Source organism: Yersinia vastinensis (assembly GCF_044905075.1).
Lineage (GTDB): Bacteria > Pseudomonadota > Gammaproteobacteria > Enterobacterales > Enterobacteriaceae > Yersinia > Yersinia vastinensis.
The window spans coordinates 4,203,513-4,434,198 of record NZ_CP173260.1; the positions used below are offsets into that span (position 1 = coordinate 4,203,513).

Genomic DNA, 230,686 nt, shown 5'->3' on the forward strand with positions numbered 1-230,686 from the left:
TTGGCGGGATCTTCCCTTAACTGTAATGAATTCAGTATGGTGGTAGGTAAACTCTCAATATGGTACTCAACAGCCTTCCCCTGAACACCTCGGCGGCGGCGCTGTTCCCATCCCTCACGTTTTGCCATGAGGTTTACTCCTTGTGGTGATGACGGTAACCCATCAAGACCTGCCAGTTCCTTAGCGGCAAACCACTCTTTTTTCATGGCGTTGCTTCCTAATATGCGTTGCGACACAAAAAAGGAATATTTAGAAAACATTTAAAATTTTTCAGAAAATAAATGTTACTATGCTTCTAAATGATTACTTTATGTTCACAGTACGATTAACAATGTACCGTTATTTATATCACTAACACGTCAGCCGCTTAGAAAAAAAAAGGATTAAAGATGATTTTAAGGAAATCTGATTGGCATCCAGCCGACATCATTGCTGCGCTACGTAAAAAAGACACGACTTTGGCAGCGCTCTCTCGAAAGGCGGGTTTAAGCTCATCCACACTTGCCAATGCATTGACTCGCCCTTGGCCAAAAGGAGAATGGCTGATTGCAGAGTGTCTGGACATTCATCCATCCGAGATCTGGCCGACACGCTATTTTGACCCCAAAACAGGAGCGCTTCTTGACCGAAAAATACGGATACGGCAGGTCAATGTCACGGTATAAAAAAACCGCCGAAGAGTATCGTCGGCGGTTGATGATGTCATTTAAGAGGCGACAGTAGCTCTCCGTAATGACGATACTCTTTGTTATGACTATCTATACTCAGTCATCGGGCTAACAATAAAACACCTGAATCACCGGCGTTGTTTAGTGATTCAGGTGAGCAAAACTCACTACTCTATCAAGTGATAAGAATTTCGATGTTATTTGACGAACTCTTCACCCAACTTGATATCGTTATGTAACACATCAAGCATGCTGTCCAGTGCCTGCTGTTCAAAAGCACTCAGTTTGCCAATGTCTTTACGTTCAGCAACGCCGTTTTTACCCAACAGAATAGGTTGAGCAAAGAAGCGGGCATACTTGCCATCGCCTTCAACGTAAGAGCATTCAACAACATTACTTTCGCCTTGCAGAGCACGCACTAAAGAAAGACCGAAACGTGCTGCAGCTTGCCCCATAGACAGAGTCGCTGAACCGCCACCGGCTTTTGCTTCTACGACTTCAGTTCCTGCGTTCTGAATGCGCTTAGTCAGATCAGCAACTTCTTGCTCAGTGAAGCTGATACCTGGAATTTGTGACAGTAATGGCAAGATAGTCACGCCTGAGTGGCCGCCAATCACCGGGACTTCGATGTCCTGCGGTTGCTTACCTTTCAATTCAGCAACAAAGGTGTTCGAACGAATGGTATCCAGCGTGGTAATACCAAATAATTTGTTTTTATCGTAAACGCCGGCTTTTTTCAGCACTTCTGCCGCAATAGCAACCGTTGTATTAACGGGGTTGGTAATAATCCCGATTAATGCTTTCGGGCAAGTGCGTGCGATTTGCTCAACCAGATTGCGAACAATACCCGCATTCACATTGAACAGGTCTGAACGATCCATGCCGGGTTTACGTGCAACACCCGCCGAAATCAGAACAATATCTGCGCCTTGCAGTGCTGGAGTAGCATCTTCGCCGCTGAAGCCTTTAATATTAACAGCCGTCGGGATATGGCTCAGATCAACCGCGACACCTGGAGTCACTGGCGCGATATCATATAATGAAAGGTCTGAACCTGAAGGAAGCTGGGTCTTGAGTAGAAGAGCGAGGGCCTGGCCGATACCACCAGCGGCACCGAGAACTGCAACTTTCATCCTATACTCCTTATTATATTTAATTTAAATTTGCCGTGAATTCATCTATTTACGCACCATAATTTATTGCGATTTTAAACACAATCTATTAACAGTCAGATTGAGATATCACGCATCAAAAAGGCGCATAATGATCATGTATTTTAGATTAAATCGCTTATTCATTAATGATATAGCGCACATTATTCTAAAATTTACTGAAGTATTCATGACAGGTTAATCGGCGGTTACATTACACCCTTCTGTTACATCAGAACAACATCATTTTAATAACATTCTGTTTACTCGCACCGAATACGAATAAGGGCCGATTTAGCATAATCGTAACAGCAAGATGATGTTAAAATTCCTTCACACCTTGATATCAATGCTTTTATCGCCAATACTCCATAGTCATGTTGAATAAAAATTCATTTATATGCATAATAATCCTATTCACTATTGACTGCTCAGGGCATAAAAAATGCGTAATCCCGCAAAACAAGAAGATCTTATCAAGGCGTTTAAAGCGTTATTGAAAGAAGAGAAATTCAGTTCTCAAGGTGAGATCGTTTTGGCCTTGCAGGAAGAAGGCTTTGAAAATATTAACCAATCCAAAGTGTCACGCATGTTGACTAAGTTTGGCGCGGTCAGAACGCGTAATGCAAAAATGGAAATGGTTTATTGCTTACCTGCAGAACTGGGCGTCCCGACAACCAGTAGCCCGCTGAAGAATCTGGTATTAGATGTCGATTATAACGACTCGGTTGTAGTGATTAAAACCAGCCCCGGTGCTGCACAACTGATCGCCCGCTTGTTGGATTCATTAGGTAAAGCAGAAGGTATTCTGGGCAGTATTGCTGGTGACGATACTATTTTCACCACGCCGGCCAGAGGTTTTACCGCTGAACTGCTGCATAAGGCGATTCTCGAGCTATTTGAACAAGAGCTTTAATCTCTGATACTGATAATAGATGCGGCTAACTATGCCGCATTCTCTTTCGATTGCCCTTTTATCCGCCATAACGCTCCATTCAATCAGGGTATATCACTGCTTATTGTTTTTAAAACCATTCAATAACACTCTCTATTCTCCATTCATGGTCAAAGTCACCACTTTATTTCGCACTTTTAGTCAAAAACACTTATCTTATTGAAAAACTTATATTTTTACGAAAACTTGTTGTTTTTTAACCATTTTTTATTCCATTTCGTTCTTAAAAAATAGTCACCCACGATAAAGTGACGTTAAATATTATTAGCCCGCTATTAATATTCTCAGTTACTAGATGTATACTCATTTTCGTGATGTACATCACACTTCCTTTGAAGTGATAAAAGAATAAATAGAGGCAATAAAATGAAAGTTAAAACTACAATCGCAACAATGAGCATTCTATCTGCACTGTCATTTGGTGTTTTTGCAGCTGATTCAATCAATGACAATCAAGCAGCTAACTTACAGCCAATGGGCACAATTACCGTTAGCGGCATTAACGGTGCACCATCTGATATCCGTCAGGCACTGTCTGATAAAGCCGATGCTATGGGTGCAAAAGCTTACAAAGTGATTGAAGCGCGTGATGAAAATAACTGGCACGCCACTGCGAAGATTTATAAATAAGATTAAGTAATAAGTCTGAAAGTAAATGCCCCACGCAAAGGGGCATACTTTCGCACTTAATGGTTTATTCAATCGGTTGAAAGATTCATTTTCAGGATATTGAATAGAGTATTGATTGAAACAAGGTATTGATGAAACCACTGAGCGGAGTCAGTACCACAACAGAATAATCCCTCGTCGTCTATCCGACGAACCCTTTTACCCCCGCTCTGCGGGGGATTTTTTTATCCTGCTTAATCCTGAGGTAGAGCATCCTGCTCGGCTTTTTTACTCAGAGCACTCAGTAATTTATCGTGAATACCACCAAAACCACCGTTACTCATCACCAGAATGTGATCTCCTGGTTGGGCCGTCTTCACAACCATATCAACTAATGTATCAATATCAGCGCTCCAATGTGCAGGCTGAATACAGGCTTCCGCCACTTCCACCACTTGCCAAGGAATGTGTTGCGGCTGGAACAGGAACACTTCATCCGCACGGCCTAATGACGGTGCTAGCTCGTTTTTGCATAGCCCTAATTTCATGGTATTAGAGCGAGGTTCCAGTACCGCCAAAATACGTGCCGTCCCCCCCACTTTGCTGCGCAGCGCAGCCAGCGTGGCAAGGATCGCCGTTGGATGATGAGCAAAATCATCATAAACCGTGACACCGTGGGCTTCACCACGTAATTCCAGCCGGCGGCGGGCATTAATAAACTGGCCCAAAGCTTTACATGCATCGGCAGGTAAAACTCCCACATGGCGAGCAGCAGCAATCGCCATCAAGCCATTGTGCATATTATGTTCGCCCACCAATGACCAACTCACTTCACCCACTAATTCATTATCGAGCAGCACTTCAAAGACACTCGCGTCAGTCGATACTTTACGTGCGAACCAACTGCCCGTTTCGCCGACGAATTCTTGCTCACTCCAGCATCCCATCGCCATCACTTGCTTTAGATGGTTATCATTATCCGGGACAATGATTTTGCCCTTTCCCGGGACGATGCGAACCAAATGGTGGAATTGTTTCTGGATAGCCTTAAGATCGTCAAAGATATCAGCATGATCGAACTCAAGGTTATTCATGATAAGTGTTCTTGGGTTGTAGTGAACAAATTTAGAGCGCTTATCAAAGAAGGCGCAATCATATTCATCAGCTTCAATCACAAAGAAAGGGCTATTGCCTAAACGGGCTGAGACGTCGAAATTCCCCGGTACTCCACCAATCACAAAACCTGGCTCATAACCGCAAGCTTCTAGTATCCAGGCCACCATTCCGGCAGTGGTAGTTTTACCGTGGGTTCCAGCGACAGCTAATACCCAGCGCTCTGGCAACACATGGTCATGTAACCATTGCGGGCCAGAAACATAAGGAATGCCTTGCTCTAATACCGCCTCAACACACGGATTACCACGGGTCATGGCATTGCCGATGATGACTAAATCTGGGGCTGGATTCAGTTGCGCAGGATCATATCCCTGGATCAAGTCGATCCCTTGATTCTCCAGTAGCGTGCTCATCGGGGGATATACGTTAGCATCCGACCCCGTCACTTCATGACCTAATGAGCGGGCAAGCATTGCCAGGCCGCCCATAAAAGTGCCGCAGATACCTAATATGTGAATGCGCATAAATTTTCCGTATTAATAAGCTTCGAATTTACAGCCATTCTACCGCTCAGAATCAAAGAGAAGAAATGGAATTGCCTATGAATCATTCTCACCTTTGGGCTACACTGCTGCCATTAGGTGAGTTGTTCGTTAATAAATCGATATTTAACCGTAGATTCAGGGATTGTGTCATGAAAACGTTAGGCGAATTCATCGTTGAGAAACAGCTGGACTTCTCTCACGCCACCGGCGAATTAACTGCATTACTTTCAGCAATCAAACTCGGCGCAAAAATCATCCATCGCGATATCAATAAAGCAGGTCTGGTTGATATTTTAGGTGCGAGCGGTGTTTCTAATATTCAAGGCGAAGACCAGATGAAACTGGATCTGTTTGCCAATGAAAAATTAAAAGCAGCCCTCAAAGCCCGTGGCGAAGTCGCTGGTATTGCCTCCGAAGAAGAAGACGACATTGTTATCTTTGATGGTGGGCGAGCAGAAAATGCCAAATATGTGGTTCTGATGGATCCGCTGGATGGCTCTTCAAATATTGACGTGAATGTGTCCGTCGGTACTATTTTCTCTATCTATCGCCGTATTACCCCATTTGGTACTCCTATTACCGAAGCTGACTTCCTGCAACCGGGCACTAAGCAAGTTGCGGCAGGTTATGTGGTTTATGGCTCTTCCACTATGTTGGTCTATACCACAGGCTACGGTGTTCATGCCTTTACTTACGATCCATCGTTGGGTGTTTTCTGTTTATCCCACGAAAGAGTTCGCTACCCCGCAACCGGTTGCATGTATTCCATCAACGAAGGGAACTACATTAAATTCCCTCTGGGTGTGAAGAAATATATCAAATATTGCCAAGAGCAAGATGAAGCCACCAAGCGCCCTTATACTTCGCGCTATATTGGCTCATTGGTCGCGGACTTCCATCGCAACCTATTGAAAGGCGGTATCTATATTTACCCAAGCACCGCCAGCCATCCACAAGGGAAACTGCGTTTGCTGTATGAATGCAACCCGATGGCGTTCTTGGCAGAACAAGCTGGGGGTAAAGCAACTGATGGGGTTAATCGCATTCTGGACATCGTGCCGGAAAAACTGCACCAGCGCGCACCTTTCTTCGTGGGAACAAAATCCATGGTTGAAGACGCGGAAGGCTTTATTGCCAAATTCCCAGATGAAGACGCTAAATAATTGTCGGAAATAATGTAAAAAGCCACCTATTGGTGGCTTGATGTATATCAGAGAGCAGCGGTTCCTAAGCCGCTGTTTTTTTTATGCCATTATTGCCAAATTATCTCCCTGTAATTTAAATACCGCCATACTGGCTGATAATGCATCAGCTTGCTCTTCTAATGAGTGTGTGGCTGCGGCGGCCTGTTCAACCAAGGCCGCATTTTGCTGGGCAACTTGATCCATTTGAGCAATAGCCACATTCACTTGCTCTATTCCACTACTTTGCTCATAAGTAGCCGCTGATATTTCGCGCATCAATGCTGTTACCCGGCTAACTTCACGGGCAATTTCATCCATGGTTTGCCCCGCAGATTCAGCCATATCCGCCCCTTCCCGTACCCGAGTTTGTGATTCAACAATCAGGTCTTTTATCTCTTTTGCTGACTGCGCACTGCGTTGCGCCAAATTACGGACTTCGCCGGCTACCACGGCAAAACCACGCCCCTGCTCACCCGCTCTAGCCGCTTCGACCGCCGCATTTAGCGCCAGAATATTAGTCTGAAATGCAATACCGTCAATCACCGCAATAATGTCCGAAATTCGCCGTGAACTGGTGGTGATAGCCTGCATTTTATCCATCACATGACTGACAGCCTCACTCCCTTTATTGGCAATGTCTGACACACTCATCGCCAGACGATTCGCCTGATCCGAGTTTTCAGCATTCATTTTTACCGTCGCAGTCAACTGCTCCATACTGGCCGCCGTTTGCTCCAGTGAAGAGGCCGACTCTTCCGTTCGTGCAGCCAAATGGCTATTACCCGCAGCTAATTCCCGTGAACCAACGCCAATTTGCCCGCCCACGCCTCGTACCTGACTGACAGACGCCACCAGCGATTGCTGCATGGTTTGTAAAGCTTTTGCCAATCGGGCCAATTCCGTATTGCCCTCACTGTTGATGCTATGCGTTAAATCACCATCAGCGATATATTCAAGTTGGTGAATTGATTGCTCCAGTGGCCGCAAGATGATGTATTTCAGCGCAAACCATGCCAACACAGCAGAGATCAAAGTGAGTAGCCCTGCCGCTACAATGATGCCTAATTTGATGTTGGCAGCGCTGTTGGCTTTATCAATTTGCAGTTGGCCCGCATTCAGTGCATAACTACGAAAAGCTGCAACATCATCATTAAAGGCTTTGCTGATATCCGTAATACTCTTTTCCAACACGTCATAATATTCGTCTGCATAACCTGCCTTGATGGCCTTCAGCATGGGCACTACGCCCTTATCAACATAATTTTTATAACTTTTTTGGATATTAGTTGCCAGTTCCTGTCCATCTCCCCGGTCAGATACCGCACTGACAAAACGCGCCATTTCTTTTTGCGATAGTGCCAGTGATCCTTCAGCCTGCTTTGCTGTCTGTAATGACTCATCAATCAGCCCTATTTCTAATTGATGAATGGCTAGTGCGGCCTCAGTTCTGGCACTTAGTGTGGCATTAAAACTATTGGACAACGATCCCAGTTCCTCCCCCTGGATCTGATTTATTATTTGCAACGAGCGCGAACTCTCCTGAATTGAATTGATGCCAATAATACTGACAATTAATAAAATCAATGACATAAGGCTTAGTTGAGCAATAAGCCCATTCTTAATGGTAATCTTTTTTAACATCGGTTTTTTCCGGTTATGTGCAAATGGTTAAGATTACAAAGCGTTAGCATTACAGCGGACTGTCTTATTGTTTGATTAAGTTATCGGCTGTAAGGAAATCGTCTTGAACCCTCATCGGAAAAACAGCTTAAAATAGATACATTTAGAGAATGACGGTATTTTATCTCCATAGAATCGCCTTGATTCAGGCAATCTCACCGCTATCAAGCAATGAAAAGGACAGGAATTCACATAAGACTTGGCTATAATAGCCGGCACTCCATTTCTGGTTTGATAAAAGGAAACCGACATGAGCTTGAACCAAGTACCCGCAGGTAAAGACCTGCCAGAAGATATTTATGTTGTGATCGAAATCCCTGCGAATGCAGATCCAATCAAATATGAAATCGATAAAGAAACCGGCTCTCTGTTTGTAGACCGTTTCATGTCTACTGCAATGTTCTATCCGTGCAACTACGGCTACATCAATAACACCTTGTCATTAGATGGGGACCCGGTTGATGTACTGGTACCAACGCCGTATCCGTTACAACCAGGCTCAGTGATTCGTTGCCGTCCAGTTGGCGTGCTGAAAATGACTGATGAAGCGGGTGAAGATGCCAAGTTGGTTGCAGTTCCACACAGCAAACTGACCAAAGAATATGATCACATTAAAGATGTGGAAGATCTGCCAGAACTGCTGAAAGCACAGATCAAACACTTCTTTGAACATTACAAAGATTTGGAAGCAGGCAAGTGGGTGAAAGTTGACGGTTGGGAAAATGCCGAAGCAGCTAAAGCCGAGATCCAGTCTTCTTTCGAGCGTGCGAAGAAGTAATTCTTGGTTGCACCCGTAATAAAAAACACCGCCCTTGAGCGGTGTTTTTTTATGGTTGTTTCACTTTACGGCTTATTATTCTCTTCATGGCGTTTTAACCAATCGCCACTGTAAATACGCGGTAACCCTTCAATCGGTAAACGATAAAGGTATATCCATGCACTGCCATAAGGTGTCTGGATCAACTCACGCCGATAATCTTTGGTATTACTTTTTAGCTCATCTAACTCATTCATAATAGACGAGTTAATTCGATAAACTTCACAATGCACGGTGCCATCTCCGGGCACAACTGCCGGATAATGACCTAAATCGTACATATCAAAACCTTCCAGGTCATGTTCACCCAATAACTGGGCGTCCGTCATCCAATGACTATTACCTTGCTTGCGCCGTAAACTACCGTAGACAATAATTCGCATTGTTAGAACTCAAACTGATAAAGCACATCTAATGCCTGATCAATACCAGACACCGCTTCCAGATACAACCTGGGCATCAACCGATAACGTAATGTTAACGTCGCCAGCGAGTCAAATATACCCACACCGTATTTTATTTGCAGATCTTTAGTGACATAGCCGCTCACAACCACTTGTGAACTATCGCCAACGCCTTGAGTATCCAGTGCCAGGTTGCTTACACCAAATGCCTCACCAATTTTACCCACAAGTTTACCACTTTGTGCAACCCCCATCCCAACGAGCATGGACGTCATCAAACCACTGTCAGCACCTGAATTACCTAATCCCTGCCCACGTAGCAGATAAGATAAGGCTTCCTGCTGAGACATCGCCGGATCCGAGAAGATTTCCAGCCGAGGAGAGTCAGCCATCCCCGTCACCCGCACACCCGCTGTTACGCCGTCAGCAGTGGCATCAGGATTTCGAATCGCCTCAATATTAAGCAGTGGTTGATCCGGTGGGCCGGAGAACAATAAGACCCCTTTGTTGACTATCAAGTCCTGACCATAAGCACGGAAGCTACCAGACGGAATATTAATCTGCCCATTCAGACCTAAGCCGCGCTGATCTTGCACCATTTTCAAATCGCCTTGTAAGCGCGCTTTCAGACCAAATGCATTCAGACGAACATCATTACCAACGTGAATCACCAGATTACTGTTAATTGGGATGCTGGCAGAGCGTGGTGAAATAGGCTTCAGATCGTTATTTAGCATCACCTCATCAGGTGACACCCCCACCGCACTTTCCGGCACTTCCTGCACCGTGATACGCGCCCAAGGAATATCGACCGAGCCATTGAGAGTAAACAATTGCGGCGTAGCTTCAAACACAATGTCTGGTGACACATCGATCCGCACCATTGGCGGCACAGTCACGCGCAACTTATTGCCTTTAGCTGCAATCCGCGCGCGCCAGGCATTGATATCACGCCAGTCAGCATCGCCAGAAAGATTGAGCTGCCCTTGAGACGTGCGGATTAAGCCCTCCAGAGTCGAGGTCATACCATCAAAATTCATCACCAAGCGCCCTTCGGTGATATCAAATGGCATCCAACTCCCATCAACATCCACGTTGTCTAGCGCCAGACGGCCAAAGACTAATGGACTTTTCGCATTCCCGCCCAAACGTAGATTGGCATTTAATGTGCCAGTCGCTTTTTCGCCATCACTCAAAATCGGATTAATCATTGCCAGCGAGAAATCACTGATAGCAATGTTACCGGATAAATTGCGCCGCCCTTCTGGATCAGCAACCTGTACTTGACCGGAAAACTGCCCATTATTGACCAATTTAACCAGCCAATCAGCTCGCACTTGCCCGTTGGTCAGGCCGCCATTCAGGTTCAACGTTTCAAAATTAATTGGTAGCGGGTTACCCTGCACCATCTGTTGTACTTTGACGCCATTACCATTAAGTGAGACCCGCACATCTGGCAAAGCACCGCCCGCTTTCCAGCTGACATCTGCCCGCCCGGTGAAGACCCCACTCATGGTGGTGTCCGGGCCAAGGAAAGGTTTAATCATCGCTAAATCAAAGCGGTTGAGTACCACACTCGCCTGCCCGCTCGGGCCTGCTTCAATTGCCCGCGGTACACACAGCTCTGCATTCGGGTTAAGCCAACAATGCGGCCCAATGGTGACCCGCTGTAAGGTATTTTGGTAATCCAAGGCTATCGCGCGGCTTAAACGCCATTCACCGACGGGCGTATCAAAGCGCGTGTTATTGAGTGTGCCGCGCCAACGCTCTTGCTGGCGATCGAAGCTCCCCTCCAACGCCAACTGACCAGACACTGGCTCACCCTGCATATTTAGCCGTAACTGGTGCTGTTTCTCGCTGCCGCGCGCATCCAACGTCAATAAGCTAACCAGCAAATCCGCTTGTTTAAGCTGCTCGACCCGGATTGCCAACTGGCCCTGAATTTGATCAGTCGATCGCACATCGCCATCAATCTTGACACGATTAATCGTCAATTCTTGCCACTGCAGACGATTCGCCGTGAGATCGGCCAGCAGTTGCGGAGCTTTCAGATTACCGCGTAATTTTAGTGTTCCTTTCACCACGCCGCCCAAGCCCGGCAACGCGCCATCAAGCTGTGGTGCATCAACATTGGCGTCAAGCAGCCAGTTGTCGTTAAGGTCGCCTTTCACATCCAGCGTATTACGTCCTAATGCCAAGTTGATGCCTGGTATATGCCATTGACCTGCGGCATTCCCGGTTAACGCGCCACGCACCGTAACACGGTTCTGTTTTACATTGCCGTCCAGTGTCAACTCTGGCACCTGTAATTGCCAGCTACCGCCATGGAGACTGCCTCGTGTGACAATCTTGCCATCCAATTTTGCTGGCCACTCTGGCCACTGCTTCACAGTATTAATACCCGACAGGGTGAGCACCGAATTCCAACTAATCGCTTTGCTCCAATCCACCACGCCAGTGAGATCAGAGTTGCCTTGCAATGCCGCCAAACGCAAGCGTGTCAGATTGAATTGTTCAACATTCCCTTTACCGTCGAGAGTGAATACCGCTGGCGGTAAATCCGTACCTTTAAAATCAGCACGAATTGACAGCGCATAATCTGTTGCCTGCCCATTAAACCGTGTTTTTAAATTACTGAGTTGGAACTGAGGCTCACCACTCAGCGGCCAACGCAATTGCTTGCTTTGTAGGGTTAATGCCAGCGGTAACCCTACCTGCGCCAACGCAGTTTCTGCCTCAAGCTGTGCACTGACTGGGCCGGATAAATTGAGCGCCACCTTGAGTTGTTCACGCAGCGCACCACCGACGGTCAACTTCACTTTCTCGCCTTTCAGTGGCTCTATGTTCAATGCGCTGTTGACGACCAAACTAAGCGGCCACTTATCCGCCAGTTGTGCCTCACCATGGGCTGACAGCCCACCCTGTGGCGATTTGATATCCAGCGTATCCAGCGTGACTTGATTTTCTTGGGTATTGGCGCGCAACAAAACGCTGCTGATAAGGACATCAGTATCGCCGGTGAGCCGTAATTGCTGCCCAGAAATTTCGTTAATTTTCAAATCGAGCGGCAGGCGGAAGTTTGGTAAATCAGGCAACAGGGGCTTGGAGAAAAGCTCTTTTAACGTCTCTCCCAGCGGGGTTTCTGGTTCTGCGGGAGCGGCAGCTTGCTGCTCAACTGCCTCTTTGACGGCGATAGCCGTTTCTACCGCGGGTTTCGCTGCATCAGGAACAACAGCAGGCACTGTTTTTGGCAGTGCTATCAGTAACCCACTGATTTTAGTCGGCATCAGGTCCAATGCGCGTTGTTGCCAATGTGCGCCTGTGCGGAATTCATCCAGCGAAATCGCAGTGTCATCAATAGTCACTTTGACATTGTTGAGTGACAGCAAACGCAAAGTGATGGGATATGGCGTGCTCAATTCGCCCATAGGCTCAGTGCTGGCGGGAGCGGGAGCCGAAGGAGCCATGGCCTTGGTATCCACCACCACATCAACATCCTGGGCTGTCAGTGCGTTAACGCATAACTCGCTGCGCTTTAGGCAGGAGAGTTGCAATGACAGATGAAACTGCCCAGTATTAACCGTGACACCTGGCATTTGGTACTGAATGCCTTTAAGGGTGAGGTCACGCCAGCCACCACTGACACTGGCAATATCCAGACCAGGCACCCAACGTGCCGCACTGTTGATAACAAAATGTAAACCCGTGGTGGTACCGAGCAAACCTACCAGTGCGCCGACCAGCAGCAGGACAATGAGCAGAAATGCGATACAGAGTCTCTTTACCCACCGCCATCCCTTTATCGACATCATAGTTCAGGCCCCAAACCGATGTAAAATTGCACGCCACGTGCTTCGTTGTCACCAATAGGTTTAGCGATATCCAGCTTGATCGGGCCGACAGGAGAAGCCCAACGCACCCCTACCCCAGCACCGGTTTTAAAATCGCTCTTACGAATATCATTAACGGCTTCCCCCGTATCGACAAATACCGCCCCCCACCATCGGCCAGTGACGTTATATTGATATTCGAGAGAACCTGTGGCTAATTTAGAAGCACCGGTTAACTTACCCTCACTGTCGCGAGGAGAAACATCGCGGAATTTATAGCCACGAATACTGCGATCACCACCGGCGAAGAAACGCAGTGACGGCGGCACACGGTCAAAATTGTTGGTTTCAATCCAACCTAAATTGCCGCGTACCACAAAGCGGTTTTTCTCACCTAGAGTACGTATCCACACGTTTTGTGCTTGGAAAATACCAAAATCAACATCGGACCCCCACGTGGTATCTGACACATCGATGGAATAACGCTGACTGTCGCCCCAGACCGGCATGGCACCACCACGCTGACGGGTACGGTTAATGCTCACCCCTGGATACAACAGCATAGTCGTGTCCGTCACACTACCTTGAGTAAAGTGATCCAGACTCCAACGCAGGTTTATCGCCCGCTGCCAACCACTGGAGAGATCCCAAAAGCGAGCAACGTTGAGTGTCGTGGTATCTGATTTGGTGTCATTAAGATCGGTACGTTTAAACCCACCCTGCAATAGGTAATACTGTTCAAGAGGGTTTTTTAACAAGGGAATTCGATAGCTGAAATCCAGCGTCTGCTCAGGTGCTGACAGTGTGGTACTGGTCGTCAGGCTGTGGCCGTAGGAGTTCATCCAAGGCTTGCGCCAACTGGCTGTTAGCCGCGGCCCGACATCGGTGGCATAACCGCCCCCTAGCTCAACCGTATTTTCTGTTCGGGGCGTCACCACCGCATCAAGCGGCAAAACTTTAGTTTTTTTCGCATCGCGGAAATCAGGTGAAACAACCACGGAGTTAAACCAGTTAGTTGCAGATAAACGGCGGTTTAACTCAGCCAAATCATCGGCAGAGTACAGTTGCCCCTCATGAAATGGCACCAGATTTTGCAGGAAATCCTCGCGGATTTGCGAGCCTTGGAAAATAACTTTACCGAAGCGGTAGCGCTCGCCGCTGTCGAAATCGATATCCCAAAAAGCCTTACGCAATTCAGCCGCCACACCGAGCTGGCTTTTGATCATATTGGCATCAAAATAACCACGGCGCAGTGCCAGGCCAGTCAGTGAACTTTTGAAGTTATCAAAATCACCATGATTCAAAACGGAGCCAATTTTTGGTCTATCTCGGCGCACCAGTGCTAAGTAGTCGGGATCTGTCCTCGCACCACCTTGCAGCACAATATCCACACCAGCAATCAAAACCGGCTCTCCGGGGACCACCTTGGCGATTAAAATTGAACGCGCAGGTGCCGGGCGCTCTTGCAAATCAAAGGTGATGGTGGGGTCGTAATAGCCTAAAGCCCGCAACCCCTGACGAATAGCTTCATCCACCCTTGAGCGAAAACGCCCGTCAGCGGTGACTTCATCTGTGTCAATTGTTGATAAACGCGCCCTGACGTTTCTCTCTAAATCCCCGCTAAGACCCTCAACCTGCAACCGAACATTGGCAGCAAAGGCGGTAGGTGTGGCGAGCAATACACACAAAAAACATAGAATAGGGTATCGTGGCACGCGTACTCCTAGCTTATTAATTATACTTTCCTGTAAAACGATCTCACGGATATGGGTCAATCAAAGTAGGGACTCACACTATCATTCCGCATTCAAAGACCGATTTAAGCCTATTATCCCTAAAACTCCACCTTAAGCCGCTACATTAACGCGGAATGGGCCTTATTGTGTGCAAACTTGCAATCAGATACAACTGTCTGTAACCATTCGCTGTAAACATCTTGTTAGCAATTTACTGTAAACTTAGGATCTATTGTCAACATCGGAGTCTATTGTGGTGCAAAATTTTGATAAAACTGCCGTCATTGATGCGGCTAATGCTTTGCCGGGGCGACTGACACCGATGCCGGTCGCCACTCTCCATGTGGTGAATGGACACTCTATGACACATGTCCCCGAAGGTATGGAAATAGCTCTCTTTGCCATGGGCTGTTTCTGGGGTGTCGAGCGTCTATTTTGGCAACAACCGGGAGTTTATAGCACCGCCGCAGGCTACAGTGGTGGATATACGCCAAACCCAACCTACCATGAGGTATGCAGTGGGCGCACGGCTCATGCCGAAGTCGTTCGTGTTGTTTTTGACCCTGCCATCATCAGCTATAAGCAACTATTGCAGATTTTCTGGGAAAATCACGATCCGGCACAAGGAATGCGACAAGGGGGCGATGTCGGAACACAATATCGTTCAGCCATTTACGTATTAACACCGGAGCAAGAAGCGCAGGCTAAAGCGAGCAAAGTGCAGTTTCAGCAAGCGATGGAAAAAGCCGGTGACCGCCGGGCCATTACAAGCGAAATAGCGACCGCCCTGCCGTTTTACTATGCCGAAGATGACCATCAGCAATATTTATACAAAAATCCGCATGGATATTGCGGCTTAGGCGGTATTGGCGTTTGTATGCCACCTAATCTGTAAGGCTGGCGGCGCTCTCATCGCTGCTGCTATACTAGCCGGGCTGTTCACTCAGCCCGGTAACGGTTTTCTGCCGTTGTCTTAAAACTCAACATGAACTATATACCCTATATATTTCAAGGCGCAGGAAGGCTGCAAATTTGGGTGACAAATCTGCCACTTGAAAGATGACGAGTATAACCCTTCCTTACGATCGCCGGCACTATCGCCGGTACGACACGGATAGATTATGTTAAACAGTATTTTACTGATTCTTTTTTTGATTGCAGTGAGTGCCTTTTTCTCGTTATCTGAGATTTCGCTGGCCGCATCACGCAAAATTAAATTAAAACTTCTGGCTGACGAAGGCGATATCAACGCCTTACGAGTACTTAAACTACAAGAGACACCGGGGATATTCTTTACTGTGGTCCAGATTGGACTAAATGCCGTTGCTATCCTTGGCGGTATTGTCGGTGACGCCGCATTTTCCCCTTCTTTCAGAGTGGTGTTTGAGCGCTTTATGTCACCCGAACTTGCTGATCAAGTCAGCTTCATTTGCTCGTTCGTTTTAGTCACCAGCTTATTTATCCTCTTTGCAGACTTAACCCCGAAACGCATCGGTATGATTTCACCTGAAGCGGTTGCCGTGCGGATCGTCAACCCGATGCGCTTCTGTCTGATGATTTGTCGCCCATTAGTTTGGTTCTTCAATGGGATGGCCAATCTGATTTTCCGTTTATTTAAGCTACCAATGGTCCGCAATGACGACATCACTTCGGATGATATCTATGCTGTCGTGGAAGCGGGGGCATTGGCTGGTGTGCTACGTAAGCAAGAGCATGAATTAATTGAAAACGTCTTTGAGCTGGAATCACGTACCGTTCCTTCGTCGATGACTTCACGCGAAAGTGTGATTTATTTCGATCTGCGGGAAAGTGAAGACAGCATAAAAGAGAAGATTTCGACTCATCCGCACTCCAAATTTCTGGTCTGCGATGGCCATATTGATCAAGTCGTGGGTTATGTTGACTCCAAAGACCTGCTGAACCGGGTGTTAGGCAACCAGAGTCTGGTGTTGAGCAGTGGAGTGCAAATACGTTCAGCGCTGATTGTGCCGGACACGCTGACCCTCTCTGAGGCACTTGAGAGCTTTAAAACAGCAGGTGAAGACTTTGCCGTGATTCTCAACGAATATGCGTTGGTCGTTGGGATAATTACCCTTAATGACGTAATGACCACTTTGATGGGGGATTTAGTCGGCCAAGGTCAAGAAGAACAAATTGTTGCTCGTGATGAGAGTTCATGGCTGATTGAAGGCGGTACACCCATTGAAGACGTTATGCGCGTACTGCATATTGATGAATTCCCGCAGTCTGGTAATTATGAAACCATCGGCGGCTTTATGATGTATATGCTGCGCAAAATTCCAAAGCGCACCGATTTCGTCAAATATGCTGGTTACAAGTTTGAAGTGGTGGATATCGACAGCTACAAAATCGATCAGTTACTGGTTACCAAACTCAGTGACCAACCCGCGCCGATACTGCCAAAAGCACCACACGAAAGCAGCGATGCATAGAGAAAACATTCAACATGTTTAACTCCATGAACATTTAAAACATTAGCGGCCCCGATAAAGGAGCCGCAATTCAATTAGTCTGGGGTAACACCAAGCAGCTAGGCCGAATCCCGATGAGCTTACTCAAGTAAGTGATTCGGGTGATTGAGAGCCGCTAACAACGCTACAACTTCATGTACGAAGGGGATTAGCCCATTTCGGCTTGCAAACGCATCACCTGCCGATTCACTTCTGACATCACCTCAAAGTGGCGTTTATCCCTAACCTTCGGGATTAAAATCTTGCCTTTATCAAACTCAAAAGCCCCCATGTCTTTGATATACAACCGACCACGGAATAACGTTTTGACATACATCGCGATTTTTGCCGGATTGTAACGTTGGAAGATCCTCATTGTTTTACTTTCCTCCCATAGCACCAACACGTACCTTTTGGCGACTTAGCGACCAAGATCACAGGTAGCGTAAGATAATTGCAGAGTAATAGACCTAGAGTATGGGCTTAAGTTCCCCCAAAATTAGTCATTGATGCTGGATTTACATAAAATTACAGAGTCATAAAGAGAAAATGAGAGATAGAGACAGAATAACCATCTAGTTAATGGTAGAAATAATTATTCTCAACAAACAGGACAGACCTCTGATCAGCACCTATGATTGGAAAACTGATACCCAGTAGATTACAAGGTACAGAAATAAGTGCCCAACATGACTCATAAGATCCACAAGGACATCCCATGATAAAAAATAGCCTGCTTATCCTATCGCTGCTGTTCACCCCTTTCATTGCCAGTGCTCACAATCTCCAACTTGACCAGCGCGTACCGCCGGTAGGTGTCAGTGATAAAGGCGAATTGAATTATGATAAGGCTACTGATCAGTTTAGCTATAAAAACTGGAATAGCTCGCAATTGCCCGGCAAAGTGCGAGTGGTCCAGCATATTGCTGGCCGCACCTCAGCAAAGGAACTCAATGCTCCGCTCGTAGAAGCTATCAAGCATGCTAATTTGCCACACGATCGTTACCAAACGACGACAATCGTCAATACCGATGATGCGATTATTGGCACTGCGGTGTTTGTGCGTAGCAGCATTGAAAGTAATAAGCGCGAATTCCCTTGGTCACAGTTTGTGGTAGACAGTAATGGGAATGTTCAAAAGGCTTGGGGTTTAGCGGAAAAAGGTTCAGCCATAGTGGTGCTAGACCCGCAAGGAAACGTTAAATTTGTCAAAGATGGCGCGCTGACAGCCGAAGAAGTGCAGCAGGTCATCGCCCAACTGCACCAACTGCTGAAACTTTAAAACAGCGATACGCGAAAACCGGGGTTCAGGAATGATTCACGTGGGGTATAAGATAATGGCTTACCCTGCCAATCGTGAACCTGCGCCCCGGCAGCAATAGCAACAGCATGCCCAGCAGCGGTATCCCATACATTGGTTGGCCCAAAGCGCGGGTATAGCTGTGCTTTCCCTTCAGCCACCAGACAAAACTTCAACGATGATCCCACTGATACCGTCTGATGCTCGCCCAATTGCGACAAATAATCTTCCAACTCCGCATCACTGTGAGAACGGCTGACAACCACCAGCGGCGGCAATGCATCGCGCACTTGAATCTGCATGCGCCTACCACATTCTTCCTTCCACGCCTTACCATTCTCGGCGCTATACATCACCTCCGTCACCGGGGTATAAACCACACCCAGCACCGGAATCCCTTGGTCAATCAGGGCAATATTGACTGTAAACTCACCATTACGGTTCAAGAATTCTTTGGTGCCATCCAAAGGATCAACCAGCCAATAGCGCTGCCAGTGCTGGCGCACTGCCCACGTTGGTGGATCCTCTTCAGATAGCAGGGGGATATCAGGAGTCAATGCCGCCAATCCAGCTTTGATAATTTGGTGTGCCGCAAGATCAGCCGCAGTGACTGGAGAATCATCTTTTTTGTGGGCCACATCTAAGGGTTTTTCCCCCTGATAGACCGCCATAATCGCCACGCCTGCCTCGCGGGCCAACTGGCAAATTTGCTCTAACATCATCCACCCCTTGGTATTATGAGTCATGCCGAATATTGATAGTCAGAATGCACTCGATTGATCTCTGCCGTTCGACAATGATTTGGGACTGTCTTACCCACTCTACATTTATTTTAGAACGCAAAACCAAAATAAAAATTAATCATCACAAAGCTTGTCACTGGTTTGGCAGACTAATAATTTCCTTGCCCGATTGCCACCTTTCTTGTCTTACTCTCAATAAAATCAGTAGGATCAACCTGCTGCAATTGTGAGTACCTCCGCGTTATCCAAAGCTGTTTTCTGCCAAACTTCACACTTTGTCATGACGATTTATTAAATTTACATATTCTTTTGCGATACATATCGAGTTGTTTTTGTTAATGGAAAAGCCACTATGGAGAGAGCCATGTCTAAGCGTCCGATGACGTTATCCCTGCTTACCAGCCTGATTGCCATCGCAACATCAATGACGATGGGCACAACACAGGCCGCGACCGTTGATTTGCGTGTACTGGAAACCACTGACCTGCACAGCAACATGATGGATTTCGATTACTACAAAGATAAACCCACGGAAAAGTTCGGTCTGGTGCGTACGGCAAGTCTGATTAATGCCGCCCGCCAACAAGCGACAAACAGCGTTCTGGTAGACAATGGTGACCTAATTCAGGGCAGCCCGCTTGGCGACTACATGGCAGCCAAAGGACTCAACGCCGGGGAAATTCATCCTGTCTACAAGGCAATGAATACTCTGGACTATGCCGTCGGTAATATCGGCAACCATGAGTTTAATTATGGTCTGGATTATCTGAAAAAATCACTGGCAGGCGCCAAATTTCCCTATGTGAATGCTAACGTCATTGATGTCAAAACGGGTAAACCGCTGTTTCAACCTTATATTATTGCCGATACCCCAGTAAAAGATCGCGAAGGGAAAACACATAACCTACGGATAGGCTACATCGGTTTTGTACCGCCCCAAGTGATGATATGGGATAAAGCCAATCTGAGCGGTAAAGTTACCGTTAACGATATCACCGAGACCGCCAAAAAGTGGGTGCCAGAAATGCGCAAGCAAGGGGCGGATTTAGTGGTCGCAATCCCCCACTCAGGCCTGTCCAGTGTGCCTTATAAAGCTATGGCTGAAAACTCGGTCTATTACCTCAGCCAAGTACCGGGTATCGATGCCATCATGTTCGGTCATGCCCACGCCGTCTTCCCGAGCAAAGATTTTGCTGCGATTAAAGGTGCGGATATTACCCAAGGGACACTTAATGGTATTCCAGCAGTGATGCCAGGCCAGTGGGGTGACCATCTGGGGGTTGTCGATTTTGTCCTGAATAATGACAAAGGCCCGTGGCAAGTGACTCAGGCCAAAGCCGAAGCACGCCCTATCTTTGATAAAACCACACAAAAATCGCTAGCCGCTGAAGATGCACAGTTGGTGAAAGTGTTAGCCGCTGACCATCAGGGCACTCGTGATTTTGTTAGCCAACCTATCGGCAACGCATCAGATAATATGTATAGCTATCTGGCGCTGATCCAAGATGACCCAACAGTACAAATTGTGAATAACGCCCAGCGCGCCTATACCGAACACTTTATTCAGGGTGATCCTGATTTGGCTGACTTACCGGTACTTTCTGCTGCGGCACCGTTTAAAGCGGGCGGGCGCAAAAATGATCCAGCCAGTTTTGTCGAAGTAGAAAAAGGTGAGCTGACTTTCCGTAATGCCGCAGATTTGTACCTTTACCCGAATACATTAGTTGTGGTGAAAGCCAGTGGTGCCGAAGTGAAGCAGTGGTTAGAGTGCTCTGCCGCGCAATATAATCAAATTGACGTTAACAGTGATAAGCCACAATCACTTATTAATTGGGATGGTTTCCGCACGTATAATTTCGATGTCATCGATGGTGTTAATTATGAAATCGATGTGAGCCAACCGGCTCGTTATGATGGTGAATGCGCACTAATTAACGACAAAGCCGAGCGTATTAAAAACCTCACTTTTAACAGCAAACCCATTGATCCTAAAGCCACGTTCCTGATCGCTACCAACAATTACCGTGCTTACAGCGGTAAATTTGCAGGCACCGGTGACAGCCATATTGCTTTCGCATCGCCGGATGAAAACCGGGCAGTTCTGTCTGCTTATATCAGCGCTGAAACCAAAAAGCATGGGCAAGTCACTCCGCGAGCCGATAACAACTGGCGTTTGACAGCCCTTGAGAGTAAACAGCCATTGGATATCCGTTTTGAAACTTCACCAAGTACCAAAGCAGCTGAATTTATTAAGCAAAAAGCACAATATCCGATGAAAGCCATGGGAACTGACGAGATTGGTTTCGAGGTTTACCAAATCGATTTACAGAAGAAGTAATCTCTGGCAACAGCGCTTTACGGAGCGCTGTTGATCTCTCGACATACCCCTTTAGAGCTATATCGCATTCTATAACATGCATTTATTATACATGTTATAGATATTTAATAACTCAATGAGGTGTCATCATGGATTACCGCAATCAATCTCTCGGCGCTCTGGCTATTGCTATCCCACGTGCTACAAAGCTCTTCCGTCAACATCAATTGGATTTCTGCTGTGGGGGCAAGCAAACACTACTGCGGGCAGCCAATAAGCTAAATCTGGATATTGATGAGCTAGAAGCGCAACTGAGTGCATTGCACACCGAACCTCAGTCATCTGAAGACTGGCAGCAACGTTCCCTGACTGACATCATTGATTTTATTATTAGCCGCTATCACAACCGCCATCGCGAACAACTGCCAGAATTGATTCTGATGGCTGAAAAAGTTGAGCGCGTACATGGCGAAAAACCAGCCTGCCCTCGCGGATTGGCGGTAGAACTGACGGCGATTCTCGAAGAACTAACCCAGCATATGTACAAAGAAGAAGAAATTCTGTTCCCGATGATCAAACGCGGCATGGGTTCTCAGGCTGGTGGGCCAATATTTGTGATGGAAGCGGAACACGACGCGGTTGGGCAGCAGTTGGAAGTAGTGAAGCAATTGACACAAAACATGACCCCACCAGAAGGAGCCTGTAATACCTGGCAGGCGCTTTACACCGGCATCAATGAATTCATCACTGACCTGATGGAACATATTCATCTGGAAAACAATTTGCTGTTTCCCCGCGCGCTGAAAGGCGAATAAATTCACAATCAAACGCTATCGCGGTCAATAAATGCAAAAGGGCGACAGATGTCGCCCTCTCTGATATCACTGCATAGGAATATTACAGAATTTCCAGCAGTTCCACTTCAAACATCAATGCACTGAATGGTGGGATGGTTGCACCCGCGCCACGCTCGCCATAAGCCAGATTGTGCGGGATATACAATTTCCACTTAGACCCTACCGGCATCATCGACAACGCTTCAATCCAGCCCGGAATAACACCGCTGACTGGGAACTCTGCTGGCTGGCCACGTTCAACTGAGCTATCAAATACGGTGCCGTCAACCAGACGACCGGTATAGTGCACACGAACACGGTCTTGGCGGGATGGGATTGGGCCTTCACCGGCCTGCAATACCGAGAACTGTAAACCAGATTCTGTCGTGGTGACGTCATCACGCTTGGCATTCTCTTCCAGGAACGTTTTCCCTTCTTCAACCAAAGCCTGTTGGCGCTCAACACGGACTTTATCAGCACGCTCGTGAACTTCACGCAGTGCACGATGAACTACATCAACAGGGACGGTCGGTGTATTCCCTTCCATCGCGTCACGCAAACCTGCCAATAATGCTTCTGGCAATAAACCTTCCAGCCCGGACTCTTGTAATTGCTGCCCGATTTGTAAACCAATTCCGTAGCTTGCTTGCGCTTCAACGCTATCAAAAGAAGGGGTTGTCATGGATTTTCCTTTAGTCGCTAATCATGTCGAAGCCGCCAGCATAACAGCAGCAGGGGAGCGCGGTAAAATCTTGCTTCGTGAATGATGACTTTTGTCGAAGAAAAAGAAACAATGGCAGCATGCTAGCCGATAGGGATATCAGAGTATTCTGTCTTTTAGCATCAACCAGATAGCGACTGCATCAACTTCAAGTAAGAAGGGTTATACTTAGAAGCCTATTGGTACATTGTCATTTTAATATTTATGTTGTTCTACGCAGTTGAAGAGAGGTCACCATGGGCAGAATCGCGCCCAGGAGAAGGAAAAGCACGCGGGTTTATCAACCACTGCTACACACTTGGCTGAGTATCAGGCAGAGGATTTTGCCGGGTGCGAAAACGGCTGATGATCAAAATCTATTGTCTGAAGTCAGTGCATCAGCACCTATTTCTCCCGCCGAGGATATTGCCTCTACTGAAAATAATATCGCCCCTGAACCTGTGACGACAACGTGGCGGGAAGCCGGTATTAAAGGGTTATGGCTGAAAATCTGGCACTTACCAGACAATTTTCAGTGGATGGAACCATTGCCTTTATTCCATCGTCGCTGGGTTATTATTGCGGCGGCAGTCTTGCTGCTAGCCCTGCTATGGCCGGTGTCTCGCGATAACACCGATAACACATTCCCGGTTAGCGCACCGTCGACTGAGATACCGCTACAGGCCCATTTACAGAACGATCTTGATGCTCCGCCACCTCCTACGGTGGCGCCTTCTGTGACACCTGAAGCCACTCCCCCAGTACAGGAGAATTGGCAGAGTTATCAGATTCAATCAGGGAAAACACTGGCGCAGCTATTCCGCGACAATAATTTGCCAGTCAATGAAGTTTTTGCGATGGCACAGGTCGAGGGTAATGATAAGCCGCTGAGTAACCTCAAAGCCGGGCAAGAAGTCAAAATTATGCTGGATGCGCAAGGGGCGGTTGCAGCCCTGACGATTGAAACCACTCGCAATACACAAGTGCTGTTTACCCGGCAAAGCGATGGCAGCTATCGTCGTGATCGTTAAGTACTGCACGCTATAGCCCCTTTCTATCTACCGCCTTATCTTCTTTGATATTGTTGCTGCCTCACTCCCGAATTAGGTTGTTTTCTGGGTGGTTCACGTCATCCATAACACCAACAAATAACCATATTCACAAGGGAGTGATTATGAAATATAAAACACCTTTTTTGCTTCTCTTCTTTACCCCCTTTGGGGCATTGGCTGAACATCATTGCCCTGCAATAAGTGCAATCAAACAGGCAGCACAAATTTACACGGCCACAGGCAATGGGGATGACGAGTGGATTGGGGTATTACAAGAATCTATACCTGAAAACAAAGCAGCGATTAAAGATTTTAGTGAGGCACTTTTAATTATCGATAATGAAAGTAATAAAGATAAAAACGCTATGCAGGGGATATTTCAGAAGTGTGCGTACAATTTACATGACGAAGGTCGGCAGGTTGATATGTATTACGGGAATAAAACCTGGCCGGTATCCATCAATGGGAAACCCCACTGGGCCTACCAAAAAACAGCCTTCCTTGAGATTTACCAATGCTCAGGAGTGGCGGCCGAAGAATGTCAATTTGATATTGTAGAGTCTGGCACTACGCCCTAAACTCGCTTTGCTCTATGTCAAAAAGCAAAACGCCAGCACGAGGCTGGCGTTTTAGCAGGTTAACAGCAGCGTAACTTACGCTTCTGCAACCACGATCACGTTCAGTTGCGCGAACACGTCGCTGTGTACCTGGAAGTGAACTTCATGATCACCTGTGGTACGCAGAACGCCATTCGGCAGACGAACTTCGCTCTTGGCCACTTCAACGCCAGCTGCAGTGACTGCATCAGCGATGTCGCGAGTACCGATAGAGCCGAACAGTTTGCCTTCATCGCCAGATTTAGATGCGATGGTGACGCTGCCCAGTTCGTTGATTTTAGCTGCGCGAGCTTCAGCAGCAGCCAGAACGCCAGCCAATTTGGCTTCTAATTCTGCACGGCGTGCTTCAAAGAACTCTACGTTTTTCTTAGTTGCCGGAACAGCTTTACCTTGTGGAACCAGGAAGTTACGAGCGTAGCCCGCTTTAACGTTCACTTGGTCACCCAGGCTGCCCAGGTTTGCTACTTTATCAAGCAGAATAACTTGCATTACCTTATCCTCTCAAAGTCGTTAATGGACAGTGGCCGATTACTGATGACGATCAGTGTACGGCAACAAAGACAGGTAGCGTGCGCGCTTGATACAACGGGCGAGCTGACGCTGGTATTTTGCGCGAGTACCGGTGATACGGCTCGGGACAATTTTACCACTTTCAGTGATATAGTTTTTCAGCGTAGCGATATCTTTATAATCAATCTCTACAACGCCTTCCGCGGTAAAACGGCAGAACTTGCGACGACGGAAATAACGTGCCATTTGGCTAGTCTCCAGAATCTATAAATTCAATCTGCTCGGCATGCAGAACCAGTTTGTTTAGCCCATTGCGGCCTTGATGGCAGCTAATGAAGCCTTCAACGGTTAACTGACTGCCGACCGTTATACTGTGAGTTAATGCTTGTGACTTTTGCCCGCTAACGATGATGGGCATTCTGCACCATGTTTGTCGGCTAAATCCGGCTTCCTGCTGTGTTGATCGGTGCTCAAGCACAAATTGACAATGCGGAATTCCAGAAGGACTTACTTTTCGAACCGGTGTCTTGCACACAGTGCCAGAGAGTACCAGACGATTAGTGGTCACCACGGCAATTACTCTTCAGAATCCCCAGCTTCAGAATCATCATTGGCTTCAGACGCGAAGTCGTGACGCTCACGGCGTTCGTCTTTCGCTTTAACCATTGGTGATGCTTCAGTTACCGCGTGTTTTACGCGCATAACCATGCTACGGATAACGGCGTCGTTGAAGCGGAAGTTTGTTTCCAGCTCATCGATCGCTTCCTGCGGAGCTTCAACGTTCAGCAGAACGTAGTGAGCTTTGTGCAGTTTGTTGATCGGGTAAGCCAGTTGACGGCGGCCCCAGTCTTCCAGACGGTGGATCGTACCAGCAGCATTAGTGATAGTTGCACTATAGCGCTCGATCATGCCCGGAACCTGTTCGCTTTGGTCAGGATGGACCATAAAAACGATTTCGTAATGACGCATCGATTATTGCTCCTTACGGATTATTCAGCCTCCTGATAGGGTCAACCGCGGCCCATGGAGGCAAGGAACGTATTTGTGTGCGGCTGAAAAATGACGCGTAACTATACTTGTCGGCGGCTGGAAACTCAAGGACTGACGGGGATTTATTCTTGTACAACGGATTGCGCGACCAAAACCGCACTTTTTGTTCATTAAATAACCAATGTATGTAAAACCATTAGTTTGCTAAATCTTTCAATAAAATCATTAGCTCAACTCAATAATCGTTCATTTTTTTTGACCAAGTAAATCAATTGAAGCGTATTTTTAAATGAACAAAAGCGACTAGAATTATTTACATCCACCGCATAACAAGCGGCGCAACAGCTAGATAAGTTATTCAAAGTATATAAATAAGATATTGGAGTCACCCATGAAAAATACACTTACCATCGCCGCCATCCTGAGCTTTTTCCTTTCCGCCAGTACATTTGCTGCCACGGAAATTACGGCCCAGCAGGCTATGCAACAACAGCGCGTCAGTATTGGAGCACTGTCACTGGGTCACAATGTGATTTCCCCTGACGATGCCACTGCGCAACTCAGTAAATTAGCCGATGAACGTGGCGCAAGTTCTTATCAGATCATCGCGATGCATGAGCCTGGCGACAATAGTTCTATGCACGTTAACGCAGTTCTCTATCGCTAGGATTCAATAAACAAATACAACACCAGAGAAAGCCCGATAAAAAGAAAACCCTCATGCTCAATTCCCCCCGCTTGTCGGGGGTTTTTTATAGGTGTTTGCTGAAAAAACGCACCCCCGCGGCCAGCGCGGTAGGGGTAATTTTATGGCCGATGCCCGCTTCGGTAAGATAGGTCAGGTGGTTGTCCCTCCCACTTGCCCTCAGTTCCTGTACTAACCTCGCGCTCTCTGCCGCAGGCACGACATCATCTGCTTCACCATGCCAGACCAAGAGTGGGCGATCAGCAATTTTCTCCAACTGATGAGCAAGATCATAATCGGCCAAAGGTAACAGACGGCGTTGAAATTCTGCCGAGCTGACTTGGCGACCAGCGTTTAATGGAGGAAACAGTGTTTTCGCCAGAGAAGTAAAATAACCTGACCCCATAAAATCGGCGGCTACCCTGACCCAAGGATAGCGAGCAAAAGCCCCCAACGTGGTCATTCCCCCCATCGATGCGCCCGCAACACCAATACGTTCGCCCTCAATCAATCCCGCTTGCTGATAGTGCTGCTTAAGGGCGGGTAACTCATCAATATTCGATTTCAAGATCGCCCAGAAATGAGATTGCCGCTCAGTATCATCGCCATTGAAACGTGCACCATGCATATCCGCATCCGGTGCGATTGTGCGAAAGCCCGCTTGAGCAAAAGCATAGGCAAAATAGGAGTAAACCTCTTTTGACGAGGTATAACCGTGATAAAAGAAAATAGTCGGTAATGGCTGCTGGCGCTTACCCACAGGGGCTGCATGGATGACCTCAATACCCTTAATATTTTCCAGCGACATCTCAATCATGGTGAGAATCCTTTGTGTATTAGGCTGGGCATAAACGCGAGAAAGCCATTTATACCGAATAAATTCAGTGTGCCAAAACACAGATATAAAGTCTTAAATCAATTTCTTCCAAGATATTACCCACAGACTTGATGCCACAGAGTTACACTAGAGAAATAACGAACGTGGCAGTAACCGCCCTGCTAACAAAGAGGTAAAGATGAAAATGAAACGCGCGATGCTGTTCTTGGCAATCACTTTGGGGCTTTCGGCTTGCAGTGCTTTTCACGTGACGCCTGTTCCCCCTCCCGCCCCCCAGCCTTATGCACAAGAAATCACCCGCGCCCAAAGTGCTAACTTACAGAAAATGGGCACTATTTCAGCTCAGGTATTTGGCAGCCCGATGGATGTTGAGGCAGAAATTAAGCGCAAGGCTAATGCCAGTGGTGCGCCTTATTATTTGATTATCATGATGTCAGACAGTGTTTACCCCGGCATCTGGTATGCCAATGCATTGCTGTATAAGTAAGAAGGGAGGATCTATTGCCCTCCCGTTGCGCGACTAAGTAAGCGCGCGCAAACCACCTCCGGCAACATATACTGGTCACGATGGTCCAGCGTCATTCGACACCAGGCATCCGCCAATGGTGGTGAGGCAAAACGCAGTAATTGAGCCGCGCAGCACAAATCAAACAGTTGCTGAGTTAAAGCACGCCCTTGCTCTTCTTTGGGGTTTTTCAGCCGCTGCTGTAATTGCCGCCATGCACGGTCAAACAACCGATTCTGTCCACGCACCGGGTAAAACTCTTGCTGCAACATTTCCAGCGCGGTTGGCAGCTTGTGTAATGTGCGCAACACATCCAGACACATAATATTGCCAGAGCCTTCCCAAATGCTGTTTACCGGCATTTCGCGATAAAGTCGCGGTAACTCACTCTGTTCGCAATAGCCAATCCCGCCTAAAACCTCCATCGCCTGCGCAACAAATGCACTGCCCAGCCCACAGACACGATATTTGGCCGCGGGAGTCAGTAATCGGCTGAATATCTGCTCATGGGGATCACCGGTTTTCCCCCAAGTGCTGGCCAAACGCATCAGTAATGCAGTATGGCCCTCTAAGCGCAATGCCATGCGGCTGAGTCCCTGTCGCATCAAGGGCTGGTCTACCAATGCCTTGCCAAAAGCCTGACGCTGCCAAGCGTGATACAGCGCGACAGAGAAAGCCCGCCTCATCAACCCATGGCTACCCAGCGCACAATCAAAACGAGTATATCCGCCCATTTTCAGAATTTGGCGAATACCCTCGCCCTCATCTCCCAATAACCAAGCCGTGGCATTGTCAAATTCAACTTCACTGCTGGCATTGGAGCGATTGCCGAGTTTCTCTTTCAAACGTTCTAATCGAATAGCGTTATAGGTGCCATCTGGCAATATTTTAGGCAGGAAGAAACAGGATAGCCCCCCCTCAGCTTGCGCCAACACGAGGTGCGCATCACTTTGCGGGACGGAGAAAAACCACTTATGCCCAACCAGACGATAAGCTTCGCCCTTGCCGCGCGCATCCAGTGGCTCTGCCCTCGTGGTGTTACTTAACACATCAGAGCCACCCTGCTTTTCTGTCATTCCCATACCAATCAGCAAACCCCGTTTCTGCCCACCGATGACGTGGTGAGAGTCATAACGGTCCGACAGCAGTGGCGGCAGCCAATCTTGAAAAAGTGGGGGAAGCATCTTTTGCAGCAACGGAATGGCACCAAATGTCATGGTTATTGGGCATAACGTTCCCGCTTCTACCTGAGCATGTAAGATAAACCGTGCCGCGCGCGCGACAAAAGACCCTATTCGGGCATCCTCTTGCCAAGGTAAATTGTGTACCCGATGGCTAACCAGTTCTTGCATCAACACATACCAGGCTGGGTGAAAACGCACCTGATCCAAGCGTTGCCCTGCAGCATCGTAACGCAATAACTCAGGAGGATTGGCGTTAGCAAGCCGCCCTAATTCCAGTGATTCCTGCGAGCCAAGTTGTCGCCCTATCTGAGCAAGATCCTCCCCATCCCAGCCAGCATGTTCCCGTATCACCGCTTCCCGCAAGGCCATATCTGACAGAAATAAGTTACTGTTCGACAAGGGCTCAGGCTGATTGAAAACCAAGTGAGTCTGCCACTCCATACCTTCCTCCATTTCGGTACTTAATTACGAAATCAGTATCCATAAATCAGGCTTAAGTATGATGCAGACGGGTTTTTTTGCTGACAGACGCCATCACAGGCTAGGATTTATTCGCTACATCTCACTGATAAAGCTATTAAATTCCCTATATTAAAAATAAAAAACAAAAAGCCAATATCCGGAAATATTGGCTTTTTAAGAAAAATTGTTTATAAAACGAACAGCTTATTGGGTTTTCAGTGCTCGCTGACGCACCGCTTCAAATAGGCAGACACCCGTTGCGACCGACACATTCAGTGAGGAAACACTACCGGCCATCGGAATACTAATTAATTCATCACAGTGCTCGCGAGTCAACCGACGCATACCTTCACCTTCGGCTCCCATCACCAGCGCCATTGGGCCGGTCATTTTGCTCTGATACAACGTGTGGTCTGCTTCACCGGCAGTCCCAACAATCCAGACATTGTGTTCCTGCAACACCCGCAAAGTACGAGCCAGATTCGTGACTTTAATCAGTGGTACATTCTCGGCTGCGCCACTGGCGACTTTCTTCGCGATCGCGTTAAGTTGTGCAGAACGATCCCGTGGCACGATAACCGCATGCACGCCCGCCGCATCTGCGCTACGTAAACAGGCACCCAAGTTGTGTGGATCTGTTACCCCATCGAGCACCAATAGGAAAGGTGTTTCCACACTTTCCAACAAGGCCGGTAAATCATTTTCCTGATACTGACGCCCTTCACGGACTCGCGCCACGATCCCCTGATGGACACCACCCTCAACTTGTGAATCCAGCCATTGGCGGCTAGCAACCTGAATGACCAAACCGGCAGCTTCGAGTTCGGCAATCAACGGCTGTAGGCGACGATCATCACGGCCTTTCAGAATAAAAACTTCCAGAAAACGTTGTGGATCATTGTCTAACAGGGCTTTGACGGCGTGAATGCCGTAAATAATTTCGCTCATGATGCTCTTTTACATGTGTCGACAGGCAAGAGTATTTGCCTGCCAATGATTAAATTAATGCGGGCGACGAGGGCCGCCCGACAATCAACAGGCCATTACTGGTCGCTGCTGGTTTTTTTCTTTGCGCGCTTCGCCTTGGTGGCAGCGGCAATTTTCTTGGTTTTGGCCGAGGCTCTTTTCGCTTTAGCTTTAGCCTTTTTCTCCGCCTTCGCTTTTTCATCTACTTTGGCGGCGGCATCCGCTGGACGAAAAGCACTGTCCGGCTCAAAGTTTGCTGGCTTTTTAGCACGACGAGGACGTTTTTGCCCATTTCCTGCTGGCGCACCATCACGACGTGACGAACTTGATGCACTGCCACGGCCACCACGGCTAGAGGTATCGCGCATGGTGCGCTGACCATCCGCTTTCTTAGCCTTATCACGCGCAGTTTTACCTTCCCCACGCGGCTTGCGGGTACTTGAAACCAGCGCAAAGTCGATTTTGCGCTCATCCATATGTACCGCCTCTACGCGGATTTCGACGGTATCACCCAAGCGATAAACCTGACCGGAAGATTCACCGATAAGCCGTTGGCCAATATTGTCGTAACGGTAATAGTCATTATCCAGACTGGAAACATGCACCAAACCATCAATGAACAGATCATCCAGACGGACAAAGAAGCCAAAACCGGTAACACTAGCAATAATACCAGTGAAGACTTTGCCTACCTGATCTTGCATGAAGTCACACTTCAGCCAATCGGCTACATTTCGCGTGGCTTCATCGGCACGACGCTCCGTCATTGAGCAGTGTTCACCCAATTGCAGCATGTCTTCATATTCACTGTGCCAGCCACCGGTCGGTGTCCAGCGCTCTTTAACATTGCCGTGCTCTTTGGCTAACTGGTACTTAATAGCCCGGTGCATTGCCAAATCGGGATAACGACGAATTGGCGAGGTAAAATGCCCATAAGAGGCCAGTGCTAAACCAAAGTGACCACGGTTTTCCGGATCGTAAATCGCTTGTTTCATGGAGCGCAGCAACATGGTTTGCAGCATTTCATGATCCGGGCGATCGGCAACTTCATCCATTAACACCGCGTAATCTTTTGGCTCAGGTTTCAGACCACCACCTAACGTCAGACCCAACTCACTGAGCACACTGCGCAGTGCTGAAATATGGTCGTCACTTGGGCGGTCATGCACGCGGAACAGCGCCGGCTCGTTGTGCTTTTCCACAAACCGCGCGGCAGCAATATTCGCCAGAATCATGCACTCTTCAATCAGTTTATGCGCATCATTACGCATGGTCGGTTCAATGCGCTCAATACGACGCTCTGCATTGAAAATAAACTTGGCTTCTTCTGTTTCAAAGGCAATGCCACCACGCTCCGCCCTAGCCTGATCCAGCACTTTGTACATGGCATGGAGTTCTAATAAATGCGGTACCAGCGGCTTATATTGCTCACGCAGTGACTCTTCACCGTCAATAATGCGCCACACTTTGGTGTAAGTCAGACGCGCGTGAGAACTCATCACCGCTTCGTAGAATTTATAAGATGAGAGCTTACCCTGTGCGGAGATAGTCATCTCGCACACCATACACAGGCGGTCTACTTGCGGATTCAGGGAACAAAGGCCATTTGATAGCACTTCCGGCAACATAGGCACCACTTGCGATGGGAAGTAGACTGAGTTGCCACGGCTGCGGGCTTCATCGTCCAGTGCCGTTCGCGGGCGGACATAATAGCTAACATCTGCAATGGCAACCCACAGACGCCAACCTCCACCGCGTTTTTTCTCACAATACACCGCGTCATCGAAGTCACGGGCATCTTCGCCATCAATAGTGACCAATGGCAAATTGCGTAAATCTACTCGCCCTTTTTTCGCCTCTTCCGGTACTTGTTCTTTCAGGTCAGCAACTTGTTTTTCGACCTGTGGCGGCCAAGTGTGAGGAATTTCATGGGTGCGCAAGGCGATATCCACTGCCATGCTAGTCCCCATGTTCTCACCCAACACCTCGACAATTTTACCCACGGCTTTACTGCGACGGGTTGGGCGTTGTGTCAATTCGACCACCACCACATACCCCATACGGGCGCCGCTGATAAATTCAGGTGGGATGAGAATATCGAAGCTCAAGCGACTGTCGTCCGGCACCACGAAACCAACACCGGCATCGGTAAAGTAACGGCCCACAATTTGACTGGTTTTCGGCACCAGTACTCGCACAATTCGCGCTTCACGACGGCCTTTACGATCAGCCCCCATAGCTTGGGCCAGTACCACATCACCGTGGATAGCCATTTTCATTTGTTCTGCGGAAAGGTAGAGATCGTCTTTACTGCCCTCAACCCGCAAAAAACCAAAGCCATCCCGGTGACCAATAACTGTGCCACGTAATAAGTCCAGCCGCTCCGGCAAGGCGTAGCATTGACGACGGGTGAAGACTAATTGGCCATCACGCTCCATCGCGCGTAGGCGGCGGCGCAGTGCTTCTAGAGCCTCTTCACCGGATAAATTAAGTTCATTAGCCAGCTCTTCACGGCTGGCAGGTGTTTCGCGTTTCGCGAGATGAGCCAAAATGAATTCCCGGCTAGGGATCGGCGACTCATATTTTTCTGCTTCTCGTTCCAAGAATGGATCTTGTGACATTGCGGTTCCTCCGTTGTCAGCAGCAGGTCTTATACCCTGCGTACTTGAAGTTGCAGGGGTGTTAGCTGCGCGCTCTCACCCGAATCACTTACTTATGTAAGCTCATCGGGATTCGTTTGCTGGCTGTCTACCTGCAACTCCAAGTTCTTTGGGTATATATTTCTTTGATTAAGAAAAAAACTACTCAACAAGTAATAGCTTGTAGAGCGGGGTATTATCTTGAACCATATCGGCCAAAGTATAGTTATCCAGCTCGCTTAGAAAACTTTGTACCGCCTGATTAAGCACTTGTTTCAGGCGACAAGCGGGTGTTATATGGCAAAAATCACTACTGCAATTAACCAGAGAAAGGGGTTCCAATTGGCGCACAACGTCACCAATACGAATCTGATCAGCCGGTTTCCCCAGCCGAATGCCCCCATTCTTCCCCCGTACTGCGGTGACAAGCCCGACACGGCTCAACTGATTGATTATTTTAACCATATGATTGCGAGACACACCATAGACCTCAGTCACCTGAGAAATGCTGGTCATTTGGCCTTCGGGCAGCGAGGCCATATATGTCAGCGCCCGCAAACCATAATCAGTAAAACTTGTTAACTGCACGTATACCCCTGAGTATCAGTTTACCCGGCTTAAACCCATCTAAGATGACATATATTGGATAGGTTATAAGTACGATGCTAAGTGCTATTTAGAAAACTTATACATTGAATGATAAACCAGCCACAAAGCTTGCGGCTAATCATTTAGGTGACGGGTGGGTTTTTTGATGTAAAAACGGCTTCGAAGGAACAACAAACCGGGCATTAGCCCGGTTTCAGTGTCTTGATAACATAGCGTTGACGATAATATCGTCAATTATGCATCAAATGGGTCGCGCAGGATCATGGTTTCTTCACGATCAGGGCCGGTGGAGATGATATCAACCGGAACACCTGTCAACTCTTCTACACGCTTGATGTAGTTCAGAGCTGCCTGTGGCAACTTGCTGTGTTCTTTCACGCCAAAGGTCGTTTCTGTCCAGCCAGGCATCACTTCATAAATTGGCTCGATACCTTCCCAGCCTTCAGCAGCCAGTGGAGTTGTATCCACTTCACGGCCATCTGGCATGCGGTAGCCAACACAAATCTTCACTTCTTTCAGGCCATCCAGCACGTCCAATTTGGTCATGCAGAAGCCAGATAAGGAGTTGATTTGTACAGCACGGCGCACGGCAACAGCATCTAACCAGCCAGTACGACGGCTACGACCAGTGGTTGCGCCATATTCGTTACCTTGCTTGCGCAGGAATTCGCCAGTCTCATCGTTCAGTTCAGTCGGGAATGGACCTGCACCAACACGAGTAGAATACGCTTTTACGATACCCAGCACATAATCAACATAACGTGGGCCCAGGCCAGAGCCTGTCGCTACGCCACCCGCAGTGGTGTTTGATGAAGTGACATACGGATAAGTACCGTGGTCGATGTCCAGCAAGGTGCCTTGGGCGCCTTCGAACATGATGAAATCACCTTGCTTACGGGCATTATCCAGCAATTCAGAAACATCAACGACCATCGCGGTTAGAATATCGGCGATAGCCAATACTTCATCCAGCACGGTTTGGTAGTCAACAGCATCTTCTTTGTAGTAATGCACCAACTGGAAGTTGTGGTAATCCACAATTTCTTTCAGTTTGATAGCGAAGGTTTCTTTGTTGAACAAATCACCTACACGCAGACCGCGGCGGGCAACTTTATCTTCATAGGCAGGACCGATACCACGACCGGTAGTCCCAATGGCTTTTGCACCACGTGCTTTTTCACGCGCATTATCCAGAGCCACATGATAAGGCAGGATTAATGGGCATGCTTCGGAGAGTAACAGTCGCTCACGTACAGGCACACCGCGTGCTTCAAGTTCTGTCATCTCTTTCATTAAAGCGTCAGGTGCCAGTACAACACCGTTGCCGATGATGCTGGTTACGTTTTCACGCAGAATACCTGAGGGAATTAAATGAAGAACGGTTTTCTCACCGTTGATAACCAAAGTATGGCCAGCGTTGTGACCACCTTGATAGCGCACAACATATTTAGCCCGTTCAGTCAGCAGGTCAACGACCTTGCCCTTACCTTCGTCACCCCATTGGGTGCCCAGTACGACGACGTTCTTACCCATCTCAAAAATCACCAGGTTGCTTAAAAAAGGATTCTAACATCTCATTGGGCTGCTTTCAGTACTTTTTAACACATAACTGCACAATTTTTGTGCTTACATTTAGCCACCCATGCGGCTACGCAACATGTAGTAGATAACTACGCCAGCAACCACTAATCCCCCGCCAAAACGGCGTAAAGTGGTATCAGGTAATTGGGTCATCGCCTGAATCATTTTGCGCCAGGTTTTGGGATAGAGCATCGGACCAAGCCCTTCGAGCACCAAAACCAGAGCGAGCGCTAATAAGATTGTTGAATTCATTGTTTCTCTCAACAGGAAAAAGCTGTCTCAAATAAAAAAGGCCCGTATGAACGGGCCTTACTGTTACGGTCAAAAATGGACTGTCACAACCGCCGTTACGGACGTTTGGTTGAGTTATCCGGCGATCTCATATAGCGGAAGAAATCGCTTTCTGGGCTCAGGACCATCACATCATTACCGCTGCTGAAACTGTTTTCATACGCGCGCAAGCTACGAATGAAAGCATAGAAGTCAGGATCTTTACTGAATGCATCTGCAAACAGACGAGCCGCTTCTGCATCACCGCCACCGCGAGTAATACGCGCCTGACGCTCTGCTTCTGCCAGAGTACGGGTAACTTCATAGTCAGCAGTCGCACGCAACTTCTCAGCTTCTTCCTGACCCTGTGAACGGTGACGACGGGCTACCGCTTCACGTTCAGCACGCATACGCTGGAAGATAGCGTCAGAAACTTCAGCCGGTAAGTTGATTTGCTTGATTCGCACGTCAACCACTTCAATCCCGAGTGCTGCCATGCTGTTTGGGTTAACCGCTGGCTGTTTGCCGCGAGTTTCCTGTTCAACACGCGCTGCCGCAGAAGCAATAGCATCATCCGCTTCAGTCGTCACAGCTTCATCACCGTCACCGACACTACCGGTATTCAATGCATCACGAACATCGGAAGTCAGACGACCACGTGAGTCGGTCACGATATCCCGAACATTCAGGCGACCAATTTCAGACCGTAAACGGTCACTAAACTTACGTTTCAACAGCACTTCAGCCTGAGAGACATCACCACCACCGGTGGCCAAGTAGTAACGGCTGAAATCGCTGATACGCCATTTCAGGTATGAGTCAACAATCAGGTCTTTCTTCTCGTTGGTCACAAAACGGTCGGCTTGGTTGTCCATGGTTTGAATACGGGCATCCAACGTCTTCACTGTTTCGATAAACGGTATCTTGAAGTGCAAGCCTGGCGCATATACCAGAGGCTTGTTATCACTATCACGCAATACCTTACCAAAGCGCAGCACGATGCCGCGCTCACCTTCTTGTACGACAAACAGCGAAGCGTAGAGTGCGACCAACACCACAACGACGATAAGTAAAAAAGACTTACGCATTGGTTATTCTCTCCCTACGCGAGTGGAAGTATCACGCTGAGCATTCACTCGGCGCTGATCCATGATAGAGCCACTGGTTGAACTGGTTGTTGAGTTACTGGCACCAGATTCTTGGCTGCTATTAGCAGAGGAAGGCGGATTCAAACGAATCAGACTTGTGTCTTTACTGCCATCCGCTTGACCTGTAGCACCTTGTCCGCGCATCAGTTGATCCAGCGGTAACACCATCAGACTGTTCCCTTTGTCATTAGCCAGCACTTTGCGGGTATGACCGAGGACCTTCTCCATGGTTTCGATATACAGACGTTCACGGGTGATTTCTGGTGCAGCCTTATACTCAGGCAACAACTTGGCAAAACCAGCGACCTCACCTTGCGCTTCCAGCACTTTACGTGCGGCATAAGCACGAGCATCTTCTAACAAACGCTGCGCCTGACCATTAGCACGTGGCTGAACTTCGTTGGTGTAGGCTTCTGCTTCACGAATATACTGTTGTTCGTTTTCACGAGCAGCAATCGCATCATCAAATGCTGCTTTAACTTCTTCCGGCGGACGTGCTGCCTGGAAGTTAACGTCGAGCAGAGTAATCCCCATATTGTACGGACGAATGGTTTCTTCCAGTACACGCTGAGTATCGCTACGCACGATGGTACGACCCTCAGTCAGGATTTTGTCCATGGTGTATTTACCGATAACGCCACGTACTGCACTGTCAGTTGCCTGACGCAGGCTGTCATCCGGATTCGTCACGCTAAACAGATAAGCGGCCGGGTCAGTCACGCGATACTGTACGTTCATTTCGATACGGACGACGTTTTCATCAGAGGTCAGCATGACGCCTGAAGCTGCCAATTCACGTACGGATTCAACGTTAACCGGGGTGACTTCATCGATGAAGGTAGGCTTCCAGTTCAAACCAGGTTGCACGATGTGGCTTAATTTACCCAAGCGAGTCACAACACCGCGCTCGGCTTCTTTAATTGTATAGAAACCACTTGCTGCCCAGATAACTACAACCGCAACTACAGCAATACCGACAATACGACCACTGAAACCAGGGCCTCTCGCCGAACCACCGTTATCATTGCCGCTTCCGCCACTTTTGCCACCGAGGCTACTCAGTTTTTTGCTCAGTTTACGGAAGATATCATCCAGATCAGGCGGCCCTTGGTCACGGCCACCTTTATTATTGTTATTTCCGCCAGAGTTGCCGCCATTATTATTGCTGCTCCCCCACGGATCGCGGTCCTGTCCGTTATTACCGGGCTGATTCCACGCCATGTTTTAGCTCCATTCTTCTATGATTGGTTTTCTTCAGGCTAAGAGCACATGCCAAAGAAGCTGGCTCTCAATCTCACAAGAAAGATCAGATATTCCCTTCGCACTTGAAATTGCAGAGGTGTTAGCTGCGCTCATTCACCTGAATCATTTACTTGTGTAAATTTATCGGGATTTATTCACTTGCTGCCGACCTGCAACCCCAAATTCTTCGGGTATAATCAATTAATTAGCCACACCGGATTAATTAACAATATAACTGACCAACTCCTGCTCTTGTTTACAGAGACGACGCCAATCAACGATAGGCATTCTTACCACCATACCGACGCTCCCGTCCTCGTCTATCCACTCTTTTTCAATTGCCTGAAGCTGGTAAAAACGGCTACGCAAACGGCCTGCCTGAGGCGGCAAACGCAATTCAAAGTGTGCGATCTCACCTGAAAGACGCTCCGTCAACGCTTGAAAGAGCAACGGGATACCTGCGCCGGTTTGGGCCGAAAGCCAAACTCTGACTGGCAGATTTTCTTCGTTGCGATCAATTCGCGGGACAAAATCATCCAACAAATCGATTTTATTCATTACTAATAATGTAGGAATTTCATCCGCCTCGATTTCTGCCAATACAGAATCGACTGCGGCCATATTCTCGGCGACCCGAGGATCAGCTGCATCGATAATGTGTAACAGTAATGAGGCTTGCCGCGTTTCTTGTAATGTCGCTTTAAAAGCAGCAACCAGATCGTGCGGCAAATGCCGGATAAAGCCTACCGTATCCGCCAACACTGTATCGCCCACATCAGCCACATTTATACGGCGTAAAGTTGGATCCAGCGTGGCAAATAATTGGTCAGCCGCGTAGACATCGGCTGCCGTAATTTTGTTAAACAGGCTGGATTTACCGGCGTTGGTATAACCCACCAAAGATACTGTCGGAATATCAGCACGGGTGCGCGCACGCCGCCCTTGCTCTCGCTGCTTTGCTACACGCTCCAACCGGCTTAAAATCAAGCTGATACGGTCACGTAACAAACGGCGGTCAGTCTCCAACTGGGTTTCACCTGGCCCTCTTAGGCCAATCCCCCCTTTTTGACGCTCAAGATGCGTCCAGCCGCGTACCAAACGGGTCGCAATATGGCGCAATTGCGCTAATTCGACCTGTAATTTACCTTCATGAGTACGGGCTCGTTGGGCAAAAATATCTAAAATAAGTCCAGTACGATCAATAACCCGACATTCGCATATACGCTCAAGATTTCGCTCTTGCGCTGCGGAAAGGGCATGATCAAACAAGACAACAGACGCGCCACTGGCTTTCACTGCGTCAGCAATTTCTTGGGCCTTTCCCTCGCCAACAAAATACTTAGGGTGCGGTGCTTTGCGACTACCGGTCACAATTTGCAAAGCTTCTACGCCCGCAGACGATACCAGCGCTTCAAATTCACGCAGATCTTCTGAGTTTTTGTCTTGCGAGAAATAGATATGAACCAGTACGGCCTGCTCACCGGCTTCATAACGGTCAAACAAACGTGCAACCTCTCAAACGGATCAAAACCGCTAGTGCGGAGAACATAAGCCCGAATCCGTTGCTTATGCCCCCCGTCATGGTTGACCAGCAATGCGCTTTATTCAGCGTCATCGCTATCCTGCTGCGGCTGTTGCGGCGCAGATGGATTACTACCATGATAATTATTGGTGCTACCACTCGGATTATTGCTGTGATGCGAAACCGGGCGAGAAGGCACTACAGTAGAGATAGCATGCTTATAAACCATCTGGCTGACTGTATTCTTTAACAGAATGACAAACTGATCAAAAGACTCAACTTGGCCCTGCAGTTTAATGCCATTCACTAAATAAATAGAAACCGGAACCCGTTCACGACGCAATGCGTTCAGGAACGGATCTTGCAAAGATTGCCCCTTAGCCATTCTATATTTTCCTTATTTGCTTGTTGTTATTAACTAAGAACCTATCGGCTCGAAAATAAACTGCGTAAAAAAAATCCGCGCGTTGAGTACTAATCAATTGTACACAATCATTCAACCTATGCACTAACAACCTGTATTACAGAGTCTAAAGCCTCTCCCGGCTTATCACTGTCGAGCCACTGGACTGAACCCCAGCCCCGCAACCAGGTCATTTGGCGCTTTGCCAGTTGACGTGTCGCACAAACTCCGCGGTAAACCATTTCGTCGTAATCAATCTCACCAGACAGATAAGACCACATCTGCCGGTATCCCACACAACGAATGGCAGGCATATCCGTATGCAAATCACCACGGTCAAAAAGCGCCCTAGCCTCTGTTTCGAACCCAGCATCCAGCATCTGATGAAAACGTAATTCAATTCGCTGGTGCAAAAGTTCCCGGCTAACAGGCGCAATCGCAAATTGGTGAACCCGGTAAGGCAAGGTTTCACCTGAAATTTTAGTCAGTTCTGTTAGAGTTTTACCTGAAATCAAAAAAACTTCCAGTGCTCTAGAAAGCCGCTGAGGATCATTAGGATGAATTCGCGCCGCAGCGACGGGATCTATTTCGGCCAGTTGCTGATGCAATGCTTCCCAGCCCAGTTCTGCTGCCTGCTGTTCAATGCGTTCACGCACTTTTGGGTCAGCCGACGGCAAGGGCGATAATCCATCTAATAAGGCTTTAAAATACAACATTGTGCCACCCACCAGCAGCGGAATACGCCCGGCAGCGGTAATGTCAGCCATTTCTTTGAGGGCATCTTTACGGAAATCAGCAGCTGAGTAGGATTGCGCAGGATCGCGGATATCAATCAGCCGGTGTGGCGCTAATGCCAACTCGGCCGCACTGGGCTTTGCCGTGCCGATATCCATACCACGATAGATCAAGGCTGAGTCGACGCTGATAAGCTCAACAGGTAGCCGTTGTCTCAGCGCGATGGAGAGCGCTGTTTTACCTGAGGCAGTTGGCCCCATAATAAAGATTGCCGGTGGCCGGTCTAGTGTTTCAATGTCATTCATGTGTCAGGGTTGCCAATGCAGCCTTTATATCAATAGGTTGTAATAGTCCCGCAGGCGGTGATTTTACCAACTGTGGACAAAGACGTTCAACATCCGTCAATAACTGTATCGCTTGAGACACATTCCAAACCTCATGTTCACTGCCAAGATGGCGAGAAATCCATGTGGCCAGTGCATCTGGCGATATCTCTTCATGTTGCGCCAGATAGCCTAACAGTTCCGGTATCAGTTTTTGTAAATTTTGTTGGCGTAATGGTAAAGATACTGCACGTAAGGTCGCTCTTGCGTGTTCAACCGCCAACTCTATCCCCATCGTCGCTAACAATTTCTGATGACGCTGACACGCAGCGGCTTCATTTTTATCCAACGTGAGTTTAAGTGGAATCAGCAAGGGCTGTGGGCGCAATCCCTCCGCAGGCGGGTTCAATTGAGCTTGCTTTAACCAGCGCTCTGCAACCGTCAGTGCCAGTAATGCCAAACCCTGCTTATATTCAATCAAAGCGTAACTCGGCGGAAATACCGTCAATACTCGGCCAAAGCTGTAGTTATCGCCATGAAGTGGCTCTTCCGCCGGTATTTGGCGCGCTATAGGGGCAGATGGTGCAACCGCCTGTTGACTCTCTGTCGCGGGTTGTACCAGTTGGCGATATAGCTCGCCTTGCTGTTTTTGATAAGGCTGGCCCGCGTTATAGGCAGGGATATGTTCACGAGCGGTTGGGTGTTCGGTCGTAACAGCCCGCGCCATCACTGGTGCTCGTGCTGAAATTGCAGCGTTTGCTGGTTCCGGTTGAGCGTATTTATTCGCCCCTGCCGCCACGCGGTTTTCCGGCTGCCAACGAGAGGCCTCAACTTCTTCGCCATCTTCATTAATGTTCAGTGTTGGGGTAGCAGCTTGCTGCAAGACGCTGGTAACCGCTTGATAAATGAAATCATGTACCAATCGCGCCTGATGGAAGCGCACCTCATGCTTTGCCGGATGCACGTTAACATCAACCTGATGTGGGTCGATATCCAGATACAAAACATAAGCCGGTTGTTGGTCGTCTTTAAGTAAATCCTGATATGCCTGGCGAATGGCGTGGTTTATCAGCCGGTCACGCATCATGCGGTTATTGACGTAGCAATATTGCATTTCACTAAGTGTACGGCTGGCCGCGGGATCAGCCACCCAACCCCGAATAGTCAAATCGCCATGCTGCCACGAAATCGCTAATGCATGCTGCAAAAACGCCGGACCACAGATACTGGCCAGACGGCGTTCATGTTGGGAAGGGTCAGCGGCTGCACGATATTGGCGCATTAACTTACCGTTATGGCTGAGATTAATCGCTACATCAAAGCGTGCCAGCGCAATACGCCGCACCACTTCATCAATATGACCAAACTCCGTTTTTTCAGTGCGCATAAATTTGCGCCGGGCGGGGGTGTTATAAAACAGATCCAGCACTTCAAGCGTGCTCCCCACCGGATGGGCCGCAGGTTTGATGGTCACAGCCATATCACGGCCTTCAGCATAGGCTTGCCAGGCTTCATTCTGCTGTGCCGTGCGCGATGTCAATATCAGACGAGAGACGGAACTGATACTGGCCAGTGCCTCGCCACGAAACCCCATGCTGAGGATAGCCTCCAGATCCTCCAGCGAACTTATTTTACTGGTCGCGTGGCGCGCCAGTGCCAGTGCCAAGTCGTCTTTGCTAATGCCGCAGCCATTATCACGGATACGAATTAATTTCGCTCCGCCACGTTCGATATCAATATCAATCCGCGTGGCACCCGCATCCAGGCTATTTTCCACCAATTCTTTCACTACCGATGCAGGCCGCTCTACCACTTCACCGGCGGCAATTTGGTTCGCGAGCTGTGGTGGCAAAATCTGGATCGGCATAGCAGTTCCTTTCGCTTACGACTGTGGAATAGTGAGGGTTTGCCCCAACTGAACATTACCTGACTTTATCTTATTCGCCCGCTCAATCTCACTCATCGACACGCCGTATCTGGCCGCAATAGCTGACAACGTATCACCGCGTTTGACCTGATGTTTAACCGGTTTTGCTTTAGCCACTGCCTTTGGCGCAGTGACCACGGCCGCACTGCCCGATGCCGGCACTTTCAAACGCTGCCCGACCCAGACCACATCATTTTTCAGTGTGTTGTTTTGCCGCAAAACCGCCATGCTGACACCGTATTGACTGGCAATACCTGATAAAGTTTCGCCACGCTGTACTTTATGAATCTGGCTTTTACCCGTTGCCACTGGCTTGGCGGCAGACGACCTACCACTTTGCGCATTGCTGACAACCGGCTCTGGCTGATTAACACTGGAACGCCGCGAAGAAGAGTCAACCGCCGCTGTTTCAATGAGCGGGCGGTTTTCGACCTTTGGGTCGGCTTGTAGCGGATGCGCGAGGAAATAACTGCGCAGGCCTTTATAAATGGCGTGAGCAAGTTTCTCCTGATACGCGCTACTGCCAAGCAGCCGCTCCTCCGTACTATTACTGATGAAGCCGGTTTCCACGAGCAACGATGGAATATCCGGTGAACGTAACACCCCAAGACTGGCGTGTTCAGGCCGACGTTTATGAATGTCGCCTATTGATTGTAATTCATACAATACTTTGGTTGCGACGTCATAGCCTACTCGTTGCGAGTGACCAAATTGCAGATCTAGCACCGCCTGACTCAAATAAGGGTCGGACGCGGTGTTTGCCAATACATCACCAGCACCGCCAAGCAGCTCGGATTGCTTCTCATGCTGTTCCAGCCAGTTCCCCATTTCACTGTTAGCACGGCGGTTCGACAGAACCCAAACCGATGCCCCTGTCGCACTGCGGTTCGGTGCGGCATCAGCGTGAATGGAAACCAAGACGTTTGCGCCCTGCTTGCGTGCTACATCAGAACGCCCCATCACCGAAATGAAATAATCACCATTGCGGGTCAAAACCGGTTTAAACATTGGGTCACTGTTAAGCAATGCCTCAAGCCGGCGAGCGATGGCAATAGTGACATTCTTCTCTTGCAAACCATTTTGCCCGATAGCCCCCGGATCTTGGCCGCCATGGCCCGCATCAATCGCGACGACGACACGATCACTTTTCGCTGAACTGGCCGTTTTAATTGGCCGAGCCGTATTGGTCGTGGTGCTCTCGCTGCTCATCACCACTGTTGGCTTGTTATTAAACGGGTTTTTAGCCACTGGCGCTGGATTGGCGCTGGTCACCGGTGCAGTATTTGTGTTCGTCGCTCGTGCCGTCAGACGCCCAGCATTAGGGCTAGGAGTATTCGTTTGATTTAAAGGAATATTGTTCGGGCTTGGTGTGGATTGCACCTGACGAACTGGGGTGCTGCCAGTAGAGGTCATGGTGATCACAACGGTGTAACTATTGCCTGATTGCTGGGTAGTCGCCCGGGTTTTCACTTTTTGCGTCAGTTCCAACACCAAGCGGGTACTTTGCTCATCTTTTGGCGTACTGGAACGAATTCTTTTCAGCAAATTCTGCCCACTGAATTCCAAAGGTAAACCAGAAAGATTACCGCTTTGGCGCACATCCAATACCACACGCTCTGGTGAGTTCAGAGAGAAAAAGGCGTAAATCGGCTGCCCATCAAAACTGAGTGTGACCCGGCTTTCAGTTGGCCCATTATTCACTTTGATATCAGTGAGTTTCGCCGCCCATGCTGAAGGTAAAGTCAGTAAACTCACCATGACCAACATGACGGTGGCCAATGATCCTTTCCAACAGGTTTTTCGTGTTAAGCAATTAATTTGCTTTAAATAAGTCAGTAGCGTCGAGCTATGCGTCATTATCACATTATCCTTGCACAGCAGCTAAACGGCGCAACACATCAGCACCCGCATCAGAAATAGCCATCAAGCGAGCTTCACGCCCTTCGTCTTGATAAGCCAAATGCAGTTCTACATCCGCCTGTGGCAAAAATCCAGCCCCTTGCTGTGGCCACTCCACCAGACAGATTGCCTGCTCGTCGAAGTAATCTCGAATCCCCATAAACTCTAGTTCTTCAGGGTCAGCCAAACGGTATAGATCAAAATGGTAAACCGGCCTTGGCGTCAGCGCATAAGGTTCAACCAGCGTATAAGTGGGGCTTTTAACGTGCCCTAAATGGCCAAGGGCTTGCAGAAAGCCGCGGCTGAAAGTCGTTTTTCCGGCACCTAAGTCACCGAACAGGTAAATGACACTGGCACCATTGAAGGCATGAGCCAATGTGGCTCCTAATGCAACGGTCGCTGCCTCATCAGGCAGAGGTAAAACGAGTTCTTTCATTCTATGATATCTATCTTGCTAACTCAGGATTAACGTACTTCGGAATAACCGGCAATAAATCTGTGGCCAGTAAACCCCGGGTGCCTTGAACTTCAGCCAGTTTGTCTGCGGCAATGCCATGCACAACACAACCCGCACAGGCAGCATCATACAGCACCAGCTTTTGTGCTATCAAACTTCCAATAATGCCGGACAGAATATCCCCCATACCACCAGAGGCCATACCCGCATTACCCACATCTGCAATCGCCATCTCGCCCTGCTCGCTGGCAATCAGAGTACCCGCTCCTTTTAGCACCACCACGCCACCATACTGTTTAACAATGTTACGGGCGGAAAGTAAGCGGTCACTCTCAATATCAGCGACGCGGCAACCGAGCAGGCGTGCAGCTTCGCCAGGATGAGGGGTCAATATCCGATTCTGACGCCTCTGCGGGTTTAATGCCAGTAAGTTGAGTGCATCTGCGTCCCATAATGCTGGTTTATCACTTCGTTGCAATAGATTCAGAGCATTCCTGCCCCAATCGGACTGCCCTAACCCAGGACCGATCACTAATACATCAGCCCAATGAATACTTTGCTCTAAGGTCTCATCCGTTAATTCCTGCACCATTAGCTCTGGCCGAGCGGCCAGAATCGGGGCAACATGCTCAATGTGAGTGAGTACTCGCACCAATCCTGCACCAGTGCGCAAAGCGGCTTCCCCCGCCATTCGAATGGCGCCTCCCATCCCTTTATCCCCCCCCACCAGCAGCAAACGCCCATGCTCACCTTTATGGGCACAAGGCCGGCGTGGCTTTAACCATTGCGGCAGATGAACTGCGGTCAGTCGCTCAATTTGCACGGGTTGAGATGCGAGCCATGGCGTTAGCCCTAAATCATTGCAATGCAAATGCCCTACCCAATCACGTGCTTGCCCTGTCAGTAAGCCGGGTTTCAGTGTGACAAAAGTCAGTGTGTGGTCTGCGTGAATAACAGAACCGGGCGCGGCACCACTATCGGCACTTAAGCCGGAAGGAATATCCAACGCTATCTTGGCAGCTCGATGGCGGTTCGCCGTATCAATCAGTGTGGCATAAGCACCCTGTGGTGCAGCACGCAGGCCAATACCCAGTAATCCATCAATAATCAAATCAATCGGTTGCGGCCACGGTGCGTCCGGTGGGTTAATCACTCCCCCCTCGGCCAGCCATTGCGTTTGAGCCTGATGCGCTTCTGCAGGTAATGGTCGATTGCCAGAGCAGGCGATGAGAGTGACATTTAACCCTGCCGCTAATGCCCGCCTAGCAACAATATAGCCGTCACCACCATTATTGCCGTGACCACACAAAACCAGCCAATGGCGCGCCGCCGGATATTGTTTGCGCGCCAGATCAAATGCGGCGTTTCCTGCTCTCTCCATCAAATCAAACAGACTTAGAGAGAAGTGTGCGGCCGCCACAGCCTCATTCTGGCGTACCCAGTCCGCAGAAAAAACAGAGTGTGGTAAACTGACACCGGTTTGTTTCTTACTATGGTCCGTCATGGCACACCCCCTCGATCTGAATCAATTAGCCCAACATATCAAGCAATGGGGGCAATCGCTAGGTTTCCAGCAAGTCGGTATCTCCGATACGGACTTGTCAGCGGAAGAGCCGCGATTACAGGCTTGGCTTGATAAACAATATCATGGCGAAATGGCCTGGATGGCCCGCCACGGTATGCTGCGCGCGCGCGCCCATGAATTATTACCCGGAACATTGCGGGTGATCAGCGTGCGAATGAATTATCTGCCAGCAAAGGCGGCATTTGCCAGCACATTGAAAAATGCAGAATTAGGTTATGTCAGCCGCTACGCATTAGGCCGCGATTATCATAAATTATTGCGCCAGCGCCTGAAGAAATTAGGTGATCAGATCCAAAATTACTGCCTTGAGCAGCAAGAAAAGTCAGAGCCAGGGGCAAGTCATGAGATTAGTTTTCGCCCATTTGTGGACTCTGCGCCAATTATGGAACGTTCACTGGCAGCCAAAGCAGGTATTGGCTGGGTTGGTAAGCACTCACTAATTTTAAATCGTGATGCAGGTTCTTGGTTCTTTCTGGGCGAGTTACTTATCGATCTGCCACTCCCTGTCGATAAACCCCAAGAAGAGCAATGCGGGCGCTGCGTTGCTTGTATCACGACCTGCCCAACCGGTGCCATCGTCGCCCCTTATACTGTTGACGCACGCCGCTGCATCTCCTATCTGACCATTGAGTTAGAGGGCGCAATACCTGAAGAATTCCGGCCGTTAATGGGCAATCGTATTTATGGTTGTGATGATTGCCAACTCATCTGCCCGTGGAACCGCTTCTCACAATTAACCGATGAAGAAGATTTCAGCCCACGCGCGGTTCTGCATACTCCACAGTTACTGGATTTATTTGCTTGGAACGAAGAGAAATTTTTGCGGGTAACGGAAGGTTCAGCGATTCGGCGAATTGGTTATTTACGTTGGTTACGCAATATATCGGTGGCACTGGGTAATGCCCCTTATCTTGACCACATTGTTTTAGCACTGGAAGCGCGCAAAGGTATTCATCCTATGTTGGATGAACATATTGAATGGGCAATTTCACAACAATTGAAAAGACGGTCTACACTGAGTGTGGATGTTCAAACGCCACAGAAAAAACGGCTCATCAGAGCGATTGAAAAAGGCCTGCCACGAGATGCCTAATACCACTTTTACCTGAAATCGAATGACTTCGGGTTCGAGTTTTTTTTACTATTTTTAGTGTAAATTAGCTCAGAGTTTTCCTGTGCATAAAAATAAAAACACCTTGGCAATCAAGTGCAAAAAAAAGCACAAGTGATCGGCATAACGTTTTCACATAAAAATATATATAACCAAATCAATCAGATATGGAAAAATAAATAAAATTGGTTAGATTGTGAGCTGAATACAAAAAGAACAGAATCTGTGGATAACTCTGTTGACGAAGTTAATACAATGTATGTAATTCGAGGTATGACGCACAACTTGGCTGTGGATAATTAAAACAGAATTGAATGAAAAATTTGGAGCGGGAAACGAGACTCGAACTCGCGACCCCGACCTTGGCAAGGTCGTGCTCTACCAACTGAGCTATTCCCGCATTGAGATGCTTTTGCACCCTGCTGTCATCTGACGGCATTGGTATTCATGGCTGAAGATTGGAGCGGGAAACGAGACTCGAACTCGCGACCCCGACCTTGGCAAGGTCGTGCTCTACCAACTGAGCTATTCCCGCATCACATGTATTAGTGAGTGCTCACCGATACCGTTAGCTTCTGCCACTACTTTTATAAATTTGGAGCGGGAAACGAGACTCGAACTCGCGACCCCGACCTTGGCAAGGTCGTGCTCTACCAACTGAGCTATTCCCGCTCTGTGCCCTGCTTTTCTGTACTGAATCTGTTTGCGCAAGCTTGCGAATTCTTCATCGGTACGGGGTGCGCATTATACGAGAAATCCGTTTTGCCGCAAGCCCCTGAAAGCAAAAAAATCATTTTTCGGTTTAAGTGCTGATTAAATCGGCAATGTGAACATTTTGCCAGCACTGCCAGTAAAATAAAACATCATCAGGACTAATTTATTAAGCCGAACATAATATTCATAGGAAAAATACAGTATATACCCAAAATCATTGGAACCACAGGTAGGCAGCAAGTACACGCATCCCGATGAGCTTACCCAAGTCAGTGATTCGGGTAAGTGCGCGCAGCTAACCCCCCTGTGGTTTCAAGGGCGAAGGGGATACTCCCCAAAATCATTGGAACCACAGGTAGGCAGCAAGTACACGCATCCCGATGAGCTTACCCAAGTCAGTGATTCGGGTAAGTGTGCGCAGCTAACACCCCTGTGGTTTCAAGGATGAAAGGGATTAAGGCTGAATAAAATGTTCACGATAATAAGCAAGCTCAGCAACGGACTCACGAATATCATCTAATGCCTGATGCGTGTTTTGCTTTTTAAAACCAGGCAAAATTTCAGGTTTCCAGCGGCGAGCCAGTTCTTTTAAGGTGCTCACATCCAAATAGCGGTAATGGAAATAAGCTTCAAGCTCGGGCATATATCGGAATAGGAAGCGCCTATCTTGGCCCACACTGTTGCCACAAATCGGTGACGTCCCTGCTGGGACCCACTGCTTAAGAAATTCAATCGTTTGCAATTCAGCATCATGCTCATTGAAAGGGCTGGCTTTCACCCGTTGTACCAAACCACTGCCCGTGTGAGTGCGCACATTCCACTCATCCATCAGACCAAGTTGTTCATCAGACTGATGAACTGCCAACACTGGGCCTTCTGCCAGGATATTAAGGTTCGCGTCAGTGACTAGGGTGGCAATCTCGATGATCCGATCCCGCTGAGGATCAAGACCGGTCATTTCCAGATCGATCCAGATCAGATTATTTTGATTTTCTGCCATGATATTTCCTGCCTGTTAGCTGGGGAGATAACCGAACAAACGGTTAATTGATAAAATAATGTGTATCATAGCCTTTTTGGTCGCAACGAGCGATATACACAAAGAACTTGGTGTTGCAGCGAATATCGCTAACCTCCCAGTAACATTCAGTCCGCAAGGTATCAAGTGAGGCGCAGTGAGCAAGAATAAACTGTCCAAAGGTCAACAACGACGTGTGCAGGCTAACCATCAGCGTCGGCTACGCACTGATAGAAAACCTGAGTTAGATGACTCTCAGCTTGGCGATCCGCAAGAGGGTATCGTCATCAGTCGTTTCGGTCAGCATGCCGATGTCGAGGCCGCCGATGGTGTTCAGCACCGTTGTAATATCCGCCGTACCATCAAATCACTGGTGACCGGTGACCGTGTGGTCTGGCGTCCTGGCCTGCAAGCACAGGAAGGAGTTCGAGTTAAAGGTATTGTCGAAGCTGTTCATGAGCGAACATCCGTTCTAACGCGTCCTGATCTTTATGATGGCGTGAAACCGATCGCCGCGAATATCGATCAGATCGTTATCGTATCAGCGATCTTACCCGAACTTTCTCTTAATATTATCGATCGCTATCTCGTGGCCTGTGAAACGTTGGATGTCGAGCCATTAATCGTACTGAATAAAATCGATTTACTGGATGCCGATGGCCGTAAATTTGTTGATGGCATGATGGATATTTACCGTCGTATTGGCTACAACGTACTGGAAGTTTCCAGCCAAACTCGTGAAGGGATGGAGGCTTTTGAGCAGGCACTCGCTGGGCGAATCAGTATCTTTGCCGGCCAGTCAGGTGTGGGTAAATCCAGTCTGTTGAATGCGCTGTTACCACCAACAGACAATGAAATTCTGGTCAATACAGTTTCCGATAACTCAGGTTTGGGCCAACACACCACCACCGCTGCTCGTTTGTATCATTTCCAGCATGGTGGTGATGTTATTGACTCACCGGGTGTGCGCGAATTCGGCCTCTGGCATTTGGCCCCGGAACAAATTACCCAAGGATTTGTCGAATTCCGTGATTATCTCGGTCATTGCAAGTTCCGCGATTGTAGCCATACCACGGATCCCGGTTGTGCACTGCGTGAAGCCGTGGAACAGGGCAAAATTGCTGAAGAACGTTTTGATAATTACCACCGGATTTTGGAAAGTATGGAACAGGCCAAACCGCGCAAGACATCAGATAGCGACGAGAAGTGATATCTTAATAACAAATCCATACCCAAATTCACCTGCGGGCGCATAAAGCAATACCCAATGGATTTTGAGTTGCAGGTAGGCGGCAACAAAACAAGCTCAGGGAATTGAGGTAACTCAATAACTTGAGCGAGTGATGGCAACCGATATTTCAGTAACTTGAAAAACAGCGGGGATATAATACGCCCCTTAATTTTACCGTTTACCCAAGAGGTCTACGTGCTGGACAGTATTAAAATCAGATTACAATATTTGCTCCCAAAACAGGGCCTGACCCGTTTGGCTGGCTGGGGTGCAGATAAGCAAGGCGGCTGGTTAACACAGCTGGTTATCAAGGCATTTGCCCGCTATTACAATGTCGATATGAAAGAAGCACAGGATCCTGAATTCTCGGCTTATCGTACATTTAACGAATTTTTTGTGCGCCCACTTCGCGCCGGTGTTCGTCCAGTTGTCGCGGAAGAAAATCTGTTAGCCCAGCCTGCTGACGGTGCGATCAGTCAGTTAGGCACTATTCATGGCGAGCAAATTTTGCAGGCAAAAGGCCATCAATACAGTTTGGAGGCTTTGCTGGCGGGTAACTATTTATTAGCGGCCGAATTCCAGAATGGTCAGTTTGTTACCACCTACTTGGCTCCCCGGGATTACCACCGTGTGCATATGCCATGTGCGGGTACATTGCGTGAAATGATTTATGTTCCCGGCGATTTATTCTCGGTCAATCCGCTGACCGCCGCGAATGTTCCCAACCTGTTCGCCCGTAATGAGCGCGTCATTTGCATCTTCGACACCGCCTTTGGTCCGATGGCACAGATTTTGGTGGGTGCAACTATCGTAGGCAGTATAGAAACGGTCTGGGCAGGCACCATTACCCCACCACGGGAAGGTGTGATTCGCCGCTGGACTTACCCACAAGCAGGTACTGAAGGTGCTATAACGCTGGAAAAAGGGCAAGAAATGGGCCGCTTTAAATTAGGCTCTACAGTGATTAATCTGTTTGCTGAGGGCAAAGTGTATTTAGCGCCACAGCTAAACAGTGGTTCTGTTACCCGCATGGGTGAAGTGCTCGCTGAAGCCGTCCCCGCGACACCACCGTGCTAGCTTTCGGCTGACGACGTTATTGATGTAAAGGAGCCTCTACTTGCGCCTAATAATTTCCTGGTCTTTTGGCCTATTACTGTCGTGTTTCATGCTGTTGTCCCTGCCGCTACAGGCGGCAACGCAGCCTAATGAAGAGCAGCTCAGACAAGAGCTGAAACAGGCTGAAGCCAATAAAGGGATGACTAATCAGGCAGAAATTGTTCAAGCGCTGCAAGGGGCTCTTAGCTGGCTAGCGGATGCGAAAGAATCCGATATCCGCGCCCAGCAGTATCAAAAAGCCATTGATGACTTCCCCAAGCTGACCCGTGAATTACGTCAGCAACTGGCACAAGAAGGGGATAAACCTCTACCTGTTCCCAGTAATATGTCCACGTCCGAACTTGAACAGCAAGTGCTGCAAATCAGCAGTCAATTGTTAGAGTTGAGCCGTCTGTCTCAACAAGAGCAAGATCGCGCACGGGAAATCAGTGAATCTCTCAATCAACTGCCACAGCAACAATCAGAAGCCCGACGCATTCTGGCCGAAATCAGCTCTCGCCTTCAGGCGCAAAGCAGCCCCACAACCCCGGTAACACAAGCTCAGTTTGCGTTACTGCAAGCGGAAGCCTTGGCCCGCAAAGCAAAAGCCAATGAGTTGGAGCTGTCCCAGCTTTCCGCTAACAACCGGCAGGAACTGTCGCGGCTACGTGCCGAGCTATACAAAAAGCGTCAGGAACGGGTAGACGCCCAGCTTCAGACCTTACGTAACAATCTGAATAATCAGCGTCAGCAGGCTGCAGAACAAGCACTTGAGCGTACAGAATTGCTGGCCGAACAAGGCGGAGATTTACCTGAGTCGATTACTCAGCAGTTGCAAATAAACCGCGAGTTATCTCAGGCACTGAATCAGCAAGCCCAGCGCATTGATCTCATTTCATCACAGCAGCGTCAGGCGGTATCACAGACGCAGCAAGTCCGGCAGGCACTTAGCACCATTCGTGAGCAGGCTCAATGGTTAGGCGTGTCAACCGCCTTGGGGGAAGCACTGCGGGCACAGGTTGCCAGACTACCTGACGTCCCAAAATCTCAGCAGCTAGACCGCGATATGGCTCAATTGCGGGTTCAGCGCCTGCAATATGAAGACATGCTTGAGAAATTACAGCAGCAGAACGTTAAATTAATGCAAGACGATGGCCAGCCGCTCACCACAGAACAGCAGCGGATTTTGGATGCCCAATGGCGCACACAGCGCGAATTGCTCAACTCCCTCCTCTCAGGCTATGACACTCAGATTCTGGAGCTGACTAAGCTGAAAGTGGCGAATAGCCAGTTAGTGGATGCGCTGAGTGAAGTGCGCGAAGCGACCCACCGTTATCTGTTTTGGGTCGCCGACGTTAGCCCAATATCACTCTCTTATCCGATTAACGTCGCCCATGACCTTACTCAATTACTGTCGTTAGATACACTCTCGCAGCTCAGTAAGGCGTTTGCGATGATGATGACCAGCCAAGAAACATTGCTACCAATTATTGGTGCTCTGTTGTTTGTCGGCTTCAGTATTAGCTCCCGTCGCCACTATCATGCTTTCCTAGAGCGTGCCAGCAGCCGTGTGGGCAAGGTCACACAAGACCATTTCTCTCTGACATTACGTACCGTGTTCTGGTCAATTTTGATAGCGCTGCCGCTCCCTGTCTTATGGTCGGCTGTCGGTTATGGGCTGCAAAATGCCTGGTCATTCCCGATGGCTATCGCTATTGGCAATGCGGTCACGGCGACCGTTCCGGTGCTATGGGTGTTTATGATAAGCGCGGCGTTTGCTCATCCGCATGGCCTGTTTATCACCCACTTCCGCTGGTCACCAGCGCAAGTAGGGCGTGCTATGCGTTTTTATCGCATGTCAGTGTGGTTAATTATTCCGCTGATGATGGCGCTCATTACCTTCGAGAATTATAACGACCGTGAATTCGCCGGAACCCTTGGCCGGTTATGCTTTATTTTACTGTGTATCGCCTTAAGTCTAGTGACCAACAGCCTGAAACGGGCTGGTATCCCGCTTTATCTGGACAAGAAAGGTTCTGGTGAGAATATTGTTAACGTGGCGCTATGGGGGCTGTTGCTGTCGGCACCGTTGATTGCTGCATTAGCATCAGCGCTCGGTTATCTCACCACCTCGCAAGCGCTGCTGGCGCGTCTAGAGACCTCGGTCGCCATTTGGTTCTTCCTGTTAGTGGTTTACCACATTATTCGCCGCTGGATGCTGATTCAGCGCCGCCGTATCGCCTTTGACCGTGCCAAGCAGCGGCGTGCCGACATTCTGGCGCAACGCGCCCGTGGCGAAGAAGATACCCCGCACAATAACAGCACCGAAGGGTCGATTGATGTGGAAGAACCGGTCATTGATCTGGATGTGATCAGTGCCCAGTCTCTGCGGTTGGTGCGATCAATTCTAACGATGATCGCACTGGTTTCAGTGATCGTCCTGTGGTCTGAGATTCATTCCGCTTTCGGCTTCCTGGAAAACATTCGTCTGTGGGATGTGTCATCCACCATTAATGGCATTGAGTCGGTGCAAGCGATCACCATGGGATCCTTGCTGATCGCTATTCTGGTGATGATTGTGACCACCCAACTGGTGAGAAATTTGCCTGCCTTACTGGAACTGGCGCTGTTGCAGCACTTGGATTTGACTCCGGGAACGGGTTACGCCATTTCTACTATCACCAAATATCTGTTGATCTTATTTGGTGGTTTGATCGGTTTCTCGATGCTGGGGATCGAATGGGCAAAATTCCAGTGGCTGGTTGCAGCACTCGGTTTAGGTTTGGGCTTCGGTTTACAGGAGATTTTTGCCAACTTCGTTTCCGGCTTAATTATCTTGTTTGAAAAACCGATCCGTATCGGCGATACCGTGACTATTCGTGAACTCACCGGTAGCGTGACCAAGATCAATACCCGCGCAACCACCATCTCAGACTGGGATCGCAAAGAAATTATCGTGCCGAATAAGGCCTTTATTACCGAGCAATTCATTAACTGGTCATTGTCGGATTCTATTACCCGTGTGGTACTGACCGTGCCAGCACCAGCGGAAACCAGTAGTGAGGAAGTGACAGAGGTCTTACTGACCGCCGCACGACGTTGTACGCTAGTATTGGATAACCCGCCACCGGAGGTCTATTTGGTTGATCTTCAACAAGGAATTCAAATTTTCGAACTGCGTATTTACGCCGCTGAAATGGGCCATCGCATGCCGCTGCGCCATGAGATCCACCAGTTAATTCTGGCCGGTTACCGCGAGCATGGTATTACGCTGCCATTCCCACCATTCCAAGCTCGTCTGGAAACTCTGGGGCGTGGGCGAGTGGTTTCTTCAAACCGCACCCGTACACCGGGTAGTTTGTAAGATACAAGATGTTATCCAAAGTCATTGGCGTTGCAGCAAGGCGGCTAGCGAACTCATCCCGATGAGCTTACAGAGTCAAGTGATTCGGGTGAGTGAGTGCGGCCAACACTGCTGCGGCGTCAAGGACGAAGGATAATTAGGCGATATCGACAGGAAACGCAATAACCTCGCTCAACTTCTCTGCACCCAACGCCAACATCACCAAACGATCAACCCCTAGTGCTACGCCTGAACAATCTGGCAGGCCTTGTTTCAGGGCAGCAATCAGGTTCATATCGATCGGGTTTTGTGGCAAGCCGCGTTTAGCACGGATGCGATTATCTTGTTCGAAACGTTGCAGTTGTTCATCACCGTCAGTCAGTTCATGGAAACCATTCGCCAGCTCAATGCCTTTGAAGTAAACCTCAAAGCGCTCTGCTACTCGATGATCTTCGGTACTGATCAGCGCCAAGGATGCTTGCGAAGCGGGGAAATGATACACAAACGCCGGTTTATCTCGGCCAATATGGGGTTCAACCCCGACAGTGAACAGCAATTGCAGCAGCGTATCGCGATCTTCTTCTGTGTCCGCAATATTGCTTAAATCCAGTTTTGCCGCAGCTTCGCGCAATTGCGCTTTATCTGCAGACAAGGGATCAATATCCAGATGACGCAAAAATGCTTGCTGATAAGACAAGGTTTCTGCGCTGTTGCAATCCAGAATTTGCTGCAACAGGTCATCAACCTCATTCATTAAGCGATACATATCATAATGCGGGCGATACCATTCCAGCATAGTGAATTCAGGGTTGTGATAGCGACCAGCCTCTTCATTGCGGAAACTGCGCCCTAATTGATAAATAGAGCCACTTCCCGCCGCCAGCAGGCGCTTCATGTGATATTCCGGACTGGTCATCATGTACAGCGTCAAACCATCGGCAGCGCCCGGGCCAACAAATCGGGTTTCAAATGGGACCAAATGAATGTCCGTCACTGTCGCTTGGCTCATGGTTGGCGTTTCAACTTCTAATACGCCACGATCGGCAAAAAAGCGCCGGATCTCTGCCATTATTGCTGCGCGCTTCAACAAATTGGCGATAGGTGCACTCGGCTGCCAGCTTGCCGTTTCGCTCATGGTGGTTAACTCCGAAATCAAACAGGGGGTGCAGTCTACTCGCATCTCCTCACTCAGACAAATCTGTCAATCATCTGCCAGATTCCTGCCGCCAATTCAGCATTTCACTCTGAAAAAATGACTTTTACCCAACAGATGCTGTTTGGGATCACGTTTTTGTTAGTAATGCCGCTGAGGCGGTTCAAATAAAACAAAACAATCGATCACATCAAATTTCTACTACTTAGCATTAGGTATAATTATTCCCATACAAAAAGTAAGAAATAGCTATTCTTAATACCATCGTTCTCGTTAACGGCTATTACGTTAGCCAAATAATAATATTAAAAAACCGATTAAGAATAGAGATTCACTTTTATTTACCCAAGTACGAAGGGTATAGGATTTTCACTTGAACAATGGAGAAGCGCAGTGCAAACCTTTAACGCCGATCTTGCCATTATCGGGGCCGGGGGAGCTGGTTTACGTGCAGCAATAGCCGCAGCGGAAGCCAACCCTCAGCTGAAGATTGCTCTGATCTCGAAAGTATACCCGATGCGTAGCCATACCGTGGCCGCCGAGGGGGGATCAGCCGCTGTCACACAGGACCACGATACCTTTGACTATCATTTCCACGATACTGTAGCCGGTGGTGACTGGTTATGCGAACAGGATGTTGTTGATCATTTTGTCCATAGTTGCCCAGAAGAGATGGCGCAGCTAGAAATCTGGGGTTGCCCATGGAGTCGTAAACCAGATGGCTCTGTTAACGTTCGCCGCTTCGGTGGGATGAAAATCGAACGTACGTGGTTTGCTGCCGATAAAACTGGCTTCCACATGCTGCATACGTTGTTCCAGACATCTTTAAAATACCCGCAAATTCAACGCTTTGATGAACACTTCGTGCTAGATATTCTGGTCGATGATGGCCAAGCTCGTGGTGTTGTTGCCATGAATATGATGGAAGGGACTCGCGTACAAATCCGTGCAAACGCAGTGGTCATGGCCACCGGCGGTGCAGGCCGCGTTTATCGTTATAACACCAACGGTGGTATTGTTACCGGTGATGGTATGGGGATGGCATTCCACCACGGCGTTCCGCTGCGGGATATGGAGTTTGTGCAATATCACCCAACAGGTCTGCCTGGCTCAGGTATCTTGATGACCGAAGGTTGCCGTGGTGAAGGCGGTATTCTGGTCAATAAAGATGGTTATCGTTATTTGCAAGATTACGGCATGGGGCCTGAAACTCCACTCGGCGAGCCAAAAAATAAATACATGGAATTAGGCCCACGCGATAAAGTCTCGCAAGCCTTCTGGCATGAATGGCGCGCTGGCCGCACTATTGCGACACCGCGTGGCGATGTGGTCTATCTGGACTTGCGCCATCTGGGTGAGAAGAAACTGCTTGAGCGTCTACCGTTTATCTGCGAATTGGCAAAAGCCTATGTCGGTGTCGACCCAGTTAAAGAACCGATTCCAGTACGCCCCACTGCGCATTACACCATGGGCGGTATCGAAACCAACCAACAATGTGAAACGCGGATCAAAGGGCTGTTTGCTGTCGGTGAATGTTCTTCTGTCGGCCTGCACGGTGCGAACCGCTTAGGTTCCAACTCACTGGCTGAATTGGTGGTCTTTGGTCGCGTTGCTGGCGAACAAGCGGCACTGCGCGCCATGGAAAGCAATCCGGCAAACGGCAGTGCACTTGATGCGCAGACACGTGATGTGGAAACCCGCCTAAGTAACCTGATGAAACAGGAAGGGACTGAGAATTGGGCAAAAATCCGCGATGAGATGGGTCTGTCAATGGAAGAAGGTTGCGGTATTTACCGTACACCGGAATTGATGCAGAAAACTGTGGATAAATTGGCTGAATTGAAAGAACGCTTCAAACGCGTGAAAATCACCGATACCTCCAGTGTATTTAATACCGACCTGTTGTACACCATTGAACTTGGCTACGGCTTGGATGTGGCTGAATGTATGGCCCATTCAGCACTGAACCGCAAAGAATCCCGTGGCGCGCATCAGCGTTTGGATGAAGGTTGTACCGAGCGTGATGATGTTAACTTCCTCAAACACACGCTGGCCTTCCATACTCCAGGTGGTGCACCACGCCTTGAATACAGTGACGTAAAAATTACCAAGCTGGCACCGGCAAAACGTGTTTATGGTGGTGAAGCCACCGCACAAGATGCGAAAGATGCGAAAGATTTAAAGGATAAGGAGCAGGCGAATGACTGATATGAAAGTCCTGAAAATGGAAGTCATGCGCTATAACCCGGAATGTGATAGCGAACCTCACTTCGATATCTTTGAAGTCCCATACGATGAGCAGACTTCTCTGCTGGATGCGCTGGGTTATATCAAAGATAACCTGGCACCGGACTTATCTTATCGCTGGTCATGTCGAATGGCGATTTGTGGCTCGTGTGGCATGATGGTAAACAAAGTGCCAAAACTCGCCTGTAAGACTTTCTTGCGCGAATACACCGCAGGCATGAAAGTCGAGGCATTGGGTAACTTCCCAATCGAGCGTGATTTAGTCGTTGATATGACTCACTTTATTGAGAGTCTGGAGGCCATAAAACCTTATATCATTGGTAATGAACGCAAAGCGACAGATGGCCCGACGAAGCAGACACCTGCTCAGATGGCAAAATACCATCAGTTCTCCGGCTGTATTAACTGCGGTCTGTGTTATGCCGCGTGTCCACAGTTTGGTCTAAACCCTGAGTTTATCGGCCCGGCAGCCATCACACTGGCGCACCGCTATAATCTGGACACTCGCGACCACGGCAAGAAAGAACGTATGCCTCAGCTCAACGGGAACAACGGCGTCTGGAGTTGTACCTTTGTCGGCTACTGTTCAGAAGTTTGTCCTAAGCATGTTGACCCCGCTGCTGCTATCCAGCAAGGCAAGGTCGAGAGCGCAAAAGACTTCATGATCGCCATGCTGAAACCACAATAAGGGAGGGGAAACAGTAATGACTACTAAACGTAAAGCTTACGTCCGTACCATGGCCCCGAACTGGTGGCAACAGCTCGGTTTCTATCGTTTTTATATGTTACGTGAAGGCACATCTGTTCCAGCAGTGTGGTTCAGTGTTCTGCTGATTTACGGTGTGTTCGCGCTGAAAAGCGGCCCGGCTGGATGGGAAGGTTTTGTTGGATTCCTGCAAAACCCGCTGGTGTTGTTCATTAACATCATTACGTTATTTGCTGCGGTCTTACATACCAAAACTTGGTTTGAGCTGGCACCAAAGGCTGCCAATATTATCGTTAATAGTGAAAAAATGGGTCCAGGGCCAGTCATTAAGGCGCTGTGGGTTGTGACTATCGTGGCTACCGCGATTATTCTGGCCGTCGCCTTACTCTAACCCGGAGGAGAACAAGATGAATCAAGTCCCTAAGCGCTCCGATGAACCTGTCTTCTGGGGTCTGTTTGGTGCTGGCGGCATGTGGAGTGCCATAATTGCACCAGCCGTTATTCTGTTGGTCGCTATTTTGCTGCCACTGGGCGCTTTCCCAGGTGATGCATTGAGCTACGAACGTGTACTGGCGTTTTGTCAGAGTTTTATTGGCCGGGTATTCCTGCTGCTAATGATTATTTTGCCATTGTGGTGCGGTTTACACCGTATTCATCACGCTATGCATGATTTGAAAATCCATGTTCCAGCGGGAAAATGGGTGTTCTATGGTCTGGCTGCCATCCTAAGTGTAGTCACTATCATCGGTGTTCTGACACTGTAATTGCCCATGTCCTATCAACGGCCCGAGCCTCTGCCGGGCCGTTTTTTTTGCCTTTTCATCAATAACTCAGATTCATCCATTTGCCTCTTACATAGATGATAGCTATTCTCAATAGCAGATTACTCATTGAAATACTAAGGAATGCAGATGCGTCTGTGGTCAAAATTATCCGTGTTAGCGGCTACCCTGCTCTCTGTCGCCTGTAGCGTTACGCCGCCAAAAGACGTGAAAGTCGTCGATAACTTCCAATTACCTCGCTATCTTGGCACTTGGTATGAAATTGCTCGGCTGGATCACAGCTTTGAACGCGGGCTCGATCATGTCACCGCTAACTACTCGCTCCGTGATGATGGCGGCGTAAAAGTCATTAACCGAGGTTATAACACCAAGAAGCAACAGTGGCAGGAGAGTATTGGGAAAGCCTACTTTATTGGCTCGCCACAACAAGCCTCGTTGAAAGTATCGTTCTTCGGTCCATTCTATGGCGGCTATAATGTGATTGATTTAGATGACGAATATCAGCATGCCTTGATTGCTGGCCCTAATCGGGACTATCTATGGATTTTATCGCGAACACCGACGATTGATAATCAAACCAAAGAGCGGCTGCTCGCAGTAGCGAAAAACTCAGGATTCCCGGTAGATGAACTGATATGGGTTGAGCAGGGAGAGTTGGGGTCAGGCCGATGATCGCGTGGGCAATTGACATCTAGGTATTCATTAAGGGGGAATATTCCCCCTTAATAATTTATGAAGCTAATTTCAGCCCGATAATGCCAGCCAGAATCAGTCCCAAACTGAACACGCGTGCCAGACTGGCGGATTCCCCTAGTAACATAATGCCGAGAATCGCCGTCCCTACCGCGCCAATTCCCGTCCAGACGGCATAGGCAGTGCCTGCTGGTAAGGTTTTCATGGCATAGGCCAATAAAAAGACACTGGCAGCCATTGCCACTAAAGTCACAATACTGGGCGTTAGTCGCGTAAAACCATGGGAATATTTCAGGCCAATGGCCCAAATAACTTCCAATAAACCCGCAATAACCAGAATAATCCAAGCCATGGTAACCACCTCGCTTAGGCGGGGTCGTCCCCGAAATAACAGATGCGTGCTGGGTCGTCCCAAGCAGCAGATAGATGAGCGTGATACGTTAGCACGCTAAATAATAAGCAGCAATATCATGGCCAATCAAAAATAAATCCGGCGGTAATGACCGCCGATAACTATACCCACGAAGGTTTATTCCGCGCTGCGCTCAATCGCGCTACCTGCACTTTGAACATCTTTGCCCACACCTTTGGTGGTATTGCAGGCGCTCAACGAAGAGATAACTAACAAGGAGAAAATAACAGCGATACTTTTCTTCAACATGATAAAAGTTCCTTATAGGTTGTGAGTGTGTTCACTCAATAAGGATAGTCAAAGAAACAGAATTGCACTTTTTCTGACAAGAAGCGCCCGGGATAAGCCAAGCCCAGATAGCAGAAAACCGCCAATTCAGCGGTTTTCTTTGATTCTCAGCGTGACTGATATGTTACTTCACGCGAGAGACATATTCGCCAGAGCGGGTGTCGACTTTAATGACTTCGCCAACCTGCACGAATAATGGCACTTTGACCACTGCGCCAGTGCTCAGAGTTGCAGGCTTACCACCCGTACCGGCAGTGTCACCCTTCAGGCCTGGGTCAGTGTCAACAATTTCAAGCTCAATAAAGTTTGGTGGCGTCACAGCGATAGGCTGACCATTCCACAAAGTTACGATACATTCGGCCTGATCAATCAACCACTTAGCGTTATCGCCAATGGCTTTAGCATCAGCTTGCAGCTGTTCGTAAGTTTCGTTATTCATGAAGTGCCAGAACTCACCGTCGTTATACAGGTAAGTCAAGTTCAGATCGTTAACGTCAGCGCCTTCCAGAGAATCTGTTGATTTAAAAGTCTTTTCAACACGCCCACCGGTCAGCAGGCGGCGCATTTTAACGCGCGCAAAAGCCTGGCCTTTACCTGGTTTGACGAATTCGCTAGATTCAACGGCATAAGGCTCGCCCTCGAACATGATTTTAAGACCGGGACGAAAATCGTTGCTATAATAACTGGCCATTATGGTCCTCAAGAAACTGGTAGTAAGCCTAGAAAATGGCAAGTATTGTAACCCGAAACATGCCAATTAGAGAAGATTGGTTGCAACAACTCGCCGATGTAATTACTGATCCGGACGAATTGCTAAGAATTCTGTTCTTAAATGAACACCCTAACCTGCAGCAAGGCAGCGCAGCGCGTCGTTTGTTTCCCTTAAGAGTGCCCCGCGCATTTGTCGCGCGCATGCAACCGGGAAATCCATCAGACCCTTTATTGCTTCAGGTGCTCACTGCACGTGAAGAGTTTATTGCTGCCCCCGGCTTTACTCATGATCCGCTCGACGAACAGCGTAGCGTCGTTCCCGGTTTACTGCACAAATACCGCAACCGCGCATTATTACTGGTCAAAGGCGGCTGTGCCGTCAATTGCCGCTATTGCTTCCGCCGTCATTTCCCTTATCAGGATAACCAAGGCAACAAAGCGAATTGGCAGCAAGCTCTGGATTACATCCGCCAACACCCTGAACTGGACGAAATTATTTTTTCGGGCGGCGACCCGTTAATGGCAAAAGATAATGAACTCAGTTGGCTCTTGAATGAGTTGGAAAGCATCCAACATATCAAAAGGTTACGAATTCATAGCCGCTTGCCAGTGGTGATCCCCGCGCGCATTACTCCGGCATTGTGTCAATTGCTGGGTGATTCACGATTACAAGTGCTGATGGTTACCCATATCAACCACGCCAATGAAATCGACCAGCCTTTGCGAGACAGTATGGCACAGCTAAAACGGGTGGGTGTGACGCTATTAAACCAGAGTGTGTTACTGCGTGGGGTCAATGATGATGCAGAGGTTTTGGCAACATTAAGCAATGCTCTGTTTGATGCAGGAATTCTACCTTATTACATCCATGTGCTGGATAAAGTCCAAGGCGCGGCCCACTTTATGGTCGATGACGACGAAGCTCGACAATTAATGAAAGGGTTACTGAGCCGGGTATCCGGTTATCTAGTACCACGACTGGCGCGAGAAATTGGTGGTCAACCTAGCAAAACACCACTGGATCTTCGATTAATGCAAAGCGAGTAATGACAAAACAGGGGATGCGATGCGTCCCCTGAGTTATTGATCTTGCAGCTTAAGCTATTAAGGGCACTTGTAAACTTCACCGACCATTTTGCTGTCAAGGGGCGCGAAGCTTGATAAGAAGGTTTCGCTCGGGCTGGTTGCACCATAGATAACATTGCCGCCCATTGCTGCTGCTTTGTTGCGCAGGTCATTTGCTGCACCACGCATAGAGCTGCTTTCACCGCCGCCACCGGACAGCCAATTGCTCTGAGTCCCCGTCACCTGGCCGACCACCTGACATTCACTACCCGGCTTGGTATCGGAGAACTTCACTTGTTCACCCGCCGAACTCAATTGATTAGTGGAGCTACAGCCAGCCAGCAGCATCGCTGCCGAGAGACCAAGTAACACTTTAATCCGCATTTTTTTCCCCATTCTAAGTTGAGAATCACGCTAAAGATTACCAGAAAGCACCGCTGCCAATTAGGCATCCGTTGCCGAAATTATCCAGTGACCCGATATCTAGGCTGATGGTTAATGAGTAACAGTTTACACATTAATTCAGAAACTAAGATAATAAAAAGCCCTGCAATCATCACATAGGATGAAATAAAACGGCTTTTAGGGTGCCGAGTTGCAAAATATGAATCGGAACAGACTGAGTATTCAGGAAAGAACCAAAATAAAGTTCACTTAAGGCAAGGTGATGACAGGTTTGATGTATTGCAGGTTTTTATTTTCGTAAAAGATAAGAGTGAAACTTAAAAAATAAAAGCGAGCAGGTCGCCCCACTCGCTTTTATCAACAGCGTATCCCTTGCGCTACCACTCTACATGGCCACTCAAGGGGTTGGCAGCATTACATCATGCCACCCATGCCGCCCATACCACCCATGCCGCCAGCGCCCATATCAGCACCTTTGTCATCGCGTGGCAGGTCAGTGATCATGCACTCAGTGGTGATCATCAGGCCAGCAATAGAGGCTGCGTACTGCAGAGCAGAACGAGTCACTTTAGTTGGATCCAAGATACCCATCGCGATCATGTCGCCGTATTCTTCGCTGTATGCGTTGTAACCGTAGCTACCTGAACCCGCTTTAACGTTGTTCGCGATAACAGAGGCTTCTTCACCGGCGTTAACGACGATCTGACGCAGTGGAGATTCCATCGCACGCAGAGCAACTTTGATACCCACGTTCTGGTCTTCGTTGTCGCCTTTCAGGCCCGCAGCAGTGATAGCAGATGCAGCACGAATCAGTGCAACACCACCACCAGCAACCACACCTTCTTCTACCGCAGCACGAGTTGCGTGCAGAGCATCTTCAACGCGCGCTTTCTTCTCTTTCATTTCAACTTCAGTTGCGGCGCCCACTTTGATAACGGCAACGCCGCCAGCCAGTTTAGCAACACGCTCTTGCAGTTTTTCTTTGTCGTAGTCAGAAGTTGCGTCTTCAATTTGCTGACGGATCTGAGCAACACGGCCCTGAATCGCAGCTTCGTCACCTACACCATCAATGATGATAGTGGTGTCTTTGTTGATAACAACACGTTTTGCCTGACCCAGATCTTCCAGAGTGGTTTTTTCCAGTTCCAGACCGATTTCTTCAGAAATCACCGTACCAGAAGTCAGGGTAGCGATGTCTTGCAGCATAGCTTTACGACGGTCGCCGAAACCAGGTGCTTTAACCGCTGCAACTTTAACGATGCCGCGCATGGTGTTAACCACCAGAGTTGCCAGAGCTTCACCTTCAACATCTTCTGCAATGATCAGCAGTGGTTTACCGGCTTTCGCTACAGCTTCCAGCACTGGCAGCATTTCGCGGATGTTAGAGATTTTCTTGTCAGCCAACAGGATGAATGGGCTTTCAAGCTCAATAGAACCTGTTTCTGGCTTATTGATGAAGTAAGGAGACAGGTAACCACGGTCGAACTGCATACCTTCTACCACATCCAGTTCGTCTTGCAGACCTGAACCTTCTTCAACAGTGATAACGCCTTCTTTACCTACTTTTTCCATCGCTTGTGCAATCAGCTCACCCACAGTTGAGTCTGAGTTTGCAGAGATGGTCCCTACCTGTGCGATAGCTTTAGAATCAGAGCAAGGCACAGACAGTTTCTTCAATTCTTCAACTGCAGCGATAACGGCTTTGTCGATACCGCGTTTCAGATCCATTGGGTTCATGCCCGCAGCAACAGCTTTCAGGCCTTCAGTGATAATGGATTGAGCCAGAACAGTTGCAGTGGTAGTACCGTCACCTGCCGCGTCATTCGCTTTAGAGGCAACTTCTTTCACCATCTGTGCACCCATGTTCTCAAACTTGTCTTCCAGTTCGATCTCACGCGCAACAGATACACCATCTTTGGTGATAGTTGGAGAGCCGAAAGACTTGTCCAGAACTACGTTACGGCCTTTCGGGCCCAGGGTCACTTTCACTGCATCAGCAAGGATGTTTACGCCGCGTAGCATTTTGATGCGTGCGTCGTTACCGAATTTTACGTCTTTAGCTGCCATTGGTATTTCCCTTAACTCGTTCAGTTCAGAAGATTAGAGAGCGTGATTACGCTTCAACAATTGCCAGAATGTCGCTTTCGGACATGATCAACACTTCTTCATGGTCGATCTTCTCTGACTTCACGCCGTAACCATCGTTGAAAATAACGACGTCGCCAACTTTCACATCCAACGGCTTAACTTCACCGTTATCCAGGATGCGACCATTGCCGACAGCCAGAACTTCGCCACGGGTAGATTTACCCGCTGCAGTGCCAGTCAGAACGATGCCGCCAGCAGACTTGGATTCAACTTCTTTGCGCTTGACGATAACGCGGTCATGCAATGGACGAATTTTCATTGATAGCTCTCCTATGAGAAGGTCCGTATCAGATTTAGGATTAATATCGGCATGCCTTCATAACCGATACCGTGCCTTCCTTAATGGGGGCGGCTTCTTATCCCTTCAAGGGAGACGACAAAAAAAAATTCATTTTTTTCTCGCCCGAAAAGGGGTGTTTTTGCGCCCCCACCGCCCACAGTGAAAAGAAAACACTGTGATTTATTTTACAATTTTATGATGAGTAAACAGGTCATTAGAAAGAACCATCCGTTTACTTATCATCTTTAAAGCGATTATCTGTCGGTTTATCATCCTCATCCGGACGATGTTCTACGATGAAGCTGTCATCAGCTTTACGCTGAAACTCACCATCGAAGGTATTTCCGCCCCCCATAGGGCCACTACCAGCACTAAAACCACCACGATAAATGTTCAGATGTGGCATCAACTTCAGTGTTAATGATTTCTGGATGGGGGGTAAAAGCAGTAACAAACCAAGGAAGTCAGTAAAGAAGCCTGGGATCAACAGCAAGAAGCCCACCAAAACTAGCGATACACTCTTGACCATTTCTGCTGCAGGGCTTTCACCCGCAGCCAGTTTTTGCTGCATCTGCATAAAGGTTTTTATCCCCTGATTGCGCACCAGAGAGATCCCCACGCAGGAACTCAGGATCACCAGCAGCAGGGTAACCAACACACCCAATACGGCTGCAACCTTGATAAATATCGATATTTCTATATACGCCAATAAAAATATTAGCGCTAACGGTAACCAACGCACCGCATTCTCCTTATTCTCATCATTCAGCATCCCTCATCAGATTAAACCTGCCTGACAGATACCATGAAAACCTTGACCCGACTGGCGCTGACTCGGTTTTTTCCCTTTATATAGGGATTTTAGCGTCAGCTCCCCTCTTCGACGTGGGTCGACCCTCTTAAAGTGGTGGTGGTAGCATCGTTTTTCAAGCTGAGGGTGCATTTTTATTACTTCTGCGTGCAACTGTGAGAGAAATCACAGATATCAGATCATCTCAATTAATTCCGACCATATAGTGATCCTAGTTCAAGGCTTTTTATCGTTAAGCAGCATATGATCCTGTTAGCAACATGATGAATGGTTAATCTTTCCGCATTAAAAGTTCATGGCGGCATCATGTTGTCCACGGCGGCATAATTTAGTTAACAAATACAAAACAAGACAGCACATTAGAGAAGGTTCTCATGTCAAATAACATTCGTATTGAAGAAGACCTGTTAGGTACACGAGAAGTCCCCGCAGAGGCTTACTACGGTGTTCATACCCTGCGTGCGATTGAAAACTTCTATATAAGTAACAGCAAAATCAGTGATGTTCCCGAATTTGTACGCGGCATGGTTATGGTAAAAAAAGCGGCGGCAATGGCGAACAAAGAGCTACACACCATCCCACGCAAAATTGCTGACATCATTATTCAGGCATGTGATGAAGTTCTGGATAAAGGCAAATGCATGGATCAGTTCCCGGTTGACGTATTCCAAGGCGGCGCCGGTACCTCTTTAAACATGAATACCAACGAAGTTCTGGCCAATATCGGTCTGGAACTGATGGGGCACCAGAAGGGGGAATATCAATACCTTAATCCTAACGACCATCTGAACAAGTGCCAATCCACCAACGATGCCTACCCAACCGGCTTCCGCATTGCGGTCTACGCCTCTATCATGAAATTGATCGACGCGATCAATGAACTGGGCGAAGGTTTTGGTAGAAAATCCAAAGAATTCGAAAAAATTCTGAAAATGGGCCGTACCCAGTTACAGGATGCCGTTCCAATGACACTAGGGCAGGAGTTCCGTGCTTTCCAGGTATTGTTAAACGAAGAAACCAAAAACCTGCAACGTACCGCAGAATTACTGTTGGAAGTTAACCTAGGTGCAACGGCTATCGGTACTGCCTTGAACACGCCTGAAGGTTATCAGCAACTGGCGGTACAAAAACTAGCGGAAATCAGTGGGTTGGCATGTGTGCCAGCAGAAGACTTGATTGAAGCGACGTCTGACTGCGGTGCTTACGTGATGGTGCACAGTGCCCTGAAACGTCTGGCCGTTAAGATGTCAAAAATCTGTAATGACTTACGTTTGCTCTCTTCTGGCCCGCGTACGGGTCTGAATGAAATCAATCTGCCAGAATTGCAGGCCGGTTCTTCTATCATGCCAGCCAAAGTCAACCCGGTGATTCCTGAAGTTGTTAATCAGGTTTGTTTTAAGGTGATCGGTAACGACACTTGCATTACTATGGCGGCCGAAGCAGGCCAGCTCCAGTTGAACGTCATGGAGCCAGTGATTGGCCAGGCTATGTTTGAATCCATTCATATCCTGACAAATGCTTGCTATAACCTGTTGGAAAAATGCATCAATGGCATTACTGCCAACAAAGAGGTCTGCGAACGTTACGTCTTTAACTCTATCGGTATCGTCACCTATCTCAACCCATTCATTGGTCACCATAACGGTGATATCGTGGGTAAGATTTGTGCTGAAACCGGCAAGAATGTGCGGGAAGTGGTTCTGGAACGCGGCTTATTAACCGAAGCTGAGTTGGACGATATTTTCTCTGTCGAGAACCTGATGCATCCTGCCTATAAGGCGAAACGTTATACCGATGAAAATGAACAATAGAATAATCATCCGGTAGCCTACAAGGCACGCATGCTCCTCTGGACAGCGTGCCTTTTTACTTTCTAGTAAACACAACTATGTAACTTTTAGTTTTCAAATAAAAACAAATAGTTTCCAATTAAAACAAGGAGTAAATACTATGATAGCCGTAGAATTAGTCATCGTTCTGCTGGCCATTTTTTTAGGGGCCAGGTTGGGCGGTATCGGTATCGGATTTGCGGGTGGGATTGGTGTTTTGGTGTTGGCGATTATTGGCGTCAAACCGGGCAGCATTCCCTTTGATGTTATTTCAATCATCATGGCCGTTATTGCCGCAATCTCTGCAATGCAGGTCGCCGGTGGTATGGATTATCTGGTGCAACAAACTGAAAAATTGCTGCGTAAGAATCCAAAACACATCACCATCCTTGCCCCACTGGTCACCTATTTTCTGACCATCTTCGCCGGGACAGGTAACATTTCTCTGTCAGCCCTGCCGGTGATTGCAGAAGTGGCGAAAGAACAAGGCATCAAACCTTGCCGCCCACTGTCTACCGCCGTTGTCTCCGCACAGATTGCTATCACCGCCTCACCTATTTCGGCGGCAGTCGTTTACATGTCTTCCGTCATGGAAGGCCACGGCGTCAGCTACTTACATTTACTGATGATTGTTATCCCATCCACCCTGCTTGCGGTGTTTGTGATGTCATTGATCGTTTCCTGGTGCTTTAACTCCAAACTTTCCGATGACCCTGTTTATTTGAAACGTTTGGAAGAAGGCTTAGTAACACTGCGTGGCGACACGGTAAAAGTGATTAAACCACGCGCTAAAGCCTCAGTGTTGTTGTTCCTGGCGGGCGTATTGTGTGTTGTGGCGTATGCCATTATCAACAGCCCAAGTGTCGGTTTAGTGGCAACACCACTGATGAATACCACCAATGCCATCCTGATTATCATGCTGAGTGTGGCGACCATCACCACCATGGTGTGTTCAGTTGAAACTGACTCAATCCTGAATTCCAGTACATTTAAAGCCGGTATGAGTGCTTGTATCTGTATCCTCGGTGTTGCTTGGTTGGGTGATACTTTTGTGCAGCACAATCTGGAATGGATTAAAGAAACTGCGGGTAGCCTGATTCAGACTCACTCATGGTTACTGGCTGTTATCTTCTTCTTCTGTTCAGCACTGCTTTACTCTCAGGCAGCAACTGCTAAGGCATTGATGCCAATGGCAATGGCTCTGAACGTTTCACCACTGGCAGCGATTGCTTCTTTCGCAGCGGTTTCTGGTCTGTTCATTCTGCCGACTTACCCAACACTGGTTGCGGCAGTACAAATGGACGACACCGGCACCACTCGCATTGGTCGCTTCGTGTTCAACCATCCGTTCTTCATCCCTGGCACCATCGGGGTAGCACTGGCCGTCTGTTTCGGCTTTGTCATGGGCGGTCTGGTTCTGTAATCGTTTGAATGATGGGGCGCACCACGCGCCCCATTTCCTCAGCTATATCTCATCGTTACATAAATCATCTTCTGACCCACCCCCGCTTCGCGCTATAGTATTTTCTTATTATTCCCTGTTTTCTTGTCATGAACCCGAGGTGAACATGTCTGATTGTGATGCAATTGTGGTATTGTGCACCGCCCCAGATGAAGCCAGCGCACAGGATTTAGCCGCGAAGGTTGTGGGTGAGAAATTGGCCGCTTGTGCCACCTTGCTGCCGGGCGCGACCTCGATTTACGCCTGGGAAGGTAAGCTCCAGCAAGAGTATGAAGTCCAGTTATTGTTCAAAAGCAATACGGGCCACCAGCAGGCGCTTCTCAGCTATATCAAACAACATCACCCCTACCAGACACCCGAATTGTTGGTGCTGCCGGTACGGGACGGAGATAAAGATTACCTGTCATGGCTCAACGCTTCATTACTCTGATTCTGCTGCTGTGCAGCGTTTTACTTGCGCCGCACAGCGCACAGGCTTCACTGTTTGGTGAAAACGCCTCTTTTGGCCAGAAAAGTAGCCAGAACCGGTTTATCCCTGTTGATCAGGCGTTTGCTTTTGATTTTCGCCAGCAAAGTGACCAGCTCACCCTAAGCTGGCAGATTCATCCCGACTATTATCTGTATCGCCAGCAAATCAAAATTGTGCCGCATAATGCCACGCTTGGCGCACTGACACTGCCGGAAGGCATTGCACATCATGATGAATTCTATGGTGAAGTCGCGATTTTCAAGCAACAACTCACACTGAAAATCCCAATTATGCAGGCCGGCGAGCAAGCCAGTGTCAGTGTGACCTATCAGGGGTGTGCTGAGGCTGGATTCTGTTATCCGCCAGAAACCCGAGTGGTGCCGCTCTCTGCGGTGGCTGCCGGTTCATCCGTGGCCGCAGGCATAGAAGCGGCGTCTTCTGTAGCCAATAATTCGCCCCCAACACCTGCGGAGTTGCCGTTCTCTCCACTATGGGCGCTCCTGATTGGTATCGGCATTGCCTTTACTCCTTGTGTATTGCCAATGTATCCGCTGATTTCAGCCATCATTCTTGGCCGAGAAAAACCACATAGTCAGCGGCGAATATTGCTGCTGGCCGTGGTCTATGTGCAAGGAATGGCGCTGACCTACACCCTACTTGGCTTGGTGGTTGCAGCAGCTGGCTTACAGTTTCAGGCAGCATTACAACATCCTTATGTACTGATTGGGCTGTCGGCACTGTTTGCATTGTTGGCATTATCCATGTTCGGCCTGTATTCGCTGCAATTACCTTCGTCACTACAAACCCGGCTAGTGCAGTGGAGCAGCAGCCAACGCGGGGGATCACTGGCCGGTGTCTTTGCCATGGGTGCACTGGCGGGGCTAATTTGTTCGCCCTGCACCACTGCGCCACTCAGTGCCATTCTGCTCTATATCGCCCAAAGCGGTAACATGTTGGCTGGCGGTGGTACTTTATATTTATATGCCTTAGGGATGGGGATCCCATTGGTCATTGTGACGTTATTCGGCAATAAACTTCTGCCACGCAGTGGCCCATGGATGCAGTACGTCAAAGAAGCTTTTGGTTTTGTTATTCTGGCACTGCCGGTGTTCTTGCTAGAAAGAGTGTTAGGTGATGTCTGGGGTTTACGTTTATGGAGTTTGCTGGCGATTGCTTTCTTCGGCTGGGCATTTGTATTAAGTCTAAAAGCGCACTCCGGTTGGGCGCGAGCCTGCCAATTATTGCTGCTGGCCGCCTTGCTAATTGCCGCCCGCCCACTACAAGATTGGGCTTTTGGCAGTACCACACAACAGAGTGAAGTTAAGCATTTAGCCTTTAAGCCAGTGGCTGACTTACCACAATTGCAAGCGGCATTAGCCCAAGCGCAGGGTAAGCCGGTGATGTTAGATCTATACGCTGATTGGTGTGTAGCCTGCAAAGAGTTTGAGAAATACACTTTCAGCGATGAACAGGTTCAACGCCAATTAGCCAATACCGTATTACTACAAGCGGATGTAACGGCTAACAGTGCGGAACATGCAGCACTGCTAAAATCATTAAATGTGTTGGGCTTGCCGACCATTCTGTTTTTTGATGCACAGGGTAATGAAGTGAACGATGCCAGAGTGACCGGCTTTATGAATGCCAGCGAGTTTTTGCAACATTTACAAAATAAGGCGCGGTAAATCTATCGTGATTTACCGCGATGAGTGGCAGTGGGTTACTCAACAGCAGCATCTGACAGCCGTTTTTTTAGCTGATTATATTGTTGTTCAACATATTGTTCTGCTGCACGTTGATCGCTAATGGCTTCCACTTTGACCGCACAATGCTTGAATTCCGGTGTTTTTGACACCGGATCAACATGGTCCACCGTCAGTTCATTACAGGCCCCAATCCACCACTGATACGTCATATACACCGCACCACGGTTAGCTCGCTCGGTAACACTGGCGCGAGCAATCACTTTACCCCGTCGCGAAGAAATCCAGATAAGTTGTTGATCGATAACCCCTAGCTCATTGGCATCTTCTGGGTGAATTTGCACATAACCCGGTTCATCCGCCAGGATTTTCAGTGTTGCACAGTTACCGGTCATTGAGCGGCAGCTGTAGTGTCCCACCTCTCGCACAGTACAAAGTGCCAGTGGATAATCACGGTTAGTTTGCTCATGAGGCGGCTGCCACGGTGCACAACTGAGTAAACCTTTGCCATCCTCGGTGGCAAATTGATTGCCGGTATAAAGGTAAGGAGTACCGGGATGATCTTCGGTGGGGCAAGGCCATTGCACATACCCTAGCCCTGCCATTTTTTCATAGGTTGCCCCATAAAATGGCGGGCATAAGCCGCGCATTTCATCCCAGATTTGCTGAGTATTTTGGTAGGCCATCGGGTAACCCATTGCCGTGGACATTAGGCTGATAATTTCCCAATCGGGCTTCACGTCGCCCTTTGGCTCAATGGCTTTATTAAAGTGCTGGAAACCGCGATCGGCGCTGGTATAAACCCCCTCATGCTCACCCCAAGAGGTGGCTGGAAGCACCACATCGGCCAATTCAGCGGTCTTCGTCATAAAAATATCCTGCACCACCACCAGTTCCAGCGCCTCAAACGCCGTACGCATTGCGGCTAATTCTGGCTCGGTCTGGATAGGATCCTCGCCAAATACGTAATAGGCTTTGAGTTTTCCTTCTGCGACTTTATGCGGCACATCAGTAATCGAGAATCCCACCTGTGCAGGCAGTTCAGAGACACCCCAGGCTGCGGCAAAACGGCCTCTGGCCTCTGGATCTGTCACTTTTTCATAGCCGGGGAAAGTGTTGGGCAATACACCCATATCACAAGCGCCCTGCACATTATTCTGGCCGCGAACCGGCCCGACGCCGACATTAGGCCGCCCAAGATTACCCGTTAGCAGTGCTAGCGAAGACAACCCTTTCACGACGTCTACCGCTTGCCCCCATTGAGTGACACCCATCCCCCACAAAATCGTTGCTGCCGGAGCTGTAGCATAAGTTCGCATCGCCTGACGCACCGCTTGCGCAGGCAGACCGGTAATATGCTCAATATCTTCCGGGCGGTAATCTGCAATTCCCGCTTTCAGTTCATCAAAGCCACGGGTGTGCGTGCGCACATAATGATCGTCATAGAGTTTTTCTTCAATCAGTACATAAATGAACGCATTCACCAGCGCCATATTTGCGCCATTTTTCAACGCCAGCCATTGATCAGCAATGCGCGCAGTTTCAATATGCCGAGGATCGCAGACGATCAGTTTGGCCCCTTTATTTTTGGCTTTGATAATGCGTCTGGCGACGATCGGATGGGAATCCGCAGCGTTATAGCCAAATACCAAGATGCAATCGGTATTTTCAAGTTCACCGATGGAATTGCTCATCGCGCCATTGCCCAGCGTTTGCTGTAAACCGGCTACCGAAGGGCCATGACATAAGCGGGCGCAGCAGTCGATATTGTTTGTACCAATCGCGGCTCGGGCAAATTTTTGCATCACATAATTGGCCTCATTACCCGGCCCCCGAGAAGAACCGGTCATCATGATGGCATCCGGTCCGTGGCGTTTTTTGATGGCTTTGAGTTTGGTGGTGATAAATGTAATGGCTTCTTGCCAGCTCACACGTTCAAACGCCTCACCCCGCTGGCGCCGTAATAAGGGGGCCGTCAACCGTGGAGTTAATAGGCGGGTATCATTGAGAAAATCCCAACCATAATAGCCCTTCAGGCACAATTCCCCTTGGTTGGTGACGCCATTGGCCGGCTGTGCACCGACGATTTCGCCGTCTTCCACCAATAAATTTAATTTGCATCCAGAACCACAATAGGGGCAGACAGTGAGGATCTTTTCCATTTTTTTATCCTTATAACCGCAGACATTACCGAGCAATGCCCGGTACAGCACCACGAGCAGCGCGCAGTTGTCTGTCCCGCTGTAGCGTTTCCAACGCCATTGGCGTCACCAGTTTCAATGCGTTCGTTGGGCAGACCTCTATGCAGGCCGGGCCAGCTTCACGCGTATGGCATAAATCGCATTTATGCGCTTGGGCACTCACCGTCGCGTTATGACTAACTTGTTCAACCATGTTCATCGCCCCAAACGGGCAGACCAACATGCAGGTTTTGCAACCAATACAACGTGATGCCATCACTTGTACCCCATCGGCACCGGTCACAATTGCGCCATTTGGGCAAGAATTCTCGCAAGGCGCATCCTCACATTGATGACAGAGGATTGGTGTACTCACTGCGAAACTTTTCATCACACTCAGACGCGGATGAAATTGATCCGCCGTTATACTGCTGGCCTTATTATCTGTGCTGTGTGCTACCACACAGGCGATTTCGCAGGTGCGGCAACCAATACACTGAGTCATATCAGCGATAACAAATCGGTTCATCTTTTCTCCTGGCCGCTGGCGTTATAAAACATCAAGATAATAAGCAATGCTTTCGGCCGCTTTGCGCCCCTCGGCAATCGCGGTGACAATCAAGTCGGCACCACGCACGATGTCACCACCGGCAAAGATCTTGGGGTTGCTGGTTTGATACGGATAACCGGAAATAGTCGGTGCAACTACCCGCCCCTGCTTATCCAGCACCACATTGTGTTCAGCTAACCACGACATCCGATGCGGGCTAAAACCAAAGGCCATGATCACAGCATCGGCGGGAATAATGTGTTCAGAACCGGGAATAGGCCGCGCCTGCCGCCGCCCTTTAGCATCGGCCTGCCCCATTTCAGTTCGTACCATTTTGATGCCAGTCACCTGCCCTTGCTCATCCACTTCAATCCGTTGCGGTTGAAGGTTAAACATAAATTCAGCCCCTTCCTCACGCGCATTTTTAACTTCGCGTTTGGAGCCGGGCATGTTCTTTTCATCACGGCGATATGCACAAATCACATTGGCAGCACCATGACGCAATGAGGTACGCACACAGTCCATCGCGGTATCACCACCACCTAATACCACCACTCGCTGGTTTTCCATGCTGACATACGGGTGAGCACCACTGGCGCTATATCCCATCAGATGTTGGGTATTACCAATCAAGAATGGCAAAGCATCAAAAACGCCGGTGGCATCTTCATTTTCCAACCCGGAGCGCATCGAACGGTACGTCCCCACCCCTAAGAACAGTGCATCAAACTCACTGAGCAGGCTCTCCATCGTGATATCACGACCAATTTCGGTATTCAGGCAAAACTCAACGCCCATCTCACTAAAGATCTCACGCCGCCGGGTCATCACGCCTTTTTCCAATTTGAACGCCGGAATGCCAAAGGTCAGCAAGCCCCCAATTTCGGGATAACGATCGAATACCACTGGCGTAATGCCGTTTCTAACCAAAATATCCGCACAGCCCAATCCCGCAGGCCCTGCGCCGATAATGGCAACGCGCTTACCTGTCGACTTAACGCCGGACATATCGGGTCGCCAGCCTGTTGCCAGTGCCGTTTCAGTGATATGCCGTTCAATTTGGCCGATGGTGACTGCACCATCGTGGTCATTCAAGGTACAAGCCTGTTCACATAAGCGATCTTGCGGGCATACCCGGCCACAGATCTCCGGCAAACTGCTGGTTTGATGTGACAGCTCCGCCGCCTCATGAATACGCCCTTGATGCGCCAAAGCGATCCATTTCGGAATGGCGTTATGCAGTGGGCAAGTCCACTGACAGATAGTCTTATCACCACAATTAAGGCAGCGCTCTGCCTGTTCAAGAATTTGGCCTTCGGTAAAGGGTAAATAGATCTCGGCGAAACTGTTCTTACGCTCCTCAAGTGGAATTTTTTTCGCCTCGCGCCGTGGTGTTCGTGGCCGCAGTAATAAGTTAACAGGAGCCGCATCACGGATATTCTTGCTTAACGGGCTAAAAGAGTGAGTCGCACCAGCACCTGAGGCAGTGCCAAACAAACGGCCATTATGCTCATTCAATGCCGTGCGCTGGCGCTTCTGGCGCTGCTGATTCAGTAAGTAATTCTGATCAACCAACGTCAGTGCTTGAGTTGGGCACGTTTTGATACACGCGGGGCCATCAGGTTGGTTAATACATAAGTCACATTTTTGCGCTTCAGTACGTTGATAGGCATCTGCCAAACGATGGCTGGCGGGTTGAACGGTTTCAGTCACAACAGTCATCATGCCAAATGGGCAGGCAATCATGCAGGTTTTACAACCAATGCATTTCTCCTGAATGACTTGGACACTATTATTTATTTCAACAATAGCCCCATTGGGGCAGGTGCTGGCGCAAGGCGCATCTTCACAGTGATGACAAAAAACCGCTGTGGCGCTGTAGTTATCTTTAAAAACTTGATTCCCTTTAAATACTTTAACCCGCGGAGTGAAGTATTCCGGTTTATCCGGGAAATGGCCTTCATGATGTGCTACGACACAAGCTACTTCACAGCTGCGACAACCAATACAGCTTTCAGCGTCCGCAACAATAAATGGATTCATCTTATTTCTTCCCATAAGTCATATCATTGCCAGATAAGTAATTATTATTTTCAACAACCCTTTACAACTCTACAAATTCATTAACCTTATAAACATAGTGGCTATAATACTTTATTATTACAATTAATTTTTAATGCAAAAAAATTGTGCTTTTGCTGATATTTCTGGCTAATTAAATTGGCAAATGCACAGCCATACAGTAATGACCTGTGGGAAGAATCGATTAAGCATAGGGAATTATCCCTATTAATCTTAATAATAAAGAATATTCATTTGTGCCATGCTAACTGGACGTTTATTTAAACGATAAAATCATTCGACACTTGATTGATCCAGATCACTTTAATATTAAACCCCGACAAGATTTCATTAAAAAAAACCAAGGTAATGGGGGTTGCAGCAAGGCTGTAATGCTATCGGGCTAAACAGCAAAGATACTGGGTATTTGTGATGACAGCCCCACTTCTCTGTACAGCGACACAACAATTAAATAATTTACCCCCACTTTTTTGGGCCGATGCACAATGCGATTTATTATCCCTCTCCATATAATGGATACAGCGCTAACAAAGACATTTATGAGAATTAACTTTTGTATTTATATAACACCAAATAAAAAATAGGTTATTGCATTTTATTCATCGAGAATTTAAATGCGGCAACCTAAAAAATGATTTATAGAGGGTATAAAAATGAGTCTGGAAGCCGCTGTCCCTGAAAAACGGACCCACGTCCGATATATCATATTATTAATTATCTTTATTGTAACGGCAATTAACTATGCTGACCGGGCAACATTGTCAATTGCGGGTACTGAAGTTGCAAAAGCCTTGGAATTAGATGCTGTTGCAATGGGATATATTTTCTCAGCTTTTGGCTGGGCATATCTATTAATGCAAATACCTGGTGGCTGGTTACTTGACCGCTACGGCTCCAAACGTGTTTATACCTATAGCTTGTTTTTCTGGTCTCTCTTTACCTTTACACAAGGCTTTGTTGACATGTTCCCGGTAGCTTATGCTGCTATCTCCATGTTTATCATGCGCTTTATGTTAGGTTTCTCTGAGGCTCCGTCCTTCCCTGCTAACGCCAGAATTGTCGCCGCCTGGTTCCCAACCAAAGAAAGGGGAACTGCATCGGCAATCTTTAACTCGGCACAATACTTCTCGCTGGCAATCTTCTCTCCATTATTAGGCTATTTAACCTTTGCCTGGGGCTGGCAGCATGTATTTACCGTGATGGGTGGACTCGGTTTCGTCTTAACCATAGCTTGGGTTAAATTTATTCATAACCCGACTGATCATCCCGATATGTCTGCATCTGAACTTGAATACATTAAACAAGGCGGTGCCGTTGTTGATATGGACCATAAGAAACCAGATGGTCATAAAAACGGCCCTAAATTAGATTATCTTAAGCAACTGTTAGCTAGCCGAATGATGCTGGGCGTCTTTTTCGGTCAATACTTCATTAATACCATTACCTGGTTCTTCCTAACTTGGTTCCCGATTTATTTAGTACAAGATAAAGGGATGTCGATTTTAAAAGTGGGTATGGTGGCCTCTATTCCAGCACTGTGTGGTTTTGCTGGCGGTGTGTTAGGCGGCGTATTCTCTGACTCATTAATCAAACGTGGTCATTCACTGACTTTTGCACGTAAAGTACCTATCGTGTTAGGCATGCTATTGGCATCAAGTATTATTCTGTGTAACTACGTAGACAGTGACTTTGTGGTCGTCGCACTGATGGCATTAGCCTTCTTCGGTAAAGGCTTTGGTGCCTTGGGTTGGCCCGTCATTGCCGATACTGCACCCAAAGAAATTGTCGGTCTGTGCGGTGGCTTATTTAACGTCTTTGGTAACGTTGCCTCCATCGTTACGCCACTGGTCATCGGCTACTTGGTGAAAGAGTTACATTCATTTAATGCAGCGTTAATCTTTGTCGGTTGCTCGGCCATTATGGCGATGTTCTGCTACTTATTTGTCGTCGGCGATATCAAACGCTTGGAATTGAAAACTTCTTGATAGACCCAAAACAGGTGCCTCTCGTGGGGCACTTGTTGTTTAGAATATAAGATAAATATTATAAGGGTAATATTATGAGCATGAGTCATAGTCCTGTAGAAAACCCGCTTTATATTAAAGTGCAGGATGCAGATAACGTTGCCATTGTGGTTAATAATAATGGGCTTTGCGCTGGCACCCGGTTTAAATGCGGTCTTGAACTTATTGAGCATGTGCCACAAGGGCATAAAGTTGCATTAGTCGATATCCCTAAAGGCGGAGCAATCATTCGCTATGCGGAAGTGATTGGTCTGGCGATGCGGGACATTGCCCGTGGCAGTTGGATTGATGAATCACTGGTCGAGCTACCCGCAGCCCCTGCACTGGAAACGCTCCCTCTAGCCACTGCGGTGCCTGCGCCACTGCCCCCGTTAGAGGGTTACACCTTCGAGGGCTATCGCAATACTGACGGCAGTGTCGGCACTAAAAATCTACTCGCGATTACCACCAGCGTACATTGTGTGGCCGGTGTGGTGGATTATGTGGTCAATATTATTGAACGTACTCTGCTACCCAAATACCCCAATGTTGACGGTGTGGTCGCGCTGAATCACTTATATGGCTGTGGGGTGGCAATCAATGCACCGGCAGCAGTGGTGCCCATCCGTACCCTCCATAATCTGGCCCTTAACCCCAATTTTGGCGGAGAAGTCATGGTAGTCGGCCTGGGTTGTGAAAAACTCCAACCAGAACGACTGCTGGAAGGCACTCCAGACGTGCAAGTTATCTCTCTGGATGAAAGCAATATTGTGCGTTTGCAGGATGAGAAACACGTTGGCTTCCGCTCAATGGTTGAAGATATTTTGCAAGTGGCTGAAAAACACTTACAACGCCTGAATATGCGCCAACGTGAAACCTGCCCGGCTTCTGAATTGGTGGTAGGAATGCAATGTGGCGGTAGCGATGCTTTCTCTGGTGTAACAGCCAACCCCGCCGTGGGCTATGCTTCTGACTTACTGGTGCGTTGTGGCGCGACAGTGATGTTCTCAGAAGTCACTGAAGTGCGCGATGCCATCCATCTGTTAACCCCTCGGGCGATGGATGAAGATGTGGGCAGAAGGTTGTTGGAAGAGATGAAATGGTACGATGATTATCTCGAAACGGGCAAAACAGACCGCAGTGCTAACCCTTCTCCCGGCAACAAAAAAGGCGGTCTGGCTAATGTGGTTGAAAAAGCCCTCGGCTCGATTGCCAAATCAGGCCGTAGTGCCATTGTTGAAGTGCTTTCGCCGGGGCAGCGCCCAACCAAGCGTGGGTTAATTTTTGCCGCAACACCGGCCAGCGATTTTGTTTGTGGCACTCAACAACTGGCCTCTGGCATTACTGTACAAGTCTTTACGACCGGGCGCGGTACACCTTATGGCTTGGCGGCGGTCCCCGTCATCAAGATGGCAACCCGCACAGATTTGGCGAACCGCTGGCATGATTTGATGGATATCGATGCTGGAACCATTGCCACCGGTGATGCCACTATCGAAGACGTCGGCCAGCAATTATTTGAATTTATTTTGGATATTGCCAGCGACCGTAAGCGCACATGGTCTGATCAATGGGGGCTACGCAATGCTCTGGCGGTGTTTAACCCAGCCCCTGTGACCTGAGTCACTCCGTTTCATCATCGGCCGGTCGATTGACCGGCCTATTTCTTTGACTATTCCTGCTCACCTAACTGCAACGCCACGTACAGCAATAAGCGATCATCAAAGTTTCCCAAATCCAACCCTGTCAGTTCTGAAATTCGATTCAGCCGATATTCCAACGTGTTACGGTGAATAAACAGTGCCTTAGCCGTCGCCGTCGGTTGCACATTATTGCGGAACCAACAAGCTAGGGTGCGACGCAGCAAACCGTTGCTGTCCATCGCCCGCAATTTGGCTAATGGCAGGGCCAGTTCGTTGGCTTGCCACCCGCCCCGTAAACTATCAAGCAAAACCGGTAAAACCAGATCCTGATAATAGTAACTGCGCAGCTCCGGCATTCGCTGTTTGCCCACCGCCATCGTGGTACGAGCAGTACGATAGGAACGTGCAATACTGCCGGGGCCAGTAAAAAAATTCCCCAGCGAGAGGCGCACTCGTAAGCGACCCCGCTCTGTCATGCGTGAAAGCAGTGACTCCATGCGCCGCCGGTGATCGACGGCGTCCCAGCGACCATGGCTGTTTAGCGCCGGTTTCAGCACCACCATTTCGGTCAAAGAAACAATCGCAATCAGATTGTTACGCTCTGGAGTAGTCAGTAGGGTTTGCAGCTCTTGTAATTCCGACATGGCGCTATCGACACTTAACTGGCCACTGTCGACATCCACCACAGCCACAACGCGAGGTTCGTTGATATCGACCCCAAGGCGCTGCGCCCATTCAATCAGCGCCGGTGATATCTCTTCAGTACGTATTAGGTTTAATACCAGCTCTTCGCGCAAGCGGCTATCCTGCGCCAGCAGGTGCACCAAACGCGCCTGCTCCATCATCATTTCTGCCGCCATGCACACCAGTTCACCATATTGGCGGAGTTGGCCCGGATTTCCAGTTAGGCCAATCACACCAACAATCTCCCCCTCAAGGCGTAATGGTAGGTTGATTCCGGGCTTTACCCCGTGCAATTGACGTGCGACAGCCTCATCAATGTCGACAATTCGGCCATGAGATAGCGACAGCAGCGCCCCCTCATGTAGCTCTCCGAGGCGTTCTTCATCGCCGCTACCAATAATCCGCCCTTTGCCATCCATCACATTAATGTTGGTATCAATGATCTTCATGGTACGGGTAACAATATCCTGGGCTAGCCGGGGGTCAAGATTATAGACACTCATGCGTGAGACCTCAGTTTAGGCTAATGCACCAGCATATGTGGTCTGTGGTGGGATTACATTGGACAACTGCCTAATTTTAAAGCTGAAGAGAGAGAGTTGAGGTAAAGCTCACAAAAATAACAAAATAGGATGGGAATAGCGGAGAAAAGAGTGATAACTCACGGGCTTCATTGACTAAAAAATCAGGGCCAGCGAATGTCAGCCCTGATGGAGAAATGACGATTATAGATAAAAACTATGATTGACCAGCCGCTATACCAATGGCCAATGTGGCAGCAATATTGCGCGCCGTCATGAACACATTGCCTGCAGCATTATCCAGCGCCTGTTCTAAGGTGCAGATGCTGTAAATCACACTAAATACCGCATCCAAACCATGTTCATACACCACATCCGCATCGGCCGTCAGGCTACCTGCAATGCCAATCACTGGTTTGTTATAGCGTTTGGCTACTCTGGCAACACCGATAGGCACTTTGCCGTGAATGGTTTGGCTATCAATCCGCCCTTCACCCGTAATCACAAAAGTGGCATCACGGACTAATGCATCCAGGCCCAGTGCATCAGTTACAATATCAATCCCAGGGCTTAAGGTTGCACCACAAAAAGCCAGTAGTGCTGCGCCTAACCCCCCCGCAGCTCCGGCACCTTCGACCTGATCAACATCGATATCCAGATGGCGTTTAATGACACTGGCGTAATGCAGCAATCCTTCATCCAGTTGGGTCACCATCTCCGGAGTTGCCCCTTTCTGCCGCCCGAAAATGGCCGAAGCACCTTCGCTACCGGTCAGTGGATTAGTGACATCACAGGCAACGTCGATTTGGCACTGTTTAATACGAGGATCTAACCCGGAAATATCAATTGAATCCAGTTCAGGCAGCTTCCCACCGCCAAAACCAATCTGCTTGCTGTGTTTATCTAATAATTTGACGCCCAGTGCCTGTACCATCCCCGCGCCACCATCATTGGTCGCGCTGCCACCGATACCGATAATGATATGTTTCACGCCCTGATCCAGCGCATGACAAATCAGTTCACCCGTGCCAAAAGAGGTGGTTTTCAGCGGGTTACGTAATTCAGGAGGGACTAATTCGAGTCCACTGGCTGCCGCCATTTCAATAAATGCAGATTTTTCATCACCGGAAATCCCGTAAAAGGCGTCGACTTCCTCCCCTAGCGGGCCGGTCACATTAACCTTAATAATTCGCCCGGCGGTGGCGGCAACCATGGCTTCTACTGTGCCTTCGCCACCATCAGCAACTGGCAATTTGATATATTGCGCATCAGGAAACTGGGTACGAAAACCCGCTTCAATCTGCACCGCAACGTCCAACGCGGATAAACTTTCTTTATAAGAGTCCGGAGCGATGACTATTTTCATAAATGGTTTAATCTCATGAGCTATCCGATGCCACAAGGGCACCGGCACCACTGATTAACGTGTCACTTCAACTTTAGCCAATGTCTCGTAATAGCAGGCCAATGCGCTGTGATCTGCGTTGCCCAATCCATCGGCTTTCAGTGCTTGCATCATCTCCATAACGGCGGCAGTTAGGGGCAGTTGTGCACCAACACCGTGCGAAGTATCCAAGGCATTAGCCAAGTCTTTGATATGCAAATCAATGCGAAAACCCGGTTTGAAGTTGCGATCCATCACCATCGGCGCTTTAGCTTCCAGCACGGTACTGCCTGCCAAACCACCACGGATAGCTTGGAAAACCAGATCTGGGTTCACACCCGCTTTGGTCGCGAGTACCAAGGCTTCAGACATCGCGGCAATATTCAGTGCTACCACCACTTGGTTTGCCAGTTTTGTCACATTACCCGCGCCGATATCACCGGTGTGCACCACCGAACCACCCATGGCTTTCATCACGTCATAACATTTATCGAAGACCGCTTTATCGCCACCTACCATCACAGACAAAGTGCCATCAATAGCTTTAGGTTCCCCCCCACTGACCGGCGCATCCAACATCGCAACCTGCTTTTCTGCTAGCGCTTCGCTGATTTCGCGACTAACCAATGGCGCAATAGAACTCATGTCAATCAGCACCGTGCCGGGCTTCGCACCCTCAATCACGCCATTCTCACCCAGCACCACCTCTTTCACATGCGGTGAATTCGGCAACATAGTAATAATAATATCGCACTCGGCTGCCAGCGCTTTTGGCGTTGTCGCTGTGCTGGCACCGGCACTGAGTAGTTCATCCAATACCGCACTATTTCGATCAAGGACAGTTAATGAGTAGCCTGCCTTCAGCAGATTTTTACTCATTGGTTTTCCCATAATCCCTAAACCAATAAAGCCGATTTTCATTTGTCACTCCTCAATTAAGTCGCCGGGCCGCCAATGCGGCGGTACTCAATGGCTAAAACAGATTGATCGCTATTTTTTAAATTTGTCGCACAAGGCTTGGGTCGCATTACGGAAGACGCCCAAATCACTGCCGACCGCCACAAAGGTTGCCCCCCATTCCAGATAACGACGAGCATCCGCTTCTACTGGGGCCAGAATGCCACTGGGCTTCCCTTGCGCTTTAGCGCGTTCGAATATATGGCGAATCACTTTTTGGACTTCAGGATGATTCGGCTGCCCCAAGTAACCCAGTGCAGCGGAGAGGTCACCCGGCCCGACAAAAATGCCATCCACACCATCGACAGCAGCGATAGCATCTAAATTATCAACGCCTTGTTGACTTTCGATCTGTACCAGCACGGTGATGTTGTCGTTAATGGTGGCGAAGTAATCTGGCACTGTGCCGTAATTATTGCCGCGATGAGACACGGATACACCGCGAATACCTGCCGGTGGATAACGGGTTGAGGCAACCGCACGAATGGCTTCCTCTTCACTTTCGACAAAAGGAATCAGAAAGTTGTAGAACCCGATATCCAGTAATCGTTTGATAATGATGGGTTCATTGCAGGGTGCACGCACAACTGGCGCACTATTGCTGCCTTTCAGCGCCATTAACTGCGGAATAAATGTCGTGACGTCGTTCGGGGCATGTTCACCATCCAACACCAACCAGTCGAAGCCCGCCAGACCTAATACTTCGGCTGAAATATGATTTGCCAGCGCACTCCAGCAGCCAATCAAGGTTTGCCCTTGTTGTAGGTTGCGGCGGAACTGATTAGGATAATTTTGGAGACTCATTTTCAATCCTTATTCTACGATTCACGATAGTCATTATAGAAACCGCGTTCCAATAAACCATCGGGCAAAAGAACAGGAATAATGAGTTATTAATTCATCGTTATAGGCAGATGCACAATAAAATGCGCCCTGCTTCACAGACTGCGTCATGCTGTCAATGGCATCACGCACTCAACAGACTGGAGGCGCAAAATAGGAATGACAAAGAGTTCACAAAATCTCGCGGCAGTAGTGATAAGGTACTCAGTCCGCAGGTAGAGAGTGCTGGTGTGTTTTTCGCTATTTGCGCAATTGGCTGTGGTCAACCACACTTGCCAGATAAGATGTTGGAGGAGAGCAACGTGCAACGTGAACAAGTTTTAAGCAGTGCACTCAATCTGTTAGAGCAGCAAGGGCTAGCCAATACTACGTTGGAGATGCTGGCAGAAGAAGTCTCAGCTGAAGTCAGTGATCTGACCCGATTTTGGCCTGATCGCGAGGCATTATTGTATGATTGCCTACGCTACCATGGTCAGCAGATTGATACTTGGCGGCGCCAATTGCAGTTGGACGAGACATTATCGCCAAAACAAAAGTTACTTGCGCGTTACCAAACACTGAGTGAACAAGTAAAAAATCAGCGCTACCCTGGTTGTCTGTTTATTGCCGCGTGCAGCTTCTACCCTGATGACGATCACCCCATTCACCAGTTAGCGGAACAGCAGAAACAAGCGTCGTTGCACTATACTCAGGAACTGTTGCAAGAGATGGATGCTGATGATGCCAGCATGGTCGCACAACAAATGGAGCTGATATTAGAGGGGTGCCTAAGCAAACTGCTGGTTAAACGTCAATGGCAAGATGTCGACGTTGCCAAGCGTCTCGCTGAAGACGTTTTAGACGTTGCACAATGCCGTAAAAATGGAGCACTCAGCTAAAGCTGGGGAACCACGTTTTGCAGGGATTTTTTCTTTTTTTGTCTGAAAAGAGAGCGATCAACACTGTTTTCGTGGTTTTAAGTTATAAATCCGTTGACGATCAGCAGCCAATACGGTTTAATGCGCCCCGTTGCCCGGATAGCTCAGTCGGTAGAGCAGGGGATTGAAAATCCCCGTGTCCTTGGTTCGATTCCGAGTCCGGGCACCACTATTCTATAAATGGACGTCGATTGACGTCCGTTTTTACATTTAAAACCCTGCAGTGCCAGCTATCATCCCCTACTCCATACCAACTGATTTCAACCTGATTCCACCTACATAAAGTGACACCTATGGGCACAAATGCGGGTCAGCAAAAACCGAAGATAACCCTTACAAACTGACCGACAGCGATGGCATGTATTTGCTGGTTAATCCCTATGGGGCAAAATATTGGCGGCTACGTTATCGCTATCTCGGTAAAGAAAATACCTTAGCATTGGGCGTCTACCCTGCCCCCTCCCTTTCAGAGGCTAGGGTCAAACACGACGCCGCACGCAAATTGATTGCCGGGGGCTCCGCCCCCAGTGAGGTTAAGTGCGCGAAAAGTTTTACCTGATACCACTCAAACATTCGAAGCTATTGCCCGGCACTGGCATGCCGCTAATAAGCAATGGTCTGAGCAACACAGCGAAAAGGTGTTCAAAAACCTGGAAATGTATCAATTTCCTGTGAACAGTACTCACAATATCGCCTCACTCAGGACACCCGACCTGCCCTTGAGCTTAATCGTATCCCAGAGCTGCTGGCGCGTATTGAGGACTATAAAGGTCAATCTCATACTCACCTGCGCGTGAGCAATAAACAGCGGCAGACCTGTTGGATATTTGCACAGGCCTTCTTTAGTTTCACCGCGACTTTTTGTCGTTGTTCATTTCCATAGCGAAGAAAGCCGAAACCTTTTCTAATAAGTCATTGTCGCTCAGCAACTGCCATACCCGCTTTTCAAGTTCTTGTATCCGCCGTTGTTCCGGTGTTATAGCACTGGCTATAGGTGTGTTTCCGCGGATCTCTCCTCGATACTATCATAGCCAGTGAGCTGGGCATTATTGAGCTGCATCTGACCGATGGTTAAGGTCGCACGGTTAGCTTTGATATAATGACAGCTATAAGTAGATAGTATATTCTAATGGACTTTCAAATAATGGCCTTTCAAATAATGGCCTTTCAAATAATGGCCTTTCAAAATTCGAATCCAATAATCCATGGTTTCAGTAAAACTTAACAATGGACAGACATTCATTTCTGACCTCGGTACCTCGCTGTTGGACAGCGCCAAAGTAGCGGGCATTACCTTGGAATACAGCTGTCGCACGGGTCGTTGCGGCGTGTGTAAAGCCACCGTACTTAGCGGTGATACTGAAGCTCTCAGGGAAGAAACGTCACTGACTACCGAGGAAGTTGCAGCCGGAATAATTCTTACCTGCTGCCGCCATGCCATAAGCGATGTCGAGATTGATGCCGAAGACATTGGCGCTCTGGGCGACATCGAGGTCAAAACTCTCCCTTGCCGCATAGACACGATCACCCGTCTGACCGATAACGTTGTGGAAGTGATCTTGCGAGTTCCTCCTGCCAGCAAGCTGCATTACCTTCCTGGTCAATATCTGGACGTGATCGGTAATGGCGGCCTGCGCCGCAGTTACTCCATTGCCAATGCCCCACGCACCGATGGCAAACTGGAACTGCAGATCCGCGAAGTCAAGCAAGGCGAGATGTCAAGCTACTGGTTCGGTAGCGCCAAACCGAATGACCTGCTTCGCCTTGAAGGCCCACTCGGCACCTTCTGCTTGCGAGACAAAGACGCCAGCACAATCGTGTTTCTCGCTACCGGCACTGGCATTGCGCCAGTGAAGGCGATGCTTGAGCAACTGCTAAACAACCCCGATCTGGTAGCCGACAAGAAAATTCTCATATATTGGGGCGGGCGTACCGTAGATGACATTTATTGGACTCCCCAGTTTGAGAGGCTGAACGCGGTGTTTATTCCAGTATTATCGCGAGCCAGCGCGGACTGGCAGGGGCGTACAGGCTACGTACAGAACGTCCTGCTGGATGATGGAATCGACCTCACCCAAGCTGTGGTTTACGCCTGTGGTTCGGAAAACATGATTCAGTCCGCCCGTGAAGCATTGGCTATTGCTGGGTTACCTGTCAAACACTTTTACTCCGATGCATTCGTGAGTTCGAACTAAAAAGGAACGGTTATGAAAGCGGTCATTCTGGCAGGTGGGCTCGGCACGCGTTTAAGCGAAGAGACCGGTACGCAGCCCAAGCCTATGGTTAAAATCGGCGGCAAGCCGATTCTGTGGCACATCATGAAAATGTACTCCTCCCACGGCATCAATGATTTCATTATTTGCTGTGGCTACAAGGGTTACATTATCAAGGAATACTTCGCCAACTACTTCCTGCATATGTCAGACATCACGTTCAACATGCGCGAAAACACCATGAAGATTCATGACCAGCGTGCTGAAGACTGGAATGTGACGTTGGTCGACACGGGCGAAACGTCGATGACAGGTGGTCGTCTGCGCCGTGTGGCAGACTATGTGCGTGATGATGAGGCTTTTTGCTTCACCTACGGCGATGGCGTGGGAAGCATGGACATCAGTGCTGCCGTCGCCTTCCACAAGAGCCACGGCAAAGCTGCCACACTCACTGCGACCTTTCCGCCAGGCCGCTTTGGCGCACTGGACATCAGTGAAGGCCAGGTCCTGAACTTCAAGGAAAAACCTAAAGGCGACGGCGCTATGATCAATGGCGGCTTCTTCGTGCTTTCTCCTCAGGTGCTGGATTACCTAGAAGGGGATAGTACGGTATGGGAACAGGGCCCGCTGATGAGCCTCGCCGAACAGGGCCAACTGATGGCCTTCGAGCACCAGGGCTTCTGGCAACCGATGGATACCCTGCACGACAAAAATCTGCTTGAGAAGTTGTGGCAGAGCGGTGATGCGCCATGGAAAACTTGGGACTGAGAACGATATGAAAGCTTCTGTCTCCGCTGACTTCTGGAAAGGCAAAAAGGTTTTCCTCACCGGCCATACTGGCTTCAAGGGTAGCTGGCTGGCTTTATGGCTGCAGGGCATGGGTGCTCAGGTGAAAGGCTTTGCCTTGGCACCGCCAACAACGCCTTCACTGTTCGAAGAGGCGCAGGTTGAACGGGGCATAGAGTCGCAGATAGGCGACATTCGCGACCTGCATGCCGTTACTGAGAGCATGGTTGCCTTCAATCCAGACATCCTGATTCACATGGCGGCTCAACCGCTGGTTAGGCTGTCGTACCGCGAGCCTGTCGAAACCTACTCCACCAACGTCATGGGCACCGTTCATGTGTTGGAGGCTGCGCGTAAGTGCCCCAGCCTACGTGCCATCGTGAATGTCACCACCGACAAATGTTACGAGAACCAGGAATGGGAATGGGGCTATCGCGAGAATGAGCCCATGGGTGGCCATGATCCGTACAGCAACAGTAAGGGCTGTGTGGAATTAGTCACCAGTGCTTATCGCAACTCGTTCTTCAATACCGAACGCTCCGCTGCGTTGGCCTCGGCGCGCGCCGGCAATGTCATCGGGGGAGGGGATTGGGCCGACGATCGGTTGATTCCCGACATCCTGCGTGCTGTCGAACAGAGTAAGCCCGCTGTTGTGCGTAACCCGAAGGCTACTCGCCCTTGGCAGCACGTACTTGAGCCGCTAAGCGGTTACCTTGTTCTGGCCCAGCATCTATGGGAGCATGGCCAGTTATTTGCTCAGGGTTGGAACTTCGGTCCTCGTGATGAAGACGCTCAACCTGTTGAATGGATACTCGATCACATGGTGCAGGCGTGGGGAGGGGGCGCTAGCTGGCAGCTTGACAGCGACCCGCAACCGCACGAGGCACGTTATTTAAAACTGGATATATCCAAGGCCCGCACTCACCTGAAGTGGGAGCCAACATGGAACCTGGAGACAACGCTGACTCGCATCGTCAACTGGCATCGCGCCTGGTTGCAGGGCGATGACATGCATGCCCGTTGCGTAGAAGAAATCAATAGCTATATGGCAGCCATGCCACTGACACCTAACCGATAATTAGCTTGAACAGGAAATACTATGACCTCCGATATGCTCCGTCAGGAAATCAGCCAGCTCGTTGAGCGCTACGCCCAGACTGCCTTGGCGGCTAAACCTTTTGTCGGAGGCGAAACCGTCATCCCTCCATCGGGCAAGGTAATCGGCGCGCGTGAACTGCAACTGATGGTTGAGGCCTCGCTGGACGGCTGGCTGACCACTGGTCGCTTCAACGCTGAATTCGAGAAGAAGCTCGCTGCGTTCCTGGGTGTGAACTACCTACTGACCGTGAACTCAGGTTCTTCGGCCAACTTAGTTGCGTTCAGCACCCTCACTTCACCGAAACTCGGTGATCGTGCAATCAAAAAAGGCGACGAAGTCATTGGCGTCGCTGCCGGTTTCCCGACTACCGTCAACCCGATCGTTCAGTTCGGTGCGATCCCTGTGTTCGTCGATGTTGAAATGAACACCCACAACATCAACGCAGACTTGATCGAAGCGGCCATCACGCCGAAGACCAAGGCTATAATGCTTGCTCACACCTTGGGCAACCCATTCAATCTGGGCAAGGTGAAAGCGCTGTGTGAAAAGTACAACCTATGGCTGGTCGAAGATTGTTGTGACGCGTTGGGCGCGACATACGACGGCAAGATGGTCGGCACCTTTGGCGACATCGCCACACTCAGCTTCTATCCTGCCCACCACATCACCATGGGTGAAGGCGGTGCAGTGTTTACAAACAACGCCCAACTGAGACTGATCGCTGAATCGTTCCGTGATTGGGGCCGTGACTGCTACTGCGCGCCAGGTTGTGACGACACCTGCGGCAACCGTTTCGGACAGCAGTTCGGTAGCCTGCCGCAAGGTTACGATCACAAGTATGTGTACGCGCACTTGGGCTACAACCTTAAAATCACCGATATGCAAGCTGCCTGCGGCTTGGCTCAGTTGGATAGCGCGCCGAAATTCATCGAGACCCGCAAGCGCAACTTCAAGCTGCTGAAAGAGCGTTTGTCTAGCCTCAGCGCCTTCTTGGAAATCGCCGAGCCTACGCCAAACAGTGAGCCATCCTGGTTCGGTTTCCCGGTTACCTTGAAAGAGACTGCTGGCGTCAAGCGTGTAGATTTGCTGAAGTTTCTTGATCAGAACAAGATCGGCACCCGGCTTCTTTTCGCAGGCAACCTGACTCGCCAGCCGTACTTCCATGATGTGGAATACCGCGTGGTGGGCGAGCTTACCAACACCGATCGCACCATGAACCAGACCTTCTGGCTGGGCGTGCAACCGTCGTTGGGCCAAGAGCATTTCGACTACGTTGGTGAAAAACTGGAAGAGTTCTTCGGGATCGGTTTCTAACTTATGAAAGCATCTGATGCAGTAGCAAAAGTCCTAGCGGACACCCAAGTCATCTATGGTTTTGAGCTCATCGGTGGAATGATTACCCATTTGGTGGACAGCATTAATTTGCTTGGTAAGACCAAGTTGGTCTCAATGCACCATGAGCAAGGCGCCGCCTTCGCTGCATCGGCTGTCGCACGTGCGACGAATCACAATGTGATGGGCGTGGCATTAGGCACTAGTGGCCCTGGTGCCACGAACCTGATCACGGGAATTGCCGATTGCTGGCTGGACAGCCATCCGTGTCTATTCCTGACCGGCCAAGTCAATACGCATGAGCTCAAAGGGGAACGGGCCATACGTCAACAAGGTTTTCAAGAGCTTGATAGCGTCGCGTTGGTGAGTAGTATCACCAAGTATGCTCATCAAGTCAGGCACGTTGATGAACTGATTCCCTGCTTGCTCAAAGCGATTACCATCGCTCGAGCAGGTCGCCCAGGCCCTGTGTTGCTGGACATCCCCATGGACATCCAGCGAGCCGAGGTGGACGAGGCGGTATTGGATGAATTATTAAGCGTCTGGGCCTACGAGTCTTCGTTAGCCCCGGCGCAAAGCGCCTCGTACGGCGATGTATGGGCATTGTTGGAAAAAGCGCAGAAACCAGTGTTCCTTATTGGTGGCGGCGCAGTAAATATGCCAGGGTTCAGCCAATGGTTGAGTGAGGTCAGTAAACTGGGCATTCCTCACGTTGCAAGCCTTAAGGGCGCCGAGAAACTACCCGCCAGCGAGCATTACCTTGGAATGCTGGGGGCCTATGGCACCCGAGCGGCTAATTATGCAGTGCAGAACTGCGACCTGCTGATCGTGTTCGGCAGCCGCATGGATGTGCGCCAAACCGGCGCAAAGACGGAAACCTTCGCGCGCAATGCGCACATCGTGCAGTTCGATCTGGATGCTGCCCAGTTGGATAACAGGGTAAAGGCGCAACAGTCAATCAACGCCAACCTTGAGGCGGTATTTGCCTCGTTCGTCACCCATGCTCCAAACCTTCGATCCGTTCCCTCTGCTTGGCAAGCGCACCTAGCGCAGGTGTTCGAGCAGTCGTTCAAGGACGAGTACACGGACTGGAGTATCAGCCCTTTCGAATTGTTCAGTACCTTCAACGAACTGGCTGAAGGTCAAGCGCTAGATTACGTCGTCGATGTGGGCAACAATCAGATGTGGGCCGCGCACACCTTGCGCCTAGGCTCTCATCAGGCCATGCACCATTCCGGTGGGTTGGGTACGATGGGCTTTGCCATTCCCACTGCGGTGGGCGCCTGCATCGCTGGCGGTAAGCCAGTAGTGGTGATTACTGGCGATGGTGGCGCCCAACTGAATATTCAGGAGCTGGATATCATCGCCCGTGAACGTCTCCCCATCCTCACCGTGGTATTGAACAACCACTCCTTGGGTATGGTGCGTGGCTTTCAGGAAATGTACTTCGAGGGTCGTAACTCCTCAACTTACTGGGATGGCTACACATCACAGTTCCAGGCACTGGGTGCTGCCTACGGCATCGATTCGCGGAGCTTGAACGACCTGGAAACCCTCAAGGTTGCGGTCGCTGAGTTCTTGGCGAATGGAAAGCCGATGCTGATTGAGGTGTTGATGCCAGATGCACGGGAATGCCGACCGCGTCTTGAGTTCGGCCGCCCCATCAACGAACAATCGCCGTTACTGGAACTGGGTCAATGAGACTTGCCATCCTAGGGGCGAACAGCCATATCGCCAAGGACCTGATAGCCAGCATCCAGTCTACGACTTACCAGTGCACCCTGTTCGTCCGAGCACCCAACGCGTTGGATGCCGAGCTTCAAGAGACTGCGGTGCGCAAGGGGTTTGCCGTCGCCACCTACGCCAGCTTCGATGATCGCTGCCAGTTCGATGCGATCATCAACTTCGTTGGCGTAGGCGACCCAGCCAGAGCATTACAAATGGGTCAAGCCATATTTACCGTCACCGAACACTATGACAATCTTGCCCTGGCCTATCTGCGCAGCCACCCCGAGTGCAAATACATCTATCTCAGTAGCGGCGCTGCCTATGGCTCCAATTTTACAGCCCCGATCACCGAGACCTCGACTGCAGTTTTTCCAATCAATGCCCTGTTGCCGCAGCATTGGTATGGCGCTGCCAAATTCCAGACCGAGTGTCGCCATCGAGCGCTGCCGGATGCGGCTATCGTCGATGTTCGTGTATTCAGCTACTTCAGTCATCGTCAGGCGCGCGAGGCACGGTTCTTCCTTAGCGATATCCTAAGGGCACTGCATGCTGGGACGGTTCTGGAAGTTTCACCAGACGACATGCTGCGGGACTACCTTACTCCTGCTGACTTCATGCAGTTAATCGACCGAATACTGCAGGCTCCAGCATGCAACAGTGCCGTGGACTGTTACAGCCTCGCGCCCGTAGGAAAATTTGAGTTGCTCGCAGCTTTGGGCGAGCAGTTCGGCCTGAACTTTACGATTGTAGGTGAGCAGCCCCAGGTGAATGCCACAGGCCAAAAGACTCATTATTATTCGTACAATCGCAAGGCCGAGCAATTGTTCGGCTATGTACCCGCCGATTCTTCGCTGAGCGGCGTGATGCATGAGATCAAGCAGGCGCGGCATGCAGAAGACTGAAAAAGTACGGACACGAATTCGCGCGTTTCTAAAGATAAAGCTGGTCCGTTTTTTGTTGGTGGGTGTGATGAATGCGGTATTCGGCTACGGCTGTTTTGCTGGTTTTCTCTACCTCGGTCTGCATTACAGCATGGCTCTGCTACTGGCCACAATCCTCGGCGTTTTGTTCAACTTTAAAAGCATCGGTACCTTGGTGTTTGGTTCGAAAAAAAATAGACTCATCTTCCGTTTCGTAGCCGGGTATACCGTTGTCTACGGTGCCAACGTGGCAGGTATTGCTGCGCTTACATTACTGGGCGCGACCCCCTATTTAGCTGGCATCGCATTAATTGTGCCGATGGCTCTACTCTCATTTGTCATTAACAACAGGTATATATTCAATCATGCGTAAACTCATCAGCATAGTGACACCTTGCTACAATGAAGAAGCCAATATTGATGAACTTTACCAGCGCATCATCAACGTTATGGCGCGCCTTGACTACGATTACGAACATATCTTCATCGATAACTGTTCGACTGATAACAGCCTCGTCAAGTTACGTGCATTGGCTGCCCAAGACAAGCGGGTAAAGCTCATCTTGAACGCGCGAAATTTCGGCCATATCCGCTCGCCGTACTATGCTTTGCTTCAGGCTCGGGGTGATGCCGCAGTATTGATTGCCTCTGACTTGCAAGACCCGCCCGAAATGATCGAAGAGTTCGTGAAAAAGTGGGAGGAGGGTTTCAAGACAGTTATGGCGGTGAAACCGGAAAGCGAAGAGTCGCGCCTAATGTTCATCGCTCGCCGTATCTACTATCGCTTCGTCACGCGAATCTCCGAAGTACCGTTGGTGCAGAACGCCACGGGGGCTGGTCTATTCGACCGGGCTGTTCTAGACATACTGAAGAAGATTGACGACCCTTACCCGTATTTCCGTGGTCTGCTGTGTGAGATAGGCTTCCCGATCGCGACCGTGCCATTCAAGCAGCCGCGGCGCATGCGCGGCATAACCAAGAACAATTTCTATACGTTGTATGACATTGCTATGCTTGGCATTACCAATCACTCCAAAGTGCCGCTACGGCTGATGGTGATAGGCGGCGCACTGCTCGCAGGGTTCAGCCTGTTAGCCGCATTTGGGTTCTTGATCGCGAAGTTGGCATTCTGGGACTCCTTCCAGATGGGTATTGCGCCGTTGCTCATTTCTCTGTTCTTTTTCAGCTCGGTACAGATCCTGTTCTTGGGGATGCTTGGGGAGTACTTGGGCTCGGTTCACACTAAAATCCGCAATATGCCGTTAGTCATCGAAAGCGAACGCGTGAATTTTGACTAACCGCGCTGGGGAATGCATTGAAATCTATAATTAAACCAATTACATATAGTGATACTAAAATGAGCGCTTATCCAACATGGCGGATGACGTTTGCCGCCGACTGGAAGCTGATAATCATCGGGGCGATTGCGACTTTCTTCCTCGCAAGCATTTTCATGAGCGGCCTACCCGACGGCTTGATGCCCAACCTGACAACCCCCTATGCCTATACGCGTGATGGATTGTTCCATGCTTGGATGGCGCAAAGAGTCACGGAAGGCTGGCTATTCGATAACGTCCGAAGTGGTTATCCATTCGGTTCAAGCTTCCTAGATTTCCCAGGTTCAGATTCGGGCGCTCACTTATTGATCAAAGCATTCGCTCTGATAAGTGGAGGCTGGGTGGGTGGAGTGAATCTATTCTTTTTATTTGGATTTGCTTCCTGCTTCGTTGCAACTTACGTGACCGCTCGGGCTTTCTCTCTGAATCGCAGTTTTGCTGTGGCGATGAGCGTCCTTTACACGTTTGTCCCCTTCCACTTCCTTCGGTTAGAGCATCTTTTTTACACTTGGTATTTTGTCGCCCCGCTGTTTTTCTATCTGGCATTGGATATCTATCTGACCCGCGGGCCAACCTATTACACGGGACTTAAATCGACGCTTCGCAAACTCGTAGCGTCCGCTGCCGGCATGCTGGTTCTCGCCTCTTTCGGAGTGTATTACGCTTTGTTCGGGGTGATTATTCTCGCCACAGCCGGTGTCATGAGCGCTATCAAATCTCGAAGCTCCCACGGTGCGAAAAAAGCGGCGCTACTCATCAGTGCAACCATTTTGGGTGTGATGTTAAACCTCGCGCCTAACGTGCTAGGGACTCATAAGGTCGGTCCTAATCCGGAGGTGGCTCAGCGTTCAATTATCGAATCTGAAATGTATGGGCTGAAGATGATGCAGTTGTTGATGCCGCGGATAGACCACCGGATTTCGCAATTTAGGCAGGTCGCCCAGAAGTATCAACATAACCCTTTAACCAACGAAAATGCAACTTCTTCGCTGGGTATCATCGGTGCTGCGGGTTTTATGATGGCGTTGCTTTACCTAATCTTCATCCCCGCACGGACGGGATCCGATGATAGGCTTCGCCTTCTGGCGGTCACAACATTTGTGCTGTTCCTGTTTGCAACTGTAGGCGGCTTAGGTTCGCTATTTGCCATGGTCGTATCCCCGTTGATAAGAGGTTGGAACAGAGACAGCATTTTCATCGCTTGCGGCGCCCTGCTTTTCTTCTTCATTTCGCTCCAGCTTTTATTGCAGAAGAAAGCGCCTCGGCTTGCCAATCAGTCAGTAGCCATTGCAGCCATTGCAGTCGTGCTGTTGTTCATAGGCTTGTACGACCAGACCAAGTCCGTCTGCAAAAACTGTAATGCGGCCGTTAAGGCCTCGTTCGATAACGACAGAGACTTTATCCACGCTATCGAAAAAACGCTCCCTGCGGGGGGGGCGGTTTATCAGTTGCCTTACATAGGCTTTCCTGAAACACCGAGAATGCACCGCTTGTACAGTTACCAAATGATGGCTGGCGTGCTGCATTCGAAAGCCCTGCATTGGAGCTACGGCGGTATGAAGGGGCGGCCAGGGGATTTGTTCTATCGTGCGTTGGGACAAGAACCAATATCGCATCAGATTGAGGTCATCCGCAGGCTCGGCTTCGATGGAATTTATATCGATCGTCGTGGCTATGCAGACAACGGCGAAGCGATTATTCAAGAATTATCTCAGTTGCTCCAGCAACCACCGTTGCTTCAGAGTGACAACAAAGAATTGGTGTTCTATAAGCTGGATAACAGCGCGCATCCAGACTTGGCAAGTCTGACAGCAAAGCAAATTCAGCAAAAGGCAGGGTACATTGCAGACGCTCTAGGCCCACGCTACAGCTCTGACCTGATAAGCGGGATGGACTTCACACGGACTGGCTTTCCTGACTTTATAGATGACGCCCAAGGTCTGTATGGGCTCGAGCCATGGGGACGCTGGTCATCCCAACAAGCCGTCTTCAAATTTACTGACCCACTGCCGCAGAAATTCTCTCTTATACTGAATGCTCGGGCTTTTGGCGCGAAGGATCATGAACCGACTCTTGTCAGGATAGGTAGCCATGAATACAGTATTCCGCTCACCGCAGGTGTCTCTGAAATCCGTCTGGATGTTGACCTCGCAGGCGAGAGCGCCAATAGCATCACCTTCATCCCCCCCAAACCTGTATCGCCTATGCAGCTTACCGGAAGCTCGGATACTCGGATTCTTGGCGTAGGTTTCGTATCAATGCGAATAATCCCATGACAAAGTCGATCTGACGAATGAATCGGTATTATTGAGTGTTAGCCAGGAAAGCCCTAATCAACCTGCCACGCCAGCGTGGTAGGTTGTAAAACTTCATTACATTCAGCGTGGTGGCCGCTGCGCCCGGTGTGATTCGGTTGCAATGGTGGGAAGGGAGAGTTTTTAGGGCATAAAAGTAAAAATCCCGGCCAGTTGGCCGGAAGCTTATATAGCTATATTGCGTTTAACTATAAATAAATCAATATCTATCTCAGCCCCGACCTTGCTTATAAAAGCTAGTTTTTCCGTATTAAAATGCATTCCTGGTTTTTCACCATTTTCTATTTTAACTACAAGTGAAAAAATAAAGTTCACGTCATATTTACTTTTAATGGATTGTAACTGACTTTCTTTACCATTAAGCAATGTAATGATTTTATCTAATTGATCATTAATATCATAAGATACTTCATCACCCGTAGATAATTTCCAAGCAGTTTCAATGCTTGGCCTTTTCTTGCCATCAGGAATACTTCCCTTGATTTTTACCTCATTGGGCTGAAGGCATAGTTCTCGGGTAATATCATCAACATCAAAAGAGTCACCATAAATAGAGAAATATGCCATTACTGTTGTTTTATCCATAATAATGTCCTATTTAATGTACTCACCTGTAGATATACCTTCACCCTTGCCACTTTTCTTAAAGATCCAAAGTTGCCCCGAGTCTCTCTCTACATAGATATCATAATTGGAGTTTTTACCATCACCCAAAAAAATCTTCCTTCAAGACATGAGCATCTACGCCATTATTTTTTAAATACTTATCATCTGCCATTTTTATATTAGATGACTTTTCTGCCCCATTATCATAACCATCACTTGTCATATGATTTGATGAGTTGGACTAAAACAGTATTGCGAATGATTTTCATCTAGAGGAGCGATAACATGTCTTTAAAGGGTAAAGTGGCACTGGTAACCGGGGCCGGACAAGCACCGTTAATCGATGAAGGTTTGGTGTTCAGATAACTCAGGCTGCATCAGGCCGCTATAAAAGCCAGCCATTGGCTGGTTTTTACTTTTATCTGCGGGCCTTTTATGGTTAAAAAATGTTCAACAGTAATGCGACTATCTGCTAAGTTATTATTTCACGCCTAATGGAAGGAGCATGCAGATGTCCCGTCTTACCGCGAAAGATTTCGCCCCTGAATTGCTCGAACTCTATGACTATTATGCCCACGGAAAGATTACCAAGCGGCAATTCCTTGAACTGGCGGCAAAGTACGCCGTCGGTGGCCTGACAGCAATAACCATTTTGGGCCAACTCAGCCCAAACTACGCGCTGGCTCAACAGGTGGAGTTCACTGATCCGGACATCGTTCCTTCCTATATCACTTATCCCTCACCTAATGGGCATGGCGAAGTGCGTGGTTATTTGGTTCGCCCGGCCAAAATGACTGGCCCATTGCCTGCGGTGGTTGTCGTTCACGAAAATCGTGGATTAAACCCCTATATTGAAGACGTCGCGCGCCGTGTTGCTAAAGCGGGTTTTATTGCCCTCGCACCTGATGGACTCAGCTCTGTCGGCGGATATCCCGGTAATGATGATAAAGGGCGTGAACTGCAACAGCAGATAGATCCGACCAAGTTGATGAATGATTTTTTTGCCGCAGTAGAGTTTCTCATGGCGAGCAAAGAAACCACCGGCAAGGTCGGTATTACGGGCTTTTGTTATGGTGGTGGAGTCGCTAATGCTGCCGCTGTCGCCTACCCCGAGCTTGCCGCAGCGGTGCCTTTCTATGGTCGTCAAGCGAAGTCAGAGGATGTCCCTCGCATCAAAGCCCCGCTATTGCTGCATTATGCTGAGTTGGATACCAATATCAACGCGGGTTGGCCAGCTTACGAAGAAGCCCTTAAAGCGGCGGGTAAAACCTATGAAGCCTATATTTATCCCGGGGTTAATCATGGTTTTCATAACGATTCAACACCGCGTTATGACAAAGCTGCCGCCGATTTAGCTTGGGAGCGCACCATAGCTTGGTTCCAGCAATATTTAGCTTAAACAGGGAGTAGGCGGAGCTAACATTTACCTTATGCCGTTAGCTCGCCTTTCTGCCGCCATCAGCCATTTCAACATAATATGCAGATAATTCCGCTTAGCCGCCGATAAAACCTCATATTCGTCCCCTCTAAGAGCCTACATATCCATCGGATACAAACGATTTCCATTCTCGTTTGCTGATGCAGATCAAAATCTCTCACTTTAGCTGTTGATCGAATGATTATTATTATCATTTAATTCATTATCTACAGCGTAATGAGCGGACTATGAATATTGATCTGATACCGTACCATGCCCAACCAGGAGCGCTGCCTTTTCCCAAGCGCTGGGCGACGATGCCGTGGCGCGATAGCCGCCCCCTGCCTGCGGAGTCACTCCAAAGCCACTGGCAGTCACTGTTGCAAAAGGCACTACCTCGCAATAAGCGCTTGCTTTATTTACATATTCCATTCTGCGCAACACATTGTACTTTCTGTGGTTTCTATCAAAACCCGCTACAACCCGAAAGTACTGCGCGCTATACAGATTATTTGTTGCAAGAACTGAGTATGGAAGCCGATAGCCCACTATTGCAAGGCGGCCCTATCCACGCCGTCTACTTCGGGGGCGGCACACCCAGCGCTCTGTCTGCACAACAATTACACCGAATTATCAGCCAGTTACGTAAGTCCTTACCGCTTGCACCTGATTGTGAAATCACCGTTGAAGGACGAATTTTTAATTTTGACGATGAGCGGATTGATGCCTGTCTGGAAGCGGGCGCTAACCGTTTCTCTGTTGGCATTCAGACCTTTAATACCCGAATTCGCCAACGCATGGGCCGCAAGGCAGATCGTGATCAGGCCATCCGTTTTCTGGCCAATTTGGCAAGCCGTGATCGCGCCGCCGTGGTATGTGATTTGATGTTTGGCCTACCTCACCAAACCCCGGAAACCTGGCAAGAAGATCTGACTATCGTGCGCCAATTGCCGTTGGATGGTGTTGACTTATATGCCCTCAATCTATTGCCAACCACTCCTCTGGCCAAATCGGTGGAAAACAATCGGGTAGAGCTGCCGACACTCACCCAACAATGTGACTTTTACTGTAGCGGTGCTGATAGCCTCGCGCAGGCAGGCTGGCACCAATTAAGTAATAGCCATTGGGCGCGCACCACCCGTGAGCGTAACCTGTATAATTTATTGATAAAACAAGGAGCTGATTGCCTTGCTTTAGGCAGCGGTGCTGGGGGCTCTCTGCAAGGACACGCCTACATGCAGCACCGCAGTTTGGATAACTATTACCAATTAATCGATAGTGGGCAAAAACCACTGATGATGATGACACAAGCCAGTGGGGAGCACCCGTGGCGAGCCAAATTACAAAGTGGTATTGAAGTGGGCCGCTTAGATCTGAGCGAGTTAGTGGTGAATCCAAATCCTTTACTGCCCCTGATCGCGCAATGGCACCAGTCTCATCTTCTGAAAGATAACAGTTTTTGTCTCCGCCTCACTGACTGTGGGCGCTTTTGGGCCAGCAATATGATGCAGGCTCTGCAACAGCTTATCCCTTCACTTATTACAGCGGAAAGCCACTCATGAATACTCAATCATCGAATAAAACATTGCCACTCACCGAATTCCTTGCCACTCAACCGGACGGCACCCTAGAGCAAATTGCACAGGATTATCAGGTCAGTCCGCTGGAGGTTGTGCGCGCCTTGCCGGAACGGGTATTAGTGAGTGCAGACCAATTTGACAGAGTATGGGACAACATGACGGAGTGGGGAGAGGTCACCACATTAGTGCATACCACCGATATCATTTTGGAGCACAAAGGCCCCTTACCGAGTGGTTTTCACCGCCATGGCTATTTTAATTTGCGCGATAAACAAGGTCTTAGTGGGCATATTAGAGCACAGAATTGCCAAGCAATTGCCCTGCTGGAACGTCCGTTTATGGGGATGGCAACCGCCTCGGTACAGTTTTTTAATCAGCAAGGCGACATCATGCTAAAAGTGTATGTTGGCCGTGATGAACACCGTCAATTACGTGCTGATGGTCTTGCTGCTTTCCATCAGTTAGCACACCAGCTTCGGACAGAACAACAAGCCATCTCAGAAACGACTGAGGAAACCCCATGAAACCGTGGTTGATCTTTGGTGCTGGTCACGGTGTGGGAGCGCATTTGCTTGATTTGGCTAATCAACATGCCAATGCGGCATTAAATCCGCGCCCTGTTACCCTGTTGATACGCAACCCACAGCACGCAGAAGCACTGCGTAATCAGGGACTAACCGTCGTCTGTGGTGATGCCTGTGATCCGGGCTGCGTGCTCGAAGCTTGCCAATTAGCAGGCCCGGAAGCCGCTATTATTTCGACATTAGGTAGCCGCAGCGCCGACTACCAAGGCAACCGCGTGATCATTGATACTGCCGAGAAACTGGGCCTGAAGCGCATGCTTTTAGTCACATCGATTGGTTGTGGTGATAGCTGGCCAACACTCTCCCCTGCGGCCCGCGCCGCTTTTGGTCAGGCAGTGCGCGAGAAATCACTGGCCGAGAGTTGGTTACAAACCAGTACTCTGATTTATACCGTGATTCGGCCCGGAGGACTGCTGGACAAACCCGCAACTGACAAGGCCATACGTCTACAAACCGAAGCTCACGGCATGGTGACGCGCGAAGATGTAGCACGCCACCTCAGCCAGATGATTGAGGATCCAGCAACATATCACCAAATTTATGCGCTCATCGAGCCTGGATTAGCCCGTTAAGTAAAAGCAAGTTAACAATAAATATGTCTTGATGTAACATTGAGTCATGATTGATAATGCTTATCATATTGATAGTGGTTATCATTACCTTGTTGGTTATATGGATAAACAGTTGACTAAAACGCCAATATTGAACGACGAGCCTGCTGTCGACTCCCCGACGGCAAGCAAACCCTTGTCTGTCACCAGCGAACAGCTGCTGAGAGGGCATGGTGTGGCCTTTATCGTCCATCAGGGCGAGTGCTATCAACTGCGTCAAACCAAGGCCGGAAAACTGATACTGACTAAATAATATGCATCATTTATCTAGCGTCGCGAGGTTGCTGCAATGCCGTAGCCGCAAGACAAAAGAGATGATGCTCAATGCAAGCCACCCAGATTCTCGAATCAAGGCAGCCAGCAACCTATCTATTTGTTTGCATATTAATTATTTGCATAGAAAAAATATGGAGAATTGCCGACATGCCTCGTTCCACTTCCGACCGTTTCCGCTGGTCCCCACTCAGTTTGGCAATTGCCTGCGCCCTGCCTCTTGCTGTGCAAGCTGCTGATACCACCACCTCAACCAGTAGCAAAAAACACACCAGCGACACCATGGTGGTCACTGCGACAGGTAATGAGCGCAGTAGCTTTGAAGCACCGATGATGGTGACGGTGGTCGAGGCAAGCTCACCGACCAGTGAAACAGCCACGACTGCGGTAGACATGCTGCGTAAAATTCCAGGACTGACCGTCACCGGTAGCGGGCGCGTCAATGGTCAGGATGTGACACTGCGCGGCTATGGTAAGCAAGGAGTCCTCACCTTGGTTGATGGCATTCGTCAAGGCACGGATACTGGCCACTTAAACTCTACCTTCCTCGATCCCGCGCTGGTGAAACGCGTTGAAGTTGTACGTGGCCCCTCAGCCCTACTTTATGGTAGCGGTGCATTGGGTGGGGTGATTTCTTATGAAACAGTGGATGCGGCGGATTTGTTATCACCGGGTCAAAATAGTGGTTATCGCGTATACAGTTCCGCGGCAACTGGCGATCACAGCTTCGGTTTAGGTGCGAGCGCATTTGGCCGTACCGATGATGTTGATGGCGTACTCTCCTTTGGGACTCGTGACATCGGCAACATCCGCCAAAGCGATGGTTTTAGTGCACCAAATGATGAAACCATCAGCAATGTGCTGGCAAAAGGGACATGGCGTATTGATCAGGCTCAGTCGTTGAGCGCTAACCTGCGCTATTACAACAACAGCGCAATAGAGCCAAAGAACCCACAAGCCAGTGCAGCTTCTAGCACCAATGTGCTGACCAACCGCTCAACCATCCAGCGTGATGCCCAACTCAGCTACAACATTAAACCGCTCGACCAAGAGTGGTTGAATGCCACTGCGCAAGTTTATTATTCCGAAGTACAAATCAATGCGCGTCCACAAGGAGCTATTGGCACGATTGAGGAGAAGCGCAAGCAAACAACCGAAGGCGGAAAACTGGAAAACCGCACGCGTCTGTTCACTGACAGTTTTGCCTCGCATTTGCTGACTTACGGTACAGAAGCCTATAAACAGGAACAGACACCGGGCGGAGCCACGGAAAGCTTCCCACAAGCGGACATTCGTTTCGGTTCCGGCTGGCTGCAAGATGAGATAACCCTGCGTGATCTGCCAGTGTCTATTTTAGCCGGTACTCGTTATGACAACTATCGTGGCAGCAGCGACGGTTACGCCGATGTGGATGCCGATAAGTGGTCATCACGCGGTGCGGTTAGCATTATGCCGACTGATTGGCTGATGCTGTTCGGATCCTATGCTCAAGCATTCCGCGCCCCCACCATGGGCGAGATGTATAACGATTCAAAACACTTCTCTATTCCTATCGCGCCGGGAAGAGTGCTCACCAACTATTGGGTTCCTAATCCCAATCTGAAACCGGAAACCAACGAAACTCAGGAATATGGTTTTGGTCTGCGCTTTAGCAATCTGTTGATGGCTGACGATGATTTGCAATTCAAAGCCAGCTACTTCGATACCAATGCGAAAGACTATATCGACACCAAGGTGAACATGGCTGCCATGACCACCACCTCTGTGAATATTGATAGAGCAAAAATCTGGGGTTGGGATGCCACCATGAGCTACCAGACATCCTTATTTAGCTGGGATCTGGCCTATAACCGAACCCGCGGTAAAAACCAAAGTACCAATGCATGGCTCGAATCGATTAACCCGGATACCGTCACCAGTACCCTCGATGTACCGGTTGCCAATAGTGGTTTTGCGGTTGGCTGGATTGCCACCTTCGCTGATCGTTCCCAACCGTTAAGCACTGGCAAACGTCAGGCAGGCTATGGGCTCAACGACTTTTATGTCAGCTATAAAGGTCAAGAACAGTTTAAAGGCGTGACGACCACCGTGGTACTGGGTAACGCATTTGATAAAGAGTATTACGCACCACAAGGCGTGCCACAAGATGGCCGCAACGCGAAACTCTTCGTGAGCTATCAGTGGTAACGCATTGGAAAAAGATCGTCTGAAATAACACTTCCGGTAATTCAATCTGTGGATTACCGGATTATTATTTAACGCTGTCACCTGCATATAAAAAATCAATAGAATGAGGAAGTTATTATGAGCAAGTCAATATATGAGCAGTATGTTCAAGCCAAAGCCGATAATCCGGGCAAATATGCACGTGATTTAGCCACACTGATGGGCATTTCAGAAGCAGAGCTGACCCACTGCCGTGTTGGACATGACGCTAAACGCCTACATTCAGATGCCCGTGCCTTGCTGGCTGCATTAGAAGCGGTTGGTGAAGCCAAAGCCATCACCCGCAACACCTATGCAGTACATGAGCAAATGGGCCGTTATGAGAATCAACATCTGAATGGCCATGCTGGTTTGATCCTCAATCCGCGTCATTTGGATTTGCGTCTGTTCCTCAACCAATGGGCCAGCGCCTTTACACTAACAGAAGACACACGCCACGGTGTACGCCATAGCATTCAGTTTTTCGACCATCAGGGCGATGCTTTGCACAAAGTATACGTCACGGAACAAACGGACATGGCCGCTTGGGATGCTTTGCTGGCGAAGTTCATTAGCGTAGAAAACCCAGAATTGCAGTTACAACCTTTGAGCACAACTGAGGTTACCGAACCGACCGCCACTGATGAGGTTGTTGATACTGAATGGCGCGCAATGACGGACGTGCACCAATTTTTCCAGTTGCTCAAGCGCAATAACCTTACTCGCCAACAAGCATTCCGCGCCGTGGGTGATGATCTGGCCTATCAGGTTGATAACAGCTCGCTGACACAACTGCTGAATATCGCCCAGCAGGAACAGAATGAAATCATGATCTTCGTCGGTAACCGTGGTTGCGTGCAAATTTTCACCGGTATGATTGAAAAAGTCACACCGCACCAAGAGTGGATTAATGTTTTCAACCAGCGCTTTACGCTACATCTGATTGAAACGGCTATTGCTGAAAGCTGGATTACCCGTAAGCCAACTAAAGATGGGTTTGTCACCAGTCTGGAGCTGTTTGCTGCCGATGGTACTCAAGTTGCTCAACTTTACGGTCAGCGTACCGAAGGGCAGCCAGAACAAAGCCAATGGCGTGAGCAGATTGCCCGCCTAAACAATAAGGATATCGCCGCATGAGACTAAGGTTGCTGTCACTCCCTTTCATTCTGTCACTGAGCGCCGGCCTACTGCCGCTAACGACGTTAGCCGCAGAACGTATTGTCACCATTGGTGGTGATGTAACAGAAATCGCCTATGCACTGGGTGCGGGTAGCGAGATTGTGGCCCGTGACAGTACCAGTCTACAGCCTCAGGCAGTACAGAAGCTGCCTGATGTTGGTTACATGCGCATGCTCAATGCCGAAGGGATTCTGGCAATGAAGCCGACCATGCTATTAGTCAGTGAACTCGCGCAGCCTTCACTGGTGCTTAAACAAGTTGCTGACAGTGGTGTGAATGTAGTCACCGTACCGGGTCAAACCACACCAGAAAGCGTCGCCGTGAAGATAAACGCAGTCGCTACAGCACTTCATCAGCAGGAAAAAGGGCAAGATCTGATTAATGACTATCAGCAACGCTTGAGCGCAGTGAATAACACGCCACTGCCGGTCAAAGTGCTGTTTGTCATGAGCCACGGTGGTTTAACGCCGATGGCTGCGGGCCAAAATACCGCGGCCGATGCCATGATTCGCGCCGCCGGTGGCAGCAACGCGATGCAAGGTTTCAGCCGCTATCGCCCACTGTCACAAGAAGGCGTGATTGCCAGCGCCCCCGATTTATTACTGATTACCAGTGACGGTGTGAGAGCACTAGGAGGGAATGACGGCATCTGGAAATTACCCGGTATGGCCCTAACGCCTGCGGGGAAAAATAAACGCCTGTTGGTTGTTGATGATATGGCATTGCTTGGCTTTGGCTTAGAAACGCCACAAGTGCTGTCGCAACTGCGTAAAGGCATGGAACAAGCGCAATGAATTGTCGAGTCCATCCACGCCTGATGTTGAGCATCTTGCTGATGATTCTCATTCTATTAGCGCTCGGCTCGGCCAACATGGGCGCATTGACGCTCTCATTTCGTACGTTATGGCATGCATCATTAGATGATGCCATGTGGCATATCTGGCTGAATATCCGCCTGCCCCGCGTGCTGCTTGCTGTCGTTGTCGGTTGTGCGTTGGCGGTATCCGGCGCCATCATGCAAGGGCTGTTTCGCAACCCACTGGCCGATCCCGGCCTGCTGGGCATCAGTAGCGGCGCGGCTCTGTGTGTCGGGCTGATTATCGTTATGCCATTCAGTTTACCGCCACTGTTGGCGCTTTATAGCCATATGGTCGGGGCCTTTATTGGCAGTTTGGCCATTTCTGCCATTATTTTTACTCTCAGCCGCTGGGGGCACGGTAATTTATCACGCCTTCTACTGGCGGGTATCGCGATCAATGCCCTGTGTGGTGCGGCTGTTGGAGTGCTGACCTATATCAGTGATGACCAACAATTACGCCAGTTCTCCCTGTGGAGTATGGGGAGTTTAGGTCAGGCCCAGTGGTCAACCCTGATGGTCGCTGCATCGTTAATCCTGCCTGCTTGTGTACTCGGTTTGCTGCAAGCACGCCAATTGAACCTATTGCAGTTAGGGGATGAAGAAGCGCATTACCTCGGAGTTAATGTGCGTCAGGCCAAGCTGCACTTGCTGTTACTCAGCGCAATATTGATTGGTGCAGCGGTAGCTGTCAGTGGGGTTATCGGCTTTATCGGGCTAGTCGTGCCGCATCTTATCCGTATGCGTATCGGGGCTGACCACCGTTGGTTACTGCCCGGAGCCGCCTTGGGTGGGGCTTGTTTGTTACTGACAGCGGATACTCTGGCGCGGACATTGATCGCACCGGCAGAGATGCCGGTCGGGTTGATAACCAGCCTATTGGGTGGCCCTTATTTTCTGTGGCTGATTTTGCGTCAACGGGAGCAACGCAGTGGTTGATATAGCAGGTGTTAATAGGATAACGGCACCCGCCGCGTTATTAGAAGCGAGCCAGCTTTCCTACCATGTGCAGGGGCGAAAGCTTATCAATGACGTTTCACTGCACATTGCCAGTGGTGAAATGGTGGCGATTATTGGGCCGAACGGCGCAGGGAAATCCACCTTACTGCGTTTGTTAACTGGCTATCTGCCCCCCTCAGATGGCGAGTGCCAGTTGCTGGGGAAAAACCTCAATAACTGGCAGCCACAAGCATTGGCCCGCACCCGTGCGGTGATGCGCCAATACAGTGATTTGGCGTTTCCATTTAGTGTCAGTGAAGTGATTCAGATGGGGCGCGCACCTTATGGAGCCGCGCACAATCGGCAGGCACTGCAAGAAGTCATGGCACAAACCGACTGTCTGGCGCTGGCACAGCGCGACTATCGCGCATTATCCGGGGGTGAACAACAGCGAGTACAACTCGCACGGGTGCTGGCACAACTGTGGCAACCGGAACCAACACCGCGCTGGTTGTTCCTTGACGAACCGACATCCGCATTAGATCTCTATCATCAACAACATACGTTGCGTCTGCTGCGTCAACTCACCCTCCAAGAACCTTTGGCGGTGTGTTGTGTGCTGCACGATTTGAATCTGGCGGCATTGTATGCCGATCGTATTTTGTTGTTGGCGCAAGGCGAACTCGTTGCTAGCGGTACGCCGGAAGAAGTGCTCAATGCCGAGACGCTGACCCGCTGGTACCAGGCCGATCTGGGTATTTCACGCCACCCAGAAACAGCCTTACCACAGATTTATTTACGTCAATAAGTCTCCGTCAAATCAAATGATACCAACCAGCCTATGGCTGGTTTTCTGCTACTTTCGGAGATTCCATTTCCGCCAGCAACTCATAAATCACTTTCCCCACTTTTTGTACTGCCCGTTCAATGTCTGACGTCATTGGTTTGCTGTAACTCAGTCGCAAACAATTACGGTATTTCCCCGACGCTGAACTGATAGATCCAGCGGCAACCTGTACACCAAGCGGTAATAAACAACGATTCAGACGCTGACTATCAAATCCGTGCGGTAATTCAACCCATAACATAAAGCTGCCTTGCGGCCTGCTTAGGCAGGTATTCGGTGGGAAATATTTCATCACCCAACCGGTCATAATGTCGCGATGGCGTTGGTATTGACGACGCATTCGGCGCAAGTGCTGCATGTAATGCCCTTGCTTAATAAATTCAGCCATGGCCAATTGAGGCAGCGAGGCCACTCGCCCGGCAGAGATATATTTCATGTGTAACGCTTTATCTAAATAGCGGCCAGGCGCAATCCAGCCAATACGTAAGCCCGGAGCGACTGTTTTCGAAAAGGAACTGCACAGCAATACCCGACCATCATCATCAAAAGAAGCAATCGTGGGAGGACGAGGATATTGATAAGCTAGAGCGCCATAGACATCGTCTTCAATAATGGCGATATCGTAACGCTGGGCGAGTATTAGTAGCGCTTTTTTCCGTTCATCGGGCATGTTGTAACCCAATGGATTATTGCAAGTTGGAGTGAGCTGAACGGCCTTAATGGGCCATTGGTCCAAGGCCATCTCTAAGGCTTCCAAACTGATCCCTACCACCGGATCTGTAGGAATTTCAATGACCTTCATGCCCATCCCTTTCAGGGTTTGCATTGCGCCATGAAAACTGGGGGAATCAACAGCAACAATATCACCGGGTTGGCAAACAGCGCCAAGAGCCACAGCCAACGCACCATGACACCCGGAAGTAATAATAATATTTTCTGCTGATTGGTGATTACCACTGTCTAGCATCAAACGGGCAATTTGTTCACGCAACGCCAAGGAGCCATAAATGTTGTCGTAATCCAGCACTTCTTCACTCTGATGGAGGCTAACACGGCTCAACAGGCGACTCAGTATTTTAAGCCCCGGAGCAGAAAGATCCGGCGAACCAATACCCAGATAAAGGATATTTTCCTGCACGCTTCTTTGTAGGAAGGCCAGCGTATTTTCCCATTGAGAGATTTCTACTGGCCGCTGCGCGTGGGTGCATGTTGCAGGCAAGGAAGGCAGGTTTGAGCAGCAACGCACGAAATAACCCGACTTTGCACGTGCTTCAATCAGCAGGCGCTCTTCCAATTGCCGATAAGCCTGCTGGACAGTACTAATACTGACACCATGCTCGTCACTCAAAACTCTGACGGAAGGGAGCCGTTCACCTGCGCTATACAACCCTTCTTTAATCCGCTGACTAAGAATGTCAGCCAGTTGTTGGTAACGAGTCATTGATATCACCTAATCAGTAGCAACCAGTACAGATGGCATTAATTTCAACCATTCAGTTCATATATCTCATATCTGTATGGAAATAATAGCTCTAATTTGCATCTGTAATGTTTTATGCAAAAGTTTCATCCTAATGGCTCACCTACTGACGGGGAGTCAAAATGAATAATATAATTGAAGATCAAATAGATGAATGCTGCTCGTCAACCGCACGGGCAACAAAAGATCGTCGCAATATTTTTATTCGATTAGGATTGAAAGCATACAGATATCTGTGTCGATGGAATGAACGGCGTAAAACAGCCAATACCTTAGAAAGGTTGAGTTCAGATCAATTAAAAGATCTCGGTCTAAACCGCGATGATATCAAACGAGATTATAGCCGCCCCTTTTGGCGCTAAATTTAGAGCAGTGGCCCGCCGAGAGAGTGGGCCACGAACCATTTTAGTTTGACCACTCAATGACACGTCCTCAATCCACCACACTGGCATAGCACTAAATTAACCATCATTTCAGGATATAAATCCGAAGCCAAGAATGCAGATATTCCGCCCTTTAAACTGAATATTTGCGAATGTGGAAATTTATTTGCCAATAGACTGGCAGCTCTTTGGCTACGAACACCGGACTGGCAATACAAAATAATAGGCACATCCATAAGGCATTCATTATCGATACTTTCTATCTCGGCAAGAGGGATATGCTCACCACCAATTGATATCAGCTCTCTTTCATGTAATTCGCGGACGTCAATGAGGTGGATAACCGTATATTCGTGGATAAGATCATTAAATTCTTCCAAGGTCATAACAAATTGGTCAGATGCTATTGCACTACTACATACCACTGGCATTTCTTCCAATACATGAGACCAGTTAGGGTCTCTTAATGGGTTATCCAGCGAGGCAGAAAAACTCAACTCCGTAGTCGCCGCGTCTAAAGCATCATAAACCAGTAGTCGGCCAGATAGAGGCCGCCCCAGACCAGTTATCAACTTAATCACTTCATTGGCCTGAAAACAGCCAATAATGCCGGGTAAAATCCCCAAAACCCCAGCCTCGGCACAATTGGGGGCCAATGCTGCATCCGGTGGTTCGGTATAAAGATCACGATAATTAGCACCACGAGCGCCATTCTCATCCCGTACATTAAATACCGACACCTGCCCCTCAAATTGCATAATCGCGCCATAGACCAAGGGTTTATCGTTCAGATAGCACGCATCATTAATGAGGTATTTCGCAACAAAGTTATCCGTACCATCGACCACAATGTCGTAGCGAGATATTAACGCTTCAGCGTTATCTACACTCAATTTCTCAATATAGGTTTCTATCTCAATATAAGGGTTAAGTGCCTGTAACCGTGACTTAGCAATATCAGCTTTGTTCTTTCCCTTATCTGCCACCCGATATAAAACTTGCCGATGTACATTGGAAACATCAATATGATCAGCATCGATAATACCTATCCACCCAACACCGGCGGCAGCTAAATAAAGTAAGATTGGGCAACCAAGCCCCCCGGCTCCCACAATTAATACGTGGGCATTCTTGAGTGCCAACTGGCCTTTGATACCAATAGCAGGAATCAATAAATGTCGAGAGTATAATCCCATTTCAGCAGGGGAAAGGTGTGTGTATCGTGTATTGTTCACTAATATTTTCATGTCATTACTCCAAAATTACCTCCTTTTATCCAACAGTAAGTTATCCATGACTTATCCAAGTTAAAAACTTTCTATCACGACAGCGGCCAAAGTATCAGCTCGGCTGACATTAAAAACGTGATGAACAAATATGGGCTGCTTATTCAATAAATAAGCTCGTGTTCTTACTCTACCTTCATCAAACAGAAAAAATGGGCAGCTTAACTTCGCAACAATACTCTTAATGGGCTTCCCCATAGTGCAGCTAAGTTCAGCCGGATCATCATCTAGTGAGATAATCAACCGTTCACGCCCGACTGATGCAAGAGTTGGCAATTCAATAAAACTCCATTGATCCGCCACTTCACACTGATGGCGATAAAGAGTAAATAAGTTATTATGCTCAGTAATAAACTGCCCTTCAGACTCTATTTTACTTAGCAGCTTAGGCGTAGCTCGAACAATATTGGATGAGTCTATTTCCTCGGGCAAAAAACGTTGCTTAATTTGCTCATCAAGATTACCCGGAACGGCAGTAAGTGCATCATCACCTGATAGAGATAATATTCGCCAAAACAATATCACTGTAGCAAAAACACGATAATTAGCAGTAAAATCATGGTGAATCTCAAATATAGAGTCTTTTTGTCTTAATCTAACTTTAACAACACTAGAACTAAACTCATTCGAATCAAAAAATGTTAGTGGTTGGGTATAATTTATTTCAAAAGAAATGGTTACATTGCTTTGTTGATATCCTTGAATAAACTCTGGAAATGATACTTTTAGGTGACGTTCCAACCATAACCACTTATTACTTATAGCTAAAGATAACAATTCCCTTCCATGAAATTGCAGAGCAGTAAATAAACAAGTATGAATGGGGTAAGTCATATTAACGGTGCGTTCTTTATTCATATTACCCTCCCGCAATAGCGGTGAAGATATCAATGCGGTCATTGTTTTTTATCAATTCATGATATTCATCTGGGTTGATTTTTTGACCATTTAAAGAAACTAAATACCCTTTTTTAAATTTTAACTCCTTATCATAAATGACCTCTTTTAATGCTGGATACTGCGCAATTAAATGTGCAACCAACTCCGTAAGAGTATTTGATTGATCAATATCAATTTGTAGATCTTTCTTATAATTCGTAAACTTGGCTAAATTGCCTGACAGTCTAAATCTCATTTTACTTACCCTCCTGTACTGCTTTTTGCTGTGCCAGCATTTGAAAATCATGAATAGTTCGGATGCCCAAATCGACTTCTAGCTTCTCCTGTGGGTCAGCTCCCGCTAACATTGAGGTAAAATCTCGATGTGAGCGGCCTAAACCACTCTCTTCGGTATATCCCCAGCCACCAGTAAGTTTTAGAGCCATTTGGACAATGAAGTTTATTTGCTCAATCGCATAGTGTTTTGCCGCTGAAGAAATAGGGTCCCAATAAGGATCACTCTCTCTTCTGGCCTGCCGCTCCAAAGAGTGGAAAACTATCGCTCGTGCTGTTTCAAGGGCAATGGTCATACGCCCAATAGCGGCCTGAACATGTTGCATTTCAGCAAGAGGTTCATCGTAGCGAATAGTTCTTTGTAAATAGCTTATTGTCTCTTCAATAATGGCCCGCGCCCGCCCTAAAAATAGAGTTGTCAGTAGCGAGCGGCGGCAATTGAGAAAATAGCGTTGAACAAAACTGAGTCCATCACTGGCTACCAATAAACGGTTTTTATCGAGTTGTACTTTATTGAGATTCAGTTGTGCTATTCCCAATGAATGCACGCCATGCATAACACGAAGGGTAATATCAACGCCGGGATCGCTACGTTTAACTAAAAAAACTTGTAGATCACTACCTTCACTACGAACAAAAACCAGAAAAAGATCGGCGGTTGCACCGCCAGTGATAAATTGCTTAGTACCATTGAGAATATAACCATCAGAATTTGGATGATAAATAGCATTAGAAGAGAAAGAAAAAGCATCGGCATTTTCAGTGTAGGCAAAAGCACCAAATTTATCCCCTGCAACCAACGGACCAATATACTCCTCAATTAATAGCTCATTTTCTGTAACTATTAATGCGGAAATAAATGACATTCTTACTGATATTAGAAAAGGGAAAGAGGTATCACTGGATAAATAACCTATTTGTTCCAGAACACTTCCCCAAACAGCATCTCCCTGATTTTTACCACCAAATTTATTTGGCAACATATAAGTAAATAACCCTAATGTTACAAATTTTTTAGCCACCTCATTAGGAATAGGTATGGAATTATGATCACGATGTTGTGTTTTTTTATTTATTTCCTCTTCGATTAATTCGCCATATAAGTCTTTAATTTCTTTTGCACCTTGCCAATCTATGTCCATAAAGTACTCCTCGCCATAGCCAGTCATTTATCGTAAAAACAGAAAGTACAAATTAATATTGCTTCATTATTTTATTTAGTGTAGATATAAAAAAATCTATATCTTCCTGCGTGTTATATATCGCAAATGAAACTCTAACGGTCTCTTGTACGCCAAAAAAGGCCATTAATGGCTGTGCACAATGTCGACCAACCTGAACGGCAATTCCGGCCTTATCTAGTGCCAAACCAATAACTCTCGCGGGAATACCTTCGGCAATAAAACTGACTACAGAGGCTTTTATCGGCGATTGACCTAATATATAAATAGAAGGTAATAAGGAAAGCTGCTGCATAAGAGAATCCAGTAATCTCTGTTCATGCCGGGCAATAGCTTTAATCCCAAGTTCTTGCAGCCAGGTAATAGCGGCCCCCAAACCGATAATACCAGCAATATTTGCAGTGCCAGCCTCAAAGCGCCGTGGAGGATCAGCAAAAGTAGACAGTTCAAAGCTAACATCTGCCACCATTCCACCTCCATATTGCCATGGCGGCATATTTCGCAGAATATTGCTACGACCATACAATACGCCAATTCCCGTAGGCCCATAAACTTTATGGCCAGAAAATACATAAAAATCTGAATCCAGCTCTTGTACATCAATGGCGATATGAGGCACTGCCTGAGCACCGTCAATCAGTATAATAGTTTCTTCTTTTTTGTCACAATTCCTTTTATCGTAGGCCCTTACTGCCTTAATAATAGCCACTAATGGATTGATTGTACCTAGTACATTAGAGACATGAGAAAGTGCTAAAATCCGCGTATGATAACTCAGTAATTGTTCAAGATAATCTGTCTGTAGAACTCCATTCTTGTCTATCGGCAAAATTTTTAGCTGTGCTCCAGTCTCTCGGCATAGCTGTTGCCACGGGACAATATTACTATGATGCTCAAGAGCCGAAATCAAGATCTCATCACCTGGATGCAAGTAAGTTCCTCCCCAACTTTCCGCCACTAAATTAATCGCTTCTGTTGTTCCTTTAGTGAAAACTATTTCATCTACCGAATTAGCATTAATAAACACACGTACTTGCTCTCTGACCTGTTCCAACGCTGCAGTGGCACGCAGTGAGAGCGTATGAACTCCCCGATGTGCATTTGCATAATATTCGCTATAACATTTTGTTATTGCATCAATGACAACCTGTGGTTTTTGGCAGGAAGATGCATTATCTAAATAAACTAATGGATGACCATTTATCTGTTGCCTAAGAATGGGAAACTGCCTATGAATAGCATCAAGATCTAGTATCCCCCCATCTATTTGCGTCTTCACCATAAAACACCTCAGTATTATAAATCAGTGTTAATAATTTCATAATCATCTTCCCTCTCCGGTGGAGATTATTTATCTCTCACCATATAATATGCCAACTTAATATTAATTATTATGACAATTTTCATTTACAATGAATAATCACAATCTGACAACAGTTATAATTATAGGATTGTTTTTTAATTAGTGTATTTTTTTGTTATTTATTTTTATTGAAATAATAATATAGCTGCCTATATTATTTAATATGGATGATGATTATTTAAATAATAAACCCGCTATGTAAGCGGGTTGGGTAATTAATATATTGATACTAATGCATTAGAAATCGTATCCGACTGTCGCCTGCACCGAGCGCTCTGCGCCCCAGTAGCAGTAAGATGTACTGTAACAGGCTGCAACGTATTTCTTATCGGTAATATTATTCACATTCAATTGTATGAATGCCCCTTTCAATGACGCTGCCCAAGTGCCCAAATCGGCACGAACAGAAGCATCACCCAGAGTATAAGAAGGTACACGTAGCGTATTCGCATCATCAGCCCATTGCTTGCCAATGTAGCGGACCCCTGCTCCCACATTGATGCCGTAGCCTGCTTCATACTGCGCCCACAGTGACGCCATATTTGATGGTGCTAACACGGGTGTATTGCCATCATTACCATCAATAGCATCTTTGAATTTCACGCGGTTATAGGTATAGCCCGCAATCACACTTAAACGATCATTAATTTGGCTTCTGGCCTCCAACTCCAGCCCCTGTGAATTCACCTTACCTGCCGGCACATAATAGGTGGCTGGAACGGCGCGGTTTGCCACATCATTTTGTGTCAGGTCATATAAGGCAGCGGAGTAAAGTGAAGAACTGCCCGGCGGCTGATACTTAATCCCCACTTCATACTGCTCACTGGTCATCGGTTTCAGCAGTTTTTGCTGCGCATCTGGGAATAAACTTGGTGTGATGGCCTGACTGTAACTCACATATGGCGAAATGCCGCTATCGAAGCTATACAGTAGCGAAGCGCGCCCACTGGCGTGTTTATCCGTTCGCTCATCGGTTGTATTAGCCGTTTTATTCATATTTTCTGTTTTCATCCGATCATAACGGCCAGATAAATTCAGGTGCCAGTTATCCCACGTCATTTCATCTTGCAGATAAACGCCACTCTGCTCATAACGGCGACTCAAATAAGATGAATTGATCCCAGGAGTTGTCAGCAGATAATCGCTATACAATGTGCTGCCGCCGGAAACACCGGTGTAAGGGTTTAATGAGGTGGCAAATGCACTGTCGCTACGCAAGTTATTGCGGAACTTCTGGAAGTCTAGCCCCAGCATAACCTTATGTTCTACCGCCGCTGTCGCAAAATCGGCTTCCAATTGGTTATCTACGGCAAAGGCATTGAGTGAAGAATCTTCACCAGAATAATAGCGACTCATTAACGTGCGGTCGCTATTCCACCCTGCCTGATAAACCTGCTCTAATTGCGCATTAGAATGGGTATAGCTGGCATTTTGCCGGAAAGACCAGACATCATCGAATTTGTGCGCGAATTCAGAACTGTAGATTTGCTGCCAACGTTTAAATACGTTGTGGTTCGTTTCGCCATCAAAGAAGCCACGGCTTAACTTCTGCCCATAGATACTGCCATCTGCCGGAACCGCACTGTGATAGCCACCGGAGGGATCCTTTTGTAAATTGGCCCGTAGCAACCATGAGGTATTTTCATCTGGTTGCCATAATAATGACGGTGCAATTGCATAACGCTCTTCACGTTGATGGTCATACATAGTATCGCTGTTGCGGGTAATCCCCGTCAGGCGGAATGCCCAATGCTCGGATATCGCATCGGTATAATCGAATGCAACGTCTTGTGTATTATGATTACCCGCCGTCAGGCGGAAGTGACCTTCAGAGGTAAATTGTGGGCGTCTGGATGTCATCATCACCACACCGCCGGGGATACTCTGACCATATAATGCTGAGGAAGGGCCTTTGATCACATCAATACGTTCAAGGAACCACGGATCGACCTGTAAAACGTTATAACTGCCGCCATCACTGAGCAACCGTAGCCCATCAAGGAAAGTATTGTTCACATCACCGCCGTGGAACCCCCGCAGAGCAACAGTATCATAGCGAGTTGCACCACCTGAGAAACCCGTGAAAACGCCCGGGGTGTAATTCAGTGCTTGATTCACCGTGGCGACATTTTGGTCATCCATTTGCTGGCGAGTAATGACCGATACGGCTTGAGCCGTCAGGATGAGTGGTTGATCAGTTTTCGTTGCCCCCTTGGTGGTTTTTGCGGTGTAGCCCAAGGTGGGTAAATCAGCTTCATGACCTGCTTTGGCGGTGACTTCTATCGTATCGTCAGCCATTGAGGCAAATGGAATAAAAATAGCCAGTGAGCATAAAACCGCAGAACGCTTTATTAAAAAAGCCGAGAGCATGGTCATCTTCCCCAGATAATTAAGCATATAAAATAGATGGTTATTAATTAGCATCCATGCCATTTCCACAGCGCAAATATCCCTGGCTGCATGTCACATATCGTGGGTCCATAAGTGCAGGGCACAATTTATTAAATGCGAGTGGTAATTACAATGATAATTATTATCTTTAATATTTAATTTTTAATAGTCATTATCAGAGTAAGATTATTCCGTCAGTCTCCGTCTGTGCCACAATGGCTTTCTGCTAGGCTTTAACAACACAGCTAGACTGATTAACGGGTTAATTGTGGCACTCACTTTGGGGCTAACAGGTTTTATGGAAAAGAATGGATACTTTGTTTCACGTCGATATTATTCCCTACCAAATCCACTACGCGCATATCTGCAGCTAACCTGTCTGCTGCTCGCGCTTATTTTCGCATCAACGACAGGCATTGCTTTTGCGGCAACATCGTCAGAGACTCCGGCTGAAAACACTGAAGCACCGGTAAAACCCGCCGTCTCTGTGCAATTAATTAGCTTGCAGAAGCAATTAGATAAATTAAAACAGAGCGTGTCAGTCAGTACATCTGATAACCAGCTGAATACATTAAAAGAAACGGCACTAGCGCTGGTCCGGGATGCGGAGATATTGCTTGAAGAGTTGAAGCCCAAGCGTGAACAACTGCAAACGCAGTTGGATGTTTTAGGCCCCCCACCTGCCGCAGGTTCACTGGCTGAAACACCCGTCGTGGCGCAACAACGCCGCGTATTGAATACCCGTAAAGTCCAATTGGACGGTCAAAATGATCAAGTGCTGGCCATCAAAACCAATGCGGAAAATCTGTCCACACAAATCATTGCCTTACGGCGCTCGGCACTGAAGTCACAAATCGCTTTAAATTCTGGCAGTATTCTAGGGGCCAATTTCTGGTCGCCAATCATCAATCCCAATGCGGATGACGATCGTCGACTAAAAGATTTTATCCAAGAACTTGATGATGCCTGGCATGCTGCATGGGAGCCAGAGTGGCGTTTCGGCACCGCAATATATCTGCTGCTGTCGCTGCTGATGAGCGTATTTGGCTTTAAGTTCCTCGATAGTCTGACGGCTTGGTTTTGCACTAAATGTTTGCCACCAGGCCCGCTACGCCGTAGTTTCATGGCCTCGGCAACCACACTCTATACCGTATTGATCACCGTCACGGTGGCGCAATGTTTCACCCAGACGTTTACCCGCACACCGGATGTCTCACTGGTGGTAATCGACTTTTCGCATGCGTTTGTTCAACTCATGTTTTTCTCTGCACTTGTCGCAGGCCTCGGTCGCGCATTTTTATCCAATCAGCGCCCTTCATGGCGTTTACCCGCCATTGCTGATGAGGTAGCAGCATCGCTGAAACTCTTCCCACCGCTGTTAGCCAGTTGCATTATGATTTTTGGCGCTATTGATCTGATGAACAATATGATCAATATCAGCATCTCGGGGGCTATTTTTGGCAATGGTATCTCGGCACTGTTGATGGCGCTCACCGCTGCGATTATTCCCTTACGGGCCAACCGAATACGGCGTAATTTGGTCTCGAATGGCGAAAAGCCAGAGGCCTATTCCACATTGGCTGGCTTAATTCATTTCGCCATCGGCGTGACTGCACTGGCCATATTACTGTCCTTGTTAGTGGGCTATATCGCACTGGCAAAATTCTTGAGTTACAAACTGGTTTGGACCTGCTTAGTCCTCTCCTGTTTATATTTACTCATCCACCTCTGTGTTGATTTAGCGGAAAGTCTCTTTTCCCCCAACAGCCGTGCCGGTAAAGCAATTAAACAGTCACTGAATATTGACGATCGTCATTTAGCACAGGCCGCTACATTATTATCCGCCACCAGCAAAGTATTGCTGATATTGCTGGCCGTTCTGGCGCTACTCGACGGTACTTTTGGTTCCACCACTCCCATCTCACTGTTACAAAAAGCAGTGGAATTATTAAGTGGTGAAGGGCTGGAAGAGTTGAATATTGTCCCAGCCAATCTACTGAACTCCGTGATTTGTTTACTGGTTGGGCTGTACGTACTCAAAGTCGCACGCCGCTGGCTAAGCCAGGAGTTTCTGCCCAAAACCCAAATGGATTCCGGGATAAAAACCTCGGCAGTCACGCTATTTAGTAATATTGGTTACGTGCTGGTGATTTTACTCACCTTATCGGTACTGGGCATTCAGTGGAATAAGTTAGCCTGGATTGTCAGTGCGCTGTCGGTGGGTATCGGTTTTGGCTTACAAGAGATCGTGAAAAACTTTATTTCCGGCATTATTTTGCTGACTGAACGGCCAGTCAAAGTGGGAGATTTAATCAGTATCAGTGGTGTTGAGGGTGATATTCGACGCATAAATGTTCGTGCCACGGAAATTCAGCTCAGTGACCGCTCAACAGTTATCGTGCCTAACTCCCAGTTAATTTCGCAAAACGTGCGTAACGCCACCATGGCTAATGCACAAGGGGTGGTGACGATAGCCCTCACCTTCCCGCTAGATTTAGATATTGATCTGGCACAATCACTGCTGATAGAGGCTTATAAAGAACATGAGTCGATACTCGACACGCCAGAGCCGTCGGTAAAATTCAGCCAGTTAAGTCCTGACGGCATTGTGCTCAGTGTGACGGGCTTGGTACCCAGCCCACGCATGGTCAGCAATACCAAAAGTTCGTTGTTATACAGCATATTGAAACGGCTACGAGCAGCGGATGTTTCACTGGCCGTCGCCGCACCGATCCGAACAACGACAAGCGCCAACTAGCACTCAATGAGCCATTCACATTATCAGGGCGATAATGTGAATGGCTCCAAATTAACCGATTTCAGCGTTGAATCAGATAGCGGATCGTTGGGCCATCTTGCTGGATATCGAGCACGGTATAGCCGTAATTTCGGGCATCCAGAGGGATATTATTGATAGATTGCGGGCAATCACTTATCACCTCCAAAATTTCACCGGGCTTCAATTGTGGCATAGCCTCTAAAGTCGCTACCGCTGGATAGGGGCAGGGTTCACCCACCATGTCTAAACGGTAATCCGGCACAATCGGGGGATTTATTGGTGCATGCTCGGTACTCATGATGGCTCCTTAACCAAGGTTGAAGTGGTCGTTTTCTGTTTGCGGAAGAAATGTTTTTCCCACCACAACATGGCGGCAAAGGCGATGGCTAACATCAGGTAGGTCACTAATAACCCTCCTATCGGGCCGAATGTTTCCAACAAATTGACCTTGTCATAATCGGTTGCCAATGCAGGAGCAAAATCATCCCAATAATATGCCAAAAGGGTCGCACCAATAATGTTACCTAACCCTACCCACCAATAGTGAATTTGCCCTTCTACCGCACGATACATCCAGCCCGTCTCACAACCACCCGCTAGCACTATCCCGAAACCAAACAACAAACCGCCAATGACAGCATTAGGCCCAGCCCACAAAATTTTCGGTGCCACGCCCAATTGGACATAACTGAAAATACCAATAGCACTGACCGCCATTCCTAAAATGATGGCCTTTGCCATATGGATGCGCCCGGTTATCCACAAATCACGGAATGCGGAGGTAAAGCAAATCTGCGCCCGTTCAATCAACAAACCAAAACCAATACCGCACAACATGGCAATACCCAGTTTCGGGTGACGGAATAACTCGATGAGTGACCAGCCAAGTGCCAGCACCAACACCACCATACCAAGGCGAAAACGACGTGCTGCTCGAGCAGGATGTTGTGTCAGAGGCGAGGCCGCCGTCACTTTTTGTAATTTTACCGGGATACGAAACAGCGGCAGCAACGTGAACTTGGCACCAAAATAGGAACCCACCGCAGTTGCCAGCGCGAAGAACCATGCATGCAGTGAAAATTGTGGAATCCCGGTAAAGAAAGCTGCCAGATTACAGCCCATGGCCAGACGCGCACCAAAACCGGCAATAATGCCGCCGACCAGAGCCTGTGCAATGCGAATGCCATGCTGGGGTTTACGCAATTTCACGTTATTAGCCCAGAGTGCCGCGACAATACATCCGGCAAACATGCCGATGATCATCATGCCATCGATGCGATCCAGTGGCGTTCCTTCCAACCCAATAACTTTAAAGTAACCCCACTCCTGCGGGCGCGCGCCAAAGAGCTGCATTAGGTGACCACCCCAGCGAGTGAATTCCCCAGTAACAGCCCAAAAAGTGCCGGTCAAACCAAAGTAATAGGTTGATAGAATACCGGCGGCAATCACCGCAGGCAGCGGCGCCCAAAAGCGCACTAAATATTGAGACTTAAACATCTGCCAGCTCACACTGACACCTCCAAAGGTGTGTTGTCACAAGCGGTATCAGGGTTATACGCAGCGACGAGGAAAATAGACCTAACTATAATAAGTCAATTATCGATTCAATGGGGCATGATGGATTGGAAATTGGATGTTAATCAAAAGTTAAGTTGATAAGAAATTATGATGATTGAGAAATCACTGGCTTTAAACCTGCTCGCTCACCTCTGAAGCTTGGTAATCCAGAGCCATCGCCATGCGCAAGATAGCGGCCACAGGCTCAAAAAAAGGTTCAGAGATGGTATCGCCACAGGCCACATCACGATGTAATGCACGCGCCAGCGTGATATTTTCGACGATAGGAATACCCTGTTGCTCCGCCAGTTTAATCATCAATGCCGCGCGCTCACCCTGACCTTTTTCAATGACGACCGGAAGAGGGGCATCATCGGGATGATAAAACAGGCAAACAGCAAAATGCGTGGGGTTACGCACCACCGCCGTCGCACGCTGTACATTTTTAGCAAAACTGCCACTTTGCACTTCATGCTGTAACTGCCGCTGCCGCTGCTTGATATGCGGATCGCCATCACTGTCTTTGTGCTCTCGCTTAACCTCATCATGAGACATTTTTAGTTGTTTCATGGTGTTATAACGCTGAAAAGCATAGTCCATCAGAGAAAAAACCACATAGCAGGCAATCAATGCCCCCAATATCCAGCCCATTAAGGTGGCAAAAACCGGGATAGCACACTGACTGCCACAATAAGAGAGGTAACCAAAAGAAGGGGTATAATGCATCAATAAATAGCCAAAAATCAGGGTCAACACGCCCACTTTAAGTAATGACTTCACCAGCTCGAATAGGCTGTGCAGTGAAAAAAGCTGTTTCGCATTATTGATTGGATTGATGTGTTCGCCTTTAAATTCCACCGCTTTTGTCGCCAATAATGGCCCAACCTGTGCAATCCCGGAAAGCATGGTCATTAAAACCAACGCCCCACCCAGAATCCCCATGATATGGATAAAAATGGCCATGAACTCCGCACCTATATGTGCCAACGCCATCGAGAAAGGCTGTCGTAATTGTTCAATTGAACTGCGAATTAGCGCGCTCGCCTGATCAACGAGTGTGTAGCCAGTCAGGAGAAAATAAGCCACCAGCACCAATAACTGTATTCCAGAGGTTATCTCAACACTTTTAATGACCTGCCCTTTTTCTCGGGCCTCTTGCAGACGTTTCGCGGTGGGTTTTTCGTTCTTTTCACTGCTTTCGTTGCTCATCAGCCGCCTCATTTATCAATGGGATAAGTGTGGTTATCTTCTGTTCGGTCTGGTTGATGCCCACCAAATAGTGATGCAGGGCATAAGGCAAACTAATCACTAACAGAAACAGCGCTAAGGCACTTTTAATTGGCATTGCCAGAAAGAAAACATTCAACTGCTGCGCTGAACGATTGATAAGCCCTAGAGATAAATCCGCCAAAACCATCACCAGCAACGCAGGTAGTGCAAAACTCAGGCAGAGTTCATACATCAGCTGCCACTCACTTTGTAAAAAGTGCAACATGGCCGATGAGGGCTGGATACCGCTGCCTGCGGGTAAAATGTCATAGGAACCGTAGAGTGCCGTTAGCACCAGATTGAACCCGCCCGAGATCAGAAACAGCACAGTTAAAAGCTGGGTAAACAGCACTCCAAAAATTGAAGATTCCATGCCCATGCTGGGATTAAACAACGTGGACATCGTGGCACCGCGCAAGGTGTCAATCAGGAAGCCGGCCATATCAATGGCCCAAAAAGGCAATGCGGCCACAAAACCAATCATTACCCCAACCAATAGCTCGATGCAGAGCAATCCAAACCATGTGGTGAGGCTATCGTGAGGTATTAAAGATGCGCTAAAAAATAGCGGTGTCACTGGCAACGCGATGGCCAAAACCAAGCCATTTCGTAATAAGCTGCTGCCCAAGCTGCGAGCAGTAAACAGCGGCAATATCAGCAACATCCCATAAGGTCGCATCATCGCCAGCCCCAACGCACCTAACCAATGCAGAGGATCATCCATATCAAGACCGCATACTGGTGATTTGCAAAAAGGTCTGCTGGGTATAATTCAGTAACGTCGTTCCCATCCAATGGTAGGTAATCAATAACGTGGCTGATACCGCCAGTAATTTAATCAAAAACTGTAATGTTTGGTCCTGTATTTGGGTGAGTGCCTGCAACAAGCTGACGATAATCCCCACCACCGATGCCACCAACACGACGGGCATTGACAGCAATAAGACTATCCACAGCAGTTGGGTCGCCAGATGAACAACAATGGCATTGCTCATTGAAGTGCCCTCCGATAACGACTCATAGGTAAGAACCCACCAACTGCCCCAGCAGCAATCCCCACCCATCTATAAGTATAAAAATCAATAACTTAAATGGCAGAGAAATGGTGATAGGTGAGACCATCATCATGCCCATCGCCAGCAAAATATTGGAGACAATCAAGTCGATTGCGACAAAAGGCAGGTAAAGCAGCAAGCCAATTTTAAATGCCTCTGTCAGTTGACTCAGAGTAAATGCCGGCATCAAGATCAACAGTGAGTTAGGTTTGATGGTATCTCGATAACGCTCAGGCCATTTGGTCTGGACGATATCGTTAAAAAAACGGGCCTGCTCTGCATCCGTATTACGCTGTAAGAAATCACGGTATGGCCCCAGAGCACGTTCATCAATCTGGTGCAGCAAAGGGACAATTTCATTTGACAACGGCCCCTCCTGAAGACGGGCATGCACATCTAATCCGACCGGTGCCATGATAAAAATCGTCAGTACTAACGCCAAACCGTAAATAGCAATATTAGGCGGAACCTGCTGAACACCCAGCGCATTTCGCAGTAACGAAAAGACGATAGACAGCTTGAGAAATGATGTCCCCATGACCATGAGCAGTGGCAACAATGACAGAAAAAAAAGCAGGACAATCAATTGAGAGGACGAGTTTAGCAACGCCATAATCTATTCCACAAAAGGCTGACCTGTTAGGTAAAAGGAATGCCTACAGTATTTATTTCTCCCCCGTGTTTAGATATCAGGTAATAACCCTAATATCTGTCGGCTTTTATATTTCTGAAGTATTCAGGCACTTAATACCCTAGCCTCTTTGTCACTTAACATTTATTGGGAATGCGCATGCTCAACGTTATCGGTATTATTGCGTCCACCACCGCTCAATTCTGACCACAAGCTCCCCTTCACAGTTTAGTAAGCTGCCGCTACCAACAGGCTGTCCATGCAAACGGATATTCACCTCGCCGTAGAAATGCGTCTGGCACACCAATGTTTGGCCTACGGCTAACTGTTTAATGTCACCTAGTGGCAGAGTCAGACGGCCAATTTCCATGACCAGCGTTTGTGGCAAACTCTCAATCATCACGGTCTGCGAGGTTTTTGGTGTGACGGCAACATCCAGCTCCAATAGCTTGTCAATATCGTCATTAATCTGTTGAATTGTCATTTTGTTCCCCTCCTCCAACTTGATATAAATCTGTGGCGATGCCGTTTGCCATAACCAACAGTTCCCTTGCGCCAATTCAGCGGCACAAGTTATCCGCATCCCATCCCCAGGCTTGATTTGCTGTAATTGATGTAACGATAAACGGTGCCACCCCACCACTAAACCCGTTTGCCAGAGTGGGGTCGTTTCAGTGACCAACTCACTGCCCCAATGAGACAAGGTTTCGGTTAGCGATACCAGTGGCCAACCAAACAGTACGCCGCTCAATTGTTGCCCTTCCAATTCAAAGGTCAGCATCACCGCCCATTGGCGCAATAGCGTCATTGACCGTGGCGTAGGGTCATAAATTGCCAGCTCGGGTAATTCACTCAACAGAGGGCTGACGGCCCAATGGGCCATGGCCGTCACCAACGTTGGCTCCAGAAAATGCGCATCATCAGTCGCCAGTGAAGATGCCAACCAATGGTTCCAACAAGTCTGGGATAGCCAAAAACCACACTCTCTTGCAGTTTGTTCCTGTTCAATACAGTGCAGTGGCAAATAAACACCCTCGCCCTCTATTTGTTTCACTGCGGCGGAAATACCGGCACTATGTCGCCCTGCGCCCACAACAGCACTGATTTGGCGTAATTCAGCCGACAATGTCCCTAGCATGGGCCACCTCCAAAACACAGGGAAAACCCAGTTGATGCAATTGCCGCTGCCAGCGGGCCTGTATTGGTTGCAAACGTTCGATAAGCGCACGGTTGGTGTGACTGAGGACAATATGCAAGCCATTACCAGATAACTGAACATGGACCAGAGTCCCGTACAGTGGGCCGCTGACGAGACGATAATCTGCCTGCATCGGTTTCTCTCCCTCAGCGCGAATCAAGGTATCCGTCATGTTTGGTGCCGGGGATAGGTGAGAAGTCAAATACCCAGAAAATCGCTGTTCTTGCCGTTCATTATCTATATACGTCAGCGGTTCCTCCTTAAAATAGCTCTCTCTTCGCGGTGGCAGGGCACCTTCAATATCGATTCGTCTCATTTTTGATTAGCATCCGTAATTTTTCCTGTTCCCGCTGATTAATCCGTATCAGCACCTGCTGTGATTCAATAGCCGTGTGCTGTTGCTGATGCCGGGCGACCAATTCACAAATACATTTTTGTAACTCTCGCTCAGTCTGATACACCTCATGTTGCAAAGCGCGTTGCTCGTCAGCCTCTGCAGGATGTAATTTGCCACGCCAATCTGCAATGTGTTGTAGCCGATGACATAACTGCTGGCGTTGATGACGAAGATCCACCAATTGCTGCTCCTGCTGCTCATATATCTGGCGCAAGCACACCCATTGCCGACGTAGCCTGTGTGCTTTGTGTTGCCGCAGCGCCAGCAGACGCGCAAGAGTCACTAGTGCGGAGTTGACTCCCCTAGCGCCTGCGCGAGTTGTTCGAGTATATGATTGAGGTCGGCGGCGGTTTGAGATGATGATGAGTTCTCCTGCTGTAAAAAGGCACAGATAGCCGGGTAACGCAGTAGAGCATCATCAGCTTGTAAATCTTGTCCTTCCTGATATTCGCCCACCCGTACCAGCAATTCTATCTCCTGATAACGAGCCTGCATTTGCCGCAATTTTTGCGCCAAAGCCAGATGCCCCGCACTGACAATTTGCGGCATGATACGGCTGATACTGGCGGCAATATCAATGGCCGGATAGTGCCCGGCCCCCGCCAGTTGCCTTGATAACACAATGTGCCCATCCAATAGAGAACGCACCTCATCAGCGACTGGCTCATTCATGTCATCGCCCTCAACCAAAACCGTGTAAAACGCCGTGATACTGCCACGCGCGCTGTTACCCGCCCGTTCAAGCAACCGGGGGAGAGAGGCAAAAACACTGGCGGGAAAACTGCCCATTGCAGGAATCTCCCCTGCCGCCAGGCCAATCTCGCGGGCAGCTCTGGCATAGCGGGTGAGCGAATCGGCCATCAGCAACACATTTAGCCCACGTTCACGGAAATACTCGGCCACCGTGGTGGCGGTATAAATCCCTTTAAGCCGCTCCAGCGCGGGGCGATCAGAGGTTGCCACTATCACCACCGTACGCGCACGTACTTGTGGCGTGAGCACCTGTTCAAGAAACTCGCGCACTTCTCGGCCTCGTTCACCAATCAGGGCCAACACCGTGATGTCTGCATGACACCCCTTGCACAGCATGCTGAGTAAACTGCTTTTCCCTACACCGGCGGCGGCAAAAATACCGATGCGTTGCCCCTCGCCACAACTGAGCAGGCCATCAACGGCGCGAATGCCTGTCAGCAATATTTGCTGTACTGGCTGACGGGTTAATGGATCGGGAGGAGGAGAGTCCAGCTCACGCCAATAACCGGTCAGTGGAGGGCCATCATCTATGGGCTTCCCCAGACCATCCAATACTCGCCCAGCGAGATCATCCCCGACTCTGACTCGGTGCGCATGCCCCAGCGGCGAGACCCATTGGCCGCATCGCAAGCCGGTGGGGGAAGCAAACGGTGACAGCAAGGCCGTTTGCTGTTCAATAGCAACCACTTCCGCCAACATATCCGGTGAGGCGATACGGCATAATTCTCCTAACGCCACGCCGGGCAAATGGGCGTGTAGCAGTGTCGGGCCAATATCCAATATCTGCCCGCAATATTTCATACCATCCGGCGGCGAGGAGATTAAGCCCAATTGCTGCTGCAATTGAGCACTTAATACTGAAATATTAAGCGGCTTCATCAAGCTCATCTCCGATAAGCTCAATCGTGCCCGCCACTTTGATGTTCATTTCATCACCCAGCTCTTGCCATGACAGCACCGGTAGCGCAAAAAGATCCCGCTCAATGATTTTGCGCAAAAAACGCCGCACATCGATGGCCGTCAGCAGCACCACATCGCTGTTTTCAGCAAAGGCGCTTTTTATTTTGCTGAGGATCAGCCGTGATTGTTTATCCCCCAAGGCTGAATAGGTGCCTGCCGACGTCTGGCGAATAGATTCACGGATGACATTTTCAGCCCCCTCTCCTAATCGCAAGACCGGCAACCAGACCTGATTTTTACTGAACCGACGACACACATGGCGGCGTAAGGCGATGCGGACATATTCGGTTAACATCACACTGTCTTTCTCTTTGGGGCCCCAGACCACCAGCGCGCCAAAAATAGCGCGTAAGTCTCGGATAGACACATCCTCTTCCACCAGTCGTTGCAGTATTTCCGCCACTTTACCAACCGGCATCTGGCGCTGTAGCTCTTTCACCAGCTCACCGTAGCGCCCTTCCATTGCATCCATCAGATAACGGGTCTCCTGTACGCCGATAAACTCAGCCGTATGGCGTTCAAGCACTCTTGTTAGACAGTGAATAATTCGCTGCTGCCCTTGAGCATAAGGCAGCCCCAACGTCTTGGCCTGCTGGCCTTGCTCCACCGCCAGCCACTCGAAAGTACCCAGTTTCATCCCCAGAGATTGGCTGCGCGTCGCTAGCTGAGGGCTGGGATGAATCAGTAATAAGTCATCGGGGGGCAATGTTAGTTTGAGCACTTGCTCCTGATAGACCCGAATCAATAGCGTATTCTCAGCTAATGTGGGGTCACTGCGAACAACCACTTCCGGCAATGGGACACCAAGATGCTCAAACCGACGCCAGCGCAAGCCGTCAATATCACGCCCCAAATGGGAGTAATGTAAGTTTGGTGCACAATACAGCATCAAAGGCACCGCTCCTGGCGTCATGGTATTGGACGTCGAAGAGAGATTTTCGCCATTATTATTGGCTCCGGTTCTTTGCTGTTTTTTCCGGTAAAGGAAAAATGCGGGGGCGGCAACCAGCGCCGCCAAAGTCATAAAAATCAGAAATGGGAAACCCGGTAATAGGGCAAAAACAGTCAGGATGGCCGCCGCTAACCATAAGGCATCGGGTTGACGCCCAACCTGTATTGCCAAGTCTTTAGCCAGACTCTGCTTATCATGACCCGGAACGCGAGTAACAATGATCCCCGCCGTAATCGAGATAAGCAACGACGGAATTTGTGCGCATAATCCGTCACCCACGGATAGCACCGCATAGGTGGTCATCGCCTGCTCCGCCGACATATTATGTTGCAGCACGCCGATGGTAATACCGCCGATAATATTCACCAGAATGACAATGATCCCGGCAATAGCATCCCCTTTAACAAACTTCATCGCCCCGTCCATGGCACCAAACAAACGGCTCTCTTTCTGCACCCGCTCGCGCAGTCGCCCCGCTTCAGTAGAGTCAATCACCCCGGCACGCATATCACCGTCAATACTCATCTGTTTACCCGGCATGCCATCAAGTGAAAAACGGGCACTGACTTCAGCCACACGCTCTGAACCTTTGGTAATGACGATAAACTGCACCACGGTGATAATCGTAAAAATGATCAACCCCACTGCCAAGTTACCGCCAACCACAAACTGGCCGAAAGCCTCGACAATGTCACCCGCATCATGCTGTAGCAGCACTAAGCGAGTGGTACTGATGGTCAACGCCAAGCGATAAAGTGTGGTGATAAGTAACAATGATGGAAAGACAGAGAATTCGAGTGGATCGCGCAGATAAATTGAGATCATCAACAGGATGACAGAAAACGCCAAATTGATCGCAATCAGCACATCAACCATTGCTGTCGGCAGCGGCAAGATCATCATAAAGATCGCCACCAACAGCATGATCGCTAAGAAAACATCTTGGCGCGTGGTGATCATCATCAAGGCGCGCGTGATTACCGATCCTTTCATCGACATTCTCCCGGCAAGCGACGGAGCAAAGCGCGCTGTTGCTGATAAAGCAGATACCAAAATTCAGCCCCTGATGCAGCAGGGGGAGAGCAACTGACCATCATGCCCATTTTCAGTAAATAGATACGTTGAGGGACCCCATTAAAGCGTTCGATCTGCCAGCACTGTTGGAGCTGTAATAAGTCATCCATGTCATAATGCCGGTGTTGTACGCCACTGGTCAGCAGCAACCTCGCGTTGCGCCACTCAAGAAAAACCAGTTGTTGGCCTATCTGCCACTGCATACGAGCGGACAATTGGGTGCAAGGTAAGTCAGCCATTCGGATAAAGAGCTGTAGATTACGGGTGACAACTAAATCCATTTCCATAACCCGCACCTCATTGATAAGCACACAAGGTGAATAATAAGGAGCCTATATTCTCATCACTATCGGGTATTGGCCTGATTCGCAGCGCAGCGTTAAATAACTCACCTTTTATATTTCTAACAACGTTGCCAAAATTTGCGCTTGCTGCTCTTGATCATTGAAACAGTCAACTGGAATAAGATTGAACAATTCATAAAGCCGACGAATAAAACTGCGCCGAGTAGTGATATTCAGCCCCACGATGGCCTCAATCCGCGGCTGTAACCAACCACTGAATAACCAAGGCTGGCCGACGATAGCTAACACCTCGCTGAGAATCACATCCCCTGCCACACCACAAGCGTTTCCCATCCGGCCGCAATGATCTTCCAACCCCAAAAACATGAGTAAACGGCGAAGTTGATAAAGAGTGGCTGCCAAACGTTCGCCGTGTTGAGGGGGGGGCTGGCAAGACAAATCAAATGCGATCGCGCGCATCAGCACCCGGACTCGTTGCTGACGCTGCGGCCAGCGGCTGACCTGAGCAAACCACTCCGCTACTGATATCTCGTCTTGGTCAATACTTTGTGCAAACAGTTGTTTAACCGCCCCCAACTCACCGCTTTTCTTAGTACCAAACTCCAGCGAACCAAATAATTCAATCTCCCAGCCGGCGCCCTCCAGCAGCGGCTCAAGCAATAGCGATAAGCTATGACGCCGTAATGGATTATTTTTACTGTGCGCGATCATCGCGGCCAGCAAGAGAATCTGCTGCCCAACCGACAGCTCCCCTTGACGTAACTTACTGGCTAACAATGCAATATCCAGATTTAGCGGAATGCTCTGCTGCAATACGGTGTTCGTACTGTTGGTGACTTGCTCAATCAATTTCACCAAGAGTTGCTGACGGCGCTGGCGGTACTCCTCGGCATCGATAGATTTTTGATCTTTCAGGCGCGAACCGAGGCTGAGTCCGATCTCCTCCATTGTCTCTTCCAGCGCAGTTTGTCTTACCTCCGACAATTCCAGGCTGGCCAACGCGACAACCGAATGGGCGGGGGTTATTTCCCCCTGTAATGCGACGCCCCCCAATGGGGAACCATGCACAGCAACAGCATCAGAGATGTTATTGATGTTGATCATGAGCGAACTCCTGATGAGGTAGCGGCTCTTGTAACCACAAAATGAGTTGCGATAAATGGCAGCTAAGGGAAAGAGTGAGCTGGAGTAATGGTGACGCTAATTGCGCCTGATCCTCCGCCATATTTTCATCTGCGATGCACCGAACTCGCGTTCCTAGCGCAGAAACCACCGCAGACAAGTGCTGCGGATGCACCCGTAAAATCAGCTCATTGTGATGCGCCATTTTCTCTACTTGCATCCCAAGCCGATGAATCAGCGTCTCACTTACCGATTGCTGGCCCGCCCACGTGGTCACCACCGAGGTGATCGCCGCCAAAATCTGCTTACGGGCCTGCGCCACCAATAAAGACTCCACTTGCTCTGCCGCCACCAGCCAACCCACATGTTGTGCTAATACATCGTTTTCCATGCCTTGGCGGGCCTGATGAATCAGCTCATCGACCTGTTGTTGCGCCTGAGCCAACAACCTCTCTCTTTCGATCTCTGCGGCTTGCACAATTTCAGCGGCCTGTCTTTTGGCATGAGATAGAATATCCCGGCTTTGCGCCATAACCTGTAACTGAGCCGCTGGGATAACCCCACCGACGGGTAATACACCATCAAGCTTTACCACCTGAATATGAAAGGGATTCACATCAAACGCTCCAACCGGGTGAGCCAGCAGTCAGCCGAAATCGCTAACCTCCGTGGCAAAAATAACGCGCGAGGATAGGGAGGGAGCAAAATAGACATTGCACGCCAGATTATGCAATGAGCGCGAACGTGATGGGCGAGGCTATGCCCTAATCGTAAAGCGGTATGGAGTAAATCTTGTGGACTTAATCTGACGGAAAGGTAGCCGCGATATCCCATTCCCATTAATTGCTGAATATCGCCTTCACTCAAGAGCGGGGAAAGTGCCTGTCGATAACAGCGAATTCGCAGATAATCATCACATTGTAAATGTACCAATCCCAATGCCAGACAGCGGGCCGATAGGCGCTCAGGTGAGACCATTTGACATTGTTGCTGCTTAGTCAGTACTGCGGGCAAGGCAAATTGCGGAAAACTTCGCCGTTGGTTCAGTGCGTTATTTAACACCGAATCTAATGCACGACTGCGTCCATAACTGTAATTCTCGGCATTAACTCCCACGGCAGCCAGCCAGAGTGGGTGAGCAAATTGCGCAGGCCGCCAAGCTAACTGATGTAAATACCGGATATGGGTGGTTAGCGGCAATATCATCCTGCCCTCCTTTTGTATCACTTAGCGACGCAGATACCGTAACCAACAAACCGCCGACAACCCCACTAACCCAGCCAACAGCAGGCCCAAGACTATCTGCAATGTTCCAGCGTGGCGTAACAGCCATTGCAAACTGACTTCTGCGCGGCTTTGTTGCTGAGGTGTTGAGGCAGTGAAGCGATAATTGGTCGGCTGCATCACTACACTAATCTGCGAATAATCAATGCCGGGAATCCCGTCGCGGATAAGATTCTTGATTTGTGGCTGATAGCTCAACAAGTTAACTTCAGGTGAATATTTGATAAATACTGAGGCCGCATGGGGCACACTGCTTTTCCCGTCAGTGGGCGCAGGCATTGCGATAGTGACATCGGCTCGAATTACCCCATCCATATGACTCAACATGCTTTCTAATTGCTGCTCTTTCAAATAGACCATTTTGGCTTGCTCTTGCCCGGGCGAAGTCACTAATTGGTTAGAAGGAAATAACTCATCAACCGAGGCAAAACGCTGGCGAGGAAAACCATGCTGGCGCAATAGTTCCACCGCGTTGATAAACTGACTTTTATCGACACTCAGCCCAACGGTACCCCCTTTTTCAGGCTGCTTTTCTGCTTTGATTTGATGCAACATTAATAACGCCAACATCTGATTAGCTTCCCCTTCAGAAAGCCCGGTATACAGATCCATACCACAGCCTGAAAGGGAGAACACAACCAGTAAAAACGCTATCATGCGCCGCATCTGTTTCATTGCATGTTAACCAGTTTATTGATGTTTTGGCCGAGAACACCGGCAACTTTAGCAGTTAAATCAATAGATAATGTGGCATGCATCAATTCAGACTGAAGGGACAGCAGTGGGTCTGGGGAGATCATGGATGTCGTCGGATCCGCCGGTTGCATGAGTTGCGTAAATTTGGCGACTTGCTCTGCATCAACCGGAGGTTTCAATGGTGTGACCTGCATTGCAACAGCCTGAATAGCATCAATATCCATTGAGTCATCCCTTATTAATAAATGATGATTTTGGGTTAATAAATCCGGTGACTACGTAACGATTCTGCTTTTTTGTCTGTCGATGAAATCCCTTGTTGCAACAAAGCCAACAAGGCTTTTGCCTCTTTCGTTGAGGATGTAGCCAGCAATGCCAAGGCGCGCTCTTGCTCATTAAGCCCAAACCTCAACATCGCCTCACAAAGCAAGCACACCTGTGGGTCTGGAATTAATTGGGGCAAAACATTAAGAATGTCGCGCGCCTCTTTCAGCAAACTGTGATTAACTCCAGCCAGAGCCGCCTCAACCACTAATTGGCGACAAGGTTTTGAAAGTAAAATCATATTTTGGCAATAATCCCACTGGTCATATCCTTAATATTTTTCATCAAGGCACTGCTGAAATTGATATAAGATGAATACTGCTGCATTGCGAATTGCATTTTTAACATATGCTCAGGATCAGAGGGATTGCCGGAAACCATCTGGCTTTGAAAATCCTGCCCCATCTTATTGATGCTTTGCGTCAGTACATTCATTAACGCGTTGATATCCATCAGACCTCCTACTCCATGAGTGACCGCATATGTGACGGGCACTGCTGAAAACGGCGACGAAAACTATCAGAAAAGTGTGCGTGATTGCTAAAACCACATTCCATAGCGATATCCGCCACACGTAACCGTGTGGATAACAGCAACTCGCAACCTTTTTTCAGCCGTTGATCCAGTAGCCACTGTTTTGCAGACATACCGAATTTCTCATAAAACAAAAAATTCAATTTACGAGTCGAAATGCCCAACTCATCGGCATAGCGTGAAACCGTCCATGGATTAAGACGGTTTTTTTCAAAGAACTCCAATAATTCGTTATTTGTTCCAACAATTGACTCTAATAATCGAGAGAAATAGATAGCGTCCAATCCCAGACAATACAGATAAAGAAATCGTAATGATGCACTTCGTTCAATATCAACTAATTGTTCCGTCGCATAAATAATGTCGTTATTTGCAGGTAATATTTTATAGCGATCATATACCTGAGGTGGTAGGCGAAATTTATTTGACTGCACCATCTTACTGGCTAAATCCTGATATATTGGTAACAGGTCGATGGAATGACACGAGATGGAAATATAATCGCTTTGTGAAAAAGAAGATGCGCTAGCCTGTTCATTTGTTACGACTAAATGCCCTGCGGGCACGCTATGGCATACTCCTTCACTACGTAATATTCCTTCTTGCCGAAAGAGAATAAACTGTATTGATTTCATAATATTCCTTCGAGTGCCAAGATCCTTGTCTAATATTGACAAATAACACAGCAAGGCGATATCAGGCTTACACCTTAATTTTAATGAGTAAAACTCAGGCAATCCTATTTTATATAATATTATGAACCCAATAATAGGCCCATTGCGTCGTTGAACCCATCTAAATAGGCGCTTTTCTTTACAATTTCTTTTTTATTTTCAGTGAGTAAACTTTCCATAATCTCTCGCTCATCATTATGATTATTTATCCAAACACCTAAGGCACCTGAAGTAATCATACTCAACATAGATGACAAAATTGGAATATAGTTTTTTGCAAGTAAACATAAACCATCATAGACAGCCGGCTGGATAAAAACGCCCAGCATTCCTAAAGAAACCACCATCCCTACTCGAATAAGATAGGAGGTATAGCGGGCGATTTTTTTTGCGCTCTCGGGTGAAGCTTGGCAATATTCGGCTAACATAAAAACAGCCTGCTGCATGGCATCACTACCCATAGCCAGCTCATCTTTATTTTTACTGGCACAACTCCAGTTATGGTAGGCACAGGCGAGATTAGAAATCGATAACATAAGATTTAGCCCAGTAATCGCAGCAATAGGTGCTGTGACGCCACCACTACAAACAGTCACTCCCACACTGACGGCAAATGACGCCAAGGAGACGGTTAATTCAATGACATTAATAAAAAATTGTTTTTTGGCTAATTTGATTTTTACATTATTTAATTCATCTATTCTTTCTTCTCGAGCATCACGCAATTTATTAATGTCTTCATTTATCATAAAAACAAAATTGTGTAGAGTCGGTTTTTCATTATTAATTTCTTGATAATATTCTTTATTTAACGTTGAGGATGTAGAATGGCTACTATTATATCCAGTGATTTGATACATAGGCATCCACCTTAAATATTGTATATAACCTGTATTTCTTATTTTAGATACTGCATAACAATTGATTGGCTTTTTGAGCGGTAGGGGCATATGCAGGGCTAAAATAACTCATTTCAATGGCAGTCTGTAATGCTTCTCTGGCGTCAGCACCTCTATCCAATGCCAAAAAACAAATGGCCATTTGATAAACAGGTTCAGGATCTCTCGCCTCTAAAAGCAGTGCACAAGCATATGCACTCAGTGCCAGCGTAAATTCCTGTTGCATTTGCATTGTTGCGGCCAAGGCCAAATGGAACTGTGGTTCCAATGGGCAATATAAGGTCAGCCAAGAAAAATCAACCATTGCCGCCGCATAGTCATCTGCAAGCCATGCCTGATAACCTTGGGTATATTTTTCCTGTATCTCCAAAAGCGTCACCTTCTGATGTTCATTCATTATTTGTGGCTGAATAGCCCCTTTTCCTTTTAATACCTTATTTATTTTTGCGCAGAGAGTCTGTACATCATGGGGACTGGAATGATTCATTTTACACCTTCATTAGCTTCTCAGAACTAACATCAAATAACAGCCAGTCATCACCTTCAATATTTCTGTTGAATGCCCCTTTTGCGATAAGTATTTTAATTAGCCGACGCCGCATCTTTTGCAACGCTGGGTTAGCAATATTATCAATAATCATCATTCTGACTATTGATAGTTCAGGAATATCCTTTCCCAAGAGGTATAAAAAATTAAATAACTTTAAAAAATGACTAGATACTCCATCACTATCATTTCGTTCCAATAAACAAATTATAAAATCATTATTTTCAACACGATAAATAATGCGATAACCATATAGAAAAACTTCACTACCTACTTTGACTTGGCTCCTTTCAAAATAGGCAGTTTTAACCATATACCCTTGCTGAATAAGATACTGCGCGACGTTGATAGCAGGATCATTCATATATCATAATTTCACAGCCATGGAGATTTGGCCCATCATATTATTGATGGTATTACCCAAATCTTTCATATTTTGTCGCGCTTCATTGACCTTATCCAATAACTCACTCATATTTTTATTATAAGATTGTGCACTATGGCTTTGCAGATCACTGGTCATACGAAGCAAATCCGAACTTCGCGCCATATCCCCCTCAACCAATTTACCGCTCCCCGTCCCCAGTTGCCCAAGAGCGGAACTACCATGTGATGCGATATCACCAAACTTAATACTACCTAACGCTCCTATACCACTGACGGCACCTGAAAGGATAGAGCAAACACCACTGGCAACAGCCCCCGAGGCTGTTTTATCGATCGCCTCTCGTTTATTGCTCATGGAACTGACTTGGATATTCCAACCTAATATTTGTTGCTTCTGATTATAGGTATTGAGTAAGTCACGCATTTTTTTAAACAGTATGCTCATTTGAAATATAATATCTGACAAATCAGACATTATATTTTCAATATTATTCCCTGCTCCATTTTTCTCTTCTAGGGTGATCGCATCTTGTGTTGATATTGCTATATTATGGCTGATAGGTGTACTCATAATAACCTCGCTATACTAATGAACCGGCAATTTTCACCTGTAACATTCCGGTCTGATGGATGTTATCGTTTAATTTAGTCAATAGTTCCTGTGCATCCTGAGATGTTTCTTTGAGCTGTTTCAACTGATGCTGCTTATTTCTTTCAACCCATTCATCCATGAATTGAGTGAAGTCCTGATCAAGAATTAATTTCTCAATCTCTTTTTTCAAACCAGCCGATTGCACGGCCAGTTGACCATTATTAATTTGAACTGCGGCACTGCTGCATTTTTGCATAATCAGTAATGGTGAAGTACACAGATCTTTTAAAATAGTCTTGATAGACTTCTTCATGATGGCTTTGACACATTGCCGGCTCAATTCTTCTGTCGTAAGTGTGACACCTTTTTTAATCGCCTCCTGAAGTAAGTTTTTTGTCACACCAGAGACCATTTGTTCTATTCCCGCATGGGTAAAAGACTTGGTGATATTACTGACCAGCGTCATCTCCGCCTTTATCGCCTGTTTAGCAGCAGCTGACGCCATATCACAAGCCTCAACCATTTCTATTTCCATCGCTTTCATGGTGATATCGCGACTGACTTGCTTGCTGACATCCTTACCAAATTGCCCCGCTAACTGCTCAATTTCCCCGCTAGCCCCCCGCTTGACCGCATCCGTCAACGCTTCGCCGCCCCCAGCTTTGATTACATCGCCAGCCCCTTTAGACACAGCACGAGCAGCATTGATCGCACGAGCAGCCTGGAACAGATCAACTGCCATGGCAAAGCACTCAAAAGACAGTTGAACTTTAGAAGCCACATCAATAACTTGCTGACATTTATCCTTAGATGCGCCCAATAACATCGCGGTCTCCGCCGCCGCTTTAACTAAACCTGCCGTGCCTGCCGCCAAATAAGCAACGCCAGAAGCCATGGCTACAGGGTCTCCGGTTAATACGCCTTCAGCAACCTTAAATGCACCATAGACCACCTCAACCGCACCGATAACCCAATCCAATACTGCATTGAAAATCCCTGCCTTTTTGGCTTTATCTGCTTGTTCAACCGCTTTATCAATCTGTTGCTGATATTCAGCAACGCGCTTGTCGCGCAGAAAAGCCTGAACATCGGTTGCCCGTTCCATCTGCTTGCCAATTGACTGACACAAATCAGAGAACACCCCAAGGCTCAGATTGCCCGCCATCGACATAATAAGTTGCATATCAGTGCTACCCAGTCGATCTAGAGATAAATGGCTACGGTTCTCCCCTTTTGACGTGCTATGCGGTAAAGACGTTAGCAAACGATCGAGTGCACCTTGTGCATCTTGCTGCGTCACTCTGGGTGAGTTGATATGGCTGTCTACCGTGGGCGGAAGGCCGGCGATCCCTCGCCAATCTGGCATTTTTGCCGCAGATAAATGGGATGTTTTGCTGGTCTGTACTGTTGGCCAGTCACTCAAAACTGTCGTTTTAATCCCTAAGCCATCAGACATGTTGTACCTCCAGTAAGAGGGCCGCTAGCCCACGTTCAGCTTGCTGTTGTACTTCAACCCATTCAGGATGTGAATTGCACCAATTCAATGCCATTCGAAAGGCTTTTTTTGCATAATCCGTATTACCACAAGCCAGATAGCATTCACCCGCCAAGCAGGATGGACGGGGATCATCTATTTGAATTTGTCCCGCACGGCTAAAACAATAAATTGACTGATGAAGATCTACAGTTTGTTGATAACACAGCCCTAAGGTCAGCCAATATGAGAAATTCCAATGATCCAGTTGTATTAATAGATTTAATAAACGTTTAGCACTGTCATACTCACCGCCTTGGCACAATTGCACCGCATATTCATAAACCAGTGCCAAATCTTGGGGATTCATCTTAGCTAACATTCGCAAAGACCCACCCCGCCGCATAAAATTAATGACTTCGTCGCTCGGCTGAATATTCATCTCGTACCGTCCTTAGCATTGCCGCTTGATTAGCAAAGATTGCGGGCAATCGTCATCAATAAATCTTTTAAACCTGACTGCAATGTACTGATGTTATTGGCACAAACGTTATAATTCTGCATCACTTTCTGTAGCTGCAATTGGTCTTGACTCATGGTATCGGTGGCCCGATTTTTCTCATTATCTAATGCGGCTTTCACTGCCTGTAGCTGTCCTTTGTCCAGTTCGGGTCCATATTTTTGTAAATAGTCATCAATACTCATGCCATCGACACTAATACCGTTTTTTTTCATAAAGTCGATCACGGCATCAGGTAAGGCCTCTTTGGTTTTATCATCTCCCTTTGCTGCTTCCGCAATAATTTTATCGACCTGATTAGACATATCCTGTGTATCATTGGCATATTTTGAACGTGCCTGCATGCCTTTGAAATTAGTGCTAGCCAGATTAGAGAGCACATCGAGAAAAGAATAAAGAACCTCTAACCCCATACTAAAAATATCAGTAGCATCATGAACTTTATTCTGAACAGTATTATTTATAACATTGTTTCTTGACGATTTAACCGCATAAGTAGAAGGCTGTTTAGGTATACTGATAATAGTTGACATATAAATACTCCTACATTTCTGGCGAAATGAACTTTAAGGAAGAATGTAACTAGTTACTCTCTGTAACATTAATATTTATAAGTTGTGTTTCCATTTGTTTAAACTGTATTTTCATCTGTGAAATACAGACCATTAATTTGGCTTTTTCTTGTTTAAAGCCATTTGGAAAGGCGGCATCTAGTCGTGACAAAGCCTCTCTTGCTTTGTCATCCTGATTTGCTCGATCTTTAAGCAACTCGATATGCTTTTGAAAATCGTTAAGTTTATCCAGATCAGACTGCAATTTTCGATATCGCCATTGCAAATCACCTAATATTAATTGAATAGGATCATTGTCATTCATATAGCAACTCCTTATCTATTTATGAGCCTTTAAATTAATTTTGAATTATTAATTATTATCTGTCTTTTGTATTTACACGATTGTTTTAAAAAATGGACATAAAAACATATTTAATTTCCATAACGAATACCTAATATCTCTATTATTTTCTCCGCACTCTTCAATGCCAGCATCATGTCATTAAGATATCTGTAATTATCCGGTGTTTGCAGTAGAGACAATTGATGTGAAATTAATAATCTTTCCTTTCTGAGTAACGCTTTCCTATCCTGAATTGATGCAGCGTTATTTTTAATACTATCTTCCAGTCCTGTAATATGCCGCATAAATTAGTCCTTTTTATTAAAAATTCATGGGTATTTGTATCAAGTTGTTCGCTTTGAATAGTGAAAGGCCTTGCTCTGATATATCAATAACTTTATAACCATTATCCAGCACAAACCCTTGTTGTAAGCGAACACCATTAGCCAGTTGGATAAATTTTGCATGGCTATTTCCGCCATAACTCACGATGGCAGCAGGAAGAAGTTGAGCTGTTTGATCTGCGGCCGGGATATTTTGATACCTCACAGGCAGTTCATCAGAGTGCTGCTGGGCTAACATCTGCCGCAATTGCTGCTGCTGTTCCGGTGATAACAGACCACTTATCACAATCTCTTTTTGATTTTGTGTCATGCTCAGATAGCCTAATAATCCGAGCACTCTTAACTTTTCAACCAAGCGCGGGACTTGCCCATTATGGGAATTAACCACCGACCACCCCTTTAATCCAGCCACCGCTGCCAGCGCATCTTGAACATTTAACCACTGTTTGCCCATCTCAATGTCACCATAGAGAATGACATTTCCTGAGGTCTTCCCTGCACGAACCTCAATATCTTGATAACCATACTGGTGCAAGACATCACTGACACTGGCCGCGAGATGATCATCACAAACTAACTTATTGCGAAATACAATCTGATTGCGAGCCAGAAAGTTTTGTAGCTCAATCACTGTTGATGATGAAGCACAGTGACCACTCAAAGTCACACCACCGTCTGTTGTCCAATTGACTTTTACACCAGCTAAAGCGGGTTGCTTCAGTTGCGCTGATAATTGCGTTGGAATATCGGGGGGAAGGTAAGAAAATAATCGGTTAGATTGTTGTGTGAACCAAAATATCGACATAAATAATAGTAACAAGAGTGCAAATGTCACCATTGACAACCATAGCAATAAACGTGTACCTGAGCGAGGTGGTATTTTTATGTCACTCAACACATCTTTTTCTTCGCCAAGAACTAATGCTAATCCCGCGGCTTCAATCACCTGGCGCAAAGGGATCGACTGCTGCACATCATATCGAAAGCCATTAACCCAGACCGTCCCTGACACCCGCAATGTTATTTGATTTTCACCGATGACCAAGGTCAATATTTGCCCCTGAGGTAGAGACAACAGCACATCACATCCCTGCTCCCCAAGTGTGAACTCCCCCTCTGACAAGCTCAATTCACGCCCATTCAGTTCGCCATTTAGCAAACGAAGTTTGAATCCTGTTGCCATATTATTCCCCCATGTTAACCGGTACAGCTTTGATTAAAAACAGCCGGACAACACTGTGAGATTGCTTATTGGTACTGCGAAACAATCCACCTAATAAAGGAATATCACCTAATAATGGAATTTTATTTTGTGATTCCATTTGTTTATCTTGAATGAAGCCACCTAACAGTAAACTCTGCCCAACACGCAGTGTCGCTTGGGTCGAAATATCTGAATTCTGTATTTCGGGTAAAGGTTCACTGCTACTGATCGGAGCCTGTTGCTGACCATCCTGAATATTAAGGTTTAGTAGGACTTCTTTTACACCATTTGCATTGATCATCCGTGGGGTGACTCGCAATAGCGAACCCGATGTAACTGACTCCAACTTAGCGACCTTGTCGCCTTCCAGCTTTGTATAAAATGTGACATTTTTATCTAACACCGCTTGAATATTATTCAAGGTCACGACTGAAGGACGAGATAATACCCTAGCTCTTGAGTTCTTCTGTAATGCACTCAGACGAACCATAAAGTTCCCGGTATCGCCAATCACTGTGGAGAATCCATCGGTATTATTTTTAGTCGGCCCACTGTTAAATGAGATCCCCGCCCCACCAATCGACGTGGAGGCAGACCAATCGATACCAAGTTGGCTAATATCCCCCGCGTCAACATCAATAATAGTGACTGAAATTTCTATTTGGACTGGACGCTGATCCAATTGTGCAATCAAACTGCCATAGAGCGGCATATTAACTTGGCGATCACGAATAATAACGGCGTTTTGCCGAGGATCAGCAGAGAAAAGCGGTGTATTAGCAGGAATATCTCCCTGATCTTTTCCGCTAGCCAAAGGTAAATTATTCCCCGCACTCATCTCGCGTAATACGCTCACCAACCCTGGAAGAGTGACGAGTTGATCGCGATACTGATAACTCGAGTCGGCTGCTGAAGCATATTTTAGCTGGAAGACTTTGACTGTTTCTTTATTTTGGCCTTGCTGACGCACTTGAGAAGACAACATTTTGCTCAGTGTCGTCACCCGGTCAATACAAATAGGAACACCAGTAACTTCAATCGTACCCAAGCGAGAAATCGCTTTTACTGCACAATTTTTACCTGCAAATACACCACTATGCTGCAGATAATTGATTAACGTGGTCGTCGATAACCCATTAGGTGATATAAACTCTTTTCTGATCGATTGAGTTTTATAGAAATAAAGTATCTCGCCATCGTAGTACCACGTAATATTGTATAACCCCGCTAACTCAGACAATATTTGCTCTGGTGTTTTATCAACAATTTTTCCACTGAATTTTTCATTTATATCAGGGCTGACAACCACTGAGAAGCCATAGTTCGCGCCCAAATCTTTTAATAAGCTGGCAACCGTAATACCACGGCTATAAAGAAAGAAAGGTTCACCTTGCCACGGAATAGTATGTCCGTAGGCCAGTGGCATAAAAATCAACAACATTAAACAGGTTATTTTTCCCATAAGGCAACCTTGTTGATGTTCTTCCTATTCTCACCTAAGACGCTTGTTTTGACGGAGCCGAGGGTCGTTGCCAATGAATTAAAATGTTGAGTCACTGCATAAGTTTGTTCTAATTTTATTGATAAATTTTGACGCGCATCGTCAAGAGTCTCTCTGTCATTGGTAGTAAATCGACACCAAAGCCACCAATAATTATCAGTAAGCTGTAAAGCAAAATCCTGCGTATCTTCAAGTGCCACCAGCATGAGAGTGATATAGCGAATAACAGCATCGGATATCATTTTTTTCTCCATAAAAACAAGCCCGATACAAATAGAATGCGAATAATCTATCGCTTTGGCGGGGACGCCATTTAAAGTAAAACGCATAATATTTTTATCTGAAAAATCAAGGTCTCTGATTAAAGGCTGCATTTTTAATATATCTAACATCGGCGGTGACTCCTGCAATACCACATTCTCATTATCATCCGTGCTTAAATATTTGTTATAAGGCCAAAACCTGATTTATCCCTTTTTGAGAATTAAATGAATCTAAAACGAGTAGCAATCAAATCAGTGTAATTGTTGATATCAATTTTTAACTGTGGCGTACTAAAAAAAACAGTCAGGTGACCATTATGGAAAAATCATCATCTCTCGTCACTCGATTGACATTATTATTAGGCATAACATTGATGGCCATTTGGCTAATTTCAATTGCAACAAGCGCGTTCTTTTCATATGAAGATACACGTCAGCGATTAGTGAATGAATTAACACTTATGGCATCATTACGTGCAGATTTAAGTAATTATCAATTTGAAGGCGCAGAACGAGATGCAACGACACTGATCAACCATCAGGTAAATTATCTCGCTAATTGGCAATTACCCATGCCATTCCAAAATAATATGAATAGCAATATTCTTGTTAACTCAGCAAGTTGTCATACACCACAATCCAAGCATGACCTTCGAATAACACAAGCTTATGGCACTTCAGGTCAAACCTATTACCTTGATAGTTTTACAATTAATGAAAAAGAAGGTATTACTATTTTCAAACCACAAGAAACCTCTAATGAATATTTGAAACAGCGTCGGAAAGAATTACTTTCACTCCCTATATTCCCAACTCACAATAATTTTTTTTGGGGCATGCCTACATATACACCACAAAGTGGCTGGCATGTCTCTGTAGCTGCATGTGACCAATCTGGCTCATTAGCGGGGTTCTCATTAAAACTAAATGAACTGGTCACAGATAATCGACCAATAGAACAAAGAGATATTAATTTATGGCTGGATAAATATGGTGAGCTACTACCACTTTCCCCCCCCAATATACCGTCGAGCCAGCTATACGAAATTCTCAAACAACTTAAAAATAGTGAGTTACATGATGGTTGGCAACAAACGCCCGATTATCTGGTGCTGAGAACCCAGCTAAAAGGCCCCGGTTGGCAACAATTAGTTATTTATCCACGAGTCGGTTTTGCTTGGGAAGCAGCAAAGCCCGCATTGCATCAACTTCCCTTTGCTCTGGCTATTTTACTGTTACTCACCCTCATACTTTCTCTATTACTGCGTTATTACCTGGCCATTCCCTTATGGAATTTCGTCAATATTATTGGTGCTACCGGTCCGAAGGCCATGGATCCACGTTTGCCAGTTAAACGCATGGATGAGTTAGGGCATATTGCTCGTGCTTACAATAACTTACTAGACAAGTTGAATGAACAGTACGACACACTGGAAATGAAAGTAAAAGAACGCACACTGGCGTTGGCACAGTCAAAACAAGCTGCTGAACAGGCAAATCATCGCAAAAGTGAGCATCTGACAACAATAAGTCATGAAATTCGTACTCCACTGAATGGTGCTCTGGGGGCCATCGAGTTATTACAAAATACCCCGTTAACATCTAAACAAAGCCGACTAGCTGACACCGCCCACCAATGCTCGTGTTCTTTACTGGCAATAATCAATAATCTTTTGGATTTCTCGCGCATTGAATCAGGCCAATTAGAATTAGCTCAAGAGAAAACGGCCCTATTACCTTTATTGGATCAGGCCATGCTAACTATCCACAGTCAGGTTTTGAATAAGCCCATTATTCTGACGACTTATGTCAGTGCAGACGTACCACTGGAACTTGAACTGGATAGCCAGCGACTCAAACAGATATTAATTAATCTCTTAGGCAATGCCGTTAAGTTTACGCAACAGGGGCACATTCGCCTTAATGTTGAGCAGAAAGACAAGCAACTCAACTTTACTGTTGAAGATACCGGCTGTGGCATTGATTTACAGCACCAACAAGAAATATTCAGCCCCTTTGTCCAGACCTGTCACAACGGACAAGGCACCGGTTTGGGGCTCACGATTGCAGATAATCTGGCAAGAATGATGGGCGGAGCGATTACCCTGTGCAGCAAACTAAATTACGGCAGCAACTTCACATTAATTTTGCCATTTATTGGGGGAGCACCGACAAAACCTTTTCAAGGTGAATGTGTTGCACCATGGCCTTTACATATTCAATTATCTGCCTGGGGTATAACCTGCCGACCGCCGAATAATGAATCGTTAGATAGGCGGCAGACACTTTTAGCTGATAAAGAATTATGTTATCTACCGGGTCGTTTATATACCAAGGTGAAAAAGTATTTGGGTGCTCAGGAGCAATCTGCCCCGTATCAACAAGAGATAAAACAACACCTCCCGCTACAACCCTGGCAGATGTCCATATTATTGGTCGACGACGCAGAAACTAATCGTGATATTACTGGCATGATGTTGCGGGAGTTAGGTCATCAGGTCACATTGGCCGAAAGTGGTCAAATAGCGCTGAATATTGGGCAGACGCAGCGTTTTGATCTGGTCTTGATGGATATTCGGATGCCGGGTATCGATGGTCTAACAACAAGTCGATATTGGCGCAATGATGCCCTTAATCTGGATAATCGCTGCATGATAACGGCGCTAAGTGCAAATGCGGGTCCAGATGAAAAAATAAAAGCGCATCAAGCGGGAATGAATCACCATCTCTCCAAACCCGTGACATTCAGTCAACTGGCTGAAGTCCTCGATCTGGCGGCACAATTTCAACTCGAACGTGGGATTAATCTCATCCCTCAAATATCGATGCCCAAACCAATATGGGATCTAGGTGACGATTCACTGCGCCTTAAAATATCACAATCACTCCACGTGCTACTGCAACAAGCTAGAGACTCTCTGACTCATATCCCCACGTTATCAGACCATCTCCACACACTGAAAGGGTGCGCTGGACAAGCAGGGCTGATTGCATTGCAAGACGCCGTTATCCAACTGGAAATAGCCATCAAGGCTCAGAAAACTATTACACAGCAAGATATCACTCGCCTAGACGAGATAACCCATGGGTTATTTAAACCATGGAGTCCATGAAAATCTATTTAAATCATCAGGTAAAAGGAATAACTTTATGAATACAAAATTATTGATTGTTGACGATCATGAGCTGATTATTAATGGCATAAAAAATATGCTTATTACCTATCCGCGTTATCAAATTGTAGGTCAGGCGGAGAATGGATTGGATGTCTATAACTTATGTCGCCAAACTGAGCCAGATATTGTCATTGTCGATTTAGGGTTGCCGGGGATGGATGGTCTGGATGTGATTATTCAGCTTCTTCGTCGCTGGCCGACCATGAAAATTCTGGCACTGACTGCTCGTCATGAAGAACACTATGCCAGCAGAACATTAAATAATGGTGCTCTGGGTTATGTACTAAAGAAAAGCCCGCAGCAGATTCTAATGGCTGCGATTCAAACTGTCGCCGCGGGTAAACGCTATATTGATCCTGCTCTTAATAGCGCGCTACTGAATAAATTGGCTCAAAGTACTGATGCTAACCAACCCGTTCTAACACCACGCGAGCGGCAGATTCTTAAACTCATTACTGAAGGTTCTTGTAACCGCATTATTGCTGATCAGTTGTCGATCAGTCAAAAAACGGTTGAAACGCATCGTCTTAATATGATGAAAAAACTGGATGTGCATAAAGTCGCCGAACTTATCCACTGGTCATATCGCTTGGGCTTAAATTAATAACCTCTATGAGTTATCTTCACGCTTATTGCTTATGGCAGTTATAAACAGAAACCCTCTGTTAGTATCACTCTAACAGAGGGTTTTGATGGATAAATTACTTAATAGTTAGTTTTGAAGGGGGGTCTGCTTCGGTGCAAACAACGCTTTCTCATATGCCTTGGCTTTTTTATGATCAAATTGGTGTTCCCATTTGGCGATAACTAATACCGCCAATGCATTTCCCACCACATTCAGTGCAGTACGCGCCATATCTAAAATACGGTCAACCCCCGCAATAAAGGCCAAACCTTCCAGCGGAATACCCACACTGCCTAATGTGGCCAACAAGACGACAAAAGAAACACCTGGAACACCGGCAATGCCTTTCGACGTAACCATTAAGGTCAGCACCAAAATAATCTCTTGCCCAATGGACAGTTCAATACCGTATAGCTGGGCAATAAATATGGCCGCAATACTTTGATATAGTGTCGAGCCATCAAGATTAAATGAATAGCCTGTCGGCACTACAAAGCTGGTAATCGCTTTAGGCGCACCATAAGCTTCCATTTTTTCAATGATTCGTGGCAATACCGTTTCAGAACTGGCGGTAGAATACGCCAGGATCAGCTCATCTTTGAGGATTCTAATCAATATCCAAATACGCAAGTTACATAATCTTGCCACAATCCCCATAACCACTAAGGCAAAGAAAATAATCGCGGCGTAAACCAGAATAACTAGCTTGGCGAGTGGAATAAGGGAAGCAAAACCAAAATTGGCCACGGTCACCGAGATCAAGCCAAACACCCCGATAGGGGCATAACGCATAATCATGTGAGTTACTTTGAACATGCTTTCAGAAACAGCTTTAAACACATTCAATAAAGGTTCTTTGGTTTCTTTTGGCAATGAAGACAGCCCTAAACCAAATAATACTGAGAAGAAGATAATCGGTAACATATCGCCTTTCGCCATTGAGGCAAAGACGTTGGCAGGAATCAGCGACAAAATGGTGCTCACCAGACTGTGGCTACCACTTTGTACTTGCTCAGTGGTTTTTTCGTACTGAGAGATATCGACGACAGTCAATGCAGACATATCGATGCCATGCCCCGGCTGGAACACATTCGCCAAGGTGATCCCGATAATGATGGCAACTGTGGTAATTACTTCGAAATAAATAATCGTTTTCAGACCGATTCGACCTAGCTTTTTGGCATCGCCGACACCCGCGATACCGACAATCAATGTTGAAATAACAATCGGTACAACAATCATTTTAATTAAGCGGATGAAAATATCGCCCGCCGGACTTAAAACATTACTAACTAACCATTCTCTTGATTCAATTTGATTATGTAAAATCGCACCAACTAAAATACCTAATACCAGCGCAATGAGAATTTGCCAGGCCAGACCTATTTTTACACTTTTCATACCCTAAAAATCCCTCAAAGCATCCCATAAAATGCAAGTCGCCAAGCATCTTAAATAGAATACTTAATCATTAAATACGGGGCTATAGTTGATAAAACTTATGGTTCGACCTCCCGCCAGCCGTCCACGTTATAAATCAGTATCATTTATAGGCACTCGTCTGCAAGCCTTGTTTACGCTGGGCCTACAGGGTGGTAGTGGAGCATATACGGCAAAGAAAATCGTTACTCTGCAGTAAATATTTGTTATTAAAACAGTAAAATACAATTCTGATGAATAGCAACCGGATTAGGTAGGAGAAAAAACGAACGAAATTAAATTACGGTATAAACTCCTAATATGCTTAATTTTTTGATTCATTATGTTTTCATTTTGTTAAACCATATAATTGTAATTGTCCTCTTATTTTGAGTATCCTGCAACCAAAGTCGACCTTTTTTAAAGAAAAATAGAAAATAAAATAGATGAAGAAAAATAGAAAAATGCATATTTATGCTTTTCGTTTTTTTAATTACCGCACGTATATTTCAAGTTGGAATATATATATTTTTTTAATTACAGCAAGATATTAAAATAATATTTTCACTACAGTTGTCAATAAACACACCATTTTTTAGTTAACAACTTTTATTTTATTGCATTAATCACTCTACGTTAATGTTTCTCAGTGCAAAGGTCAGCCAATATCCCCTTTTCATACTGAAAATGAGCTGATGAGCACATTTCCTTTCCTTTATTACATGGCTCTATAGCGCCTCTCCTATCATTAAGATATCGATTCACCACGCAGCGCATTAAGTAAGTCACTAAATCAACATCTTTTATGCGTGATCTGCCGCCCAAAAAAGAAACAAAACAACCCCTCACACTATAATTAACTTTTGATTGACATATTATTAACAATCTCAAGGAGAACTATTATGAGCCAAATACATAAACACCCTATTCCAACTGCAATTGCAGAGCATGCCCTGATAAACCCGGAACAATATAATCAATACTATCAACAATCTGTGCAGAGCCCTGATGAATTCTGGGGAGAACATGGCAAGATTATTGATTGGATTAAGCCGTATAAAACAGTGAAAAATACCTCTTTCGACCCCGGGCATGTGAGTATCCGCTGGTTTGAAGATGGCACATTGAATCTCGCCGCTAACTGTCTTGATCGTCATTTGGCGGAACGCGGTGATCAAACTGCAATTATCTGGGAAGGTGATGACCCTAATCAGTCTAAAACGGTCACCTACAAACAACTTCACCACGACGTATGCCAATTTGCCAATGTGCTGAAAAAGCTAGGTATCAAGAAAGGCGATGTCGTGGCTATTTATATGCCCATGGTGCCCGAAGCGGCTGTTGCAATGCTGGCATGTGCACGTATTGGTGCCGTTCACTCAGTGATTTTTGGCGGTTTCTCACCTGACGCGGTGGCTGGCCGAATTATCGACTCTAACTCAAAACTGGTGATTACTGCCGATGAAGGCATTCGTGCTGGTCGCGCAATTCCACTGAAAAAAAATGTCGATGAAGCACTGAAAAACCCTGCCATCACTAGCATCAAAAATGTTGTCGTATTCCAACGTACTGGTAATGCTAGTTATTGGAAAGATGGGCGAGACCTGTGGTGGCATGACCTTATTAAGGATGTTCCTGCAGACTGCCCCGCAGAAGAAATGAATGCAGAAGACCCATTGTTCATCCTTTATACCTCTGGATCCACCGGTAAGCCCAAAGGAGTATTGCATACAACTGGTGGATATCTGGTCTATGCCGCACTCACCTTTAAATACGTTTTTGACTACCATCCCGGCGATATTTATTGGTGTACCGCGGATGTTGGCTGGGTGACCGGACACAGTTATCTGCTATATGGCCCACTGGCTTGTGGCGCAATTACATTGATGTTTGAAGGCGTCCCTAACTATCCTGGGGTCAATCGACTCGGTCAGGTCATTGATAAACATCAGGTTAATATTTTGTACACCGCTCCTACGGCTATCCGCGCCTTAATGGCTGAAGGTGACAAAGCCATCGAGGGGACCAAGCGCACATCACTACGCATCATGGGTTCAGTGGGTGAGCCTATCAACCCAGAAGCATGGGAATGGTATTACAACAAAATCGGTAACAGTCAGTGCCCAATTGTTGATACTTGGTGGCAGACGGAAACCGGGGGTTTCATGATAACACCACTACCGGGCGCAACTGAGCTAAAAGCTGGCTCTGCCACTCGCCCATTCTTTGGTGTTCAACCTGCATTGGTCGATAACTTGGGCAACCCACAAGAAGGTGCCGCGGAAGGTAACCTTGTCATCACCGATTCATGGCCGGGCCAGGCTAGAACCTTGTTTGGTGACCATGATCGTTTTGAGCAAACCTACTTTTCTACCTTTAAGGGCATGTATTTCAGCGGTGATGGCGCACGCCGTGACGAAGATGGTTACTACTGGATAACTGGCCGCGTGGATGATGTGCTGAACGTTTCAGGCCACCGGTTAGGAACTGCTGAAATTGAATCTGCTTTAGTCGCACATCCCAAAATTGCTGAAGCTGCTGTTGTTGGCGTGCCACACAATATTAAAGGGCAAGCAATTTATGCCTATATCACATTGAATCATGGCGAAGAGCCAACACCAGAGCTGTATACCGAAGTGCGTAATTGGGTACGTAAAGAAATTGGCCCAATAGCGACACCAGATATTCTGCACTGGACGGATTCACTCCCCAAAACCCGTTCAGGGAAGATCATGCGCCGGATCCTGCGCAAAATCGCAGCAGGGGATACCAGCAACTTAGGGGATACCTCAACACTCGCCGATCCGGGGGTCGTCGACAAATTACTGGAAGAAAAACAATCAATGCAAGCACCGTCGTAAATTGTGCCGCCTTCGGGCGGCAACCTTAATTAATGCCTCAAAGGAGAGACTCTGATGAATGACAGCATTTATCAAGAGATTGAAAATAACCCGCGCTTTAAAGAGTTGGTGCAAAAGCGTGGTCGCTTTGCCTGGCTTTTGTCGCTGATTACCCTAGCGTTATATGTTGGTTTCATTTTCCTTATTGCTTTCGAACCACAATGGCTCGGTACCCCGCTATATGCAGGTTCCAGCATCACTCGCGGTATTCCCGTTGGTGTGGGGCTAATTGTTATTTCTTTTATTCTTACCGGTATTTACGTTATTCGTGCTAATGGCGAGTTTGACCGTCTGACGGCAGAAATTCTTCGTGAGGTGAAGCAATGAAGACTCGTCATTGGTCTGTACTATCCTTACTGGCTCTGCCTGCGCTGTCACAGGCGGATGCAATTACTGGCGAAGTTCATCGTCAACCGCTAAACATTCAGGCGATCGTCATGTTCGTTTTGTTTGTTGGCGCAACACTATATATCACTTATTGGGCATCCAAGCGCACCCGCTCCCGACAAGACTATTACACCGCTGGCGGGCGTATAACGGGTTTCCAAAATGGTTTGGCAATTGCCGGTGACTTTATGTCTGCGGCATCATTTCTCGGTATTTCTGCGTTGGTCTATACCTCAGGTTACGATGGTTTAATTTATTCCATTGGGTTCCTTATCGGGTGGCCAATCATTTTATTCTTAATTGCTGAACGCCTGCGCAACCTAGGACGCTATACCTTTGCCGATGTGGCCTCTTACCGGTTGAAACAAAGACCTATCCGTACCTTATCAGCTTGTGGCTCATTAGTCGTTGTGGCCTTGTATCTGATTGCACAAATGGTTGGTGCTGGTAAATTGATTGAGCTGTTATTCGGCCTGAATTACCACGTTGCCGTGGTCTTGGTTGGTATTCTGATGGTGCTGTACGTCTTGTTTGGTGGCATGCTGGCCACCACATGGGTACAAATAATCAAAGCGGTTCTGTTGCTGGCCGGGGCATCCTTTATGGCCATCATGGTAATGAAGTCCGTTAACTTTAACTTCAACACCTTATTCAGCGAAGCCGTCAAAGTTCACCCTAAAGGTCTCTCAATCATGAGTCCTGGGGGATTGGTATCTGACCCAATATCCGCGCTATCTCTTGGTTTAGCATTGATGTTTGGTACCGCTGGCTTGCCACATATTCTGATGCGCTTCTTCACTGTGAGTGATGCTAAAGAAGCCCGTAAAAGTGTGTTCTATGCCACTGGCTTTATTGGTTACTTCTATATACTGACCTTTATCATTGGGTTTGGCGCGATCTTGTTGGTTGGCCCGAATCCGGCCTTTAAAGATGCTGCTGGCGCATTACTCGGCGGTAACAATATGGCGGCAGTTCACTTGGCTGATGCCGTTGGGGGCAGTTTCTTCCTCGGCTTTATCTCAGCAGTGGCCTTTGCAACAATTCTTGCTGTTGTGGCGGGTCTGACGCTGGCTGGCGCATCTGCGGTTTCTCATGACCTTTATGCTAGCGTGATTAAGAAAGGCAAAGCTCATGAACGTGATGAGTTGAAAGTCTCCAAAATTACAGTTGTGGTTTTAGGCTTCGTAGCTATTGGCTTGGGTATTTTGTTTGAAAAACAAAATATTGCTTTCATGGTAGGGTTGGCATTCTCCATCGCCGCCAGTTGTAACTTCCCAATTATTTTCATCTCAATGTATTGGTCAAGACTGACGACTCGTGGCGCAATGATTGGAGGCTGGCTGGGGTTATTAACCGCCGTTGTCCTGATGATTTTAGGCCCAACTATCTGGGTGACTATCTTGGGCCATGCAAAACCAATCTATCCATACGAATACCCTGCACTGTTCTCCATGATAGTGGCCTTCGTTGGGATATGGTTCTTCTCCATCACAGATAACTCGGAAGAGGGCCAGCAAGAGCGCCTACGCTTTAAAGCACAGTTTGTACGCTCGCAAACTGGATTGGGCATCTCGCAAAGCAGTTCTCACTAAGCATTTTCGTTAGAGAAAAAGGCCCCTCGGGGCCTTTTTTATGGCTTCAACCAACGATCTAGCCATGGGAAAACCACATCTTGCTGCTCTTGATAAAAGACATGGCCTAATGTGGGCCAACTGCGTGTCACTAACCGAGAGTCGGCATTCTGTGACCGCCAAATAGCATGAACCTTGTTGTATGCTTGCTCTACCGCATCCGATGGAAACAACTTATCCTTTCCACCATTGAAAAGTAACATCGGCTTGGGTGCCGCTAAACTGGCAATGTCAGGAAAATCTAACTTATTGGCAATACCGGGGTGTAGCATATAAAAGGCTGACTGCCCACGGAGCACATTATTGCCCGGAGTCATCAAGCCTTGATAGTTGCCAAACCAAGATATGGCAGCAGTTGCGGCCACTTTATCCGACAGTGCAGCCAGTTGCCAGGCCCGATAGGCTCCCATCGAAAAGCCCAGCGCACCGATACGTTTCTGGTCAACTGATGGCAATGTTGCCAAGAAATCAACAGTGCGTATATCTTCATAAGCCATAGTGCCAGCAAGAGAGCGCCCCAGATTAAAGAAGTTACTGGCTAAAGCTTGCTGCTGCTCATAACTCATCGGCCCTCGATCACCCCAGCCAATCGCATCAATGGACAGCACCACATAACCACGCTTTGCTAATTCATCACCAATAAATTTACCACTGAAGAATTTATCCGACCATGCCTGTGCAGAGGCAAGCTGCGCATTGTCTCCCCAAGGACGGATCATTTTTTCTTTGCCAATATCAAACTTAGACCCATGGTCGTGCAGTAAAACAATCGCCGGATGAGGCCCTTTAGTTTTAGGTGTTAATAGCAAACCCTGCACGCGACTTTCATCAGTGATATTTAAGGCTATCTTTTCAGCAATATAACTTCCACGATCTTGCTGATCTGCTGTTTCTGCCGAGAATGCCATTGTTGAATCAGGAGTCAGTAATGCTTGACGAAGGATTTTTCTGGTATCACTTTTCCACTGTGCAAAATCCGTATACTGCCCTGCCAACCATGAGCTTTGATAAGTCATTTGCTCTTTAAGCTGTGGATAAAATACCGGTAGGTTATTCTCGGTAATTGCGGATTTTTGATATGTCACCGGACTTGCCTGAATGGTTGTGCAAGTGAACATAGCAGCCAATATTGCCGTATATGCATAGCGACCAGCATTCATTTAAACCTCATAATCAAAACATCGTTTCAATTTTTGAGATAATGATTCTAAGTGAATAACATTTTTTTTCTGTGGCAGAGATTATAAAAATGGCCGAAAAGTTTAATACGGTAATGAAGCCATCTGGCCTTTTCCATACTTGAAGGGTTAGTCATTACCAAATACCTACGTATTAGAACCTTTTTGATGAAATAACACTCAATATTGTATTTTGTTTTAAGTACAAACGTAAAAAAGCCCTCTGCATAGCAGAAGGCTTTCTCTTTTCATATTCCATACATAGCAAAAACCCCACGCTTTTGGCATGGGGTCTCGGCTTGATTTGATGCCTGGCAGTGTCCTACTCTCGCATGGGGAGACCCCACACTACCATCGGCGCTACGGCGTTTCACTTCTGAGTTCGGCATGGGATCAGGTGGGACCACCGCGCTATGGCCGCCAGGCAAATTCTGTTTTCATCAACTCGCTACACAATCACTCTCATGCAGCCAGCCAATTCAATCTGTAAACTTCGCTGAAAATCTCTCAAACACAAAACACCTTCGGTGTTGTAAGGTTAAGCCTCACGGATCATTAGTACTGGTTAGCTCAATGCATCGCTGCACTTACACACCCAGCCTATCAACGTCATAGTCTTTAACGTTCCTTCAGGGGGCTTAAAGCCCCAGGGAAGACTCATCTCGAGGCAAGTTTCCCGCTTAGATGCTTTCAGCGGTTATCTCTTCCGAATTTAGCTACCGGGCAGTGCCATTGGCATGACAACCCGAACACCAGTGATTCGTCCACTCCGGTCCTCTCGTACTAGGAGCAGCCCCTCTCAATCTTCCAACGCCCACGGCAGATAGGGACCGAACTGTCTCACGACGTTCTAAACCCAGCTCGCGTACCACTTTAAATGGCGAACAGCCATACCCTTGGGACCTACTTCAGCCCCAGGATGTGATGAGCCGACATCGAGGTGCCAAACACCGCCGTCGATATGAACTCTTGGGCGGTATCAGCCTGTTATCCCCGGAGTACCTTTTATCCGTTGAGCGATGGCCCTTCCATTCAGAACCACCGGATCACTAAGACCTACTTTCGTACCTGCTCGAGCCGTCACTCTCGCAGTCAAGCTAGCTTATGCCTTTGCACTAACCTCACGATGTCCGACCGTGATTAGCTAACCTTCGTGCTCCTCCGTTACTCTTTGGGAGGAGACCGCCCCAGTCAAACTACCCACCAGACACTGTCCTCACCCCAGATTATGGGGCCGAGTTAGAACATCAAACATTAAAGGGTGGTATTTCAAGGTTGGCTCCACGCAGACTGGCGTCCACGCTTCGATGCCTCCCACCTATCCTACACATCAAGGCTCAATGTTCAGTGTCAAGCTATAGTAAAGGTTCACGGGGTCTTTCCGTCTTGCCGCGGGTACACTGCATCTTCACAGCGAGTTCAATTTCACTGAGTCTCGGGTGGAGACAGCCTGGCCATCATTACGCCATTCGTGCAGGTCGGAACTTACCCGACAAGGAATTTCGCTACCTTAGGACCGTTATAGTTACGGCCGCCGTTTACTGGGGCTTCGATCAAGAGCTTCGCCTTGCGGCTGACCCCATCAATTAACCTTCCAGCACCGGGCAGGCGTCACACCGTATACGTCCACTTTCGTGTTTGCACAGTGCTGTGTTTTTATTAAACAGTTGCAGCCAGCTGGTATCTGCGACTGGCTTCGGCTACGAGAGCAAGTCTCTTTACCTAATGCCAGCGTGCCTTCTCCCGAAGTTACGGCACCATTTTGCCTAGTTCCTTCACCCGAGTTCTCTCAAGCGCCTGAGTATTCTCTACCTGACCACCTGTGTCGGTTTGGGGTACGATTTAATGTTACCTGATGCTTAGAGGCTTTTCCTGGAAGCTTGGCATCAACTACTTCTGCACCGTAGTGCATCGTCATCACACCTCAGCGTTGATAAGCAACCGGATTTACCAGGTCACTCCGCCTACATGCTTAAACCGGGACAACCGTCGCCCGGCTAGCCTAGCCTTCTCCGTCCCCCCTTCGCAGTAACACCAAGTACAGGAATATTAACCTGTTTCCCATCGACTACGCTTTTCAGCCTCGCCTTAGGGGTCGACTCACCCTGCCCCGATTAACGTTGGACAGGAACCCTTGGTCTTCCGGCGTGCGGGCTTTTCACCCGCATTATCGTTACTTATGTCAGCATTCGCACTTCTGATACCTCCAGCAAACCTCACAGTTCACCTTCAACGGCTTACAGAACGCTCCCCTACCCAACAACACCTAAGTGTCGCTGCCGCAGCTTCGGTGCATGGTTTAGCCCCGTTACATCTTCCGCGCAGGCCGACTCGACCAGTGAGCTATTACGCTTTCTTTAAATGATGGCTGCTTCTAAGCCAACATCCTGGCTGTCTATGCCTTCCCACATCGTTTCCCACTTAACCATGACTTTGGGACCTTAGCTGGCGGTCTGGGTTGTTTCCCTCTTCACGACGGACGTTAGCACCCGCCGTGTGTCTCCCGTGATAACATTCTTCGGTATTCGGAGTTTGCATCGGTTTGGTAAGCCGGGGTGGCCCCCTAGCCGAAACAGTGCTCTACCCCCGAAGATGAGTTCACGAGGCGCTACCTAAATAGCTTTCGGGGAGAACCAGCTATCTCCCGGTTTGATTGGCCTTTCACCCCCAGCCACAAGTCATCCGCTAATTTTTCAACATTAGTCGGTTCGGTCCTCCAGTTAGTGTTACCCAACCTTCAACCTGCCCATGGCTAGATCACCGGGTTTCGGGTCTATACCTTGCAACTAGACGCCCAGTTAAGACTCGGTTTCCCTACGGCTCCCCTATTCGGTTAACCTTGCTACAAAATATAAGTCGCTGACCCATTATACAAAAGGTACGCAGTCACACCACGAAGGTGCTCCCACTGCTTGTACGTACACGGTTTCAGGTTCTATTTCACTCCCCTCGCCGGGGTTCTTTTCGCCTTTCCCTCACGGTACTGGTTCACTATCGGTCAGTCAGGAGTATTTAGCCTTGGAGGATGGTCCCCCCATATTCAGACAGGATGTCACGTGTCCCGCCCTACTCATCGAGTTCACAGCAAGTGTGTTTTTGTGTACGGGACTATCACCCTGTACCGTGCGACTTTCCAGACGCTTCCACTAACACACAAACTGATTCAGACTCTGGGCTCCTCCCCGTTCGCTCGCCGCTACTGGGGGAATCTCGGTTGATTTCTTTTCCTCGGGGTACTTAGATGTTTCAGTTCCCCCGGTTCGCCTCGTTAGACTATGTATTCATCTAACGATAGTGCAACGAATTGCACTGGGTTTCCCCATTCGGGTATCGTCGGTTGTAACGCTTCATATCAGCTTACCGACGCTTTTCGCAGATTAGCACGCCCTTCATCGCCTCTGACTGCCTAGGCATCCACCGTGTACGCTTAGTCGCTTAACCTCACAACCCGAAGGTGTCTTTCGACCACTTGCGTTGTGATTATTTGAGAGACTCTAATACAGGTTACTTATTATCTCAGTACATCTACGGAGAGATAATGTTCAGCTGTATTGTTTCAATTTTCAGCTTGTTCCAGATTGTTAAAGAGCAATATCTTAAACACGACTCGTTAAAGTCATCTTTAAGTTATTTTGTGGTTCATCAAGAACCGGTGATAATGTCTTTCACACATTATCGGATTGGCGTCCCCAAGGGGATTCGAACCCCTGTTACAGCCGTGAAAGGGCAGTGTCCTAGGCCTCTAGACGATGGGGACACAAAAATTTCTACTGAATCAGCGATTCAGTATTTTTGTGTAAAGGTGAGAATGTGGTGACACATTCGAACGACTGATGCAGTAAAAACTCGATGCCGAGGTTTTATCGCACAATCATCACCCTCATCAACAGGTGCTCTTGCTCATTACTTTTATCAGACAATCTGTGTGGACACTACGCAATGCGTATCGTTAGGTAAGGAGGTGATCCAACCGCAGGTTCCCCTACGGTTACCTTGTTACGACTTCACCCCAGTCATGAATCACAAAGTGGTAAGCGCCCTCCCGAAGGTTAAGCTACCTACTTCTTTTGCAACCCACTCCCATGGTGTGACGGGCGGTGTGTACAAGGCCCGGGAACGTATTCACCGTAGCATTCTGATCTACGATTACTAGCGATTCCGACTTCATGGAGTCGAGTTGCAGACTCCAATCCGGACTACGACAGACTTTATGTGGTCCGCTTGCTCTCGCGAGTTCGCTTCACTTTGTATCTGCCATTGTAGCACGTGTGTAGCCCTACTCGTAAGGGCCATGATGACTTGACGTCATCCCCACCTTCCTCCGGTTTATCACCGGCAGTCTCCTTTGAGTTCCCACCATTACGTGCTGGCAACAAAGGATAAGGGTTGCGCTCGTTGCGGGACTTAACCCAACATTTCACAACACGAGCTGACGACAGCCATGCAGCACCTGTCTCACAGTTCCCGAAGGCACCTAAGCATCTCTGCTCAGTTCTGTGGATGTCAAGAGTAGGTAAGGTTCTTCGCGTTGCATCGAATTAAACCACATGCTCCACCGCTTGTGCGGGCCCCCGTCAATTCATTTGAGTTTTAACCTTGCGGCCGTACTCCCCAGGCGGTCGACTTAACGCGTTAGCTCCGGAAGCCACGCCTCAAGGGCACAACCTCCAAGTCGACATCGTTTACAGCGTGGACTACCAGGGTATCTAATCCTGTTTGCTCCCCACGCTTTCGCACCTGAGCGTCAGTCTTTGTCCAGGGGGCCGCCTTCGCCACCGGTATTCCTCCAGATCTCTACGCATTTCACCGCTACACCTGGAATTCTACCCCCCTCTACAAGACTCTAGCTTGCCAGTTTCAAATGCAGTTCCCAAGTTAAGCTCGGGGATTTCACATCTGACTTAACAAACCGCCTGCGTGCGCTTTACGCCCAGTAATTCCGATTAACGCTTGCACCCTCCGTATTACCGCGGCTGCTGGCACGGAGTTAGCCGGTGCTTCTTCTGCGAGTAACGTCAATCACTTCACGTATTAAGTGAAATGCCTTCCTCCTCGCTGAAAGTGCTTTACAACCCGAAGGCCTTCTTCACACACGCGGCATGGCTGCATCAGGCTTGCGCCCATTGTGCAATATTCCCCACTGCTGCCTCCCGTAGGAGTCTGGACCGTGTCTCAGTTCCAGTGTGGCTGGTCATCCTCTCAGACCAGCTAGGGATCGTCGCCTAGGTGAGCCATTACCCCACCTACTAGCTAATCCCATCTGGGCACATCCGATGGCGTGAGGCCCGAAGGTCCCCCACTTTGCTCTTTCGAGGTCATGCGGTATTAGCTACCGTTTCCAGTAGTTATCCCCCTCCATCAGGCAGTTTCCCAGACATTACTCACCCGTCCGCCGCTCGCCGGCAAAGTAGCAAGCTACTTTCCGCTGCCGCTCGACTTGCATGTGTTAGGCCTGCCGCCAGCGTTCAATCTGAGCCATGATCAAACTCTTCAATTTAAGATTTGTTTGATTTGCTACCCTTTCCTTAATGAAAAGCAAAGAGAGCGATGCTCAAAGATTACTTTCTGCAAATATGCATTCGAACCGAAGTTCAAATGTTTACTGCTTTGGTCACTCTTCAAGACTTTGATATTTCTTCTGCCTGCCGAAACAGGCTTCGATATCGTCTTGCGAGTGCCCACACAGATTGTCTGATAAATTGTTAAAGAGCAGTGCGTTAGCAACCCGTGGTTGGTAACGCGAGGTGCGCATATTACGCTTTCCTCATTCAGAGTCAACTACTAATTTCGTTGAATTTCTCTGTTCTCTTTGCCGGTCACTTAACTACTTGATTCGTTGTGTGCCGTCTCGATGGATGCGCATTATAGGGAGTTCTGAGCTGCCCGCAACCGCTAATTTCAATAAAAATGACTGTTTGCTGCATTCCACAGCAAAACCCCGCCTTATACCCTGTTGTACACAAACTTATCCACAGATTGAATCTGAACTCAAAATTGACGAGCATCGCGCAATCGTTTTCGCTACAATTCCTCGCGTTGAAAAACGTAACCTTGTTGGCAAAGTTGGGACGTTATCTGAATCTGTTCTTCTCTTTATAGCGCTATATAGATAGAAGAGATCCACGTAACGCTCTATTGATTGATTGCGAAGAACAACTGCGACTCCAAAGCCAAGGGATAAAACCATGCAACAACGCCGCCCAATCCGCCGTGCTCTACTCAGTGTCTCTGACAAAGCCGGGATCATCGAATTCGCCACTGCACTTTCACAACGTGGTATCGAGTTACTTTCCACTGGCGGGACCGCCCGTCTGCTGGCTGATGCTGGTCTGCCAGTAACAGAAGTTTCTGACTACACCGGTTTCCCAGAAATGATGGACGGACGCGTTAAGACTTTGCATCCCAAAGTACATGGCGGCATTCTAGGCCGTCGTGGTCAGGATGATGGCATCATGGCTCAACATAATATCCAGCCAATTGATATTGTGGTTGTGAACTTATATCCGTTCGCTCAGACGGTCGCCCGCCCTGATTGCTCACTAGAAGATGCAGTGGAGAATATCGATATCGGTGGCCCAACCATGGTGCGCTCCGCCGCTAAGAACCACAAAGACGTCGCGATTGTCGTTAAGAGTAGCGACTACCCAGCAATTATTGCTGAACTCGATGAAAATGAGGGTTCACTGACTTATCCAACCCGTTTCGATCTGGCGATTAAAGCTTTCGAACACACCGCCGCCTACGACAGCATGATTGCCAACTACTTTGGTGCGCTGGTTCCGCCTTATTATGGCGACACTGAACAACCTGCTGGCCGCTTCCCTCGGACTCTGAATCTTAACTATATAAAGAAACAAGATATGCGCTACGGTGAGAACAGCCACCAGAATGCCGCCTTCTATATAGAAGAAGATATTAAAGAAGCCTCCGTTGCCACAGCACAACAATTACAAGGTAAGGCGCTCTCTTATAACAACATCGCTGATACCGATGCCGCACTTGAGTGTGTGAAAGAGTTCAGCGAACCTGCCTGTGTCATCGTCAAGCATGCCAACCCATGTGGCGTCGCAATTGCTGATTCTCTGTTGGCAGCTTACGACAAAGCGTATAAAACTGACCCCACATCGGCTTTCGGCGGTATTATTGCTTTTAACCGTGAGCTGGATGCTGAAACCGCAAACGCCATTATCAGCCGCCAGTTTGTCGAAGTGATTATTGCCCCCTCTGTCAGTGCCGAGGCACTGGCGCTGTTAGCTGCCAAACAGAATGTTCGCGTTCTGACTTGCGGTCAGTGGCAAGAACGTACTGCCGCGCTGGATTTCAAACGCGTCAATGGCGGTTTATTGGTGCAAGATCGTGATTTAGGTATGGTGACCGCAGCAGATCTGCGTGTGGTATCCAAACGCCAACCGACCGAGCAGGAGCTACGTGATGCGCTGTTCTGCTGGAAGGTTGCCAAGTTTGTTAAATCTAACGCCATTGTTTATGCGCGCGATAATATGACCATCGGCATAGGCGCAGGCCAAATGAGCCGTGTGTATTCAGCCAAAATCGCCGGTATCAAAGCGGCCGATGAAGGTTTGCAGGTGGCAGGCTCCGCCATGGCATCCGACGCGTTCTTCCCGTTCCGCGACGGTATTGATGCCGCTGCGGCCGTAGGTATCACTTGTGTCATCCAGCCTGGTGGCTCTATCCGTGATGACGAAGTTATTGCTGCCGCGGATGAACACGGTATTGCCATGATCTTTACCGACATGCGCCATTTCCGTCATTAATTAAACCTCTTGTCTAAGTGGGGTATGCGCTCTGGTGTATATCCCACGGAGTTATCCAAATGAATATTTTGATTATTGGCAATGGCGGGCGCGAACATGCACTGGGCTGGAAAGCAGCACAGTCACCTTTAGCGGATAAAATTTATGTCGCCCCAGGTAATGCAGGGACGGCACTGGAGCCTCGGCTAGAAAACGTGGATATCGCTGCTACCGATATCGCGGGTTTACTGGCTTTTGCGCAAAAGCATGATATTGGCTTGACTATCGTCGGTCCAGAAGCTCCGCTGGTGATTGGTGTCGTTGATGCTTTCCGTGCAGCGGGCCTAACCATCTTTGGCCCAACACAAGCGGCCGCGCAGTTAGAAGGTTCTAAGGCTTTCACCAAAGATTTTCTGGCACGCCACAATATCCCAACCGCGTTTTATCAGAATTTCACCGAGGTCGAACCGGCTTTAGCCTATGTTCGTAATATTGGTGCCCCCATCGTGATTAAGGCTGATGGGCTGGCTGCGGGCAAAGGTGTGATCGTCGCCATGACGCTGGAAGAGGCGGAAACCGCCGTTCACGATATGCTGGCAGGCAATGCATTTGGTGATGCAGGCCATCGCATTGTTGTGGAAGAGTTCTTGGATGGCGAAGAAGCCAGCTTTATTGTCATGGTTGACGGCGAGAACGTGCTGCCAATGGCAACCAGCCAAGACCATAAACGCGTGGGTGATGGTGACACCGGCCCGAACACCGGTGGTATGGGAGCTTATTCTCCCGCCCCAGTTGTCACAGATGAAGTTCATCAGCGCGTCATGAGTCAGGTTATCTGGCCAACCGTGCGTGGCATGGCAGCAGAAGGCAATGTTTATACCGGCTTCCTCTATGCTGGTTTGATGATTTCCGCAGATGGGCAACCGAAAGTTATCGAATTCAACTGCCGCTTTGGTGATCCTGAGACCCAACCCATTATGCTACGGATGCGTTCAGATTTAGTTGAGCTATGTTTAGCCGGTGCACAGGGCAAACTGGATGAGAAAACCTCTGAGTGGGATGAGCGCCCATCACTGGGTGTTGTTCTGGCCGCTGGCGGTTATCCGGGTGAGTATCGTCAGGGTGATGTTATTCACGGATTGCCACAGCAAGAAGTGGCCGACGGGAAAGTATTTCACGCCGGAACCAAGCTCGATGGCCATAATAACGTCGTAACCAGCGGCGGCCGAGTGTTATGTGTTACAGCGCTCGGAGCTACCGTCGCTCAAGCACAACAACACGCTTATAAACTTGCTGAGAATATTCAGTGGGAAGGTGTTTTCTGCCGTAAAGATATTGGCTATCGTGCAATTGCTCGTGGTAAATAACTCGCGAGAAAGATAATAGTCATCACTTCGAAGGGTACCGTTCGCGGTGCCCTTTTATCTTTGTATTACAAACTGCCGGCAGTAGGTTCCCAGCGGCAGAAATCTTGGTTGGCCACTAATAGCAATTGTTGACCTTCAGGTGAGTCCAGCCACGCAATCCCCAGAGGTTCTGCGCTATTCGCACCTCGCTTATTCAGCCATGCCTGCGAATTATCATCAAGGCTCAGACGTAATGTCTTTCCAGCACAGGTCGTCACGATCCCTTCCTGCCAACGCCCCTGAATTAACTTAACGTTTCCGGCACGCAGCGCACTACTTAACTCCAGGATCCGTTTGGCTTCCAATTGGTAAACTGCAATATTATCGGCAGAAAGCTGCTCACGCCGTGTCGCTAATTGGCGCTGCATAAAACTGACCTGACCTTGTTCATCAAAACGTAATTCGACACTTTGTGGGTTTTGCCCCAAATCATTACGTCGGATTTCCCGTAATAAGCCATTTTGATATTCGTAAAAGGTCACGCGGGTATTATCCCCAGAATAGGGGCTGTAGACGCTCATCAGCATTTGTGGTTGCTGCTGCGCATTATCCTGACGCCATAAACGAACGACACCGTTATCGGCGATATATCCGCTGGCGCTAAATTGGGGGGTGCCCGACTGACTGCTACAGGCGCTGAGACCAAAAACTAAACCGAGGGTCATCAGCACCCGCTGCATAAACAAAAGGGGCTTTGCCACCCCTATGTTTATTATTTTCACTGACACACTATGACTTAACAGCGTCTTTCAGTGCTTTACCAGAAACAAACGCTGGCACATTAGCTGCAGCAATTTTGATTTCTTTACCGGTTTGTGGGTTGCGGCCAGTGCGCTCACTACGATGGTTTACTTTGAAAGTACCGAAACCAACCAATTGTACTGCATCACCCTCTTTCAGAGATTCAGTAATTGCACCCAAAGTGGACTCCAAAGCTGCTTTAGCTTGTACTTTAGAAAGGTCCGCTTTCTCCGCGATTACGTCAATCAGTTGAGTCTTATTCATAAGTTATCCTTACAGTGTGTTTATCGTTTGCAAAGCATCGAGTGCGACGGATATGCCGATTGACAGCACTCTCCTGCATACACGCACCGATAGCCACTTTTTTTCGCCCCCCAAATGTAGAACAGACAGGGGGCAGATGTGAAGCCTTAAGACGTGACAAATCAGGCGTTAAATCACGTTTTCTTGCCTTATTGCGCTAAATTTATGCCAATGTTGCTAACAGCCGCTTCCCGCAGGTCAGATCGTAACCCTTTGATCAGATCTAGGTCGCGCTCTTCACAGTCAGCTAACAGGCGGAAAATCTCCCATTGGATATCCCATTCTTCTTCAATCGCGGGCAAGATTTTCAGTTCTTCATCGGTCATTTCTTTGCCAGCTAACGTCATCTCCAACATCGCCACAGTGCGGATTGACGTCTCGCTGATAGCGATAGCATGCTCTAGGGTTTCGCCACTCAAACGCGAATGAATAGCTTCACCTAATGCAATACATGCATCGATAGCAGGGTAAACACCGTAGATAGCATAGTCATCAGCAGAAGGAATTGCCTCTTCCAATTTCTCTAACTGGCTATCAAAATTGACCTTAGCATCCTTTACCACCAATGTTTCCCAGATAAGATCCAGAATACGCCGGTAAACCGCCGGATCACCGAACTCGGTCTCCAGACAAAATTGCTGATAGTTGGGATACATCCGCTCGCACAAGCAAGCCATGAAAGTCAGATGTTGCCAACTTTCTAGCTTTTCGAGACGTAGATGAATCGGATTACGTATCATGATGAGTTCTCATTATTCATTATCTGCGCGGCAGTGTACCCGAAATTAAATCATATCCCTACGCTTGCCAAGAAAATCAGGATTTTTCCATAACCCAGCGCTGAAATAGCGGACGGTTTGATGCGATAGCATCCGCCCAACGTGTCGGTTCTGGCAAGCGGTAACCAGCCATGCAGTGCTGAACCCATACCAGTGAACTTGCCACACTCACCCGATGACCGGGCGAAATAAACAGTGGATTGCAACGTGTTTTGCTGCGCCAGACCCAACCAAGCTGCTCGTCACCATCCACCAGCGGCTGAACGGCACCATTATCACTGTTCAATGGCAAAAATTGCCCGCATAGGCGGCTTTTAGCAACACCAATCGTTGGAACATCTGCGAGCAAACCAAAATGGCTGGCAACCCCCAAACGACGAGGATGCGCAATACCCTGACCATCAACAAAAACTAAATCGGGTTGTTGTTGCAACTGCTCCCAAGCGGCTAATAATGCAGGATATTCACGAAAAGAAAGTAAACCGGGGATATACGGCAGTGAAGTTGGCACTCGAGCAACCTGATATTCCACTAGCTCAAGCGAGGGATAACGCAAAATGGCAATAGCAGCACGGGTTATTTCCCCCTGCTGCTCAAAACCCACATCGGCCCCGGCAATAAAGCGCACTGACTCGCAAGCAATATCATCTTGAAGATACACTTCAGATGCCCGCTGCCGCTGTTCTTCCCGTAGCGCTTGAGTGTCGATCATCCGTCTTGTTATCCGCTAACTTATTGATGATACGGCTTGGATAAGCGATGTACCGCATCAACGAATACTCCAGCATGCTCTGGCGGAACATCCTGATGAATACCGTGGCCTAGGTTAAAGACATGCCCTTCGCCTTGACCAAAACTCGCTAAAACAGTGCTAACTTCCTGCTCGATACGCACAGGTGGCGCATAAAGAATGGAAGGGTCCATGTTGCCCTGTAGAGCCACTTTATCCCCGACTCGACGCCGCGCATCAGCAATGTCCGTGGTCCAATCCAACCCCAAGGCATCGCATCCGGTGGCAGCCATAGCTTCAAGCCACTGCCCACCGCCTTTAGTGAACAGGGTCACCGGCACTCGCCGCCCGTCGTATTCACGGACCAAACCATCAACAATTTTGTGCATGTAGTGCAAAGAGAATTCGAGGTAATCGCGGCCGGTCAAGACACCGCCCCAAGTATCAAAAATCATCACGGATTGCGCCCCCGCTTTGATTTGGGCATTGAGGTACAAAATGACGCTATCCGCCAGTTTATCCAGCAACAGATGCAACGTGTGCGGTTCGGCATACATCATTTTCTTTAGTTTAGTGAAGGCCTTACTGCTCCCCCCCTCAACCATGTAGGTCGCCAATGTCCATGGGCTACCAGAGAAACCGATCAGTGGAACCTCACCTTTCAGTTCACGGCGAATTGTCCTCACGGCATTCATGACGTAACCCAATTCTTGTTCAGGATCAGGGACGGGGAGCTTTTCAACATCAGCGCGGCAGGTAATAGGGGAATGGAAACGAGGACCTTCACCCGTTTCAAAATAAAGTCCCAAGCCCATCGCATCAGGAATTGTCAGAATGTCGGAAAACAGAATCGCCGCATCCAGCGGGTAACGACGCAATGGCTGCATTGTCACTTCACAGGCCAATTCAGCATTTTTGCACAGTGACATAAAATCCCCGGCAACAGCGCGAGTGGCTTTATATTCTGGCAAATAGCGGCCTGCCTGACGCATCATCCATACCGGAGTCACGTCTACCGGTTGGCGTAATAAAGCACGCAGATAGCGATCGTTTTTCAACTCATTCATGTGGGGCTCCCTTAGTTATCTGGCGCTACTGTTTTATCTGGCGCTATTGTAGCATGCCAGCTTTAGCTGTCCTGTTCGCTACGACACAATGCGACGGTATCTTCAATTAGCCGACGGGCTACTGTGCCCGGAGGTGGCAGCAATGGCAATTGGTCATAACGATACCAACCGGCATTCAGCAACTCTTTAGGATCATGACGTAGCTCGCCGTGATCATAATCGGCCATAAACGCCATCATCAATGAATGCGGAAACGGCCAAGGCTGCGATGTGACATAGCGAAGATTTTTAATATGAATATTACTTTCTTCCAAGACTTCACGGGAAGCGGCCTGCTCCAACGTTTCACCCACTTCAACAAACCCCGCCAGTACGGTGTTAATACCACCACGATGACGAACATGCTGCGCCAATAAAATCTCATCGCCACGACGAATAGCAACAATAACGCAGGGCGCTATTTGTGGGTAATAACGTTCACGGCAATGATTACACAGACAGGCCCACTCGGTGCGGCTGGCGTGCATTTGATGCCCACAATAACCACAATAGCGATGAGAGCGATAAAACTCGGCTAATTGCACACCACGCCCAGCCAATTGAAACAAACCGCGATCCACATCCAGCAATTGCCGTACTGACCCCATGTCTGCAGACATCATCTGGCGGATAAGCCAAACCGCCTGCCCTTGCCATTCCCCAATTTGTCTGGCAGTCGCGCCTTGTAATGACCAATTGGCCGCATTGCCCTGCGGCAACTCTCCTTTTGGTAACCATAATTTGTTGTCATGACTGACAATCCACCAGCCACTTTCTTTACCTGTAAGTTGTAGTTCCATATCGTTGTTGCACAACCTCGACTTCACTGGCAATCTAGGATCCGGCTTGTTACATTTTTGTAACCCACTATTACTTTTTCTTACTCATGGAGTCGCTTATGCTCAACCGATTAGAAAGCCTGACTCAACGCGTTGGCGGCAGTAATGAATTAATTGATCAATGGCTTCATGCACGTAAAGAACTTTTAGTTTCGTATTGCGCAGTGATCGGTATTAAGCCGCAAAAAGAAAAGCATACCCCGCTTAATGAAAAAGCGCTGGAGAACTTTTGCCATAATCTGGTGGATTATCTCTCCTCCGGACATTTTCATATCTACGATAGAATAATCAAACAGGTAGAAGGGGCGTCCAGCCCGAAAATGGCGCTAACGACCAAAGTGTATCCCGCGTTAAAAAATAACACTCAAACTATCATGGCATTCCATGATCGTTATACAAACATTGAGATAGACCAAGATAGCTGCACTGAATTCCAACAAGCTTTATCTGATATCGGCGAGGCACTGGATGCCCGTTTCAGGTTGGAAGATCAATTAATTCAATGGGCAGCAGAATCATGGCAAGCCGCTCAACCGGTAAATAGAGAAGGGTTAGCAAATTAACTCAGTTCTATAAGCTGATTTTTATTCAATCTCAAATACCCAAAGACTTGGAATTGCAAGCAGCGGCCTCGTAGAAGCGAGGCCCATGGATGGGGCGAGTAATAAACGTCGCGAGTCCCCCTGCAATTTCAAGTAAGAAGGGTATATACTGAGGACTCTTGTCGGAGTGCCTAGCACCTGCTTTCTTAGGGAAGCAAACGCAGGCTGAGACCGTTAATTCGGGATCCGCGGAACCTGATCGGGTTAATACCCGCGAAGGGAACAAGAGTAATTTATCGCTACAGGCCCGTCTTCACCTTAAAGGTGGCTGCCGGTCACTGGCCAACATCGTTACTCCCGCCAAGCTCCAGACAAGCAATTTTCCCTATAAACCACACTGGTAGGAATTTGCTATGTCTAATAATACAACTCAAAGTGCATCACACCCACGCCATGCTATTCCCCGCAAGCAAGTGCGCGAAGAAGCTCAACAGTTTATCGATACCCTACAAGGGGTAACTTTCCCCAATTCTCAACGTATTTACCTGCAAGGCTCACGGGCCGATATCCAAGTTCCGATGCGGGAGATCCAACTCAGTCCAACGTTGATTGGCGGCAGTAAAGACTCCCCACGCTACGAAGATAACGAAGCGATTCCGGTTTATGACACCTCCGGCCCTTATGGCGACCCGAACGCAAAATTGGATGTCCACACCGGTTTACCCAAATTGCGTGATAGCTGGATAGCGGATCGTCAGGATACTGAAGCACTGGCCTCCGTCAGCTCTGGTTTTACCCAGCAACGTTTGGCAGATGAAGGTTTGGACCATTTGCGCTTTGAACATCTCCCGCGCCCTAAAAAAGCTATTGATGGCAAATGTGTTACACAACTGCATTACGCCAGAGCCGGTAAAGTGACGCCGGAGATGGAATTTATTGCCCTACGAGAAAATATGGGCCGTGAGCGGATTCGTGGCGAAGTGTTACGCCACCAGCACCCGGGACAAGCCTTTGGTGCCAATTTACCGGAAAACATCACGCCGGAGTTTGTTCGTCAGGAGGTCGCCGCTGGGCGTGCGATTATCCCCGCCAATATCAACCACCCCGAATCTGAACCCATGATTATTGGCCGTAACTTTTTGGTAAAAGTGAACGCCAATATCGGCAACTCTGCCGTGACCTCCTCTATTGAAGAAGAAGTGGAGAAATTGGTATGGTCCACTCGCTGGGGCGCGGATACTGTGATGGATTTATCCACCGGCCGCTATATTCATGAAACTCGTGAATGGATCTTGCGTAATAGTCCGGTCCCCATTGGCACCGTACCCATCTATCAAGCACTGGAAAAAGTCAACGGCGTAGCAGAAAACCTAACTTGGGAAATGTTCCGCGATACCTTGTTAGAGCAAGCAGAGCAAGGGGTTGACTACTTCACTATTCATGCCGGCGTATTATTGCGTTATGTGCCGATGACTGCCAAGCGACTGACCGGGATTGTTTCCCGTGGTGGGTCAATTATGGCGAAATGGTGTCTCTCCCATCATCAGGAAAATTTCCTCTATCAGCATTTCCGTGAGATTTGCCAGATTTGTGCCGCCTATGACGTTTCATTATCACTGGGTGATGGCCTGCGCCCTGGTTCTATTCAAGATGCCAATGATGAAGCCCAATTTGCTGAGTTACACACCTTGGGAGAATTAACCAAGATTGCTTGGGAATATGATGTGCAGGTAATGATCGAAGGCCCCGGACATGTACCGATGCAGATGATTCACCGCAACATGACCGAAGAACTGGAACACTGCCACGAAGCGCCATTTTATACACTAGGGCCACTCACCACGGATATCGCCCCGGGTTATGATCATTTCACATCAGGTATTGGTGCGGCGATGATCGGCTGGTTTGGTTGCGCCATGTTGTGTTATGTCACGCCAAAAGAACATCTTGGCCTGCCCAATAAAGATGATGTAAAGCAAGGCCTTATTACTTATAAAATTGCCGCCCATGCTGCAGATTTAGCGAAAGGCCACCCCGGCGCACAGATCCGCGATAATGCCATGTCAAAAGCTCGCTTCGAATTCCGCTGGGAAGATCAGTTCAATCTGGCACTGGACCCTGAAACTGCTCGTGCTTACCACGATGAAACTCTGCCGCAAGAGTCAGGCAAAGTTGCCCATTTCTGCTCCATGTGTGGGCCGAAATTCTGCTCGATGAAAATTTCTCAGGAAGTGCGTGACTATGCCGCAGCCCAAGAGGCAGAGACTCAAACAATCCAGCTCCAGCCCTCACGGCAAAATCAACAATCAGGTATGGAACAGATGTCAGCCGAGTTCCGCTCCCGTGGCAGTGAGCTATACCATAGCCCAGCCAATCTAAAAGCAGAGGCCAATAATGAACCCATCTAATCATGCTTCCTTTTCCGCGGAGAAAGGTTTCCCTGCAACCCAACAGTATCTCGGCCTATATCCGGTCGTTGACTCACTGTTGTGGATAGAACGGCTGCTGGCAGTCGGCGTAACCACCATCCAATTACGTATTAAAGATTTAGCTGACGCACAAGTCGAGCAAGACATTGCAGCCGCGATTGAATTAGGTGAACGCTATAAAGCACGCCTATTTATCAATGATTACTGGCGGCTGGCGATTAAACATGGCGCTTATGGCGTGCATCTGGGGCAGGAAGATCTGGAAACCACTGATTTAGCCGCCATTCAGCAGGCCGGATTACGGCTGGGCGTCTCTACTCACGATGCACATGAACTGGCAATCGCCAAAGCTGTACGCCCCTCCTATATCGCTATGGGTCATATCTTCCCGACACAGACTAAACAGATGCCGTCAGCACCACAGGGGCTATCAGTGCTCAAGCAGATGGTCGACAACACTCCTGATTACCCCACCGTCGCTATCGGCGGTATCAGTATTGCGCGCGTTCCTGCCGTGTTGGCAACCGGTGTCGGCGGTGTAGCGGTAGTCAGCGCCATTACTCAGGCCGATGACTGGCAGCAGGCGACCGCACAATTGCTGCACCTGATTGAAGGCAAGAGGCTAAATGATGATAAACACGCATGAACTGAATGACAGCGAATTCTTGCGCTATAGCCGCCAATTATTGCTCGAAGACATTGGCCCTGAAGGCCAATTGCAGCTAAAAAGTGCCAGTGTGTTGATCATAGGGCTGGGTGGGCTGGGTTCCCCCGCGGCATTGTATCTGGCGGCAGCCGGTGTGGGCCGCTTGCTATTGGCTGACGATGACCAGCTCGAATTGACTAATTTACAACGTCAAATTCTGTACCGCACCACCGATATCAGCCAGACCCCGGACAGTAAAAATAAGGCCCGGTTAGCACAACGTCATCTGCAAAACCTCAACCCACTGATCGAAGCGATTGCATTTGATACACGACTGGCGGGGAAAGCATTGATTGATGCCGTCGCTGGCGTTGATTTGGTGCTTGATTGCAGTGACAACATGGAAACACGCCATCAAGTGAATGCAGCCTGCATCACTGCGCAAAAGCCATTAATCAGTGGCAGTGCGGTGGGGTTTAGTGGGCAGTTGCTGGTGATAGAGCCGCCTTACTCCTATGGTTGCTACGCCTGCCTTTATCCAGATAAAGAACTGCCACAGCGAAACTGCCGTACAGCCGGTGTATTAGGGCCTGTTGTGGGGGTGATTGGCACCTTGCAAGCTCTCGAAGCCATCAAAATGTTGGCAGGACTGCCTTCGCCATTAAACGGCAAATTGCGGTTATTCGATGGTAAGCAACAAAGCTGGAGCACTTTGCAACTGACACGGGCAGTACATTGCCCCGTCTGTGGAGGTGGATGGTGACAACAAACCACATGCGCATTGTGCTCAACGACCAACCGTTAGAGGTTGAGACTGATATCACCGCTGACAAGCTGCTCAATCAGCTAAATCGCCACCAGCCGGGTACCGCACTGGCGATTAATCAAGTCATCATCCCCCGCTGTCACTGGGAAGAATGCCAGCTATGCGAGGGAGATAACATTTTGCTATTCCAAGCGATTGCCGGGGGCTAACATGCTGAAAATCGCCGATACCACATTTACCTCGCGTCTATTTACCGGGACGGGCAAATTTGCCACCGCTGAATTAATGCTGGAAGCACTGCAAGCCTCTGGCTCTCAGTTGGTCACTATGGCAATGAAACGCGTGGACCTCCACGCCGGTAACGATGCCATTCTGGCGCCGTTACGCCAATTAGGGGTGCGCTTACTACCTAATACCTCTGGAGCAAAAACTGCACAGGAAGCGGTTTTCGCCGCTCGACTGGCACGAGAAGCACTGGGCACCCATTGGGTGAAACTGGAGATTCATCCGGATGTGAAGTATTTGCTACCAGACCCAATAGAAACCCTGAAAGCTGCCGAAACACTGGTGAAAGAGGGTTTTGTCGTTTTGCCTTACTGCGGCGCTGACCCGGTATTATGTAAGCGATTGGAAGAGGTTGGCTGTGCTGCCGTGATGCCACTGGGAGCGCCCATTGGCTCAAATTTGGGACTACGCACTCGCGACTTTCTGCAAATCATCATTGAGCAAGCGAAAGTCCCGGTCGTGGTGGATGCCGGAATTGGGGCACCCAGCCACGCTCTTGAGGCGATTGAGTTGGGCGCTGATGCCGTTTTGGTGAATACCGCCATTGCTGTTGCTCACTCACCAGTACACATGGCGCAAGCATTCCGGCTGGCCGTTGAAGCGGGCACCTTAGCACGACATGCTGGTTTAGGCCCGAGCCAACGACAAGCCAATGCCACCAGCCCCTTGACTGGTTTCCTTAGTCTGCTTGAGGAAAACAGTCATGTCTGAAGACTTCACTCAGCGTTGGCGGCAATTAGATTGGGACGATATCTCACTGCGCATCAACAGCAAGACTGCCGTGGATGTTGAACGGGCGATAAATGCGATTAAACCCACTCGCGATGATTTGATGGCTTTAATTTCACCCGCAGCATTAGCCTATTTGGAACCCATGGCGCAAAAAGCACAACAACTGACTCGCCAGCGCTTTGGCAATACCGTCAGTTTTTATGTGCCGCTTTATCTCTCTAATCTGTGTGCCAATGATTGTACTTATTGTGGTTTTTCAATGAGTAATCGCATTAAGCGCAAAACCTTGGATGAGGCGGAAATCATTCGTGAGTGTGAAGCCATCAAAGCGCTGGGCTTCGAACACTTGCTATTGGTCACTGGAGAGCATCAGGCAAAAGTCGGGATGGACTACTTTCGCCGCCATTTCCCGACGATCCGCAGCCAATTCAGCTCACTGATGATGGAAGTTCAACCATTGGCTGAAGCAGAATATGCGGAACTAAAAACTCTGGGATTAGACGGCGTGATGGTTTATCAAGAAACCTATCATCCGGCCACTTATCAACAACACCATTTACGCGGCCAGAAACAAGATTTTCACTGGCGGCTAGCAACGCCGGATCGCTTGGGACGTGCGGGGATCGATAAGATCGGATTAGGTGCTTTAATTGGGCTATCAAACAGTTGGCGCACTGACTGCTACATGCTGGCGGAACATCTGTTCTACCTGCAACAAACTTACTGGCAGAGCCGCTATTCTATCTCGTTCCCGCGTTTACGGCCTTGCGCCGGGGGCATTGAACCCGCCTCTCTGATGAGTGAGCCACAACTGCTGCAATTGATTTGTGCTTTTCGCCTGTTTGCGCCAGATGTGGAATTGTCCTTATCGACCCGCGAATCACCTTTCTTCCGCGATAACGTGATTCCGGTGGCGATTAATAATGTCAGTGCAGGCTCGAAAACTCAGCCGGGAGGATATGCAGATAATCACCCGGAGCTTGAACAGTTTGCTCCGCATGATAATCGGACTCCAGAGCAGGTTGCACAGGCATTGACACTTTCTGGGCTACAGCCAGTCTGGAAAGATTGGGACCGTCATTTAGGCCGATCTCTTTCCTAGACTCCGTGTTTTCGTCCTGAAAAATAAGCAAAAAAAAACCGCCCCGAAAGGAGCGGTTTTTACGTTGGTGACGAACAAAGAGATTAGTCTTTGCTGTTACCAAAACCAGCGTTGAGCAATTCAGCCAGGTTAGCAGTCGCTTCATCCGCGCTAACTTGCGGAGCCACTGGAACTTCACCCAGAGCTTTGCGACGCATACGATCCTGGTGATAAGCATAACCAGTACCGGCTGGGATCAGACGGCCAACGATGACGTTTTCTTTCAGGCCACGCAGTTCATCACGTTTACCGGCAACAGCCGCTTCAGTAAGAACACGTGTGGTTTCTTGGAACGAAGCCGCAGAGATGAAGGATTCGGTCGCCAAGGATGCCTTGGTGATACCCAGCAGGTCACGTGTGAACGTAGCCTCGATTTTGCCTTCAGCTGCCAGCTTACGGTTAGCGATTTTAACGCGAGACATTTCTGCCTGCTCGCCTTCCAAGAAGTCGGTGCTACCTGCATCAACGATGGTGCCTTTACGCAGCATCTGACGAACGATAACTTCAATGTGTTTATCGTTAATCTTAACGCCTTGCAGACGGTAAACTTCCTGCACTTCGTTGGTGATGTAACGGGTCACGGCGTGAACGCCACGCAGACGCAGAATATCGTGTGGAGATTCTGGGCCGTCGGAAACCACGTCACCGCGTTCTACAACTTCACCTTCGAACACGTTGAGCTGACGCCACTTAGGAATCATCTCTTCGTATGCATCGCTACCATCTAACGGTGAAATCACCAGACGACGCTTGCCTTTGGTCTCTTTACCGAACGAGATGATCCCGCTGATTTCAGCCAGGATTGCAGGCTCTTTCGGACGACGTGCTTCGAACAAGTCAGCAACACGTGGCAGACCACCGGTAATATCCTTGGTACCGCTTGATTCCTGAGGAATACGCGCCAAGGTATCACCCGCACCGATCTGAATACCGTCTTCCAGCTGAACAATCGCTTTACCTGGCAGGAAGTACTGAGCAGGCATATCTGTACCTGGGATCAATACGTCGTCGCCTTTGGCATCAACAATTTTCAGTGCCGGACGCAGGTCTTTACCGCTACCGGTACGTTCTGCGCTGTCCAGTACGACCAGAGAAGACAAACCAGTCAGTTCGTCGGTCTGGCGAGTAATGGTCTGGCCGTCAACCATGTCCGCGAAGCGAATGAAACCGCTCACTTCGGTCACAACTGGCATGATGTGCGGATCCCAGTTAGCAACGGTTTCGCCGCCCTGAACTTCTGCACCATCGCCTTTACCCATGACAGCACCGTAAGGCACTTTGTAGCTTTCTTTAGTACGGCCGAATTCGTCGATCAGCTTCAGCTCAGTGTTACGAGAAGTAATCACCAGCTTGCCAGCTGCATTGGTAACGAACTTGGCGTTGCTCAGTTTCAAGCTACCTTTGTTCTTAACCTGGATACTAGATTCTGCTGCCGCACGAGATGCCGCACCACCGATGTGGAACGTACGCATCGTCAGCTGGGTACCCGGCTCACCGATGGACTGTGCTGCAATAACACCAACTGCTTCACCTTTGTTGATGATGTGGCCACGTGCCAGGTCGCGACCATAGCAGTTAGCACACACACCGAAGTCAGTTTCACAGCTTACTACGGAGCGAACTTTAACGCTGTCGACGGAGTTTTCTTCTAACAGATCACACCATTTTTCGTCCAGCAGGGTGTTACGCGGAACCAGAATATCAGCCGTACCCGGCTTGATAACTTCTTCTGCGGTCACACGACCCAGTACACGATCACGCAGTGGCTCTTTAACATCACCACCTTCGATAACCGGGGTCATCACGATACCGTTATGGGTACCACAATCGTCCTCAGTCACCACCAGATCCTGTGCCACGTCAACCAAACGACGAGTCAGGTAACCGGAGTTCGCAGTTTTCAATGCGGTATCCGCCAAACCTTTACGCGCACCGTGGGTTGAGATGAAGTACTGAAGTACGTTCAAACCTTCACGGAAGTTCGCGGTGATTGGCGTTTCAATGATCGAACCATCTGGCTTAGCCATCAGGCCACGCATCCCTGCCAGCTGACGAATCTGTGCAGCAGAACCACGCGCACCGGAGTCGGCCATCATAAAGATGCTGTTGAAAGACACCTGCTGTTCGACAACGCCGTCACGGTTGACAACATCTTCAACAGACAAGTTATCCATCATCGCCTTGGCAACACGTTCGTTAGCCGCGGCCCAGATATCGATCACTTTGTTATAACGTTCGCCTGCTGTTACCAGACCGGATTGGAACTGTTCCTGGATCTCGGCAACTTCAGTTTCAGCTTCTTCGATGATCCCTGCTTTCGCTTCTGGGATAACCATGTCATCGATGCCTACAGACGCGCCTGAGCGTGCTGCATAAGCAAAACCGGTGTACATGATCTGGTCAGCAAAGATAACCGTTGGTTTCAAGCCCAGGATGCGGTAACAAGTGTTCAGCATCTTGGAAATTGCTTTTTTGCCCAGCGGCTGGTTAACGATAGAGTAAGGCAGGCCTTTCGGGACGATCATCCACAAAATAGCACGGCCAATAGTCGTATCGATGATGCTGGTACGCGAAGTGCTTTCGCCTTCGGTATTACGAATTTCTTCAGTAATACGGACTTTTACCCGGGCATGCAGAGATGCCAAGCCAGCGCGATAAATACGCTCCGCTTCTTTCGGGCCAGTCAGTACCATGCCTTCGCCTTTAGCGTTAACACAGTCGCGGGTCATGTAATACAGACCCAATACAACGTCCTGAGAAGGAACGATGATTGGCTCGCCGTTCGCTGGTGACAGGATGTTGTTGGTCGACATCATCAACGCACGCGCTTCTAACTGAGCTTCCAGTGTCAGCGGTACGTGAACAGCCATTTGGTCACCATCGAAGTCGGCGTTATATGCCGCACAAACCAGTGGGTGCAACTGGATTGCTTTACCTTCGATCAGAACCGGTTCAAACGCCTGGATACCCAAACGGTGAAGGGTTGGTGCACGGTTCAGCAGTACTGGGTGTTCGCGGATAACTTCATCCAGAATATCCCAAACAACCGCTTCTTCACGCTCAACCATCTTCTTGGCAGCTTTAATGGTGGTAGCAAGACCACGCAATTCCAACTTGCCGTAAATGAACGGTTTAAACAGCTCAAGAGCCATTTTCTTAGGCAGACCGCACTGATGCAGACGCAGGTATGGACCAACGGTAATAACCGAACGACCTGAGTAGTCAACACGTTTACCCAGCAAGTTCTGACGGAAACGACCTTGCTTACCTTTGATCATGTCAGCCAGTGACTTCAACGGACGCTTGTTAGAGCCGGTAATAGCACGACCGCGACGGCCGTTATCCAGCAATGCATCTACTGCTTCTTGCAGCATACGCTTTTCGTTACGTACGATGATGTCAGGAGCAGCCAAGTCCAGCAGGCGTTTCAGACGGTTGTTACGGTTGATCACGCGACGATACAAATCGTTCAGGTCAGATGTCGCAAAGCGACCGCCGTCCAGCGGAACCAATGGGCGCAGATCTGGCGGCAGCACAGGCAGCACGGTCAGGATCATCCACTCTGGCTTGTTGCCAGACTGTACGAACGCTTCCAGCAACTTGATACGCTTGGTCAGCTTCTTACGCTTGGTTTCAGAATTTGTTTCGTTTAATTCTTCACGCAGGATCTCGCATTCCGCTTCCAGATCCATGTTTTTCAACAGGGCCTGAATAGCTTCGGCGCCCATTTTCGCGTCGAACTCATCACCAAACTCTTCCAACGCATCCAGATACTGCTCTTCAGTCAGGATCTGGCGACGTTCTAAGTTGGTCATACCGCCTTCAACCACCACATAGGATTCGAAGTACAGTACACGTTCGATGTCACGTAATGGCATATCCAGCAGCAAACCGATGCGAGATGGCAACGATTTCAGGAACCAGATGTGCGCAGTTGGAGACGCCAGCTCGATGTGACCCATACGCTCACGGCGTACTTTGGTTTGAGTCACTTCAACGCCGCATTTCTCACAAATAACACCGCGGTGTTTCAAACGCTTGTACTTACCGCACAGGCATTCGTAATCTTTTACTGGGCCAAAGATACGGGCGCAGAAAAGGCCGTCACGTTCTGGTTTGAACGTACGGTAGTTAATGGTTTCCGGCTTTTTAACTTCACCGAACGACCATGAACGGATCATGTCTGGCGAGGCCAGAGCAATTTTGATCGCATCAAACTCTTCGGTCTTAGTTTGCGCTTTCAGAAACTTTAATAAGTCTTTCACGGATTGGCTCCTGTCGGAGTTAGACCTGATAGGCGCCCAAACCTAAGTTTGAGCGCCCCTGTGACCAGTGCGAACCACCAGCAGACTCCCGGCTATGAGAGCCTGCCGTCTGGAGAAGAATTACTCTTCTTCCAGCTCGATATTGATGCCCAGCGAGCGGATTTCTTTCAACAATACGTTGAAGGACTCCGGCATGCCCGGTTCCATACGGTGATCGCCATCCACGATGTTTTTGTACATCTTGGTACGGCCGTTTACATCGTCAGACTTGACGGTAAGCATTTCCTGCAAGGTGTACGCGGCGCCATAAGCTTCCAACGCCCACACTTCCATCTCACCGAAGCGCTGACCACCGAACTGAGCCTTACCACCCAGCGGCTGCTGAGTAACCAGGCTGTAAGAACCGGTAGAACGCGCATGCATCTTGTCATCAACCAAGTGGTTCAGTTTCAGCATGTACATGTAGCCGACAGTAACCTGACGTTCGAATTGCTCGCCGGTACGGCCGTCAAACAGAGTAATCTGACCAGAAGTTGGCAGGCCACCCAGCTGTAACAGTTCCTTGATTTCTTTCTCTGTTGCACCATCGAAGACTGGTGTTGCGATTGGCATACCTTTTTTCAGGTTCTCTGCCAGACGCAGTACTTCGTCATCGCTGAAGGTGCTCAGATCAACTTTCTGACAAACGCTATCGCCCAGATCGTAGGCTTTCTGGATAAACTCACGCAGTTTGGCAACTTCTTCCTGCTTCTTCAGCATGGCGTTGATTTTCTCGCCGATACCTTTCGCTGCCATCCCCAAGTGGGTTTCCAAAATCTGACCGATGTTCATACGCGATGGTACGCCCAGCGGGTTCAGAACGATGTCTACCGGCGTACCGTTTTCATCGTAAGGCATATCTTCGATCGGGTTAATCTTAGAGATAACACCTTTGTTACCGTGACGACCGGCCATCTTGTCACCCGGTTGAATCTGACGTTTAACGGCCAGATACACCTTGACGATCTTCAGCACGCCGGGTGCCAAATCATCGCCTTGGGTGATCTTACGACGCTTGGCATCCATCTTCTTCTCGAATTCGGATTTCATTTCGTCGTACTGCTCTGCCAACTGTTCCAACTGGTTTTGCTTGTCTTCGTCGGTCAGGCCAAGTTCCAGCCAGCGATCACGTGGTAATTTGCTCAGCTTGTCAGCTTCGATGCCACCAGAAACCAGTACTGCATGGATACGTGCAAACAGGCCCGCTTCCAAGATCTGCAACTCTTCAGTCAGGTCTTTCTTAGCCTGCTTCAGTTGCATCTCTTCGATTTCTAACGCACGTTTGTCTTTTTCTACGCCGTCGCGAGTAAAGACCTGCACATCAATAACCGTACCGGAAACACCGTTTGGTACACGCAGAGAAGAGTCTTTAACATCAGACGCTTTCTCACCGAAGATCGCACGTAACAGTTTCTCTTCTGGTGTCAGTTGGGTTTCACCTTTAGGTGTTACCTTACCAACCAGAATGTCACCGCCAGTCACTTCAGCACCGATATACACGATACCGGATTCATCCAGTTTAGAGAGCGCAGCTTCACCCACGTTCGGGATATCAGCAGTGATCTCTTCAGGCCCTAACTTGGTGTCACGAGACACACATGCCAATTCCTGAATATGGATAGTCGTGAAGCGATCTTCTTGAACCACGCGCTCGGAGACCAAGATGGAGTCTTCGAAGTTGTAACCGTTCCAAGGCATGAACGCTACGCGCATGTTCTGACCCAATGCCAGTTCACCCAGATCTGTTGATGGGCCATCTGCCAGCACGTCGCCGCGCTCGATAGGCTCACCCAGATTCACACACGGCATCTGGTTGATACAGGTGTTCTGGTTAGAACGGGTGTATTTGGTCAGGTTATAAATATCAATACCTGCTTCGCCCGGATACATTTCGTCTTCGTTAACTTTAATCACGATACGAGATGCATCAACGTATTGAACTGTACCGCCACGTTTGGCTACAGAAGTTACCCCTGAGTCAACCGCTACTGCACGTTCCATACCGGTACCAACCAGCGGCTTATCAGCACGCAGAGTAGGAACCGCCTGACGTTGCATGTTCGCACCCATCAAGGCGCGGTTGGCGTCATCGTGTTCCAAGAATGGAATCAGAGAAGCACCAACGGACACCACCTGTTGAGTGGAAACGTCCATGTAGTCAACTTGGTCGCGGCTGAACAGGCTTGATTCGCCTTTGCTACGACAAGTGACTAAGTCTTCGATGAAGCGGCCATCTTCGTCCAAGTTGGAGTTCGCCTGAGCGATAACGAAGTTGCCTTCTTCAATAGCAGACAGATAGTTAATTTCATCGGTCACCACACCATCACGAACGCGACGATACGGAGTTTCCAAGAAACCATACTCATTGGTCTGTGCGTACACGGACAAGGAGTTGATCAGACCGATGTTTGGACCTTCTGGCGTTTCGATTGGACATACGCGACCGTAGTGAGTCGGGTGTACGTCTCGAACTTCAAAGCCAGCACGTTCACGGGTCAAACCACCCGGGCCCAATGCAGAGATACGACGTTTGTGCGTAATCTCAGACAACGGGTTGTTCTGGTCCATAAATTGTGACAACTGGCTAGAACCAAAGAACTCTTTCACCGCAGCCGAGATAGGCTTGGCGTTGATCATGTCCTGAGGCATCAGCGTGTCGAGATCGCCCAGAGACAGACGCTCTTTAACCGCACGCTCAACACGAACCAGACCCACACGGAACTGGTTTTCAGCCATTTCACCAACAGAACGAATACGACGGTTGCCTAAGTGGTCAATATCATCCACTTCGCCTTTACCGTTACGGATATCGATGAGCTTTTTCATCACTTCAGTGATGTCTTCTTTGCTCAGGATACCGGAACCTTCGATCTCGTCACGCAGCAGTGAACGGTTGAACTTCATCCGGCCAACCGCAGACAAATCGTAGCGGTCTTCAGAGAAGAACAGGTTCTCAAACAGATTTTCAGCTGCTTCGCGAGTTGGTGGTTCACCAGGACGCATCATGCGGTAGATCTCAACCAAAGCGCTCAGACGATCACTGGTTGGATCAACACGCAGGGTCTCGGAGATATAAGCACCGTGATCCAAGTCGTTGGTGAACAATGTTTCGATTTGCTTGTGGCCCGCTTGGCTTAACTTAGCCAGCAGATCCAGTGACAGCTCCATGTTGGCTGCACAGATAAGCTCACCGGTGTTCTCATCGATGTAGTCTTTTGCTACGACTTTGCCAGCAATGTATTCAACTGGAACTTCGATGCGGTCAATACCGTCTTTTTCAAGCTGGCGAATATGACGTGCAGTAATACGACGCGCTTTCTCGACGTAAACTTTGCCATTCGCTTCAATATCAAAGGATGCCGTTTCACCGCGCAGACGCTCTGGAACCAATTCCATCTGCAGCTTGTTGTCACGAATCTCAAAGACCACTTTCTCAAAGAACAGATCCAAGATCTGTGCAGTGGTGAAATTCAATGCACGCAGAATGATGGTTGCCGGCAATTTACGACGACGGTCAATACGGACAAACAGGTTGTCTTTCGGGTCAAACTCGAAATCTAACCATGAACCGCGGTAAGGGATGATACGCGCGTTATACAGCACTTTACCCGATGAATGGGTTTTACCCTTATCGCTGTCAAAGAATACGCCAGGACTACGGTGCAGCTGAGATACGATAACCCTCTCAGTACCGTTAATGACAAAGGTACCGTTCTCGGTCATGAGTGGAATTTCACCCATGTAGACTTCTTGTTCTTTGATGTCTTTGACCGTACCTTCCGGAGCTTCGCGCTCATAGATTACCAGACGCAGTTTAACGCGCAGCGGTGCGGAATAAGTCACACCACGGATCTGGCACTCTTTGACGTCAAATACTGGCTCACCAAGACGGTAGCTAACGTATTGCAGCTCCGAATTGCCGCTGTAGCTCTGGATTGGAAAAACAGAACGGAATGCTGCTTCTAGGCCGTACTGCCCTTCGGGATCTTGCTCGATAAACTTCTGAAACGAGTCAAGTTGGATAGAAAGGAGATAAGGTATGTCCAGAACTTGTGGACGTTTACCAAAATCCTTACGAATACGTTTTTTCTCGGTATAGGAGTAAACCATAGGGTTCCTCAGCTCGCTGATCAGTGACCCACTCTGTCCGCCCTAAACTAGGACAGGTCATGCAACACTATTATTTAGACTGAGAAGTCGAAACACTTCTCGGAATACTCTTTTCTATCACTCTTAAACCATTTCATCGCGTTACTTTGACTACCGAGCTACCCGAGTGGGTCGTAGCTGAGAACGCAGTATATTAAGTCGTCAATAGAAAGGAATATTGGGGGGTTAGTTAGCCGCTAAACAGTGTGAAATGCGACTAACGCCCTACAGCGCAAAAAGGCTGATGACTAAAAAGTCACCAGCCATCAGCCTATAAGTTAGGCTGCAAACTCAAAGCTTAACTTACTTGATCTCAACAGAAGCACCAGCTTCTTCCAGAGATTTTTTCAGAGAATCAGCTTCGTCTTTGTTCACGCCTTCTTTCAGAACTGCAGGTGCAGATTCAACCAGGTCTTTAGCTTCTTTCAAGCCCAGGCCAGTTGCACCGCGAACAGCTTTGATTACTGCAACTTTGTTGTCGCCGAATGAAGCCAGAACAACGTTGAATTCAGTTTGTTCTTCTGCAGCTTCAGCAGCAGCAGCAGGACCTGCAGCAACAGCAGCAGCTGAAACGCCGAATTTCTCTTCCATAGCAGAGATCAGTTCAACGATTTCCATTACAGACAGAGCTGCAACGCCTTCCAGAATTTGGTCTTTAGTGATAGTTGACATAACAAGTGTTCCTAAAATACAGAAATAGTTTATACGTTAAAAAGCAATGATGGAGAAAAAAGGCGATTAAGCAGCTTCTTTCTGATCACGCAGCGCAGCCAGAGTACGAACCAATTTGCCAGCAGCGGCTTCTTTCATGGTTCCCATCAGTTTCGCAATTGCTTCTTCGTAGGTTGGCAGAGTTGCCAGGCGGTCGATCTGAGCCGCAGGGATTAACTCGCCTTCAAAGGCTGCTGCTTTAACCTCAAATTTCGCATTATCTTTAGCAAATGCTTTGAACAAACGAGCAGCTGCGCCCGGGTGTTCTGAAGAGAATGCAATCAAGGTTGGACCAACAAACGTGTCTTTCAGGCATTCGAATGGAGTGCCTTCAACAATGCGACGCAGCAAGGTGTTACGAACAACTTGCATGTGAACGCCAGCTTCACGACCTGCTTTACGCAGTTCAGTCATTTTATCAACGGTAACGCCACGAGAATCCGCAACAACCGCAGACAGCGCACCTTTGGCTACTTCTTTAACTTCAGCAACAATCGCTTGTTTGCCTTGAAGATTTAGTGCCATTAGTTCTTGCTCCTGGATTAACCGGGGAATCATTCCCCGGAACTCACGTCACCCAAAACATTACTCAATCGTAATGAACAGGCGTTGAAACACGGTGAGCAGAATCCAGCAAAGGCAATTCTTTATAAAAAAAAATGCTTTAGGTTCTGTCACCGTCTACGCAGGAAATTAAGTGTCTTGCCACATGAGTTTTTCAACATAAATGTGTTAAGCACACCTGCGGTCTTGGACGGAGGCTTGGATAAGGCCAAGCTCCAACCGAAAAATTCTGTTTATCTGCTGATTAAAAATACTGTCAACAGAAGCATGGGCGTAAGATTCTAGACAAACCTTACGCCCACGTAAAGCGATAAAAGCAAATAGTGATTAGTTCACTACTGCAGTCAGGCCGCTTTGATCAATAGCAACGCCGGCGCCCATGGTAGTGGACAGGCTGATTTTCTTGATATAAACGCCTTTCGCTGTAGCAGGTTTAGCACGCTTCAGCGCAACAACCAGAGATTCTAAGTTTTCTTTCAACTTATCTGAGTCGAAGTCAACTTTACCAATGGTAGTGTGGATAATACCGTTTTTGTCGTTGCGATAACGAACCTGACCCGCTTTAGCATTCTTAACTGCTTCAGCAACGTTAGGAGTAACAGTACCCACTTTAGGGTTAGGCATCAGGCCGCGTGGACCCAAGATCTGGCCCAATTGACCTACAACGCGCATTGCATCCGGAGAAGCAATAACAACGTCGAAGTTCATTTCGCCTTTCTTGATCATGTCAGCCAAGTCGTCCATACCTACCAATTCAGCGCCTGCTTCTTTCGCAGCTTCAGCGTTTGCACCCTGAGCGAAAACAGCAACGCGTACTGAACGGCCAGTACCATGTGGCAACACAGTTGCGCCACGAACGTTTTGGTCAGATTTACGTGCATCGATACCGAGGTTAACGGCAACGTCCACGCTTTCTACGAATTTAGCAGTAGCCAGCTCTTTCAGCAGGGCAACAGCTTCATTGATATCGTATTGCTTAGTAACATCAACTTTGTCACGGATCACGCGCATGCGCTTGGTCAGCTTAGCCATTTATTAACCCTCCACTACCAGGCCCATGGAACGAGCAGTACCTTCGATTGAACGCATCATAGCGTCAACGTCAGCACCAGTCATATCCGCAGCTTTGGTTTCTGCGATTTCACGGACCTGAGCACTGGTCACAGTCCCTACTTTGTCTTTGTTCGGCTTACCGGAACCAGACTTAATACCTGCCGCTTTTTTCAGCAGAACTGCTGCTGGCGGGGTTTTAGTAACGAAAGTGAAAGAGCGGTCAGAATAAACTGTAATAACAACAGGGATCGGCAGGCCTTTTTCAATGCTTTCAGTCTTAGCATTGAACGCTTTACAGAATTCCATGATGTTAACACCCTGCTGACCCAGAGCTGGACCAACTGGTGGACTTGGGTTCGCCATACCAGCTGCAACTTGCAGCTTGACATAGGCTTGTACTTTCTTAGCCATTTACGATTTCCTCGATTTGGGTAGTAACGCCTCGTTGGAGGCTCCCCGTGTTTTGTCTCGCTTGTTATTGCCACTGATGGCAAAAGCAAGACATCTAAAAACAAAAGGCGCGAAATTATATTGTAATTTCGCGCCCAAGACAAGACTCAAATTTCAACCATTGGCGAAAAATGAATCAGCCTTTTTCTACCTGACTGAAATCCAGTTCGACCGGAGTAGCACGGCCAAAGATGGAAACAGACACTTTCAAGCGGCTCTTTTCGTAATCCACTTCTTCGACGACACCGTTGAAGTCTGCAAACGGACCATCGCTAACACGGACCAACTCACCCGGCTCAAACAGTGTTTTAGGACGTGGCTTATCACCCACTTGCTGAAGACGATTCATAATCGCATCAACTTCTTTATCACTGATTGGCGCAGGGCGATCGGATGTACCACCGATAAAGCCCATTACACGTGGTACGCTACGCACTAAGTGCCAGCTGGCATCGTTCATCACCATCTGAACCAGTACATAGCCTGGGAAGAATTTACGTTCACTTTTACGACGTTGACCGCCACGAATTTCGACGACTTCTTCCGTTGGAACCATGACTTCGCCAAACAGCTCTTCCATGTCATGTAACTTGATATGCTCGCGCAGCGATTGAGCTACACGGCCTTCAAAACCGGAAAACGCCTGAACGACGTACCAACGCTTTTTGGGTGCTTCAGACATCTTAGAACCTCAGGCCAGTAATAAATGATACCAAGCGGACCAGAATACCATCCAGCCCCCATAGAATCAGTGACATTACAGCAGTTACCGCAGCAACGATTAACGTCGTGTGCAGAGTTTCCTGACGGGTAGGCCAAATCACTTTACGCACTTCCGTGCGTGCTTCACGAGCAAACGCTACAGTGGCTTTGCCTTTTGCCGTCATCAATGCAACAGCACCGGCAACAGCGATAATTACTACAACTGCCAACGCACGCAGCGGCAGGCTGAAATCACGGTAATAATAATTGCCAACAATAGCTGCAACTAACAGTACAGCAACGATTAGCCATTTAGCCGTTTCCAGGCCGCGTCCGCTCCCTGGAGCCTCGGTATTCGCACTCATAAACCAACCTGTCACTATGATTCAGAACAAACAACTTTGCTTCGCACCGCAAAGCAAACCAAGCCGAAGGATGCTCTAGAGACTCTCTAATCGGCACCATTCAGCACTATTCGCCGTACTTCCAGAGCCCATCTCACCAGTAATTATGATGAAAAAACCGCTGATGAGATAGGTTCTAGTATGACAACGTAGAAAAAGGGCATCAAATGATGCCCTTTTATCGCATGTCGCGTCAAATCTTATTCAATGACTTTAGCAACAACGCCAGCACCAACGGTCCGGCCACCTTCACGAATCGCGAAGCGCAGACCGTCATCCATTGCGATAGGAGCAATCAGGTTAACAATCATTTGAATGTTATCACCTGGCATCACCATCTCTACGCCTTCTGGCAGTTCGATAGTACCGGTCACGTCAGTTGTACGGAAGTAGAACTGAGGACGGTAGCCTTTGAAGAACGGAGTATGGCGGCCGCCTTCATCTTTGCTCAGAATATAAACCTCTGATTCAAATTTGGTGTGTGGCTTGATAGAGCCTGGTTTAGCCAGCACCTGTCCACGTTGTACGTCATCACGCTTAGTACCACGCAGTAGAACACCCACGTTCTCACCAGCACGGCCTTCGTCCAGCAGTTTGCGGAACATTTCAACGCCAGTACAAGTGGTTTTGATCGTGTCAATGATGCCAACGATTTCAACTTCTTCGCCAACTTTAACGATACCGCGCTCTACACGACCGGTTACGACAGTACCACGGCCAGAGATAGAGAATACGTCTTCGATTGGCAGCAAGAATGGTTTATCAATCGCACGCTCAGGCTGTGGAATGTAGCTATCCAATGCTTCAGCCAGCTCAATGATTTTTGCTTCCCACTCAGCTTCGCCTTCCAGCGCTTTCAGCGCAGAACCACGAATAACCGGAGTGTCATCGCCTGGGAAATCGTATTGAGATAGCAACTCACGAACTTCCATCTCTACCAGTTCCAGCAACTCTTCATCGTCAACCATGTCACACTTGTTCAGGAAGACTAGGATGTAAGGAACACCCACCTGACGACCTAACAGGATGTGCTCACGAGTCTGTGGCATAGGGCCATCAGTTGCAGCAACAACCAGAATAGCGCCGTCCATCTGAGCAGCACCAGTGATCATGTTTTTAACGTAGTCGGCGTGCCCTGGGCAGTCAACGTGCGCATAGTGACGTGACGGGGTGTCATATTCAACATGTGAAGTGTTGATGGTGATACCACGCGCTTTCTCTTCCGGAGCGTTGTCGATCTGGTCGAATGCACGAGCACTACCGCCGTAAGTTTTTGCCAGTACGGTAGTAATTGCAGCAGTTAGGGTAGTTTTACCATGGTCAACGTGGCCGATAGTACCCACATTAACGTGCGGTTTTGTACGTTCAAACTTTTCTTTAGACATCGATTGTCCCTCTAAGACACGGAATCGGTGGTTTCACCACATCAACCAAGCGCATGCTTGCTGAATCCATAACACAGAAAGAAAATCAGGGGACGAGAGAATGAGAAGTGGTGCTGATAGGCAGATTCGAACTGCCGACCTCACCCTTACCAAGGGTGCGCTCTACCAACTGAGCTATATCAGCACATCTTGGAGCGGGCAGTGGGAATCGAACCCACATCATCAGCTTGGAAGGCTGAGGTAATAGCCATTATACGATGCCCGCATCTTAGAACTCGGCTACCTGACTTAATCTGCAGAAACTTGAAAGGAAGGGCTTGGCCACTTCACTCTTCATCGAGAGCGTTGCTCTCGCCTTGAGTGTTTATTGGGGTTCGGTCTTCTGAATCGCCCTGAGACTCAAGGTTAAATATGGTGGTGGGGGAAGGATTCGAACCTTCGAAGTCGATGACGGCAGATTTACAGTCTGCTCCCTTTGGCCGCTCGGGAACCCCACCTGATTTTTATACTTGAATGGTGCCGGCACCAAGAGTCGAACTCGGGACCTACTGATTACAAGTCAGTTGCTCTACCAACTGAGCTATGCCGGCATCAAGTGCAGCGCATTCTAGGTAGAGTGGGCCTATGATGCAACAAAAAAATTGCATAACTTGCCCTTTCGCTCAGAAAACAGCCGCTTTTTAAAATCCAGATGTATTATTAACCATGATTAGCTTAATTAGCATCCAGTGCTTTTGCTATTCTAACTAATTCTATCGATAAAAATCACCCCCTAAAAACTGAACCATGTCTCATTGCTACGCAATCTTCAGTGTCATTCCGATGAAAATGACCTCTTTTTATGCCCCAAAATAGGGAAATCACCCCAATACAGTGCGTAGCAACAAAAAATAATCATCCCAATTCAGATAATTACTCTGTTAACAGCTTGGCTTGTTTATTGCTTAAGCATAGGTATATACGCAGACAGGCCGTTAGAAAGAGGGATTTGTCATGAAGATTGTTTTGCTTAATGCGTCAACATTACCGATATACCGAAGTGATCTGGCAAGTTTGTTGATTGATGCAGTGTCTCATGGCGCATCGATAGGGTATGACACTCGGACGCTCTCACGGGAAGACGCCGAGGCTTATTTCCATAACCTTCGCCCTGCCATTGCAAAGGGGACGCTATTGTTATGGATAGCCCGTGATGAAGTTGGAATAGTGGGGACGATTCAATTAGACCTTTGCCAAAAACCCAACGGTTTAAACCGAGCTGAAGTACAAAAGTTATTAGTCCATAGCCGTAGTCGCCGCAGTGGTATTGGGCATAAGTTGGTCATTGCCATGGAGAATACAGCCATTCAACTTCATCGTGGATTGTTGTATCTCGATACACAGGCTGGCTCTCCCGCTGAATCTTTCTATCGGACGCAAGGTTATCGCCGCATGGGGGAAATTCCTGATTATGCTTGTACGCCTGACGGTTGCTATCACCCAACAGCGATTTATTTCAAACGTTTATTCTCAGTAAATCAAACGCATACGTCTATAGCCAGTTAATAAGCATAGATATGACCAGTAAGAAGATTATAACTTGCTGCAGCTCGTCTTAATTGATGGGAATAGCAGCACACATCAAAGAAATCACTCACTAAATACAAAAATGTCTACGCCAAAGAGCAAGCTGCCTATAATATGCAGCTTGTTTCTTATCTGGAGTTGGCGTCCAGCGCCTTTCCCAACCTGCGTTAACAGGCAGAATTTGGCTTATGACAAAAAGAGATCAGTCTTTAGCGACGCCTTATCTACAGTTCGATCGTACTCAGTGGGCTGCCCTGCGCGACTCCGTACCATTGACGCTAACAGAAGAAGAAATCGTTAAACTCAAAGGGATTAACGAAGACCTTTCATTAGATGAAGTGGCACAGATTTATCTACCACTTTCGCGTCTACTTAATTTTTATATCAGTTCTAATTTACGCCGACAGGCTGTTTTGGAACAATTCCTCGGGACTGATGGCCAACGTATCCCTTATGTTATCGGTATTGCAGGTAGTGTCGCTGTAGGTAAAAGTACAACAGCACGTTTACTGCAAGCCTTGTTAAGCCGCTGGCCGGAACACCGCAGCGTCGAGCTGATTACTACAGATGGTTTTCTTCACCCCAATAAAGTATTAAATGAACGTGGGTTGATGAAGAAAAAAGGCTTCCCAGAGTCTTATGACATGCATAGCTTGGTGAATTTTGTCTCTGAAGTTAAATCAGGTGCCAGCCAAGTGACAGCGCCAGTCTATTCACATTTGATCTATGACGTTGTACCTGATGGAAATAAAGTCATTAAGCAACCTGATATCCTTATTCTGGAAGGATTGAATGTATTGCAAAGTGGTATGGATTACCCTCATGATCCCCACCATGTATTTGTCTCTGACTTTGTCGACTTCTCTATATATGTAGATGCGCCAGAAGACTTACTGCAAAGTTGGTATATCAATCGGTTCCTTAAATTCCGACAAGGTGCATTCTCTAATCCAGATTCTTACTTCCATAATTATGCCAAACTGCCTGAAACTGAAGCAGTCAAGATTGCAACTCAGTTATGGAAAGAGATTAATGGGTTGAATTTAAAGCAGAATATATTACCGACTCGTGAGAGAGCAAGTCTGATAATGACTAAGAGTGCTAATCATGCAGTTGAGAGTGTACGATTGAGAAAATAATTAATAGCGGGTAGTAATAACTGCCCGCTTAATCTATTAATTAAATACCTCGAAGAGATATCTCACCACCAATATAAGGTTTTACATTACCGTCTTGCTCTAACAATAATGCACCTTGTTGGTCTATACCGCGTGCTATCCCAAATATTTCTTGGTTTCCAATAATTAATTTCACAGGGCGATCAAGATAATTATCCATTTCACGCCAACGAGAAATAAAAGCAGATAAACCCTCATTCTCGAACTTAACTACGGCTAACCTTAATTCAGATAACAGTTCAGCCGTCAGTTTATTACGATCAATAATAACCCCAGCTTCCTGCAAATTAATCCAATCCTGATTGATAACATTGGTTGTTGATGCTCGCATGGTCAGGTTGATACCGGCGCCAATCACTAACTGGGCTGCATCACCCGTCTTCCCTGTGAGTTCGACTAATATACCGGCCAGTTTTTTATCATTAAGATAGAGATCATTTGGCCACTTTACTCGAACCTGCTCAGCACCCAGCTTATGTAGCACTTCTGCCATGACAATACCGACAACCAAACTTAGTCCCATCGCTGCAGCAGGACCTTGTTCAAGACGCCAGAACATTGATAAATAAAGATTAGCACCAAAAGGAGAGACCCACTGACGCCCGCGTCGGCCTCGTCCAGCTTGCTGATATTCAGCAACACAAGCATCACCAGATTTAAGCTCAGCAATCCGCTCTAAGAGATACTGATTTGTAGAATCTACAACTGGCAATACGGTTACCTGCCCAGAGGGTAGATAACGTAATATCGCTTCCTCATCGAGCAGTTGAATAGGTGCTGGTAGACTATAACCCTTACCGGGGACCGTAAAGACATCTAATCCCCACTCTCTGATAGTCTGCATATGCTTGTTAATCGCTGCACGACTCATGCCTAACATTTCACCCAGTTGCTCGCCAGAGTGAAATGCGCCATCAGCAAGTATGCCAATTAACCGCAAGGGAACTTTAATATCTTTCACGACAAACGCTCCACAGCATTAACCTCACCATTACTTGCGATAAAGCGAACCTCTGGTTCCAACCAGATAGCGAATTTATTTGCGACCTGCTGGCGAATATAGCTAGCAAGGCCCAGAACATCCTGCCCAGTCGCTCCTGCGAGATTAATGAGTACTAAGGCTTGCTGTTGATGCACTGCAGCCCCACCAATCTGATAGCCCTTAAGCGCGCATTGATCAATCAACCAGCCCGCGGCCAGTTTTACTAAACCATCAGGTTGCAGATAATGAGGTGCATTGGGATAGCGCTTCACGATATCTTCAGCCACGCTTGCATCCACAACTGGATTTTTGAAGAAACTACCGGCATTACCTGTCACGGTTGGATCAGGTAACTTACTTCGACGCATTGCACAGACTGAATTGAAGATATCTTCTGCTGTGACCGTCAATGGATCCATACGAGCTAAGTCGCCATAGCCCAGTGTTGGAGTCCAAGATTTTATTAATCTGATCCCAACCGCGACAATGGCAAATCCATTCCCATAGCGGTGCTTAAAGATGCTATCGCGATAACCGAACTGGCAATCTTGGGCGGAGAGACGCAGGACTGTACCCGTCTCCATATCAAGTAAATCAACGTACTCACATACCTTTTGCAGTTCAACACCATAAGCACCAATGTTCTGGATTGGCGCAGAACCGACACATCCAGGGATTAAAGCCAAGTTTTCCAGCCCCGGCATATTGTGTTGCAGTGAATAGCATACCAGTTGATGCCAATTCTCCCCGGCACCAACATGCAAATGCCAGGCAGTATCGTCTTCAGTAAAAGTGATGCCCTTGATACGATTTAATAATACTGTTCCCGCGTAATTCTCAATGAACAGTACATTACTGCCTTCTCCAAGCAAAAGTACAGGTTGCTGCTTAGAGACTGACTCGCGCCAGGCGTTAATCAATTCTTCCGTAGAGTTGGCACTGATGACGTTGCTCGCGTAGGCTGATAACGCGAAAGTATTGAGATGTTTTAGCGGGGAACCTTGACTCGACATTGCATTGGATACTCATTCTAGCTAGCTCTAGCGCTAGTCTAACCGATCATAATACTCATATTGTATTTTGTTTTAAGTACAAACGTAAAAAAGCCCTCTGCATAGCAGAAGGCTTTCTCTTTTCATATTCCATACATAGCAAAAACCCCACGCTTTTGGCATGGGGTCTCGGCTTGATTTGATGCCTGGCAGTGTCCTACTCTCGCATGGGGAGACCCCACACTACCATCGGCGCTACGGCGTTTCACTTCTGAGTTCGGCATGGGATCAGGTGGGACCACCGCGCTATGGCCGCCAGGCAAATTCTGTTTTCATCAACTCGCTACACAATCACTCTCATGCAGCCAGCCAATTCAATCTGTAAACTTCGCTGAAAATCTCTCAAACACAAAACACCTTCGGTGTTGTAAGGTTAAGCCTCACGGATCATTAGTACTGGTTAGCTCAATGCATCGCTGCACTTACACACCCAGCCTATCAACGTCATAGTCTTTAACGTTCCTTCAGGGGGCTTAAAGCCCCAGGGAAGACTCATCTCGAGGCAAGTTTCCCGCTTAGATGCTTTCAGCGGTTATCTCTTCCGAATTTAGCTACCGGGCAGTGCCATTGGCATGACAACCCGAACACCAGTGATTCGTCCACTCCGGTCCTCTCGTACTAGGAGCAGCCCCTCTCAATCTTCCAACGCCCACGGCAGATAGGGACCGAACTGTCTCACGACGTTCTAAACCCAGCTCGCGTACCACTTTAAATGGCGAACAGCCATACCCTTGGGACCTACTTCAGCCCCAGGATGTGATGAGCCGACATCGAGGTGCCAAACACCGCCGTCGATATGAACTCTTGGGCGGTATCAGCCTGTTATCCCCGGAGTACCTTTTATCCGTTGAGCGATGGCCCTTCCATTCAGAACCACCGGATCACTAAGACCTACTTTCGTACCTGCTCGAGCCGTCACTCTCGCAGTCAAGCTAGCTTATGCCTTTGCACTAACCTCACGATGTCCGACCGTGATTAGCTAACCTTCGTGCTCCTCCGTTACTCTTTGGGAGGAGACCGCCCCAGTCAAACTACCCACCAGACACTGTCCTCACCCCGGATTACGGGGCCGAGTTAGAACATCAAACATTAAAGGGTGGTATTTCAAGGTTGGCTCCACGCAGACTGGCGTCCACGCTTCGATGCCTCCCACCTATCCTACACATCAAGGCTCAATGTTCAGTGTCAAGCTATAGTAAAGGTTCACGGGGTCTTTCCGTCTTGCCGCGGGTACACTGCATCTTCACAGCGAGTTCAATTTCACTGAGTCTCGGGTGGAGACAGCCTGGCCATCATTACGCCATTCGTGCAGGTCGGAACTTACCCGACAAGGAATTTCGCTACCTTAGGACCGTTATAGTTACGGCCGCCGTTTACTGGGGCTTCGATCAAGAGCTTCGCCTTGCGGCTGACCCCATCAATTAACCTTCCAGCACCGGGCAGGCGTCACACCGTATACGTCCACTTTCGTGTTTGCACAGTGCTGTGTTTTTATTAAACAGTTGCAGCCAGCTGGTATCTGCGACTGGCTTCGGCTACGAGAGCAAGTCTCTTTACCTAATGCCAGCGTGCCTTCTCCCGAAGTTACGGCACCATTTTGCCTAGTTCCTTCACCCGAGTTCTCTCAAGCGCCTGAGTATTCTCTACCTGACCACCTGTGTCGGTTTGGGGTACGATTTAATGTTACCTGATGCTTAGAGGCTTTTCCTGGAAGCTTGGCATCAACTACTTCTGCACCGTAGTGCATCGTCATCACACCTCAGCGTTGATAAGCAACCGGATTTACCAGGTCACTCCGCCTACATGCTTAAACCGGGACAACCGTCGCCCGGCTAGCCTAGCCTTCTCCGTCCCCCCTTCGCAGTAACACCAAGTACAGGAATATTAACCTGTTTCCCATCGACTACGCTTTTCAGCCTCGCCTTAGGGGTCGACTCACCCTGCCCCGATTAACGTTGGACAGGAACCCTTGGTCTTCCGGCGTGCGGGCTTTTCACCCGCATTATCGTTACTTATGTCAGCATTCGCACTTCTGATACCTCCAGCAAACCTCACAGTTCACCTTCAACGGCTTACAGAACGCTCCCCTACCCAACAACACCTAAGTGTCGCTGCCGCAGCTTCGGTGCATGGTTTAGCCCCGTTACATCTTCCGCGCAGGCCGACTCGACCAGTGAGCTATTACGCTTTCTTTAAATGATGGCTGCTTCTAAGCCAACATCCTGGCTGTCTATGCCTTCCCACATCGTTTCCCACTTAACCATGACTTTGGGACCTTAGCTGGCGGTCTGGGTTGTTTCCCTCTTCACGACGGACGTTAGCACCCGCCGTGTGTCTCCCGTGATAACATTCTTCGGTATTCGGAGTTTGCATCGGTTTGGTAAGCCGGGGTGGCCCCCTAGCCGAAACAGTGCTCTACCCCCGAAGATGAGTTCACGAGGCGCTACCTAAATAGCTTTCGGGGAGAACCAGCTATCTCCCGGTTTGATTGGCCTTTCACCCCCAGCCACAAGTCATCCGCTAATTTTTCAACATTAGTCGGTTCGGTCCTCCAGTTAGTGTTACCCAACCTTCAACCTGCCCATGGCTAGATCACCGGGTTTCGGGTCTATACCTTGCAACTAGACGCCCAGTTAAGACTCGGTTTCCCTACGGCTCCCCTATTCGGTTAACCTTGCTACAAAATATAAGTCGCTGACCCATTATACAAAAGGTACGCAGTCACACCACGAAGGTGCTCCCACTGCTTGTACGTACACGGTTTCAGGTTCTATTTCACTCCCCTCGCCGGGGTTCTTTTCGCCTTTCCCTCACGGTACTGGTTCACTATCGGTCAGTCAGGAGTATTTAGCCTTGGAGGATGGTCCCCCCATATTCAGACAGGATGTCACGTGTCCCGCCCTACTCATCGAGTTCACAGCAAGTGTATTTTTGTGTACGGGACTATCACCCTGTACCGTGCGACTTTCCAGACGCTTCCACTAACACACAAACTGATTCAGACTCTGGGCTCCTCCCCGTTCGCTCGCCGCTACTGGGGGAATCTCGGTTGATTTCTTTTCCTCGGGGTACTTAGATGTTTCAGTTCCCCCGGTTCGCCTCGTTAGACTATGTATTCATCTAACGATAGTGCAACGAATTGCACTGGGTTTCCCCATTCGGGTATCGTCGGTTGTAACGCTTCATATCAGCTTACCGACGCTTTTCGCAGATTAGCACGCCCTTCATCGCCTCTGACTGCCTAGGCATCCACCGTGTACGCTTAGTCGCTTAACCTCACAACCCGAAGGTGTCTTTCGACCACTTGCGTTGTGATTATTTGAGAGACTCTAATACAGGTTACTTATTATCTCAGTACATCTACGGAGAGATAATGTTCAGCTGTATTGTTTCAATTTTCAGCTTGTTCCAGATTGTTAAAGAGCAATATCTTAAACACGACTCGTTAAAGTCATCTTTAAGTTATTTTGTGGTTCATCAAGAACCGGTGATAATGTCTTTCACACATTATCGGATTGGCGTCCCCAAGGGGATTCGAACCCCTGTTACAGCCGTGAAAGGGCAGTGTCCTAGGCCTCTAGACGATGGGGACACGAAAGTCCGATTAAACCGAAATCTAACCGTTTCGCATCAGCATGAGTCGAAACTCACGACATCAACAGGTGCTCTTGCTCATTACTTTTATCAGACAATCTGTGTGGACACTGCGCAATGCGTATCGTTAGGTAAGGAGGTGATCCAACCGCAGGTTCCCCTACGGTTACCTTGTTACGACTTCACCCCAGTCATGAATCACAAAGTGGTAAGCGCCCTCCCGAAGGTTAAGCTACCTACTTCTTTTGCAACCCACTCCCATGGTGTGACGGGCGGTGTGTACAAGGCCCGGGAACGTATTCACCGTAGCATTCTGATCTACGATTACTAGCGATTCCGACTTCATGGAGTCGAGTTGCAGACTCCAATCCGGACTACGACAGACTTTATGTGGTCCGCTTGCTCTCGCGAGTTCGCTTCACTTTGTATCTGCCATTGTAGCACGTGTGTAGCCCTACTCGTAAGGGCCATGATGACTTGACGTCATCCCCACCTTCCTCCGGTTTATCACCGGCAGTCTCCTTTGAGTTCCCACCATTACGTGCTGGCAACAAAGGATAAGGGTTGCGCTCGTTGCGGGACTTAACCCAACATTTCACAACACGAGCTGACGACAGCCATGCAGCACCTGTCTCACAGTTCCCGAAGGCACCTAAGCATCTCTGCTCAGTTCTGTGGATGTCAAGAGTAGGTAAGGTTCTTCGCGTTGCATCGAATTAAACCACATGCTCCACCGCTTGTGCGGGCCCCCGTCAATTCATTTGAGTTTTAACCTTGCGGCCGTACTCCCCAGGCGGTCGACTTAACGCGTTAGCTCCGGAAGCCACGCCTCAAGGGCACAACCTCCAAGTCGACATCGTTTACAGCGTGGACTACCAGGGTATCTAATCCTGTTTGCTCCCCACGCTTTCGCACCTGAGCGTCAGTCTTTGTCCAGGGGGCCGCCTTCGCCACCGGTATTCCTCCAGATCTCTACGCATTTCACCGCTACACCTGGAATTCTACCCCCCTCTACAAGACTCTAGCTTGCCAGTTTCAAATGCAGTTCCCAAGTTAAGCTCGGGGATTTCACATCTGACTTAACAAACCGCCTGCGTGCGCTTTACGCCCAGTAATTCCGATTAACGCTTGCACCCTCCGTATTACCGCGGCTGCTGGCACGGAGTTAGCCGGTGCTTCTTCTGCGAGTAACGTCAATCACTTCACGTATTAAGTGAAATGCCTTCCTCCTCGCTGAAAGTGCTTTACAACCCGAAGGCCTTCTTCACACACGCGGCATGGCTGCATCAGGCTTGCGCCCATTGTGCAATATTCCCCACTGCTGCCTCCCGTAGGAGTCTGGACCGTGTCTCAGTTCCAGTGTGGCTGGTCATCCTCTCAGACCAGCTAGGGATCGTCGCCTAGGTGAGCCATTACCTCACCTACTAGCTAATCCCATCTGGGCACATCCGATGGCGTGAGGCCCGAAGGTCCCCCACTTTGCTCTTTCGAGGTCATGCGGTATTAGCTACCGTTTCCAGTAGTTATCCCCCTCCATCAGGCAGTTTCCCAGACATTACTCACCCGTCCGCCGCTCGCCGGCAAAGTAGCAAGCTACTTTCCGCTGCCGCTCGACTTGCATGTGTTAGGCCTGCCGCCAGCGTTCAATCTGAGCCATGATCAAACTCTTCAATTTAAGATTTGTTTGATTTGCTACCGAGGTAGCGATGCTCAAAGATTACTTTCTGCAAATATGCATTCGAACCGAAGTTCAAATGTTTACTGCTTTGGTCACTCTTCAAGACTTTGATATTTCTTCTGCCTGCCGAAACAGGCTTCGATATCGTCTTGCGAGTGCCCACACAGATTGTCTGATAAATTGTTAAAGAGCGTTCGTTACCTGTTTGCCTTGCGGCGAATCTTACGGTAACGCGGGAGGCAGATAATACGCTTTCCCGCTGAAGAGTCAAGGTTTTCTTTTGTTTCTTTCGAAGTCAAAATCATTCTTTTCTCTTCCTGACCCGGCGAAGTGTGTTTCGTTGTTCCCGGTCAGTGGAGGCGCATTATAGGGAGTTCCTGACAGCCTGCAACCCCTAATTTAAAAAAACTTTTCAACCGTGTTTTATTTCAACGATTTGCTGCGATAAACGTCATTCTTGTTATTTTTTGTACGACAATTCCGAGAAATCCTGAGCAAAACCGCTGACCTGCTGCCAATCCGTATATTCAACTTCTTTACTGGTATCCGTTTCCCCACCAGTCATACGCATAATAAGCTGGATCATTACCCGGTCGATCCAACGGTAACGGGGATAACGCAAGGCTCCTGCGAATACGGTGCACAATGTCGGTTGCCACGGTGTACTGAGCAGGAACTTACGCACATAAGCATTTGTTTGTGGCGAACGCTTTTCTGGCTTACGTGCTGTCAGGTTAACCGCAAAGAAAGCACTCGGCATCTGGTTGAGTTGTTCGACGTGTTTATTGACGAATTTGGTCAAACTCGGATTGAAATGCCCATAGCGTACTGAAGCACCAATCATTACCTGCTGGTATTGGCTCAGATCGATTTGCCCCACGTCTGCCAAGTCCTGTATTTCACAAGTGGCTACCACCGATAATTCTTTAGCTATATAAGAAGCGATGGTTTTCGTTTGGCCATCTCGGCTGGAGTAAAGTATCAATACTTTCATAGCAATGTTCCTTATGCAGAATTACTCACGCCAGAATGTTGGAGTGAAGAGAACCAACAAAGTGAAGACTTCCAGTCGACCAAATAACATGGTTATCACCAGTATCCATTTTGCCGCCGGATTCATAGAGGTAAAGTTATCAGCAACAACACCCAGACCTGGCCCAAGATTGTTCAAAGTTGCGGTGACTGCCGCAAAAGCAGAAAATTCATCAACACCCGTTGCGATGATCGCCAACATGCTGATGATGAAAACCAAAGCATAGGCGGAGAAAAACCCCCAGACAGCTTCCAGTATTCTTTCCGGCAACGCACGCCGCCCCAGCTTAATGGTGTAAACCGCATTCGGGTGCACTAAACGTTTTAATTCACGCGAGCCTTGCAGGTAGAGCAGCAGGATACGAATCACTTTCAGACCACCACCAGTTGATCCCGCACACCCTCCTATAAATGCAGAGCATAATAAGAGTATCGGCAAGAACAACGGCCATTTAGAAATACTGTCCGTCGTGAAGCCTGCCGTGGTTGCCATAGAGACCACTTGGAAAAATGCCTGATTTAAGGTTTCTAACCCCGATTTGTACACACTATGTTGCCAAAGCACCAAGGTGCACACGATAACCAAGGTCAATTGTACAAAGATAAACATGCGAAATTCAGGATCACGCCAATAGACTTTCAAACTGCGTCCACTGAGTACCGCAAAGTGCAGACCAAAGTTACAGCCAGAAATCAGCAAGAAAATACCGATGATGGTGTTAATAGTCGGGCTGTTGAAGTAACCAATACTGGCGTCATGAGTAGAGAAACCACCAATTGCAATAGTGGAGAAGCTATGAGAGATAGCATCAAACACCGACATCCCCGCCCCCCACAAAGAAAGCGCGCAGGCAATGGTCAGTAAGACATAGATAAGCCATAGTGTTTTCGCGGTTTCAGCAATTCGAGGCCGCATTTTATTATCTTTCAACGGGCCAGGCATCTCTGCCCGATAGAGCTGCATCCCTCCAACGCCCAAAATAGGTAAGATTGCCACCGCCAGCACAATGATCCCCATGCCCCCCAGCCATTGCAGCATTTGCCGATAAAATAAAATGGCTTTTGGCAATGAATCCAAACCCACCAACGTGGTCGCTCCAGTAGTGGTCAAACCGGAGAATGATTCAAAGAATGCATCAGTGAGAGAGAGATTGGGCCGCTCTGAGAATAAGAAAGGTAATGCCCCGACACTGCCCAGTACCGTCCAGAACAGCACAACAATCAGGAAACCTTCACGCGGCTTCAATTCATGTTTCTGTTTTCGGTTTGGTAGCCAAAGCAAAAGACCAATCGCCAGAGCAACAAAAAAGGTTTCGCTGAAGGCACGGCCGGCACCATCACGATAGATCAAGGCCACTAGCCCAGGAATAAACATTGTCCCGGAGAATAAGATGACCAGCAGACCAACAATACGGGTTATGGCACGAAAATGCATTCCGGCACGTTCCTTAGCAATTCACTTGGATGGGGATTATTGCGAAATGGGCGTCAATTGCAACGTACCACGACTGAGATCACGCAATTTATCCCCGACCTGACTGGCTTGAGTTGCTGGCAATGAGAGATGAAGAGTCACGAGTTGTGCATATTCACTCTGTAAAATCTGGCCTTCAACCTGCTGTAATAGTGTTTCTACCATGGCAAGCTGCGCATAGTCACACTGCAAAGTATATTCTACTTGTGGGACTTTATATTTTACTTCAATCTGTTTTAACGCTTGCTGGACACCGCTGCCATACGCCCTGACTAATCCGCCAGTACCGAGCTTGATACCACCATAGTAACGCACAACCACGGCAGTAATTTCGCCAATATGACTCCCCATCAGTTGGGCCAAGATAGGTTTCCCCGCAGTACCAGAGGGCTCACCATCATCAGAAAAACCTAATTGCTGTGAATCTGTCGGCGTACCTGCAACAAAAGCCCAGCAATGATGCCGGGCTGTAGGATGCTGCTGTTTAACCTGCTGAATAAAATCTTTCGCTTCATTCACCCCATTGGTGTGTGCCAACAAGGTGATAAAACGACTTTTTTTAATCTCTTCGCTGATAGTTACCGGCGCGGCAGGTATCAGATAAGGCTGCATCAGGCCAGCTTCAGGTCACGAGTCATGTTCTCAACTCGATTATCATGGATAACGATATTATCTTCTATGCGAATGCCACCATAAGGCTTCAGCGCTTCAATGCGCTCCCAATTGAAGTGCTTACTGAATTCCCCGGTACGCCAAGGAGCCAATAACGATTCAATAAAGTAGAGGCCAGGTTCAATAGTGAGAACCATCCGTGGTTGCAGAATTCGTGTGCAACGCAGATAAGGGTATTTTGATGGAGCTGCCAAGTGAGTACCGGTATCATCCTGCATAAAGCCAGCGGTATCATGCACTTGAAGCCCTAGAGGATGGCCCAGCCCGTGAGGCAAGAACGGACAGGTAATCCCTTTCTCAACCATGGCATCTTCACTGATACCTGTGACTAGATTATGGGAATGAAGCAACTTGGCAATGCGCTGGTGCATCTGAACGTGATAATCGGTATAGCGCACACCGCTTTTAATGGTTTTGATCAGTGCCAATTGTTCATCATTCATATCTTTGATCAATGCGGCAAAATCGCTGTCACTGTCAGCGGCATAAGTGCGAGTCAGGTCAGCAGCATAACCATTATATTCGGCACCGGCATCCATCAAGAAACTACGCATTTCTGCCGGTGGCTGATGCTGTAAGGTAGTGTAATGAAGCACAGCAGAGTGTTCATTCAGCGCCACGATATTATCGTAAGGCACATCAGTATCACGATGCCCCGTTGCCATCAGATAGGCAAGATTGATATCAAACTCGCTCATTCCTGATTGGAATGCCTCATAAGCAGCCCGATGTCCGGTGACCGCCATCTTTTGTGCTTCGCGCATGCACGCCAGCTCATAGTCCGTTTTATAAGAACGATAGAAATGAAGGTAATCCAGCACCGGCTGCGGATTAATATTTTCCGCACTGAAACCTAGAGCCTGAGCACGGTGTTGCGCATATCCAATATAGGCCACGCGATCCCGCTGCACAGGTAATTGCTGCGCAATATCATCCGCGTTAGCTAGCGGCTGCATATCAATTGATTTTGTCCAGAAGCTATCTGGTAGTGGCTCTACACTGTGCCAATAGTCTACCGGGGAGTAAAACCATAACTTCGGCGTATTAACCCCATCAACCCATAACCAGCAGTTTGGGACTTGAGTCACCGGCACCCAAGCTTTGAACTGGGCATTAACTTTAAAAGGATAGTCACGGTCATCAAGGAAAATACGTTGTAATTCGCCGGAGTGAATCAGTAAAGCATCTAGCTGATGACGCTCCAGCACGTCGCGAGTGCGCTGTTGTAGGGTGGATAAATGTTCGTTATATAAAGAAGCCAGCGTTTCCATCACAGTACCCTTTGCTATTAGAACTTAATTTTTTCATCTTATCATAGTCGCCAAAGCCATGTTTTGATGACAACTTATCTGCCTGAAAAATACATTACGTCACTCGATAAATTGATTATTTAACCGCCCAAACGTCACGAATAAATATGATAAAAATCAATTACCCTTTCTGATTGACTGTGATCTTCACTGCAAAAAATCAATCTCTTGTTTGCAATTCATTAACAAAATATCCACACTTCCTGAATATCTGGTCATACCAGATCACATGCGCTTATTCAGGAGATAGATATGCTCTACCAAAGCGAAACACTACAGCTTCACTGGCTGGAAAACGGCATTGCCGAGTTGGTGTTTGATGCACCGGGTTCAGTTAATAAGCTGGATACCAAAACAGTAGCCAATTTGGGTGAAGCCCTGGCTGTGCTGGAAAAACAAAGCGAACTTAAAGGGTTACTGCTGCGTTCTGCCAAAGCGGCCTTTATTGTCGGTGCCGATATCACCGAGTTTCTGTCTCTGTTTAATGCGCCACCGGAAAAGTTGCACCAATGGCTGGTCTTCGCCAACGATATCTTTAATCGCTTGGAAGACTTACCAGTCCCGACAATCTCTGCCATTAATGGATACGCATTAGGTGGTGGATGTGAATGTATTCTGGCCACTGATTTCCGTGTTGCATCGCCAGAAACCCGTATTGGTCTGCCCGAAACTAAACTCGGTATCATGCCGGGCTTCGGTGGTTCTGTACGTTTACCCCGCTTATTAGGTGCTGACAGTGCATTGGAAATCATTGCAGCTGGCAAAGATATTATTGCCAAAGACGCCCTAAAAGTTGGACTGGTTGATGCAGTTGTTGCACCTGAAAAGCTGGCTGATGCCGCTTTAGCTATGCTGAAACAGGCGATTGATGGAAAACTTGATTGGCAAGCAGCCCGCCGCCCAAAATTAGAGCCACTAAAGCTCAACCCAACAGAAGCCGCCATGTGCTTTACCATTGCCAAAGGCATGGTTATGCAAGTCGCGGGGAAACACTATCCAGCGCCAATAACCGCCGTAAAAACTATCGAAGCTGCGGCAAAACTTGGCCGAGCCGAGGCATTGAAACTTGAAACCAATAGCTTTGTGCCATTGGCAGGTTCCAATGAAGCTCGTGCATTGGTCGGTATTTTCCTTAATGACCAATACGTTAAAGGTCAGGCAAAAAAACTGTCCAAAGGTGTCAGCGCCCCCAAACAAGCGGCGGTATTGGGTGCCGGGATTATGGGCGGTGGAATTGCCTATCAATCGGCACTGAAAGGCGTGCCCGTCATTATGAAAGATATTAATGACAAATCGCTCACCCTTGGGATGAATGAAGCAGCCAAACTCCTCAATAAACAACTGGAACGCGGCAAAGTCGATGGCCTGAAAATGGCGAATATTTTGGCAACTATCCAGCCAACACTGGATTACAACGGAATTGAACGTGCGCAAGTCATCGTAGAAGCGGTGGTGGAAAATCCAAAAGTGAAAGCCGCTGTTCTGGCTGAAGTTGAAGCGCTGATCAGTGAAGAAACCGTTTTAGCCTCTAATACCTCGACCATTCCAATCGATCAATTAGCTCACTCACTTAAACGCCCAGAGAATTTCTGCGGTATGCATTTCTTCAACCCAGTTCATCGTATGCCGCTGGTTGAAATTATTCGTGGTGCCAAAACTTCCGACAAAACGATTGCTGCCGTTGTGGCCTATGCCACACAAATGGGTAAAACACCGATTGTAGTGAATGATTGTCCGGGCTTCTTTGTTAACCGCGTTTTATTCCCATATCTGGCGGGGTTCGGTCTGTTAGTCAGAGATGGCGGTGATTTCCGTCAAATTGATAAAGTGATGGAAAAACAGTTTGGTTGGCCAATGGGCCCAGCTTATCTGTTAGATGTGGTAGGGATTGATACCGCGCATCATGCACAAGCCGTGATGGCTGCTGGCTTCCCGGATCGTATGAATAAAGATTATCGCGATGCCATTGACGTGATGTTTGAGAACCAACGATTCGGTCAGAAAAATGGCCAAGGCTTCTACCGGTATACCCAAGATGCCAAAGGTAAACCGCGTAAAGAGAATGACGAGCAAGTTGATGCATTACTGGCACAAGTCAGCCAACCTGCTCAGAAATTTAGCGACGACGATATTATCGCGCGCACCATGATACCGATGATCAATGAGGTTGTGCGGTGTCTGGAAGAAGGCATTATTGCCAGCCCGGCTGAAGGTGACATGGCTTTGGTTTATGGGCTGGGCTTCCCGCCATTCCACGGTGGTGTCTTCCGTTATCTCGATACTATCGGCAGTGCAAATTATGTCGAAATGGCCCAGCGCTATACCCACCTTGGCGCGCTGTATCACGTCCCTGCGGGATTGAGAGCCAAAGCTGAACATAACGAAAGTTATTATCCTGTAGCAGCAGCGCTGCTTGATGTTTCTACCAGTCAACCGGCATGAGGTCTGAAAACATGGAAAATGTAGTCATTATTGATGCCGTCCGCACGCCGATGGGCCGCTCGAAAGGCGGTGCATTCCGTCAGGTTCGAGCAGAAGACCTCTCCGCTCACTTGATGCGAGAAATCTTGAGCCGTAATCCTGGGCTAAATGCCGCTGAAATCGATGATATCTATTGGGGCTGTGTGCAACAGACGCTAGAACAGGGCTTTAATATCGCCCGCAATGCCTCTTTGTTGGCTGAAATCCCACATAGCGTTCCTGCCGTTACCGTTAACCGCCTGTGTGGTTCGTCAATGCAGGCTCTACATGATGGCGCAAGATCTATCATGGTGGGTGACGCACAAGTCAGCTTGATTGGTGGTGTAGAACATATGGGGCACGTCCCCATGAATCATGGCGTTGACTTCCATCCGGGCATGGGCCGTACTGTGGCTAAAGCTGCGGGTATGATGGGTTTAACCGCTGAAATGCTGGCAAAAATCCACAATATCAGCCGCCAGTCACAAGATGAGTTTGCTGTTCGTTCTCATCAACGCGCTTATGCCGCGACACAAGCTGGTCATTTTGCCAATGAGATCGTCGCGACTAATGGACATGACGCTGATGGCATCTTAAAGCGTTTTGATTTCGATGAAGTTATTCGCCCAGAAACAAATCTGGCCGGTCTGGCAGCACTGCGCCCGGCCTTTGACCCCGTCAACGGTACAGTGACTGCAGGAACATCATCGGCACTTTCCGATGGTGCTTCTGCCATGCTGATTATGAGTGAATCCCGTGCGAAATCATTAGGTTTAACACCGCGCGCCCGTATTCGCTCAATGGCGGTTGTCGGCTGTGACCCATCAATTATGGGATATGGCCCAGTGCCTGCTAGTCAATTAGCATTAAAACGTGCGGGGCTAAAGCTGGAAGATATTGGTTTATTTGAATTAAATGAGGCGTTTGCCGCTCAATCACTGGCTTGTCTGAAAGGTTTGGGTTTGCTGGAGAGCATGGATGACAAGGTCAATTTGAATGGAGGAGCTATTGCATTAGGTCATCCATTGGGTTGTTCAGGGGCACGAATCTCAACCACATTGCTCAATCTAATGGAACGCCGCGATGTGCAGTTCGGTTTGGCGACCATGTGTATCGGCTTAGGCCAAGGTATCGCTACCGTCTTTGAACGCGTATAGCTTCAAATATCTCACTAAGAAATATTAAGGGCCTGAATACAGGCCCTGATAACCGCTGTACCTGGTGTTTAGTTGCCGTTTTCCCGCCTGTCAGGGGCGGGCTTTTTTATTCTGAATCACAACATTCACTCAGATAAAGGCAAAAGCATCACCATAGATGTGTGCTTCCTGCGCACCACGTTCAGTACAAAAACGCTCACGGGCAATTTTAGCCATTTCAAAACGGCCAGCGATATAGATATCCTGCTCAGCGAGAGAGCCGTAATCTTGCAACACCGCGCTCAGTACCGTTCCGGTACGGCCACGCCAACCCTCTTCTGGTTGCTCGACCACTGGAATAACTTTTAGCTGAGGATACTTAATCGACAGCGCTTCTAGCTCGCTTAAGTCATATAAATGCACAGCTTCGCGTCCACCCCAATAGATGGAGACTTCACGATCAGGCCGCTCTGCCAGTGCCGCTAACAAAATTGAGCGCACATAGGAGAAACCTGTGCCACCGGCAATCAACACCAACGGACGATCACTGCCCTCGCGGAACCACGCCTCGCCATGAGGGATGTCCACATCCAGCGTTTTCTCTTTCAGAATTCGGTCCATCACCGCCATAGCATAGAGATTGATTTCCGAAGCTCCGATATGCAGCTCGATGAAATCTTTCTGCAACGGTGTGGATGCCATAGAGAATGGGCGCTTATCCCGCTCATCCATTACTACCATCAAATACTGCCCAGCACGGAAAGAAAATGCAGATGCAGGCACCAATTGCACCCGGTACACCGTATCGGTAATGGCCTCTACGGAGGTTACTTTACAGCTTAAAGTTGTCATGCCTTCCCTCTGTCGGGTCATCAAATGCAAAACTAAGGACAAGATCAACGCCGGTTAGCGTGTCGTCTCTTTGTCACTGAAAATGGCGAGTTCATCCCAAATAGCATCAACGCGGGCGCGGACTTCTTCATCCATTTTAATTGGACGCCCCCATTCACGCGGAGTCTCTGCTGGCCATTTATTGGTGGCATCCAGCCCCATTTTCGATCCCAAACCGGAAACCGGTGAGGCGAAATCCAAATAATCTATTGGTGTATTTTCAATTAATACCGTATCGCGGGAAGGGTCCATTCGGGTCGTAATGGCCCAAATAACATCATTCCAATCACGTGCATTAATATCATCATCACAAACAATAACAAATTTTGTATACATAAACTGGCGCAAAAACGACCAAACACCCATCATCACGCGTTTAGCATGGCCTGCATACTGTTTCTTGATTGTCACCACGGCCAGACGGTATGAACACCCTTCTGGTGGCAGATAGAAATCGACAATTTCTGGGAACTGCTTTTGCAAAATAGGGACAAATACTTCATTCAGCGCAACCCCCATCACCGCGGGCTCATCCGGTGGGCGACCAGTATAAGTTGAATGATAAATCGCGTCTTGGCGCTGAGTGATATGTGTGACAGTGAAGACAGGGAAACTATCAATTTCGTTGTAATAGCCGGTATGGTCACCATAAGGGCCTTCCGAGGCCATCTCACCCTGCTCAATATACCCTTCCAACACAATTTCCGCACTGGCAGGCACTTCAAGGTCATTGGAAAGGCACTTCACGACTTCCGTTTTATACCCACGCAACAAACCGGCAAAGGCATATTCAGACAACGTATCGGGCACAGGGGTTACCGCAGCCAAAATAGTTGCAGGATCAGCGCCAAGAGCCACCGCCACCGGGAAACGCTCGCCAGGATGCGCCTCGCACCACTCTTGGTAGTCCAGAGCCCCACCACGATGGGATAACCAACGCATAATTAACTTGTTCTTGCCCAGCACTTGTTGGCGATAGATACCCAAATTCTGACGCTCTTTATGTGGCCCACGAGTTACCGTCAGCCCCCAAGAAACCAAGGGTGCGGCATCTTCTGGCCAACAGTGCATGACCGGAATTCGACTCAGATCGACATCATCTCCCTCCCAGACCTGCTCCTGACACGGGGCAGAGCTTAAGCGCTTGGTTGGCATATTCAACACTTGCTTAAACTTTGGCAGTTTATCGAATAAATCACGAAACCCTTTCGGAGGATCGGGTTCTTTTAAGAAAGCCAATAGCTTGCCAACATCGCGTAGTGCGCTGACATCTTCTTGCCCCATTCCCATGGCAACCCGCTTGGCTGTACCAAACAGATTACACAGCACTGGCATAGTGTGGCCCTTAGGATTTTCAAACAGTAATGCAGGACCACCGGCACGCAGGGTGCGATCGGCAATTTCTGTCATTTCCAAATAGGGGTCGATAGGCTGGCTAATACGTTTAAGTTCACCCCTCTGTTCCAGCAACGAGAGGAAGTCACGTAGGTCACGGTATTTCATGCTGATCATTTCGGCGGCTATGTGATGCGCCATTATAGGCTGTCTTTATAGCAGTTGCTGTCTTTTTGTTAAAAATGGATAAGGGCTCACTCGAAAAAGTATCATGCCACCCTCTATCATTAACAATAATTAATAGAAAGATCATGCTATCGATAGAAATAGGCTAACTCTTTGTATAAAAACCATATGCTCTACATAGCACATTTATCCTCACTGTTTATATATCACCACTTTTGCTATGCTGCCAAATAGTACCTAAAGGCATGTGAAATTATGAAATATTGGCATTTATTATATTGCAAACGTGGCCAGCTTTTACGCGCAAAAGAGCATCTTGAGCGACAAGAAGTGAACTGCTGGACACCGGTAGTGACTATCGAAAAGATAGTCCGCGGAAAGCGAGCGGAAACGACAGAAGCGTTATTTCCCAATTATCTGTTTGTCGAGTTTGATCCGGAACATATTCATACCACCACGATAAGCGCCACCCGTGGTGTCAGCCATTTTGTGCGATTTGGTGCCCAACCCGCTATCATTCCTGCACTGGTTATCGCTGAAATGCAATCTCATACTGCGGACAAAATCGTTGCCCCGGAGGTGCCCGTACCAGGGGATATCGTGACGATTACAGAGGGGATTTTTTCCGGGTTACAGGCAATTTATACCGAACCCGATGGTGAAGCACGCTCAATGCTGCTACTGAAAATGCTCAACAGCCAAGTGCTGCAAAGTCTGGATAATCGCCAGTTCGAAAAACAATAATGTTTCAGAACAACAGCCAATAGAGGTAGGTACATTTGTACCTACCTAAATAGACATTTCAAAAGGTTAGCGCTGCATTTGATCGTCATGCAACCATTGTGCAACTTGCTTGGCAAAATAGGTTAATACCCCATCAGCACCTGCACGTTTAAAGCATAACAGTGACTCCATAACTGTCGGCTTTTCTTGCAGCCAGCCATTCTGAATGGCTGCCATGTGCATCGCATATTCACCAGAAACCTGATACGCAAAAGTCGGAACCCCAAAGGTATCTTTCACTCGACGCACAACATCCAGATAAGGCATTCCAGGCTTGACCATCACCATGTCGGCACCTTCCTGCAAATCTTGGGCTATCTCTTGCAAAGCCTCATCACTGTTAGCTGGATCCATTTGATAGGTTTTCTTATTCCCCCCCTTCAAATTACTGCTAGAGCCAATAGCATCGCGGAAAGGGCCATAGTAACAAGAGGCATATTTCGCTGAATACGCCATAATTTGCGTATTCACCAACCCTTGTAATTCTAACTGATCACGAATAGCGCCTATGCGGCCATCCATCATATCGCTTGGGGCAACAATCTCTGCTCCCGCTTCTGCATGTGACAACGCCTGACGCACCAGAATCTCTTTAGTGATGTCGTTGATGACATAACCGTCAGCATCAATCACACCATCTTGCCCATGAGTTGTGTATGGGTCGAGGGCAACATCGGTAAGGATTCCTAACTCCGGTACAGCGTCTTTTAAAGCACGCACGGTTCGTTGTACCAAGCCATTTGGATTATAGGCTTCTTCTGCAAGTAATGATTTCGAGCCTGATTCAATCACTGGGAACAGGGAGATAACCGGGACGCCGAGCTTGGCAATGACCTCAGCCTCTTTTACCAACACGTCAATCGTCATACGCGAAACACCGGGCATAGACGAGACCGCTTGCTGCTGGTTGTTGCCTTCCATGACAAACACCGGGTAGATCAGGTCATTGACTGTTAGCTGGTTTTCAGCAACCAGTCGGCGACTGAAATCATGACGGCGCACACGGCGCATACGGCGACCTGGAAAGGTGCCCGGGAATGCATAGCTCATATTGTTCTCCTAACTCAAACCAACCGGAAAATCCGGCGGGCGTTCTCATCAGTTTTCTGCCCCAGCCATTTAGGGTCTTCTTTTCGCCAGACAGCAACCTGCTGGACGATGTGAGGCAGAAAGCAGGGTTCATTGCGGCGGGATGCAGGTTTAGGATGTATATCCCTTGGCAATAAATAAGGGGCGTCTGTTTCTAACAACAATTGCTGAACAGGAATGCGCGGCAGTAGCGCTCTTAGTTCAAGACCCCGACGTTCATCGCAAACCCAGCCTGTAATGCCGATAGATAATCCTAATGCAAGGCAAGCGTCCAATTCATCAGCGGTGCCTGTGAAACAATGCACAACAGCGGCAGGGATTTTATCTAACCAAGGCGAAAGCAAAGCGATAAAACGTTCATGGGCATCACGACAGTGTAAAAATACAGGCAAAGAAAGCTCTGCAGCCAACGCAAGTTGCGCAGTGAATGCAATTTCTTGTTCTGCTGGCGTCGAAAAATTGCGGTTAAAATCCAACCCACATTCACCAATCGCCACCACTGAAGTATGTGCCGCCAATGCCCTGATTTGTTGCTCAACCCTCGTTTGCCAGCAACTCGCATGATGCGGGTGAACACCGGCCGTTGACCAACAATACCCCGGGTAAGCAGTGGCAAGCTCAAGCGCAGACTGGCTCTCTTCAGCATCAGTACCGGTAATCAACATCCCCGTTACTCCTGCGTCTTGTGCACGAGCAACAACTTGGGGACAATCTTTGGCAAATTGCGAGTTGGTTAAATTCACACCAATATCAAACATGAGCGTTCCAAAACAGAAGCCGCCCCTAAGGGCGGCTAAAACATCAAAACTGAAATTTAAGGCACTTTCGGGTTGTTATTGGTTTCTTCATCCTCTTCCTCTATATCTGCACGGCGCTGTTTACCCGTATAAAAACGAGCAAAGAACAAACCAATCTCGAACAACAGATACATCGGAATAGCCAGTAATGTCTGTGACAACACATCAGGCGGCGTGAGGAGCATGCCCACAACAAAAGCACCAACAAACACATAAGGACGCTTTTTCTTGAGTGCTTCAGGGGTTGTCACTCCAGCCCAGCACAGAAGAATTATCGCAATCGGAACCTCAAAAGAAATACCAAAAGCCATAAAAAGCGCCATAACAAAATCAAGGTACTTGGTGATATCCGTTGCGATTAATACACTTTCTGGGGCTGTTTTGGCAAAAAAACCAAAAGCTAGCGGGAAAACAATAAAGTAAGCAAACGCCATACCCAGATAAAATAAGAAGCTGCTAGATATCAGCAGTGGAACCATCAGACGGCGCTCATGTTTGTATAGCGCAGGGGCTATAAATGCCCAAACCTGATAGAGGATCATTGGTGCTGACACAAACACCGAGACCATCATGGTCAATTTAATCGGGGTAAAGAACGGTGATGCAACATCAGTTGCAATCATACTGGAGCCAACGGGCAACTGTTTAATCAGCGGTGCTGAAACTAAGTGATAGATATCATTGGCAAAGAAAACCAATACAAAAAAAACCACTAAAATAGTGATAATACAATTCAATAGCCGCTTACGCAGTTCTATCAAATGAGTAATTAGGGGTTGGGTATCATCAACAGCCATGTTTACCGATCGCCGCCAGGTTGGTGAGTTCGAGGTTGGTCAGCACTGAGTGAGCCCGCGCTATGGGTGTCAATTGTGGCAGTTTTTGCCTTGGCCGCAGGAACATTTGCCACGGGCATCGCCTCCCTTTCAACTGAAGGGATAGGCTCCGCAGATGCCGCAACCTGAACAATAGGTTTTTCTACGTTATCAGGCGTGGTTTCAACGACCAGAGAAGAGCTCGCCTCAGTATGACTTGGTGCTTGAGCTGATGCTTGAGCCTGCGTCGCAGACTCAGCTGGCGTAACGCCATCATGAATCGCTTCTGGCTCTGTTACCAACGGGTTATGGATCGTATGTGGCGCATCCGATCCAATATCTGAACGATAGGAGCGTTTCAACGCTTCTGCTGCCTCTTTGAGTTCATCCATTGAGGCTTTCAGCTCTGGTGTCAGATTCTGCAAACCAGCCTGTTCTGCTTTTTTCAGGCTATCTTGTAGTTCCTGTATTTTAAGCTCTTGTGCCAATTCGTTTTGCACAGTTGCCGCAAGTGAACGTAATGTCCGAATCCAACCGGCAACTGTTCTTACAGCAACCGGCAACCGTTCTGGCCCAAGGACGACCAGACCGATCACAAGTACCAGTAGCAGTTCACTAAACCCGATGTCGAACACAGCTTATCCCTGCTCTTTGTCGTGGCTCTTAGACTCTTCAGCTTTGGCCACCGGCTGCTGTTTTTCAGTAATCGATTTTGCAAAATCAGCATCGTTACTCGTCTTATCTGCATCCGTTGGCGGCGTTTGTGACTCATCACCCATCGCTTTTTTAAAGCCTTTGATGGATGCGCCTAAATCTGACCCTAGCGTCCGTAGTTTGTTAGTTCCAAACAACAGAACGACGATCACGGCAATGATTAATAACTGCCAAATACTTATCCCACCCATTACATTCACCTCTATATTCAAGGGTTATTCCACAGAGGGCCGCATTATACGTCATATAACCTCTATGAATACCTATCTAACTTACTGCATTTTGAACTAGCGCATAGCTTCTTGAACAAATAAATGGCTTCTTGAATAACTTTTACATAACTCACAAGCCACACCACAAGCTATCCACAAAGACTTCTAGCAATAAGCTAACTGGTTCGTCGCCAACCAATAAACCAAGCCAATACTCCGACGACAATGAATCCTATTGAGATTTCTACCTCATCAGCCAAGAATAAAATGGTACCACTGACTAATAGTGTAGCGCCAACCCCGAACAAATACCGTGACTGGCCTTGACGTTGTTGCTGGCCTTGCATCTGAATCGTGAGTTTATCGACACTTTGCTGTAATAGTTTGTGCTGCTGCAAGCTGTCATAAACCAATTCAGGCAACTCTGGAAACTTCTCCGCCCAAAAAGGTGCTTTCTCTTTGAGTGCACGGATAACGGCGGGTAGACCAACTTGATCTCGTAACCAGCTTTCAAGGAATGGTTTAGCTGTCGTCCAGAGATCAAGCTGAGGGTAGAGCTGCCGCCCTAAACCTTCAACATACAATAACGTTTTCTGTAGTAGAACCAGTTGCGGCTGCACTTCCATATTAAATCGGCGTGCCGTGTTAAAAAGATTCAACAACACATGTCCGAATGATATTTCCGCCAATGGCTTTTCAAAAATTGGCTCACAAACGGTACGGATAGCGAACTCGAAATCTTCAACATTGGTATCGCGAGGAACCCAGCCAGAGTCAACATGCAATTCAGCAACACGCCGATAATCGCGGTTAAAGAAAGCAATAAAGTTTTCAGCAAGATAACGTTTATCAGCTTTGTTCAGTGAGCCCACAATGCCACAGTCAATACCGATATAAAGTGGGTCATGAGGATGTTCATAGCTGACAAAAATATTCCCAGGATGCATATCTGCATGGAAAAAGCTGTCGCGGAAAACCTGAGTGAAGAAAACCTGAACCCCACGTTCAGCCAGCAATTTCATGTTCGTACCTTGCTCTTCCAAAGCAGCAATATCAGATACAGGTATGCCGTAAATACGCTCCATCACCAACACGCTTTCCCGGCAATAATCGGAATAAACCTCTGGAATATAGAGCATTGGACTGTTTTCAAAATTGCGACGCAGTTGAATAGCATTAGCAGCTTCGCGCAGCAAGTTTAGCTCATCAAGTAGCGTTTTTTCATATTCACGTACAACTTCGCGTGGGCGTAATCTACGACCATCAGGTAACAGTTTGGGTACCCAACCTGCAAGGCGGTACATTAAACGAACGTCTGCTTTAATAATCGGTAAGATATCAGGGCGGATAACTTTAAGTACGACTTCCTGACCGTTCTCTTTTAAGCGTGCCGTGTGTACCTGAGCAATAGAAGCAGAGGCCAACGCTTCCTGTTCAAAGTCATCGAACCATGTTTCTAGTGGCCCCCCCATCGCAATTTCAATGTGCTTGCGTGCCAGCGCACCATCAAATGGAGCAACTCTGTCTTGTAACAACGCAAGTTGGTCGGCAATGTTGGGTGGGAAAAGGTCGCGACGTGTGGACATCATCTGGCCAAACTTGATCCAGACAGGGCCTAACTCCTGCAAGGCGAGACGTAAACGCTCACCCAGAGGTTTGTCTTTGTGGCGATTAGGTAACCAGAAAAATAGGTGGCGGCCAATACGTAGTGGCAGCGTTAAACGTATATTCGGGATTAATTCATCCAACCCATAACTCAAGAAGACCCGAATAATTAGATACAGGCGCCGAAGTTCTCCTGGCGTCATTGTTTTGTCTCCATGATTGCCAATCTGGCACTCAACGCTTCGGTGGCACGGACGGTGGCATCAACTTCTTCGTTAAACCACACAATCTCCAGCGGAGCCGGAGCCATTCTCCATTCTTCAGTTATTGCTTCAGCCACATAATGTTGCTGCTGCCGTAACTGTTTACTGAGAAAACGGCTGCTTTTATGTACCATTTGCCCAATAGATTCCGCAGCGATATCACCAATATAGGGAGCCAACCATTCAGCAGGTTCCCATTCAGCAAGTTCTAATAGTGCAACAAGCTGTTGAACTACTCGGATATCGCCTTCGACAATCAGCTCACCACTGCGCATCAAAGGTGAAAGTTGCTGGCGGTCTCGTAATTTTGCCAACACAGCAACTTCGGTCTTCACTATGCAATCAGCATCACCATCCCATTGACTTAAAACATCTATCTGCCGTTCACTAAAGACTAGCAATAAGGGAAAGCTCATCTCACGTAACTCGATACGCAACACTTTTCCCACTAGACGTAAACGAGCAGCTTTCATGCTTTTATCGCGAAATAACACACTGTTTAGTGAGGTTTCTATAGCAGCAGTGATAAGTGGCGACAGCAAAACTGGTTTCAGTGACAAGGGTTTAAATATCAGTGATTTTAGTGGCATAGCCATATTCCTGTTAAAACTTGAAACCCCGATGTAACGCAACAATGCCACCGGTTAAATTGGAATAGGTTACATTTTCAAACCCGGCATCCATCATCATGCCTTTCAGTGTTTCTTGGTCAGGGTGCATCCGAATAGACTCCGCCAAATAGCGGTAACTTTCAGAGTCCTGCGCCACAAGTTCACCAATCTTTGGCAAAATATGGAAAGAGTAAGCGTCATAGGCTTTGCTCAAAGGTTCCAGCAGAGGTTTAGAGAATTCAAGAACTAACAAACGGCCACCTGGTTTTAATACCCGAAACATGGAGCGCAGCGCCTTTTCTTTTTCGGTGACATTTCTCAATCCGAATGAAATGGTGATGCAATCGAAGTAATTATCTGGGAAAGGTAAAGCCTCTGCGTTGGCCTGCACATAACTGACATTACCGACGACGCCTTTGTCACGTAGCTTTTCACGGCCCATTCGCAGCATAGACTCATTGATATCAGCCAGAACCACTTCACCCTGCTCACCAACCAAGCGAGAGAACTTAGCAGTCAAATCTCCAGTACCACCAGCAAGATCCAATACTCGTTGACCGCGCCGAACACCGCTACAGTCAATAGTGAAACGCTTCCAAATACGGTGAACACCAAACGACATCAGATCATTCATCAAATCGTATTTGGCGGCTACGGAATGAAAAACTTCTGCCACCATGCTTTCTTTTTGTTCTTTGGCTACGGTGCGAAAACCAAAATGAGTGGTTTCCTTCTCCTGATCTACCATTTTCTGTGCCTGCTTTTCAGTCAATCTTTCGAGGAAGTGTACCAGAACTCCGATGAAAGCCCCACCTCACCTGGTATTAAGGTAACTGCTTAATCGCAGTCTTCTCAACATCATACAGAAGAGGAACATGCAACTAACCCTGATACTTCAGCGGTGTAGAATCATTGATTTCTGATTCCACATCATCGGATAGCGCTAAATCACTCTCTGGTTGATCCTCTATACTGGCTTTTTTCGCCAGCGATGGACTAATAGGCCGTTTTACCTCGACCCCCAGAGTACGAAAACCTTCAACTTGCCCTATCAGGTTACCACGGCCTTGCGACAGTTTGTTCATTGCCTGACGATAACTTAGCTGCGCTTTATCGAGGCTTTGCCCTAATGACTCCATATCATCAACAAATAAGCGCAATTTGTCATAGAGTTTGGCTGCTCTCTCGGCAATACGTTGCGCATTTTGGCTTTGATGCTCATATCGCCATAAATTAGTGATTGTGCGTAAAGCCACCAGCAATGTTGTTGGGCTAACGAGCATAATATTGTGTTGCAGAGCTTCACTAATCAACTCTGGCTGGCGGTCTATTGCTACCAGAAACGCAGGCTCCACCGGGATAAACATCAATACATAATCAAGCGAGCGCAAGCCGGGGAGTTGCTGATAATCTTTGCGGCCTAGCATCTTAATATGGGCGCGCAGCGATGATAAATGTTCATTTAGTGCCGCTTCACGCTCAATGTCATCGTCACTATTAAAATAGCGTTCATAAGCTACTAGTGACATTTTAGCGTCAATAACGACATCTTTGCCTTGAGGTAAGCGAACAATAACATCCGGCTGCATGCGACTATTGCTGTCAATTTTTACACTAACTTGGGTTTGATATTCATAGCCTTCGCGCAGACCTGACGCTTCTAGCACTTTAGCCAAGACCACTTCACCCCAGTTTCCCTGAGTTTTATTATCGCCTTTAAGAGCTTTGGTCAGGTTTAATGCTTCACGTGCCATTTGAGCATTGAGCTGTTGCAGGCTACGAATTTCATGGGTCAAAGTATGGCGTTCACGAGCCTCTTGCCCAAAACTGTCCTGTACCTGTCGACGAAAACCATCCAATTGTTCCCGAAGAGGCAATAACAACCGATCCAGACTTTGTTTATTCTGTTCATCCGCACGGCGGCCAGTTTGTTCAAAGATACGATTTGCCAAATTTTCAAATTGGGCCGTTAGCCGCTGTTCGCTATTAAGGAGTAAACGTTGCTTTTCTTCTGCTGTCAGGCGTGTTTCTTCCAAGCGGATCGTAACTTCCCGTAATTCAGCCTCTTGCGCACTATTCACTTCCCGTTGAGCGCGCAGCTCTTGATTCAATTGGTCACATTCATTGCGCAAATGAGCAAGTTGTTGCAATTTTTCAGCATTGCCCGCCAACTGGCTATGTAAGTTGCGCAGTTCCAGCTCACTTTGCCGCAACTGCTGTTCATTACGCTGCAAAGTCGCCTGTAATTCTGCGCTATTTTGCTGTGAATGCTGTAATGTTTGCTCTAACAACCGCTGTTCAATATCTTGCTGTGCTTTGTTACGCTGCTGATACAAGCTGGCAATTAGCCAGCCAATAAGCCCACCAAGCAGACTACCTCCCAGCCCATAAAATAAACTGATGTCCACGGTTATCTCCCCATCAACCTAATGTTAGTCAAGGTAAGGGGATACTGTATGGATGTCCAGAGTGTTTTTCCGTTACATTCCATCTTGCGAAGCCATACGCATAAATAACAAGCAGATCAGAAAGTCACTACTTTGCCACAAAGAAATCGGCTTAAACTGTCAGCCGTAAAGTGTGGGTGACCACTCATATGCTCAGACTGCATTAATCTATCCAGTGAGAAAGCCACTGAATACCGAATGCTCCGGGGGCCAAAATACCAAATGCCCAAATTAAAGCAGAAGTGATGTTAGCCAGCTGGAAATAAAACTTTGGCATGGCGCAAATTCCGGCAACTAAAGGAACAACTGCACGTAATGGGCCGAAGAAACGGCCAATAAAGGCACCAAAGAACCCCCAGCGTTCAAAGAAAGCATGGCCACGAACCAATAACTGAGGGTTGCGGGAAAGTGGCCATAAGGTGCCAACACGATCTTTGTAATGATCGCCAACCCAATAAGAAACCCAGTCGCCAAAGAAAGCCCCTGCGACGGCAGCAATCCAAATTGGCCAGAAAGAAATACCACTTTCACCGATCAATGCACCTAACCCTAGTAAGATAACCGTCGCTGGGAAAAGTAAGGAAAGAAAGGCGAGTGACTCACCAAAAGCGAGGATAAACACGATAGGCATAGCCCACGATTCATGTTCACGAACAAAATCGATAGTGACAGTAATGACATCATTCAGGGTCACAGGGATTTTCCTGTTATCAATAAAGTAGCCATTAGCATACGCAATGTGTTGGCATTTTGACTTAACAAAAAATAAACGGCCGGAAGATTCCGACCGTTTTACCTGTTATTACCATTAATTTGGACGACTAGGCGTTGGCGGTGACCGTTTTATTCCCCGCAATCTCGGCTGATCTACGAATCCATAGTTCACGCCATTTTTTCAGTGCTGAAATCAAGATGATTACACCTAGAGTCATCATGATGATAGAGATGATGCCGTTGAACAGGTTGTAACCTTTCGCTGCTGAATTGAAATACACGTGAGTAATCATCCAGTAGCCAGCATAGTTTACAGTAACAAATAAATAAGCCAGTGGGATAACACAGGTCAGCATGTAAATCCGTTTGGTAGCCAGCCGCAGAATGATAGTCGCACCAATGATTAAGCCAACAGAAGCCATTAACTGGTTTGATACACCGAACAGTGCCCATACTGAGTTAATATCACCAGAATTCAGGAGGTAGCCCCACAAAGCACAAGCGATAACGCTACATGCCAATGTGCCAGGTAACCAATCAGTACGTTTTAGTGGTGCCCAGATATCGCCCAGGAAATCTTGCAGCAAGTAGCGAGCAACACGAGTACCAGAGTCAACTGCTGTCAGGATGAATACGGCTTCAAACATAACCACAAACTGGAAGAAGTAGGCGGCCAAACTACTAAACCATGGCACACGGATGAAAATATCCGTCATACCAACGGCTAAGGTTACAGCACCACCGGTTCGCCCATACAAATCCAGACCAATTTCTTCACTCAATTTTGGCAGATTGACGACATCCATACCGAGCATGCTCCATGCTTCAGCAGATGAGTTAATCGCGAAGTAGTCGGCAGGATGCAGAGAGGTTGCAGCGATCAAGGCCATCACCCCAACCATACATTCGGCCAACATCGCACCAAAACCGACGGGCAAAATATCACTCCATTTATCAATCTGTTTTGGTGTAGTCCCTGAACCGATGAAGGCATGGAAACCAGAAATAGCACCACAAGCAATGGTAATGGAGATAAATGGCCAGACTGGGCCAGCCAGAACCGGGCCTCCGCCATGAATAAACTGTGTGAGTGCCGGGAATTGAATCTCAGGGTTAATAAATACAACCCCGACAATCAGTGCGCCGAATACACCGATTTTCATAAAGCTTGAGAGATAACCGCGAGGCGTTAATAGCATCCAGACCGGCAATGCGGTCGCAAAGAAAGCATACATTGGCAAAATAATGCTGACAGTATCTGCTTTCAGCATTAACCATTCGCCAAGCCAAGTGCCTTCAATATAAGGGCCAACAAACACGCACACCATGATGGCGGCAATACCCACATAAGAAGCTCCTTTCATGCTACCGGTCATGCGTTCCCATAAACCAACGCAAATAGCGATAGGTATTGTCATGAAGACCGCAAACGTCCCCCAAGGGTTACGTTCCAGAGCATGTACCACAACCATTGATAACCCGGCCATAGTAATCGTGATAATGAACAGCATAGCCAGACCAGTACACCAGCCTGCAACCGGTCCAAGTTCTGATTTGGCGACTTCAGACAGTGACTTGCCCTGATGCTTCATTGAAGCAAACAGAACCACGGTGTCGTGAACAGCCCCGCCGATAACACAACCTATCAATAACCACAGGAAACCGGGTAAATAACCATATTGGGCTGCCAACACAGGGCCAACCAAGGGACCCGCCGCAGCGATTGCTGCAAAGTGGCTACCAAAATTCACCCATTTTTTAGTTGGAACGTAATCTTTGCCATCTTCGAAGGTGTGGGAAGGTGTGACTTCACTGTCATCGACGCGCAAGACCTTACGAACAAAGAAGATACCGTATAAACGGTAGCAGATCATAAGGATACACGCGGAGGCGATGACAAAGGTAATCGCATGTTGCATGAGCATTCTCTCCAGGGAATTTGTCAGGCGTTAACATACGCTTGCTCCCAAGAAGAAATATCAGTGAACTGGTTAAGCGGTAGTTTGCATCATTAAGCGGTTAAAAAGAGCCACTCAGTGGCTCCATATAAGACAAATCGGAAAGCAGCCTGTCGAGGCCATCACTCTAAGAAATAGGACTGCAATTTCTCGCGCTCGATGCTGCCCAAACCAAACTCCTGTTGTAACCACTGCTCGCGGTTACCATAGCGCTCTTGAATACTACGCAGCGCAGTTTGAATAAACTCTTCTCTCGCCGATAGCACAAAAGCAAATTGGCCTAATGCTTGATCATTTAATTTCAGCGCCAGCTCTGCCAGCATATACTCGCGGAAAGGCTTCAGTGTCGTTTCAGTCAACAAGTAATCTTCCATCACCGTCGATTCATCAGCGCCTAAAGCAAATAGCACCAAGGCAGAACCTACACCAGTTCGGTCCTTCCCTACCGCACAATGCTGTACCACACCAGTCGCAGCATGCTGTGGTGAAGCACTGTTTTGTAGCAAAGTGGCTAACTGTTTGTAAGCTTGATTACTAAAAGGGAGGCGTCGATAAAGCTCTAACATGAAGGCACGGGCATCAAATGTCGCTAACGTCTCGTTAGTCAGTTTCTCCAGATTGGCATTCACTTCGCTACTTAGCGGATTGGCAGGAATATTGTGATAACTGGCTCCATGCCAAACAACATCAGGTTTGGCTTGGACTTCATCAGCATCTCGATAATCAAGAATTTGAGCAACAGAACCGCTACTGAGCAAATCACAATCTTTGGCGCTTAAGCGGTCAAGTGAACCGGAGCGAAACAGTAACCCACGCTTGATTTTCCGACCATCGGCAACGACGTTGCCGCCAAGATCACGGAAGTTAATACCACCATCCAGTGGTAACAGCGAAGGATGAGATAAAGCAGGTGTCGTCATGTTTGCCTCTTATTATTGTTCATTTTAAGAGCTACGACATTACCAGATAATCAGATGAAATAAACAACGGGCCAGTAACCTGACCCGTTTATAGAGCATTTATTGCTTAATTTACCGCGAGTTACTGGCCTAAATAGATTGGGCCATTATCAGCAGTAATTTCATTCACTACAGATATCACAGCAAGTGACGCGCGGCTTCTACCACAATTTTTACAGCGTGGCTTTCCGTAGTTTTCATGGTCTCTTCGTTTGGAATCTCTTGCTGGGTGCGGTTTACAATCACTCCAGCAACCATACCGGCGCGCAGACCTTGGCTGGCACACATGGTCAGCAGGGTGGCAGATTCCATTTCATAATTCATCACACCCATAGATTGCCATTCTTCCATAGAGCCTTTGAAACGACGGACAACACGGCCAGAGAAGGTATCGTAACGCTCTTGCCCCGGATAGAAGGTGTCTGAAGACGCAGTAACACCAATGTGGGTGGTCGCACCGACTGACTTGGCTGCGTTCACCAGTGCAGTCGTGCAGTCAAAATCTGCCACCGCAGGGTATTCCATCGGCGCAAAATGTAAGCTGGCACCGTCTAAACGCACCGCGGCTGTGGTGACCAATACATCACCAACATTAATATGTGGCTGAATAGCGCCTGTAGTGCCAATACGCAGGAAAGTCCGCACACCAAGTTGTGCTAATTCTTCAACGGCAATAGACGTTGATGGACCACCGATACCGGTTGAACAGACAATCACAGCTTTGCCATCAAGCTCGGCACGCCATGAAGTAAATTCACGATGTGAAGCCAGATGCACTGGGTTATCCATCAATTTAGCGATTTTCTCAACACGCTGTGGATCACCTGGAACGATAGCCAGAGTCGCCCCTTGCAGGTCGTTTTTAGTTAGGCCCAAGTGAAAAACGTCGGATTTAGCCATGTGTGAGACTCCTCTTTCATGAGAGATGTTATAGGGAGGTACAAAGAAACACTTTACTCAAAATTAGCGCATTATTTCGTGACCATAATCACTTTGACAAAAGAAATGACAATTTCATGTACATTTTAATTGTGATGATAATCACAAAAATAATTCATTAAGGCGATTATTCATACAAGATGCACCCATCGCCTCAGTGATTTTGTATATGAATAACAATGATAGAACCCAGTGATTAATGTTGTGCATATATCTTTATTGTCTGACTTATCAAACATATTCCATATCGCAATAAAATACATAATTACCGTAAAACCTGACCTCATTAATCTCAAAGATTACCTATAGTTAAAGTCGACAATAGAAAATAGAGGGGCGAAAGATCATTCAGCCCAACGGGATGCCGTACTTTTCTCATTTCGCAAGGAGACCACAGTGAAAACGGATCAAATTATGACTCTCAGGCAGGTAGGTGGGGGTTTCACAGCTGCGGTAAATCCGCTGGCCTCGACGACCCGCTATACCGACCAACAAGGTATTCACTGCGGAGAAACCACCATCCCCTCTCAAGGTGATGAATTACCTGCTTATATTGCTAAACCTGCTCAACACGCAGGTCCTTATCCGGTAGTCATTGTGGTACAGGAGATCTTTGGTGTGCACGAGCACATTCAAGATATCTGTCGCAGATTAGCAAAGCAGGGCTATCTGGCCATCGCTCCTGAGCTGTTTTTCCGTCAGGGAGATGCCAAAGAATATGATGATATCAATGCATTATATAAAAATCTGGTCAGTAAAGTGCCTGACCACCAAGTCATGGTAGATCTTGATCATGCTGCACATTGGGCGTCTCGCCACGGTGGCGATACAAGCAAGTTGGCGATCACTGGATTTTGTTGGGGGGGACGAATTGCATGGCTGTATGCCGCCCATAACCCGCAATTAAAAGCAGCAGTTGCTTGGTATGGCAAATTAATTGGGGAGAAAACATTGCTGCTGCCAAAATATCCGGTGGATGTTGCAGTTGACCTCAGTGCACCAGTGTTGGGGTTATATGGCGGTAAAGATGGCAGCATAACGCAAGAGCATATCGACATTATGCGTCAAGCATTACGCGCGGCAAATGCCGATGCAGAAATCATTGTGTATCCTGATGCAGGGCATGCGTTTAATGCTGATTATCGCCCAAGTTATCATGCAGAATCGGCTCTGGATGGCTGGCAGCGAATGCTTAACTGGTTTACTCAACATGGGGTGGCGGCCCATCCGGTGCCCCAAGAAGGCAAATAGCCGCCACAAAAAAGGGCGCAAAGGATGCGCCCAAAGTCTCACACACAGAGTAAATCGTTTTATTAAACCTGTTCTTCACGCAGACGTTGTGCAGCCAGTACCATGTTTGCCAGTGCCTGACGGGTCTCCGGCCAACCTCGAGTTTTTAAACCACAGTCTGGGTTAACCCACAAACGTTCCGCAGGAATACGCTGGGCCGCCTTACGCAATAAAGCCTCAATCCATTCCACGCTCGGCACATTTGGCGAGTGAATATCATAAACGCCGGGACCAATCTCATTCGGATAAGCGAAATCTTCAAATGATTCCAACAGTTCCATATCTGAGCGAGAGGTTTCGATAGTAATGACATCCGCATCCAGCGCAGCAATAGAATCCATGATGTCATTGAACTCGCAATAACACATATGGGTATGAATTTGAGTGTCATTTTGCGCCACTGCCGCATTTAATTTGAATGCATCGACCGCCCATTGCAGATACGCTTGCCACTCAGCACGGCGCAGAGGTAAGCCCTCACGCAGCGCGGGTTCATCAATCTGGATGATTCCAATACCCGCTTTTTCCAGATCCTCCACCTCATCACGCAGTGCCAGTGCGATTTGCTTGGCAATGGTTTCGCGGCTGACATCTTCGCGCGGGAATGACCAGCACAGGATGGTGACCGGCCCAGTCAACATGCCCTTGACTGGTTTGTCCGTGAGGGATTGTGCATATTTAGCCCATTCAACAGTGATAGCTTCAGGGCGGCTGATGTCACCGATGATGACCGGTGGTTTAACACAGCGTGAGCCATAGCTCTGCACCCACCCATTTTGAGTAAAGACGAAGCCATCCAGATGTTCACCGAAGTATTCGACCATGTCATTACGCTCGGCTTCACCATGCACCAATACATCCAGGCCCAAACGTTCCTGTTCTGCAACAGCTTGTTTAATATGTTCGCTGATGCCGGTACGGTAGTTCTTGCCATCCAGACGACCTTGCTTGAAGTCCAAACGCAGGCCCCGGATCTCAGTGGTTTGCGGGAATGAGCCGATAGTCGTAGTCGGCCATGAAGGCAAATTAAAACGCTTACGTTGTTCGACCGCACGCGCCTCATAAGGCAGTTGGCGCTCAATATCTTGAGCCGTAATTGCCGCCAAACGCTGTTCTACTTGTGCGTTATGAACACGGCGGGAAGCACGACGAGCACGAATAGGTGCACTGTATGCAGCTAACTCAGCCAGTTTGGCTTCAGTTGGCGCATTTAATGCCCGCGTCAGTAATGCCAGCTCCGCACATTTTTGCAAAGCAAAGGCAAACCAGCTTTTTACTTCCGCATCAAGGCGCGTCTCTTCACTTAAATCAATCGGGCTGTGTAATAAAGAGCAAGAAGTACCCAGCCAAAGCGGGCGACTATCAACCAGCGGCTGTAGGCGCTCTAACCAGCGGCTCAAATCAGCACGCCATACGTTACGGCCATTGATGACCCCCAGTGATAGTAGCCACTCTTTTGGCAGTGTTGCATTCAGGGTAGCAATATCATCCTGGCCTGCGACCACATCGACATGCAGACCTTGCACTGGTAGTGTGCGGATAGTGTCAAGATTGTGGCCAATGCTATCAAAATATGTGGTTAGCAACAGTTTGACCTGACCTTGCAGCGCCTGATAAGCCGGTTGGAAAGCCACCAGCCACTCTGGTGGCAACTCCAGTACCAATGCCGGCTCATCGATTTGTACCCACTCGATACCGCGCTTTGCCAGTTCAGCCAGCACTTGCTGGTAAACCGGTAAAATGTCTTTCAGCAAAGAAAGGCGGTCGAACTGTTCACCTTTTACTTTGCCCAGCCACAGATATGTGACGGGGCCAAGCAGTACCGGTTTGATTTTATGGCCTAATGCCAACGCTTCATCCACTTCATCTAACAGTTGAGTCCAGCCCAGCTTGAATTGCTGACCCAGCTGGAACTCAGGCACCATGTAGTGGTAGTTGGTATTAAACCATTTGGTCATTTCTGCCGCCGCCGCTGGCTTACCCGTTGGAGCACGGCCACGGCCAATACGGAATAAAGTATCCAAATCAATAGAGCCATCAGCATTTTGATGACGTTGTGGGACGTTACCCAGCAGCAGACTGGTAGTCAGCACATGGTCATACCAAGCGAAATCACCAACTGGCACTAAATCAACACCAGCCTGTTGTTGTTGCCAATGGCGAGCACGCAATTCGCGACCCACATTGAGCAATTCTTCTTGCGTGGAGTTGCCTGCCCAGTAACTTTCTTGTGCTTTTTTCAGTTCACGTTTCAGACCTACACGCGGAAAACCCAGTGTGTGATTTAAAATTGTCATCGTCATATTTCCCATTTAGCCATCCAGATGTTTACACATCCATAATCAGCAGGTACTGTATAATCCACAAGCGCAATTTGTTCACTGTCACTGTGAAGGACTCTCATGATCGAACTGAAACACTTACGCACCCTGCAAGCTTTGCGTAATACCGGCTCACTGGCTGCGGCGGCGACACAACTCCATCAGACCCAATCGGCCTTGTCCCATCAATTCAGCGATCTGGAGCAGCGTCTGGGTTTTCGCCTATTTGTGCGTAAAAGCCAGCCATTACGTTTCACCACACAAGGTGAAATCCTGTTGCAGTTAGCAGAACAAGTTTTGCCGCAAATTAAGCAAGCCCTGCAAACGTGCAATGAACCTCATCAAACGGCTCTGCGGATCGCCATTGAATGCCATAGCTGCATTCAATGGCTGACACCGGCGCTAGATAGCTTTCACAAAAACTGGCCGCAAGTGGCGATGGACTTTCAATCAGGCGTGACTTTTGATCCACAACCCGCGTTGCAGCAAGGGGAATTGGACTTGGTACTGACATCGGATATTTTGCCGCGCAGTGGTCTACACTATTCGCCAATGTTCGACTTTGAGGTGCGCTTGGTGCTGGCACCGGACCATCCGTTAGCCAATAAAGCCCGCATTGAGCCAGAAGATTTGGCACAAGAAGTGCTGATGATTTATCCGGTGCAACGTCAACGATTAGATGTCTGGCGGCATTTCCTGCAACCGGCAGGGATTAACCCTCAACTGAAAAATGTCGATAACACGTTACTGCTCATTCAAATGGTCTCTGCGCGGATGGGGATCGCCGCTCTGCCACACTGGGTGGTGGAGAGTTTCGAACGTCAGGGATTGGTGGTCACAAAAACGCTGGGAAATGGTTTATGGAGCCGGTTATACGCTGCCGTCCGTGATGGGGAGCAGCGCCAACCGGTCACTGAGGCTTTTATTCGTTCGGCTCGACAGCACGCTTGCGATCATCTGCCGTTTGTAAAGAATGCGGAGCGACCCAACGCCGGTGTACCCATAGCGAGGCCATTATCACAATTGCCCCAATGATAAAGCTGGGCCAATGGGGCTTTTCTTGCCAAATAGCCAAGTTCACCAGTAACCCAGCCGGAACATGCACGTTATTCATGATACCCAAGGTGCCGGCATCCACTTGTGTCGCACCATAGTTCCACATGAAATAACCTAGAGCGGAAGCTCCGACGCCGAGCCAAACCAGCACGCCCCACTGTAACGATGTGGTCGGTAGTTTTTGTGGATTACCAAAGGCAAACCAAGCCACGACTGCGACAACCAACGCACCGATATAAAACCATGAAAATGCCACATGCTGCGCAATTGGGTGAACTTCCATTAGACGTTTGTAACCCACTTGTCCAATGGCAAAACAGATATTCGCCGCCTGCACCAGCATCAATCCCCACCAGAAGTGTTCACTCAGATGGTCATAACGGATGATAGCCGCCCCCACGACTGCCAACAGCGCACTGAGAGCATAACCCCAGCGCAAGCGCTGGCGACGTAACAAATCATAGATTAACGTGACATAGAGTGGGGTCATCACCGTGAACAGCAAAAATTCCGGCACCGTCAGATACAGATACGCGCGGAAACTGAACAAATACATGATACCTAACTGAATAGCACCCACAGTCATATACAGCAGGATCACTCGCCCACTTATATTGCGCCAACGTAAGAAAGGTAAGAAGACCAGCGCGGCTAGCCCGACACGCATCAGCACAGAGAACCAGCTATCCACATGCCCTGCCAGATATTCGCCAATCAGGCTAAAAGAGAACGCCCATAAGATGGTGGTAATGACCAGTAAAAACACAATAAATTGGCTCTTTAAGCTGACAAAGTGCCATTGTAGCCCAAGTGAGAGACAATTTTTATGCTAACTAGGTTTACATGTGCTCAATAAATAATCACGCAAACAATATTCCCCTCTCAGCCAATAATGAAAAGGGGAATTTGTGCGCGTAGTACCAGTGGCTACATCCCAACCCCAATAATGGTCAAGATCAGTGGCGTCGTGATAGCCGCGAGCACAGTAGACATCACCAGGCTCGCGGCAGCAGGGCCAGTTAATACATTAAATTGGCGCGACATCAAATACACATTCACGCCAGTTGCCATTGAACCTAGCAAAACCACCACCTGTGTTTCCAGTGCCGGTAGATTCATAGCCCATGCTATGGCCCATACCACCATGGGTTGTACAACTAACTTGAGTAAACAAATGGCACTGCTGATTTGCCAGCCGTCACTCACTCGGTATTCCGCCAATCCCATGCCCAGTACGATCAATGACAATGGTGGGGCTATTTGCCCTAACATAGTGACAGGCTGGTCGATAAATTGTGGTAATGGCAAACCCGTCAGACTGAATAAGGTGCCAGAGATAATCCCAATAATCAGCGGGTTCGTCAGCACACTGCGCGCCGTTTTCGCAAAGCCCGCCAATGTGG

The 230,686-nt window shown here is 48.0% G+C and carries 202 protein-coding genes, 10 tRNA genes, 6 rRNA genes, 1 pseudogene and 1 riboswitch (2 of these 220 only partly in view); of the genes and pseudogenes, 75 read left to right on the forward strand and 144 right to left on the reverse strand.

Going from position 1 to position 230,686, the window contains the following annotated elements; genetic code table 11:
• Positions 1-206, reverse strand: partial view of a DNA-binding protein gene (locus tag ACIOG0_RS19425; RefSeq protein WP_050099830.1) — the 5' portion only. 151 nt of this gene lie to the left of the window's left edge; 206 of the gene's 357 nt are visible here — the first part of the coding sequence; the start codon lies at positions 204-206; the stop codon falls past the left edge of the window.
• Positions 207-389: 183 nt separating this feature from the next.
• Between ACIOG0_RS19425 and ACIOG0_RS19430 the strand changes: the two genes are divergently transcribed.
• Positions 390-665, forward strand: a complete 276-nt coding sequence (locus ACIOG0_RS19430) for a helix-turn-helix transcriptional regulator (RefSeq protein ID WP_050099828.1) — start codon at positions 390-392, stop codon at positions 663-665.
• 200 nt (positions 666-865) lie between these two features.
• Here the strand turns inward: ACIOG0_RS19430 and mdh are convergent, their stop codons facing one another.
• Entirely contained in the window at positions 866-1,801 is a 936-nt protein-coding gene (gene mdh / locus ACIOG0_RS19435) for a malate dehydrogenase (protein ID WP_004707044.1), read from the reverse strand.
• Between the two features lie 463 nt (positions 1,802-2,264).
• Here mdh and argR point away from each other — a divergent pair, with 463 nt between their 5' ends.
• Positions 2,265-2,735, forward strand: a complete 471-nt coding sequence (gene argR / locus ACIOG0_RS19440) for a transcriptional regulator ArgR (protein ID WP_050099826.1) — start codon at positions 2,265-2,267, stop codon at positions 2,733-2,735.
• Positions 2,736-3,140: 405 nt separating this feature from the next.
• Complete coding sequence (yhcN, locus tag ACIOG0_RS19445; RefSeq protein WP_050099824.1) at positions 3,141-3,404, forward strand: peroxide/acid stress response protein YhcN; 264 nt, start codon at positions 3,141-3,143, stop codon at positions 3,402-3,404.
• A gap of 233 nt (positions 3,405-3,637) precedes the next feature.
• Here yhcN and mpl read toward each other — a convergent pair whose 3' ends face one another.
• Positions 3,638-5,023 carry a UDP-N-acetylmuramate:L-alanyl-gamma-D-glutamyl-meso-diaminopimelate ligase gene (mpl, locus tag ACIOG0_RS19450; protein WP_050099822.1) on the reverse strand — a complete coding sequence of 462 codons (1,386 nt, stop codon included), beginning with the start codon at positions 5,021-5,023 and terminating at the stop codon, positions 3,638-3,640.
• Between the two features lie 170 nt (positions 5,024-5,193).
• On the opposite strand from mpl, the gene fbp reads away from it, so the two are divergent.
• Positions 5,194-6,207 (forward strand): class 1 fructose-bisphosphatase, encoded by a 1,014-nt coding sequence (fbp, locus tag ACIOG0_RS19455; RefSeq protein WP_050099820.1) that lies wholly within the window; start codon positions 5,194-5,196, stop codon positions 6,205-6,207.
• Positions 6,208-6,288: 81 nt separating this feature from the next.
• Here the strand turns inward: fbp and ACIOG0_RS19460 are convergent, their stop codons facing one another.
• Positions 6,289-7,869, reverse strand: a complete 1,581-nt coding sequence (locus ACIOG0_RS19460) for a methyl-accepting chemotaxis protein (protein ID WP_050099819.1) — start codon at positions 7,867-7,869, stop codon at positions 6,289-6,291.
• Positions 7,870-8,158: 289 nt separating this feature from the next.
• Here ACIOG0_RS19460 and ppa point away from each other — a divergent pair, with 289 nt between their 5' ends.
• Positions 8,159-8,686 (forward strand): inorganic diphosphatase, encoded by a 528-nt coding sequence (ppa, locus tag ACIOG0_RS19465; protein ID WP_050099817.1) that lies wholly within the window; start codon positions 8,159-8,161, stop codon positions 8,684-8,686.
• Between the two features lie 65 nt (positions 8,687-8,751).
• Here ppa and ACIOG0_RS19470 read toward each other — a convergent pair whose 3' ends face one another.
• Genes ACIOG0_RS19470 through ACIOG0_RS19480 form a run of 3 tightly spaced genes read right to left on the reverse strand, consistent with a single transcriptional unit; the run spans position 8,752 to position 14,674 of the window.
• The gene (locus ACIOG0_RS19470; RefSeq protein WP_050140957.1) at positions 8,752-9,108 is read right to left on the reverse strand and encodes a gamma-glutamylcyclotransferase; all 357 of its coding nucleotides are present in this window, start codon (positions 9,106-9,108) and stop codon (positions 8,752-8,754) included.
• A gap of 2 nt (positions 9,109-9,110) precedes the next feature.
• Positions 9,111-12,938 (reverse strand): translocation/assembly module TamB domain-containing protein, encoded by a 3,828-nt coding sequence (locus ACIOG0_RS19475; protein WP_145581848.1) that lies wholly within the window; start codon positions 12,936-12,938, stop codon positions 9,111-9,113.
• Positions 12,938-14,674 carry an autotransporter assembly complex family protein gene (locus ACIOG0_RS19480; protein ID WP_050099812.1) on the reverse strand — a complete coding sequence of 579 codons (1,737 nt, stop codon included), beginning with the start codon at positions 14,672-14,674 and terminating at the stop codon, positions 12,938-12,940. Before ACIOG0_RS19480 ends, ACIOG0_RS19475 begins: the two co-directional genes overlap by 1 nt.
• A 277-nt stretch (positions 14,675-14,951) precedes the next feature.
• Here ACIOG0_RS19480 and msrA point away from each other — a divergent pair, with 277 nt between their 5' ends.
• On the forward strand, positions 14,952-15,590 hold the full coding sequence (gene msrA, locus ACIOG0_RS19485; protein WP_072086650.1) for a peptide-methionine (S)-S-oxide reductase MsrA: 639 nt from the start codon (positions 14,952-14,954) through the stop codon (positions 15,588-15,590).
• 226 nt (positions 15,591-15,816) lie between these two features.
• Positions 15,817-17,148 (forward strand): hemolysin family protein, encoded by a 1,332-nt coding sequence (locus ACIOG0_RS19490; RefSeq protein ID WP_050075661.1) that lies wholly within the window; start codon positions 15,817-15,819, stop codon positions 17,146-17,148.
• Positions 17,149-17,335: 187 nt separating this feature from the next.
• Here ACIOG0_RS19490 and ACIOG0_RS19495 read toward each other — a convergent pair whose 3' ends face one another.
• The gene (locus ACIOG0_RS19495) at positions 17,336-17,542 is read right to left on the reverse strand and encodes a DUF1107 domain-containing protein (RefSeq protein ID WP_032910425.1); all 207 of its coding nucleotides are present in this window, start codon (positions 17,540-17,542) and stop codon (positions 17,336-17,338) included.
• Positions 17,543-17,884: 342 nt separating this feature from the next.
• Between ACIOG0_RS19495 and ACIOG0_RS19500 the strand changes: the two genes are divergently transcribed.
• Positions 17,885-18,448 carry a YtfJ family protein gene (locus tag ACIOG0_RS19500; protein ID WP_050099809.1) on the forward strand — a complete coding sequence of 188 codons (564 nt, stop codon included), beginning with the start codon at positions 17,885-17,887 and terminating at the stop codon, positions 18,446-18,448.
• Here ACIOG0_RS19500 and cysQ read toward each other — a convergent pair.
• The gene (gene cysQ / locus ACIOG0_RS19505) at positions 18,445-19,185 is read right to left on the reverse strand and encodes a 3'(2'),5'-bisphosphate nucleotidase CysQ (protein ID WP_050099807.1); all 741 of its coding nucleotides are present in this window, start codon (positions 19,183-19,185) and stop codon (positions 18,445-18,447) included. The two genes, ACIOG0_RS19500 and cysQ, sit on opposite strands and share 4 nt — an antisense overlap.
• Before the next feature lie 376 nt (positions 19,186-19,561).
• Between cysQ and ACIOG0_RS19510 the strand changes: the two genes are divergently transcribed.
• Together ACIOG0_RS19510 and ytfE are read left to right on the forward strand one after the other, a co-directional pair.
• Positions 19,562-21,547 (forward strand): bifunctional 2',3'-cyclic-nucleotide 2'-phosphodiesterase/3'-nucleotidase, encoded by a 1,986-nt coding sequence (locus ACIOG0_RS19510; protein ID WP_050099805.1) that lies wholly within the window; start codon positions 19,562-19,564, stop codon positions 21,545-21,547.
• A 128-nt stretch (positions 21,548-21,675) separates the two neighbouring features.
• The gene (ytfE, locus tag ACIOG0_RS19515) at positions 21,676-22,341 is read left to right on the forward strand and encodes an iron-sulfur cluster repair protein YtfE (RefSeq protein WP_128451308.1); all 666 of its coding nucleotides are present in this window, start codon (positions 21,676-21,678) and stop codon (positions 22,339-22,341) included.
• 82 nt (positions 22,342-22,423) lie between these two features.
• Here ytfE and ACIOG0_RS19520 read toward each other — a convergent pair whose 3' ends face one another.
• Positions 22,424-23,044 carry a peptidylprolyl isomerase gene (locus ACIOG0_RS19520; RefSeq protein WP_050099803.1) on the reverse strand — a complete coding sequence of 207 codons (621 nt, stop codon included), beginning with the start codon at positions 23,042-23,044 and terminating at the stop codon, positions 22,424-22,426.
• Positions 23,045-23,319: 275 nt separating this feature from the next.
• On the opposite strand from ACIOG0_RS19520, the gene ACIOG0_RS19525 reads away from it, so the two are divergent.
• A complete protein-coding gene (locus ACIOG0_RS19525; RefSeq protein ID WP_050099802.1) occupies positions 23,320-24,093 on the forward strand; it encodes a LysM-like peptidoglycan-binding domain-containing protein in 774 nt (257 codons plus the stop codon).
• Positions 24,094-24,236: 143 nt separating this feature from the next.
• Positions 24,237-24,692 carry a DUF3757 domain-containing protein gene (locus ACIOG0_RS19530; protein ID WP_128451307.1) on the forward strand — a complete coding sequence of 152 codons (456 nt, stop codon included), beginning with the start codon at positions 24,237-24,239 and terminating at the stop codon, positions 24,690-24,692.
• A 75-nt stretch (positions 24,693-24,767) separates the two neighbouring features.
• Here the strand turns inward: ACIOG0_RS19530 and rplI are convergent, their stop codons facing one another.
• Genes rplI through rpsF form a run of 4 tightly spaced genes read right to left on the reverse strand, consistent with a single transcriptional unit; the run spans position 24,768 to position 26,210 of the window.
• Positions 24,768-25,220: a 50S ribosomal protein L9 gene (gene rplI, locus ACIOG0_RS19535; protein ID WP_004707026.1), complete on the reverse strand. Its 453-nt coding sequence runs from the start codon at positions 25,218-25,220 to the stop codon at positions 24,768-24,770.
• Between the two features lie 39 nt (positions 25,221-25,259).
• A complete protein-coding gene (gene rpsR / locus ACIOG0_RS19540; protein ID WP_002210155.1) occupies positions 25,260-25,487 on the reverse strand; it encodes a 30S ribosomal protein S18 in 228 nt (75 codons plus the stop codon).
• Between the two features lie 4 nt (positions 25,488-25,491).
• Positions 25,492-25,812 (reverse strand): primosomal replication protein N, encoded by a 321-nt coding sequence (priB, locus tag ACIOG0_RS19545; RefSeq protein ID WP_020282467.1) that lies wholly within the window; start codon positions 25,810-25,812, stop codon positions 25,492-25,494.
• A gap of 5 nt (positions 25,813-25,817) precedes the next feature.
• Positions 25,818-26,210: a 30S ribosomal protein S6 gene (gene rpsF / locus ACIOG0_RS19550; RefSeq protein ID WP_002210153.1), complete on the reverse strand. Its 393-nt coding sequence runs from the start codon at positions 26,208-26,210 to the stop codon at positions 25,818-25,820.
• 412 nt (positions 26,211-26,622) lie between these two features.
• On the opposite strand from rpsF, the gene ACIOG0_RS19555 reads away from it, so the two are divergent.
• Positions 26,623-26,898: a DUF1471 domain-containing protein gene (locus ACIOG0_RS19555; protein ID WP_050099799.1), complete on the forward strand. Its 276-nt coding sequence runs from the start codon at positions 26,623-26,625 to the stop codon at positions 26,896-26,898.
• An 85-nt stretch (positions 26,899-26,983) separates the two neighbouring features.
• Here the strand turns inward: ACIOG0_RS19555 and yjfP are convergent, their stop codons facing one another.
• Positions 26,984-27,733 (reverse strand): esterase, encoded by a 750-nt coding sequence (yjfP, locus tag ACIOG0_RS19560; protein ID WP_050140947.1) that lies wholly within the window; start codon positions 27,731-27,733, stop codon positions 26,984-26,986.
• A gap of 199 nt (positions 27,734-27,932) precedes the next feature.
• Here yjfP and bsmA point away from each other — a divergent pair, with 199 nt between their 5' ends.
• On the forward strand, positions 27,933-28,241 hold the full coding sequence (bsmA, locus tag ACIOG0_RS19565) for a biofilm peroxide resistance protein BsmA (RefSeq protein ID WP_050295933.1): 309 nt from the start codon (positions 27,933-27,935) through the stop codon (positions 28,239-28,241).
• 11 nt (positions 28,242-28,252) lie between these two features.
• On the opposite strand, the gene ACIOG0_RS19570 is transcribed toward bsmA, so the two are convergent.
• The 15 genes from ACIOG0_RS19570 to nnr all read right to left on the reverse strand — a co-directional run bounded on the left by ACIOG0_RS19570 (position 28,253) and on the right by nnr (position 47,130).
• Positions 28,253-29,896, reverse strand: a complete 1,644-nt coding sequence (locus tag ACIOG0_RS19570; RefSeq protein WP_128451306.1) for an isovaleryl-CoA dehydrogenase — start codon at positions 29,894-29,896, stop codon at positions 28,253-28,255.
• A gap of 213 nt (positions 29,897-30,109) precedes the next feature.
• Positions 30,110-30,853: a 23S rRNA (guanosine(2251)-2'-O)-methyltransferase RlmB gene (rlmB, locus tag ACIOG0_RS19575; RefSeq protein ID WP_050099792.1), complete on the reverse strand. Its 744-nt coding sequence runs from the start codon at positions 30,851-30,853 to the stop codon at positions 30,110-30,112.
• A 95-nt stretch (positions 30,854-30,948) separates the two neighbouring features.
• Complete coding sequence (gene rnr, locus ACIOG0_RS19580; protein WP_050099790.1) at positions 30,949-33,492, reverse strand: ribonuclease R; 2,544 nt, start codon at positions 33,490-33,492, stop codon at positions 30,949-30,951.
• A gap of 180 nt (positions 33,493-33,672) precedes the next feature.
• Positions 33,673-34,098 (reverse strand): nitric oxide-sensing transcriptional repressor NsrR, encoded by a 426-nt coding sequence (gene nsrR, locus ACIOG0_RS19585; protein ID WP_050099789.1) that lies wholly within the window; start codon positions 34,096-34,098, stop codon positions 33,673-33,675.
• Between the two features lie 255 nt (positions 34,099-34,353).
• Positions 34,354-35,652 carry an adenylosuccinate synthase gene (locus ACIOG0_RS19590; RefSeq protein ID WP_050099788.1) on the reverse strand — a complete coding sequence of 433 codons (1,299 nt, stop codon included), beginning with the start codon at positions 35,650-35,652 and terminating at the stop codon, positions 34,354-34,356.
• 99 nt (positions 35,653-35,751) lie between these two features.
• A complete protein-coding gene (locus ACIOG0_RS19595) occupies positions 35,752-35,952 on the reverse strand; it encodes a DUF2065 family protein (protein ID WP_050140945.1) in 201 nt (66 codons plus the stop codon).
• Positions 35,953-36,047: 95 nt separating this feature from the next.
• A complete protein-coding gene (hflC, locus tag ACIOG0_RS19600; protein ID WP_050099785.1) occupies positions 36,048-37,058 on the reverse strand; it encodes a protease modulator HflC in 1,011 nt (336 codons plus the stop codon).
• Positions 37,059-37,061: 3 nt separating this feature from the next.
• The gene (hflK, locus tag ACIOG0_RS19605; RefSeq protein ID WP_050099783.1) at positions 37,062-38,339 is read right to left on the reverse strand and encodes an FtsH protease activity modulator HflK; all 1,278 of its coding nucleotides are present in this window, start codon (positions 38,337-38,339) and stop codon (positions 37,062-37,064) included.
• 240 nt (positions 38,340-38,579) lie between these two features.
• Complete coding sequence (hflX, locus tag ACIOG0_RS19610; RefSeq protein ID WP_050099781.1) at positions 38,580-39,863, reverse strand: ribosome rescue GTPase HflX; 1,284 nt, start codon at positions 39,861-39,863, stop codon at positions 38,580-38,582.
• A 98-nt stretch (positions 39,864-39,961) separates the two neighbouring features.
• Positions 39,962-40,267 carry an RNA chaperone Hfq gene (hfq, locus tag ACIOG0_RS19615; RefSeq protein ID WP_004392473.1) on the reverse strand — a complete coding sequence of 102 codons (306 nt, stop codon included), beginning with the start codon at positions 40,265-40,267 and terminating at the stop codon, positions 39,962-39,964.
• A 116-nt stretch (positions 40,268-40,383) separates the two neighbouring features.
• Positions 40,384-41,325, reverse strand: coding sequence for a tRNA (adenosine(37)-N6)-dimethylallyltransferase MiaA (miaA, locus tag ACIOG0_RS19620; RefSeq protein WP_050099779.1), 942 nt, complete (start codon positions 41,323-41,325; stop codon positions 40,384-40,386).
• Positions 41,318-43,210 carry a DNA mismatch repair endonuclease MutL gene (mutL, locus tag ACIOG0_RS19625; RefSeq protein ID WP_050099778.1) on the reverse strand — a complete coding sequence of 631 codons (1,893 nt, stop codon included), beginning with the start codon at positions 43,208-43,210 and terminating at the stop codon, positions 41,318-41,320. Before mutL ends, miaA begins: the two co-directional genes overlap by 8 nt.
• A 15-nt stretch (positions 43,211-43,225) precedes the next feature.
• On the reverse strand, positions 43,226-45,037 hold the full coding sequence (gene amiB / locus ACIOG0_RS19630) for an N-acetylmuramoyl-L-alanine amidase AmiB (RefSeq protein ID WP_050100130.1): 1,812 nt from the start codon (positions 45,035-45,037) through the stop codon (positions 43,226-43,228).
• Between the two features lie 97 nt (positions 45,038-45,134).
• A complete protein-coding gene (gene tsaE, locus ACIOG0_RS19635; protein WP_404704904.1) occupies positions 45,135-45,605 on the reverse strand; it encodes a tRNA (adenosine(37)-N6)-threonylcarbamoyltransferase complex ATPase subunit type 1 TsaE in 471 nt (156 codons plus the stop codon).
• Between the two features lie 10 nt (positions 45,606-45,615).
• A complete protein-coding gene (nnr, locus tag ACIOG0_RS19640) occupies positions 45,616-47,130 on the reverse strand; it encodes a bifunctional ADP-dependent NAD(P)H-hydrate dehydratase/NAD(P)H-hydrate epimerase (protein WP_128451305.1) in 1,515 nt (504 codons plus the stop codon).
• On the opposite strand from nnr, the gene queG reads away from it, so the two are divergent.
• A complete protein-coding gene (queG, locus tag ACIOG0_RS19645; protein ID WP_128451304.1) occupies positions 47,129-48,304 on the forward strand; it encodes a tRNA epoxyqueuosine(34) reductase QueG in 1,176 nt (391 codons plus the stop codon). The genes nnr and queG overlap by 2 nt on opposite strands.
• A 342-nt stretch (positions 48,305-48,646) precedes the next feature.
• Here the strand turns inward: queG and ACIOG0_RS19650 are convergent.
• The 4 genes from ACIOG0_RS19650 to orn form a co-directional block, all read right to left on the reverse strand.
• Positions 48,647-48,722, reverse strand: a tRNA-Gly gene (locus tag ACIOG0_RS19650).
• Between the two features lie 59 nt (positions 48,723-48,781).
• Positions 48,782-48,857: transfer RNA gene (locus tag ACIOG0_RS19655), tRNA-Gly, on the reverse strand.
• Between the two features lie 61 nt (positions 48,858-48,918).
• Positions 48,919-48,994, reverse strand: a tRNA-Gly gene (locus tag ACIOG0_RS19660).
• 496 nt (positions 48,995-49,490) lie between these two features.
• Positions 49,491-50,036 carry an oligoribonuclease gene (orn, locus tag ACIOG0_RS19665; protein WP_050099771.1) on the reverse strand — a complete coding sequence of 182 codons (546 nt, stop codon included), beginning with the start codon at positions 50,034-50,036 and terminating at the stop codon, positions 49,491-49,493.
• A gap of 175 nt (positions 50,037-50,211) precedes the next feature.
• On the opposite strand from orn, the gene rsgA reads away from it, so the two are divergent.
• The 3 genes from rsgA to mscM all read left to right on the forward strand — a co-directional run bounded on the left by rsgA (position 50,212) and on the right by mscM (position 55,744).
• Positions 50,212-51,264 carry a small ribosomal subunit biogenesis GTPase RsgA gene (rsgA, locus tag ACIOG0_RS19670; RefSeq protein WP_050140942.1) on the forward strand — a complete coding sequence of 351 codons (1,053 nt, stop codon included), beginning with the start codon at positions 50,212-50,214 and terminating at the stop codon, positions 51,262-51,264.
• A 216-nt stretch (positions 51,265-51,480) separates the two neighbouring features.
• Entirely contained in the window at positions 51,481-52,362 is an 882-nt protein-coding gene (asd, locus tag ACIOG0_RS19675) for an archaetidylserine decarboxylase (protein ID WP_050099768.1), read from the forward strand.
• Between the two features lie 40 nt (positions 52,363-52,402).
• Entirely contained in the window at positions 52,403-55,744 is a 3,342-nt protein-coding gene (mscM, locus tag ACIOG0_RS19680) for a miniconductance mechanosensitive channel MscM (RefSeq protein ID WP_164908403.1), read from the forward strand.
• Between the two features lie 136 nt (positions 55,745-55,880).
• Here mscM and epmA read toward each other — a convergent pair whose 3' ends face one another.
• Positions 55,881-56,858 carry an elongation factor P--(R)-beta-lysine ligase gene (gene epmA / locus ACIOG0_RS19685; protein WP_050099764.1) on the reverse strand — a complete coding sequence of 326 codons (978 nt, stop codon included), beginning with the start codon at positions 56,856-56,858 and terminating at the stop codon, positions 55,881-55,883.
• Positions 56,859-57,269: 411 nt separating this feature from the next.
• On the opposite strand from epmA, the gene frdA reads away from it, so the two are divergent.
• The 5 genes from frdA to ACIOG0_RS19710 all read left to right on the forward strand — a co-directional run bounded on the left by frdA (position 57,270) and on the right by ACIOG0_RS19710 (position 61,283).
• Positions 57,270-59,084 (forward strand): fumarate reductase (quinol) flavoprotein subunit, encoded by a 1,815-nt coding sequence (gene frdA / locus ACIOG0_RS19690; protein WP_050295936.1) that lies wholly within the window; start codon positions 57,270-57,272, stop codon positions 59,082-59,084.
• Complete coding sequence (locus tag ACIOG0_RS19695) at positions 59,077-59,811, forward strand: succinate dehydrogenase/fumarate reductase iron-sulfur subunit (RefSeq protein ID WP_050099760.1); 735 nt, start codon at positions 59,077-59,079, stop codon at positions 59,809-59,811. The genes frdA and ACIOG0_RS19695 overlap by 8 nt, the downstream gene beginning before the upstream one ends.
• Positions 59,812-59,827: 16 nt before the next feature.
• Positions 59,828-60,220, forward strand: coding sequence for a fumarate reductase subunit FrdC (frdC, locus tag ACIOG0_RS19700; protein WP_050099759.1), 393 nt, complete (start codon positions 59,828-59,830; stop codon positions 60,218-60,220).
• Between the two features lie 16 nt (positions 60,221-60,236).
• On the forward strand, positions 60,237-60,593 hold the full coding sequence (frdD, locus tag ACIOG0_RS19705; RefSeq protein ID WP_050099758.1) for a fumarate reductase subunit FrdD: 357 nt from the start codon (positions 60,237-60,239) through the stop codon (positions 60,591-60,593).
• A 147-nt stretch (positions 60,594-60,740) separates the two neighbouring features.
• Entirely contained in the window at positions 60,741-61,283 is a 543-nt protein-coding gene (locus tag ACIOG0_RS19710) for a lipocalin family protein (RefSeq protein WP_050099756.1), read from the forward strand.
• Between the two features lie 58 nt (positions 61,284-61,341).
• Here ACIOG0_RS19710 and sugE read toward each other — a convergent pair whose 3' ends face one another.
• The 3 genes from sugE to efp all read right to left on the reverse strand — a co-directional run bounded on the left by sugE (position 61,342) and on the right by efp (position 62,695).
• Positions 61,342-61,656 (reverse strand): quaternary ammonium compound efflux SMR transporter SugE, encoded by a 315-nt coding sequence (gene sugE, locus ACIOG0_RS19715; RefSeq protein ID WP_050099755.1) that lies wholly within the window; start codon positions 61,654-61,656, stop codon positions 61,342-61,344.
• Between the two features lie 177 nt (positions 61,657-61,833).
• Positions 61,834-61,965, reverse strand: a complete 132-nt coding sequence (locus tag ACIOG0_RS19720; RefSeq protein ID WP_004706993.1) for an entericidin A/B family lipoprotein — start codon at positions 61,963-61,965, stop codon at positions 61,834-61,836.
• A gap of 163 nt (positions 61,966-62,128) precedes the next feature.
• Positions 62,129-62,695, reverse strand: coding sequence for an elongation factor P (gene efp / locus ACIOG0_RS19725; RefSeq protein WP_050099753.1), 567 nt, complete (start codon positions 62,693-62,695; stop codon positions 62,129-62,131).
• A gap of 35 nt (positions 62,696-62,730) precedes the next feature.
• Here efp and epmB point away from each other — a divergent pair, with 35 nt between their 5' ends.
• A complete protein-coding gene (epmB, locus tag ACIOG0_RS19730; protein ID WP_050099751.1) occupies positions 62,731-63,762 on the forward strand; it encodes an EF-P beta-lysylation protein EpmB in 1,032 nt (343 codons plus the stop codon).
• A 57-nt stretch (positions 63,763-63,819) separates the two neighbouring features.
• Here the strand turns inward: epmB and ACIOG0_RS19735 are convergent, their stop codons facing one another.
• The 4 genes from ACIOG0_RS19735 to ACIOG0_RS19750 all read right to left on the reverse strand — a co-directional run bounded on the left by ACIOG0_RS19735 (position 63,820) and on the right by ACIOG0_RS19750 (position 67,355).
• Positions 63,820-64,164 (reverse strand): DUF4156 domain-containing protein, encoded by a 345-nt coding sequence (locus ACIOG0_RS19735; RefSeq protein WP_050099749.1) that lies wholly within the window; start codon positions 64,162-64,164, stop codon positions 63,820-63,822.
• 435 nt (positions 64,165-64,599) lie between these two features.
• Positions 64,600-66,252, reverse strand: coding sequence for a chaperonin GroEL (gene groL / locus ACIOG0_RS19740; RefSeq protein ID WP_050099748.1), 1,653 nt, complete (start codon positions 66,250-66,252; stop codon positions 64,600-64,602).
• A 46-nt stretch (positions 66,253-66,298) separates the two neighbouring features.
• Entirely contained in the window at positions 66,299-66,592 is a 294-nt protein-coding gene (locus ACIOG0_RS19745) for a co-chaperone GroES (protein WP_004706988.1), read from the reverse strand.
• Between the two features lie 253 nt (positions 66,593-66,845).
• Complete coding sequence (locus ACIOG0_RS19750) at positions 66,846-67,355, reverse strand: FxsA family protein (protein ID WP_050100129.1); 510 nt, start codon at positions 67,353-67,355, stop codon at positions 66,846-66,848.
• Positions 67,356-67,798: 443 nt separating this feature from the next.
• Between ACIOG0_RS19750 and aspA the strand changes: the two genes are divergently transcribed.
• From aspA to ACIOG0_RS19770, 4 genes are all read left to right on the forward strand, one after another.
• The gene (aspA, locus tag ACIOG0_RS19755; protein ID WP_004706985.1) at positions 67,799-69,235 is read left to right on the forward strand and encodes an aspartate ammonia-lyase; all 1,437 of its coding nucleotides are present in this window, start codon (positions 67,799-67,801) and stop codon (positions 69,233-69,235) included.
• A 139-nt stretch (positions 69,236-69,374) separates the two neighbouring features.
• Positions 69,375-70,676, forward strand: a complete 1,302-nt coding sequence (locus ACIOG0_RS19760) for an anaerobic C4-dicarboxylate transporter (RefSeq protein ID WP_050099743.1) — start codon at positions 69,375-69,377, stop codon at positions 70,674-70,676.
• 145 nt (positions 70,677-70,821) lie between these two features.
• Complete coding sequence (cutA, locus tag ACIOG0_RS19765; RefSeq protein ID WP_050099742.1) at positions 70,822-71,145, forward strand: divalent cation tolerance protein CutA; 324 nt, start codon at positions 70,822-70,824, stop codon at positions 71,143-71,145.
• A complete protein-coding gene (locus ACIOG0_RS19770) occupies positions 71,121-72,869 on the forward strand; it encodes a protein-disulfide reductase DsbD (RefSeq protein WP_050099740.1) in 1,749 nt (582 codons plus the stop codon). The genes cutA and ACIOG0_RS19770 overlap by 25 nt, the downstream gene beginning before the upstream one ends.
• A 35-nt stretch (positions 72,870-72,904) precedes the next feature.
• On the opposite strand, the gene fdhF is transcribed toward ACIOG0_RS19770, so the two are convergent.
• The 3 genes from fdhF to aegA are packed head-to-tail and all read right to left on the reverse strand — an operon-like array spanning position 72,905 to position 77,660.
• The gene (fdhF, locus tag ACIOG0_RS19775) at positions 72,905-75,049 is read right to left on the reverse strand and encodes a formate dehydrogenase subunit alpha (RefSeq protein WP_128451786.1); all 2,145 of its coding nucleotides are present in this window, start codon (positions 75,047-75,049) and stop codon (positions 72,905-72,907) included.
• A 25-nt stretch (positions 75,050-75,074) separates the two neighbouring features.
• Positions 75,075-75,596 (reverse strand): 4Fe-4S dicluster domain-containing protein, encoded by a 522-nt coding sequence (locus tag ACIOG0_RS19780; RefSeq protein WP_050140935.1) that lies wholly within the window; start codon positions 75,594-75,596, stop codon positions 75,075-75,077.
• Positions 75,597-75,617: 21 nt separating this feature from the next.
• A complete protein-coding gene (aegA, locus tag ACIOG0_RS19785; RefSeq protein WP_145581847.1) occupies positions 75,618-77,660 on the reverse strand; it encodes a formate-dependent uric acid utilization protein AegA in 2,043 nt (680 codons plus the stop codon).
• Positions 77,661-78,352: 692 nt separating this feature from the next.
• On the opposite strand from aegA, the gene ACIOG0_RS19790 reads away from it, so the two are divergent.
• Complete coding sequence (locus ACIOG0_RS19790; RefSeq protein ID WP_050099734.1) at positions 78,353-79,684, forward strand: MFS transporter; 1,332 nt, start codon at positions 78,353-78,355, stop codon at positions 79,682-79,684.
• 74 nt (positions 79,685-79,758) lie between these two features.
• Positions 79,759-81,324, forward strand: coding sequence for a galactarate dehydratase (gene garD / locus ACIOG0_RS19795; protein WP_050099733.1), 1,566 nt, complete (start codon positions 79,759-79,761; stop codon positions 81,322-81,324).
• Between the two features lie 50 nt (positions 81,325-81,374).
• Here garD and ACIOG0_RS19800 read toward each other — a convergent pair whose 3' ends face one another.
• The 4 genes from ACIOG0_RS19800 to garL all read right to left on the reverse strand — a co-directional run bounded on the left by ACIOG0_RS19800 (position 81,375) and on the right by garL (position 85,695).
• Positions 81,375-82,532, reverse strand: a complete 1,158-nt coding sequence (locus ACIOG0_RS19800; RefSeq protein ID WP_050099732.1) for a CdaR family transcriptional regulator — start codon at positions 82,530-82,532, stop codon at positions 81,375-81,377.
• Positions 82,533-82,767: 235 nt separating this feature from the next.
• The gene (locus ACIOG0_RS19805) at positions 82,768-83,916 is read right to left on the reverse strand and encodes a glycerate kinase (protein ID WP_050099730.1); all 1,149 of its coding nucleotides are present in this window, start codon (positions 83,914-83,916) and stop codon (positions 82,768-82,770) included.
• Between the two features lie 54 nt (positions 83,917-83,970).
• A complete protein-coding gene (gene garR, locus ACIOG0_RS19810; RefSeq protein ID WP_050099728.1) occupies positions 83,971-84,855 on the reverse strand; it encodes a 2-hydroxy-3-oxopropionate reductase in 885 nt (294 codons plus the stop codon).
• Between the two features lie 69 nt (positions 84,856-84,924).
• Positions 84,925-85,695: a 2-dehydro-3-deoxyglucarate aldolase gene (garL, locus tag ACIOG0_RS19815; protein WP_050099727.1), complete on the reverse strand. Its 771-nt coding sequence runs from the start codon at positions 85,693-85,695 to the stop codon at positions 84,925-84,927.
• 341 nt (positions 85,696-86,036) lie between these two features.
• Here garL and ACIOG0_RS19820 point away from each other — a divergent pair, with 341 nt between their 5' ends.
• From ACIOG0_RS19820 to ACIOG0_RS19875, 12 genes and pseudogenes are all read left to right on the forward strand, one after another.
• A complete protein-coding gene (locus ACIOG0_RS19820; protein WP_050100127.1) occupies positions 86,037-86,612 on the forward strand; it encodes a transcriptional regulator in 576 nt (191 codons plus the stop codon).
• A gap of 132 nt (positions 86,613-86,744) precedes the next feature.
• Positions 86,745-86,820, forward strand: a tRNA-Phe gene (locus ACIOG0_RS19825).
• Positions 86,821-86,991: 171 nt separating this feature from the next.
• A pseudogene (locus ACIOG0_RS19830) lies at positions 86,992-87,367 on the forward strand (tyrosine-type recombinase/integrase); the annotation flags it as partial.
• A gap of 489 nt (positions 87,368-87,856) precedes the next feature.
• A complete protein-coding gene (locus ACIOG0_RS19835; protein WP_050099726.1) occupies positions 87,857-88,846 on the forward strand; it encodes an FAD-binding oxidoreductase in 990 nt (329 codons plus the stop codon).
• Between the two features lie 12 nt (positions 88,847-88,858).
• Positions 88,859-89,632 (forward strand): glucose-1-phosphate cytidylyltransferase, encoded by a 774-nt coding sequence (gene rfbF, locus ACIOG0_RS19840; RefSeq protein ID WP_050099724.1) that lies wholly within the window; start codon positions 88,859-88,861, stop codon positions 89,630-89,632.
• Between the two features lie 7 nt (positions 89,633-89,639).
• Positions 89,640-90,728, forward strand: a complete 1,089-nt coding sequence (rfbG, locus tag ACIOG0_RS19845) for a CDP-glucose 4,6-dehydratase (protein ID WP_050141169.1) — start codon at positions 89,640-89,642, stop codon at positions 90,726-90,728.
• A 21-nt stretch (positions 90,729-90,749) separates the two neighbouring features.
• The gene (rfbH, locus tag ACIOG0_RS19850) at positions 90,750-92,063 is read left to right on the forward strand and encodes a lipopolysaccharide biosynthesis protein RfbH (RefSeq protein WP_050099722.1); all 1,314 of its coding nucleotides are present in this window, start codon (positions 90,750-90,752) and stop codon (positions 92,061-92,063) included.
• A 3-nt stretch (positions 92,064-92,066) separates the two neighbouring features.
• On the forward strand, positions 92,067-93,782 hold the full coding sequence (locus tag ACIOG0_RS19855) for a thiamine pyrophosphate-binding protein (protein WP_050099720.1): 1,716 nt from the start codon (positions 92,067-92,069) through the stop codon (positions 93,780-93,782).
• Complete coding sequence (locus tag ACIOG0_RS19860) at positions 93,779-94,711, forward strand: NAD(P)-dependent oxidoreductase (RefSeq protein ID WP_128451790.1); 933 nt, start codon at positions 93,779-93,781, stop codon at positions 94,709-94,711. The genes ACIOG0_RS19855 and ACIOG0_RS19860 overlap by 4 nt, the downstream gene beginning before the upstream one ends.
• Complete coding sequence (locus tag ACIOG0_RS19865) at positions 94,698-95,102, forward strand: GtrA family protein (protein WP_050099717.1); 405 nt, start codon at positions 94,698-94,700, stop codon at positions 95,100-95,102. Before ACIOG0_RS19860 ends, ACIOG0_RS19865 begins: the two co-directional genes overlap by 14 nt.
• Positions 95,095-96,027 (forward strand): glycosyltransferase family 2 protein, encoded by a 933-nt coding sequence (locus ACIOG0_RS19870; protein ID WP_050099715.1) that lies wholly within the window; start codon positions 95,095-95,097, stop codon positions 96,025-96,027. Before ACIOG0_RS19865 ends, ACIOG0_RS19870 begins: the two co-directional genes overlap by 8 nt.
• Positions 96,028-96,044: 17 nt before the next feature.
• Entirely contained in the window at positions 96,045-98,342 is a 2,298-nt protein-coding gene (locus ACIOG0_RS19875) for a DUF7024 domain-containing protein (RefSeq protein WP_339376283.1), read from the forward strand.
• Positions 98,343-98,546: 204 nt separating this feature from the next.
• Here ACIOG0_RS19875 and ACIOG0_RS19880 read toward each other — a convergent pair whose 3' ends face one another.
• Positions 98,547-98,966, reverse strand: a complete 420-nt coding sequence (locus tag ACIOG0_RS19880; protein WP_128451793.1) for a DUF4279 domain-containing protein — start codon at positions 98,964-98,966, stop codon at positions 98,547-98,549.
• A gap of 9 nt (positions 98,967-98,975) precedes the next feature.
• Positions 98,976-99,095, reverse strand: coding sequence for a polymorphic toxin type 33 domain-containing protein (locus tag ACIOG0_RS19885; RefSeq protein WP_164908404.1), 120 nt, complete (start codon positions 99,093-99,095; stop codon positions 98,976-98,978).
• A 403-nt stretch (positions 99,096-99,498) separates the two neighbouring features.
• Here ACIOG0_RS19885 and yghX point away from each other — a divergent pair, with 403 nt between their 5' ends.
• From yghX to ACIOG0_RS19935, 10 genes are all read left to right on the forward strand, one after another.
• Positions 99,499-100,386, forward strand: a complete 888-nt coding sequence (gene yghX / locus ACIOG0_RS19890) for a YghX family hydrolase (RefSeq protein ID WP_050099712.1) — start codon at positions 99,499-99,501, stop codon at positions 100,384-100,386.
• A gap of 266 nt (positions 100,387-100,652) precedes the next feature.
• A complete protein-coding gene (gene hutW / locus ACIOG0_RS19895) occupies positions 100,653-101,966 on the forward strand; it encodes a heme anaerobic degradation radical SAM methyltransferase ChuW/HutW (RefSeq protein ID WP_050099710.1) in 1,314 nt (437 codons plus the stop codon).
• The gene (hutX, locus tag ACIOG0_RS19900; protein ID WP_050099708.1) at positions 101,963-102,508 is read left to right on the forward strand and encodes a heme utilization cystosolic carrier protein HutX; all 546 of its coding nucleotides are present in this window, start codon (positions 101,963-101,965) and stop codon (positions 102,506-102,508) included. Before hutW ends, hutX begins: the two co-directional genes overlap by 4 nt.
• Positions 102,505-103,140: an SDR family oxidoreductase gene (locus tag ACIOG0_RS19905; RefSeq protein WP_050099706.1), complete on the forward strand. Its 636-nt coding sequence runs from the start codon at positions 102,505-102,507 to the stop codon at positions 103,138-103,140. Before hutX ends, ACIOG0_RS19905 begins: the two co-directional genes overlap by 4 nt.
• Positions 103,141-103,186: 46 nt before the next feature.
• Positions 103,187-103,432, forward strand: coding sequence for a hemin uptake protein HemP (gene hemP, locus ACIOG0_RS19910; RefSeq protein ID WP_050099704.1), 246 nt, complete (start codon positions 103,187-103,189; stop codon positions 103,430-103,432).
• A gap of 170 nt (positions 103,433-103,602) precedes the next feature.
• Positions 103,603-105,639 carry a TonB-dependent hemoglobin/transferrin/lactoferrin family receptor gene (locus ACIOG0_RS19915; protein WP_050099703.1) on the forward strand — a complete coding sequence of 679 codons (2,037 nt, stop codon included), beginning with the start codon at positions 103,603-103,605 and terminating at the stop codon, positions 105,637-105,639.
• 117 nt (positions 105,640-105,756) lie between these two features.
• Positions 105,757-106,794, forward strand: coding sequence for a hemin-degrading factor (locus ACIOG0_RS19920; protein WP_050099701.1), 1,038 nt, complete (start codon positions 105,757-105,759; stop codon positions 106,792-106,794).
• Positions 106,791-107,630 carry a hemin ABC transporter substrate-binding protein gene (locus ACIOG0_RS19925; protein WP_050099699.1) on the forward strand — a complete coding sequence of 280 codons (840 nt, stop codon included), beginning with the start codon at positions 106,791-106,793 and terminating at the stop codon, positions 107,628-107,630. Before ACIOG0_RS19920 ends, ACIOG0_RS19925 begins: the two co-directional genes overlap by 4 nt.
• On the forward strand, positions 107,627-108,631 hold the full coding sequence (locus ACIOG0_RS19930; protein WP_128451794.1) for an iron ABC transporter permease: 1,005 nt from the start codon (positions 107,627-107,629) through the stop codon (positions 108,629-108,631). The genes ACIOG0_RS19925 and ACIOG0_RS19930 overlap by 4 nt, the downstream gene beginning before the upstream one ends.
• 19 nt (positions 108,632-108,650) lie before the next feature.
• The gene (locus ACIOG0_RS19935; RefSeq protein WP_128451813.1) at positions 108,651-109,439 is read left to right on the forward strand and encodes a heme ABC transporter ATP-binding protein; all 789 of its coding nucleotides are present in this window, start codon (positions 108,651-108,653) and stop codon (positions 109,437-109,439) included.
• A 31-nt stretch (positions 109,440-109,470) separates the two neighbouring features.
• On the opposite strand, the gene ACIOG0_RS19940 is transcribed toward ACIOG0_RS19935, so the two are convergent.
• A complete protein-coding gene (locus ACIOG0_RS19940; RefSeq protein ID WP_050099694.1) occupies positions 109,471-110,919 on the reverse strand; it encodes a PLP-dependent aminotransferase family protein in 1,449 nt (482 codons plus the stop codon).
• 161 nt (positions 110,920-111,080) lie between these two features.
• Between ACIOG0_RS19940 and ACIOG0_RS19945 the strand changes: the two genes are divergently transcribed.
• The gene (locus ACIOG0_RS19945) at positions 111,081-111,320 is read left to right on the forward strand and encodes a DUF1127 domain-containing protein (protein ID WP_050099693.1); all 240 of its coding nucleotides are present in this window, start codon (positions 111,081-111,083) and stop codon (positions 111,318-111,320) included.
• A 56-nt stretch (positions 111,321-111,376) separates the two neighbouring features.
• Here ACIOG0_RS19945 and moeB read toward each other — a convergent pair whose 3' ends face one another.
• The 6 genes from moeB to ACIOG0_RS19975 all read right to left on the reverse strand — a co-directional run bounded on the left by moeB (position 111,377) and on the right by ACIOG0_RS19975 (position 118,714).
• Positions 111,377-112,588: a molybdopterin-synthase adenylyltransferase MoeB gene (moeB, locus tag ACIOG0_RS19950; RefSeq protein WP_050295945.1), complete on the reverse strand. Its 1,212-nt coding sequence runs from the start codon at positions 112,586-112,588 to the stop codon at positions 111,377-111,379.
• A 60-nt stretch (positions 112,589-112,648) separates the two neighbouring features.
• Positions 112,649-113,485 carry a hypothetical protein gene (locus ACIOG0_RS19955; RefSeq protein ID WP_128451795.1) on the reverse strand — a complete coding sequence of 279 codons (837 nt, stop codon included), beginning with the start codon at positions 113,483-113,485 and terminating at the stop codon, positions 112,649-112,651.
• A gap of 1 nt (position 113,486) precedes the next feature.
• Entirely contained in the window at positions 113,487-113,762 is a 276-nt protein-coding gene (locus ACIOG0_RS19960) for a MoaD/ThiS family protein (RefSeq protein ID WP_050099689.1), read from the reverse strand.
• Between the two features lies 1 nt (position 113,763).
• Positions 113,764-114,942 carry an acyl-CoA dehydrogenase family protein gene (locus tag ACIOG0_RS19965; RefSeq protein ID WP_128451796.1) on the reverse strand — a complete coding sequence of 393 codons (1,179 nt, stop codon included), beginning with the start codon at positions 114,940-114,942 and terminating at the stop codon, positions 113,764-113,766.
• Between the two features lie 52 nt (positions 114,943-114,994).
• Complete coding sequence (locus ACIOG0_RS19970) at positions 114,995-116,263, reverse strand: aminotransferase class V-fold PLP-dependent enzyme (RefSeq protein ID WP_128451797.1); 1,269 nt, start codon at positions 116,261-116,263, stop codon at positions 114,995-114,997.
• 318 nt (positions 116,264-116,581) lie between these two features.
• Positions 116,582-118,714: a TonB-dependent siderophore receptor gene (locus ACIOG0_RS19975; RefSeq protein ID WP_050100123.1), complete on the reverse strand. Its 2,133-nt coding sequence runs from the start codon at positions 118,712-118,714 to the stop codon at positions 116,582-116,584.
• A gap of 289 nt (positions 118,715-119,003) precedes the next feature.
• Here ACIOG0_RS19975 and ACIOG0_RS19980 point away from each other — a divergent pair, with 289 nt between their 5' ends.
• Positions 119,004-121,493, forward strand: a complete 2,490-nt coding sequence (locus ACIOG0_RS19980) for a DUF3772 domain-containing protein (protein ID WP_164908405.1) — start codon at positions 119,004-119,006, stop codon at positions 121,491-121,493.
• Positions 121,494-121,554: 61 nt separating this feature from the next.
• Here the strand turns inward: ACIOG0_RS19980 and yedF are convergent, their stop codons facing one another.
• The 32 genes from yedF to ACIOG0_RS20140 form a co-directional block, all read right to left on the reverse strand.
• Positions 121,555-121,812: a sulfurtransferase-like selenium metabolism protein YedF gene (gene yedF / locus ACIOG0_RS19985; protein WP_050099684.1), complete on the reverse strand. Its 258-nt coding sequence runs from the start codon at positions 121,810-121,812 to the stop codon at positions 121,555-121,557.
• On the reverse strand, positions 121,809-123,023 hold the full coding sequence (gene yedE, locus ACIOG0_RS19990; RefSeq protein WP_128451799.1) for a selenium metabolism membrane protein YedE/FdhT: 1,215 nt from the start codon (positions 123,021-123,023) through the stop codon (positions 121,809-121,811). The genes yedF and yedE overlap by 4 nt, the downstream gene beginning before the upstream one ends.
• A 180-nt stretch (positions 123,024-123,203) precedes the next feature.
• Entirely contained in the window at positions 123,204-124,280 is a 1,077-nt protein-coding gene (locus tag ACIOG0_RS19995) for an EscU/YscU/HrcU family type III secretion system export apparatus switch protein (RefSeq protein ID WP_128451800.1), read from the reverse strand.
• Positions 124,261-125,064 (reverse strand): EscT/YscT/HrcT family type III secretion system export apparatus protein, encoded by an 804-nt coding sequence (locus ACIOG0_RS20000; RefSeq protein WP_050099679.1) that lies wholly within the window; start codon positions 125,062-125,064, stop codon positions 124,261-124,263. The genes ACIOG0_RS19995 and ACIOG0_RS20000 overlap by 20 nt, the downstream gene beginning before the upstream one ends.
• Before the next feature lies 1 nt (position 125,065).
• Positions 125,066-125,335, reverse strand: coding sequence for an EscS/YscS/HrcS family type III secretion system export apparatus protein (locus tag ACIOG0_RS20005; protein WP_050099677.1), 270 nt, complete (start codon positions 125,333-125,335; stop codon positions 125,066-125,068).
• A gap of 22 nt (positions 125,336-125,357) precedes the next feature.
• On the reverse strand, positions 125,358-126,008 hold the full coding sequence (gene sctR / locus ACIOG0_RS20010) for a type III secretion system export apparatus subunit SctR (protein WP_050099676.1): 651 nt from the start codon (positions 126,006-126,008) through the stop codon (positions 125,358-125,360).
• Positions 126,009-126,204: 196 nt separating this feature from the next.
• The gene (locus tag ACIOG0_RS20015; protein ID WP_050099675.1) at positions 126,205-127,164 is read right to left on the reverse strand and encodes a YscQ/HrcQ family type III secretion apparatus protein; all 960 of its coding nucleotides are present in this window, start codon (positions 127,162-127,164) and stop codon (positions 126,205-126,207) included.
• Positions 127,142-127,540 carry a hypothetical protein gene (locus tag ACIOG0_RS20020; RefSeq protein ID WP_050099673.1) on the reverse strand — a complete coding sequence of 133 codons (399 nt, stop codon included), beginning with the start codon at positions 127,538-127,540 and terminating at the stop codon, positions 127,142-127,144. The genes ACIOG0_RS20015 and ACIOG0_RS20020 overlap by 23 nt, the downstream gene beginning before the upstream one ends.
• Positions 127,521-127,904: a type III secretion protein gene (locus ACIOG0_RS20025; RefSeq protein WP_235895311.1), complete on the reverse strand. Its 384-nt coding sequence runs from the start codon at positions 127,902-127,904 to the stop codon at positions 127,521-127,523. Before ACIOG0_RS20025 ends, ACIOG0_RS20020 begins: the two co-directional genes overlap by 20 nt.
• Positions 127,904-129,262, reverse strand: a complete 1,359-nt coding sequence (locus ACIOG0_RS20030; RefSeq protein ID WP_404704905.1) for an EscN/YscN/HrcN family type III secretion system ATPase — start codon at positions 129,260-129,262, stop codon at positions 127,904-127,906. Before ACIOG0_RS20030 ends, ACIOG0_RS20025 begins: the two co-directional genes overlap by 1 nt.
• Positions 129,240-131,279, reverse strand: coding sequence for an EscV/YscV/HrcV family type III secretion system export apparatus protein (locus tag ACIOG0_RS20035; protein WP_128451802.1), 2,040 nt, complete (start codon positions 131,277-131,279; stop codon positions 129,240-129,242). Before ACIOG0_RS20035 ends, ACIOG0_RS20030 begins: the two co-directional genes overlap by 23 nt.
• The gene (locus ACIOG0_RS20040) at positions 131,276-131,647 is read right to left on the reverse strand and encodes a type III secretion system protein (RefSeq protein ID WP_050099668.1); all 372 of its coding nucleotides are present in this window, start codon (positions 131,645-131,647) and stop codon (positions 131,276-131,278) included. Before ACIOG0_RS20040 ends, ACIOG0_RS20035 begins: the two co-directional genes overlap by 4 nt.
• Before the next feature lie 108 nt (positions 131,648-131,755).
• Entirely contained in the window at positions 131,756-132,769 is a 1,014-nt protein-coding gene (locus ACIOG0_RS20045; RefSeq protein ID WP_050295954.1) for a TyeA family type III secretion system gatekeeper subunit, read from the reverse strand.
• Positions 132,753-133,403: a type III secretion system stator protein SctL gene (gene sctL, locus ACIOG0_RS20050; protein ID WP_128451803.1), complete on the reverse strand. Its 651-nt coding sequence runs from the start codon at positions 133,401-133,403 to the stop codon at positions 132,753-132,755. The genes ACIOG0_RS20045 and sctL overlap by 17 nt, the downstream gene beginning before the upstream one ends.
• Positions 133,400-133,993, reverse strand: coding sequence for a type III secretion system domain-containing protein (locus ACIOG0_RS20055; protein ID WP_050099663.1), 594 nt, complete (start codon positions 133,991-133,993; stop codon positions 133,400-133,402). Before ACIOG0_RS20055 ends, sctL begins: the two co-directional genes overlap by 4 nt.
• A gap of 21 nt (positions 133,994-134,014) precedes the next feature.
• On the reverse strand, positions 134,015-134,746 hold the full coding sequence (gene ssaJ, locus ACIOG0_RS20060; protein WP_050099661.1) for an EscJ/YscJ/HrcJ family type III secretion inner membrane ring protein SsaJ: 732 nt from the start codon (positions 134,744-134,746) through the stop codon (positions 134,015-134,017).
• The gene (gene sctI, locus ACIOG0_RS20065; protein ID WP_050099656.1) at positions 134,743-134,991 is read right to left on the reverse strand and encodes a type III secretion system inner rod subunit SctI; all 249 of its coding nucleotides are present in this window, start codon (positions 134,989-134,991) and stop codon (positions 134,743-134,745) included. The genes ssaJ and sctI overlap by 4 nt, the downstream gene beginning before the upstream one ends.
• 35 nt (positions 134,992-135,026) lie before the next feature.
• Positions 135,027-135,332, reverse strand: coding sequence for an EscG/YscG/SsaH family type III secretion system needle protein co-chaperone (locus ACIOG0_RS20070; protein ID WP_050099650.1), 306 nt, complete (start codon positions 135,330-135,332; stop codon positions 135,027-135,029).
• Positions 135,329-135,544: a type III secretion system needle filament subunit SctF gene (sctF, locus tag ACIOG0_RS20075; protein ID WP_050099646.1), complete on the reverse strand. Its 216-nt coding sequence runs from the start codon at positions 135,542-135,544 to the stop codon at positions 135,329-135,331. Before sctF ends, ACIOG0_RS20070 begins: the two co-directional genes overlap by 4 nt.
• An 8-nt stretch (positions 135,545-135,552) precedes the next feature.
• A complete protein-coding gene (locus ACIOG0_RS20080; RefSeq protein WP_050099645.1) occupies positions 135,553-136,260 on the reverse strand; it encodes a helix-turn-helix transcriptional regulator in 708 nt (235 codons plus the stop codon).
• A 119-nt stretch (positions 136,261-136,379) separates the two neighbouring features.
• On the reverse strand, positions 136,380-137,159 hold the full coding sequence (locus ACIOG0_RS20085) for a hypothetical protein (protein ID WP_050099644.1): 780 nt from the start codon (positions 137,157-137,159) through the stop codon (positions 136,380-136,382).
• A gap of 43 nt (positions 137,160-137,202) precedes the next feature.
• Complete coding sequence (locus ACIOG0_RS20090) at positions 137,203-137,685, reverse strand: hypothetical protein (RefSeq protein ID WP_050099643.1); 483 nt, start codon at positions 137,683-137,685, stop codon at positions 137,203-137,205.
• A 1-nt stretch (position 137,686) separates the two neighbouring features.
• The gene (locus ACIOG0_RS20095) at positions 137,687-138,109 is read right to left on the reverse strand and encodes a pathogenicity island 2 effector protein SseE (protein WP_050099642.1); all 423 of its coding nucleotides are present in this window, start codon (positions 138,107-138,109) and stop codon (positions 137,687-137,689) included.
• A 3-nt stretch (positions 138,110-138,112) separates the two neighbouring features.
• Positions 138,113-138,703 carry a chemotaxis protein gene (locus tag ACIOG0_RS20100; RefSeq protein ID WP_128451804.1) on the reverse strand — a complete coding sequence of 197 codons (591 nt, stop codon included), beginning with the start codon at positions 138,701-138,703 and terminating at the stop codon, positions 138,113-138,115.
• A gap of 10 nt (positions 138,704-138,713) precedes the next feature.
• A complete protein-coding gene (gene sctE / locus ACIOG0_RS20105; protein WP_128451805.1) occupies positions 138,714-140,180 on the reverse strand; it encodes a type III secretion system translocon subunit SctE in 1,467 nt (488 codons plus the stop codon).
• Positions 140,173-140,640, reverse strand: coding sequence for a SycD/LcrH family type III secretion system chaperone (locus ACIOG0_RS20110; RefSeq protein WP_050099639.1), 468 nt, complete (start codon positions 140,638-140,640; stop codon positions 140,173-140,175). The genes sctE and ACIOG0_RS20110 overlap by 8 nt, the downstream gene beginning before the upstream one ends.
• Positions 140,641-140,669: 29 nt before the next feature.
• The gene (locus ACIOG0_RS20115; RefSeq protein WP_050099638.1) at positions 140,670-141,251 is read right to left on the reverse strand and encodes a chemotaxis protein; all 582 of its coding nucleotides are present in this window, start codon (positions 141,249-141,251) and stop codon (positions 140,670-140,672) included.
• A 49-nt stretch (positions 141,252-141,300) separates the two neighbouring features.
• Positions 141,301-141,594 (reverse strand): chromosome partitioning protein ParA, encoded by a 294-nt coding sequence (locus ACIOG0_RS20120; protein ID WP_128451806.1) that lies wholly within the window; start codon positions 141,592-141,594, stop codon positions 141,301-141,303.
• Positions 141,595-141,704: 110 nt separating this feature from the next.
• A complete protein-coding gene (locus ACIOG0_RS20125) occupies positions 141,705-141,920 on the reverse strand; it encodes an EscE/YscE/SsaE family type III secretion system needle protein co-chaperone (RefSeq protein ID WP_050141150.1) in 216 nt (71 codons plus the stop codon).
• 16 nt (positions 141,921-141,936) lie between these two features.
• Positions 141,937-143,142, reverse strand: a complete 1,206-nt coding sequence (gene sctD, locus ACIOG0_RS20130) for a type III secretion system inner membrane ring subunit SctD (protein WP_050099635.1) — start codon at positions 143,140-143,142, stop codon at positions 141,937-141,939.
• A gap of 1 nt (position 143,143) precedes the next feature.
• Positions 143,144-144,625: an EscC/YscC/HrcC family type III secretion system outer membrane ring protein gene (locus ACIOG0_RS20135; protein WP_128451807.1), complete on the reverse strand. Its 1,482-nt coding sequence runs from the start codon at positions 144,623-144,625 to the stop codon at positions 143,144-143,146.
• Complete coding sequence (locus ACIOG0_RS20140) at positions 144,613-145,056, reverse strand: hypothetical protein (protein ID WP_128451808.1); 444 nt, start codon at positions 145,054-145,056, stop codon at positions 144,613-144,615. The genes ACIOG0_RS20135 and ACIOG0_RS20140 overlap by 13 nt, the downstream gene beginning before the upstream one ends.
• Before the next feature lie 188 nt (positions 145,057-145,244).
• On the opposite strand from ACIOG0_RS20140, the gene ACIOG0_RS20145 reads away from it, so the two are divergent.
• The gene (locus ACIOG0_RS20145; RefSeq protein WP_128451809.1) at positions 145,245-148,040 is read left to right on the forward strand and encodes a two component system sensor kinase; all 2,796 of its coding nucleotides are present in this window, start codon (positions 145,245-145,247) and stop codon (positions 148,038-148,040) included.
• 37 nt (positions 148,041-148,077) lie between these two features.
• Positions 148,078-148,707, forward strand: coding sequence for a two component system response regulator (locus ACIOG0_RS20150; RefSeq protein ID WP_050099631.1), 630 nt, complete (start codon positions 148,078-148,080; stop codon positions 148,705-148,707).
• Positions 148,708-148,815: 108 nt separating this feature from the next.
• Here ACIOG0_RS20150 and gltP read toward each other — a convergent pair whose 3' ends face one another.
• Complete coding sequence (gene gltP / locus ACIOG0_RS20155; RefSeq protein ID WP_050099630.1) at positions 148,816-150,129, reverse strand: glutamate/aspartate:proton symporter GltP; 1,314 nt, start codon at positions 150,127-150,129, stop codon at positions 148,816-148,818.
• A gap of 920 nt (positions 150,130-151,049) precedes the next feature.
• On the opposite strand from gltP, the gene acs reads away from it, so the two are divergent.
• From acs to actP, 3 genes are read left to right on the forward strand one after another with little or no spacing between them, the layout of a single operon-like run.
• Entirely contained in the window at positions 151,050-153,008 is a 1,959-nt protein-coding gene (gene acs, locus ACIOG0_RS20160; protein ID WP_050099629.1) for an acetate--CoA ligase, read from the forward strand.
• Positions 153,009-153,062: 54 nt separating this feature from the next.
• A complete protein-coding gene (locus ACIOG0_RS20165) occupies positions 153,063-153,374 on the forward strand; it encodes a DUF485 domain-containing protein (RefSeq protein ID WP_050099628.1) in 312 nt (103 codons plus the stop codon).
• The gene (gene actP / locus ACIOG0_RS20170; protein ID WP_050099627.1) at positions 153,371-155,026 is read left to right on the forward strand and encodes a cation/acetate symporter ActP; all 1,656 of its coding nucleotides are present in this window, start codon (positions 153,371-153,373) and stop codon (positions 155,024-155,026) included. Before ACIOG0_RS20165 ends, actP begins: the two co-directional genes overlap by 4 nt.
• 38 nt (positions 155,027-155,064) lie before the next feature.
• Here the strand turns inward: actP and ACIOG0_RS20175 are convergent, their stop codons facing one another.
• From ACIOG0_RS20175 to ACIOG0_RS20200, 6 genes are all read right to left on the reverse strand, one after another.
• Complete coding sequence (locus ACIOG0_RS20175) at positions 155,065-156,081, reverse strand: alpha/beta fold hydrolase (protein ID WP_176393749.1); 1,017 nt, start codon at positions 156,079-156,081, stop codon at positions 155,065-155,067.
• Positions 156,082-156,552: 471 nt separating this feature from the next.
• Positions 156,553-156,668, reverse strand: a 5S ribosomal RNA gene (gene rrf, locus ACIOG0_RS20180).
• A 109-nt stretch (positions 156,669-156,777) separates the two neighbouring features.
• Positions 156,778-159,684: ribosomal RNA gene (locus ACIOG0_RS20185) — 23S ribosomal RNA — on the reverse strand.
• A 240-nt stretch (positions 159,685-159,924) separates the two neighbouring features.
• Positions 159,925-160,000 (reverse strand) — tRNA-Glu (locus tag ACIOG0_RS20190).
• Positions 160,001-160,197: 197 nt separating this feature from the next.
• Positions 160,198-161,740 (reverse strand): 16S ribosomal RNA (locus tag ACIOG0_RS20195).
• The 16S, 23S and 5S rRNA genes sit together here with 1 tRNA gene alongside, the layout of an rRNA operon.
• 114 nt (positions 161,741-161,854) lie before the next feature.
• Positions 161,855-161,995 carry a hypothetical protein gene (locus ACIOG0_RS20200; protein ID WP_162928760.1) on the reverse strand — a complete coding sequence of 47 codons (141 nt, stop codon included), beginning with the start codon at positions 161,993-161,995 and terminating at the stop codon, positions 161,855-161,857.
• Between the two features lie 433 nt (positions 161,996-162,428).
• Here ACIOG0_RS20200 and purH point away from each other — a divergent pair, with 433 nt between their 5' ends.
• The gene (gene purH, locus ACIOG0_RS20205) at positions 162,429-164,018 is read left to right on the forward strand and encodes a bifunctional phosphoribosylaminoimidazolecarboxamide formyltransferase/IMP cyclohydrolase (protein ID WP_050101922.1); all 1,590 of its coding nucleotides are present in this window, start codon (positions 162,429-162,431) and stop codon (positions 164,016-164,018) included.
• Positions 164,019-164,077: 59 nt separating this feature from the next.
• The gene (gene purD, locus ACIOG0_RS20210; RefSeq protein WP_128451966.1) at positions 164,078-165,364 is read left to right on the forward strand and encodes a phosphoribosylamine--glycine ligase; all 1,287 of its coding nucleotides are present in this window, start codon (positions 164,078-164,080) and stop codon (positions 165,362-165,364) included.
• 65 nt (positions 165,365-165,429) lie between these two features.
• On the opposite strand, the gene ACIOG0_RS20215 is transcribed toward purD, so the two are convergent.
• The 6 genes from ACIOG0_RS20215 to nudC form a co-directional block, all read right to left on the reverse strand.
• A complete protein-coding gene (locus tag ACIOG0_RS20215) occupies positions 165,430-166,083 on the reverse strand; it encodes a DUF1481 domain-containing protein (RefSeq protein ID WP_050141264.1) in 654 nt (217 codons plus the stop codon).
• Between the two features lie 49 nt (positions 166,084-166,132).
• Complete coding sequence (gene hupA / locus ACIOG0_RS20220; protein WP_050101919.1) at positions 166,133-166,408, reverse strand: nucleoid-associated protein HU-alpha; 276 nt, start codon at positions 166,406-166,408, stop codon at positions 166,133-166,135.
• Between the two features lie 188 nt (positions 166,409-166,596).
• Positions 166,597-167,187 (reverse strand): YjaG family protein, encoded by a 591-nt coding sequence (locus ACIOG0_RS20225; RefSeq protein ID WP_050101918.1) that lies wholly within the window; start codon positions 167,185-167,187, stop codon positions 166,597-166,599.
• Between the two features lie 76 nt (positions 167,188-167,263).
• Entirely contained in the window at positions 167,264-167,938 is a 675-nt protein-coding gene (nfi, locus tag ACIOG0_RS20230; RefSeq protein WP_128451965.1) for a deoxyribonuclease V, read from the reverse strand.
• A gap of 20 nt (positions 167,939-167,958) precedes the next feature.
• Complete coding sequence (gene hemE / locus ACIOG0_RS20235; RefSeq protein WP_128451964.1) at positions 167,959-169,023, reverse strand: uroporphyrinogen decarboxylase; 1,065 nt, start codon at positions 169,021-169,023, stop codon at positions 167,959-167,961.
• 62 nt (positions 169,024-169,085) lie between these two features.
• Positions 169,086-169,862, reverse strand: coding sequence for an NAD(+) diphosphatase (gene nudC, locus ACIOG0_RS20240; RefSeq protein WP_050101916.1), 777 nt, complete (start codon positions 169,860-169,862; stop codon positions 169,086-169,088).
• 98 nt (positions 169,863-169,960) lie between these two features.
• On the opposite strand from nudC, the gene ACIOG0_RS20245 reads away from it, so the two are divergent.
• From ACIOG0_RS20245 to thiH, 7 genes are all read left to right on the forward strand, one after another.
• Positions 169,961-170,464, forward strand: coding sequence for an Rsd/AlgQ family anti-sigma factor (locus ACIOG0_RS20245; protein ID WP_050101915.1), 504 nt, complete (start codon positions 169,961-169,963; stop codon positions 170,462-170,464).
• 152 nt (positions 170,465-170,616) lie between these two features.
• A riboswitch (TPP riboswitch) is annotated at positions 170,617-170,742 on the forward strand.
• Positions 170,743-170,856: 114 nt separating this feature from the next.
• Entirely contained in the window at positions 170,857-172,851 is a 1,995-nt protein-coding gene (gene thiC, locus ACIOG0_RS20250; RefSeq protein ID WP_050101914.1) for a phosphomethylpyrimidine synthase ThiC, read from the forward strand.
• Positions 172,838-173,518, forward strand: a complete 681-nt coding sequence (gene thiE, locus ACIOG0_RS20255) for a thiamine phosphate synthase (RefSeq protein WP_050101913.1) — start codon at positions 172,838-172,840, stop codon at positions 173,516-173,518. The genes thiC and thiE overlap by 14 nt, the downstream gene beginning before the upstream one ends.
• Positions 173,502-174,281 carry a HesA/MoeB/ThiF family protein gene (locus ACIOG0_RS20260; protein ID WP_145581942.1) on the forward strand — a complete coding sequence of 260 codons (780 nt, stop codon included), beginning with the start codon at positions 173,502-173,504 and terminating at the stop codon, positions 174,279-174,281. Before thiE ends, ACIOG0_RS20260 begins: the two co-directional genes overlap by 17 nt.
• Positions 174,278-174,493: a sulfur carrier protein ThiS gene (gene thiS / locus ACIOG0_RS20265; protein WP_050101923.1), complete on the forward strand. Its 216-nt coding sequence runs from the start codon at positions 174,278-174,280 to the stop codon at positions 174,491-174,493. The genes ACIOG0_RS20260 and thiS overlap by 4 nt, the downstream gene beginning before the upstream one ends.
• 1 nt (position 174,494) lies before the next feature.
• Positions 174,495-175,280: a thiazole synthase gene (locus ACIOG0_RS20270; protein WP_050101912.1), complete on the forward strand. Its 786-nt coding sequence runs from the start codon at positions 174,495-174,497 to the stop codon at positions 175,278-175,280.
• Positions 175,273-176,403 (forward strand): 2-iminoacetate synthase ThiH, encoded by a 1,131-nt coding sequence (thiH, locus tag ACIOG0_RS20275; protein ID WP_050101911.1) that lies wholly within the window; start codon positions 175,273-175,275, stop codon positions 176,401-176,403. The genes ACIOG0_RS20270 and thiH overlap by 8 nt, the downstream gene beginning before the upstream one ends.
• An 83-nt stretch (positions 176,404-176,486) precedes the next feature.
• On the opposite strand, the gene rpoC is transcribed toward thiH, so the two are convergent.
• From rpoC to ACIOG0_RS20340, 13 genes are all read right to left on the reverse strand, one after another.
• Complete coding sequence (gene rpoC, locus ACIOG0_RS20280) at positions 176,487-180,707, reverse strand: DNA-directed RNA polymerase subunit beta' (protein WP_050101910.1); 4,221 nt, start codon at positions 180,705-180,707, stop codon at positions 176,487-176,489.
• A 120-nt stretch (positions 180,708-180,827) separates the two neighbouring features.
• Complete coding sequence (gene rpoB / locus ACIOG0_RS20285) at positions 180,828-184,856, reverse strand: DNA-directed RNA polymerase subunit beta (protein WP_145525097.1); 4,029 nt, start codon at positions 184,854-184,856, stop codon at positions 180,828-180,830.
• 342 nt (positions 184,857-185,198) lie between these two features.
• Positions 185,199-185,567: a 50S ribosomal protein L7/L12 gene (rplL, locus tag ACIOG0_RS20290; protein ID WP_050101909.1), complete on the reverse strand. Its 369-nt coding sequence runs from the start codon at positions 185,565-185,567 to the stop codon at positions 185,199-185,201.
• 66 nt (positions 185,568-185,633) lie between these two features.
• Entirely contained in the window at positions 185,634-186,131 is a 498-nt protein-coding gene (gene rplJ / locus ACIOG0_RS20295) for a 50S ribosomal protein L10 (protein WP_004712405.1), read from the reverse strand.
• A gap of 366 nt (positions 186,132-186,497) precedes the next feature.
• The gene (gene rplA, locus ACIOG0_RS20300) at positions 186,498-187,202 is read right to left on the reverse strand and encodes a 50S ribosomal protein L1 (RefSeq protein WP_050101908.1); all 705 of its coding nucleotides are present in this window, start codon (positions 187,200-187,202) and stop codon (positions 186,498-186,500) included.
• 3 nt (positions 187,203-187,205) lie between these two features.
• On the reverse strand, positions 187,206-187,634 hold the full coding sequence (gene rplK / locus ACIOG0_RS20305; RefSeq protein WP_004704678.1) for a 50S ribosomal protein L11: 429 nt from the start codon (positions 187,632-187,634) through the stop codon (positions 187,206-187,208).
• A 175-nt stretch (positions 187,635-187,809) separates the two neighbouring features.
• Positions 187,810-188,355 carry a transcription termination/antitermination protein NusG gene (gene nusG, locus ACIOG0_RS20310; protein ID WP_002210671.1) on the reverse strand — a complete coding sequence of 182 codons (546 nt, stop codon included), beginning with the start codon at positions 188,353-188,355 and terminating at the stop codon, positions 187,810-187,812.
• A gap of 1 nt (position 188,356) precedes the next feature.
• Positions 188,357-188,740: a preprotein translocase subunit SecE gene (secE, locus tag ACIOG0_RS20315; RefSeq protein ID WP_004704671.1), complete on the reverse strand. Its 384-nt coding sequence runs from the start codon at positions 188,738-188,740 to the stop codon at positions 188,357-188,359.
• A 239-nt stretch (positions 188,741-188,979) separates the two neighbouring features.
• Complete coding sequence (tuf, locus tag ACIOG0_RS20320) at positions 188,980-190,164, reverse strand: elongation factor Tu (RefSeq protein ID WP_004712401.1); 1,185 nt, start codon at positions 190,162-190,164, stop codon at positions 188,980-188,982.
• 108 nt (positions 190,165-190,272) lie between these two features.
• Positions 190,273-190,348 (reverse strand) — tRNA-Thr (locus ACIOG0_RS20325).
• 6 nt (positions 190,349-190,354) lie between these two features.
• A tRNA-Gly gene (locus tag ACIOG0_RS20330) sits at positions 190,355-190,429 on the reverse strand.
• 147 nt (positions 190,430-190,576) lie between these two features.
• Positions 190,577-190,661 (reverse strand) — tRNA-Tyr (locus ACIOG0_RS20335).
• Between the two features lie 17 nt (positions 190,662-190,678).
• A tRNA-Thr gene (locus ACIOG0_RS20340) sits at positions 190,679-190,754 on the reverse strand.
• Positions 190,755-191,157: 403 nt separating this feature from the next.
• On the opposite strand from ACIOG0_RS20340, the gene ACIOG0_RS20345 reads away from it, so the two are divergent.
• Positions 191,158-191,709, forward strand: coding sequence for a GNAT family N-acetyltransferase (locus ACIOG0_RS20345; RefSeq protein ID WP_050101907.1), 552 nt, complete (start codon positions 191,158-191,160; stop codon positions 191,707-191,709).
• A 209-nt stretch (positions 191,710-191,918) separates the two neighbouring features.
• Positions 191,919-192,869 carry a type I pantothenate kinase gene (gene coaA, locus ACIOG0_RS20350; protein WP_050101906.1) on the forward strand — a complete coding sequence of 317 codons (951 nt, stop codon included), beginning with the start codon at positions 191,919-191,921 and terminating at the stop codon, positions 192,867-192,869.
• 40 nt (positions 192,870-192,909) lie between these two features.
• On the opposite strand, the gene birA is transcribed toward coaA, so the two are convergent.
• The 10 genes from birA to pepQ form a co-directional block, all read right to left on the reverse strand.
• Positions 192,910-193,869, reverse strand: coding sequence for a bifunctional biotin--[acetyl-CoA-carboxylase] ligase/biotin operon repressor BirA (birA, locus tag ACIOG0_RS20355; protein ID WP_050101905.1), 960 nt, complete (start codon positions 193,867-193,869; stop codon positions 192,910-192,912).
• On the reverse strand, positions 193,866-194,903 hold the full coding sequence (gene murB / locus ACIOG0_RS20360; RefSeq protein WP_128451926.1) for a UDP-N-acetylmuramate dehydrogenase: 1,038 nt from the start codon (positions 194,901-194,903) through the stop codon (positions 193,866-193,868). The genes birA and murB overlap by 4 nt, the downstream gene beginning before the upstream one ends.
• A gap of 183 nt (positions 194,904-195,086) precedes the next feature.
• Positions 195,087-195,202: ribosomal RNA gene (rrf, locus tag ACIOG0_RS20365) — 5S ribosomal RNA — on the reverse strand.
• A gap of 109 nt (positions 195,203-195,311) precedes the next feature.
• Positions 195,312-198,218, reverse strand: a 23S ribosomal RNA gene (locus ACIOG0_RS20370).
• Positions 198,219-198,458: 240 nt separating this feature from the next.
• Positions 198,459-198,534 (reverse strand) — tRNA-Glu (locus ACIOG0_RS20375).
• A 134-nt stretch (positions 198,535-198,668) separates the two neighbouring features.
• Positions 198,669-200,211, reverse strand: a 16S ribosomal RNA gene (locus tag ACIOG0_RS20380).
• Positions 200,212-200,674: 463 nt separating this feature from the next.
• Positions 200,675-201,208, reverse strand: a complete 534-nt coding sequence (gene hemG, locus ACIOG0_RS20385; RefSeq protein ID WP_050296220.1) for a menaquinone-dependent protoporphyrinogen IX dehydrogenase — start codon at positions 201,206-201,208, stop codon at positions 200,675-200,677.
• A 21-nt stretch (positions 201,209-201,229) separates the two neighbouring features.
• On the reverse strand, positions 201,230-202,681 hold the full coding sequence (gene trkH, locus ACIOG0_RS20390; protein WP_050101031.1) for a Trk system potassium transporter TrkH: 1,452 nt from the start codon (positions 202,679-202,681) through the stop codon (positions 201,230-201,232).
• A 36-nt stretch (positions 202,682-202,717) separates the two neighbouring features.
• Complete coding sequence (locus ACIOG0_RS20395) at positions 202,718-203,332, reverse strand: IMPACT family protein (protein WP_050101030.1); 615 nt, start codon at positions 203,330-203,332, stop codon at positions 202,718-202,720.
• Positions 203,332-204,663 carry a Xaa-Pro dipeptidase gene (gene pepQ / locus ACIOG0_RS20400; protein ID WP_050101029.1) on the reverse strand — a complete coding sequence of 444 codons (1,332 nt, stop codon included), beginning with the start codon at positions 204,661-204,663 and terminating at the stop codon, positions 203,332-203,334. The genes ACIOG0_RS20395 and pepQ overlap by 1 nt, the downstream gene beginning before the upstream one ends.
• A 291-nt stretch (positions 204,664-204,954) precedes the next feature.
• Between pepQ and fadB the strand changes: the two genes are divergently transcribed.
• The gene (gene fadB, locus ACIOG0_RS20405; RefSeq protein WP_050141141.1) at positions 204,955-207,144 is read left to right on the forward strand and encodes a fatty acid oxidation complex subunit alpha FadB; all 2,190 of its coding nucleotides are present in this window, start codon (positions 204,955-204,957) and stop codon (positions 207,142-207,144) included.
• Between the two features lie 11 nt (positions 207,145-207,155).
• The gene (fadA, locus tag ACIOG0_RS20410; protein WP_050101027.1) at positions 207,156-208,319 is read left to right on the forward strand and encodes an acetyl-CoA C-acyltransferase FadA; all 1,164 of its coding nucleotides are present in this window, start codon (positions 207,156-207,158) and stop codon (positions 208,317-208,319) included.
• Positions 208,320-208,448: 129 nt separating this feature from the next.
• Here the strand turns inward: fadA and fre are convergent, their stop codons facing one another.
• Positions 208,449-209,150 (reverse strand): NAD(P)H-flavin reductase, encoded by a 702-nt coding sequence (gene fre / locus ACIOG0_RS20415; RefSeq protein ID WP_128451639.1) that lies wholly within the window; start codon positions 209,148-209,150, stop codon positions 208,449-208,451.
• 54 nt (positions 209,151-209,204) lie between these two features.
• Positions 209,205-210,701, reverse strand: coding sequence for a 4-hydroxy-3-polyprenylbenzoate decarboxylase (gene ubiD / locus ACIOG0_RS20420; RefSeq protein WP_128451672.1), 1,497 nt, complete (start codon positions 210,699-210,701; stop codon positions 209,205-209,207).
• Between the two features lie 264 nt (positions 210,702-210,965).
• Here ubiD and rfaH point away from each other — a divergent pair, with 264 nt between their 5' ends.
• Complete coding sequence (rfaH, locus tag ACIOG0_RS20425) at positions 210,966-211,454, forward strand: transcription/translation regulatory transformer protein RfaH (protein ID WP_050101025.1); 489 nt, start codon at positions 210,966-210,968, stop codon at positions 211,452-211,454.
• 66 nt (positions 211,455-211,520) lie between these two features.
• Here rfaH and hemB read toward each other — a convergent pair whose 3' ends face one another.
• The 13 genes from hemB to udp form a co-directional block, all read right to left on the reverse strand.
• Positions 211,521-212,543: a porphobilinogen synthase gene (gene hemB / locus ACIOG0_RS20430; RefSeq protein WP_128451640.1), complete on the reverse strand. Its 1,023-nt coding sequence runs from the start codon at positions 212,541-212,543 to the stop codon at positions 211,521-211,523.
• Positions 212,544-212,557: 14 nt separating this feature from the next.
• A complete protein-coding gene (gene tatD, locus ACIOG0_RS20435; RefSeq protein WP_128451641.1) occupies positions 212,558-213,340 on the reverse strand; it encodes a 3'-5' ssDNA/RNA exonuclease TatD in 783 nt (260 codons plus the stop codon).
• Between the two features lie 56 nt (positions 213,341-213,396).
• Positions 213,397-214,176, reverse strand: a complete 780-nt coding sequence (tatC, locus tag ACIOG0_RS20440; protein ID WP_050101022.1) for a Sec-independent protein translocase subunit TatC — start codon at positions 214,174-214,176, stop codon at positions 213,397-213,399.
• 2 nt (positions 214,177-214,178) lie between these two features.
• The gene (gene tatB, locus ACIOG0_RS20445; RefSeq protein WP_128451642.1) at positions 214,179-214,829 is read right to left on the reverse strand and encodes a Sec-independent protein translocase protein TatB; all 651 of its coding nucleotides are present in this window, start codon (positions 214,827-214,829) and stop codon (positions 214,179-214,181) included.
• 3 nt (positions 214,830-214,832) lie between these two features.
• Positions 214,833-215,099, reverse strand: a complete 267-nt coding sequence (gene tatA, locus ACIOG0_RS20450; RefSeq protein WP_050101020.1) for a Sec-independent protein translocase subunit TatA — start codon at positions 215,097-215,099, stop codon at positions 214,833-214,835.
• Between the two features lie 197 nt (positions 215,100-215,296).
• Positions 215,297-216,928, reverse strand: coding sequence for a ubiquinone biosynthesis regulatory protein kinase UbiB (ubiB, locus tag ACIOG0_RS20455; protein ID WP_050101019.1), 1,632 nt, complete (start codon positions 216,926-216,928; stop codon positions 215,297-215,299).
• Entirely contained in the window at positions 216,925-217,578 is a 654-nt protein-coding gene (locus ACIOG0_RS20460) for an SCP2 domain-containing protein (RefSeq protein ID WP_050101018.1), read from the reverse strand. Before ACIOG0_RS20460 ends, ubiB begins: the two co-directional genes overlap by 4 nt.
• A gap of 13 nt (positions 217,579-217,591) precedes the next feature.
• Positions 217,592-218,347: a bifunctional demethylmenaquinone methyltransferase/2-methoxy-6-polyprenyl-1,4-benzoquinol methylase UbiE gene (gene ubiE / locus ACIOG0_RS20465; RefSeq protein WP_050101017.1), complete on the reverse strand. Its 756-nt coding sequence runs from the start codon at positions 218,345-218,347 to the stop codon at positions 217,592-217,594.
• A 133-nt stretch (positions 218,348-218,480) separates the two neighbouring features.
• The gene (gene rmuC / locus ACIOG0_RS20470) at positions 218,481-220,007 is read right to left on the reverse strand and encodes a DNA recombination protein RmuC (protein ID WP_050101016.1); all 1,527 of its coding nucleotides are present in this window, start codon (positions 220,005-220,007) and stop codon (positions 218,481-218,483) included.
• Positions 220,008-220,209: 202 nt separating this feature from the next.
• Positions 220,210-220,740, reverse strand: coding sequence for a DedA family protein (locus tag ACIOG0_RS20475; protein ID WP_050101015.1), 531 nt, complete (start codon positions 220,738-220,740; stop codon positions 220,210-220,212).
• 127 nt (positions 220,741-220,867) lie between these two features.
• Positions 220,868-222,679 carry a carbon starvation protein A gene (locus tag ACIOG0_RS20480; protein WP_164908388.1) on the reverse strand — a complete coding sequence of 604 codons (1,812 nt, stop codon included), beginning with the start codon at positions 222,677-222,679 and terminating at the stop codon, positions 220,868-220,870.
• A 161-nt stretch (positions 222,680-222,840) separates the two neighbouring features.
• Positions 222,841-223,638 (reverse strand): tyrosine-protein phosphatase, encoded by a 798-nt coding sequence (locus ACIOG0_RS20485; protein ID WP_128451644.1) that lies wholly within the window; start codon positions 223,636-223,638, stop codon positions 222,841-222,843.
• 177 nt (positions 223,639-223,815) lie between these two features.
• Positions 223,816-224,577 carry a uridine phosphorylase gene (gene udp, locus ACIOG0_RS20490; RefSeq protein ID WP_050101012.1) on the reverse strand — a complete coding sequence of 254 codons (762 nt, stop codon included), beginning with the start codon at positions 224,575-224,577 and terminating at the stop codon, positions 223,816-223,818.
• Positions 224,578-225,012: 435 nt separating this feature from the next.
• On the opposite strand from udp, the gene ACIOG0_RS20495 reads away from it, so the two are divergent.
• Positions 225,013-225,867, forward strand: a complete 855-nt coding sequence (locus tag ACIOG0_RS20495) for a dienelactone hydrolase family protein (protein ID WP_050296223.1) — start codon at positions 225,013-225,015, stop codon at positions 225,865-225,867.
• A 62-nt stretch (positions 225,868-225,929) separates the two neighbouring features.
• Here the strand turns inward: ACIOG0_RS20495 and metE are convergent, their stop codons facing one another.
• Positions 225,930-228,203 (reverse strand): 5-methyltetrahydropteroyltriglutamate--homocysteine S-methyltransferase, encoded by a 2,274-nt coding sequence (gene metE, locus ACIOG0_RS20500; protein ID WP_128451645.1) that lies wholly within the window; start codon positions 228,201-228,203, stop codon positions 225,930-225,932.
• 105 nt (positions 228,204-228,308) lie between these two features.
• Between metE and metR the strand changes: the two genes are divergently transcribed.
• A complete protein-coding gene (metR, locus tag ACIOG0_RS20505) occupies positions 228,309-229,262 on the forward strand; it encodes an HTH-type transcriptional regulator MetR (RefSeq protein WP_050101009.1) in 954 nt (317 codons plus the stop codon).
• Here metR and ACIOG0_RS20510 read toward each other — a convergent pair.
• Together ACIOG0_RS20510 and ACIOG0_RS20515 are read right to left on the reverse strand one after the other, a co-directional pair.
• Positions 229,150-230,049, reverse strand: coding sequence for a carboxylate/amino acid/amine transporter (locus ACIOG0_RS20510; RefSeq protein ID WP_050101008.1), 900 nt, complete (start codon positions 230,047-230,049; stop codon positions 229,150-229,152). The two genes, metR and ACIOG0_RS20510, sit on opposite strands and share 113 nt — an antisense overlap.
• Before the next feature lie 161 nt (positions 230,050-230,210).
• Positions 230,211-230,686 carry the 3' end of an AEC family transporter gene (locus ACIOG0_RS20515; RefSeq protein ID WP_050101007.1) on the reverse strand. 481 nt of this gene lie beyond the right edge of the window, so 476 of the gene's 957 nt are visible here — the last part of the coding sequence; its start codon lies beyond the right edge, outside the window — the gene reads right to left on this strand; the stop codon is at positions 230,211-230,213.

Bases quoted from the DNA above. Each gene is read 5' to 3' on its own strand.
- ACIOG0_RS19780 (WP_050140935.1), bottom strand. From the start codon at position 75,596: ATGAACCGATTTGTTATCGCTGATATGACTCAGTGTATTGGTTGCCGC.
- ACIOG0_RS19870 (WP_050099715.1), top strand. From the start codon at position 95,095: ATGCGTAAACTCATCAGCATAGTGACACCTTGCTACAATGAAGAAGCC.
- ACIOG0_RS20000 (WP_050099679.1), bottom strand. From the start codon at position 125,064: ATGGATGATCCTCTGCATTGGTTAGGTGCGTTGGGGCTGGCGATGATG.
- ACIOG0_RS20395 (WP_050101030.1), bottom strand. From the start codon at position 203,332: ATGCAGCCTTATCTGATACCTGCCGCGCCGGTAACTATCAGCGAAGAG.
- hemG (WP_050296220.1), bottom strand. From the start codon at position 201,208: ATGAAAGTATTGATACTTTACTCCAGCCGAGATGGCCAAACGAAAACC.
- ACIOG0_RS19520 (WP_050099803.1), bottom strand. From the start codon at position 23,044: ATGACAACCCCTTCTTTTGATAGCGTTGAAGCGCAAGCAAGCTACGGA.
- sctE (WP_128451805.1), bottom strand. From the start codon at position 140,180: ATGTCTGATGGCTTAGGGATTAAAACGACAGTTTTGAGTGACTGGCCA.
- fre (WP_128451639.1), bottom strand. From the start codon at position 209,150: ATGACAACTTTAAGCTGTAAAGTAACCTCCGTAGAGGCCATTACCGAT.
- ACIOG0_RS20225 (WP_050101918.1), bottom strand. From the start codon at position 167,187: ATGATACGTAATCCGATTCATCTACGTCTCGAAAAGCTAGAAAGTTGG.
- ACIOG0_RS20175 (WP_176393749.1), bottom strand. From the start codon at position 156,081: ATGACTTATCAAAGCTCATGGTTGGCAGGGCAGTATACGGATTTTGCA.
- ACIOG0_RS20460 (WP_050101018.1), bottom strand. From the start codon at position 217,578: ATGCCACTAAAATCACTGATATTTAAACCCTTGTCACTGAAACCAGTT.
- thiC (WP_050101914.1), top strand. From the start codon at position 170,857: ATGTCTAATAATACAACTCAAAGTGCATCACACCCACGCCATGCTATT.
- actP (WP_050099627.1), top strand. From the start codon at position 153,371: ATGAAGACTCGTCATTGGTCTGTACTATCCTTACTGGCTCTGCCTGCG.
- ytfE (WP_128451308.1), top strand. From the start codon at position 21,676: ATGGATTACCGCAATCAATCTCTCGGCGCTCTGGCTATTGCTATCCCA.
- murB (WP_128451926.1), bottom strand. From the start codon at position 194,903: ATGTCGAGTCAAGGTTCCCCGCTAAAACATCTCAATACTTTCGCGTTA.
- ACIOG0_RS20005 (WP_050099677.1), bottom strand. From the start codon at position 125,335: ATGAGCAATGCCATTGTTGTTCATCTGGCGACCCAACTGCTGTGGATA.
- garD (WP_050099733.1), top strand. From the start codon at position 79,759: ATGAGCATGAGTCATAGTCCTGTAGAAAACCCGCTTTATATTAAAGTG.
- ACIOG0_RS20090 (WP_050099643.1), bottom strand. From the start codon at position 137,685: ATGAATCATTCCAGTCCCCATGATGTACAGACTCTCTGCGCAAAAATA.
- yghX (WP_050099712.1), top strand. From the start codon at position 99,499: ATGTCCCGTCTTACCGCGAAAGATTTCGCCCCTGAATTGCTCGAACTC.
- ACIOG0_RS20100 (WP_128451804.1), bottom strand. From the start codon at position 138,703: ATGAGTACACCTATCAGCCATAATATAGCAATATCAACACAAGATGCG.
- ACIOG0_RS20020 (WP_050099673.1), bottom strand. From the start codon at position 127,540: ATGAGACGAATCGATATTGAAGGTGCCCTGCCACCGCGAAGAGAGAGC.
- rfbG (WP_050141169.1), top strand. From the start codon at position 89,640: ATGAAAGCTTCTGTCTCCGCTGACTTCTGGAAAGGCAAAAAGGTTTTC.
- ACIOG0_RS19945 (WP_050099693.1), top strand. From the start codon at position 111,081: ATGAATAATATAATTGAAGATCAAATAGATGAATGCTGCTCGTCAACC.
- ACIOG0_RS19805 (WP_050099730.1), bottom strand. From the start codon at position 83,916: ATGAAAATAGTCATCGCTCCGGACTCTTATAAAGAAAGTTTATCCGCG.
- gltP (WP_050099630.1), bottom strand. From the start codon at position 150,129: ATGAAAAGTGTAAAAATAGGTCTGGCCTGGCAAATTCTCATTGCGCTG.
- ACIOG0_RS20045 (WP_050295954.1), bottom strand. From the start codon at position 132,769: ATGATCAACATCAATAACATCTCTGATGCTGTTGCTGTGCATGGTTCC.
- sctF (WP_050099646.1), bottom strand. From the start codon at position 135,544: ATGGATATCAACGCGTTAATGAATGTACTGACGCAAAGCATCAATAAG.
- purH (WP_050101922.1), top strand. From the start codon at position 162,429: ATGCAACAACGCCGCCCAATCCGCCGTGCTCTACTCAGTGTCTCTGAC.
- ACIOG0_RS20150 (WP_050099631.1), top strand. From the start codon at position 148,078: ATGAATACAAAATTATTGATTGTTGACGATCATGAGCTGATTATTAAT.
- ACIOG0_RS20110 (WP_050099639.1), bottom strand. From the start codon at position 140,640: ATGAATATTCAGCCGAGCGACGAAGTCATTAATTTTATGCGGCGGGGT.
- ACIOG0_RS19880 (WP_128451793.1), bottom strand. From the start codon at position 98,966: ATGGATAAAACAACAGTAATGGCATATTTCTCTATTTATGGTGACTCT.
- rpsR (WP_002210155.1), bottom strand. From the start codon at position 25,487: ATGGCACGTTATTTCCGTCGTCGCAAGTTCTGCCGTTTTACCGCGGAA.
- epmB (WP_050099751.1), top strand. From the start codon at position 62,731: ATGGCAAGTATTGTAACCCGAAACATGCCAATTAGAGAAGATTGGTTG.
- cutA (WP_050099742.1), top strand. From the start codon at position 70,822: ATGTCTGATTGTGATGCAATTGTGGTATTGTGCACCGCCCCAGATGAA.
- ACIOG0_RS20270 (WP_050101912.1), top strand. From the start codon at position 174,495: ATGCTGAAAATCGCCGATACCACATTTACCTCGCGTCTATTTACCGGG.
- argR (WP_050099826.1), top strand. From the start codon at position 2,265: ATGCGTAATCCCGCAAAACAAGAAGATCTTATCAAGGCGTTTAAAGCG.
- hemE (WP_128451964.1), bottom strand. From the start codon at position 169,023: ATGAATGAGTTGAAAAACGATCGCTATCTGCGTGCTTTATTACGCCAA.
- rplK (WP_004704678.1), bottom strand. From the start codon at position 187,634: ATGGCTAAGAAAGTACAAGCCTATGTCAAGCTGCAAGTTGCAGCTGGT.
- hemP (WP_050099704.1), top strand. From the start codon at position 103,187: ATGATTGATAATGCTTATCATATTGATAGTGGTTATCATTACCTTGTT.
- ACIOG0_RS20120 (WP_128451806.1), bottom strand. From the start codon at position 141,594: ATGAATGACAATGATCCTATTCAATTAATATTAGGTGATTTGCAATGG.
- garR (WP_050099728.1), bottom strand. From the start codon at position 84,855: ATGAAAATCGGCTTTATTGGTTTAGGGATTATGGGAAAACCAATGAGT.
- thiH (WP_050101911.1), top strand. From the start codon at position 175,273: ATGTCTGAAGACTTCACTCAGCGTTGGCGGCAATTAGATTGGGACGAT.
- garL (WP_050099727.1), bottom strand. From the start codon at position 85,695: ATGAGTCTCCAAAATTATCCTAATCAGTTCCGCCGCAACCTACAACAA.
- ACIOG0_RS20070 (WP_050099650.1), bottom strand. From the start codon at position 135,332: ATGATTTTACTTTCAAAACCTTGTCGCCAATTAGTGGTTGAGGCGGCT.
- tatC (WP_050101022.1), bottom strand. From the start codon at position 214,176: ATGGCTGTTGATGATACCCAACCCCTAATTACTCATTTGATAGAACTG.
- ACIOG0_RS19570 (WP_128451306.1), bottom strand. From the start codon at position 29,896: ATGGAGGAAGGTATGGAGTGGCAGACTCACTTGGTTTTCAATCAGCCT.
- queG (WP_128451304.1), top strand. From the start codon at position 47,129: ATGGCACACCCCCTCGATCTGAATCAATTAGCCCAACATATCAAGCAA.
- sctR (WP_050099676.1), bottom strand. From the start codon at position 126,008: ATGGCGTTGCTAAACTCGTCCTCTCAATTGATTGTCCTGCTTTTTTTT.
- acs (WP_050099629.1), top strand. From the start codon at position 151,050: ATGAGCCAAATACATAAACACCCTATTCCAACTGCAATTGCAGAGCAT.
- ACIOG0_RS19430 (WP_050099828.1), top strand. From the start codon at position 390: ATGATTTTAAGGAAATCTGATTGGCATCCAGCCGACATCATTGCTGCG.
- rplI (WP_004707026.1), bottom strand. From the start codon at position 25,220: ATGCAAGTTATTCTGCTTGATAAAGTAGCAAACCTGGGCAGCCTGGGT.
- ACIOG0_RS20260 (WP_145581942.1), top strand. From the start codon at position 173,502: ATGATAAACACGCATGAACTGAATGACAGCGAATTCTTGCGCTATAGC.
- ubiD (WP_128451672.1), bottom strand. From the start codon at position 210,701: ATGATCAGCATGAAATACCGTGACCTACGTGACTTCCTCTCGTTGCTG.
- rfaH (WP_050101025.1), top strand. From the start codon at position 210,966: ATGAAATATTGGCATTTATTATATTGCAAACGTGGCCAGCTTTTACGC.
- ACIOG0_RS19460 (WP_050099819.1), bottom strand. From the start codon at position 7,869: ATGTTAAAAAAGATTACCATTAAGAATGGGCTTATTGCTCAACTAAGC.
- ACIOG0_RS19865 (WP_050099717.1), top strand. From the start codon at position 94,698: ATGCAGAAGACTGAAAAAGTACGGACACGAATTCGCGCGTTTCTAAAG.
- rpoB (WP_145525097.1), bottom strand. From the start codon at position 184,856: ATGGTTTACTCCTATACCGAGAAAAAACGTATTCGTAAGGATTTTGGT.
- ACIOG0_RS20035 (WP_128451802.1), bottom strand. From the start codon at position 131,279: ATGAAAGGATCGGTAATCACGCGCGCCTTGATGATGATCACCACGCGC.
- ACIOG0_RS20040 (WP_050099668.1), bottom strand. From the start codon at position 131,647: ATGGAAATGGATTTAGTTGTCACCCGTAATCTACAGCTCTTTATCCGA.
- ACIOG0_RS19860 (WP_128451790.1), top strand. From the start codon at position 93,779: ATGAGACTTGCCATCCTAGGGGCGAACAGCCATATCGCCAAGGACCTG.
- ACIOG0_RS19930 (WP_128451794.1), top strand. From the start codon at position 107,627: ATGAATTGTCGAGTCCATCCACGCCTGATGTTGAGCATCTTGCTGATG.
- ACIOG0_RS20345 (WP_050101907.1), top strand. From the start codon at position 191,158: ATGAAGATTGTTTTGCTTAATGCGTCAACATTACCGATATACCGAAGT.
- ACIOG0_RS19770 (WP_050099740.1), top strand. From the start codon at position 71,121: ATGGCTCAACGCTTCATTACTCTGATTCTGCTGCTGTGCAGCGTTTTA.
- pepQ (WP_050101029.1), bottom strand. From the start codon at position 204,663: ATGGAAACGCTGGCTTCTTTATATAACGAACATTTATCCACCCTACAA.
- sugE (WP_050099755.1), bottom strand. From the start codon at position 61,656: ATGGCTTGGATTATTCTGGTTATTGCGGGTTTATTGGAAGTTATTTGG.
- ACIOG0_RS20125 (WP_050141150.1), bottom strand. From the start codon at position 141,920: ATGCGGCATATTACAGGACTGGAAGATAGTATTAAAAATAACGCTGCA.
- ACIOG0_RS19510 (WP_050099805.1), top strand. From the start codon at position 19,562: ATGGAGAGAGCCATGTCTAAGCGTCCGATGACGTTATCCCTGCTTACC.
- sctI (WP_050099656.1), bottom strand. From the start codon at position 134,991: ATGGATATTGATGCTATTCAGGCTGTTGCAATGCAGGTCACACCATTG.
- thiE (WP_050101913.1), top strand. From the start codon at position 172,838: ATGAACCCATCTAATCATGCTTCCTTTTCCGCGGAGAAAGGTTTCCCT.
- aegA (WP_145581847.1), bottom strand. From the start codon at position 77,660: ATGAATCCATTTATTGTTGCGGACGCTGAAAGCTGTATTGGTTGTCGC.
- ACIOG0_RS19940 (WP_050099694.1), bottom strand. From the start codon at position 110,919: ATGACTCGTTACCAACAACTGGCTGACATTCTTAGTCAGCGGATTAAA.
- yhcN (WP_050099824.1), top strand. From the start codon at position 3,141: ATGAAAGTTAAAACTACAATCGCAACAATGAGCATTCTATCTGCACTG.
- ACIOG0_RS20245 (WP_050101915.1), top strand. From the start codon at position 169,961: ATGCTCAACCGATTAGAAAGCCTGACTCAACGCGTTGGCGGCAGTAAT.
- moeB (WP_050295945.1), bottom strand. From the start codon at position 112,588: ATGAAAATATTAGTGAACAATACACGATACACACACCTTTCCCCTGCT.
- ACIOG0_RS20165 (WP_050099628.1), top strand. From the start codon at position 153,063: ATGAATGACAGCATTTATCAAGAGATTGAAAATAACCCGCGCTTTAAA.
- nnr (WP_128451305.1), bottom strand. From the start codon at position 47,130: ATGACGGACCATAGTAAGAAACAAACCGGTGTCAGTTTACCACACTCT.
- ACIOG0_RS19970 (WP_128451797.1), bottom strand. From the start codon at position 116,263: ATGGTGAAGACGCAAATAGATGGGGGGATACTAGATCTTGATGCTATT.
- ACIOG0_RS19475 (WP_145581848.1), bottom strand. From the start codon at position 12,938: ATGTCGATAAAGGGATGGCGGTGGGTAAAGAGACTCTGTATCGCATTT.
- cysQ (WP_050099807.1), bottom strand. From the start codon at position 19,185: ATGTTAGAGCAAATTTGCCAGTTGGCCCGCGAGGCAGGCGTGGCGATT.
- ACIOG0_RS19760 (WP_050099743.1), top strand. From the start codon at position 69,375: ATGATAGCCGTAGAATTAGTCATCGTTCTGCTGGCCATTTTTTTAGGG.
- ACIOG0_RS19500 (WP_050099809.1), top strand. From the start codon at position 17,885: ATGATAAAAAATAGCCTGCTTATCCTATCGCTGCTGTTCACCCCTTTC.
- ACIOG0_RS19470 (WP_050140957.1), bottom strand. From the start codon at position 9,108: ATGCGAATTATTGTCTACGGTAGTTTACGGCGCAAGCAAGGTAATAGT.
- ACIOG0_RS19955 (WP_128451795.1), bottom strand. From the start codon at position 113,485: ATGAATAAAGAACGCACCGTTAATATGACTTACCCCATTCATACTTGT.
- hflK (WP_050099783.1), bottom strand. From the start codon at position 38,339: ATGGCGTGGAATCAGCCCGGTAATAACGGACAGGACCGCGATCCGTGG.
- frdD (WP_050099758.1), top strand. From the start codon at position 60,237: ATGAATCAAGTCCCTAAGCGCTCCGATGAACCTGTCTTCTGGGGTCTG.
- hemB (WP_128451640.1), bottom strand. From the start codon at position 212,543: ATGAGCTATGCATTCCCGGGCACCTTTCCAGGTCGCCGTATGCGCCGT.
- ACIOG0_RS19790 (WP_050099734.1), top strand. From the start codon at position 78,353: ATGAGTCTGGAAGCCGCTGTCCCTGAAAAACGGACCCACGTCCGATAT.
- rpsF (WP_002210153.1), bottom strand. From the start codon at position 26,210: ATGCGTCATTACGAAATCGTTTTTATGGTCCATCCTGACCAAAGCGAA.
- orn (WP_050099771.1), bottom strand. From the start codon at position 50,036: ATGGCAGAAAATCAAAATAATCTGATCTGGATCGATCTGGAAATGACC.
- hupA (WP_050101919.1), bottom strand. From the start codon at position 166,408: ATGAATAAGACTCAACTGATTGACGTAATCGCGGAGAAAGCGGACCTT.
- metE (WP_128451645.1), bottom strand. From the start codon at position 228,203: ATGACAATTTTAAATCACACACTGGGTTTTCCGCGTGTAGGTCTGAAA.
- ACIOG0_RS19925 (WP_050099699.1), top strand. From the start codon at position 106,791: ATGAGACTAAGGTTGCTGTCACTCCCTTTCATTCTGTCACTGAGCGCC.
- tsaE (WP_404704904.1), bottom strand. From the start codon at position 45,605: ATGAAAGAACTCGTTTTACCTCTGCCTGATGAGGCAGCGACCGTTGCA.
- ACIOG0_RS20030 (WP_404704905.1), bottom strand. From the start codon at position 129,262: ATGAGCTTGATGAAGCCGCTTAATATTTCAGTATTAAGTGCTCAATTG.
- groL (WP_050099748.1), bottom strand. From the start codon at position 66,252: ATGGCAGCTAAAGACGTAAAATTCGGTAACGACGCACGCATCAAAATG.
- amiB (WP_050100130.1), bottom strand. From the start codon at position 45,037: ATGTTGGTCATGGTGAGTTTACTGACTTTACCTTCAGCATGGGCGGCG.
- ACIOG0_RS19495 (WP_032910425.1), bottom strand. From the start codon at position 17,542: ATGAGGATCTTCCAACGTTACAATCCGGCAAAAATCGCGATGTATGTC.
- ubiB (WP_050101019.1), bottom strand. From the start codon at position 216,928: ATGACGCCAGGAGAACTTCGGCGCCTGTATCTAATTATTCGGGTCTTC.
- rplA (WP_050101908.1), bottom strand. From the start codon at position 187,202: ATGGCTAAGCTGACCAAGCGCATGCGCGTGATCCGTGACAAAGTTGAT.
- ACIOG0_RS19525 (WP_050099802.1), top strand. From the start codon at position 23,320: ATGGGCAGAATCGCGCCCAGGAGAAGGAAAAGCACGCGGGTTTATCAA.
- ACIOG0_RS20115 (WP_050099638.1), bottom strand. From the start codon at position 141,251: ATGTCAACTATTATCAGTATACCTAAACAGCCTTCTACTTATGCGGTT.
- ACIOG0_RS20215 (WP_050141264.1), bottom strand. From the start codon at position 166,083: ATGCAGCGGGTGCTGATGACCCTCGGTTTAGTTTTTGGTCTCAGCGCC.
- fbp (WP_050099820.1), top strand. From the start codon at position 5,194: ATGAAAACGTTAGGCGAATTCATCGTTGAGAAACAGCTGGACTTCTCT.
- fadA (WP_050101027.1), top strand. From the start codon at position 207,156: ATGGAAAATGTAGTCATTATTGATGCCGTCCGCACGCCGATGGGCCGC.
- ACIOG0_RS19720 (WP_004706993.1), bottom strand. From the start codon at position 61,965: ATGTTGAAGAAAAGTATCGCTGTTATTTTCTCCTTGTTAGTTATCTCT.
- ACIOG0_RS19915 (WP_050099703.1), top strand. From the start codon at position 103,603: ATGCCTCGTTCCACTTCCGACCGTTTCCGCTGGTCCCCACTCAGTTTG.
- rfbH (WP_050099722.1), top strand. From the start codon at position 90,750: ATGACCTCCGATATGCTCCGTCAGGAAATCAGCCAGCTCGTTGAGCGC.
- ACIOG0_RS20080 (WP_050099645.1), bottom strand. From the start codon at position 136,260: ATGAAATCAATACAGTTTATTCTCTTTCGGCAAGAAGGAATATTACGT.
- ACIOG0_RS19995 (WP_128451800.1), bottom strand. From the start codon at position 124,280: ATGAGCAACGAAAGCAGTGAAAAGAACGAAAAACCCACCGCGAAACGT.
- nudC (WP_050101916.1), bottom strand. From the start codon at position 169,862: ATGGAACTACAACTTACAGGTAAAGAAAGTGGCTGGTGGATTGTCAGT.
- ubiE (WP_050101017.1), bottom strand. From the start codon at position 218,347: ATGGTAGATCAGGAGAAGGAAACCACTCATTTTGGTTTTCGCACCGTA.
- purD (WP_128451966.1), top strand. From the start codon at position 164,078: ATGAATATTTTGATTATTGGCAATGGCGGGCGCGAACATGCACTGGGC.
- ACIOG0_RS19735 (WP_050099749.1), bottom strand. From the start codon at position 64,164: ATGCGGATTAAAGTGTTACTTGGTCTCTCGGCAGCGATGCTGCTGGCT.
- coaA (WP_050101906.1), top strand. From the start codon at position 191,919: ATGACAAAAAGAGATCAGTCTTTAGCGACGCCTTATCTACAGTTCGAT.
- ACIOG0_RS20095 (WP_050099642.1), bottom strand. From the start codon at position 138,109: ATGAATGATCCTGCTATCAACGTCGCGCAGTATCTTATTCAGCAAGGG.
- rlmB (WP_050099792.1), bottom strand. From the start codon at position 30,853: ATGAGCGAAATTATTTACGGCATTCACGCCGTCAAAGCCCTGTTAGAC.
- hflC (WP_050099785.1), bottom strand. From the start codon at position 37,058: ATGCGTAAGTCTTTTTTACTTATCGTCGTTGTGGTGTTGGTCGCACTC.
- tatA (WP_050101020.1), bottom strand. From the start codon at position 215,099: ATGGGTGGGATAAGTATTTGGCAGTTATTAATCATTGCCGTGATCGTC.
- ACIOG0_RS20485 (WP_128451644.1), bottom strand. From the start codon at position 223,638: ATGACGACACCTGCTTTATCTCATCCTTCGCTGTTACCACTGGATGGT.
- ACIOG0_RS19490 (WP_050075661.1), top strand. From the start codon at position 15,817: ATGTTAAACAGTATTTTACTGATTCTTTTTTTGATTGCAGTGAGTGCC.
- hfq (WP_004392473.1), bottom strand. From the start codon at position 40,267: ATGGCTAAGGGGCAATCTTTGCAAGATCCGTTCCTGAACGCATTGCGT.
- ACIOG0_RS20135 (WP_128451807.1), bottom strand. From the start codon at position 144,625: ATGGGAAAAATAACCTGTTTAATGTTGTTGATTTTTATGCCACTGGCC.
- nusG (WP_002210671.1), bottom strand. From the start codon at position 188,355: ATGTCTGAAGCACCCAAAAAGCGTTGGTACGTCGTTCAGGCGTTTTCC.
- ACIOG0_RS19595 (WP_050140945.1), bottom strand. From the start codon at position 35,952: ATGAATTCAACAATCTTATTAGCGCTCGCTCTGGTTTTGGTGCTCGAA.
- rplJ (WP_004712405.1), bottom strand. From the start codon at position 186,131: ATGGCACTAAATCTTCAAGGCAAACAAGCGATTGTTGCTGAAGTTAAA.
- sctD (WP_050099635.1), bottom strand. From the start codon at position 143,142: ATGGCAACAGGATTCAAACTTCGTTTGCTAAATGGCGAACTGAATGGG.
- yedF (WP_050099684.1), bottom strand. From the start codon at position 121,812: ATGAGTACCGAGCATGCACCAATAAATCCCCCGATTGTGCCGGATTAC.
- nfi (WP_128451965.1), bottom strand. From the start codon at position 167,938: ATGATCGACACTCAAGCGCTACGGGAAGAACAGCGGCAGCGGGCATCT.
- yjfP (WP_050140947.1), bottom strand. From the start codon at position 27,733: ATGATTGAGATGTCGCTGGAAAATATTAAGGGTATTGAGGTCATCCAT.
- frdC (WP_050099759.1), top strand. From the start codon at position 59,828: ATGACTACTAAACGTAAAGCTTACGTCCGTACCATGGCCCCGAACTGG.
- hutX (WP_050099708.1), top strand. From the start codon at position 101,963: ATGAATACTCAATCATCGAATAAAACATTGCCACTCACCGAATTCCTT.
- ACIOG0_RS19590 (WP_050099788.1), bottom strand. From the start codon at position 35,652: ATGGGTAAGAACGTCGTCGTACTGGGCACCCAATGGGGTGACGAAGGT.
- ACIOG0_RS20480 (WP_164908388.1), bottom strand. From the start codon at position 222,679: ATGCAACATGCGATTACCTTTGTCATCGCCTCCGCGTGTATCCTTATG.
- mpl (WP_050099822.1), bottom strand. From the start codon at position 5,023: ATGCGCATTCACATATTAGGTATCTGCGGCACTTTTATGGGCGGCCTG.
- epmA (WP_050099764.1), bottom strand. From the start codon at position 56,858: ATGAGCGAAACGGCAAGCTGGCAGCCGAGTGCACCTATCGCCAATTTG.
- rplL (WP_050101909.1), bottom strand. From the start codon at position 185,567: ATGTCAACTATCACTAAAGACCAAATTCTGGAAGGCGTTGCAGCTCTG.
- secE (WP_004704671.1), bottom strand. From the start codon at position 188,740: ATGAGTGCGAATACCGAGGCTCCAGGGAGCGGACGCGGCCTGGAAACG.
- udp (WP_050101012.1), bottom strand. From the start codon at position 224,577: ATGGCTAAATCCGACGTTTTTCACTTGGGCCTAACTAAAAACGACCTG.
- rfbF (WP_050099724.1), top strand. From the start codon at position 88,859: ATGAAAGCGGTCATTCTGGCAGGTGGGCTCGGCACGCGTTTAAGCGAA.
- ACIOG0_RS19710 (WP_050099756.1), top strand. From the start codon at position 60,741: ATGCGTCTGTGGTCAAAATTATCCGTGTTAGCGGCTACCCTGCTCTCT.
- trkH (WP_050101031.1), bottom strand. From the start codon at position 202,681: ATGCATTTTCGTGCCATAACCCGTATTGTTGGTCTGCTGGTCATCTTA.
- ACIOG0_RS19975 (WP_050100123.1), bottom strand. From the start codon at position 118,714: ATGCTCTCGGCTTTTTTAATAAAGCGTTCTGCGGTTTTATGCTCACTG.
- ACIOG0_RS20085 (WP_050099644.1), bottom strand. From the start codon at position 137,159: ATGTATCAAATCACTGGATATAATAGTAGCCATTCTACATCCTCAACG.
- ssaJ (WP_050099661.1), bottom strand. From the start codon at position 134,746: ATGAAACAGATGCGGCGCATGATAGCGTTTTTACTGGTTGTGTTCTCC.
- ACIOG0_RS19960 (WP_050099689.1), bottom strand. From the start codon at position 113,762: ATGAGATTTAGACTGTCAGGCAATTTAGCCAAGTTTACGAATTATAAG.
- rnr (WP_050099790.1), bottom strand. From the start codon at position 33,492: ATGTCACAAGATCCATTCTTGGAACGAGAAGCAGAAAAATATGAGTCG.
- efp (WP_050099753.1), bottom strand. From the start codon at position 62,695: ATGGCCAGTTATTATAGCAACGATTTTCGTCCCGGTCTTAAAATCATG.
- ACIOG0_RS19555 (WP_050099799.1), top strand. From the start codon at position 26,623: ATGAAAAATACACTTACCATCGCCGCCATCCTGAGCTTTTTCCTTTCC.
- ACIOG0_RS19965 (WP_128451796.1), bottom strand. From the start codon at position 114,942: ATGGACATAGATTGGCAAGGTGCAAAAGAAATTAAAGACTTATATGGC.
- ppa (WP_050099817.1), top strand. From the start codon at position 8,159: ATGAGCTTGAACCAAGTACCCGCAGGTAAAGACCTGCCAGAAGATATT.
- hutW (WP_050099710.1), top strand. From the start codon at position 100,653: ATGAATATTGATCTGATACCGTACCATGCCCAACCAGGAGCGCTGCCT.
- ACIOG0_RS19745 (WP_004706988.1), bottom strand. From the start codon at position 66,592: ATGAAAATTCGTCCATTGCATGACCGCGTTATCGTCAAGCGCAAAGAA.
- ACIOG0_RS19800 (WP_050099732.1), bottom strand. From the start codon at position 82,532: ATGAGTGTCTATAATCTTGACCCCCGGCTAGCCCAGGATATTGTTACC.
- ACIOG0_RS19530 (WP_128451307.1), top strand. From the start codon at position 24,237: ATGAAATATAAAACACCTTTTTTGCTTCTCTTCTTTACCCCCTTTGGG.
- mutL (WP_050099778.1), bottom strand. From the start codon at position 43,210: ATGCCGATCCAGATTTTGCCACCACAGCTCGCGAACCAAATTGCCGCC.
- ACIOG0_RS20140 (WP_128451808.1), bottom strand. From the start codon at position 145,056: ATGTTAGATATATTAAAAATGCAGCCTTTAATCAGAGACCTTGATTTT.
- ACIOG0_RS19695 (WP_050099760.1), top strand. From the start codon at position 59,077: ATGACTGATATGAAAGTCCTGAAAATGGAAGTCATGCGCTATAACCCG.
- miaA (WP_050099779.1), bottom strand. From the start codon at position 41,325: ATGAATGACATTGAAACACTAGACCGGCCACCGGCAATCTTTATTATG.
- metR (WP_050101009.1), top strand. From the start codon at position 228,309: ATGATCGAACTGAAACACTTACGCACCCTGCAAGCTTTGCGTAATACC.
- fdhF (WP_128451786.1), bottom strand. From the start codon at position 75,049: ATGGAAAAGATCCTCACTGTCTGCCCCTATTGTGGTTCTGGATGCAAA.
- ACIOG0_RS20055 (WP_050099663.1), bottom strand. From the start codon at position 133,993: ATGATATTGCCGCTAACCACCCATATCCGGTATTTACATCAGTTAGCT.
- tatD (WP_128451641.1), bottom strand. From the start codon at position 213,340: ATGTTTGATATTGGTGTGAATTTAACCAACTCGCAATTTGCCAAAGAT.
- ACIOG0_RS19905 (WP_050099706.1), top strand. From the start codon at position 102,505: ATGAAACCGTGGTTGATCTTTGGTGCTGGTCACGGTGTGGGAGCGCAT.
- fadB (WP_050141141.1), top strand. From the start codon at position 204,955: ATGCTCTACCAAAGCGAAACACTACAGCTTCACTGGCTGGAAAACGGC.
- ACIOG0_RS19835 (WP_050099726.1), top strand. From the start codon at position 87,857: ATGGTTTCAGTAAAACTTAACAATGGACAGACATTCATTTCTGACCTC.
- ACIOG0_RS19855 (WP_050099720.1), top strand. From the start codon at position 92,067: ATGAAAGCATCTGATGCAGTAGCAAAAGTCCTAGCGGACACCCAAGTC.
- ACIOG0_RS19920 (WP_050099701.1), top strand. From the start codon at position 105,757: ATGAGCAAGTCAATATATGAGCAGTATGTTCAAGCCAAAGCCGATAAT.
- ACIOG0_RS20145 (WP_128451809.1), top strand. From the start codon at position 145,245: ATGGAAAAATCATCATCTCTCGTCACTCGATTGACATTATTATTAGGC.
- tuf (WP_004712401.1), bottom strand. From the start codon at position 190,164: ATGTCTAAAGAAAAGTTTGAACGTACAAAACCGCACGTTAATGTGGGT.
- ACIOG0_RS20200 (WP_162928760.1), bottom strand. From the start codon at position 161,995: ATGCGCACCTCGCGTTACCAACCACGGGTTGCTAACGCACTGCTCTTT.
- bsmA (WP_050295933.1), top strand. From the start codon at position 27,933: ATGAAAATGAAACGCGCGATGCTGTTCTTGGCAATCACTTTGGGGCTT.
- mdh (WP_004707044.1), bottom strand. From the start codon at position 1,801: ATGAAAGTTGCAGTTCTCGGTGCCGCTGGTGGTATCGGCCAGGCCCTC.
- ACIOG0_RS20015 (WP_050099675.1), bottom strand. From the start codon at position 127,164: ATGCTAGGGACATTGTCGGCTGAATTACGCCAAATCAGTGCTGTTGTG.
- aspA (WP_004706985.1), top strand. From the start codon at position 67,799: ATGTCAAATAACATTCGTATTGAAGAAGACCTGTTAGGTACACGAGAA.